This window comes from Streptomyces sp. MA5143a (assembly GCF_900290235.1).
Lineage (GTDB): Bacteria > Actinomycetota > Actinomycetes > Streptomycetales > Streptomycetaceae > Streptomyces.
Window position 1 is genome coordinate 1 of record NZ_OLMK01000011.1, and the last position, 172,497, is coordinate 172,497.

The following is a 172,497-nucleotide window of genomic DNA, read 5'->3' on the forward strand; positions in this document are numbered from 1 at the left end:
GGCAGACGACGCTACTTTCGCAACGCGCCCTAGTGCCGTGCCGGACGCCGCGAGCCGGTGAACCTTTCCGGTCACAGCACTAGGGGCTCACCAGCCCGCGGAGGGGCCCGTCAGTTCCCTGACCGCGGGGCGGGCCGCGTCCAGCACCGTCATGAACCACGCCGAGAAGGTGTCCTTGGCGTGTCGCTCGGCGAGCTCCTGCGGGGTCACGAAGGCCGTGGCCCCGACCTCCTCCGGGTCCGCGCGGAGCGGGGACCGCACCAACCCCACGAAGAGATGGTTGAACTCCTGCTCCACCAGGCCCGAGTCCGGGTCGGGGTGGTTGTAGCGGACCGTTCCCGCCTCGCCGAGCAGCGCCGGGGACACCCCGAGCTCCTCGTACGTCCGCCGCGCGGCCGCCGCGAACGGGGACTCGCCGGGGTAGGGGTGGCCGCAGCAGGTGTTCGACCAGACTCCGGGGGAGTGGTACTTGCCGAGGGCGCGCTGCTGGAGCAGCAGCCGGCCCCGCTCGTCGAAGAGGAACACCGAGAACGCCCGGTGCAGCTGCCCGGGCGGCTGGTGCGCGGAGAGCTTCTCCGCCGTGCCGATCGTCGTGCCCTCCTCGTCGACCAGCTCCAGCAGGATCGCTTCCGTGGTGCTGTCCGGTGCGTCGTGCATCGCGGTGGCAGGTGTGATCGGCATGCCCATCCTTCGCTTCGTTCCTCGAGCCCCAAGTCTGCCGTAGGGAACCGGCACCCCTGGCACTTCACGCCAACCCGCATGTCCTACCCTCGCACCCCCGGCGGGGACACCCATGGATCGCGCGCCCCCTGGACGGCGTACCCGGATGCACGTACGAGGAGGGCCCCGCGCGTCATCAGTGGCAGAGCTTCGCCTCGTGCTCCGCGTGTCCGCCGGGCTCCAGTTGGAACGTGCAGTGCTCGACGTCGAAGTGGTCGCCGATGCAGCCCTGGAGCTCGTGGAGCATCTTCTCGTTGCCGATGGCGTCGAGCGTGTCGGAGCCGACCACGACATGAGCCGACAGGACCGGCATGCCGGAGGTGATGGTCCAGGCGTGCAGGTCGTGGACGTCCTCGACGCCGGGCAGGGCGAGGATGTGGGCCCGTACCTCCGCCATGTCGACGTTCTTCGGCGCCGCCTCCAGCAGGACGTCCAGCGTCTCGCGCAGCAGCTTCACCGTACGCGGCACGATCATCACGCCGATGATCAGCGAGGCGATCGGGTCGGCGGCCTGCCAGCCCGTGAGCAGGATGACCACGGCGGAGACGATCACCGCCAGCGAGCCGAGCGCGTCGGCGGCCACCTCCAGGAAGGCGCCCCGTACGTTCAGGCTCTCCTTCTGGCCCCGCATCAGCAGGGTCAGCGAGATCATGTTGGCGACCAGGCCGATCGCGCCGAACACGACGGTCAGTCCGCCCTGGGTGCCGACCGGTGTGATGAAACGCTGGATCGCCTCGAAGAGCACATAGCCGCCGACGCCGAGCAGCAGCAGGCAGTTGGCGAGGGCCGCGAGTATCTCCGCGCGGGCGTAACCGAAGGTGCGGTTGCCGCTCGGCGGGCGGTTGGCGAAGTGGATGGCGAGGAGCGCCATGCCGAGGCCCACCGCGTCCGTCGCCATGTGCGCCGCGTCCGCGACGAGCGCGAGGGAGTCGGCGAGGACTCCGCCGACGATCTCGACCACCATGACGGTGAGCGTGATCGACAGCGCGATCCGCAGCCTCCCGCGGTACGCCGCTGCCGCCGTACCACTGGTCGGCGCGTGATGCGCGTGCCCGTGATCGTGCCCAGCCCCCATGGAATCCGCCCTTCCGAGTCCGTGTGTCCGGCTCCGGGATCACAGTCAACTACGGGTGGGGGGTATACGGCAACGCGGCACTGAACACCGTTGTCATGTGCTCTGACCTGCGGAAACGATACGCAGGTCAGAGCGGTGTCATGATCGGGGATCCGGTCGGAGACCGCGGTGCAGGCACCAGCCCGCCCATGCCGACTCGACCATCTCGCGTACCCCGCGCCGGGCCGTCCAGCCCAGTTCCCGCTCGGCCAGCGCGGCGGAGGCGACGGCGCGCGGCGCGTCGCCGGGGCGCCGGGGTTCGACGAGGGCGGGCCGGCGGTCGCCGGTCACCTCGCCGACGAGCGTGACCAACTCGCGCACGGACACGCCCTCGCCCCGGCCGATGTTCACGGTCAGGTCGCCGGACGCGCCCTCCGTCGTGAGCCGGCGGACCGCGGCGAGGTGCGCCTCCGCGAGGTCGGCGACATGGATGTAGTCGCGGACGCAGGTGCCGTCCGGGGTCGGGTAGTCGTCGCCGAAGATGCGGGGCGCCTCGTCACGGGTGAGGCGGTCGAAGACCATCGGGATCACGTTGAAGACACCGGTGTCGGCGAGCGCGGGCTCGGCGGCGCCGGCCACGTTGAAGTAGCGCAGGCACACGGTGGCCATCCCGTGCGCCCGGCCCGCCGCGCGGACCAGCCACTCGCCGGTGAGCTTGGTCTCGCCGTAGGGGCTCATCGGCGCGCAGGGGGTGTCCTCCGTGATGAGGTCCACATCCGGGTTGCCGTACACGGCGGCGGAGGAGGAGAACAGGAACCGTCGCACACCCGCGCCCGCCGCCGCGTCCAGGAGCGTGGCCAGTCCGCCCACGTTCTCCTGGTAGTAGCGCGCCGGCCGGGCCACCGACTCGCCGACCTGCTTACGGGCCGCCAGGTGCACCACACCGGTCACGGCGTGCTCGGCGAGGGTCCGCTTCAGGAGGTCGCCGTCCAGGGCGGAGCCGTGGACGAGCGGGATGCGGTCGGGGAGGCGGCCGGGGACACCGGCCGAGAGGTCGTCGAGCGCGACCACCCGTTCTCCGGCGTCGGCCAGGGCCCTCGCCACGTGTGCGCCGATATATCCGGCTCCGCCTGTGATCAGCCAAGTCATGGGCACCTACCTTAACCGGGTTCCCGGGATCGCGCTGATGTTTTCTGTTGGATGGTGTTGGAATTTGTTGAACCTGGCGTGATGGTGTGCGGGCTTCGCCCCATATCGCCTATGAGCCGATATGCGAACCGGAGTTTGTCGCGTGCCCCCCGCATCCCCGATGATGATCGCGGCGGAGCCCAGCAGCCCCACTTGATCGGGCCGTGAACGGGCGGTGAATCCTTGTTTCCCTTCATCCGATAACCTCTGCCGACACGCCGCCGGGCCGTAGCGGGCCGGGGCGTCCCCACCACGCACATGCCCGGCGCGGTCGCGTCGGCACCCAGGGAGTGAGTTCGTCTGTCGACCGCCATCCTCACCGGTCAGCCGGTCCCCGGATCGTCGCTGGAGGGCGATCTGCGGTCGCTCGGCTTCGACGTGCGGGTCGCCTCCGACGCCGGTGACACCGAGACGCTCCTGGCCACCGTTCCCGCCGGTCAGCGGGTCGCGATCGTCGACGCCCGGTTCGTGGGGCATGTGCACGCGCTGCGCCTCGGCCTCACCGACCCCCGCTTCGACGCCGCCGCCCTGCCCGGCGCCGTGACCGTGCGGCCCGCCGCCCGCCAGGCCCTCACCCGCGCGCTGGCCCGCGAGAACTCCGACGCGAGCGGCAGCACCGCCGTCGCCGTCGACAGCGTCGCCGACCGGGTGGTCGCCGCCCTCGACGCCGACGGCGTCGCCCTGCACCGGCCCGACCTCGGCACCCTGATCGCCGTCGTCCCCACCGACCCGCAGACCCGCAACGAGGCCCGCCAGGCGCTCGCCGCCGTCGACGACGAGGCCGTACGGCTGCGGACGGCCGTGAAGTCCCGCGACGGCTTCTTCACCACGCATTTCATCAGCCCCTACTCCCGCTACCTCGCCCGCTGGTGCGCCCGCCGCGGCCTCACCCCGAACCAGGTCACCACCGCCTCGCTGATCACCGCCCTGATCGCGGCGGGCTGCGCGGCCACCGGCACCCGGGGCGGATTCGTCGCCGCCGGCCTGCTCCTGATCCTCTCCTTCGTCCTCGACTGCACCGACGGCCAGCTGGCCCGCTACTCGCTTCAGTACTCGACGCTCGGCGCCTGGCTCGACGCCACCTTCGACCGCGCCAAGGAGTACGCGTACTACGCGGGCCTCGCCCTCGGAGCCGCCCGCGGCGGCGACGACGTCTGGGCGCTCGCGCTCGGCGCGATGGTCCTCCAGACCTGCCGCCACGTCGTCGACTTCTCCTTCAACGAGGCGAACCACGACGCCACCGCCAACACCAGCCCCACCGCGGCTCTCTCCGACAGGCTGGACAGCGTCGGCTGGACGGTCTGGATCCGCCGCATGATCGTCCTGCCGATCGGCGAACGCTGGGCGATGATCGCGGTCCTGACGGCGGTCACCACCCCCCGCATCACCTTCTACGCGCTGCTCGTCGGCTGTGCGTTCGCCGCGACCTACACCACGGCGGGCCGGGTGCTGCGCTCGCTGACCCGCAAGGCCCAGCGCACCGACCGGGCGGCGCGGGCCCTGTACGACCTCACCGACTCCGGACCGCTGGCCGAGCTGGTGTCCAAGGCGCGCGACCCCCGCGGTGTGATCCGTCCGTACACGCCGGTCCTCATCGCCGTACTCGCGGTCGCGTCGCTGGCTTTCGGGGTCCTGTCCCTCGACGTGTCCGAGGCGGCCGTGATGGCCCCGATCTACGTCGTCGTCTCCGGCTGCGTCCTCATGCAGCCCCTCAAGGGCCCCCTCGACTGGCTGGTTCCCCCGCTGTTCCGGGCGGCCGAATACGGCACCGTACTGGTACTGGCGGTCAAAGCCGATGTGAACGGGGCCCTTCCCGCGGCTTTCGGGCTGGTGGCGGCCGTCGCCTACCATCACTACGACACGGTGTACCGCATCCGCGGTGACGCCGGCGCGCCGCCGCGGTGGCTGGTGTGGGTGATCGGCGGTCACGAAGGCAGGACGCTGCTGGTCACCGTCCTGGCCGCGCTGCTCGCGCCCACAGATTTCAAGGTCGCGCTCACGGTGCTCGCCGTGGCCGTGGCGCTCATGGTGCTCCTCGAGAGCATCCGCTTCTGGGTGACCGCCCATAAAACCGGCGCACCCGCCGTACACGATGAAGGAGAACCCGCATGATCGGCCTCGTGCTGGCGGCCGGCGCCGGACGGCGTCTTCGCCCCTACACCGACACCCTGCCCAAGGCTCTGGTGCCGGTCGGCCCCGAGGGCAACGAGGACAGCCTCACCGTTCTCGACCTCACGCTCGGCAACTTCGCCGAGATCGGCCTGACCGAGGTCGCGATCATCGTCGGGTACCGCAAGGAGGCCGTCTACGAGCGCCGCGAGGCGCTGGAGCAGAAGTACGGCCTGAAGATCACCCTGATCGACAACGACAAGGCCGAGGAGTGGAACAACGCCTACTCCCTGTGGTGCGGCCGTGACGCCATCAAGCACTCGGTGATCCTCGCCAACGGCGACACCGTGCACCCGGTCTCCGTGGAGAAGACCCTGCTCGCCGCGCGCGGCGGCGACAAGAAGATCATCCTCGCCGTCGACACCGTGAAGTCGCTGGCCGACGAGGAGATGAAGGTCGTCGTCGACGCCGAGAAGGGCATGACGAAGATCACCAAGCTGATGGACCCGGCGGAGGCCTCCGGCGAGTACATCGGCGTCACCCTCATCGAGGGCGAGGCCGCCGACGAGCTGGCCGACGCGCTGAAGACGGTCTTCGAGACCGACCCGCAGCAGTTCTACGAGCACGGCTACCAGGAGCTCGTCAACCGCGGCTTCAAGATCGACGTGGCGCCGATCGGTGACGTCAAGTGGGTCGAGATCGACAACCACGACGACCTCGCCAAGGGACGTGAGATCGCGTGCCAGTACTGACGAGGCTCATCCCCTCGCCGGTCGTCGTGGACATCCGTCCCGGCGCGCTCGATGACCTGGCGACGATTCTGTCGGACCAGCGCATCGCGCCGTCGGGCCGGATGGCCTTCGCCATCAGCGGCGGCTCCGGTCAGGCGCTGCGCGAGCGGTTCGCGCCCGCGCTGCCGGAGGCGGACTGGTTCTGCGACGCCGACGGCACCATCGACGGTGCCGTACGGCTCGCCGACTCGATCAAGAAGGGCGGTCACTACGACGCCGTGATCGGGCTCGGCGGCGGCAAGGTCATCGACTGCGCCAAGTACGCCGCGGCCCGGGTGGGCCTGCCGCTGGTCGCCGTCGCCACCAACCTCGCCAACGACGGTCTGTGCTCCCCGGTCGCCACGCTCGACAACGACGCGGGCCGCGGCTCGTACGGTGTGCCGAACCCCATCGGGATCGTCATCGACCTCGATGTCATCCGTGAGGCCCCGGTGCGCTTCGTGCGGGCCGGCATCGGCGATGTGATCTGCAAGATCTCCGCCGTGGCCGACTGGGAGCTGTCCAGCCGCGAGACCGGCGAGAAGGTCGACGGACTGGCCGCCGCGATGGCCCGCCAGGCCGCCGAGGCCGTGCTCCGCCACCCCGGTGGCATCGGCGACGACGACTTCCTCACGACCCTCTCCGAGTCCCTCGTGCTGTGCGGGATCTCCATGTCCGTGGCCGGCGACAGCCGTCCCGCCTCGGGCGCCTGCCACGAGATCAGCCACGCCTTCGACCTCAGCTTCCCCAAGCGCAACGCCCTCCACGGCGAGCAGTGCGGACTGGGCGGCGCCTTCGCCACGTTCCTGCGGGGCGACAAGGAGATCGCCGGGCAGATGACCGAGGTCCTCCGGCACCACGGACTGCCCGTCCTGCCCGAGGAGATCGGCTTCACCATCGACGAGTTCGTCAAGGTTGTGGAGTTCGCGCCGCAGACCCGGCCCGGCCGGTACACCATCCTCGAGCACCTCGAACTGAGCACCGAGCAGATCAAGGACGCATACGCCGACTATGCCAAAGCCATCGGTAGCTGAGCTCCGACCGGTCGTCCACCCCCCGGGTGTGAAGGACCGGCGGAGCGGTGAGCACTGGGCCGGCCGGCTCTACATGCGCGAAATCTCCCTGCGCATGGACCGGCACCTGGTGAACACCCGGGTCACGCCCAACCAGCTGACCTACCTGATGACCGTCTTCGGCGTCCTCGCCGCCCCGGCGCTGCTCGTCCCGGGCATCTGGGGCGCCGTCCTCGGCGTGCTGATGGTCCAGCTGTACCTGCTGTTCGACTGCGTCGACGGGGAGATCGCCCGCTGGCGCAAGCAGTACTCGATCGCCGGCGTCTACGTCGACCGGGTCGGCGCGTACCTCTGCGACGCGGCCGTGCTGGTCGGCTTCGGACTGCGCGCCGCCGACCTGTGGGGCACCGGCCGGATCGACTGGCTGTGGGCCTTCCTCGGCACCCTCGCCGCCCTCGGCGCCATCCTGATCAAGGCGGAGACCGACCTCGTCGGGGTCGCCCGGCACCAGACCGGGAAGCCGCCGGTCCAGGAGTCGGCCTCGGTGCCCCGCTCCTCCGGCGTGGCCCTGGCCCGCCGGGCCGCGGCCGCGCTCAAGTTCCACCGGCTGATCCTCGGGGTCGAGGCCTCCCTGCTGGTCCTGGTCCTCGCGATCGTCGACCAGGTCCGGGGCGACCTCTTCTATTCCCGGCTCGGCGTCGCCGTCCTCGCGGGCATCGCCCTGCTGCAGACCCTGCTGCACCTGGTGTCCATCCTCGCCTCCAGCAGGCTGAAGTGAGCGGCGGCATGAAGGTCGGCGCGGTCATCATCACCATGGGCAACCGCCCCGACGAACTCCGCGCCCTCCTCGACTCGGTCGCCAAGCAGGAGGGCGACCGGGTCGAGGTGGTCGTCGTCGGCAACGGCTCACCCGTCCCCGACGTCCCCGAGGGCGTGAAGACGGTCGAGCTGCCCGAGAACCTCGGCATCCCCGGCGGCCGCAACGTCGGCATCGAGGCGTTCGGCCCCGGCGGCCGGGACGTCGACGTCCTGCTCTTCCTGGACGACGACGGTCTGCTCGCCCACCACGACACCGCCGAACTGTGCCGCGGCGCCTTCGAGGCCGACCCCCGGCTCGGCATCATCAGCTTCCGCATCGCCGACCCCGAGACCGGCGAGACCCAGCGGCGCCACGTGCCCCGGCTGCGCGCCTCCGACCCGATGCGCTCCTCCCGGGTCACGACGTTCCTCGGCGGCGCCAACGCCGTACGCACCCGGGTCTTCGCCGAAGTCGGCGGGCTCCCGGACGAGTTCTTCTACGCACACGAGGAAACCGACCTGGCGTGGCGGGCCCTCGACGCGGGCTGGATGATCGACTATCGGTCCGACATGGTGCTGTACCACCCCACGACCGCGCCCTCCCGGCACGCGGTCTACCACCGCATGGTCGCCCGCAACCGTGTCTGGCTCGCGCGCCGCAACCTGCCCGCGCCGCTCGTCCCCGTCTACCTGGGCGTCTGGCTGCTGCTGACGCTGCTCCGCAAGCCCTCGGGCCCGGCGCTGAGGGCCTGGTTCGGCGGTTTCAAGGAGGGCTGGACGAGCGCCTGCGGTCCCCGTCGCCCCATGAAGTGGCGTACGGTGTGGCGCCTGACCCGACTGGGACGACCTCCCGTCATCTGACAAGCTCGATATCTGAGAGCATGCGGCGGTACCCGGTCCCAGGTTTCCGCCTCGGCCCGACCAGGCTGCGCACTTTGAGGACGAAAGTATCCATTTGTGAGTGAGACAACGCATGACGGCAGGCTCGCGGTGAGCGACCGCCCGTCGCCCGACGACGGGATCTCCGCGGCGGAACTGGCCGCCAAGTACGGGCTGTCCGTGAGCGGTGCCCGGCCCGGACTCGCCGAGTACGTCCGCCAGATGTGGGGGCGGCGTCACTTCATCCTCGCCTTCTCCCAGGCGAAGCTCACCGCGCAGTACAGCCAGGCCAAGCTCGGCCAGCTGTGGCAGGTGGCCACCCCGCTGCTGAACGCGCTGGTGTACTTCCTGATCTTCGGCCTGATCCTCGACGCCGACCGCGGCATGTCCCGCGAGGTCTACATCCCGTTCCTGGTCACGGGTGTGTTCGTGTTCACCTTCACCCAGAGCTCGGTGATGGCGGGCGTCCGCGCGATCTCCGGCAACCTGGGCCTGGTGCGCGCGCTGCACTTCCCCCGGGCGTCGCTGCCCATCTCCTTCGCGCTCCAGCAGCTCCAGCAGTTGCTGTTCTCGATGATCGTGATGTTCGCCGTGGCGATCGGCTTCGGCAGCTACCCGTCGCTGTCCTGGCTGCTGATCCTCCCGGTGCTGGCGCTCCAGTTCTGCTTCAACACCGGCCTGGCCCTCGTCTTCGCCCGGATGGGAGCCAAGACCCCCGACCTCGCGCAGCTGATGCCGTTCGTGATGCGGACCTGGATGTACGCCTCCGGCGTCATGTTCTCCATCCCGGTGATGCTCGCCGACCACCCCCGGTGGATCGCCGACATCCTCCAGTGGAACCCGGCCGCCATCTACATGGACCTGATGCGCTTCGCGCTCATCGACGGCTACGGCTCCGAGAACCTGCCCCCGCACGTGTGGGCGGTCGCGGGCGGCTGGGCCGCACTGGTCGCGCTCGGCGGCTTCGTGTACTTCTGGAAGGCGGAGGAGAGGTACGGCCGTGGCTGAGACCCGCATTCCCACCGTCATCGCGGACGAGCTGCACATCGTCTACCGCGTCAACGGCGCCAAGACCGGCAAGGGCAGCGCCACCGCCGCCCTGAGCCGGATACTCAAGCGAGGCTCCGACGACGCGGCGCGGGGCGTGCGCAAGGTGCACGCCGTCAAGGGCGTCTCCTTCGTCGCCTACCGGGGCGAGGCCATCGGCCTCATCGGCTCCAACGGCTCCGGCAAGTCCACCCTGCTGCGCGCCATCGCCGGTCTCCTCCCCGCGGAGAAGGGCAAGGTCTACACCGACGGCCAGCCCTCCCTCCTCGGCGTCAACGCCGCCCTGATGAACGACCTCACGGGCGAACGGAACGTCATATTGGGCGGCCTCGCGATGGGCATGTCCCGCGAGCAGATCAAGGAGCGCTACCAGGAGATCGTCGACTTCTCGGGCATCAACGAGAAGGGCGACTTCATCACCCTGCCGATGCGCACCTACTCCTCCGGCATGGCGGCGCGTCTGCGCTTCTCCATCGCGGCGGCCAAGGACCACGACGTCCTGATGATCGACGAGGCCCTCGCCACGGGTGACCGCAAGTTCCAGAAGCGCTCCGAGGCCCGCATCCGCGAGCTGCGCAAGGAGGCCGGCACGGTCTTCCTCGTCAGCCACAACAACAAGTCGATCCGGGACACCTGCGACCGGGTCCTGTGGCTGGAACGCGGCGAGCTGCGCATGGACGGACCGACCGAAGAGGTCCTGAAGGAGTACGAGAAGTTCACGGGCAAGTAGTCCGCCTCCGCCCGGGCCCCGCCGGAACTGCTCCGGTGGGGCCCGGCGTCTGCGGAGGAGAGGGTGACACGGCGTCCGCAAAGGAACCGCCAACTCCGGCAAGGAACGGTCAACTCCGGCCACCCATAGGAATCTTGGGGGCAATCGGTGCGTTCTTGTGATGTGCAGGACACCCCGTCGGAGCATGGTGCGTTGTAGAACGTAAGCTGTACCGGTGCCGAATCGCGGCAAGTGGGTCCATAATGCGCGACACCCGGCATCCGCCGCACACGCTGACGATTGGGCGGCGTGTCCGAAATAGTGCGTCTTGGGTCGGCAGTGTAGAACGGGAGATGTGACGGCCATGGCTACGGAAACTCCCCAGCTCAACAACGCTTCCGCCGTCCCCGCCCCGGGTGACGAGCGGTGACCGAAGGCGGGACGGCGCGCACCGGCGACCCGGAGCGCGACACCCTCGACAAGGCCGCGGCCGAGAACTTCCCCGTCGCGCCGTTCTTCCTGCCCCGGGCCTGGCGTGACGACCTGATGGCGCTGTACGGCTTCGCCCGCCTCGTCGACGACATCGGCGACGGCGACCTCGCCCCCGGCGGCGCCGACGCCCACCTCCTGGGCGTCCCCCCGCGGGACGCCGACGACCGGCTCCTCCTCCTCGACGCCTTCGAGGCCGACCTCGGCAAGGTCTTCGACGCCACCCCCGGCCACCCCCTGCTGCGCACCCTCCAGCGCACGGTGCGCCGCCACCGCCTCGGCCCCGGACCCTTCCTCGACCTGATCGCGGCCAACCGCCAGGACCAGCTCGTCACGCGCTACGAGACCCACGACGACCTGCTCGCCTACTGCGCGCTCTCCGCGAACCCCGTGGGTCGCCTGGTGCTCGCCGTCACCGGCACGACCAGCCCCGAGCGGATCCGCCTGTCCGACGCGATCTGCACCGCGCTCCAGATCGTCGAACACCTCCAGGACGTGGCAGAGGACCTCCGTCGCGACCGCGTCTACCTGCCCGCCGAGGACCTGAAGCGCTTCCACGTCCAGGAGGCGGACCTGGCCGCGCCCACCGCGGGCGCGTCGGTACGCGCCCTGATCGCCTACGAGGCGGAACGTGCCCGCAAGCTGCTGGACGAGGGCGCCCCACTGGTGGGCAGCGTCCACGGCAGGCTGAGGCTGCTCCTCGCGGGGTTCGTGGCGGGGGGAAGGGCGGCCCTCCACGCGATCGCCGCCGCCGAACACGACGTACTTCCCGGCCCACCCAAGCCCGGCAGGCTCCGGTTGCTGCGGGGCATGGGCGCGGCCCTGCGAGGAGAGAGGTGATCCGGACCGTGGAGTCGGAACCACACGCGTCCGCGCCGGTACTCGCCGCCTACAGCTACTGCGAGGCCGTCACCGGACAGCAGGCCCGCAACTTCGCCTACGGCATCCGCTTGCTGCCGACGCCCAAGCGCCGCGCCATGTCCGCGCTGTACGCCTTCTCGCGGCGCGTCGACGACATCGGTGACGGAGCCCTCGCGGCCGAGGTCAAGGCGGCCCGGCTGGAGGAGACCCGGTCGCTGCTCGCCCGGATCCGCGCGGGCACCGTCGACGAGGACGACACCGACCCCGTGGTCGTGGCCCTCGCCCACACCGCGAGCCGTTTCCCCGTCCCGCTCGACGCCCTCGACGAACTCATCGACGGCGTCCTGATGGACGTACGCGGTGAGATCTACGAGACCTGGGACGACCTGAAGGTCTACTGCCGCTGCGTAGCCGGAGCCATCGGCCGCCTCTGCCTCGGCGTCTTCGGCACCGAACCCGCGGCACGTGGAGCGGAGCGCGCACCCGAGTACGCCGACACCCTCGGCCTCGCCCTGCAACTCACCAACATCCTCAGGGACGTTCGCGAGGACGCCCTGGGCGGCAGAACGTATCTGCCCGGCGACGACCTCGCGAAATTCGGCTGCTCGGTGGGGTTCGCCGGGCCGCTCCCGCCGGCCGACTCCGATTTCGCGGGTCTGGTGCACTTCGAGGTGCGCCGGGCCCGCGCCCTCTTCGCCGAGGGCTACCGCCTGCTGCCGATGCTGGACCGGCGCAGCGGAGCCTGCGTCGCCGCCATGGCGGGCATCTACCGGCGGCTGCTCGACCGCATCGAGCGCGAGCCGGAGGCGGTGCTGCGCGGCCGGGTCTCGTTGCCCGGACGCGAGAAGGCCTATGTCGCCGTACGCGGACTGTCCGGTCTGGACACCCGCCACGCGTCCCGGCGTACCGTCAGGAGGCGCGTCTGATGGACAATCTGGATCAACGCGCTCCCATCGGGGACAAGTGGTACGCAACCCTCCGCGAGGCGGGGGCGTCCCTGACTGCGACGGCCTGCCGCGGACCGGTCCCTCGACCCGGCGGACCGGCAGGGGAGGGTGCGCGATGACCGAAGCGGCACGGCCCGCAGGACCACCGGGCGAGAACCGTGGCGGCCGGCCCGGCGGCACGGCCGTGGTGGTCGGCGGAGGACTGGCGGGCGTCACCACCGCCCTCGCCCTCGCCGACGCCGGTGTGCGGGTCACCCTGCTGGAAGGACGCCCGCGCCTCGGCGGACTGGCCTTCTCCTTCCAGCGCGGCACCCTCACCGTCGACAACGGCCAGCATGTGTATCTGCGCTGCTGCACCGCCTACCGCTGGTTCCTCGACCGGATCGACGCCGCCGCGCTGGCTCCGCTGCAGAATCGTCTCGACGTGCCCGTGCTCGACGCGACGGGCAGGCCGGGCCGACGGCTCGGCCGACTGCGGCGCGACGCGCTGCCCGTGCCCCTGCACCTCGGGCGCAGCCTGGCCACGTACCCGCACCTCTCGCTCGCCGAGCGAGCCCAGGTGGGACGGGCCGCGCTGGCGCTGAAGGCGCTCGACCTCGACGACCCCACGCTGGACGAGCGGGACTTCGCCGACTGGCTCACCGCACACGGCCAGTCCCCGCGTGCCGTCGAGGCGCTCTGGGACCTCGTGGGCGTCGCCACCCTCAACGCGGTGGCCAGGGACGCCTCCCTAGGCCTCGCCGCGATGGTCTTCAAGACGGGACTGCTGTCCGACCCCGGGGCCGCCGACATCGGCTGGGCCCATGTCCCGCTGGGCGAACTCCACGACCGGCCGGCCCACAAGGCCCTCGACTCGGCGGGCGTCCGCACCGAACTGCGGACCCGCGTCACCTCCGTCCGCGCCGGAGAGGACGGCGGCTGGCGCGTCGAGGTGCCCGGCGAGAGCCTGGACGCCGACGCGGTGGTCCTCGCCGTACCGCAGCGCGAGGCGTACCACCTGCTGCCGCCAGGCACGCTCGACCGGCCCGAGCGGCTGCTGGAGATCGGCACCGCGCCGATCCTCAACGTCCATGTGGTGTACGACCGCAAGGTGCTGAGCCGCCCGTTCTTCGCCGCGCTCGGCTCGCCCGTCCAGTGGGTCTTCGACCGGACCGAGGCGTCCGGGCTGGGCGAGGGCCAGTACCTGGCGCTGTCGCAGTCGGCCGCGCACCACGAGATCGACGAGCCCGTGGCCGTGCTCCGCGAGCGCTATCTGCCCGAGCTGGAGCGGCTGCTGCCCGGCGCGCGCGGCGCGCGGGTGAAGGACTTCTTCGTGACCCGGGAGCGCACCGCGACCTTCGCTCCCACCCCCGGCGTCGGACGGCTCAGGCCCGGCGCCCGCACCAAGGCACCCGGCCTGTACCTGGCCGGAGCGTGGACCGCCACCGGGTGGCCCGCGACCATGGAGAGTGCGGTCCGCAGCGGCGTGAGCGCGGCGGACGCCGCGCTCGCCGCCCTGGGCCGGCCCCGGGACCACCTCTTCGTCCACGAGGAGGCAGCGTGACGCTCGAAGCGCATCCGAACGGTTCCCGCACTCTCGGCACCGCAACTAGAGGAGAGACTGTGCCCACTGTGCCCCCGGCCGCGACGGCAGCCGACGCGGTGGACGTGACCGCGCTCCTGGAGCGCGGGCGGACCCTGGCCACGCCCGTGCTGCGGGCGGCGATCGAGCGGCTCGCGCCCCCCATGAACACCGTCGCCGCCTATCACTTCGGCTGGATCGACACCCACGGCAACCCGGCCGCCGGGGACGGCGGCAAGGCCGTACGCCCCGCGCTGGCCGTCATGTCCGCCGAGGTCACCGGCGCCGCCCCCGAGGTCGGCATCCCCGGCGCGGTCGCGGTGGAGCTGGTGCACAACTTCTCGCTGCTGCACGACGACCTCATGGACGGCGACGAACAGCGCCGCCACCGCGACACCGTCTGGAAGGCGTACGACCCCGCCCAGGCCATCCTCGTCGGTGACGCCCTGATGGTCCTCGCCAACGAGATCCTCCTCGAACTCGGCACCGCCGAGGCGGCCCGCGCCACCCGCCGTGTCACCACCGCGACCCGCGCGCTCATCGACGGACAGGCCCAGGACATCTCCTACGAGCACCGCGAGCGGGTGACCGTCGAGGAGTGCCTGGAGATGGAGGGCAACAAGACCGGCGCCCTGCTCGCCTGCGCCTGCTCCATCGGCGCGGTCCTCGGCGGCGCCGACGACCACACCGCCGACACGCTGGAGAAGTACGGCTACCACCTCGGGCTCGCCTTCCAGGCCGTCGACGACCTGCTGGGCATCTGGGGCGACCCGGTCTCCACGGGCAAGCAGACCTGGAGCGACCTGCGCCAGCGCAAGAAGTCGCTGCCCGTGGTGGCCGCGCTCGCGGCGGGTGGCCCCGCCTCCGAGCAGCTCGGTGAACTCCTCGCCGCCGACGCCAAGAGCAGCGACTTCGAGAACTTCTCCGAGGGGGAGTTCGCCGCCCGCGCCGCCCTCATCGAGGAGGCCGGCGGCCGGGAGTGGACCGCAGAGGAGGCGCGCCGCCAGCACGCCGTAGCCATCGAGGCACTGGACTCGATCCGGATGCCCGAGCACGTACGGGACCAGTTCACGGCCCTCGCCGACTTCGTCGTCGTACGGAAGAGATGACCGCCATCGGCCGACCGCCGACCGCCATCGGTCGAATAGCCCTCGCGTAGTCGCCGGCCGGTGCCCGTTCACCGGACACGCACCGGCCGACGGCTGACCCACCGCAGAGATCCGTCCACTGCACGAAGGGGAAGCCATGACAGCGACGACTGACGGAAGCACCGGGGCCCTGCCGCCCCGCGCTGCCTCGGCCAGCGACACCGACACCCACCCCCCGGTGGCGGCGGGGGGCCAGGACACCGCCGAACGCGCCCTGCGGCGTGCCACCGCGTTCCTCCTCGCGCGTCAGGACGCCCAGGGCTGGTGGAAGGGCGACCTGGAGACCAACGTCACCATGGACGCCGAGGACCTGCTGCTCCGTCAGTTCCTGGGCATCCGCGACGAGGAGACGACACGGGCCGCCGCGCTGTTCATCCGGGGCGAGCAGCGCGAGGACGGCACCTGGGCGACCTTCTACGGAGGCCCGCCCGAACTCTCCGCGACCGTCGAGGCGTATGTCGCGCTGCGGCTGGCCGGTGACGATCCGTCGGAGCCGCACATGGCGAAGGCGTCCGCGTGGATCCGGGGGCGCGGAGGGATCGCCGCGGCCCGCGTCTTCACGCGGATCTGGCTCGCGCTGTTCGGCTGGTGGAAGTGGGACGACCTGCCGGAGATGCCGCCGGAGCTGATCTGGTTCCCGCAGTGGATGCCGCTGAACATCTACGACTTCGGGTGCTGGGCGCGGCAGACCATCGTGCCGCTCACCGTCGTCTCCGCCAAGCGCCCGGTGCGGCCCGCCCCGTTCCCGCTCGACGAACTGCACACCGACCCCGGCCGGCCCAACCCGACGGCGCCCCTCGACCCGCTGGGCACCTGGGAGGGCGCAGTCCAGCGGCTCGACAAGGTGCTGCACGGCTACCACAAGGTCGCGCTGAAGCGCCTGCGCGGGGCGGCGATGAACAGCGCGGCCCGCTGGATCATCGAGCGGCAGGAGAACGACGGCTGCTGGGGCGGCATCCAGCCGCCGGCCGTGTACTCGATCATCGCGCTCCATCTGCTCGGCTACGACCTCCAGCACCCCGTGATGCGGGCGGGCCTGGAGTCCCTGGACCGGTTCGCCGTGTGGCGGGAGGACGGCGCCCGCATGATCGAGGCCTGCCAGTCACCCGTGTGGGACACCTGCCTCGCCACCATCGCCCTCGCCGACGCCGGCCTGCCCGCCGACCACCCCCAACTGGTCAGGGCCGCCGACTGGATGCTCGGCGAGGAGATCGTCCGCCCCGGCGACTGGTCCGTCAAACGCCCCCAACTCCCGCCGGGCGGCTGGGCGTTCGAGTTCCACAACGACAACTACCCCGACATCGACGACACCGCCGAGGTGGTGCTCGCCCTGCGCAGGGTCAAGCACCCCGACCCCGAACGCGTGGAGAAGGCCATCGCCCGCGGCGTCCGCTGGACCCTCGGCATGCAGTCGAGGAACGGCGCCTGGGGCGCCTTCGACGTCGACAACACCAGCGTCCTCCCCAACAAACTGCCCTTCTGCGACTTCGGCGAGGTCATCGACCCGCCGTCCGCCGACGTCACCGCCCACGTGGTGGAGATGCTCGCGGTCGAGGGCCTCTCCCACGACCCGCGCACCCGGCGCGGCATCGCATGGCTCCTCGCCGAACAGGAGCCGAGCGGCGCCTGGTTCGGCCGCTGGGGCGTCAACTACCTCTACGGAACGGGGTCCGTCGTCCCCGCCCTGGTCGCCGCCGGGCTCCCCGCCGCGCACCCGGCCATCCGCCGGGCCGTGGCCTGGCTGGAGACCGTCCAGAACGACGACGGCGGCTGGGGCGAGGACCTGCGCTCCTACCCCGACCCCGCCGAATGGGGCGGCAAGGGCACCTCCACCGCCTCCCAGACCGCCTGGGCGCTCCTCGCGCTGCTGGCCGCGGGGGAGCGGGACTCCAAGGCCGTGGAGCGCGGCGTCGCCTGGCTCGCACAGACCCAGCGCGGCGACGGCGGCTGGGACGAGCCCCAGTTCACCGGGACCGGCTTCCCGTGGGACTTCTCCATCAACTACCACCTCTACCGTCAGGTTTTCCCGCTCACCGCGCTCGGCCGGTACGTCCACGGCGAACCGGCCGTGCTGAAGGCCGGGGCCAGCTGATGGACACGGCCGCCGTCCCCGCCCCGCTGCTGATCGCCTGCGCGCTCGGCATCGAGCAGTTCGCCCTGCGCAGCGGCGACCCGGGCGGCGCCGGCGGCCCGGTCACCGTCCTGCGGACCGGCATGGGACCGAAGGCCGCCGAGCGCGCCGTCACCCGGCTGCTCGCCGACCGGGCGCTGGACGGGGCCGCCGTGCTGGCCACCGGATTCTGCGCCGGGCTGGCCCCCGGCATGCACCCCGGTGACCTCGTCGTCGCCGGGGAGACGAGGGGCCCCGACGGCGCCGTCACGCCCTGTGTGGGCGTCGAACGCCTGGTCAAGGAGCTGGGGCGGGCCGTGCCCGGACGCACGGTCCACACCGGCCCGCTCACCGGATCCGATCACGTCGTCCGCGGTCAGGAACGGGCGGACCTCTTCGCCACCGGAGCGATCGCGGTCGACATGGAATCCGCGGTCACGCTCCACTGCGCCGTACGAGCGGGCGCGCGCCCGGTTGCGGCCGTCCGGGTGGTCGTGGACGCTCCAGAACATGAACTGGTCCGGATCGGCACGGTACGCGGTGGAATATCGGCTTTCCGCGTTCTTCGTGCCGTCCTCCCCGCTTACTACGAATGGCACCGTTCCTTGCTGCTCCCCAGGAGGTGAGCCAGATGGCCATGCCGCTCCGCCAGTCCATCAAGGTGGCGACGTATCTCGCTGAACAGAAGCTCCGCAAGCGCGACAAGTTTCCGCTGATCGTCGAGCTGGAACCGCTCTACGCCTGCAATCTGAAGTGCGAGGGCTGCGGCAAGATCCAGCATCCGGCCGGGGTGCTCAAGCAGCGGATGCCGGTGGCGCAGGCCGTGGGCGCCGTCCTCGAATCGGGCGCGCCGATGGTGTCCATCGCCGGCGGCGAACCGCTGATGCACCCGCACATCGACGAGATCGTGCGGCAGTTGGTCGCCCGCCGGAAGTACGTCTTCCTGTGCACCAACGCGCTGCTGCTGCGCAAGAAGATGGACCAGTTCAAGCCCTCCCCGTACTTCGCGTTCGCCGTGCACATCGACGGGCTGCGGGAGCGGCACGACGAGTCGGTGGCCAAGGAGGGCGTGTTCGACGAGGCCGTCGCCGCCATCAAGGAGGCCAAGCGGCGGGGCTTCCGGGTGACCACCAACTCGACCTTCTTCAACACGGACACCCCGCAGACCATCATCGAGGTCCTCAACTTCCTCAACGACGACCTGAAGGTCGACGAGATGATGATCTCGCCCGCCTACGCCTACGAGAAGGCCCCCGACCAGGAGCACTTCCTCGGCGTGGAGCAGACCCGCGAACTGTTCAGGAAGGCCTTCGCGGGCGGCAACCGGCGCCGCTGGCGTCTGAACCACTCGCCCCTCTTCCTCGACTTCCTGGAGGGCAGGGTCGACTTCCCGTGCACCGCGTGGGCGATCCCCAACTACTCGCTGTTCGGCTGGCAGAAGCCCTGCTACCTGATGGCCGACGGCTACGTCCCGACCTACCGGGAGCTGATCGAGGACACCGACTGGGACGCGTACGGACGCGGCAAGGACCCGCGGTGCGCCAACTGCATGGCGCACTGCGGCTACGAGCCCACCGCCGTCCTCGCCACCATGGGATCGCTGAAGGAGTCGCTGCGCGCCCTGCGCGAGACGGTCTCCGGGAACGAGGGGTGACGGCATGACCGCCGTGTCCCTCGGGCTGCCGGAGGTGCCCGTCCGGCCGGTCGCCGAGCGCCGGGAGAGCCGACGGATCCAGGTCGGCCCGGTGGCCGTCGGCGGCGGCGCGCCGGTGTCGGTGCAGTCGATGACGACGACCCGTACGTCGGACATCGGCGCCACCTTGCAGCAGATCGCCGAGCTCACCGCGTCCGGCTGCCAGATCGTGCGGGTCGCCTGCCCCACGCAGGACGACGCGGACGCCCTCGCCACCATCGCCCGCAAGTCGCAGATCCCGGTGATCGCGGACATCCACTTCCAGCCGAAGTACGTGTTCGCCGCGATCGAGGCCGGGTGCGCGGCCGTACGGGTCAACCCCGGCAACATCAAGCAGTTCGACGACAAGGTGAAGGAGATCGCGCGGGCGGCGAAGGACCACGGGACGCCGATCCGCATCGGTGTCAACGCCGGGTCCCTCGACCGGCGTCTCCTCCAGAAGTACGGCAGGGCGACGCCCGAGGCGCTGGTGGAGTCCGCGCTGTGGGAGGCCTCGCTGTTTGAGGAGCACGACTTCCGGGACCTCAAGATCTCCGTCAAGCACAACGACCCGGTCGTGATGATCGAGGCGTACCGGCAGCTCGCCGCCCGCTGCGACTACCCGCTGCACCTGGGTGTCACCGAGGCGGGCCCCGCGTTCCAGGGCACGATCAAGTCGGCCGTGGCCTTCGGGGCGCTCCTGTCCGAGGGCATCGGCGACACGATCCGTGTCTCGCTGAGCGCACCGCCGGCCGAGGAGGTCAAGGTCGGCATCCAGATCCTGGAGTCGCTGAACCTGAGGGCGCGGCGGCTGGAGATCGTGTCCTGCCCGTCGTGCGGGCGGGCGCAGGTCGACGTCTACCGGCTGGCGGACGAGGTGACCGCCGGGCTGGAGGGCATGGAGGTGCCGTTGCGCGTCGCCGTCATGGGCTGCGTCGTCAACGGTCCCGGGGAGGCGCGGGAGGCGGACCTCGGGGTCGCCTCCGGCAACGGCAAGGGTCAGATCTTCGTGAAGGGCGAGGTCATCAAGACCGTGCCCGAGTCGAAGATCGTGGAGACCCTCATCGAAGAGGCGATGAAGATCGCCGAGCAGATGGAGCAGGACGGCGTCGCGTCGGGGGAACCGGCGGTCACCGTGAGTTGACGACACGGGCTGTGAAGCACGGATCGAGAGGGGGCCCGACGTGACGATTCTGGGAAACATCCGGCAACCGCGCGACGTGAAGGCGCTGACCGAGGCGGAACTCGGTGCACTGGCCGAGGAGATCCGGGAGTTCCTGGTGCACGCGGTCGCCAGGACCGGCGGTCACCTGGGGCCCAACCTGGGGGTGGTGGAGCTGACCATCGCGCTCCACCGGGTCTTCGAGTCACCCACGGACCGGATCCTGTGGGACACCGGTCACCAGAGCTACGTCCACAAGCTGCTGACGGGACGTCAGGACTTCTCCAAGCTGCGCGGCAAGGGCGGCCTGTCCGGCTACCCCTCGCGTGAGGAGTCCGAGCACGACGTCATCGAGAACAGCCACGCCTCCACCGCCCTCGGCTGGGCCGACGGCCTCGCCAAGGCCCGCCAGGTGCGGGGGGAGCGGGGCCACGTCGTCGCCGTCATCGGTGACGGCGCGCTCACCGGGGGCATGGCCTGGGAGGCGCTCAACAACATCGCGGCCGCCAAGGACCGGCCGCTGATCATCGTCGTCAACGACAACGAACGCTCCTACGCGCCGACCATCGGCGGCCTCGCCAACCACCTCGCCACCCTGCGCACCACCGACGGTTACGAGCAGTTCCTGGCCTGGGGCAAGGACGTCCTGCTGCGCACCCCCGTGGTCGGCCACCCGGTCTACGAGGCGCTGCACGGGGCGAAGAAGGGTTTCAAGGACGCGTTCGCCCCCCAGGGCATGTTCGAGGACCTGGGCCTGAAGTACGTGGGCCCGATCGACGGGCACGACGTCCAGGCGGTCGAGTCGGCGCTGCGCCGGGCCAAACGGTTCCACGGGCCCGTCCTCGTCCACTGTCTGACCCAGAAGGGCCGGGGGTACGAGCCGGCCCTCGCCGACGAGGAGGACCACTTCCACACGGTCGGCGTGATGGACCCGCTCACCTGTGAGCCGCTCGGTCCCCCCGGTGGACCCTCCTGGACGTCGGTCTTCGGTGACGAGATCGTCCGGATCGCCGACGAGCGGGAGGACGTCGTCGCCATCACGGCCGCCATGCTGCACCCGGTGGGCCTCGGCAGGTTCGCGGAGAAGTTCCCCGAGCGGGTCTGGGACGTCGGGATCGCCGAGCAGCACGCGGCGGTGTCGGCGGCCGGCCTCGCCACCGGCGGCCTCCATCCCGTCGTCGCCGTCTACGCCACCTTCCTCAACCGGGCCTTCGACCAACTGCTCATGGATGTGGCCCTGCACCGGTGCGGGGTGACGTTCGTCCTGGACCGGGCCGGGGTCACCGGTGTCGACGGCGCCTCGCACAACGGCATGTGGGACATGTCCGTCCTCCAGGTCGTCCCGGGGCTGCGGATCGCCGCGCCGCGCGACGCCGAACAGCTGCGGGCACAGCTGCGGGAGGCGGTCGCCGTGGACGACGCGCCGACCCTGATCCGGTTCCCGAAGGAGTCGGTGGGGCCCGAGATCCCGTCCCTGGAACGGGTCGGCGGCATGGACGTCCTGCACCGCCCCCCGGCCCCCGCGGACCCCGAGGTGCTGCTGGTGGCCGTCGGCGTCATGGCGGGGGTGTGCCTCCAGGCCGCCGAGCTGCTTCAGGCGCGCGGCATCGGCTGCACCGTCGTCGATCCCCGCTGGGTCAAGCCGGTGGACCCGGCGCTGCCGTGGCTCGCCGACGGGCACCGGCTGGTGGCGGTCGTCGAGGACAACAGCCGGGCGGCCGGAGTGGGTTCGGCGGTCGCCCTGACCCTGGGGGACGCCGACGTGGACGTACCCGTACGACGGTTCGGCATCCCCGAGCAGTTCCTCGCGCACGCCAAGCGGGCCGAGGTGCTGGCGGACATCGGGCTGACACCGGTCGACATCGCCGGACGGATCAGCGCGTGCCTGGCGGGGAAGGACGCGGTCGAGAAGGGGCCGCTCACGGAGGGGGCCGTCGCGAAGGGCGCGTCGGCGTCGCAGGGGGATCAGATCGAGGCCGAGGGCGTCAAGGGGCCCGTCAAGGAGACACCGCAATGACCACCGCGGAACCCGCCGCCGGGAACGGGGAGTTCGACCTCGGCGGACTGCTCGCCGAGCGTGGCGCCGAGCGCTACGAACTCCACGCCCGCTACCTGAACCACCAACTCCCGCGCATGCTGCACACCATCGGCTTCGACAAGGTCTACGAGCGGGCCGAGGGCGCGTACTTCTGGGACGCCGACGGGCAGGACCATCTGGACATGCTCGCCGGGTTCGGGGTGATGGGCCTCGGCCGCCACCACCCCGTCGTCCGCAAGGCGCTGCACGACGTCCTGGACGCGCAGCTCGCCGACCTCACCCGCTTCGACTGCCAGCCCCTGCCCGGACTGCTCGCCGAACGGCTGCTCGCCCACAGCCCGCACCTGGACCGGGTGTTCTTCGGCAACAGCGGTACGGAGGCCGTCGAGACCGCGCTGAAGTTCGCCCGGTACGCCACCGGCCGCCCCCGCGTCCTCTACTGCGACCACGCCTTCCACGGGCTCACCACCGGCTCCCTCTCCGTCAACGGCGAGAGCGGCTTCCGGGACGGCTTCGCCCCGCTGCTGCCCGACACCGCCGTACCGCTCGGTGATCTCGACGCACTGGCGAGGGAGCTGAGGAAGGGCGACGTCGCCGCCCTGATCGTGGAACCCATCCAGGGCAAGGGGGTGCACGAGGCGCCGCCCGGCTATCTGCGCGCCGCCCAGGAACTCCTGCACGGGCACAAGGCGCTGCTCATCCTCGACGAGGTGCAGACCGGCCTCGGGCGGACCGGGGACTTCTACGCCTACCAGCACGAGGAGGGCGTGGAACCGGACCTGGTGTGCGTCGCCAAGGCGCTCTCCGGCGGCTACGTACCGGTCGGCGCGACCCTCGGCAAGGAGTGGATCTTCAAGAAGGTGTACTCGTCGATGGACCGCGTCCTCGTGCACTCGGCGAGCTTCGGCTCCAACGCCCAGGCCATGGCCGCCGGGCTCGCCGTCCTGTCGGTCATGGAGAACGAGGAGATCGTGGCGAACGCCCGCGCCACGGGAGAGCTGCTCAAGAGCCGGCTGGCCGCGCTGGTCGACACGTACGAGCTGCTCAGCGAGGTGCGCGGACGGGGGCTGATGATCGGCATCGAGTTCGGCAGACCCAGGTCGCTGAAGCTGCGCGGCCGGTGGACGATGCTCCAGGCGGCGCGCAAGGGACTGTTCGCGCAGATGGTCGTCGTACCGCTGCTGCAACGGCACCGCATCCTCACGCAGGTCTCCGGCGACCATCTGGAGGTGATCAAACTGATCCCGCCCCTGATCATCGGCGAGCGGGAGGTGGACCGGTTCGTCGCGGCCTTCACCGAGGTGATGGACGACGCGCACAGCGGCGGCGGGCTGATGTGGGACTTCGGCAGGACCCTGGTGAAGCAGGCGGTGGCCAACCGGTAGTCCCCGCGCCGAGCGGACCGTGCCCCCGGCGGCCCGACGCTTTGCCTCTGAGGCAAGAAATTTGCCCCACAGGCAAGGCTGCGGCTGAATGGAGGGCATGAGCCCTTCCGAGGGTACGGACCCTCCCGAGCCCGCGACGGACGCGGACCTGCCCGTCGTCGCCCCGCAGCTGCGTGCCCTGCGCCGCCGGGCCTCCCTCACGCTGGAGGCGGCGGCCCGGGCCGCCGGGCTGTCACCGGCGCACCTCTCCCGGCTGGAGACGGGACAGCGTCAGCCGTCGCTGCCGATGCTGCTCGCGCTGGCCCGCGTCTACGGTACGACCGTCTCCGAACTGCTCGGCGAGACGGTCCCCGAACGGGACGCCGTCCTGCGCGCCGGTGACATGGAGCCCACCCCGGCCGGCGGCTGGACCTACTGGCAGGCGGGCGCCCCCGGACGCGGGATGCAGGCGCTGCGCGTCCATGTGCCGTACGGCTCCCAGGGCGACATCGTGCGCGTGCACCCCGGCGAGGAGTGGCTGTACGTCCTGAAGGGACGCCTGCGGCTGCGCCTCGGGGACACCGCGCACCTGCTCGGGCCCGGGGACAGCGCGCATTTCGACTCGCTGACCCCGCACCGCATCGCCGCCGCCGATCACGACGGCGCCGATCTGCTGTTCGTCCACACCCTGCTGCAGAGCCCGACCGCCGCGCTGTGCCTCGGGCCGACCACCCCGGAGACCACCCATGGCTGACATGGAAGAGAAGTTCCCCCGCGCCCTGTGGGTGCGGCTCATCATCTACATCGCCGTCGGCCATGTCTTCGCGGCCTTCATCTATCTGCTGTTCGAGGTGGGCGCCAAGCAGTGACCGAGGTGGGCGCCAAGCAGTGACCGAGGTGGGCGCCGTGCGGTGACTAGTCGAGCAGGCGCTCGCGCAGCAGCTCCCGGCTCGCGGGGCTCAGCTTCAGGCCCTGCTCCAGATAGGTGTCCACGTCGCCCCAGGTCTCCTCGACCGTGTCGAAGGCCGCCTGGAGGTACTCGGCGCGGGCGTCGAACAGGGGGCTGAGCAGCTCCATGATCTCCGGGGAGTAGGCGCTCGGGGAGCTGCTGCTGCGGTGCACCTTGTAGCGGCGGTGCTTGGCGTTCGACTCCAGGTAGTCGGCCACGATGGCCTCGCGCTCCACGCCGAGGGCGAGGAGCGTCACCGCTATGGACAGGCCCGCGCGGTCCTTGCCGGCCGCGCAGTGCATCAGTGCCGGCACGCTGTCCTCCGCCAGCGCGTGCAGCACACGGGAGTGCTCGGCCGTGCGGTTCTTGATGATCGTGCGGTAGGAGGCGATCATCCGGCCGGCCGCATTGCCGTCGTCCAGCAGCGCGCGCAGCTGGTCCACATCGCCGTCGCGGACCATCTTCCAGAACTCGGCGCCGTCCGCCGGGTCGGACAGCGGCAGATTCACGTTCCGCACGCCGGGCAGCTCGACGTCCGGGCCCTCCAGCTTCTGATCGGCCGCATTGCGGAAGTCGAAGATCGTGTGCAGGCCGAGGGAGCTCAGGAACGCGGCGTCGTCGTCGGTGGCGTGCGCGAGATGCCCGCTGCGGAACAGCACTCCGTGACGCACCCGGCGACCGTCCACGGTCGGCAGGCCGCCCACATCGCGGAAATTGCGCACCCCGGCCAACTCGGGTTCGGTCGACGGGATCTGCTGCGTCACGGGGGCTCCTCCCATCCGGCCGTCGGCGCCGATCGTCGACGGGCACGCGCTCGGCATCGAGGCGCCCCTCGACGATACGACATGGGTGCCTGACGCAATGAGTTGTCCACAGGGGGCCACGGCGTCGGCGTCCCGTTGTCCACAGGCGGCGGTACGCTCCCGCGACGACCTGCAATGATGTTGAAGCACGATCGCACCTGTTCGAATTTGTGAGGCCATGATGTTGGACATCGCCACGGACGGCCGGACCTGGCTTCTCACGGGCCCCCGGAGCAGCTACGCCCTGCGGCTCACCGAGAACGACGAGCTGCTGCACCTCCACTGGGGCCCGAGGATCGCCCTCGCCGACGCCGAGGAGCTGGCCGCCCGCCAGGAGTTGCCCTACTGGCCTTTCGAAGCCCCCGTCGACGGCCACGAGGAGTACCCCGTCGAGGGCGGGCCCCGCTTCACGCGCCCCGCCCTCTCGGTCCGCACCGGGGAGCGGCGCGGCACCGAGTGGACCTTCCAGGAGTACGAGGCGGACGGTGACGAGCTGCGCCTGCGCTTCGTCGACGACGGTCTGCGGATCACCCTCCACTACCGGATGCGCGACGACGTCGTGGAGCGCTGGGTGACCCTCGCCAACGAGGGGGCCACCGTGGAACTGCTGCGGGCCGACTCGGCGACCTGGACGCTGCCCCGCCGCGAGGAGAGCTGGCGCCTGTCCCAGCTGCACGGCCGGTGGGCGGCCGAGTCCCGGCTGGCGCGCGGCGAACTGACCTACGGCGAGAAGGTCATCGGCAGCCGCCGCGGGCACACCGGACACCAGCATCTGCCCTGGGTCGCCCTCGACACCGACGCCACCGAGGAGCACGGCGAGGTCTACGGCTGCGCCCTCGGCTGGTCGGGCTCCTGGCGGATCGCCGTGGCCCAGCTCCCGGACGCACGGGTGCAGATCACCGGCGGCGCCGGGTACGACGAGTCGGGCCTGCTGCGACTGGAGGCCGGCGAGACGTTCACCACTCCCGTCTTCGCCGCACTGTGGTCCGACGGCGGCCACGGCGGGGCGAGCCGCGCCTGGCACGCCTACCAGCGGGCGTACGTCATCCCGGACGCCGACCAGGACCGTCCGGTGCTGTTCAACTCCTGGGAGGCCACCGAGTTCGACATCTCGGAGGAGCAGCAGCGGGCGCTCGCCGAGCGGGCGGCGGCCATCGGCGTCGAACTGTTCGTGGTCGATGACGGCTGGTTCGGGGCGCGCACCAGCGACCGGGCCGGACTCGGCGACTGGACGCCCAACCCGGACCGCTTCCCCGAGGGGCTGAAGCCGCTCGCCGACCAGGTGCACGCCCTCGGGATGCAGTTCGGCATCTGGGTGGAGCCCGAGATGGTCAACCCGGACAGCGAGCTGTACCGGGCGCACCCCGACTGGGCACAGTTCCAACCGGGACGAAAGCGGACGGAACTCCGCAACCAGCTGGTGCTCAACCTCGCGCGGCCGGACGTCCAGGAGTACCTGTGGGAGAAGCTGGACACCCTGCTCTCCAGCGCCCCGATCGACTATGTGAAGTGGGACTTCAACCGCTGCTTCACGGACGCCGGCTGGCCCGGTGAGGAGTACCCGCAGAAGCTGTGGGTCGAGCACGTGCACGCCTACTACGCCCTGCTGGACCGGCTGCGGGCCGCGCACCCCGGCGTCGCCTTCGAGTCGTGCTCGGGCGGCGGCGGCCGGATCGACCTCGGGGTCATGTCGCGGACCGACCAGGTGTGGACCTCCGACAACACCGACCCGCTGGACCGGCTCGCCATCCAGCACGGGTTCAGTCACATCCACCCCGCGCGGGTCATGGCCGCCTGGGTCACCGACAGCCCGAACAACCAGCTCAACGGCCGGGTCAGCTCCCTGCGGTTCCGCTTCGTCAGCTCCATGGCGGGCGTGCTCGGCGTCGGAGGCGACCTCACGCGATGGAGCGACGAGGAACTGGCCGAGGCGCGGGAGTGGGTGGAGCTGTACAAGGAGATCAAGCCCGTCGTGCAGCGCGGCGACCTCTACCGGCTGCGCCCGCCGAGCGGAGGGCTGAGCGCCGTGCAGTACGTCCACGGCGACGAGGTGGTCGTCCTCGCCTGCCTCCAGGCCCAGCACTACGGTGAGCCGCTCCCGCCGCTCCGGCTGCGCGGCCTCGACCCCGCGGCGACCTATGAATGCCGCGAAACGGGCGAACTGCACCGAGGGGCGGTGCTGTTGCATCACGGCCTGCGGACAGGGCTGCGTGGCGACTTCGACGCGAAGGTTGTCCGCCTGCGTCGTATGTGAGCGTTATGTCCGAAATGGAACCGTTAATCCAACTGGCCCTGGAATGCAGACTGCTGAGTCGTAGCCGCGTGAGCAGTGTCATATCCGTGACGCGCTGTCGCCGCCATGTCCACGTAATTCTTACGCATTTCCAGGGCCGTTGGAAAGGGATATCCGGCGCCTGTTTACGGAGCGTAATCGGGATTCGTTGTATGGATCACGTAGGAAGACGCACAGGAAATCCCGATGGTTGTCTCTGTGGGGACAAGTCGCTTACGTTCACCCTCGATCCGGACGGACGCCCAATCCTGCCGCCGACCGGAGCCGCGTACCGACCCGATCCACGGCAGGAGCGGGGGACCCACAGGTAGTACCGCCTGTTCCGGTCTCCGGAACGGCTAGGGGTAAAGCCGGGCACCAGCCCGGCCGGACATCTCCAGTTCGCACCCGACAGCTCACCTCGCAGGCGCCGGAGAGGAATTCGCCATGCCCGCGAAGGGTAAGCACCGCCGTCCCAAGTCCCAGCGTCTCACCCGCTCCATCGCCGCTGCCGGAACCGGTGGCGCCGCGCTCGCACTGCCCCTGATGGGCGCCGTCGGCGCCCACGCCGCGACCCCCACGGCCGCCGTGTCCGGGGCTTCCGAGAAGACGATCACGGCCACCCCCGAGAAGGGTGCCGTCGAACAGGTCGCCGCCAAGAAGAAGGCGACGAGGACCTACACGGTGAAGGCCGGCGACTACCTCGCGAAGATCGCCCACGAGCAGCACGTCCAGGGCGGCTGGAAGCGGCTCTACTCGGACAACCGTTCCGTGATCGGTTCCGACCCCGCGCTGATCCACCCCGGCCTGAAGCTCACCATCGGCGGCAAGGCCGCCAAGGCCGGGCTGTCGCAGTCGTCGACGAAGGCCCCGTCGACGCAGTCGTCCAAGCCCTCCGAGGCGCCCAAGACCCCCGCGTCCGCGACGCAGGACGTGGCCGACACGTCCGCGGGTCAGGCCGCTCCGTCGAACAGCTCCGGCTTCACCCTGCCCATCGAGGGCGCGACCATCGGCACGGCGTACAAGACCGCCGGCAGCATGTGGTCCAGCGGCTACCACACCGGTGTCGACTTCGTGGCCCCGACCGACACGAGCCTCAAGGCCGTGGGCGCCGGCACCGTCGTCTCCGCCGGCTGGGGCGGCGCCTACGGCAACCAGGTCGTCATCAAGCTCGCCGACGGCTACTACGCCCAGTACGCCCACCTCTCCTCCATCGGCGTCTCCGCGGGTCAGTCCGTGACCGGCGGCCAGCAGATCGGGCTGTCGGGCGCGACCGGCAACGTCACCGGCCCGCACCTGCACTTCGAGATCCGTACGACCCCCGACTACGGCTCGGACATCGACCCGCTGGCCTACCTCCGGTCGAAGGGCGTCACCGTCTGACGTGCCGCTGATGGCCGGCTGAGTGCGGCCGAAGGCCGGACCCCGATCCCCGGGGTCCGGCCTACGGCGCGCCCGTGACCGGTCTGTGTGGCGGCTGCCCGGACCTGGCGTATTCCCGGGTTGATCGAATCTTGAAGCGTGGTCTATCTCACCGCCCGTCAACCCCTTATTACGGTCGCGTAGGTCACATCCGAAGGTGAATCATGGCCCGATGTGGCAGACGATTCGAAGAACAGCAGATCAGTGATCGGGTCGTACGTGGCGGTGGGGGACAGCTTCACCGAGGGCGTCGGCGACCCCGGCCCCGACGGGGCGTTCGTCGGTTGGGCGGACCGGTTCGCGGTGCTCCTCGCGGACCGGGTGCCCGAGGGCGACTTCAGATACAACAACCTCGCGGTCCGCGGGAAGCTCCTCGACCAGATCATCGAGGACCAGGTGCCGCGGGCTCTCGAACTCGCGCCGGACCTCATGTCCTTCTGTGCGGGCGGGAACGACATCATCCGTCCCGGCACCGACCCCGACGAGGTCGCCGAGCGGTTCGAGCGGGCGGTGGTCCGGCTCACGTCGGCGGTCGGCACGGTGATGGTGACCACCGGCTTCGACACCCGTGACGTGCCGGTGCTCCGGCATCTGCGGGGGAAGATCGCGACGTACAACGGGCATGTGCGGGCCATCGCCGACCGGTACGGCTGTCCCGTGCTCGACCTGTGGTCGCTGAGGACCGTGCAGGACCGGCGGGCCTGGGACGACGACCGGTTGCACCTGTCGCCCGAGGGGCACACGCGGGTCGCGCTGCGGGCCGGGCAGGTGCTGGGCCTGGAGGTGCCGGCGGACCCCGAGCAGCCGTGGCCGCCGCTGCCGCCGCGGGGGACGTTCGAGGTGCGGCGGGACAACATCCACTGGGCGCGGGAGTACCTCGTGCCGTGGATCGGGCGTCGGCTGCGCGGGGAGTCGTCCGGGGACCATGTGTCGGCGAAGGGGGCGTTGTCGCCCGACGACATCAAGATGCGGATCGCTTCCGTGGCCTGAGCCGGTTTCCGGTCGGCCGCGTGCGCCTGCCGTTCGTCGTGGGGCGGGGCCGTGCGGGGTCGGCCGGCTCGCCGTGGTGGTACGGCGGCAGCCGCTGGGGTCAGGACGTCGGTGCTTCCGGGAGATTCAGTTCGCGGGCCAGGGCCTCGTCCGCCCATTGCTGGGCCTTTGTGCGGGAGACCGCTCCGTCGTAGGACGTGAGCTGTACGGCCAGGCCGTCCAGGAGGGCGGTGAGGCGGAGGGCCGATGCCTGCGGGTCGGGGCAGTGGAACTCCGCGGCGGCCGCGCCCTCCTCGATGAGGCCGGTGAGCGCGGCCTTCCACTGGAGGTCCAGGTCACGGGTGACCGCGCGGAGGGTGGGGTCGCGGAGGGAGACCGCCCAGCCCTCGATCCACAGGCGCCAGCCCTTGGCCTGGCCGGTGGGCGCGTACCAGCGGACGGCCGCCCGGAGGCGGCGCAGCGCCGTCGTCCGGCGGGCGATCAGCTTGCGGAGGTGGGCGAGGTCGCCCTCGGCGGCGTGGCGGAAAGCCTCGGCGACCAGCTTCTCCTTGGTCGAGAAGTGGTAGAGCACCAAGGCGTTGCTCACGCCGAGGGACGCGGCCACGTCGGCGATCCGTACCGCCGCCACGCCCCGCGCCTCGATCTGCTCGATGGCCGCCCGCAGCAGCTCCTCGCGCCGCTCGGCCACGCTCAACCTGACCCTGCCCACACGGCAACCCTACCTACGGGTCAGATCGGGCGGTGGCGCCCATGGCGTGCCTCGATGACCGGGAGGCGGTCGGCGGCCAGCGCGTGCGCGGCCGCCCGGGGGGTCGTGCCGTCACGCTCGGCGCGCGACAGCATCAGGTCCACGAGGGCACGCATGGAGCGGCGGGTGTGGTCGAAGGCGCTGCGCGCGTCCGGGGCGATGTCGCCGAACAGGGTCCACCACCACCAGGCGTTCGTGCCGGAGTTGACGACCACGTCGGGGAGGACCGTCACCCCGCGGGCGGCCAGCAGGGCCTCGGCCTCGGGGAGGACCGGCATGTTGGCCGCCTCGACGATCAGAGGGGCGGTGATCCGCCCCTGGTTGGCCGGGTCGATCGCGTACGAGACGGCCGCGGGCACCAGGACGTCGGCGTCGACGGCCAGCCAGGCGTCCGAGGAGGTCTCCCGGTCCTCCGGGCGCAGCGCGGAGCGGTCGACCGTGCCATGGGCGTCGCGGGCGGTGAGCAGGGCCTCGACGTCCAGGCCGGCGGGGTTCGAGACGGTGCCCTTGATGTCGGCCACGGCGACGATCGTGAGGCCCGCCCGGGCGAGGAAGCGGGCGGTGGCGCCGCCCATGGTGCCCAGGCCCTGCACGGCGACCCGCGTCCCGGCGTACGGCGTGCCGGTCCGGTCCAGGGCCGTGAGGACGGATTCGGCGACCCCGCAGCCGCCCACCAGCTCGTCGAGCCCGATCCCGTCCACCTCGACGGCGAACGCGTCCGCCAGCCGGCGCCGGGCGGCCCGCTCGTCGTCGAGCAGGGGATAGACGGCCTGGACGGTCGAGACGAGACCCACCTCCGCGGCAGCCCGGTCCACCAGATCCTGGGAGAGCCCCAGGTCCTCGCCGGTCGTCCAGAACGCCTCGATGTACGGGCGCGTCGCCCGCAGATAGCGCACCAGGACGCCGTACGCCTCCGGGTCCCGGGGATCGCAGTCGATACCGCCCTTGGCGCCGCCCAGCGGGACGTAACGGCCCTGGGGGTCGTAGTGCAGCGCCTCCTTCATGGTCATGCCGCGGGCCAGCCCGGCGACCTCGTCGAGGGTGCAGCCCGGCCGCATCCGCAGCCCGCCGCTGGCCACCCCGCGCACCAGCCGGTCCACCACGAGGAACCCATGGCGGCCCGTGACGTGATCGGTCCAGGTCAGGGAGAGGTACGGGGCGGACATACGGGCTCCTGAAGACGGCCGGACGACGAGTGGCGGTGGCGGGCGGGAACGGATGGCGGGCGGACCGGGTTGTAGAGAGCAGGCGCCGGGTCCGCGCTCCCCGGGGAACAGATGGCACTACTGAACCGTTGGTCAGTATGTCACCGTGCCCCCGCGGATCGGGCGCGGTGCTGTCAGCGGGGCGGACCATAATGGGAATGCCTCAGCGAATCCACCAGGAGGTGCCGTGTCCGGTTCCCGTTCGCAGAGCTCGGGGCTGCGTGTCCAGCCAGCCGCCTTCGGTGCGGTTCCGACCGGCGCCAGGCTGGAGCGGATCCGCCGCTCCCCGCACTTCGCGAACGGCGCGTTCGTGAACCCCGAGGGGGCCCGCATCGGACCCTCGCGCGGTGTCGCCCTGGAGATGGCCAAGGGGTACTTCCGCAAGGACGAGCGGGTCCGCCGGGCCCCCGCCGGCCTCATCCCCGTGCACTCCACGACCCTCGCCGACCTGGCCAGACCTCCGGCGAGCGGTCTGCGCGTCACATGGATGGGCCATTCCAGCGTGCTCGCCGAGATCGACGGACACCGGGTGCTCATCGACCCCGTCTGGGGTGAGCGCTGCTCCCCGTTCGCCTTCGCCGGACCCAAGCGGCTCCACCCGGCGCCGCTGCCCCTGGCCGCCCTCGGCCCGGTCGACGTCGTCGTCATCTCGCACGACCACTACGACCACCTCGACATGCCCACGATCAAGGCGTTGGCCGGCACGGACACCGTCTTCGCGGTCCCCCTCGGTGTCGGCGCCCATCTGGAGCACTGGGGTGTCTCCGAGGGCCGCATCCGCGAGCTGGACTGGAACGAGGCGACGAAGGTCGGCGGCCTCACCCTGACCGCCACCCCCGCCCGGCACTTCTGCGGCCGCGGTCTGCGCAACGCCCAGCAGACGCTGTGGGCGTCCTGGGTCGTCGCCGGTGACGAGCACCGGATCTACCACAGCGGCGACACCGGCTACTTCCAGGGCTTCAAGGACATCGGCGCCGAGCACGGCCCGTTCGACATCACCATGATCCAGATCGGCGCGTACAGCGAGTTCTGGCCCGACATCCATATGACACCCGAGGAAGGGCTGAAGACCCACCTCGACCTCCAGGGCGGTGGGACCGGTGGTGTGCTGCTGCCGATCCACTGGGCGACGTTCAACCTGGCGATGCACTCCTGGGCAGAGCCCGGCGAGCGCTCGCTGTGGGCCGCGCACAAGGCGGGGGTCACCCTGGCCACGCCGCGGCCGGGCGAGCCGTTCGAGCCGCGGAACACCCCGCCGGCCGACCCGTGGTGGCGGTCCGTCGCCCGTCGGCCGGCCGAAGGCTGGACCGCCTGGCCGCCCGTCGGGGAACAGCTCGATCTGGTCGCCGAGAGCTGAAACCTCGGAAGCCGACCCTTCGGAAAGCGGCGACCGACATCGTCAACCTCTTCGGAATTCTCCCGACAGGGTGATTTTTCGATTGACGGCGAGGGCCGCGGAGCGCATTGCTCCGCGGCCCTCGCTGTTTTTTGACGACCCGTTCCGACCAGCTCTGATCGAAATGGTGTCGCACAAAGAAAAAGACAGGAACACCCGTCCGAAGAAAGGTCGGTCTGTCGTGCGAAGCCTCATACCAGAGCCGCGCGCTTTGCGGGGCTCTTTGTCAACTGCGCACCGCACATGACGCGTTGGCGACTACTGTGAGTTGCCGTCGGTCGACGCAGTGCCGAATTCTTCGACTGTCCCGACCGACACGCGATGGCGCACGCCCAAGTCGCCCAGACGCGGCACCCCCCACACCCAGACGGACCAGTACGAGGACGCTGATGTCTCACCTTCGCGCACCGGCCGCACGCGCAGACCGCCGTGAGGGCGGGCGGCACGGGCGATCGGTCACCCGTGCCGTCCCCGCGCTGCCCGAGATCCACATACGGCCACAACTGCTGCGTCTGGCGGTCCTGCCCCCCACCGCGGTGGCCCTCAGCGCCTGTGCCGCCGTGCTCTTCACCGTCCGCGCCGGCGCACACCGTCCCGGCCCCACCCTGTGGGCGGTGCTCGCCGGCACCGCCGCGGTCGCCCTCGCCGCCGTCCTGATCGCCGCCGTGGCCGCCGGCCGCACCGCCAGGTCCGTACGTGAACGCCTCGGCGCCCTGCGCGAGTCGAGCGCCAAAGGCGAAGAAGACCTGCGGACCCTCGTCGAGGCGCTCCGGCGCGGCGAGCAGCCGCCCGCGCGCGGCCCACGCCCCAAGACCGGTCCCGACGCCGACGACTTCGGACTCCTCACCGCCGAACTGACCCGCGCCCACGACAGCGCCGTCACCGCCGTGGTCCAGGCCTCCCAACTCTCCAGTCACGCGGGCAGCGAGCAGAAGCTGGAGGTCTTCGTGAACCTCGCCCGGCGGCTCCAGTCGCTGGTGCAGCGCGAGATCTCCATCCTCGACGACCTGGAGAACGAGATCGAGGACCCCGACCTGCTCAAGGGCCTCTTCCACGTCGACCACCTCGCCACCCGCATCCGCCGCCACGCCGAGAACCTCGCCGTCCTCGGCGGCGCCGTCTCCCGCCGCCAGTGGAGCAACCCCGTCCCCATGACCGAGGTGCTGCGCTCCGCGATCGCCGAGGTCGAGCAGTACTCACGGGTCAAGCTGGTGCCCCCCGTCGACGGCACCCTGCGCGGCCACGCCGTCGCCGACGTCATCCACCTGCTGGCCGAACTCGTCGAGAACGCCACGGTGTTCTCCGCCCCCCACACCCAGGTCCTGCTCCGCGCCAACCTCGTCACCTCCGGACTCGCCGTCGAGGTGGAGGACCGGGGCCTCGGCATGCCCGTCACCGAGCAGAACAAGATGAACGCCCTGCTCGCCGACCCCGACCAGGTGAACGTCGCGAGCCTCCTCCAGGACGGCCGCATCGGCCTCTTCGTCGTCTCCCAGCTCGCCCGCCGGCACGGCATCCAGGTCCGCCTCCAGAGCAACATCTACGGCGGAGTCCAGGCCGCCTTCGTCGTCCCCCAGGGCCTGCTCGGCACCGACCGGTCCACCCCCGAGGACATCCCGCAGCCCCAGACGGGGACCCGGCAGCCCACCGGCGTACGGCGACCGGGCACCGGCCCCCGCCACGCCCAGCACTCCTCCGGGCTGCGGCCAACCGCGCCCGGACCGGCGGACGGGCCCGCCCCCGCCCAGCAGTTCCCCACCACCCCGACGGGCCGGTCGGCGCAGTCCGGGCGCCCCGACCCCGGCCCAGCCGCACCGGGCCCCACCCGTCCCTCCGTGCCCCGACAGCAGGGGCCGGGCCGCGGCAGCACCCAGCAGGGCCATCAGACGGGCCGAGGCGGCGGCCAGAACCAGGGCACAGGACGCAGCGGCGGCCAGCAGGGCGGAGGCCGGGCAGGCGGTATCACCCCGCTGCCGGTGCGCGGCGCGCGCGAGGACCGGCCCAACCCGTCCGAGGCCGTCCCCGGGATCCGCCCCGAGGACCGGCGCACCGTGGCCGACAACACCGGCAAGCCCCCCACCCCGCGCGTCGGCGGCACGGTCCGCGGCACCATGGGCAAGCCCCAGCTGCCCCGGCGCCGCGCACAGCAGCACCTCGTGCCCCAGCTGCGCGGTGGCCCCCTGCCGACGTCCCGCCAGGACCCCGAGCACTACGTCGGCCACGACCCCGGCCTGATGGCCGCGTTCCAGCGCGGCATCGGCCTCGCCGAGGCCCGCCAGATGGAGAGCTCCGACTGGGACGCCGCCATGCTGGGCACGGCCTCCCTCGACCTGACGCCCCCGGACACCGTGACCGGCGGCGAGACCGTACGCCGGGACAGGGACCGCGGGGAAGCGACGTCGTACCTCGGCGGCCGCGCGGACGGGCCGCCCCACCTCGGCACCGGCCGCACGGACGCCCTCCACATGGAGCTGGCCCCCATGGACGCGCCGCACAGGGACGCGACCCAGCCGCTGAACGGCCCCACCCGTGGCGCCGCCCCCATAGCCGTACCGCCGTCGGCCCTCGACGACACGGCACACGACCTGACGACCCGGCAAGACGGGAGCACACCGGCCGGATGAACACCCCCCTGCACACCCCCACCGCCGTCCCCTCCGCAGTGCCCACCCCCTCCGCTCCCGCTGACCTTCGGACCCCAAGGAGTCGATCCACCATGGCGAGCGATGCGCCGACCGGCCATGTATCCGATCTCGACTGGCTGATGAGCGGGCTCGTGCAGCGCGTACCGCACACCACGAGCGCGGTACTGCTGTCCTGCGACGGGCTCGTGAAGTCGGTCCACGGCCTCGACCCGGACAGCGCCGACCACATGGCGGCCCTGGCCTCCGGCCTCTACTCCCTCGGACGCAGCGCGGGCATCCGCTTCGGCGACGGCGGCGAGGTGCGCCAGGTCGTCGTCGAACTCGACTCGATGCTGCTGTTCGTCTCCACCGCGGGCTCCGGCACCTGCCTCGCCGTGCTCGCCGGCCGCGAGGCCGACGCTGCGGTCCTCGGCTACGAGATGGCGATGCTGGTCAAGAGCGTCCGCCCGTATCTGGTCACCCAGCCCCGCCAGGCCGTCGAACCCTCGGCGATGAGGCCTTGAACGTGGCCGCGTCCGGCGACGGCCCCCTGTACGACGACGCCGCCGGGCGCCTCGTGCGGCCGTACACCGTCATCAACGGCCGGACCCGGCCGACCACCGCGCTCGATCTCCTCTCACAGGTGATGGCCACCGGGGCGACCCCCCTCGGCTATCTCGGCCCCGAACACGCACAGGCCCTCGACCTGTGCCGTGCACCCGTCTCGGTCGCCGAGGTCGCCGCCCACCTCAAGCTGCCGGCGGCGGTCACCAAGGTGCTGCTGTCCGACCTGGTCGACTGCGGGGCCCTCACCACGAAGCCCCCGGCCTTCCACCACAACCCGACAGACCGGTCTCTTCTGGAGGCAGTGCTCGATGGACTACGACGACAGCTCTGACCCCTTCCCCACCGCACTCAAGATCCTGGTGGCCGGAGGGTTCGGGGTAGGCAAGACGACCTTCGTCGGCGCGGTGAGCGAGATCGCGCCGCTGAGCACGGAGGAACTGCTCACCACGGTGAGCGCGGCGACCGACAGCCTCGAAGGCATCGAGAACAAGGTCGAGACGACCGTGGCCATGGACTTCGGCCGCATCACCCTCGATCCGCGGCATGTGCTCTATCTGTTCGGCACACCCGGGCAGCAGCGCTTCTGGTTCATGTGGGACGAACTCTCCGAAGGCGCCCTCGGCGCGGTCATCCTCGCCGACACCCGACGCCTGGAGGACTGCTTCGCCGCCGTGGACTTCTTCGAACAGCGCGGCCTCGCATTCATCGTCGCCATCAACGAGTTCGACGGGTCCTACCGCTACGACGCCGAGGAAGTGCGCGCGGCGCTCGACCTCGACCCGGAGATCCCGGTCGTCTGCTGCGACGCCCGGATCTCCAGCTCGGGCGTGCAGACCCTGCTCACCCTGGTGCGGCACCTCCTCGCGCACACCCCGGCGGAACTCCCGAGCCGTGGGGCCCACACGTGACGTACGACCCGCCCCGTCCCGTCGGCCGGCTGCTGCTCACCCCCGAGGACCGGGACGCCCCCGAGCGGGTACGGCGGCTGCGGCTGCTGGGGCTCGGCGAGCACCCGGAGCCCGCCTTCGACGCCTTCGCGGACCGGCTCGCCGAGGTCGCCTCCGTGCCGTACGCGATGGTCAACTTCATCGACGAGAACCGCCAGTTCTTCGCGGGCCTGCACGCCCCGGGGAAGGCCACCGGTGACGCCCCCGCGCTCGGAACGGTCCGCCACCTGGCCCGCGACCACGGCTTCTGCCCCCATGTGGTGGTCCGCCGCAAGGCGCTCGTCCTAGAGAACGTCGCCGACTACCCGAGATTCGCCGGCAACCCGATCGTCGACGACCACGGCATCCGCTCCTACCTCGGCGCCCCGCTCATCGACCGCACGGGCCTCGCCCTCGGCACGGTCTGCGTCCTCGACGTCCAGCCCCGGCCGTGGGGCAGGGGCGGCCTGGACACCATCAAGGCGATGGCGGCGGAGCTGGCCGGGCGGATCGAGGGGCGGGAGACGCTGCCCTGAGGACGCCTCCTGGACCCGGAAAACGCACGGCACTTCATGGCGGATCCGGGCCCCGGCACGGTGGCGCGGCGGGGGAGCGGGCGTACGAACGGGTGAATGAACGGGGCCGGGGCGGGCGGGGCGTGAAGGAAAGCTGCGGCGGAGGTTAAGAAAACCTCGATGGACCCAGGGGGCCGCCGTACGGCAGATTGCTCGGTGATCCCACCCCTCTCCCCGGTACGGGCGTACATGTCATGCCCGGCCGCGGGACCGCACCCACAGGAGCCATGGCGTTGAAGGCGCTGGTCAAGGAGAAGGCGGAGCCCGGACTCTGGCTCGTGGACGTACCGGAGCCGGAGATCGGCCCCGGGGACGTACTGATCAAGGTGCTGCGGACCGGTATCTGCGGTACCGACCTGCACATCCGGTCCTGGGACGGCTGGGCCCGGCAGACCATCCGCACCCCGCTCGTGGTCGGCCACGAGTTCGTGGGCGAGGTCGTCGACACCGGCCGTGACGTCGTGGACATCAAGCCCGGCGACCGGGTCAGCGGCGAGGGCCATCTCGTGTGCGGCAAGTGCCGCAACTGTCTGGCCGGGCGCCGCCATCTGTGCCGTGCCACCGTCGGCCTGGGCGTGGGACGCGACGGCGCGTTCGCTCAGTACGTGGCGCTGCCCGCGTCCAACGTGTGGGTGCACCGTGTCCCCGTGGACCTGGACGTCGCGGCGATCTTCGACCCGTTCGGCAACGCCGTGCACACCGCGCTGTCCTTCCCGCTCGTCGGGGAGGACGTCCTGATCACCGGGGCGGGCCCCATCGGTCTGATGGCCGCGGCCGTCGCCCGGCACGCCGGCGCCCGGCACGTCGTGGTCACGGACGTCAGCGAGGACCGGCTGGAACTCGCCCGCAAGATCGGCGTCAGTCTGGCGATCGACGTCTCCGCGTCGAGCATCGCCGAGGGACAGCGCCAACTCGGGCTGCGCGAGGGCTTCGACATCGGCCTGGAGATGTCGGGCAACCCCGCCGCGATGCGCGACATGATCGCCAACATGACGCACGGCGGCCGGATCGCCATGCTGGGACTGCCGTCCGAGGAGTTCGCCGTCGACTGGTCCCGGATCGTCACGTCCATGATCACGATCAAGGGCATCTACGGCCGGGAGATGTTCGAGACCTGGTACGCCATGTCGGTGCTCCTGGAGGGCGGTCTCGACCTCGCCCCGGTGATCACCGGACGCTACGGCTACCGCGACCACGAGGCGGCCTTCGCGGACGCGGCGAGCGGACGCGGCGGCAAGGTCATCCTCGACTGGACCGCCTGAGCCACCGGACCGCGAGCGACCGGCGTCCACCGGCCCGCGTAAGTCATCCGTATCTGAGGGCCCGCACCGCCGGGCCCGCACCCCTGGGAGCCTTCCGATGTTCGACTCCGTGCGCGACGACCTGCGCGCCACCCTCGACGAGATCCGCGCCGCCGGACTGCACAAGCCCGAGCGTGTCATCGGCACCCCGCAGTCCGCGACGGTGAACGTCACCGCAGGCGGCCGTCCCGGCGAGGTGCTCAACTTCTGCGCGAACAACTACCTCGGTCTCGCCGACCACCCCGAGGTCGTCGCCGCCGCCCACGAGGCCCTCGACCGCTGGGGCTACGGCATGGCCTCCGTCCGCTTCATCTGCGGCACGCAGGAGGTGCACAAGGAGCTGGAGGCGCGGCTGTCGGCGTTCCTCGGCCAGGAGGACACCATCCTGTACTCCTCCTGCTTCGACGCCAACGGCGGTGTCTTCGAGACCCTCCTCGGCGCCGAGGACGCGGTGATCTCCGACGCCCTCAACCACGCCTCCATCATCGACGGCATCCGGCTGTCGAAGGCCCGCCGCTTCCGCTACGCCAACCGTGATCTCGCCGACCTGGAGCGGCAGTTGAAGGAGGCCACCGAGGGCGGCGCCCGCCGGAAGCTGATCGTCACGGACGGCGTCTTCTCCATGGACGGCTATGTGGCCCCGCTCCGTGAGATCTGCGACCTCGCCGACCGCCACGACGCCATGGTCATGGTCGACGACTCCCACGCCGTCGGCTTCACCGGCCCCGGCGGCCGCGGCACCCCCGAACTGCACGGCGTCATGGACCGCGTCGACATCATCACCGGCACCCTCGGCAAGGCGCTCGGCGGCGCCTCCGGCGGTTACGTCGCCGCCCGCGCCGAGATCGTCGCCCTGCTGCGGCAGCGGTCCCGTCCGTACCTGTTCTCGAACACGCTGGCCCCGGTGATCGCCGCGGCGTCCCTGAAGGTCCTCGACCTTCTCGAAGCCGCCGACGACCTGAGGGTCCGGCTCGCCGAGAACACCGCGCTGTTCCGCCGCCGGATGACCGAGGAGGGTTTCGACCTCCTCCCCGGCGACCACCCCATCGCGCCCGTGATGATCGGGGACGCGGCGAAGGCGGGCCGGCTGGCCGAGCTGCTCCTGGAGCGCGGCGTGTACGTGATCGGCTTCTCCTACCCCGTCGTCCCGCAGGGCCAGGCCCGCATCCGCGTGCAGCTGTCCGCGGCGCACTCGACGGACGACGTGAACCGGGCGGTGGACGCGTTCGTCGCGGCGCGGGCCGAGCTGGAGGGCTGAGCGGAAGGTACCGGGAGGTACCAGGAGGGCTGAGGCGGAGGTACCGGGAGGGCTGAGCGGGCCGGTCCGGGGAAAAGCGCGGGTTTGAGAGAATCGGTCCCATGATCGAGGCACGGCGGCTCCGCATCCTCCGTGCGGTGGCCGACCACCGCACGGTGACGGCGGCTGCCGCCGCGCTCTATCTCACCCCGTCCGCCGTCTCTCAGCAGCTCAGCGCGCTGGAGCAGGAGACCGGTCACCGGTTGGTCGAGCGGAGCGCGAAGGGCGTACGGCTCACCCCGGCCGGCGAGATCCTGCTGAGCCACACCAACACCGTCCTCGCCCAGCTGGAGCGGGCCGAGGCGGAGCTGGCCGCGTACCGTTCGGGCGCGGCCGGCACGGTCACGGTCGCCTCCTTCGCCACCGGGATCGCCCAGGTCGTCGCGCCCGCCGTGGTCCGCCTCGCCGCGTCGTCCCCCGGTATCCGCCTCCGCGTCCAGGACGCCGAGGGGGACGCGAGCCTCCCGATGGTCCTGGACCGGCAGGTCGACATAGCGGTGGCCGTGGAGTACCGGGGCGCACCCGCCGCCGACGACCCCCGGCTCACCCATGTCCCGCTGTACGCCGAGCCGTTCGACGCGGTGGTGCCCCTGAACCACCGGCTGGCCGACGTCGAGGAGGTGCCGCTCGCGGACCTGGCCAAGGATCCGTGGATCGGCCCGTACCCCGGCAACCCCTGTCATGACGTGGTTGTCCTGGCCTGCGAGAACGCCGGCTTCCAGCCCCGCCTGGAACACTCCTCCGACGACTTCCGCGCCGTCGTCGCCCTCGCCTCCGCCGACGCGGGCGTGGCTCTCGTGCCCCGCTCCGCCCTGCGCGGCATGGACCTGACCACGGTGGTCGTCCGCCCTGTCGACGGAGTGGCCCCCACCCGGCGCGTCTTCGCGGCAGTGCGACGGGGCGCGGAGGGCCACCCACTGATCAAGCCGGTGCTGGAGGCGTTGGGGGAGGCGGCGGGGTAGGTCGGGCGCTGGGGGCGCGACCCTGTTCCATGGCGTCTCATTTCTGGGATAGCATCCCGAATATGGGAATCACGGAAGAGGTGCTGGACCCTGTCGACATCCGCCTCGCCGCTCGTCTCGCCGGGTTGCGGGCCGAACGGGGCTGGTCGCTGGGGGAGTTGGCCGAGCGGAGCGGGGTGAGTCGATCGACGTTGTCCCGTGCCGAACGGGCCGAGACCAGCCCGACGGCGGCGCTGCTGAACCGCCTCTGCCATGTCTACGGCCGAACCATGTCCCAGCTGCTCAGCGAGGTGGAGGCCGAGCCCGTCACCGTCCTCCGCGCGGCCGACCAGGTCGTCTGGGAGGACAAGGTGTCCGGCTTCGTACGGAGGTCGGTGTCGCCGCCCGCCGCCGGACTGCGCGGCGAACTGGTCGAGGGACGGCTCACCGCGGGCGCCGACATCGCGTACGACGGCCCGTCCGTCCCCGGTCTCGAACAGCACATCTGGGTCCTGGCCGGCGCCCTCTCGGTGACGGACCGGGGCGTGGAGCACGAGCTGGCCGCCGGGGACTGTCTGCGGATGAGGGTCTGGGGGCCGGTGCGCTTCAGTTGTCCGGGTCCGGAGGACGTGCGGTACGCGCTGGTGGTGGTCGAACCGTGATCGCGATCGAACGGCTCGACGATCGCCCTCGACTGTCGGCGGCCGTGGAGGAGTTGGCGGAGCTGCTGGTCCGCACCGTGGACGGCGGAGCCTCCGTCGGCTTTCTCGCACCGCTCGACCGCGACGCGGCCACGGCCTGGTGGCGGGGGCGGGTCGACGCGGTCCTGACGGGGGAACTCGCGGTGTGGGTGGCTCGTGACGGCGACGGCAGGCTGATCGGCACCGTGAGCCTCGTCTTCCCGGACAAGCCCAACAGCCGCCACCGGGCCGAGCTGGTGAAGCTGATGGTCCACCCGGACGGGCGGGGGCAGGGCGTCGGCAAGGCGCTGCTCGCGACCGCCGAGCGGGCGGCCGTCGACGTCGGTGTCACCCTGCTCCACCTCGACACGGAGACCGACAGCCCGGCCGAGTACGTCTACGCCAAGGCGGGCTGGACGCGGATCGGTGCGATCCCCGACTACGCGGCGGATCCGTACGGAAGCCTGCGGCCGACGTCGATCTACTACAAGCGGGTCGGGTCGGCGGCCGATGGCGCCGTAGGGGCGGCGGCTCCCGCCGGGTGATTGTCAGTGGTGGCCGCTACTGTGCGTCGCATGCCGGATGCCGAAGACGTACGACGTGTCGCCCTCTCGCTGCCCGACACCACCGAGAAGGTCGCCTGGAACATGCCCACGTTCCGCGTCGCGGGCAAGATGTTCGCGACGCTGCCCGAGGACGAGACGTCCATTGCCGTGCGCTGCCCCAAGGAGGAGCGCGACGAGTTGGTGCTGGCCGAGCCGGAGAAGTTCTGGATCGCCGACCACGAGGCGGGGTTCGCCTGGGTACGGGTGCGGCTGTCCGCCCTGGAGGACGAGCCGGAACTGCGGGACATCCTCGCCGACTCCTGGCGCCAGGCAGCCCCGGGCCGACTCCTCGACACCTACCCCGAACTGGGGATACCGGCCACCGAGTAGGGGTCGTTCGTGTGCGGAGACCTCCACGATGGCCTGCCAGTGACCGTCGTCCGGCGCGGGCGCGCACGCGGCACACCGTGGCCGTAACAGGGGCTGCCCGGCCTTTTGGGGTCGGCCGTGCCCCCGGGGGCGGGGGAGTGGGGTCAGACGTTGACCCGTGTGTCCAGGAAGTCGGCGATCCGTCGGCGCAGTGAGGGTGCGTCCAAGCCGTGGGCGGTCACGTGCTCCTCGATCTGCCCGTACCGTCGCAGTTCCTGGCGGCCGACGCCGAGGCCCAGGACGCGGTGGGGCGTGTCGGCGAGCGCGTCGTTCGCGGCGGTCGTGGACGTGCCCGCCAGATACGGCTCCACCAGCACCACATCCGTCCCCGCCGCCTCGGTCGCCCGGCGCAGCGCGCCCGTGTCGAAGGGGCGCACGGTGGTCGCGTACAGCACCGTCACATCGAGCCCCTCCGTCGCCGCGAGCACGGCGTCGAGCATCGGCCCGACGGCGACGACCACCCCGCGGCGCCCCTCGCGCACCGTGAGGAACCGCTGCCCGTCCACCGCCAGCGCACGTTCGTTCGACTGCACCGACAGGCGGACGTACACCTTGTCGTCCTTGGCCCCGCCCGCTCCGACCGCGTGCCGCAGCAGCGTCTCGGCCTCGTCGGGGTGTCCCGGCACATGCACCGTCCAGCCGTCGAGCGTGTCGAGCAGAGCCACGTCGCCCGGTGCCATGTGCGTGTAGCCGCCGGCGGGCCAGTCGAAGGAGGCGGCGGCGCTCACCAGGACCGCGCCCACGTCCTGGTGCCCGAGATCCAGCTTGACCTGCTCGAAAGGCCGCTCCACCAGAAAGCTGGCGAAGGTGTGCATCACCGGTCGCATCCCGGTCAGCGCCAGGCCCGCGCCCGTGCCGATCAGCAACTGCTCACGGATGCCGACGTTGACCACCCGGTCCGGATGCCGTCGCTCCGCCTCCGCGAAGCCGTCCCTGCCGATCTCCGCGAGGACCACCGCGACCCTGGGGTCCTCGTCGAGCAGCCGGGTGACGACAGGGGCGAAGCGTTCCCGCATGGTGTCCATGAGAGCGGAGTGTCCTTTCGGAAGAGGGGAGAGAGGAGAGTCGTGAAGGGGGGCGCGCCGACCGGGTCAGGTCTGGCTGGGCGCGGGCGCGTTCTTCGGCTCCACGCGTGCCACCACGACCCTGGGGCGGCCCGGATGCGGGGCGGTGAACGCGGCGTGGAGCGCCTCGTGGTCGCGGCCGTCCACCGTCTCCGCGGACCAGCCCGCCGCCTCGAACCGCGCGGCGATACCGCCGGGCCGTGCGTGGCTGGCGGAGGAGTTGTCGATCACGATGGTGTGGAGGCGGTCGAGTCCGGCCGGGCCCGCGAACGCGATCGCCTCGTGATTGCTGCCCTCGTCCAGCTCGGCGTCCCCGATGAGCACCCACACCGCCGGATCGGGCCGCCCCTGGGCGCGCAGGCCGAGCGCCGCCCCCACAGCGATCGGCAGACCGTGGCCGAGCGAGCCGCTGCCGATCTCGGCACCCGGCACCAGCACCCGGTCCGGGTGGTGGCCGAGCGGCGAGTGGTACGAGCCGAAGCCGGGCAGCCACTCGATCGGGAGGAAACCCTTGGCGGCGAGCACCGCGTAGTACGCCATCGGCCCGTGCCCCTTGGAGAGCAGGAACCGGTCACGCTCCGGGTCGTCCAGCCGCTCCGGCCCCACCCGCAGCACCCGGTCGTACAGCACCCACAGCGCGTCCAGCGTGGACGTCGCCGCGGGGCCGTGCTTCTCGGCGCCCGTCATCAGCGCCATCAGCCGGGGCAGATCCGTGAAGCCGTAGGTTCGTTCCGTCGTGGTCGTCATACAGAGCAGCGTGCTACCTCAACCAAAGTCGAGGTCAAGCGATGACCGCGGACGAGTTCTCGGCCGCGCCGAGCTGACCCGTCGGCCGGTCGCGCCCGGGATAAACGGGTGCGCGATCACCGGCCTGAGTGCGGTATTGTTTCCGTGCGCGTTCGGCCAGGGGAAAGCCCAGGTCAGGCGGGCAACGGGACGTGGCGCAGCTTGGTAGCGCACTTGACTGGGGGTCAAGGGGTCGCAGGTTCAAATCCTGTCGTCCCGACTGGAGACAGTCGCAGGTCAGGGCCGGTTTCGGAGGCATCCGAAACCGGCCCTTGACCATGTGTGGGTAGGCCCCTCGCGGGTCACGGCCTGGTCGAGCACGCCGCGCGCCATCGCTTCCGGCCGCCCCGGGGGCTGTGCTGCGGGACGCGGAGCCGGGGGCGGGGGATGATCCCGGCTCCGCGTCCAGGGCGGCACGTCAGTGGTTGATGTGCTCGCCGACCGTGGGGCGCCCCGCTGTCATCAGGTTCTCCAGGTCCCGGGCGTACTTGGCGACGAGGTCGCGCGTGAGGCTCGGGATGTCCCCGTGCGCGGCGATCGCGCCGGCCCGGACGGCGGCGCCGAACCGGTCGGAGGGGATGACGGATCCGGGTACCGGGTCCTCGGGCTCCTTGAAGCCGTGCCGGATGGGCAGGGCCGCGTACTGCCGCTGTGCCTCGGGCAGGGCGCGCATCGCCGCCTCGAACCGCAGGTACCACTCGGCGTAGTCGTCCAACCGCTCGATGGCGTGGCCGTCCTGGGCGAGCCAGTCGACGATGGCGTCGAGGGAGACGCCGTCGTCGTGGGGGTTCACGAGGCTGAACGTCCGGTATCCGGACGGGGCTTCGGAGGTGCCGCGGCCCCCCAGCGCCACCACGGCGGCGGCGGTGAAGTCAACCGGCAGGCCGTCGTAGAGTTGATGCTCGGTGCGGGCCGACAGCGGCAGGACCGCCGGGCGGGTGTCGACCTTCGCGCGCGGCCAGCGCGTGGTCCGTCGAGCTGCGGCCCATGTAGACGCCGGTGCGGGTCGGTGCGTTCAACGGGGCGTACCCGGCGTCCTCCAGCGCCGACCAGGCGGTCTTGACCTGCTCACCAGCTACGACCTCAACGAGGCCAACAACCTCCTGGAGACCGCCGGCCTGACCGTAGAAGTGCTGCCCCCGCTCGGCCAGTTCCTCTTCGACCACGTTACGGGCCGGTGGGATCAGGCACTGGAGTCTGCCCGCCGACTGCTGGCCAACAACGAGATCCAGTCCACCCCGGTATCGGACAACTCCCTGATGCCCGCGCGGACTGCGGCCATCCTCCTCGCCCGGGGCCGCGTCACCAGCGCCCTGCAAATAAACGCCGCGCTGGCGGCCGGGACGTCGCACACGCCACAGCGTGGCTCGACCTGATCCCCGACACCCCGGCTCATCCCCTGGCGGCCCGGGCGCGGCTGGCCGTCCAGTACTGGTCGGGCCGAAGGGAAGCAGCACTGGAGGATGGCTGGCACAACGCCCAACAGGCCAGAAAAAATGGCCAACTCGCCGGGGTCGAACGGCTCCTGCTGCGCATCCTGGAGCTCGCCGCCGACTCGGATCAGCCGCAAACGGTCCAGCAGGCCCTGGAGGAACTGGAAACCCTGCCACCGCTGCCTGGCTCAACGGAACCCTCGCACAGCCCGGCACCGCCTCCGCCCCTCCCCACTCCCACAGCGCCGACGACCACTGAGGAACAGCGCGCGCAGACGGGTGTCCGGCGCGGTAGTTCTGCCAGGAGACGGGGCAGTGTTTGCTGAACCTGTGTCCGGAGCCATCCTTGGGCGTGCCGCACTCCGGATCCGAGCAACCGGGCACCCAGGAGGCATCGTATGAGGATCGTCATCACCGGGGGCTTCGGCTTTCTGGGGCGGCTGGTCGCCGGCGCGTTGGTGGAGAGGCGGACGTTCCGTGGGGCGCCTGTCGAGCGCCTGGTGCTCGCCGACCGGGTCGTGCCGGACGGCGAGCCCTTGGCGTCCGACCCGCTCGTGGAGGCCGTGCCGGGCGAGCTGACCGACCGGCTCGACACCGTGTTCGCGGAGCCCGTGGACCTCGTCCTCCATCTCGCCGCCGCCGTCTCCGCCGAGTGCGAGGCCGACTTCGACCTCGGCATGCGCGCGAACCTCGACACCACCCGCGCCCTCCTCGAAGCCGCCCGGACCCAGTCGGTGACCGGCGGGCCGACCCCACGGCTCGTGTTCTCCAGCAGCGTCGCGGTCTACGGCCCCGACCCCGTACTGCCGCTCCCGCCCGTCGTCAGCGAAGCGACCCTGCCCACGCCACGCTCCAGCTACGGCATCCAGAAGCTCATCTGCGAGCAGCTGATCGCGGACCACACCCGGCGCGGATTCGTCGACGGACGGGTCGCGCGCCTGATGACCGTCGCCGTGCGGCCCGGCAGGCCGAACGCGGCCGCCTCCGGCTTCCTCTCCGGCATCATCCGCGAACCCCTCGCGGGCCTCCCCGCCGTCTGCCCCGTACGGCCCGACCTGCGGGTGGCCCTGGCCTCCCCGCGCCGCACCGTCGCGGCCCTCCTGCTTCTCGCGGAGGTCGAGCGCGGCACGGGACCCGGGCAACTCCACGGGGGACTGCCGGTCAACCTTCCGGCGCTCACCGTCTCCGTCGCCGAGATGATCGCCACGCTGCGGCAGGTCGCCGGTGACGCCGTCGCCGACCTGATCACCGTCGCCCCCGACCCCGCCGTCGAGGCCATCGTGGGCTCGTGGCCGTCCGCCTTCGACCACTCCCGCGCCGCCGCGCTGGGCCTGGAGCCCGACCCGGACTTCGCGTCGGTGGTGCGGGACCACCTCGCCGTCTCCCCGAGGGAATCCTGATCGGCCGGTCGTCGTCTGCGGGAGCCGTGTACGGGCTGCACATCCTGACGGCGGACGACGTGTTGGGCGGGGCGCCACCGGCGCGGCCGTGTCGCACTGGGGCGGTCGGACATGGCGGCGCCGCGCAGCCGGCCCCGAGGGCCTCTTCGGCCCACGCATCGTCGGATTGGGCTGAGCCGCCCCGGGGCCGGGCGCCGGAACGGTCAGTCCTTCAGGGCGACCAGGACATGGCTGTCGCCGTACTGCCAGACGGGCGTGATGTGGGCGAAGCCCGCCGCGCGCAGGAGTTCCGCGTGACGCGCCAGGGGCAGATCGTTGTCGTTGCCGCCGTGGTTGCCGGACGCGGACCGGCGCTTCTCGCGCTGTGCGAACAGGTCGGCCAGCTCCGGGTCCTCGGCGGCCGCCGCCCACCAGGACCGCCAGTCCTCGTGCTCGCGGGTGCGCGACCGCTCGGCACGTCGGCGGCCCACCACGGCGGTGAGGTCCGAGCACCGGTGGTCCCCCAGCGCGAAATGGTCGCCGTTGACGAGGGCGCCACCGGGCCGCAGCAGGGTGAACAGACTCCGGTACGCGCTCAGCAGGGTCCGCTCGGAGAGGTAGTGGAGGGCGGTGGTGGAGACGACCACGTCCAGGGGGCGGTCCAGGCCGAGGGCGTCGGTCCAGCCGGCTTCACCGATGACGGCGTCGACGAAACGGGCGGCGTTCGCGTGGTGCGTGCGGCCGAGTTCGAGGAGCAGCGGGTCCATGTCCACGGCGACGATCTCGGCGGTCGGCAGCCGTACGGCGAGCCGGGCGGCCATGGAACCCGGGCCGCAGCCGAGGTCGAGCAGGAGCGGTCGGGTCCGATCGGTGGTGACGTGCTCGACGACATCGGCGATGACCGTGAACCGCTCCTCGCGGGCGACGGCGTAGTGCTGCTGCTGGCGTTCCCAGCGGTCGATCCACACCTCGGCCGTCTCCATGCTCACGCCCATGGCCTCGTGTCGCCTCTTCCGTCTCGCAACCACCGGTTGTGATCAGAACCTACCGGTTATTGGAAACGGTTTCCATTCGCGCCGGTGTGGACGGTGCGATACCCCTCGGGCCGGGAGATGCCCCGTCAGGCCAGAAGCAGCGGCAGGTCCCAGTCCGTCGTCGTACGGCCGGCCGCGTAGGCGTCGAGGGCGAGAGCCGTGCCGGCGGCGCCCTCCAGGAACGCGGGGGTGTCGGCCGGTTGCGGGACGTCCGTCAGGGTGGCCTGGAACCCGAACCGGGACTCCGGGCGGAACAGGGCGAGCGTGCGGGCCGCCATGTCGTCGACGAGGTCGGCCAGGCGCTTGTCGCCGATGGACTCGTTCAGGACGGCCAGCAGATGCATCAGCCCGCTCCACCCGTGACACAGGTTGGGGTTGTCGATGTTCCAGCTCTCCGGATCCGTGGCCAGGAGGGGCAGCAGGGAGCGGTGGGCCAGCCGCAGCCAGTCGGCACGCCCGAGCGCCTGACCGGCGAGCTGTATCGCACGGGAGATGCCCGGGGCGCCGTAGCACCAGGACGGGCGGCGGCGAGGCGGTGGCCCCTGCGGCCCGGCCGTCCAGTCCTCGAACGTCAGATGTGGGGGCCAGACCGGTCCGCTGCCGTCCTCGTCCGGGAGGGCTCGGGCCTCAAGGAGGTCGACCAGGCGCTCGACGGCCGAGCGCTGCCCGTCCACGACCGCGCCCCGCTGCCAGGCCAGCGACAGCAGGGCCAGCGGTCCGGCCACACCGTGCGACAGCCCGAGGTTGAGATGGCCGTCGGGCATCTCCACCTCCTGGCCCATCCGGGGAGCCGCCCACGTCCACCAGCGGGGCACCCGGCGTCCCCGGTGCGTGACCTCTCCGTGCGCCATCCGCGTCAGATAGGTGAGGACGAGCCGCAGTTCCTCCTCGCACTGCTCCCGGCGAGCCAGCAGATAGCGCCCCACTCCGCTCATCCCGCGCACCACCTCGAACTCCCCGTTGGTGGTCGTCGGGGCGTCACGGACCTCGGGCAGCGCTCGGCGGACCAGGCGACGCTGATGGTCGTCGAGCCGCTCCAGGGCCGAGCAGTAGCCGCCGGTGGCGCGGTGCGCGACGAGGACCGCGAAGGCCACGGCGCCCGGTCCGGCGTAGACACCCGCCGGGGGGTGTGCGGTGGCCGCCGTCGCCCGCATCGCCCGTACGAGGTAGGCGTGTGCGCGTGCCGCGTCCTCGGGGCCGGGGCGGCCCCGGCCGGTGTAGGCGAGCGACACGCCCGGATAGCCGCTGGAGAGGGACAGGTCCGACCACAGCAGCTCGCGTACGACCCCCGGTGACGAGAGGCCGGGGTTCAGGGCGTCCGCCGCGGTGGTGTCCGGGTCGGCGAGCCGGTCGAAGACCTGCGCGGCGACGTTCCGTGCCTGCTCCGCGTGGCGTGGCGCGATCGTCGGACGTCCTTGTCGTCCTGAGTGGGTCACCGGGTCCTCTCCTCTTGCCGGGTGTGCGCGAGGCGGCCCTGGTGATCACGGGCGATGCCGCGCAGCACCGCGTACCCCGCGTTCTCCCCGGCCCTGTCGATGCCGAGGAGACGGTTGTGCTGCATGTGCAACAACGACAGGACGGCCTCGGCGTGCTCACCGGTGCCGGGATCCCCCGACTCGCCGGACAGCACCAGCGCGCCGTACACCCTGGTCTCGGGCGTGTGGGTCCAGAGGTCGGAGAGGGGTGCGCCGAGAGCGGGTGCCGCGCTCTCTGCGGTGCGCCCCGGGACGATCAGCGACCTGGCCTGCTTCTGGTGTCGCCGGTAGACAGCGTGGGCGGGACTCTTGGGGAGGACACGGCTGATCCACGCGGACCAGTCCCAGTCTCCGAGGGACTCCAGCAGCAGGGCGTGGTTGACGGCCGCCAGCACGGGGTCGGGCAGAGCCAGCCGGCCCCGCGCCCGCAACGTCAGCTGGGCCAGCGCCGACCGGCTGTCCACGCAGAACATCCGCTCCGCGTGCGGGAGGGCGACCGGGCCGCCGTAGCGGTCGGTCTCCGGCTGGTAGGTGTCCAGAACGACGCCCCTGATCACCCCTGCCTCCTGCCAGTCCCGGCACGCGGCGGCGAGCCGGGGCAGCACCGTCGTGCGCAGGACCTCCGCGGCGCCGTGCAGACGGAGGCGGACATGGGGGTCCGGATCGCGGTACCGGAGGAAGTGCCAGTCGCGCACCTCGTCCCCGGCCGCGCGCAGGAGCGTCGGAAGGTGGGCGTGCAGGAACTCGTCGTGCGTGTCCTCGACCGCGTAGAACTTGGCGTAGAGCCACTCCTCGCCCGGCAGATGCCGCACGCCGTGGTCCGTGGGCCTACGGGCCGACACGGAGGGCTGCCCCGGCTCTGTGGCCTGCCGTCGGTCACTCTTTGGAGCGCTGCCGCCGCCGACCGGGCGGAGGGCCGGGGCCGGTGCGCTGACCCGGGCCATGGGGATGACGACTTCGCCGCTGTGTCCGTCGGCCCAGCCCAGTGCCCGCCCGCCGTCCGTCAGGTCCTCCATGATGGCCAGCGAACCGCCCTGGCGGACCTCGTCACGGAACACCTCCCGGTGCCAGGGGTCCGTGAGGTCCACACGGAACGCACGGTCCCACCTGGCGAGGTTCACCTCGTCCGGCACGCGGTATCGCGCGCGCCACGCCTCGACCGCGCCGTCCCACCCGGACGCGCCACGGCAGTCTCCGGGTCCGCCGTCCGCAGCCGCACGCAGATGCCGGTCGGGCACCCAGTGTTCCGCCTCCCCCTCGGTTCCCGGCCCGGCGCGGCCCGGGTGGGGCGGACGTTGGGCCCCTGGCAGGCCGCCCCCCCGGCCGACCTAGCTCAACTCCGCCAGCACGCCCAGCAACGCGTCGATCTCCTCCGCCGTGTTGTACGCGTGCACGCTCACCCGTACCGAGCCGTCCCGTTTGTCAGTGCCGGCCTGGCAGAGGTTGTCGGCGCGGACCATGAAGCCGTGGCTGTACAGGATGAAGCCCAGGTCGTCCGAGGGGATGTCGCGGTGGCGGAAGGTGACGATGTCGTGGCGCCGCTGGACCGGGGAGTCGGCGGCCAGACTGGCCCGGCAGCCGAGGACCTCGTACGGGGCGAGGTGGCGCAGCCCCTCCGTGAAGCGGGCCGTGAGTGCCCGGGTCCAGCGGGCGATGCGGTCCGTGCCGGTGGTGTCCAGCCAGTCCAGGGCGGCCTCCAGCGCCGCGATCCCCACCGTGTTGGGGGTGCCCTGCCAGCCGCCCGGCCGGAACTCCGGCCCGCGGCCGGGGGAGTTGCGGGCCCACACGGCCCCGGAGCCGGGCAAGGCCAGGGCCTTGTGCCCGGAGAACGCCACGAAGTCCACGTCGAGGCGGTCCACGGAGAGGGGGAGGTGGCCGACGCTCTGCGCGGCGTCCAGACAGATCGGCACGTGCGGGCCGACGGCCTCGCGGACGCGGTGCACGTTCATGTCGCCGCCGTACACGTGATGGACGTGGGTGACGGCGACGAAGCGGGTGCGCGGGCCGATCACCGAGGGCAGCGCCCGGTGGTCGTAGTCGCCGGACGACTCCTGGTACGGCAGCGGCCTCACGCGTACGGTGACGCCCTGCCGCGCCAGCAGGTCCCGGACCTCCAGCCAGGGGTCCAGATTGGCCCGGTGGTCGGCGAAGGGGACGAGGATGTCGTCGCCGTCCGAGAGGAGGCCCGCGAGCCAGTCGCGGGCGACCGTCCGCAGCCCCTCGGTGGTGCCGCCGGTGAAGTGCACGCCCGAGCGGTCCGGCGCGGGGTCGCCGAGGAAGTCCTTCACGCGCCGCCGGGTGCGCTCCACCAGGGCCGTCGTGCGGTTCGCCCAGGGGTAACCGCCCCGTCCCGCGTTGGCGTTGGCGGTCGTCAGATAGGTGAGCGCGGCGTCCAGGACGGCCCGTGGCTTCTGTGTGGTGGCCGCGCTGTCGAAGTACGTGACGTCCCGGTGCGCGGTGATGATGGGGAACTGCTCCCGCACCGCGCGCTGCCAGTCGGCCAGCTCCTCCAGGTCGGTGCACGGCATGGTGTCAGTCCCTCACCAGCGGGGCGCCGGCGTCGCGCCACGCGACGATCCCCCCGGACAGACTGCGGACGTCGGGATGGCCCATACGGGTCAGCAGCGCCGCGTACCGGGCCGACTTCTCGCCGACCGGACAGGCCAGCAGCACCGGCTGCCGCTTGCTGAACGGCAGGCCGCCGCGGACGAGTTCCTCGAACAGCTCGTCGGTGATGTTGACCGACCCGTCGATGTGCAGCGCGGCGTACGCCTGAGGCCCGCGCAGATCCACCACCAGCGGCCGGGGCGCGCCGTCCTCGATCCACCGCCGTGCCTGAGCCACGTCGACCACCGCGGCCTCCGCCCGCACCTCCGCGTCGGACAGGGCCGACGCGGAGTGCCGACGGGCCGGCCGGCCCAGCAGTTCGGGGCGGCGCTGCCGTACGTACCCGAGGTAGCTCTCGGCGCGGTCGCAGACGATGAAGACCGCCGTCCGCCGCTCTCCCTCCGCCAACTCGGCGTCCAGTGGGCGCAGATGGCGTACCGCGCCGTGGACGGCGGCGCCGCCGGTGGGGCCGGTCAGCAGTCCGCAGCGGCGGATCAGGGTCAGCATCCCGTCGATGGCCTCGTCGGCGGTCACCGACTCGATCGTGTCGTACGTCGCTGGATCGAACAGACCCACCTGGTGCACCTCGTCGATGGTGCGGATACCGGGGATGAAGTCCGACTTGTGGGCGACGAGGCCGACCACCCGTACGCCGGGGTCGTGTTCGCGCAGGACACGGGCCACACCGGTGGAGGAGCCCGCCGTGCCCACGCACGCCACGAACCAGTCGGGGGCCCGGCCGTCGAGGTCCTTGACGATCTCCGGGCCGGTGCCCGCCGCGTGGGCCTCGGTGTTGCGCGGGTTGAAGTACTGGTCGGTGTGCAGATACGTGTCGTCCGGGCCGGTGAGGGTCTGGTGGAAACGGGTGAGCGGGTCGTCGGTGTCGGTCGGGTCGAGACACTCGCTCTGCCCCGGCAGCTCCTCGATCTCCGCGCCCAGCAGCAGGAGCAGGTCCTTGATCTCGGGGACCCGCATCCGGTTGGTGACGCTCTTGAAGCGCAGGCCGTGCATCCCCGCCAGCAGCGCCAGGGCCTTGGCGGTGTTGCCGCTCGACAGCTCCACGACCGTCGCGCCGCGCTCCGCCGCCGAGGCGAGTCCTGGCCCGGCCATGTGCCAGGCGGCCCGGTCCTTCACCGAGCCGAACGGATTGAGCATCTCCAGCTTGGCGTACAGGTCGATGTGGCGCAGCCCGTGCACGGCCGGGTCGATCCGGACCAGCGGCGTGTTGCCGATGGCCTCCGTGATGCTGTCGTACCTCATGAAACCGGTCCACCCGCTTCCGTGATCGGCCAGTACTCCTCGTCGAGACGCCACCTCCAGGAGTCCCGCTCCCGGGTGACGGCCACCGTGCGGGCGAGCGGCTGCCGCTGCGCACGGTGGGCGTGGAAGTCCATCGCGTACCCGGCGGTGTTGGCGAACGCCAACAGGTCGCCCACCGACGGCGGCCGGGGCAGATGGACCTTGCGGCGGGTGATCAGATCGGCCTCCAGACAGAGATTGCCCGCGAGATACACCCCCACCGGCCCCTCGTCGGCGTCCGGGTGCGCTCCGGGGCGGGGGACGAGGACCGGGTCGACGAGCACCCCGTGCTCCTCCAGGCTGACGTCACCGGCGTTCATGCCGAGGCGCACCAGCAGGTCGCCCGAGTCCGCGCCGGTCCGGCGGACGTCGAGGACCCGCGCCAGTGTCAGTCCGCACTGGTCGACCAGGGCCCTGCCCGGCTCGACGGCCAGGTCGTAGAGGTGCTCCAGGAGCAGGGTGGCCGCCGGGCGGCCCGAGGCGGGGGCGGGGTGGCGGAGCAGTTCGTCGAGGTAGCCGGGGCCCGCGGTGGGGCGGTGGGCCGGGTAGAGCGCCGGTGCCCCGCGCAGGGTGCCGCCCTCGTTGCGCAGCCCGTAGCCGTGGCCGCGCCACGTCAGGGCGGGGCGGGTGCCGAGCACGGCCTCGGCCAGCTCGGTGGTGTACCGCTCCCACTGGGCGGCGTCCGCGACGTACCCGACGCCGAAGCCGCCGCCGATGTCGATGACCCGCGGGTCCAGGCCGCGGGCGCGGCACGCGTCCATGACGGCGACACAGGTCTCCAGTGCGACGGCCTTCTCCGCGAGGCCGGTGGTGTCCAGGTGGTAGGCGAACCCCGTCAACCGGACCGCGTCCGCGTGCCGTTCGACCGCGTCCACCAGGGAGTCCACCTCGCGCACGGGTGAGCCGAAGCGGCTGCGCCGGAAGAGGACCCGGGTGCCCGACGCCGCGGACGGGGACGACTCGAACTCCGACAGCCGCAGCAGGACATCGGCGCGGGGCAGGCCGTACTTCCGCACCAGGACGGCCAGTTGATCCAGCTCGGCGGGGGAGTCGAGGTTGACGCGGGCGCCGGTGCGGGCGGCCAGCCACAGGAACTCGGGGTCCTTGGGGCCGGTGGCCATGATCCGGTCGGGGGTGAAGCCGCACTCCAGCGCGTGCCGCAGCTCGCCCAGCGAGGCGACGTCGATGCCCACCGCGGCAGGGTCGGTCGCCGTCAGCCGCCGCACCAGACTGTGCGCCTGGTTGGCCTTGTGCGCGTAGTACACCCGGCCACCGAGGCGGTGGTCGCGGAAGACGGCGCGGAAGCCGGCCGCGTTCTCCGCGATCCGGTCGGGCAGCAGCACGTTGAGCGGTGAGCCGAGCGAGTCGGCGAGTGTGTGCAGGAAGGGCGCGGCTTCCAGTAACGCGTCGAGCGGTGGTTCCAGTCGTGGTCGCAGATACAAAGGCGTACGCACGGCAGGCGGCCCCCTCTGGTGTGCACCGGCGATGGCGGCTCCCGGCAGTCGAGGACCGCCGTGGAGTACCGGCAGGCCTCACACAGCCGTTCGGGGATCAGCATTTCCCGGCGAATGTCCCTTTAAGCCCTGGGATGCGCCCTGGTCTCCGCGATCCCGAGGCCCGGGAAGCACCGTCCGGCGACGGGTTCACGCCGGGGTGCCCGAGGGGCGCGGGGCGCCGTGCACGGTGCGACAGTGCCGTTGGCGTATGCGACGTGCGGAGCCGGCAGGGGGCACCCGCGGGGCGCCCTTCCTCGGACGGCCGGCACCCTCTGACCCGGCCGGTTGTCGACCGGCGCCGACCGGGGGCGCACGGTGGTGGGTCGCGTCGCTCCGCGTGTTCCCGGTGGACCGGACGGAGCGCCGGTCGCTTTGATGGGGGTGGCGCGGGTCCCCGCGCCCCCGGGGTGGGCCAACCCCCACCGCACACGCGCCGGAGTGGAGCTGCCATGGTGACGGATCGGTACGGCAACCCCCTGTTCGAGTGCACCGCCGAGGCGGCGGCGCATCTGGACCGGGCCGTGGAGGGGCTGCTGTTCTTCCGCCCCGAGTTCCCCACGGCGGTCGCCGACGCCGTCGCGGCCTCCCCCACGGCACCGCTCGCCCAGGCGTTCTCCGCGTACCTGGGCGTGCTGGGCACCGAGCCGCGCGACGCCGCCGAGGCCCGCCGCCGCTTCACCGCGTACACCGGCGACCTCGACCGCTCGGCGCTGCCCCGCCGGGAACGCATGCACCTCGCGGCGGCCAAGGCCTGGCTCGGCGGCGACCTGGGCACGGCGGCCCATGTCCTCGAAGAGCTCGTCGTGGAGAACCCCCGCGACCCGCTGGCCCTCGCGGTCGGCCACCAACTGGACTTCTTCACCGGCGACGCGACCCGACTGCGGGACCGGATCGGCGGGGCCCTCCCGGCCTGGGACGCCGACGATCCCCACCGAGGGCCCCTGATGGGCATGTACGCGTTCGGGCTGGAGGAGTCCGGGCACTACGACCGCGCCCAGGAGGTCGCCCTCGCCGCCGTGGAGCGGAACCCGCGTGACGTCTGGGCCATCCACGCCGTCGTCCACGTCCACGAGATGCGCGGCCGGTTCGCCGACGGCATCGACTACCTGGACGCGCGACTCGACGACTGGGCGAGCGGCACCCTCCTGACCGTGCACAGCTGGTGGCACTACGCCCTCTACGCGCTGGAGGCCGGCGACACCGACACGGCCACCCGGATCTACGACGCCGTACTGCACCACAAGGACTCCAGCGGGTTCGTCATGGAACTCCTCGACGCCGCCTCCCTGTTGTGGCGGTTCCTCCTCGCCGACCTGGACCAGGACGCCCGCTGGGGGGCCCTCGCCGACGCCTGGGCGGCCCGCGCCGACCCGCCGTACTACGCCTTCAACGACGTGCACGCCGTCATGGCGTTCGCCGGTGCGGGCCGGTTGGCCGAGGCGGACGCGTTCCTCGCGGAACGGCGACGCTGGCTGGAACGCGACGACACCCGCCGGACCACCCATCACACGATGACCGCCGAGATCGGGCTGCCCGTCGGCGAGGCGCTGGTCGCGTACGTCCGAGGGGACCACGAGACGGTGGTCGACCTGCTGTGGCCGCTCCGCCGCCGCGTGCACACCTTCGGCGGCAGCCACGCCCAGCGGGACGCCGTCCAGCGCACCCTCCTGGAGTCGGCCCTGCGCGCCGGACGCGCCGACCTGGCCGGCCGGCTCCTCGGGGAGCGTGCCGGACTGAGCCCCCACAGCCCCTACAACTGGCTGGGCCAGGCGCGGCTCGCCGACACACTCGGCGAGGCCGGCCGCGCCGCCGTCGCCCGCGAAACGGCGAACGAGCTGGCCGCGCCCGCCGCGACCCGGCTGAACCGGCAGCTGCACCGGCCGTATCTCGCCCGGACTCCCTGAGGGCCGCCGCCTCAGGGTGCGCGGCCCGCTCTCCCCGAAGGGCCGCCGCCTCAGGGCGCGGCGACGGCCCACCCCAAGCCGTCCTCCGACGTCACCAGACCGCCGGGCCGCAACGGCGCCTCCTCCTCCAGCGGCCCGCCGAGGAGACCGCGCTCCTGGAGCACCGATCCCTCGTGGAAGGTCCGCCGGAACGCCGTGGACTCGTACAGCGGATTGCGGTGGCCGTCGGAGCCGGGGAGACGGCCCACGACCCGGTCGAGGTCGGAGGAGGCGGCGGTCAGCCGCGCGCCCGCCTCGGCGGGCGCGGCGAGCGCCGAGTCCCCGGACGCCAGCCCTCCCACCAGCTCCACGAACGCCTCCAGCTCCGTCGCGCCGACATTGGTGACCTTGCGGGCCTTCCAGAAGTACGACCGCTCGTCCTGGTGCAGGTCGTAGAACGACATCAGGAACTCGTAGAACAGCCCGTACTCGTGCCGGTAACGGGCCTCGAACTCCCCGAAGCACCGGGCCTCGTCGAGGGTGCCGTCGAGCGTGCTGTTGATCGCCCGGGCCGCCAGCAGCGACCCGTACGTGGCCAGGTGGACACCGGACGACAGCACCGGGTCGACGAAGCAGGCCGCGTCGCCGACCAGCACCATGCCGGGCCGCCACAGCCGGGTCTTCCAGTACGACCAGTCCTTGCGCACCCGGACCTCGTCGTAGGGGGCCTCGCCGGCCTGCGGGGCGCCGTCGACGAGGTCCCGTATCTCGGGGCACGAGTCGATCAGCCGCCGCCAGGCCGCCGTCGGATCGCCCTGGACCGCCGCCGCGTGCTCCCGGCTCACCACCGCGCCCACGCTGGTCAGTTCGTCCCGCAGCGGGATGTACCAGATCCAGCCCTCGTCGAAGGTGGCGCAGAAGATGTTGCCGTCGTTCGGCTTCGGCAGCCGCCTGCCCCCGGCGACGTACCCGAACACGGCGATGTTCCGGAAGAAGTCGGAGTACGTCCGCTTCCCGCCGACGTGCGTGTGGATGCGGCTGGTGTTGCCCGAGGCGTCCACCACGTGCCGGGCCCGCGCCTCGCGGGTCTCGCCGCCGGGCCCCATCCAGCGCACGCCCCGCACCCGTTCCTCGTCGGCGACGACGTCCGAGACCCGGCAGCCCTCCCGTACGTCCACGCCGACCCGGCGGGCGTTGTCCAGCAGGATCGCGTCGAAACGGTTCCGCTCGACCTGGTAGGCGAACGACGTCGGGTCGGACAGCCGCGGGGACAGCGCGAAGGAGAACTGCCACGGATCCCGGTTGCGGCCCCAGCGGAAGGTCCCGCCGCGCTTGAGCTTGAACCCGGCCCGCGCGACCTCGTCCTCGACACCCAGGATGCGGCACACCCCGTGCACGGTCGACGGCAGCAGCGACTCCCCGATCTGGTAGCGGGGGAAGGTCTGCTGGTCCAGCAGGAGCACGCGGTGGCCGCGCAGCGCGACGGCCGACGCGACGGTGGACCCGGCCGGGCCCCCGCCGACGACGATCACATCGAACTCCTCCGACGGCGTCTCTGATCGCGTGACGGTCACTGGTCTCCTTCAAAGGTCGACACCGGCGGGGCGGTGGGGGCTGGGGTGGACGAGGCGGCCGGGGGAGATGAGGGATGAGGGAGTGGGGTGGCGGGAGTCGGTCCCGGCGGGGTGCTCGACGGGCGTGGGGGCGCGGGGTCCGTGCGGTCGGGCGAGCCGAGCCAGGCACGGATGGCCGCCACCGTGGCCGGGGCGTGTTCCCGGGTGAGCGAGAAGTGGTCGCCGGGGACGTCGACCGTGTCGTGCGGCAGCGGCCACGACGTCCGCCAGCCGTCCCCGTCGGCGCCCAACGCCATCCGCGGCGTCGGCTCCATGGCCCGGACCAGCAGGGTCGGGGTGGCGACGGGTTCCGGCTCCCAGTCCATGAACATGCGCGTGTACGCGCCCATCGCGGCGACGGCGCTGTCGTCGTCCCCGGTCGACGGGCCCCCGGTCAGCCGCGGGGCGAGGGCGGCAGGCAGCGCCAGCAGCCACTCCGTACCGCGGTTGTCCCGGTCGACGCGGTAGGTGTCCAACAGGACCAGGCCGACCGGAGCCGCCCCCATGGCCTCCAGCCGTCCGGTCATGAGGTGTGCGACGGCGCCTCCGGTGGACGAGCCGACGACCACGAAAGGCCGGTCGCCGACCAGCCGCAGCACCGTCTCGGCGTGCGTCTGGGCCAGTGTCCCCAGGTCCTCCGGTACGGCCGCACCCTCGTCGACACCGGGATGCCGTACCTCCCACACGTCCAGGTCGCCCCGGAAGCAGTCGTGGAAGGCTCCGGCCGCGCCGCCCGGCCCGGGGAAGGACGGGTGGTAGCCGTCGAGGAACACCACGACCGGGCCGTCACCGGAGCCCTCGGCCCGCCGCAGCGGTGACAGCGCGTGCCGCCGGGCAGCGGACGCGTCGAAGGTCGGTACGGCCCAGGACGCGGTGACCAGCATGTGCATCGCGGCGACCACCTGCCCCGCCTCGCACACCCGCCGGTAGAGGGAGGAGAGGCTCCGCACGGGGCGTCCGCCCGACGGCTCGGGGGTGTGGGGCAGTGCCGTTCCGGGAGTCGCTCCCGGTGTCCTGACGGGCGTCGGACCGGGGGGCGCACCGGGTGCCGTACGTGTCGCCGCATCCGGCTCCGCAGCGGCCGTCGGCGGCTCGGGGAGGTCGTCGAGGAGGTCCAGCACGTGGCGGGCCAGGCCGTCGGCCGTGGGGTGCTCGAACACCACGGCGGCGGAGAGCCGGAGCCGTAGCGCGAGGCTGAGCCGGTTGCGGACCTGCACCGCCATCAGCGAATCGAAGCCCAACTCGTCGAAGGTCCTGCCGACGGGCAGCGCGTCGGCGCCCGGATACCCGAGCACGGCGGCCACGTCCGCCCGCATCAGTTCCGCGAGCGCCTCCGCGCGCCGGGCGGAGGGCAGGCTGGCCAGGAGCGTCCGCCAGGTGCCCGGCTCCAGCATCTCCGGGGAATCGGCGGACGCACCCGCCACCGGCCCTGTTCCGGTGCCCGAGCCCGAGCTTGACCGGGTCGCCGGCCGACGGGGACGCGACAGCCCTCGTAGGAGTGGTGGCAGCGGGCCTCGCGCGGACCGCAGGGCGCCCCGGTCCAGCCGCATGGGCGCCAGCACGGGTCCACCGTCGCGTAGCGCCGCGTCGAAGAGTGCCAGGCCGTCCCGTACGGAGAGGGCGCGCAGCACGTCACCGCTCCGCGTCGCCGCCTCCCCCGGCCGGGCCTCTCCGAGTCGTGCCGACGCCATGCCCGCGTCGTGCTCCCAGGGGCCCCACGCCAGGGACAGCGCGGGCAGCCCCTGGGTGGCGCGACGGTGGGCCAGGGCGTCGAGGACGCTGTTCGCCGCCGCGTAGTTGCCCTGGCCGGGGCGGCCCAGGAGGCCGGACGCCGACGAGAACAGGATGAACGCCGACAGCTCCAGATCCCGGGTCAGTTCGTGCAGCCGCCAGGCCGCGTCCGCCTTGGGGCCCAGCACCGCCGCCATCCGTTCGGGCGTCAGCCCTGCCAGGACACCGTCGTCCAGGACCCCGGCCGCGTGCACCACGGCGCCCAGGGCGGGTTCACAGCCCCGGATCACCTCCGCCTGCGCGACCGGGTCCGCCGTGTCGCAGGCCACGATCGTCACTTCGGCGCCCGACTCCTCCAGCGAGGCCCGCAGTTCCGCGGCGCCTGGTGCGTCCGGGCCCCGGCGGGAGGTGAGCAGCAGATGCCGTACCCCGTACGAGGCGACGAGATGGCGGGCGAGCTCGGAGCCGAGTGCGCCGGTGCCGCCGGTGATCAGCACGGTGCGGTCGGGGTCGAAGGGGCTCGGCCCGGACGGCTCACGGGGACCGGCCGCGTCCGTCCGTACCGCCGACACCAGCCGCGGAGCCCTCATGCTTCCCTCACGGATGGACAGTTGAGGTTCGCCTGTGGCCACCGCGGCGGCCAGCAGCCGCTCGGACTCGGGGCGGCCGTCCGTGTCGACCAGCACGACACGTCCGGGCAGCTCCGCCTGGGCCGTGCGCACCAGGCCCCATACGGCCGCACCCGCGAGGTCCGGCTCCACCGCGGTCGCGTCCCGCGTCACCACCACGAGGCGCGAGCCGGATGCCTCCGGGTCGCACTGCCACTCCTGGAGGGTACGCAGCACCCGGGCGGTCAGCAGACGCACGGCGTCCGGCGGTGTCTCGGCGTCGGTCGTCGGGGTGACAGCGGTGACGACGGTGGTGTCCGGTGCCATGGCGGTGCCGGTGCCGGTGCCGGTGCCGGTGTCCGTGCCGGTGTCGGTGCCGGTGTCGGTGTCGGTGTCGGTGTCCGTGCCGGTGCCGGTGCCGGTGCCGGTGTCGGCGGTGTGCTCGACGCTCACCCAGTCGGGTCGCCACAGTGCCCGTCGCGCCACGTCGTGCGCCAGGTCGGCGGAACCGGCGGGAAGCTCCCGCATCGTCAGGGAGTCCACGTGGGCCACCGGGCGGCCGGTCGCGTCGGCCAGCGTCAACGCGACCGCGTCCGTGGCCGTCCGACGCACCCGTACCCGTAGTTCCCTCGCGCCGGACGCGTGCAGACGCACACCGGTCCAGGCGAACGGCACGTGGATGGCGGCCGCCGGTTCAGCACCCGCTTCCGTACCGGCTCCCGCTTGCGCGAGCAGCGTGGCGTGGGCCGCCGCGTCGAGCAGGGCGGGATGCAGTCCGAAGCGGTCCGCACCACCCGACTCGCCCTCGGTCAGGCGTACTTCGGCGTACAGCTCGTCACCGAGCCGCCAGGCCGTCCGTACGCCTCGGAAGGCGGGGCCGTAGGCGAGGCCGTCGTCCGCGAGGGTGTCGTAGGCGTCGGTGAGGTCGATCTCGGCCGCGCCCCGGGGCGGCCACTCCGTGAGGCCCTCCGCGTCCGTCGGCGGGGACGCGGGGGCCGTGCGGGTCAACAGCCCGGTCGCGTGCCGGGTCCAGGTGAGGTCGGGGCCGTCTACGTCCGCGTCGGCGGGCGCGTCGGGGTGGGCGTGGATGTCGACCGTCCGCCGTCCGGAGTCGTCCGGGGCGCCCACCACGACCTGGACGGTCGCGCCGGCCCCCGGCGGCAGGGGCAGCGGCGTCAGGACCACCAACTCGTCGAGGGTGTCGCAGCCGACCTCGTCGCCCGCCCGGACGGCCAGCTCGACCAACGCCGTCGCCGGCACGAGGACGGTCCCGCCGATCACATGGTCGCCGAGCCAGGGCTGAGCCAGGGCGCAGAGGCGCCCGGAGAGTACGGTCCGGCCGGTGTCCGGCACCGTGAAAGCGGGTCCCAGCAGCGGGTGCCCGTCGCCCTCCGGCGCGCGGACCGGAAGCCGGGGTGCGTCCAGCCAGTACCGCTGCCGTTGGAAGGCGTACGTCGGCAACTCCACGCGGCGCGCCCCGGTGCCCTCGAACACGGTGGGCCAGTCGACGCGGGCCCCGCGCACGTGGAGCCGGGCCACGGCCGACAGCAGCGTCCCCGGTTCAAACTCACCGGCGCGCGTGGCGGCCGTGAGGAGGGGAGCGGTGCCGTTCTCGGGGCCGGGCAGGCAGTCCTCGGCGGCCGTGATGAGCGCCGGGTGGGGGCCGACCTCCAAGAAGGCCGACACCCCGTTGTCGCCCAGCCACCGCACGGTGTCGGCGAACCGGACGGGCAGCCGGGCGTGCCGCACCCAGTACTCGGGTGAGCACAACTCCCCGGCCCCGGCGAGGCGGCCGGTGACCGCCGAGACCACGGGGATCCGGGGCGGCCGGAAGGTCACCTTCTCGGCGGCCCGGCGGAAGTCGTCGAGCATCGGTTCCACGAGCGGCGAGTGGAAGGCGTGGTCCACCCGCAGCCGTACGGTTCGGCGGCCCCTGGCCTCGAAACCGGCCGCCACGGCGAGCACCGTGTCCCGCGCACCGGAGATCACCACCGAGCGCGGCCCGTTCACGGAGGCGATCGCCACCGGGCGAGGGCTCCGCGCCGCGGCCGTGGTCACGCGGCCGTCGGGGTCCGCGTCGCCGTGTGGGGCCTCGAAGTCGGCCAGCGCCGCGAGGACTTCGTCCTCCGTCGCGTGCAGCGCCACCATCGCGCCGCCCTCGGGCAGCGCCCGCATCAGCCTGCCGCGCGCCGCGACGAGGGCCGCCGCGTCGTCGAGGTCCAGGACACCGGCGACATGGGCGGCGGTCAGCTCACCGACGGAGTGCCCGGCCAGGTAGTCGGGGCGCACACCCCAGGACTCCACCAGCCGGAACAGCGCGACCTCGAAGGCGAACAGCCCCGCCTGGGTGAAGTCCGTACGGTCGAGGAGAGCGGCCTCCGGGGTGCCCGGAGCGGCGGACAGCACCACGTCGAGCGGGACGTCGAGGCGGCCCTCCAACGCCAGGCACACCTCGTCGTACGCCGAGGCGAAGACGGGGAACGCCGACCGCAACTCGACACCCATCCGCACACGTTGGGCGCCCTGGCCGGTGAACAGGAAGGCCGTACGGAGAGCGGGGTCGGCGACGGCCCGTTCCGTGCCGGTGATGGCGGTGCCGCTACCGGTACCGCCACCGGTACGGGAGGAACCGGTGGTGTCCGCGGCTCCGGCAGCTTCCCCGGCTCCCACAGCCAGCGCCTCCAACCCGGCCAGCATCCGGGCCCGTTCACCCGGCGGGACCATCGCCCGATGCGTCGACGCCGAGCGCGTCACGGCCAGGGAGACACCGACGTCGGCCGGCGACAGTCCGGGCCGCGCGGCCAGATGGTCGGCGAGACGGCGCGCTTGGGCGCGCAGCGCGCCCGCGTCCGCCCCGGAGAGCAGCCAGGGGACACCGTGGGCGGCGACGCCGGGCCCGCCCGGGGGCTGCGCAACCAGGCGGTCGTCCTCGTAGGGCGGCTCCTCCACGATCACATGCGCGTTGGTCCCGCCGATCCCGAACGCGGACACCCCGGCCCGCCGAGGTCGGCCCGCGGTGGACGGCCACGGCCGGGCGGCGGTGAGCAGTTCCACCTTCCCGGAGGCCCAGTCGACATGCGGTGAGGGTGTCTCGGCGTGCAGGGTGCGGGGCATCTCCCCGTGCCGCATGGCCTGCACCATCTTGATGACCCCGGCGACCCCGGCGGCCGCCTGCGTGTGCCCGAGGTTCGACTTGACCGACCCCAGCCACAACGGATGCTCGCGGTTCTGCCCGTACGTGGCGAGCAGGGCGCCCGCCTCGACGGGGTCGCCCAGCGTGGTGCCCGTACCGTGGGCCTCCACCACGTCGACATCGGCCGGACGGAGCCCTCCATCGGCCAATGCCCGCTCCACCAGACGCTGTTGGGCCTGACCGTTGGGCGCGGTGAGTCCGTTGGACGCGCCGTCGGAGTTGACGGCGGAGCCGCGCAGCACGGCCAGGACGGGGTGGCCGTGCCGCCGGGCGTCGGAGAGCCGTTCCAGCAGCACCAGCCCGACGCCCTCCGCCCAGGCGGTGCCGTCCGCCGCCGCCGAGAACGACTTGCAGCGGCCCTCGGGGGAGAGCCCCCGCTGCCGGCTGAACGCCGTGAACGGCTTCGGTGTCGCCATCACCGTGACCCCGCCGGCCAGCGCCAGGGAGCACTCGCCCGACCGCAGGGCAGCGGCAGCCCAGTGCAGGGCCACCAGGGAGGAGGAGCAGGCGGTGTCGATCGTGATCGACGGCCCGCGCAGGCCGTACACGTACGAGATCCGGCCGGCCGCCACACTGCCGGACGTGCCCAGTCCCAGATGGGCCTCCAGGTCGTGGTGGACGAAACGCGCCGAGTAGTCGGCGTGCATCATGCCGACGAACACCCCCGTGTCGCTGTCGCGCACAGCGGCCGGGGCGATCCCGGCCCGTTCCCACACCTCCCAGGAGGTCTCCAGCAGCAGCCGCTGCTGCGGATCCGTCGCCAGGGCCTCCCGCGGCGCGATCCCGAACAGACCCGCGTCGAACTCGGCGGCCCGGTGCAGGAATCCGCCCCGCCGGGTGTACGAGGTGCCGACGCGGTCGGGGTCCGGGTCGTAGAGGGCGGCCAGGTCCCAGCCCCGGTCGGTCGGGAAGCCGGAGGTGGCGTCCCGGCCCTCGGAGACGAGCCGCCACAGGTCCTCCGGCGAGTACACGTCACCGGGGTAGCGGCAGCCCATGGCGACGACGACCACCGGGTCGTCCTCGGCCGCGGCGGAGGACGAGCCCCCGCCGGTCCCCGGCACGGTCGTCGGCGTCGCGCCGAAGAGGGTGGTGTGCAGGGACCGAGCCAGCTCGGCCGGGCTGGGACGGTCGAAGACCAGCGTGGCCGGGAGCCTCAGCCCGGTCGCCGCGCCCAGCCGTTCGACGAGTGCGACGGCACCCACGGACGTCAGCCCCAGATCGGTGAACGGCGTCTCGGCGCCGAGGAGTTCGCCCGGCCCGCCCCCGCACACCTCGGCCGTCTCGGCGAGCACCGCCTCCTTGAGCGCCCGCTCCCGCCCCTCCGGAGGCAGCGACAACAGCCGCCGCCACAAGGCCCCGTCGGCCGCCGGGTCGGCCTGGGGCGAGGTCGCCGGGGGCGGGGGCACCGAGGGGGAGGCCGGCGAAGGCGCGCCGAGTGACTCGGCGGTGGCCCCGGCCGTGACCTCCGGCGCCATCGGCGCTGCGACGACGGCGTGCCGGGCGATCTTGCCGGAGGCCGTCCGTGGCACCGCCGCGATCTCATGGAACTCCACGGGCAGCTTGTACTCGGCGAGCCGGGTGCGGCAGGCCGCCAGCACCCGCCGAGGATCGAACCCGTCCGGTCCGGGGACCACGTACGCCACCGGCACCTCACCCAGCACGTCGTGCGGTCGGCCGACGACCAAGGCGTCCGTCACACCGGGACTGTGCAGCAGGGCCTGTTCGACCTCGGTGGGGTGGATGTTCTCGCCACCGCGGATGATCAGTTCGCTGACCCGCCCGGTGAGGCGGAGGTGGCCGTGCTCGACCCGGCGGCCGAGGTCACCGGTCCGGTACCAACCGTCCGCCAGGGCCGACCCCGTGGCCTCGGGCCGCTGGTGGTAGCCCGTCATCAGACCGGGCCCGCGGACCCAGATCTCCCCCTCGCCGCCGTCGGTGACATCGTTGCCGCCCCCCGGATCGACGACGCGTACGTCCACTCCAGGGATCGGAGGCCCGCACGAACCGTCGACAGTCGGCCCGTCCGGCCGGTTCACCGCGATCATCCCGCATGTCTCGGTGCTGCCGTACGCGTCGAGCAACCGCGCTCCCAACGCCCGCTCCACCTCGCGGCGCAGCGCCGGGGAACTGGGCGCTCCCGCCACCAGACACGTACGGAGCCGCACCGGCAGCGCCGCGCCGTCCGCCGCCGCCAGCAGCCGGTGGTACACCGCGGGCACCCCCGCCAGCACGGTGTAGGGACCGTCGAGAGCCCCGTGCGGGTGGTGCAGTTCGCGCCACAGGCCGTCGGGCGGCAGCAGGTCACCGGTGATGCGGGCGCTCGCGCCGACGGCGGTGACGCCGAGGATCGCCAGGGAGTGGCCGAAACTGTGGAACAGCGGCAGGGGCCACAGCAGCCGGTCCTCCGGCGAGAGACCGAAGATCGGCGCGTAACAGGCGGCCACCGACCACAGGGCGGCCCGCTGGGTCGACACCACGCCCTTGGGGCGGTGCGTCGTACCGGAGGTGTAGAGCATCCAGGCCGGCTCGTCGAGACCGAGATCGTCCCGGGGCGGGTCCTGACCGGGCCCGTCCGCCCCGGCGACGGCGTCGAGGAGAACGGTGCCCTCCGGTGCGTCCGCCGGGACCGGACCTGGCCCCGTCAACAGCACCCGCGGGCCGCGCCCGTCGGCTGCGGGGCTCGTCCGGTGCAGCCGTGCGAGCCGCGCCGGGTCGGTGACGACGACGGAGGCGCCGCTGTCCCGCAGGAAATGGGCGAGCTCGGCGTCGGAGGAGCGGGGGTTGAGGGGGACCCCCACGGCACCGGCGCGGAGGGCGGCGAGCACGGCCTCGACCATCTCGACACGGTTGCCCAGGCAGATCGCGACCCGCGCGCCGCGCTCCAGGCCGGTCCGCGCGAGATGCGCGGCCAGTCCGCCGGTGCGCCGCTCCAGCTCCGCGTAGGTGACGGCCCGCGCGTCGTCGGCGAAGGCCACCCGGGACGGCGACCGCTCGGCGTGCGCCTTCAGCAGCTCCGGCAGCGGCCGTATCAGTCCGTCGTGATGCATGTGGCGCCTCCCCGGCCCCGTGGGACCCACCGTCAAGCTCCTTACGGAGCAACGGCGTTGACCCTAAGCGGAGGAGGCCGAATGTCCGAACGTCCGGACCGTCGGCGTTTCGGACGGCCGACGGGTGCCTCGGACGCCCGAGGTGTCCGGACGGCCGAGGGTGTCCGGACGGCCGAGGAAGCCGCGGACCGCCGACGGTGGTCCGGGCGCCCGGCGGCACGGGGAGGTGCCGCCGGGGCTCACTGCCGCAGGGGTCGGACCCGGCCTAGGACACGCAGCCGACGTGGGCGAGGGCCTGCTTCAACAGGACTCCCTGACCGCCCGGCATCTCGCTCTGGACCGACGGCGACGCGGCCTCCTGCGGGCTGAACCACACCAGGTCGAGCGCGTCCTGCCGGGGACGGCAGTCGCCGGACACGGGGACGATGTACGCGAGCGCCACCGCGTGCTGCCGGGGGTCGTGGAACGGCGTGATGCCCTGCGTCGGGAAGTACTCGGCGACCGTGAAGGGCTGAAGCGAGGCCGGGACGCGGGGCAGTGCCACCGGGCCGAGGTCCTTCTCCAGGTGGCGCAGGAGCGCGTCGCGTACCCGCTCGTGGTGCATCACGCGGCCGGACACCAGCGTGCGGCTGACCGTTCCGTCCGGGCCGATGCGCAGCAGCAGGCCGATGCTGGTGACTTCGCCGCTGTCGTCGACGCGCACGGGCACGGCCTCGACGTACAGGATCGGCATACGGGCGCGCGCCGATTCGAGTTCGTCGGACGTCAGCCAGCCAGGCGTGGTTTCGGTCATGTCAGACATTGGCCGATCATACTTTCAACGTCACGTGGTGTGGGCGTAGCGCCGATCACATGCGGCGCGCCCGTGTCGGGGTGCCGCTCAGCCGTGGGCGGCCCACTGCCCCCGGACGTGCCCGAGGTGGCGGGTCATGACCGCCCGGACGGCGTTCTCGTCGCGGTCGAGGAGGGCGTCGAGGAGTTCCAGGTGCTCCTGGGCGGACGCCAGGAGACGGCCCGCCTCGACGAGCGCGGTCAGCCCGAACAGTCGTGAGCGTTTGCGCAGGTCGCCCACCACCTCGACCAGATGCGCGTTGCCCGCGAGGGCCAGCAGACCGAGGTGGAAGCGGGTGTCGGCCTCCACGTACGCGATGAGGTCCCCGGCGGCCGCGGCGGCCACGATCTCCCGCGCGGCGGGCCGCAGCGCCTCCAGGGAGACGGGGTCGGCGGTCCGGGCCAGGGCGACGGTGGTCGGGATCTCGATCAGCGAGCGGATCTGGGTGTACTCGTCGAGCTGCCTCTCGGTCACGGCGGTGACCCGGAAGCCCTTGTTGGGCACGGTGTCGACCAGACCCTCCTTGGCGAGGTCCAGCATGGCCTCGCGGACCGGGGTGGCCGAGACACCGAAGCGGGCGGCGAGCGCGGGCGCGGAGTACACCTGGCCCGGCCGCAGCTCACCGGCGATCAGCGCGGCCCGCAGCGCGTCGGCGACCCGTTCCCGGTAGCTGCTCTTCTTGCCGCCGAGCACCGGCAGGACGGGCGCCGGGGGAGCGGCGCCCTGAACGGCGGAGGCGGTGCCTCGCGGGGCCATGGGGGACATGCGGTCTCTCCTGGAGTCCTGGAGCCCGGAATCCTAGAGGACGAATCCGGAGGGGAACGGGTCGGTCGGGTCGAGCAGGTACTGGGCGGTGCCGGTGATCCAGGCGCGGCCCGTGAAGCTGGGCAGCACGGCCGGCACCCCGGCCACCTCGGTCTCGCCGAGGAGCCGTCCGGTGAACCGGGTGCCGATGAAGGACTCGTTCACGAACTCGGTGTGCAGCGGGAGTTCGCCCCGCGCGTGCAGTTGCGCCATGCGCGCACTGGTGCCCGTACCGCAGGGCGAGCGGTCGAACCAGCCGGGGTGGATGGCCATCGCGTGCCGTGAGTGCCGGGCGGTGGCGCCGGGCGCGTACAGATGGACGTGGTGCACGCCGTGGATGGACGGGTCCTCGGGGTGGACGGGTTCCTCCTCGGCGTTGATGGCGTCCATCAGGTCGAGCCCGGCGCGGAGGATGTCGTCCTTGCGGGAGCGGTCGAAGGGCAGCCCGAACTCCTCCAGCGGCAGGATGGCGTAGAAGTTCCCGCCGTACGCCAGGTCGTAGGTGACCGTCCGCCCGTCGGCCAGGGTGATCCTGCGGTCCAGGCCGACGGAGAACGACGGCACGTTGCGCAGGGTGACCGCCTTCGCCGCGCCGTCCTCCACGGCCACCTCGGCGACGACCAGCCCGGCCGGGGTGTCGAGACGGATGGTGGTGACCGGCTCGACCACCTCGACCATGCCGGTCTCGACCAGGACCGTCGCCACCCCGATCGTGCCGTGGCCGCACATGGGCAGATAGCCGGAGACCTCGATGTAGACCACACCCCAGTCGCGGTCGGGGCGGGTCGGCGGCTGGAGGATCGCACCGCTCATCGCCGCGTGACCGCGCGGCTCGTTCATCAGCAACTGCTTGACGTCGTCCCGGTGTTCACGGAACCACAGCCGCCGTTCGTTCATGGTCGCGCCGGGGATGGTGCCGATCCCGCCGGTGATCACCCGGGTCGGCATGCCCTCGGTGTGCGAGTCGACGGCGTGCAGGACGAGCTTGCTGCGCATGACCGTTCTCCTTCTTCCGCTCTCCTTCCGCTTCCGCGCGCGTCACACGAGCCCCGCGGCGACGGCCTTCTCGGTGGCGGACCGGATCACGGCCTCCTGCTCCGGCAGCAGCTCCACGCGCGGCGGCCGGCAGCGCCCGCCGTGCCGGCCCACGATGTCCATGGACAGCTTGATGGCCTGTACGAACTCGACCTTCGAGTCCCAGCGCAGCAGCGGGTGCAGTTGCTCGTACAGCCCCTTCGCCGTCGCGAGGTCCCCGTCCACCGCCGCGTGGTACAACTCCACGGTCGCCGCGGGCAGCGCGTTCGGGTACCCGGCGACCCAGCCCTTGGCGCCCGCCAGCGCGAGCTCCAGCAGTACGTCGTCGGCGCCGATCAACAGGTCCAGTTCAGGAGCGAGTTCGGCCAACTGGTAGGCCCGGCGCACATCCCCGGAGAACTCCTTCACGGCCCGGATGTACCCCTCGCCGTGCAGCTTCGCCAGCAGCTCGGGGACCAGATCGACCTTGGTGTCGACGGGGTTGTTGTACGCCACGACGGGCAGGCCCGCCTTGGCGACCTCCGCGTAGTGCGCCAGCACCGAACGCTCGTCGGCGCGGTAGGCGTTCGGCGGGAGCAGCATCACGGACGCGCAGCCCGCGTCCCGTGCCTGCTCGGCCCAGCGGCGGGACTCGGCGGAGCCGTACGCGGCGACCCCCGGCATCACCCGCGAACCGCCGATCGCCGAGACGGCCGTCTCCACGACCCGCGCCCGCTCCTCGGGCGTCAGCACCTGGTACTCGCCGAGGGAACCGTTCGGCACGACGCCGTCGCAGCCGTTCTCGACCAACCACGCGCAGTGCTCGGCGTACTTGTCGTAGTCCACGGACAGATCGTCGCGCAGGGGGAGTGCGGTGGCGACGAGGACACCGCGCCAGGGACGGCTGCCGGTGCGGTGGGCGGTGCCGGAGCCGGTCGAGCGCGCGGAAGTGGTCATCTGCGGGTCCTCCATAGGGTGTGACATGGTACTGACGGCGTGTCTGACGGGCGGCTTCTCGACGGTTTCGGACGGGTGGCTTCTCGACGACGGCTCACTCCACCGGCGGACCTCCCGGCTCCCCGGTCTCCCCGGCCCGCGCCAGCACACCGAGCGGTACGGGGCGTGCGAACGGCCGTCGGGCCACCGTCTCCGCGCATCCGGCGAGCCCCGCGACCGCCGGGCCGCACATCCGGCCCTGGCACCAGCCCATCCCGGCCCTGGTGAGCAGCTTCACCGTGCGGACGTCCCCGGCCCCCAGTTCCCCGACGGCCTCGCGGACCGCCCCGGCGGTGACCTCCTCGCATCGGCACACCACCGTGTCGTCGGTGACCTGCTCCGCCCAGTGCGCCGGCGGCACGTACACGGTGTCGAGCGCGGCGAAGAACTCCCGCAGCCGCGTGCGGGACGCGGCGGCGGCCGCCCACTCCCGCGGATCCGGTTCCCGGCCCCCAAGCCGGGCCGCCGCCGACCGCCCGGCGACATGGCCCTCCGCCAGGGACAGGGCCGCGCCGCCGATCCCGGTGGCCTCGCCCGCCGCCCAGACGCCCGGCACATCGGTGCGCTGCTCGTCGTCGACGGCCACGCTCATGCCGTCGGCGTCGAGACGGCAGCCCAGGGACTCGGCGAGGTCGGTGTGCGGGACCATGCCGTGTCCGACGGCCAGCGTGTCGCAGGGGATGCGCCGCTCACCGCCTGTCCGGACCCGCCCCTCGGCGTCCAGCGCGGCGACGGTCACGGCTTCCAGCCGGTCGGTGCCGTGCGCCTCGACCACGGTGTGGCGTACCAGGGTCCGCACGCGGCGGCGCAGCAACTCCACCGCGTATCCGGCCCCTTCGGCCAGCTTGTCCACTCGGCCCGTGAGCGTCCCCGCCCGCCGGACGAGCGCTTTGGGGTCGGCGGACTCGACGAGCGCGGCCACCCGGACACCGGCCGCCGCGAGCCCGGTCGCCACCGGCAGCAGCAACGGGCCGGTCCCGGCGACGACCGCCGTACGGCCGGACACCACGAGCCGGCCCTTCAGCATGGCCTGCGCGCCCCCGGCGGTGACCACGCCCGGCAGGGTCCAGCCGGGGAAGGGCAACACTTTCTCGTAGCCGCCGGTCGCGAGCACGACGGCGTCGGCCCGCACCTCGACAGGCTCCTCCTGGCCGGGGCCGAGCAGCGCGTGCACGGCGAAGCCGCCGGGGGCGTCGGAGGGCCGTTGCCCCGGCGTCCCGCCGGAGTGCCGCTCCACGCACCACACGTGGTGCTCGGGGAGATGCGTGATGTTCCCGGCGGCGAGGTGCCGTTCGAGACCGTCGCGCAGCCGCCGCCAGGTCCGCCACTGGTGGTGGAGCGCCTGCGGGCGCCGGGCCCCGAGCGCCGCGGCGGGCTGCCGGTAGAACTGGCCGCCGGGTGCCTCCGCGGAGTCGATCATCGTCACGTGGACGCCCCGCCCGGCCGCCGCGAGCGCCGCGGCGAGGCCGGCCGGCCCCGCGCCGACGACCGCGAGGCGGGGCGGTGGTCCACCGCGCGGCCCGACCGGTTCAGTGCCCATGCCCCGTCCCCTCCTGCGTGCGGATCACGTCGCCCGGCCGGACCGGCACCAGACAAGCCCGCTGGTTGGGGCGGTCGTTGACGGTCACCAGACAGTCGAAGCAGACGCCGATGCCGCAGAACACCCCGCGCGGCCGGCCTTCGCCGCGGGTGGTGCGCCAGGAGGTCACCCCGGCCGTCCAGAGCACTGCCGCGACCGTCTGACCGGGCAGGGCCTCCAGTTCACGGCCGTCGAGGGTGACGCCGAAGGCGGGCCCCGGTTCGGCGTCCGCCAGCTCCAACGGATTCATCCCGCGGCCTCCTCCTGGACGGCGAACCGGTCCGGGCGGAACGGCGTCAGATCCAGGTCCGGTGTCCTGCCGCCGAGCACCTGGGCGATCAACTGCCCCGTCCCGGTGGCGAGTCCGATGCCCGCCCCCTCGTGTCCGCACGCGTGGAACAGTCCCGGCACCCTCGGGTCCGGCCCGATCGCGGGCAGATGGTCCGGCATGTACGGCCGGAACCCGACGTACGTCCGCATCGCGCGCACCCGCTCCAGGAACGGGAACAGCCGGGTCGCGCCCGCCGCCAGCGCCCGCGCCACGGGCAGCGAGAACGACCGGTCGAAACCGACCCGCTCCCGGCTCGCCCCGATGAGCACCGGCCCGGCGGCCGTGCCCTCGACGACCGGGGAGGTCTGCAACGCCGCCGAGTCGCTGGCCACGTCGGCCACGTAGTCGGCGGCGTACACCTTGTGCCGCACCAGGGGCGGGAGCGGTTCGGTGACGAGGACGAATCCGCGCCGGGGGAGGACGGGGAGGTGGACCCCGGCGAGCGCGGCCAGCTCGCCGCCCCAGGTGCCGGCGGCGTTCACCACGGCCGGGGCATGCAGCTCGCCCCGGTCGGTCCGTACGCCGCGCACGGCGCCGTCGGGGGAGCGGAGAACCCCGGTCACCGTGCGGCCGGTGAGCAGGTGGGCACCCGAGGTCCGTAGGAGGTGGGCCGCGGCGAGGGTCGGCATGACCTGGGCGTCCTGCGGGTAGTACACGCCACCGGCGAGGCCGGGCGCCAACTCCGGTTCCAGGTTGAGCAGTTGACCGGCGGGGACGGTTTCCGCCGTGACCCCGGCGGTGCGCTGCCCGGCCGCGAACTTCTCCAGGGCGGCGAGCCCTTCCGGTGCCGAGGCGACGACGAGCCCGCCCTTCGGGTCGTACTCGAACGCCGTCCCGAGGCCGGGTTCGCAGGCCAGTTCGGTCCACAAACGGTTCGACAGGAGGGCGAGTTCGAGTTCGGGACCGGGTTCCTTGTCGGAGACGAGCAGGTTGCCCTCGCCCGCCCCGGTCGTGCCACCGGCCACCGGGCCGCGGTCCACCACGGCCACGTCCAGCCCTGCCCGGGCCGCGTACAGGGCGCAGGCCGCGCCCACCATCCCCGCTCCCACCACCACGACGTCGCAGGTCAGTCGCTCGGTCACCTCAGTACTATGTCACATGGCGCTCTGCCTCGGAATACCGTGAAGCCGAGCGCGGTGGCGGCGGGCGGCGGTGCGGCGGGCTCAGCGCCAGTCGTCGATGACGTAGGCGTCCGGGTGGCTGTAGCCGGGTTCGTTGGGCCTGTGCATGGTCACGCCCTGGAGCCAGGTGCGGAAACCACGGTCGGCCATGCGCCGGTAGGCGTCCTCGCGGGCCAGGTTCATCCCGGCGTCCAGTTGCCCCAGCCCCTTCTCGGCGGCCAGCCGCTCACACGCGTCCAGCAGCCGCCCGAACCGGTCCGCGGCGCCAGGGCCGGGGCGTACGGCGCCGAACTTGACGAAGCAGACGTCCTCACCGGCCTCCGACCCCGCTCCGCAATGACAGACGGCCAGGCCGTCGAGGCCGGTGCCGGAGCCCTCAAGAAGGAGGGTGTCCCCGAGGCCCTGTGCCTGGGTGGCGACGATCTCGCGCTCCAGACTCAGGCCCTCGAACACGGACTCCGTCAGCGCGCGGCAAAGACTCAGCGCCTCGGCCCGCTCGGCAGCGGTCAGCTCTCCGTACGACAGACGGCCGGGAACCGCGGCAGGGGCCGTGACCTGCTTCTTCATGATGGCGGTCAGGAATCGGGGCCAGAAGCCGTACCGGCGGTAGAGCTCCAGGTGCTTGGGACTGTGCGAGAACGTGAACAGGCCGAGGTGGCGGTTCCCCCAGGTGTCGAAGCAGGCCATGACCGGTTCCATCAGGCGCCTGCCGATGCCCTGGTCCCACAGATCCGGACGTACGGTCAGCGGGCCGAAGTACCCGACGCTGCCCCAGTCGGCGGCGAAGTTCGTCCCGACGACCTCGCCCTCGACGGTCGCCGCGAAGGCCGCGCGGGGATCCGCCGCCCAGCGGGTGCGGACGTAGTCGGCGGTCCCGAAGAACGTCTCCGGCTCGGGGAACCCGAGGAAGGTCCCGAAGGCGACCCTGAAGATCTCGTCGGCCCGATCCAGGTCCGGCTCCACCAGCGGGCGGACCGCCACCGAGGCGACACCACCGGCTCGCTGCGCTGCGGACATGCTGGCTCTCCTTTCCGCCCCCGCTTCCATCGCACCACGGACCCGCGCACCGGGCGATACGACAGTTCGACGCGCACGGCGGGCACGGACTCCCCACACACACCCATCCCCGCCCCGCCCCGGCAACTCGAACGCCCCGTCCCACATGCCCCCGCCCCCGCCCGCCCCGACACTGACCCCATGCCAGGACACGCCCCCGGCGCGCGGTCGGGACCCAGCGCCATCGAGGACTACGCCCTGATCGGCGACCTCCTCACCGCGGCCCTGGTCGCCAGGGACGGCAGCGTCGACTGGCTCTGCCTGCCCCGTTTCGACTCACCCGCCTGCTTCGCCGCCCTGCTCGGCGACGAGGACAACGGCCGCTGGCGCGTCGCCCCCGCCGACGAGACCGGCGCGGTGGCCCGACGCCGCTACCGGGACGGCACGCTGATCCTGGAGACGGAGTGGGAGACCCCCTCCGGGCGGGCCCTGGTCACCGACTTCATGCCGCCGCGCGGCGAGGACGCCCCCTGTGTCGTACGGATCGTCGAGGGACTGTCCGGCACCGTGGACATGCGCATGGAGCTGCGGCTGCGCTTCGACTACGGCCGGGTGCTGCCGTGGATGCGGCACAAGGACGGGCAGCTGACCGGTATCGCCGGGCCCGACGCGGTCTGGCTCGGCACCCCCGTCCGGCTCACCGCCCACGGCACCTCCCACCGCGCCGCCTTCCGCGTCACCCCCGGCGAGCGCGTCCCCTTCGTGCTCGTCTGGCGTCCCTCCCACCTGCCGGCCCCCGACCCCGTCGACGCCTTCGACGCGCTCGCCGCCACGGACACGTACTGGCGGCTGTGGCTGCGCCGCCTGACGTACGACGGCCCCTACCGCGACGCCGTCGCCCGCTCCCTCATCACCCTCAAGGCCCTCACGTACGAGCCGACCGGCGGCATCGTCGCCGCGCCGACCACCTCCCTGCCCGAGGAGATCGGCGGTGTCCGCAACTGGGACTACCGCTACTGCTGGCTGCGCGACGCCGGGATGGCACTGGAGGCGCTGCTGCGCAGCGGGTTCACCGCCGAGGCGGACGCCTGGCGCGGCTGGCTGGCCCGGGCCCTCGCGGGCCGCCCCGAGGACGCGCAGATCATGTACGGCATCGCCGGTGAGCGGCGGCTCACCGAATGGGAGGCCGACTGGCTGCCGGGCTACGAGGGGTCGCGCCCGGTGCGGATCGGCAACGCCGCCGCGGCCCAGCGCCAGCTCGACGTGCCCGGCGAGGTCATGGAGACCATCCATCTGTCCATCGGCTGCGGACTGCGCCCCCGCCGCCACCTCGTCGACCTCCAGGCGGTCCTCCTCGACCATCTGGAGCAGGCGTGGACCCTGCCCGACCAGGGCCTGTGGGAGATGCGCGGCACCCCCCGCCACTACACGCACTCCAAGGTGATGTGCTGGGTCGCCTTCGACCGGGCGGTCCGCCTCGCGGAGGCGCACGACCGCCCCGGCCCGGTGGAGCACTGGCGCCTGATCCGGGACCGTATCCACCGCGAGGTGTGCGAACGCGCCTTCGACCCCGACCGGGGGACCTTCACCCAGTCGTACGGCTCCCGAGAACTCGACGCCGCGCTGCTCCAGATCCCCCAGACCGGGTTCCTGCCGCCCGACGACCCCCGTGTCGTCGGCACCGTGGAGGCGGTACGCCGCGAACTCCTCGCCGACGGCCTCGTGGCCCGCTACTCCGCGGGCGGCCCCGACGCCCCGGACGGGCTCACCGGCGGCGAGGGCGCCTTCCTCGCCTGCTCCTTCTGGCTCGCGGACGCCCTGCTGTCCATCGGCCGCGAGGACGAGGCCCGCGACCTGTACGAGCGGCTGCTCGACCTGCGCAACGACGTCGGGCTGCTCGCCGAGGAGTACGACCCCCGAACCCGCCGCCAACTCGGCAACTTCCCGCAGGCGTTCACCCATGTGCCCCTCATCCGGGTCGCCTACGAACTCGACCGGCACGCCCCCCACGCCCGCCGCGGCCACCCCGGGGCGCCGCCGGGCGCGGGGAAGGGGTGACCGTGCTGCGGGCTTCCGCGCGGCCCCGACCGAGCCCGGCGACCGCTCCTCGGACACCCACTTGACGCGGGCCGACACGGGATCGACACTCCATGCAGGGTATTTCCTAGTGAACAGGTAGGGAATGATGGGGCGCCTGGAGCCGGTGGTGACTCGTGTGCGACGCACACGCCGGCAGTCCCTCCTGCTGACCTCCCGCCGTCACATCGACCTGCTGCGCGTCTCCAGCGCGACCCACCCCGCCGCCTGAACCGGCGCTCCGCCGCGCCCGCGGCCGACGAGGACGCGTGCGCCCGCCCGCGCGCGGCGCAGCCGTCGTTCCGTACGCCCGCGTACCGATCCGCCCGTGAACCCGCGACCCCTGGGAGACCCATGTCCGCCCTGTCCGTCCATGCCCTGAACGCCGTTCCGACGCAGCGGCCGCAGCCCGTCTTCCGGGGGCGGATCGGCTGTGACGCCCGCAGCGGTCACTACGCCGTCCCGCGCCGGTACCGGCTGCATCTGTCGCTGTCCTGTCCGGGCGCCCTGCGCATCGCCGTCGTGCACGGCCTCCTCGGGCTCGCGGACGCCTGCCCCGTCACGCTCCTGCCCGCCGTCCCCGACGGACCCGACGGTGAACACTCCGAGCTGCGCCCCCTGTACGAGGCCAGCGCCCACCGCTACTCCGGGGCGGCCACCGCGCCGGTCCTCAGCGACGACTGGTCCGGACGCATCGTCAGCACCCACGCCCCGGACATCATGCGCGACCTCGCCCGCCGGTTCGGCGGCGGCCGCCCCGAGCTGTACCCGTGCGACGCCGAGGCGGAGATCGAGGGTGTCACCCGGCTCTGCGCACAGGGCATCGACGGGGCCGCGCAACGGGCCGGACAGGCCGACACCGACGACGCGGTACGCCGGGACGCGCTCGGATCCCTGCTGCGCACCCTGCGCTCGCTCGACGCCCGCCTCGCCCGGCAGGAGTACGTCCTCGGCGACCGACTCACCGCCGCCGACGTCGAGTTGTGGACGAGCCTGGTGAGCCTCGACACCGTGCACCGCTGGCACCTGGACGCCTCCGCCGTGCACCGCGTCGCCGACCACCCGCGCCTGTGGGCGTACGCGCGCCGACTGACCGCCCACCCCGCCTTCGGCCCCCGTCTCGACCTCGACGGCATCGCCCGCAGGCACCACGCCCAGTGCCAGGGCCTGGAGGCCGCCGGAGCCGCCGTACAGATCCTCGACTGGGCCTCCCACGTCCCCGACCAGCCCGTATCGACTGACGGACAAGCATCCCAGGCTTTGGACGGACATTGACAGAGCCGTACCGGGCCTGCGTTACTTACGGCCACCCGAAGAGCGCGAGGCCCACCGGGGCCGGAAGAACGATGGTGACGAACATGTACGCAACCCCGAGGCCGGCCGCTTGGCGGCGCCACGGTTGCGTGCCGCTCTGCGCCGACCGCGCCGTCGATCTGCTCCGGGTCAACAGCGCACTGTGTAGCGCACGTCGTACGGCCTAGTGCCGTACCTCCGTCGAGGCTGACGGTTCAGTGAACCCCTGAGGCGCCGCTCCCGCGGTCCGCCCCGTCCTTCCGCCAGCCCCGGTGCCGTGCGCTTCCGTGCGTCTTCTTCCCTTTGCCCGCCGAGCGGCTCCCGTCCGCCGCGCGGTCCGAAGTCGCCTGCGTCGCCCGGGGTCTCCCACACTCCTCCGGAGCTCACCTTGAGTGAACCCCCAGGCGCCGCCGTGTCCGTCGCCGAGGCGCCACCGCCCGCCGACACCCCGTCAAAGGAATTGGCGGCGCAGCGCGTTCCGCCGCTGCGCCGTCCCGGCCGCTGGATCGCGACCGCGGTCGTCCTGGTCCTCGCGGCCCAGTTCGTCCACGGGCTGGTGTCCAACCGTTCCTGGGGACTGGGCATGAGCGAGCCCGCCCAGCCGCACGCCCCGAACGGTCTTGGGCGCGCTGGTCCCCGGCGTACTCAACCCCGGGGCGGCGACATGCATCGTGTGCATGGTCCGATCCCGGGAGGCCGGTTCTCTCACGACCTGGCCGAGTGGGTACGGACAGAGGGCGACGGAGAGGCCCCAGACCTTCTCTCCGGAGGAAAGTGGGCTCCGCACGCTGGCTCCGTTCCCGGTGTCCCAGATCGCCCGCTCACTGTAGCCCGAACAGACCAGACCGTCGCAAGCCCGGATGTCGACCATCACACGATCGAGCTAATCCACCTCCGTGCGCACTCCCCGGCAAGCAGTTGGCAACCTCTTCTACCAGTAACGAGGCGGCCTCCGCCCTGGGCCTGCCGAAGCGCTACCAGTTCCGCAGGATCGTCTTCCCGCAGGCCCTGCGCTCCATCACCCCCAACTACGTCAACCAGCTGATCGGCCTGGTCAAGAGCACCTCGCTCGTCTTCTACGTCTCCCTGCTCGACCTGTTCGGCACCGCGCAGACCATGGGCGCCACCTACCCCGGCGACATCGTGCCGCTGCTGCTGGTCGTCACCGCCTGGTACCTGATCCTGACCAGCGTCGTCTCCGTCATCCAGTTCTACGTCGAGCGGTACTACGCCCGGGGCGCCACCCGCACCCTGCCGCCGACGCCGTTGCGGAAACTGCGGGCCGGCCTCACCGAGCTGCGCGCCCGCATCCGCAGGGAGGCCGCCGTATGACCGCCGGGACCACCGAACTCGCCCACGGCACCCCCGAACCCACCCGGTCCGCGCCCGCCGCCGTGGAGGTGCGCGACGTGCACAAGTGGTACGGCACCCACCGGGTCCTCAACGGCGTGGACCTGACCGTGCGGCCCGGCGAGGTCACCGTGATCCTCGGCCCGTCCGGCTCCGGCAAGTCGACGCTGCTCCGGGTCATCAACCATCTGGAGAAGCCGGAGATCGGCCATGTCAGCGTCAACGGCGAACTGATCGGCGTGCGCCGGCACGGCGACCGGCTCAAGGAGCTGAACGAGCGGACCATCCTCGCCCAGCGCAGCCGTATCGGCTTCGTCTTCCAGAACTTCAACCTCTTCCCGCACCTGACCGTCCTCGACAACGTGGCCGCCGCCCCCGTCGCGACCGGGAGGCTGGGCGGGGAACAGGCCCGGGACCTCGCCCGCGAACTGCTGGACCGGGTCGGCCTCGCCGACAAGTCCGGTGCGTATCCACGGCAGTTGTCGGGCGGTCAGCAGCAGCGTGTCGCCATCGCCCGCGCCCTCGCGCTGCGGCCCGGCGTCATCCTCTTCGACGAACCCACCTCCGCCCTCGACCCCGAACTCGTCGGTGAGGTCCTCGCCGTCATCAAGGACCTGGCGAGGACCGGTACCACGCTGGTGATCGTCACCCACGAGATCGGCTTCGCCCGGGAGATCGCCGACCGGGTCGTCTTCATCGACGGCGGACGCATCGTCGAACAGGGCCCGCCCTCCGAGGTCCTCGACCGGCCGCGCCATGAACGCACCCGGGACTTCCTCGCCAAGGTCCTCTGAGCCGGGCACCCGCGCCGGAACCCGTGCCCGGACATCACCACTTCCCCCACACCCCCACACCCAGGTCCCCCACGACACCTTCCTTCCACCCGCGTGGAACCGAACGAACAGGACAGCCATGCCCACCCAGTTCTCCCGGCGCAGCCTGCTGCGCGGCATCACCGCGACGACCGCCGCCCTCACCCTCGCCGCCGGACTCAGCGCCTGCGGAGGAGACAGCGACGCCGCCACGAGGACGGCGAGCGACACCGCGGGCACGGTCACCGTGGGCCGGCTCTCCAACGGCGCCGCCACCGAGACCACCCTCAAGGTCTCCGAGGTGAAGTCCATCAGTGACCGCCTGCCCGCCGCCGTCAAGAAGCGCGGCACGCTCGTCATCGGCTCCGGAACCCTGCCCTCCGGCAGCCCGCCGCTCGGCTTCATCGGCGACGACCAGAAGACGCTCACCGGCTCCGAACCCGACTTCGGCAGACTGGTCGCCGCCGTCCTCGGCCTCGAACCCGAGGTACGCCAGTCCACCTGGGAGAACCTCTTCATCGGCCTCGACAGCGGCAAGGTCGACGTGGCCTTCTCCAACGTCACCGACACCGAGGAGCGCAAGAAGAAGTACGAGTTCGCCTCCTACCGCAAGGACGACCTCGCCTTCGAGGTGCGGAAGGACAGCGACTGGAACTTCGACGGCGACCACCGCGAGCTCGCCGGGAAGACGGTCTCCGTCGGCAACGGCACCAACCAGGAGAAGATCCTCCTGGAGTGGAAGGCGAAGCTGGCGAAGGAGGGCGCCAAGCCCCTCACCGTCAAGTACTTCCAGGAGAACAACAGCCTCTACCTCGCCCTCAACAGCGGCAAGATCGACGCCTACTTCGGCCCCAGCCCGAACCTCTCCTACCACGCGGCCAAGACGGCGAACACGCCGCAGGCGACCCGGATCGCGGGCCAGTTCTCCGGCGCCGGAGAGACCCTCCAGGGCCTGATCGCCGCGACCGCCAAGAAGGACAGCGGCCTCGCCGAGCCCCTCGCCGCGGCCATCAACCACCTCATCGAGAACGGCCAGTACGCCAAGTGGCTGAAGGCCTGGAACCTCTCCAACGAGGCCGTCGAGAAGTCCGAGGTCAACCCGCCCGGCCTGCCCCTCACCAACTCCTGACGCTCCCTCACCACGCCACGTCCCCGTGGCCTGACGAAAGGACTCCGCCCCCGTGGCCCAGCACACCGCCCCCCACGGAGGCGGAGCCCTGCCCACCCTCGCCGGGCCCCGGACCGACGTCCTCGACAACGCCGTCCGGTCCGCTCTCACCGGCCCCCACGCCGCCTTCGCCGAACGGGTCGGCGCCGCCGCCCGCTACCCCGACGACGTCTACGCCTTCGCTGCCTTCGCCGATGGTCCGCAGCCCGGGAACAGCCCCCGAGGCGGCGGTGTTGTGAGGGGCGAGGCGATCCGCGCGGCGCCCTCGCGCGCCCGGACGAAGGAGGTGACGGCCGTGCCCCGTGCGCCGCACGCCGTCCACCTCCACTCCCGGCCGCACATCGACCTCCAGCGCGTGGCCGGCGCGCTCTGTCGTTCCTGAACCGTCGCCCCAGCTCCGCCCTGTCCCGCCCCGCCGCGGGCCGGCGCTCTCCAACGGACCTCCAGGAAGGCACCCTCCGTGTCCCCTTCTTCTCCCCTGCACCTCGCCGTCGCCCTGGACGGCGCCGGCTGGCACCCGGCGGCCTGGCGTGAGCCGACGGCCCGCCCCCGGGACCTGTTCTCCGCCGGGTACTGGGCGGACCTGGTCACCGAGGCCGAGCGCGGACTGCTCGACCTCGTCACGATCGAGGACGGGCTCGGCCCGCAGTCCTCGCACCCGACGGAGCCCGACGACCGCACCGACCAGGTGCGCGGCCGACTGGACGCCGTCCTCGTGGCCGCCCGCGTCGCCCCGCTCACCCGGCACATAGGGATCGTCCCGACCGTGGTCGCCACCCACACCGAGCCGTTCCACATCTCCAAGGCCATCGCCACCCTCGACTACGTGAGCACCGGCCGCGCCGGCCTGCGCGTCCAGGTGACGGCCCGCCGCAACGAGGCCGCCCACTTCGGCCGCCGCACCTTCCCCCCGCTGCACCCCGACGACGTCACCCACCCCACCGACCCGGCCGTACGGCAGCTCCTCGGCGGCCTCTTCGACGAGGCGGCCGACCACGTCGAGGTCGTCCGCCGGCTCTGGGACAGCTGGGAGGACGACGCCGAGATCCGGGACGTCGCCACCGGCCGGTTCATCGACCGCGACAAGCTGCACTACATCGACTTCGAGGGCGCCCACTTCAAGGTCAAGGGCCCCTCGATCACCCCCCGCCCGCCGCAGGGCCAGCCGATCGTCAGCGCCCTCGCCCACCGCCACCCCACCGGCGCCCCCTTCCGGCTCCTCGCCCGCTCCGCCGACCTCGGCTACCTCACCCCCGAGGACACCGACGACGCCCGCGCCCAGGTCACCGAGGTCCGCGCCGCCCAGGCCGAGGCGGGCAGGGCCGACGAGACCCTGCACCTCTTCGGCGACCTCGTCGTCCTCCTCGACGACACCCCGGAGGCCGCCCGGTCCCGCCGCGCACGCCTCGACGACCTCGACGGCGGCCCGTACCCGAGCGACGCCCGCGTCTTCACCGGAACACCGGAGCAACTCGCCGATCTGCTGTTGGAGTTGGCGGAAGCCGGGCTCACCGGCTTCCGGCTGCGGCCCGCCGTCGCCGGCCACGACCTCCCCGCCATCACCCGGGGCCTGGTCCCGGAACTCCAGCGCCGGGGCGCCTTCCGACGCGCCTACGAGGCCCACACCCTGCGCGGACTGCTGGGCCTGCCCCGCCCCGCCAACCGCTACTCCCCCCAGCTCTCGACTTCGCGCGAGCCCGGGGCGACCCCCATCGCGACCGCCTGAGCCGGAGGGACCGTACGACATGAGCAAGCCGCTGAAGCAGATCCATCTGGCCGCGCACTTCCCCGGCGTCAACAACACCACCGTGTGGAGCGACCCCGAGGCCGGCAGCCACATCGAGTTCAGCTCCTTCGCGCACTTCGCGCGGACCGCCGAACGCGCCAAGTTCGACTTCCTGTTCCTCGCGGAGGGGCTGCGCCTGCGCGAACAGGGCGGGAAGATCTACGACCTGGACGTCGTCGGCCGCCCCGACACCTTCACCGTCCTCGCCGCGCTCGCCGCGGTCACCGAACGCCTCGGCCTCACCGGCACCATCAACTCCACGTTCAACGAGCCGTACGAGGTGGCCCGCCAGTTCGCGAGCCTCGACCACCTCTCCGCCGGACGCGCCGCCTGGAACGTCGTCACCTCCTGGGACGCCTTCACCGGCGAGAACTTCCGCCGGGGCGGCTTCCTGCCGCAGGAGGAGCGCTACTCACGGGCCAAGGAGTTCCTCGCCACCGCGAACGAACTCTTCGACTCCTGGCAGGGGGACGAGATCACCGCCGACCAGGAGACCGGGACGTTCCTGAGCGACGCCAAGGCCGGGGCCTTCGTCCACACCGGGCAGCACTTCGACATCGAGGGCCGCTTCAACGTGCCGCGCTCCCCGCAGGGCCGCCCGGTGATCTTCCAGGCGGGCGACTCCGACGAGGGCCGCGAGTTCGCCGCGGCCGGCGCCGACGCCATCTTCAGCCGGCACGCCACCCTCGACGCCGGCCAGGCGTTCTACACCGACGTCAAGAGCCGCCTCGCCGCGTACGGCCGCCGCCCCGACCAATTGCTCATCCTGCCCGCCGCGAGCTTCGTCCTCGGCGACACCGACGCCGAGGCCGAGGAACTCGCCAAGGAGGTGCGCCGACAGCAGGTCAGCGGCGCCACCGCCCTCAAGCACCTGGAGTTCGTCTGGAACCGGGACCTGTCCGCCTACGACCCGGAGGGCCCGCTGCCCGACATCGACCCGGACGTCGACGGCACCCACATCTCCCAGGGCCGCGCCCAGGTCCGCATGTACCGCGACCCGCTCGCCACGGCCCGCGCCTGGCGCGAGCTGGCCGCCGCGAACAACTGGTCCATCCGCGATCTCGTCATCGAGACCGGCAACCGGCAGAACTTCGTCGGCTCCCCGGCCACGGTCGCCAGGACCATCAACGAGTACGTCCAGTCCGACGCCGCCGACGGCTTCATCCTCGTCCCCCACATCACCCCGACCGGCCTGGACGCCTTCGCCGACCGGGTCGTGCCCCTCCTCCAGGAACAGGGCGTCTTCCGCGCCGACTACGAGGGCACCACCCTCCGGGACCACCTGGGCCTGGACACCCCCGACCTCACCGGTCCGTGACCCCGGGCACGCCGAGGCGGCGCCCGCGCTCTCGCGGGCGCCGCCGGTGGGGGACGGGGACGGACGGGGGAGGGACGGCTACGCCCTGAGCGGGTCGTGCCCCAGCGCCATCAGCCGGTGGCGGCGGTGCGTCCCGTCCGCGTCCGGCTCGTGCTCTTGGTGCGCGGTCACCGCGTCCACGACCCCGTACATCACCTCGAAGTCGTCCTCGGTGAGGTCCGCGCGCCGCTTCTGGAGGATCTCCAGCACCCGCCGGCCGCTCGGGGACCCCGGCTGCTCGGGCACCGCCTCGCTCTCCTCGTCGGCGTACCGGCTGTGGAGCCAGACCTCCAGCTCCTGCGAGGTCATGTTCACCACGCGGTGGAACTCGTCCCACAGCGCGTCCCGTTCCAGGGCGTCGGTCATCGCAGCCCCCTTAGCTGCTCGTGCTCGCGTACGGCCGCGGGGCGTGTGCTCATGCGTTCTCGCGCGGCCAGTTCTCCGCCTCGAACATCCAGCGCTGCTTCTCCAGCTCGGCGGTGAGGGAAATCAGCAGATCCTGCGACACCTTGTCCGCCTCCTCGGTCGCCTCGATGCGCTCCCGCAGGCGGCCGATCGCGGTCGTCAGCGCGTCCACCAGGAGCCGCACGACGTCGTTGTCCCGGAGCCAGCCCTCCTTGGTGCCCGGCAGGGCGAACCGGGCCGCGACCGTCTCGGGGCGGCCGTCGGGCGCGATGCCGAGCGCCGCCGCGCGTTCGGCGACCTGGTCGGAGTACGACCGTGCCGTGGCGACCACCTCGTCGAGCTGGAGGTGGATCGAACGGAACCTCGGGCCCACGACGTTCCAGTGGGCCTGCTTGCCGATCAGAGACAGCCCCAGCAGGTCGACCAGGGTCTCCTGCAGCGCGTCCCCGGTCACCCGGAGAGCCGACTCGGGCAGGGTGCTCCTCACTATCGTCATCAGGTGAAACTCCTCATCGCATCAATGGCGCGTCATCGCTTCATGGCGCGTCGCCCCGTGCCGCGCCAACGCTTCGTGCCGGGCCGCCTCGACGCTCCCGGCCGTGCGGAGCAGTGCGGTGCGTTCCGCCTCGCACATGCCGCCCCACACCCCGGACGTCTGCCCGCTGCCGAGCGCCCAATGCAGACACTCGCGCAGTACGGGGCACCGGGCACAGACGCGCTTGGCGGCCTCGATGTCGTCGAGCGCCGGTCCTGTCGTGCCCACGGGGAAGAACAACTCGGGGTCCTCACCCACGCAGGCCGCTTGCCGCAACCACTCCATGCGGGGCCGGGTGCCCCGCACGCATGGGGGAAAACGCGGCATCCCACAGCAGTGGACGCGGGCCTTCCACATTCCCCCGCCCACCCACCCACCGGGCCCCGCGGAGACCTCAGCCGGCGAGCACGCCGTCCACGAACTCCTTGACGTCCGCGAGGACTTCGTCCCGGTTGGTCTCGTTGAACACCTCGTGCCGGGCACCCGGGTACACCCGCTCCACCCACATGGCGCCGCGCAACTCCTCGACGCCGGTGCGGCTGCCGGCCAGCGGCACGATCCGGTCGTCGTCGCCGTGCACCCACAGCAGCGGCAGCGCCCCGACGCTCCCGTTCGCGGAGACGGTCTCCAGAGTGCGCGCGAACGCCTCCAACGTCGGCCGCTTGAACGGGCCGTGCCACACCTGCGGATCGTTCGCGTACGCGGAGCCGACCGCCGGATCCCGCGACAACTGCTTCGGGTCGAGCGGCACCTCGGGTACCTCCGGCGGCGCGAGCAGCGCCCACACCGCCTTCCAGTCACCGATCACCGGGCCGGACAGCACGAGCGCGGCCAGCCCGGCGCCGTACCGCTGCGCGTGCCGGGCGGCGATCAGACCGCCCATCGAATGGCCGATCAGCACCACCGGCAGTCCCGGATACGCGGCCCGGGCCAGCTCCTCCACCGTGCGCACATCGGTGACGACGTCCTCGAAGTCCTCGATCAGCACCCGCTCGCCCGCCGACCTGCCGTGCCCCATGTGGTCCGGGCCGAACACGGCCGCGCCATGCGCGACGAGGGCGTCCGCCACATGCTCGTACCGGCCGATGTGCTCGCCGTAGCCGTGGACCAGCAGCGCCACGTACCGCGCCCCCTCGCGCGGCCACTCGCGCGCGGTGACACCACCCCGGGTACCGGCGAAGGCGTGCTCCCGCGAGTCGGCCATGACTCCTCCAGCTACGTCGGTGAAGGTAACCCGGTGGATCTTGCCAGTCCGCCCGCCACGGGTCCATCGCTCAGGGCCGACAGGCGAGACGGTCCTGTCGAGGGCCGTTAGGTGCGCATAGCATCGGTCTCCGCATGAACACGATGACTCTCTGGCACCTGTCCCCGGCCGAGTTCGCCGCCCTGGCCTTCGCCGCCCTTCTCGTCGGCTTCTCCAAGACCGCCGTGAGCGGCGCCAACACCGTCAGCCTCGCGATCTTCGCGGCCGTGCTGCCGGCCCGCGCCTCGACCGGTGTCCTCCTGCCGATCCTCATCGTCGGGGACGTCCTCGCCGTGCTGACCTACCGTCGGCACGCCCACTGGCCCACCCTGTGGCGGCTCTTCCCCGCGGTCGGCGCGGGCGTCGTGTTCGGCACGCTGTTCCTGATGTGGGCCGACGACCAGGTCGTCCGGACCTCGATCGGCGCGATCCTCCTGCTGATGACGGCGGTCACCGTGTGGCGCCGCCGCACCGCCGACCAGGACGACGAACCCGACTCCGTCACCACCCGCGCCGGCCGCGTCAAGGCCCGCTCGTACGGTGTCCTCGGCGGCTTCACCACCATGGTCGCCAACGCCGGCGGCCCCGTGATGTCGATGTATCTGCTCTCGGCGGGCTTCCGCAAGCTCGGCTTCCTCGGCACGTCGGCGTTCTTCTTCCTGATCGTCAACGTCTCCAAGGTCCCCTTCAGCGTGGGCCTCGGCCTCATCGACGGCCCCTCCCTGCTGCTGGACGCGGCGCTCGCCCTGTTCGTGGTGCCGGGCGCGCTGCTGGGCAAGTGGGCGGTGCACCGCATCAACCAGCGGCTGTTCGAACAACTGGTGATCGCGGCGACGGTCCTCGGCGGCCTCCAGCTACTGCTGCGCTGACGACGCCCCCTCGCCGAGCCCCAGCAGCGCGGGCAGATCCGCGAACGAGTCCACCACGTGGTCGGGGCTGCCGCCGGCGGCGCGATGGGTCTCCGGGAGGTACTTCCCGGTCCTGACGAGCACACCGGTGACGCCGACCCGCTGCGCCGCCAGTACGTCCGACTCGATGTCGTCCCCGACCATCAGCGCGTGCCCGGCCCCGACGCCGAGGTGCGCCAGCGCCGCCTCGAAGAACGCGGCGGACGGCTTGCCCGTGATCTCGGCCTCCCTGCGCGCCGCCCGCTCCAACCCGACGAGGAACGCACCCGAGTCCAGTTGGAGCCCGTCGTCGGTCCGCCAGTACAGATTGCGGTGCATCGCGACCAGCCGGGCCCCGCGCTGCAACTGCCCGAAGGCCCGGTTGAGCGCCGCGTAGTCGAAACCGGGCCCCGCCCCGCCGACGATCACCACGTCGACGTCGGGGGCCATGTCCGATTCGGTGCCGTCGTCGCCGGTCAGCCGTACCCCGGTGAGGTCCTCCCGGATGTCGTCGCCGCTGTTCAGCAGCGCGCAGCGCGCCCCCGGACAGTGCCGGGCGAGATACGCGGCGGTCGCGGTCGGGGCGGTCAGGATGTCGTCGGCGGTCACGGGGAACCCGGCGCCGGTCAGGACCCCGGCCATCGACGCCCGCGTCCGGGACGTCGTGTTGGTCACCAGCGCGACCCCCAGCCCGGCCCCGCGGATCTCCCCCAACGCCCCGACCGCACCCGGCAGCGGCTTCCACGAGGTGGTGAGCACACCGTCGATGTCGACGAGAACAGCACGTTTCTCGGTCATACGGGGACGATACGCCGGAGACCGTCGACGGGCAGCCGACCGCTGGCGGACCGGCAGCGGCCCCTCAGCGGACCGGCAGTCGGCCGGTGATCGCCGGTGGTCAGCCGGTGGTCGCCGTCGCGCCGGACGGGACCGACTCGCGTTCCCGGGCCGGCAGACCGTGCGTGAGGTCCTCCCTCAGCAGCCGCTTGGCGATGGTGTCGACGGCGGCGCGCAGGTCCCCGTCGACGGGACGGCCGTAGTCCTCCTCCAGCCGCTGCCGGAGCCAGTCGCCCCAGGCCGCGCTGATCACCCGGGCCTCGCGGACACCCGCCTCCGTGTGGGAGAACAGCGTGCCGTCACGCGTGAGGTACCCCTCCTCCACCATGCGGTCGAAGACCGGCACCAGGACCTCGGGCGGCATACGGCGACGCGCCGCGATCAGCGTCAGGCTCCCATGGCCGACCATCCGGGTGAAGAGCTCGACCTGCATGACGGCCCAGGCGCCCGCGACGTCCAGCCGGGTGTCGGACGCGGTGACGACCCGGCGCGCGGTGTCCTGCTCGGTCCGGCCGATGATCCTCCCCACGGCCGCCTCCAGCAGCCGCTGCGAATCCCCGGCAGGAGGCCGCGCGAAACCCTCGCCCATGTCCGACGACCCCGCCCGCGCGCTGTCCCGCAACCGCACCTGCTTGAGGAACAGAGCGACCACGAAACCCAGGGCCGCGACCGGCACGGTCCACAGGAAGACGGTCTGGAGCGTGTCGGCGTACGCCTCGACGATCGGCTCCGCGACTTGGGCGGGCAGCCGGTGCAGGCCCTCGGGACTCTCCGCGGCCCGGGCGATCGTCGCCGGGTCAGCCGCCCCCGTCCGCGCGCCCTCGGCGACCGCGTCGGACAGCTTCGGGGCGAGCGTGTTGGCGTAGATCGTGCCGAACACGGCCGTCCCGAAGGAACTGCCCAGCGTACGGAAGAAGGTGACGCCCGAGGTCGCCGTCCCGAGGTCGGAGTACGCGACGGTGTTCTGCACGGCGATCGTCAGCACCTGCATGGACAGACCGATGCCGGTGCCGAGCACGAACATGTACAGCGACTCCAGCCAGGCGCTCGTGCCCGGCCCCATCAGCGACAGCAGATACAGGCCGACCCCCATCACGAGCGACCCGACGACGGGGAAGACCCGGTACCGCCCCGTCCTGCTGACGAAGGTGCCGCTGGCCACGGACGCGATGAGCAGCCCGATGACCATGGGGAGGGTCCGCACACCGGAGATGGTGGCCGAGTCGCCGTCGACGTACTGGAGGTAGCTCGGCAGATACGTCAGCGCGCCGAGCATCGCGAAGCCGACGATGAAGCTGAGGATCGAGCAGACCGTGAACACCGGGTTCCCGAACAGCCGCATCGGCAGCATCGGCTCGGCGGCGCGGGTCTCCGCCCAGCAGAACAGCGCGAGGGCGACGGCCCCGCCGACGAAGAGACCGATGACGACCCCGGACCCCCAGGCGTACTCGTTGCCGCCCCAGCTCGTGGCGAGGATGAGCGCGCTCGCGCCGATGGCGACGAGCCCGATGCCCAGGTAGTCGATGACGGGACGCGAGGCCGACTTCACCACCGGGATGGTGCGCGCGGCGGCCACGACCACGAGGATCGCGATGGGCACGTTGACATAGAACGCCCAGCGCCAGCTGAGGTGGTCGGTGAAGAGGCCGCCGAGCAGCGGCCCGATGACCGTGGCCACGCCGAACACGGCACCGATCGCGCCCTGGTACTTGCCGCGGTCCCGCAGCGGGATCACATCCGCGATCAGCGCCATCGCGGTCACCATGAGGCCGCCCGCGCCGACGCCCTGCATCGCCCGCCACAGGATCAGCAGCGTCATGTTGGAGGCGAGGCCGCAGAGGAACGACCCGGTGATGAAGACGACCGCCGACACCTGGAAGACGATCTTCCGCCCGAACAGGTCACCGAACTTGCCGACGAGCGCGGTCGCCACCGTCTCCGCGAGGAGATACGACGTCACCACCCACGACATGTGCTCGGCGCCGCCCAGGTCCGACACGATCGTCGGCAGCGCCGTGCCCACGATGGTCTGGTCGAGGGCCGCGAGCAGCATGCCCAGCATGATCGTCACGAAGACGACGTTGCGCCGGCGCGTGCTCAGCTCGGGCGCCCGCGCGGCGGACGGGGCGGCGGCGTCCTGAGTGGTCGTCACAGGGCCACGATCACACCGGCCGCTTCCCCCTGCATGCGGAGACGCTCCGCGCGGGTACCGCCACCGACGATCGGCGGCCCCCGCGTCCGGACCCGGCCCTCGCTGTGTGCCTGCGCAGCAGATACGTGTCGATCACCCAGCCGTCGTGCTCCCTGCCGGTCACCGGGGCCCGTCCCCTCCCAGACGCGGTGCCCAGCCCTCCGCGTCCACCGGACGCGCCGCACCCTCCACGACCCCGGCCAGCTCACGGGCCCAGGTCGCCACATGTGCCAGGTCGATGCCGTACGGCCGCGCCCGGCCCTCGGTCGCCGCCCACTCCTCGACCGCGCCGGCCCCGCGTCGCAGCAGCCGGGCGCCGCCCGTCGCGTTGCCGCGCGCCGAGTGCGTGAGCCCGACGGCGAGCTGGGCCAGCCCCCGCCACAGGGCGCGCTCCTCCTCCGGCCCCGACTTCCACGCGTCCTCGAAGACCTCGTGCGCGTGGAACGGCTTCCCCGCGTCCAGCAGCGCCTGCGCCTCCGCGACGGTCTCCTCCGGCCCCCGTACGACTCCCTCCGGCTGCCGCTCCACACCGTCCGCCCCGTACGGCAACGGCCGCCCCAGCCCGTCCCGCGGCCGCGCGTTCCGCGCGCGGCCCTCCGTGTCCCGGTCCCGCCGCCGTGCCGTCCCGCCGTCCGATGTCGCGTCCATGCCTTGATTGTCACTCGCCCCTCACCGGCCGCGGAGCACCGGCCGACGTACGGTAAAGTTCTCTCTGCGCGATCACGCGGTTCCACCGCGGACAGCGCACCGGGACGTGGCGCAGCTTGGTAGCGCACTTGACTGGGGGTCAAGGGGTCGCAGGTTCAAATCCTGTCGTCCCGACTTTACGAAGTCGCCGGTCAGGGGCCGTTTCAGAGCAGATCTGAGGCGGCCCCTCGGTCATTCTCGACAACCGCCCCCGGACCGGCTCATCGCCTCGACCGGGTCCGGCCGGTCCTACCGCCGGCATCGGGTCAGCGGCCCCAGCGCAGCGCGGCGGTCTGCACGGGCGCGTCCCACAGCCGCAGCGTTTCCGCGTCGGCCCGGCACAGGGTCACCGAACAGCCCGCCATGTCCAGCGACGTGACGTAGTTGCCCACGAGCGTGCGCGCCACCGCCACGCCCCGGGCCTCCAGCAGCCGGGCCACCTCGGCGTGGAACCCGTACAGCTCCAGCAGCGGCGTCGCTCCCATCCCGTTGACCAGGGCCAGTACCGGCCCGTCGGCCGGAGCCACCTGCCCCAGCTCCTCGAGTACGGCGTCCACCGCGACCTCCGCGATCTCTCGGGCAGGCATCATCGCGCGCCGCTCCCGGCCCGGCTCGCCGTGGATCCCGACCCCGAGCTCCAGCTCCCCGTCCGGCAGGTCGAAGGTCGGGCCGCCTTTCGCGGGAGTGGTGCAGGCGCTGAGCGCCACGCCGAAACTGCGCGAGGACTCGTTGACGCGCCGGGCGATCGCGGCCACCTGCTCCAGCGGTGCGCCCTCCTCGGCGGCCGCCCCGGCGATCTTCTCCACGAACAGGGTCGCCCCGGTGCCCCGCCGCCCGGCCGTGTAAGTGCTGTCGGTGACGGCGACGTCGTCGTCGACCAGGACCCGCTCGACCCGGACGCCGTCCTCCTCGGCGAGTTCGGCGGCCATCTGGAAGTTCAGCACGTCCCCGGTGTAGTTCTTGACGACGAACAGCACGCCCTGCCCGGCCTCGACGGCGCTCGCCGCGCGCAGCATCTGGTCCGGGACGGGCGAGGTGAACACCTCCCCGGGACACGCGGCCGACAGCATCCCGTACCCGACGAACCCGGCATGCAGCGGCTCGTGCCCGGAGCCTCCGCCGGACACCAGCCCGACCCGCCCGCCCTCCCGCGCGTCTCGCCGTACGACCACCTGCCGCTCCACGTCCACGTTCAGCTCCGGGTGGGCGGCGGCCAACCCCCGCAGTGCATCGGCGACCACGCTCTCCGGACTGTTGATCAGCATTTTCATGGGACCTCCCGGGTGGAACCGGCGGCCGAGCCTGTGCCCGGTGTCCTCACGGGGCTCAGGCATCGCCCGTGACAGGCGGGCGCATTCGCGATCGCACGCCCCACGAACAGTGTGCCGTCACTCCCTGGACATCCGCGATGGGTACGCGCCTCGGCCCGCCTATCCGGGCGGGCGCGGCCAGTTCGGCCCACAGGGCGGCGTCGGACAGCTTCACCTCGCGCGCATGGCGATGGCCGGTCCTACAATGATCTCTGGAGTACTCGGGGCAGTCGACGGCCGGTCTTCGGGCTGGCGGGAAGCGAGCACCCATGGCTGAGCGGCTCAAAAGATCAGGGCTGGTCGGCGAGCTTTCGGCAGAATTCGCCGGCACCATGATCCTCATCCTCTTCGGATGCGGCGTGGTGGCTCAGGTAGTCGCCGGCGGGGCTCTCACGGACCCGGCGGGCGGCCTGGGAAACCACGACAGCATCGCCTGGGCCTGGGGCCTCGGCGTCACCCTGGGCGTCTACGTCGCGGCGAGGCTGAGCGGTGCTCACCTCAACCCCGCGGTGACCGTCGCGCTGGCGACGTTCAAGGGCTTCCCGTGGAGCAAAGTGGCTCCCTACGCGCTGGCCCAGACAGCCGGCGCCTTCGTGGCAGCCCTGCTCGTCCGGTGGAACTACACCGAGGCGCTGGCAAAGGCGGATCCCACCCACACGATCAAGACGCAGGGCGTCTTCTCCACGCTGCCCGCCAACGGCAACACGAACCTGCCGGTCAGCGACTGGGGCGCGTTCCGCGACCAGATCATCGGCACCGCGATCCTGCTGCTGCTGATCCTCGCGGTCACGGACCTGCTCAACACGCCCCCCGGCGCCAACCTGGCGCCGTTCATCGTCGGCCTGATCGTGGTGGGCATCGGCATGGCCTGGGGAACCAACGCGGGTTACGCGATCAACCCGGCACGTGACTTCGGTCCCAGGCTGGCCAGCTTCTTCACCGGGTACGGCGGAGCGTGGCGAGATCAGTACGGGCACCTCTACTTCTGGGTGCCGATCGTCGGTCCGCTGATCGGAGGTCTGCTGGGAGCGGGCCTGTACAAGTTCTTCATCGGCCGGTTCCTGCCGACCGCCGAGCCGGAGCCCCCCGGACGGGTGCCGGCCCCGGACGAAAGCTGACACGAGAGCTGACCGGCTCCCGGGGCTGCCGTCATCCGGCTGCCCCGGGAGAGCCCAAGGAGAGGCGGCATCCCATGGCGGACTTCGTCGGCGCGGTGGACCAAGGGACCACCAGCACCCGTTTCATGATCTTCGACCATGCCGGCAACGAGGTGGCGAGGCACCAGCTGGAGCACTCACAGATCCTCCCGCGCTCGGGGTGGGTCGAACACGACCCGGTGGAGATCTGGGAGCGCACCAACTCGGTGATCCAGAACGCGCTCCGGCACGGAAACCTCTCGCCGGAGGACCTGGCGGCCATCGGTATCACCAACCAGCGGGAGACGACCGTCGTCTGGGACCCGCGCAACGGCCGCCCCTACTACAACGCCATCGTCTGGCAGGACACCCGTACCGACTCCATCGCGGCAGCGCTGGACCGCTCGGGCCAGGGCGACGTCATCCGCCGCAAGGCAGGACTGCCGCCGGCCACGTACTTCTCCGGCGGCAAGATCCAGTGGATCCTGGAGAACGTCGACGGAGTCCGCGAGGCGGCCGAGCAGGGCCATGCCCTGTTCGGCAACACCGACTGCTGGGTGCTGTGGAACCTCACCGGCGGCCCCGACGGCGGCGTCCACGCCACCGACGTGACCAATGCCAGCCGCACCATGCTGATGGACCTGGAGACCCTCGACTGGGACGACGAACTGCTGGGCTTCTTCGGCGTTCCCCGGGCGATGCTGCCCACCATCAACCCGTCCTCCCACGCGGAGGCGTTCGGACGGACCCGTACGTCCCGGCCGCTGCGGGCAGCCATCCCCATCACCGGTGTGCTCGGCGACCAGCAGGCAGCCACCGTCGGGCAGGTCTGCTACGCGCCCGGCGAAGCCAAGAACACCTACGGCACCGGCAACTTCCTGGTGCTCAACACCGGCACGGAACTGGTGCGTTCCCAGCACGGCCTCCTGACCACCGTGGCGTACCAGTTCGGCGACAGCCCGGCGATCTACGCACTCGAGGGCTCCATCGCCGTCACCGGCTCCGCGGTGCAATGGCTGCGCGACCAGATGAAGATCATCAATGACGCCGCAGAGAGCGAACGCCTGGCGCTCACCGTCGAGGACAACGGCGGGATCTACTTCGTCCCCGCCTTCTCCGGCCTGTTCGCCCCGTACTGGCGTTCCGACGCACGCGGCGCGATCGTCGGCCTCGCCCGGTACAACGACAACGGCCACCTGGCGCGGGCCACCCTGGAATCCATCTGCTACCAGAGCCGCGACGTGGTGGAAGCCATGGAGCAGGACTCCGGCGTCCACCTCGACGTGCTCAAGGTCGACGGCGGCGTGACGGCCAACGACCTGTGCATGCAGATCCAGGCCGACGTCCTCGGCGTCCCGGTCAGCCGCCCGGTCGTCGCCGAGACCACCGCGCTCGGCGCCGCCTACGCCGCCGGTCTGGCCACCGGCTTCTGGCGGGACACGGACGAACTGCGCACCCACTGGCAGGAGTCCAAGCGCTGGGAACCCCAGTGGTCCGAGGAACAGCGCGAGGAAGGATACGCGGGCTGGAAGAAGGCGGTGGAGCGCACGCTCGACTGGGCCAAGGTCGAATAGGTTCCGGCCGGGAGCGACCCGACGGAACCCAACGGGCCGCCCAAGCCGCGGGCACCGCCCACATCCGCACCCGCTGCACGAGGAGGAGACCATGGCGAACCCGGTGGCTCTCTCGCCCGGGGCACGCGCGGAGGCACTCGTCCGGCTGGGCGAGGGTGAGCTCGACGTCCTCGTCGTCGGGGGCGGCGTCGTCGGCGCCGGAGCGGCCCTGGACGCCGCCACCCGGGGCCTGCGAGTCGGCCTGGTCGAAGCCCGGGACTGGGCCTCGGGCACGTCCAGCCGCTCCAGCAAGCTCATCCACGGCGGCCTGCGCTACCTGGAGATGCTGGACTTCCGGCTCGTCGCCGAAGCTCTGAAGGAGCGCGGACTCCTGCTTCGGTTCCTGGCCCCTCATCTGGTGCGTCCGGTGCCGTTCCTCTACCCCCTGCGACACCGGATCCGGGAGCGTCCCTACGTCGGCGCCGGCGTGCTGCTGTACGACGCCATGGCCGCGGCCTCCGGTACCTCCAGCGGTCTGCCCCACCACCGCCACCTGCTCAAACGCCGGGCGCTGCACGAGGCGCCCGCGCTGCGCCCCGACGCCCTGGTCGGAGCCATCCAGTACTGGGACGCGCAGGTCGACGACGCCCGGCACACCATGTTCCTCGCCCGCACGGCCGTCGCCTACGGAGCGCTGGCCGCCAACCGCACCCGTGTCAGCCGCTTCCTGCGGCAGGGCGAGCGGGTGGTGGGAGCCGCTGTCACGGATCTGGAGACCGGCGACGAGACAGAGGTGCGAGCCAAGCAGGTCATCAACGCGACCGGCGTGTGGACCGACGACACCCAGGCCCTCGCCGGCACGCGCGGCCAGTTCCACGTCCGCGCCTCCAAGGGCGTACACCTGTTGGTCCCCCGTGACCGGATCAACTCCCGCACCGGGCTGATCCTCCGGACCGAGAAGAGCGTGCTGTTCGTCATCCCCTGGGGACGACACTGGATCATCGGGACCACCGACACCGACTGGACACTCGACAAGGCCCATCCCGCCCTCAGCTCCAAGGACGTCACCTACCTGCTGGAACACGTCAACAGCGTCCTGGCCACACCTTTGGTTCCGGAGGACGTCGAAGGCGTCTACGCCGGTCTGCGTCCCCTCCTGTCCGGCGAGGCCGCGGAAACCAGCAAACTGTCACGGGAGCACCTGGTCGCCCACCCGGTACCCGGTCTCGTCGTGGTGGCCGGCGGCAAGTACACGACCTATCGGGTGATGGCCAAGGACGCGGTCGACGAGGCGGCCCGCGGTCTGGACGAGAAGGTGCCCGACTGCGTCACACAACGCGTTCCGCTGCTCGGCGCCGACGGCTATCCGGCCCTCTGGAACTCCCGCCACAACCTCGCCGAGCGCTCCGGGCTGCATGTCGCCCGCATCGAGCACCTGTTGAACCGCTACGGCTCCCTGGTGCACGAGTTGCTCGCCATGGTCGCGGCCGACTCCTCGCTCGGCGAGCCGTTGCCGAGCTCCGACGACTACCTGCGGGTCGAGGCCGTCTACGCGGTGACCCATGAGGGCGCCCGCCACCTGGAGGACGTGCTCGCCCGACGTACCCGGATCTCCATCGAGTCCTGGGACCGTGGCGTGGACGCGGCGCGGACCGTCGCGGAACTGATGGCGCCCCACCTGGGGTGGGACCAGGCGCACCGGGACCGTGAGGTCGACCACTACCTGAAGCGGGTGGCCGCCGAACGCGAGGCCCAGCAGCAGCCGGACGACCAGACCGCCGACGCGGTACGGCTCGGCGCCCCTGACATCATCCCGGTGCTCTGAGGGCCCCACCCTCACGTGATCCGCACTCCGGGCCCGCCGAATACGGCGGGCCCGCTGCTCGTTTTGCCGCCGCGAACGGTATGGCCGGAATGAATCGCACCCGCGTGCGGCCTGTCGCCGACAGGGGAAAAGGCTTGGACCCCGTGCGTCCCGGCACGGGAGACTGCGGTTCCTGCCCTGTTTGTACGCGTATGGCGCCGCCGTTCAGGCAGGGCATTCCCCCAAGAGGCTCGTGGCGGACCGCCACACGACACACAGGGGCGGGATGGGATCACCTGAATCACGCACAGCAATGCCGGGCAAGGGCCCGGTCCTCCTCGCACTTCGCTATTACGGACGGGAACTGGTCCGGCTGCGGCTGCTGGCCGTCCCCGGCATGCTCCTGCCGGCCGTCGGCAACATCGGTATCTACTACGTCGCACCGCTGGTCGTCGCGAAACTCGTCGGCCGTATCGCCGACGACCCCGAGGTCACCGTCGGCTCGACGCTGCCCTACATCCTCGGCTTCGCGGGCGTCCTGCTGTTCGCCGAGGCGATCTGGCGCGTCGGCCTGCACTGTCAGAACCGTCTCGACGCCCTCGGCATCGAGCGCCTGTACGTCATCGGCATGGACGAACTGTTCGCCAAGGACGCCGCGTTCTTCCATGACAACTTCGCCGGTTCGCTGACCAAGCGGGTCCTGAGCTTCGCGTCCCGCTTCGAGCAGTTCGTCGACACCCTGACCTTCTCGGTCCTCGGCAACTTCGTTCCGTTGCTGTTCGGGGCCGTCGTCCTGTGGCGGTACCAACCGCTGCTCGTCGTCGGGCTCCTGGTGATGATCGGGCTGACCGCGGTCTGCGTGGCGCCCCTCGTCCGCCGCCGTCAGGCGCTCGTGGGCCTGCGCGAAGAGGCCATCGCCCGGGTGTCCGGCCATGTCGCCGACAGCCTGACGAACATGGACACGGTCCGCGCGTTCGCCGCGGAGGAGCGGGAGGCCGCGGAGCACCGGTCCCGGGTCGCCGAGTCCCGCCGGCTCTCCCTGCGGTCGTGGGACTACGGCAACCTCCGCATCGACACCCTGGTCGCCCCGCTGTCCGTGCTGACCAACGTGCTGGGCCTGGTGCTCGCCATCGCCCTCGGCGCGAGAGGGAGCGGCGTCGAGGCGGTCGTCGTCGCCTTCACCTACTACACCAACGCGACGCGGATCATGTTCGAGTTCAACCAGATCTACCGTCGTATGGAGAGCGCGATGACGGAGGCCGCGCAATTCACCGACCTGCTGCGCGACCCGCCGACCGTGCTCGATCCGGCGGAGCCGGAGCCCCTGCGGCCCGGCCCCGCCGATGTGCGCTTCGACAAGGTGACCTTCGCCCACGCGGGCGCCGGACCACTCTTCCGTGGCCTCGACCTGACGGTGCCCAGCGGGACCAAGGTCGGTCTCGTGGGCCGGTCCGGCGGCGGCAAGACGACACTCTCCCGGCTTCTGCTGCGCATGAACGACATCGATGCCGGGCGCATCCTCATCGGCGGCCAGGACATCAGCCGGTTGCGCCAGGCCGACCTGCGCAGCCTCATCGCTTACGTGCCGCAGGACCCGGCGATGTTCCACCGCACCCTGCGGGACAACATCGCGTTCGCCCGGCCGGACGCCACCGAGGCCGAGATCCGGCGGGCGGCGGAGGCCGCCCACGTCACGGAGTTCGCCGACGCCCTGCCGGACGGCTTCGAGACGCTGGTGGGGGAGCGCGGCATCAAACTGTCCGGCGGGCAGCGCCAGCGGGTCGCGCTCGCCAGGGCGATCCTGCGCGACGCCCCGATCCTGCTGCTCGACGAGGCGACCAGCGCCCTCGACTCCGAGAGCGAACTCCTCGTGCAGGAGGCGTTGTGGCGGCTCATGGAGGGCCGTACGGCGCTCGTCGTCGCCCACCGGCTGAGCACGGTCGCCGGCATGGACCAACTCGTCGTCCTCGACCACGGCCGGATCATCGAACAGGGCACGCACCAGGAACTGCTCACCCGCGACGGCGCCTACGCCAAGCTGTGGCAGCACCAGTCGGGCGGCTTCCTCGACGACAGCGCCACGGACGACGGATCCACGGACGACGCCGCCACGGACGCCCTCGCGGACAGCAGTTCCACCGACAACAAGCCTACGGATCTCTACATCGGTCCCACCGACCTCGAACCCGCCGACCTCGAACCTACCGACCTCGAACCCGCCGACCTCGAACCCACCGACATCGACAGCCCTGATCAACCGTCCACTGAGGAGACCTCCCCCGAGGAGACCTCCGCCCAGGACCGGCCCGCCGATCCGCTGGGCGTTCAGCCCCGGTAGCCCCGTAGCTTCCGGTACAGCGTGGCGCGGGCGATGCCCAGGGCCACCGCCGTACGGGCCTTGTTGCCGCCGTGACGGTGCAGGGCGTCCAGGATGGCGGCGCGCTCGGCCTGCTCCATCGGGCTGAGCCGCCGGGCGGCGGGGCCCTCCCGCACCGGGTCCGGCAGCTCGGCCCGCCGGACGGGTCCCGTCGCCCGGCGCTGCTCCGTCAACGCCCGCACCAGGTGCACCAGTTCGGTGATGTTGCCGGGCCACGGGTGCTGCTCCAGCGCGCGCAGCGCGTCCAGCGACCAGGTGAGCGGCGGCTCCCCCGGCGCGGGCCTGGGGGTGAGGGAGTCGAGCAAGTGTCTGATGTCCGCGGGGCGTTCGCGCAGCGCGGGCAGGGTGACCGAGCGCGCGGCCAGGCTGTCCAGCAACCGTTGGAGACAGGGGCCGGGCGGGGGACCCGGGGTGTACGTCACCAGCAGGGGCGCGAGAGGAGGCGCTTCGAGCAGCGAGTTGAGGGCCGCCACATCGTGCTGGGTCAGACGCTCGGCGTGCCGGACGAGGACCGCCCGGCCACCCGACCACGCGTCCAACGCCGCGTGGACCGCACCCTCCGCCGCGTCCGCCGTCAGCAGCGGCTCCCCGGCCGGCTCCCCGGCCAGTCCGCCCGCCAGTCCGCCCGCCAGTTCGCGGGCCAGGGACGCCTTCCCGGTGCCGCGTTCCCCGACGAGCAGCAGCGGCTCCGACGACGACCGCGCCAGCTCTGTCGCCCGGTCGACCGCGTGCCGCCAGGCGACCGAGCGCGCGGCCACCCCCGTGTCGCCACCGCCAGCACTGCCACTGTGCCCGTCCGCCGCCTTGACGCCCCGCTCGTCCACCCCGGCGGCCGTCCGCCCCACCGGCTCCAACACGGCGATCACACCGATCACCGAGCCCAGGTGCGTCACCGGGGTGAGGGTCGCCGAACACTTCGCCCCCTCCGGCAACGGCACGGCCGCGAAGGCCGCACCTCCCACCGCGGCGACCGCGCCGCGCTCCAGCGCCTCCAGCCCCTCCGGTGACAGCAGCCGCCCCGCGGCCTCGCTGACCAGCCGGCTGCGTCCGTCCAGGGCGACGACCGCCCGCCCCGCCACCGGGCGCCCGCGCCCACCGCGCCCCTGACCCGCCTCACCGTCCCGGCCGTGACGCCCCGCGCCCCGCACCGCCGCCAAGTACGCGTCCAGCAGCACCCGTTCCGCTCCCTGTGACCGCGCGAGGAGTTCCGCCTCGACGGCGTCGGCGGCGGCCTCGGCGAGGGCGGCGCCCGGATGCGGTCCGCACTCCGCGCAGAGCGTGGAGGCCACGGTCACCGTGCCCAGGGGGCGCCCCGTGTCGGGGGCCAGCACCGGCACGCTGACCGCGGACACGTCCTGCCAGAGGTCGAGGAAGTGCTCGGGCCCGTGCACCTCCGCCCGCCGGAGCGTGCTCAGGGCGCGGGCCGCACTGTTCACCCCGACGGTCTGCTCGGAGAGGTCGAAGCGGCAGAGGTCGTCCCGTCCGCCGCCGGTCGCCCACAGCACCCGTAGTCGCTCGTCGGTGAGGAGGAGGGCCGCCTGTTCCGTGCCGAGGGCGGGGGCGATCCGTTCGAGGACCGGCCGGGCCGCCGCCAGCAGGGCCGACCCCTCCGGCCGTACGGGAGACGGCGCCGGGTCGGGGACCGGGTCCCGCGTGTCGTGTCGTACGCCGAAGAACCGGGCGCGCTTCCACGCGGCGACGACCTCTTCCGGTACGTCGTCCGGCAGTTGCCGCCCCAGCAGGAACAACTCCCGGGCCCTGCGCAGCGAGGTGAGGGTGGGGCGGACGGAGACGGAGGGCTGCTCTGTGGTGGTCACGACACCGCTCACCGTACCGGCACAGGTTGAATGAGCAACAAGCGCCCCGTTTCCGTACTCCGTGCCGTGGGCAGCCCGATACGGGCGTCCAACTGCCCCGTGTGCCGAAGTGTCTCGTATTGAGACACCCATGCTCCCGCGCCCCCGTCCATGATCTTCGACGGTCGGTGCCTGTTCTCATGCCCCTGGAGCGTTCCCCGTGCACACCGTCGAGCCCGATGTCGTGACCGACGTACTGATCGTGGGCAGTGGCCCCGCCGGCGCCTCCGCCGCGCTCGCGCTGAGCACGTACGGCGTGCCGAACATCGTCGTCACCCGCTACGCCCGCCTCGCCGACACGCCCCGCGCGCACATCACCAACCAGCGCACCATGGAGGTCCTGAGGGACCTCGGCGTCGAGGACGAGGTCGTCGCGAAGGCCACCCCGCAGCACCTGATGGGCGACACGACCTTCTGCACCAGTCTCGCCGGCGAGGAGCTGGGCCGGGTCCGCTCCTGGGGCAACGACCCGCTCGTGCAGGCCGCGCACGACCTCGCCAGCCCCACCCGTATGTGCGACATGCCGCAGCACCTGATGGAGCCGGTCCTGATCGACGCCGCGGTCGCCCGCGGCACCAACCTGCGCTTCAGCACCGTCTACAAGTCCTTCGTCCAGGACGCCGACGGCGTCACCGTCACCGTCGAGGACCGGCTGCGCGGTGACGAGTACACGATCCGCGCCAAGTACCTGATCGGCGCCGACGGCGGCCGCTCCCAGGTCGCCGAGGACGCCGGGCTGCCCATGGGCGGCCAGATGGGCGTGGCCGGCAGCATCAACATCGTCTTCGACGCGGACCTCACGAAGTACACCGCGCACCGGCCCTCCACCCTGTACTGGGTGCTCGCCCCGGGCGCCACCGTCGGCGGCATCGGCGCGGGCCTCGTGCGCTGCGTCCGCCCCTGGAACGAGTGGCTGATCGTATGGGGGTACGACGTCACCGCGGGCGCCCCCGACCTCACCACCGAGTACGCCGAGAGCGTCGTCCGCAAGCTGATCGGCGACGACGAGATCCCGGTGACCGTCAAGTCGTCCTCGGCGTGGACGGTCAACGAGATGTACGCGGAGACGTACTCCGCCGGCCGGGTCTTCTGCGCCGGCGACGCCACGCACCGGCATCCGCCGTCCAACGGCCTCGGCTCCAACACCTCCATCCAGGACTCCTACAACCTGGCCTGGAAGCTCAAGCTCGTCCTCGACGGCACGGCCTCCCCTCGACTGCTGGACACCTACACCGCCGAGCGCGCCCCGATCGGCCGGCAGATCGTCACCCGCGCCAACAAGTCCATCGGCGAGACCGCGCCCGTCTTCGAGGCGCTCGACGGGCTCTCCCCGCAGACCCCGGAACAGCTGTGGGCCAACATCGCCGCCCGCAAGGACGCCACCGAGGCCGCCGAGAAGCAGCGGGCGCGGCTGCGCGAGGCCATCGCGTTCAAGGTGTACGAGTTCAACGCGCACGGCGTCGACCTCAACCAGCGCTACACCTCGGAGGCGATCGTCCCCGACGGCACGCCCGACCCCGGTTTCGACCGCGACCCCGAGCTGTACCACCAGCCCACCACCCGCCCCGGCGCCAGGCTCCCGCACGCCTGGCTCACCTCCGGCACCCGCACCCTCTCCACGCTCGACACCGTCGGTCAGGGCCGCTTCACCCTGATCACCGGCATCGGCGGCGACCACTGGACGCGGGCGGCCGAGGCACAGGACCCGGCGATCACCACCGTCGTCATCGGCCCCGGCCGCCAGTACGAGGACCCGTACGGCGACTGGGCCCGGCTGAGCGAGACGGCCGACGGGGGAGCCCTGCTCGTCCGCCCCGACGGGTACGTGGCCTTCCGGCACGCCACGGCCGCCGCGTCGGCCGAGGACGCGGAGCGTTTGCTGTCGGCGGCGTTGCGACGGATCCTCGGACATGCCTGACGGGAAGGATGCCGGGACATGAGCACCGACACGAGCACCGACATGAGCACCGATACGAGTACCGACATGAGCACCGATACGAGTACCGATACCAGGACCGACACGAGGACTGGCACGAGTGCCGGCATGAGCGACGCGTTCACGACCCGGATCACCGAAGCGGTCGTCGACAGCATGGACGGCACGCCCGACCCCCGGCTGCGCGAGCTGCTCGCCGCCCTCACCCGCCACCTGCACGCCTTCGTCCGCGAGACCGGGCCGACCATGGCGGAGTGGGAGCGGGCCGTCGCCTTCCTCACCGCGACCGGACAGGCCTGCACCGCCACCCGGCAGGAGTTCGTGCTGCTCTCGGACGTGCTGGGCGTCTCCATGCTCGTGGAGACGATCAACAGCGAGCGCGGCGCGGGGGACCGGGACGGCGCGGACGGGAGTCGCGGCCGAAGCGCCGAGGCCGGTGCCGTGACCGAGTCGACCGTCCTCGGACCCTTCCACATGACCGAGTCCCCGGCCCGTGCGCTCGGCGCCGACATCGACCTCGTCGGTGGCGGGGAGCCGTGCGTGATCAGCGGGCGTGTGCTGTCCCGCGACGGCACCCCGCTGCCCGGCGCGGTCCTCGACGTGTGGCAGGCGAACGCCGAGGGCTTCTACGACGTGCAGCAGCCGGACGTGCAGCCGCCCGGCAACGGGCGCGGACTGTTCACGACGGACGACGAGGGCCGCTTCTGGTTCCGCACCTGTGTGCCGAGCCCGTACCCGATCCCGACGGACGGCCCGGTCGGCGCGCTCCTGAAGGCCACGGCCCGCCACCCCTACCGCCCGGCCCACATCCACTTCATCGGCTCGGCCGAGGGGCACCGGACGGTCACCACGCACATCTTCGTGGCGGGCAGCGACCACCTCGACTCGGACGCGGTGTTCGCGGTCAAGGAGAGCCTCGTCCAGGACTTCACCGCGACCGACGACCCAGAACTGGCGGGGGAGTTCGGCGTTCCGAACCCGTTCCGGCACGCCCGTTTCGACCTCGTGCTCGACACCCTCGACACGCCCGACACGCCCGACACGCCCGACACGCCCGACCGGGAGGAGGCGTGAGGGAGTTCGTCCACGAGTCCCCGCCCATGCGGGTCGTGCTCCGCGCCGGCGCCTCGGCGACCGCCGTGCCGGGCGAGGCCGAACGCCTCGGCCTGCGACGGCTGTTGGTGGTGTCCGGCCCGCGCGGCGCGGAGACGGCCGGTGCCGTCGCGGACTCCCTCGGCGACGCCTGCGCCGGGCTGCACACCGAGGCCCGTATGCATGTGCCCGTCGAGGTCGCCGAACGGGCCGTCGAGGTGGCGCGCGCCGCCGGGGCCGACGGGTGTGTCGCCGTCGGCGGCGGCTCCGCGATCGGCCTGGGCAAGGCCATCGCGCTGCGCACCGGCCTGCCGCTGATCGCGGTGCCGTCGACGTACTCGGGCTCGGAGATGACCCCCGTCTGGGGGCTGACCGAGCACGGTGCCAAACGCACCGGCCGCGACCCGTCCGTCCTGCCCCGCAGTGTCGTCTACGACCCCGAACTGACCCTCTCCCTCCCCGTGCCGCTGACCGTGACCAGCGGCATCAACGCGGTCGCCCACGCGGCGGAGGCCCTCTACGCGCCGGACGCCACGCCGCTGGTGTCGCTGACGGCGGCGGAGGGTGCCCGGGCCATGACGCGCGCGCTGCTCGAACTGGCGGCCGATCCAAAGGACCCCGACGCCCGGGGTCGCGCGCTCTACGGCGCCTGGCTGTGCGGTGCCGCGCTCGGCGCGACCACGATGGGCCTGCACCACAAGCTCTGCCATGTCCTCGGCGGCACCTTCGGCCTGCCGCACGCCGAGACCCACACGGTCGTCCTCCCGTACGCGCTGGCCCACAACGCCCCCGCGGCCCCCGAGGCCCTCGCGGCACTCGGCCGGGCCCTGGACACCGACGACGCCCCGTACGCCCTGTGGGAGCTGTCAGGACGCCTGGGCGCCCCGCGCTCCCTCGCCGAACTCGGTCTGCGGGAAGTCGACTTGGCGGTCGCCGCGTCCCAGGTGGCGGGGCAGGCGTACGCCAACCCGCGCGAGGTCACCGAGGCGGGCGTCCTGGACGTACTGCGAGCGGCGTACGCGGGGGACCGACCCTCACCCACCTGACCCGACCGACCGCACATCGAGAACTGAAAGGTGAACAGCATGCCCCTCGGACTGCTCCGGCGGCGATCCTCCCAAGCCACCCGGGGAGCCGCGGGCCTGACGCTTCCGGTCCCGCCCGGTGCGGGTGCCCTCGTCCGTGAGGTCCTGGACCCGGTGAACCAGCCCATGGGCGCGGCCGAGGTGACGGTGACGGAACTCCGCAGCCACCGGGTCGCGGCCCGCGGCACCACCGACCCGTACGGCTACTTCATGGCCGTCCTGCCACCGGGCGCGTACAGCCTGCTGATCGTGGCCGAGGGGCTCGAACCCCACCGGGAGTCGGTGGAGATCGTCCCGGACGCCGGCCCGGCCCCGGAACGCGTCTGGCTGCGCTCGGCCCGCCAGCTGGAACTCCCCGTCCCCGGCACCTGGCTCTTCGACCCGCCGCACACCGCGATCCGTTTCATCGCCAAGCACGTCGGCATGGCCCACGTCCACGGCCGCTTCGAACGCTTCGAGGGCGGACTCCAGGTCGCCCAGGACGTCACCGAGTCCCGCGTCCACGTCCGCATCGACGCGTCCAGCATCAACACCGGCAACAACACCCGGGACACGCACCTGCGTTCGGCCGACTTCCTCGACGTCGAGCGCTTCCCCCACATCGACTTCACCAGCCACCGCTTCGCCTACCGGGGCGGCAGCAAGTGGACGCTCCAGGGCACCCTCACGATGCACGGCGTCAGCCGTTCCGTCGCCCTCGACACGACGTATCTGGGCACCGTCAACGGCGGCTACGGCGAGGAACTCCGCTGCGCCGCCCTCGCCAAGGCCGAACTGCACCGCGAGGACTACACCCTCAACTGGCGCACGATGCTCGCCCGCGGCATAGCCGTCGTCGGCCCCACGGTCCAACTGGAACTCGACGTCCAGGCGATGTACCGCACCCACGACACGCCCACGCCGCCGGAGTAGGGCGCCGAGCGTTTCCGGGCCGTCTTCGGTACGGCCCGGTGCAACCCCTCCGTCTGCTGCGGGGTATGTAGGGTAGGGTTTACCTGCGCGTTCACACGGAGCACGAGTCGGTAATGCGGGCACCGTGGAGGTCGCGACGGGACGTGGCGCAGCTTGGTAGCGCACTTGACTGGGGGTCAAGGGGTCGCAGGTTCAAATCCTGTCGTCCCGACTCGAAAGAGTCGTACATGAGGGCCGGTTTCGGATGTTTCCGAAACCGGCCTTTTCCGTTCTCACCGCCCGCCGGTTCGTCGAATGAGTGGCCTGGGAAATCGCTGGGCGATTTGAGGCGATATGTGCTTGATCTCCGTTTTTGCGGTCCCTAGTGTGCGCAGGGGCAACACCGCGGGGCCCGAGCCCCTGTCACCGTCCGGAAGCGAGGTGTGGAGCGCATGCACGCGAGGTGCGGCTGCCGGCCGGTTTCGGGTCAGCGGGGACGTCCCCGAGGGACGCGCTGGCTCCGGGCGTTCGCCGTGCTGCCGTTGCTGGCGTCGGTGCTCACCGCCTGCGGTGACGACGAGGGTTCCGGTACGCCCACCCTCAACTGGTACAACTTCCCGGACGACTCCGGCGCCCTCCAGAAGGCCGCCGACGGGTGCAGCCGGGCGTCGGGCGGGCGCTACCGGATCAGCTACAACAAGCTCCCGCGCGCCGCGGACGGCCAGCGCCAGCAGATGGTCCGCAGACTCGCCGCCGAGGACGACTCCCTCGACATCCTGGGCCTGGACGTCACCTGGGCGGCGGAGTTCGCCGAGGCGCGCTGGATCCGGGAATGGACGGGCGCGGCGAAGCGGCAGGCCACCGAGGGCACCCTGCGTGTACCGCTGCAGACCTCGACCTGGAAGGGCAAGCTGTACGCCGTCCCGTACAACGCCAACACCCAGCTCCTGTGGTACCGCGCGGACCTCGTGCCCAGGCCGCCCACGACCTGGGCCGAGATGCTCGACATGGCCGAGGCCCTCGCCCGACAGGGCAAACCGCACTTCGTGGAGATCCAGGGTGCCCAGTACGAGGGACTGACCGTCTGGTTCAACACGCTGATCAACAGTGCCGGCGGCACCATCCTCAACGCGACCGCGACCGCGCCCTCCCTCGGTCCGCCTGCCGTCCGGGCCGCGCAGGTCATGCGTGATCTCGCCGACTCGTCGGCCGCGGACCCCTCCCTCCCCAACCAGATGGAGGACCAGAACCGGCTCGCCATGGAGTCGGGAACGGCGGCGTTCGAGCTCAACTACCCCTTCGTCTATCCGTCGATGAAGGCGAACAACCCCGCGCTGTTCAAGAACTTCCGCTGGGCGCCGTACCCCCGGGTCGACGCGGACCGCCCGGCGCGGCCCACCATCGGAGGCATCGATCTGGCGGTGAGCGCCTACTCGCGCCACCCCGATCTGGCCTTCGAGGCGGCCCTGTGTCTGCGCAACCGGGAGAACCAACTCGCCGCGGCGCTCGAGGGCGGTCTGCCCCCCACGCTGCGCGCCCTGTACGACGAGCCCGCGTTCATGAAGGAGTACCCCTTCTCCCGCGACGTGCTGGCCGCCCTGGAGGCGGGAAGCGTGCGCCCGATCACCCCGGTCTACCAGAACGTGTCGATCGCGGTCTCCCACACCCTGTCCCCGCCGTCCGGGATCGAACCCGTGAGCTCGGTCGAGACCATCAAGGAACAGATCGACGATGCCCTGCGATCCGAGGGTGTGATCCCGTGAACCACCTCCTCCCGCCGCCCTGTGCCGGTCGGCTCTCCCGTGCGCGGGCCACGTCCTCGGACGGCCCGAGATGAGCACGCGGGCGGAACCGGCCGGAGCCCCGCCGCCACCCGGGACACAGACGGGCAGGGCGGAACCGGACCGGTCGGCACTCTCGGCGGGCGCCAGACAGGAGCGCCGACTCGGCTGGCTGCTCTGCGCGCCCGCTGTCATCGTCATGATCGCCGTGACCGCCTACCCCGTCGGATACGCCGTGTATCTGTCCCTCCAGCGCTATGACCTGCGCTTTCCCGGACGGGCGGAGTTCGTGGGACTGAGCAACTACGGGGCGGTGCTGACCTCTTCGTTCTGGTGGGACGCCTTCTGGGTCACGTTGTTCATCACCGCCGTGTCCGTGGCGATCGAACTGGTCCTCGGAATGGGGCTCGCCCTCGTGATGCACCGCACGATCTTCTGGCGAGGCGTCGTCCGCACCTCGGTCCTCATCCCGTACGGGATCGTCACCGTGGTGGCCGCCTTCTCCTGGCAGTACGCGTGGACCCCGGACCTCGGATATCTGGCCGAGCTGCTGCCCCAGGGGGACGCTCCCCTGACCGAACAGTGGCCCGCCCTCTGGCTGATCATCCTCGCCGAGGTGTGGAAGACGACGCCGTTCATGGCCCTGCTGCTGCTCGCGGGCCTCGCGCTGGTCCCCGAGGAGACCCTGAGGGCGGCCATGGTGGACGGTGCCACCGCCTGGCAGCGCTTCACGAGGATCATGCTGCCGCTGATGAAACCGGCCATCCTGGTGGCGCTGCTCTTCCGCACCCTGGACGCGTTCCGGATCTTCGACAACATCTACATCCTGACCGCGGGCGCCCAGGGCACCGGCTCGGTGTCGATCCTCGGGTACGACAACCTCTTCACCGCGCTGAACCTGGGCATCGGCTCGGCGATCTCCGTCCTGATCTTCATCTGCGTCGGGATCATCGCCTTCACCTTCGTCAAACTGTTCGGCGCTGCCGCACCCGGCGCGGAGGTGAAGCGCTGATGGCCGCGGTGGGAAAGACACACGCCGCCCGATGGGGTGTCCTGAACGTGCTGGTCGTGCTGTACGCCCTGTTCCCCGTGGGGTGGATCGCCGCACTGTCCTTCAAGGACCCCAGCACCCTGACGGACGGCAACTACATCCCCACGGACTGGACCTGGGACAACTACCGGGGCATCTTCGAGACCTCCGAGTTCACCCGGGCACTGATCAACTCGATCGGTATCGCCCTGATCGCCACGGTGATCGCGGTGGCACTGGGCACCATGGCCGCCTACGCGGTGGCCAGGCTGCGGTTCCCCGGCAAGCGGGTACTGATCGGCATGTCGCTGCTGATCGCCATGTTCCCGCCGATCTCCCTGGTGTCGCCGCTGTTCAACATCGAGCGGATCATCGGGATCTTCGACACCTGGATCGGGCTGATCATCCCGTACATGACGTTCTCCCTGCCCCTCGCGATCTACACCCTGTCCGCCTTCTTCCGGGAGATCCCCTGGGATCTGGAGAAGGCCGCCAAGGTCGACGGGGCGACGCCCGCACAGGCCTTCCGCATGGTCATCGTGCCGCTGGCCGCGCCGGGCGTCTTCACCACGGCCATCCTCGTGTTCATCTTCTGCTGGAACGACTTCCTGTTCGCGATCTCGCTGACCTCCACCGAGTCCGCGCGTACCGTGCCGGCCGCGATCGCGTTCTTCACCGGGAGCTCCCAGTTCCAGCAGCCCACAGGGTCGATCGCCGCGGCCGCCGTGGTCATCACCATCCCGATCATCGTCTTCGTCCTGCTCTTCCAGCGGCGGATCGTCGCCGGACTGACCTCAGGGGCGGTGAAGGGGTGAACTCCCCGACCGCGGCAGGCAGAACACGCGTCCTAAGGCAAGGAGGCACCACCCATGGCCGAGATCATCCTCGAGGGAGTCACCAAGCGCTTTCCCGACGGGTCCCTCGCCGTCAAGGACGTGGACCTCGAGATCGCCGACGGCGAGTTCGTGATCCTGGTCGGTCCGTCGGGATGCGGCAAGTCCACCACACTGAACATGATCGCCGGCCTGGAGGACATCACCGAGGGCACCCTCCGCATCGGAGACCGCGTCGTCAACGACCTCGCTCCCAAGGAACGCGACGTCGCGATGGTCTTCCAGAGCTACGCCCTCTACCCGCACATGAGCGTCCGGGAGAACATGGGCTTCCCGCTGCGCCTGGCCAAGGTGGACAAGCCGACCATCGACGCCAAGGTCACGGAAGCGGCGCGGATCCTCGATCTGACCGAGTACCTGGACCGCAAGCCCGCCAATCTCTCGGGCGGTCAGCGGCAGCGGGTGGCCATGGGGCGGGCGATCGTCCGTGACCCCAAGGCGTTCCTGATGGACGAGCCGCTGTCCAACCTCGACGCCAAACTCCGGGTCCAGATGCGCACCCAGATCTCCCGGCTGCAACGGCGCCTCGGTACGACCACCGTGTACGTCACCCACGACCAGACCGAGGCGATGACGCTCGGCGACCGTGTCGTGGTCATGCGACAGGGCCTGGTCCAGCAGATCGGGACCCCCGCCGAGCTGTACGACCTGCCGCGCAACATCTTCGTCGCGGGCTTCATCGGCTCCCCGGCCATGAACTTCCTGAACGCCACCCTCGAAGGCGGTGTCCTGCGCTCACCCCTGGGGGACCTGCCCCTCGACGACCGTACGAGACGGGCGTTGGAGGAGCAGAACGCGCCCCGCGAGGTCATCATCGGGCTGCGACCGGAGGCGTTCGAGGACGCGACCCTCTCCCACGAAAGGGACCGCACGAGCCCGGTCTTCACCGCCACCGTGGAGGTACTGGAGTCGCTGGGCTCCGATGTGTACGTCTACTTCACCGCGGAGGGCGGACCCGCGACGACCACCGAGTTGGAGGAGCTCGCCAAGGACTCCGGTCTGCGCGACACCGGCGCCGACACCCATCAGATCGTGGCCCGTCTGGACGCCGCCACACGGGCGCGCGAGGGTGAGCCCATGGAGTTGCGGGTCGACATGGCCAAGGCCCATGTGTTCGACCCGGCGAGCGGAGCGAACCTCACGCACCCGGAACGGGTGGACTGACGGCGTCCGGTGTCGGAGCCCGGTCGGAGGCCGTTGTCCCATCGGTGGGAGAACGGCCTCCCCGTGGTCCGTGTGCCCTGTTCCGTCCCTCCCGCGGGCTCGGTCAGACCTCGACCAGCACCTTGCCCCGGTTCCCCTCCCGGTTCACGTAGAGGCTGCGGTACGCGTGCGGGATCGCGTCGAAGCCCCGGTGCACGGTCTGGTGGTACTGGATCTCACCGGCGCGTACGAGACCTCCCAGCTCCTGGTGCATCCGCGTCAACAGCGGCTCGTGGAACCACTCCTGGGCGAAGATGCCGCGGATCGTGGTGCGCGGGAACATGATGTACGGCAGCAGCCGGGGCCCGGTCAGTTCGCCGTTCACCGTGGTGGCCCACTGCCAGCAGACCGCCACCTGGCTGTCCACGTTGAGCATGGTGAACACCGCGTCGGTGATGGTTCCGCCCAGGTTGTCGAAGTACCGGTCGACCCCGTCGGGCGCGGCGAGCAGCAACTCCTGCCGTACCTTCTCCGCGTCGTCGGCCTGCGCGTAGAGCACCACCTCGTCGAAGCCGAGCCCGCGCAGGTACTCGACCTTGCCCGGTGAGGCGGTGGTGCCCACCACCCGGGCGGCGCCCGCCCGCCGGGCCAACTGGCCCACCAGCGTGCCGACCGAGCCGGACGCACCGCTGACCACCACCGTGTCGCCGGGGCGTACGGTCATGAACCGGGTGAGGGTGCCCCACGCGGTCATCCCCGGCGCGCCCATGACGCCGAGCGCGGTGGACAGCGGCAGCCGCTCGTCGTACCGCTCCGGGTCGAGCCGGCGGTAGGCCGGGAAGACCATCGGGAAGGTGCCCGTCCGCCACACCTCCTCGGCGCCGTTGTGGACCACATGGCTGCGCCAGCCGCCGAAGCCCTGCACCAGGTCACCGACCGCGAACGCGGCCTTGGGCCCCGCCTCCAGCACCTCCATGATCGAGTCCGCGCCCATGGGGTGGCCGAGCGGCGTCTCCAGCGCCAGCCCGTTCTGGTACGGGTCGACCGACACGTACCGCGTACGGAACAGCATCTCGTCGGGGCGGAGGTCGATCTCGACGTCCTCCACCACCTTCTCGTAGATCCGGTCCACGTCCGGGACACCGCCCAGGTGCTCACGGACGACCCACTTCTCGATCCTCATGTCAGGGCTCCTGTCTCGGTGTTCGAGGGACCGCTCGTCGTACCGCCCCGGTCGGCGGCCCGCGCCTGCCGGGGCGGACCGCCGACCGGGATGACCACATGCGTCGGGGGCGGGGCGCTCCGGTCGATGTCGGCGGTGAACTCCACACCGTCGTCCCGGCAGATGAACTGCATGACGTGCCGGCCCGCGGCGGCCGCCCGGATCAGGCCGCCGATGGTCGCCCAGACCCCGGAGAGGTAGAAGTCCGACAGCCCGGGCAGGACCGGGCCGCTGCGCCTGATCTCCTCCTCCACCGTCTCCGCGCCCTCCACGAACGGGTTCCAGCCCGGGAACGTGCCGTCGTAGACGCCCGTGTAGCGGACCTGCGTCAGTGGGGTGGAGACGTCGGCGACGGCCACCGCGTCCTTGAACCCGGGGAACCGCTCGTCCAGAAAGGAGACGATGCCTTTGCGGACCTCCCGCTTGGCGGTCAGATAGTCCCTGCCGTGCCGGACCGGCAGGGTGTGCAGCTCCTGACCGCGCCGGACCCGGGAGGAGCGTTCCGGTCCCTGGTGCAGCTCCCGCCAGGGCCCGATGTCGGAGAAGTACGTCGCGAACACCACGGTGGACTCGCGCGGCGCCAGCTCCGGGTAGTGCCGGGTGCGGAACTGCACGTTCATCGACGGGCAGCGGATCCCCGTCAGCGCGCTCGCCTGCTGCTCCGTCAGCAGATAGGTGGTGCACGGGTCGCCCTCCGGGAAGGGCTTGCGCAGCCCCAGGAAGAGGGAGACGTAACCGGGGGACAGCTGGCCGGGCTGGTCGATCAGCGAGGTGTAGAGCCTGCGGTAGGTGTCGTTGAGGTACCTGCCGCCCAGCAGCTTCATCACCGTGGTGTGGCCGTCGGCCGCCGAGACCACGATGTCGGCCCGGTACTCCCGGCCGTCGCTCAGCCGTACCCCCACCGCGCGGTCCCGCTCGACCAGGATCTCCTCGACCCTGGCGTTGTAGGTGATCTCACCGCCCAGCTTGCGGTACCGCTCCTCGACCGACCGGGCGAGCCCCAGCGAACCGCCCTCCGGCACACCCGCCGCCTGGTTGGCGTGCGAGGCCAGCTGGAAGTAGAACGGCAGCACCGGGAACGCCGGATGCCTCTCGTAGAGGATGAAGTTGAACGCCTCACGCAGCAGCGGGTCGCGGAACCGCTGCGCGTAGTCCGTCATCAACACCGTGATCGACTTGCGGATGGTGGTGAAGTACGGGACGAAGGAGGCCATCATCCGCCACCGCTCCCACCGGCCCATCAACCCGACCGGCTTGAGGAACGGGTAGACCGCCAGCGCCTTGCGGAACGTGCGGATGCCCGCGCAGAACTCCCGGATGGGCGCCGCGTCGGCCGGAGAGAGCGTGAGCAGGTGCGCCTGGAGCCGGTCCGGGTCGGAGTAGAAGCGGACCGCCCGGCCGTCCCGGCCCCGGACGATGTTGAACACGTCGAAGTGCCGCATCTCCTTGCCCTGGAGCGCGCCCAGTTCGAGCCAGATCTGGTACATCTCGTTGCCCGGACCGTTGCCGAGGAGCCAGCTGACGCACCAGTCGAAGGTGAAGTCGCTGCGGTCCCAGCCGGTGCACGAGCCGCCGGGGATCTCGTGCATCTCGAAGATCCGGGTCCGGTAGCCGTTCATCCGGGCGTAGCACCCGGTGGAGAGACCACCGAGACCACCGCCGATGATGATCATCGACTCCCGTCGACGGCCGGTACGGGTGTCGGTCCCGGTGCCGTTCGAGGTGTCCGTGCCCTTCTGTCGCGCCAAGTCCACTGTCCTCCTCGTCGTACCGGTGGGGGGTGCCGGGGTGCCGTTCGCCCGCCCGGTCACCAGGCGACCGGGAGCGCCTGGAGACCGTTGACCATCGCGTCCTGCTTCCAGCTCAGTTCGCTCTCGGGGACGGCCAGCCGTAGACCGGGCAGCCGGTGCAGCACCCGCTCGATCGCCACCTGGAGCTCCAGCCGGGCGAGATGGGCGCCGACGCAGTAGTGCACGCCGTGGCCGAAGCCGATGTGCGGGTTGGCGTCGCGGTCCATGACGAGGCGCTCCGGCTCCGGGAACACCCCCGGGTCGCGGTTGGCGGCGGCGGTGGCGATCATCACCGCCTCGCCGGCCCGGATCGTGATGCCGCCCAGCTCGACATCGGCGGTCGCGTACCGTGCCAGGTTGAAGCCGGTGAGCAGCGGCACGTAGCGCATCAGCTCCTCGACGGCCTTCGGGATCAGCTCCGGACGCTCCCGTAGTCGCGTCAACTCCTGTGGATGTACGAGGAGTTGGTGGAAGAAGTTGCCGATCTGGTTGGTGGTGGAGACGAAGCCGGCGATCAGCAGGTCGCAGGCGATCGACAGCAGTTCCTCCTCGCTGATCAGACCCTCCTCGCGACAGGCCCGGACCAGGGTGGTGAGCAGGTCGTCGCCCGGCTCGCGGCCCCGCAGCTCCAGCACACCGACCATGTACTCCATGAAGGCCCGGCCCTCGGTGGCGAGCACCTCCTGGGGGGTGATGGCGGAGAGCACCGTCTCCGCCCAGTGCCAGAGCATCCGGTGGTCCTTGGCGGGGATGCCGAGCACCTCGCAGATGATGGTGGTCGGCATGGGGATGGCGAAGTCCTCGACCAGGTCCGCCGGTCGGCCCGCGGCCACCATCCCGTCGATCAGCTCGTCGGCCAGTTCTCCGGCCCGCGCGCGCAGCGGTTCGACCCGGCGGGCGCTGAACTGCCGTGCGACCAGCGAGCGGAGCCGGGTGTGGTCGGGCGGCTCCGTGGAGAAGAGACCGGCACCGGTACGGGCCACCGGGCGCATCCGCGGCTGGTCCCGGTGCATCGACGCGGCCAGGCTGAACCGCGGGTCGGCCAGGACGGCCCGTACGTCCTCGTACCGGGTGACCAGCCAGGCGTCGTCGCCGTACGGCATGCGGATACGGGCCGGTGCGCGCTCGCGCAACTCCGCGTAGGCGGGGTCGAGGTCGAGGCCCCGTGGGGCGAAGGGGTAGGGGAGTGGGGGGTGTTGATCGGGCATGGGGGATCCGTTCCTCTCACGGGGCGGTGGTGGGGGCGGTGTGAGGCCGGGCCGGGGCACGGGTCGGTTCAGGTGCCGGGGTCACGGCGTGTGGGGTGGGGTTCCGGTGAGGATCGACCGGGTGAGCCGGGCGTTGTGGGCGGTGAACTCGTGGTCGAGCATCTCGGCGTGGGTGCCGTGGCCCGTGAGGACCGTCGTGCGGGTGGCCGAGCTGCCGTGCCAGGCGCCGTGGTAGCCGGCCTCGTGGAGCGCGGCCTGCTCGGCGTCGGAGATGACACCGATCTCGGCGGTGATCACGCCGACGTTGGGCGTCAGGCTGCAGAACCGCAGGTAGTCGCGGGCCTGCGCGCGGGTCTCGTCGGCGACCGCCGTCGAACCGGTGTGCCGCCACAGATGCTCTTCCAGCTCACGCTCGAAGGCGGCGACATGCTCGTCGGCCAGGTCGAAGGGCTCCGGGATGCGGTGCGAATCCACGATCACCACATGGGAGACCGTGCGGCCGCGCCGCTCCAGTTCCTTGGCCACCTCGAAGGCGAGGTTGCCGCCGAGCGAGTAGCCGAGCAGCGCGCAGGGCCCCTCCGGCTGGAGTGAACCGACCAGGTCCGCGTACGCGTCGACCTTGCCGTCGCCCGACACGTAGTTGAAGGCGACCAGCCGGTACTCGGGCAGGTGCTCCGCGAATTGCCGGTACACCAGGCCGTGGCCGCCGGCCGGCGGGAAGCAGAACAGGGTCTGCCGCTGCTCCCGGTTGAACCAGAGGTACGGTCGGCCGCCCTCGATCCGGCCGGTGATGATGTGCTCGACGGTCCGGGCCATCCCGTGCAGGGTGGTCACCTCGAACAGCCTGCTCACCGGAACGGTGATGTTGAACTCGCCCTGGAGGCCGTGGATCAGCTCGATCAGCCTGATCGAGGAGCCGCCGCACTCGAAGAAGTCGTGCTGGAGCCCCGGCTTCTCGATGCCGAGCAGCGCCTCCCAGTGCTCGGCCATCCTGACCTCGTACAGGGTCGCGGGCGGTTCGGCCGTCCGCTCCACGCCGTCCGTCGCGGGGGCGGGCAGCGCGGCGAGATCGACCTTTCCATTGGCGGTGAGCGGCAGGGCGGGCACCTCGGTGAAGTGCGCCGGGATCATGAAGGTCGGCAGCAGGCCGGCCAGATGACGGCGGAGCTCACGCCGGTCGAGGGTCCTGCCGGGGGCCGGCACGCAGTAGGCGCAGAGCGTGTTCTCGCCCCGCCCGTCGGCACGGACGGTGACCACCGCCCGGTCCAGTTCGGGCCATTCCGCGAGTCGGCTCTCGATCTCCCCCGGCTCGATCCGGTGCCCTCGTACCTTGATCTGTGTGTCGGCCCGGCCGAGCAGACGCACCCCGCCGTCCGCGTCCCAGCAGGCGAGGTCACCCGTGCGGTAGACCCGGACCGGCTCGGTGCCGTCGGCGCCACCCAGCGGCAGGCTGGTGAACCGCCGGGCGGTCCGTTCCTCGTCGCCCGCGTAGCCGAGTGCCACGCCGGAGCCGCCGATCCACAGTTCGCCGGTGACACCGGGCGGGACCGGGCGGCCGTGCCGGTCCAGCAGATAGAGGGTGCTGTTCGGGAAGGGCCGTCCGATGGGCACCATCCGGCTGGGCTCCAGCCCGTCCACCGGACCCTCGAAGTACGCGCTGTCGATGGTGGCCTCGGTGAGGCCGTACGAGTTGACGACCCTGGTCGCCGGGCCGCACAGGGCGCGCAGCCGCTCGTACTCCTCGACCTTCCACACGTCCGAGCCGACCACCAGCAGCCGCATGAAATCCAGCCGCAGCCCGTCCCGTTCGCAGTGATCGGCGAGGACGCGGGCCACCGCCGGGACGAACTCGGCGGCGTCCACCCGCTCGGCGCGCATCACCTCGTGCAGCCGGGCCGTGTCGAACAGCAGTTCCCGTCCGACCAGCACCAGGGTCCCGCCCGAGCAGAGGGCGCGGACCACGTCCCCGGTGAAGACGTCGAAGGAGGGGGCGGCCATCTGGAGGTGCACCCTGACGTCGGTGTCCAGCCGGTACTCGGCACGCCACGCCTGGTACGCGGAGGCCAGATTGCCGTGCGACACCCGGACGGCCTTGGGGCGACCGGAGGACCCGGAGGTGTGGATGATGTACGCGGGCGCCTCCAGACCTACTGGTTGATCCGCGAACTCGGCTCCCGCCGTGCCCAGTTCGCCCGTGGTGACCAGCCGGGCCGGGAGCCCGTCGAGCCCGTCGAGTCGGTCGGTCCGGTCGTGGTCGTCGGTGATCAGCAGGGCCGCTTCCGCGTGCGCGACCAGGTGGGCCAGCCGGTCGGCGGGGTCGCCGGGGGCGAGCGGGAGATAGGCGGCGCCGGTGCGGAGCACCGCGAGCAGGGCGACGATCAGCTCCGGGGACTTCTCCAGGCAGAGGGCCACCACCGAGCCGGGCCCGGCGCCCAGCGCACGCAGCCGGGCGGCGGCCCGCGCCGAGCGTTCGGCCAGCTCGCCGTACGTGAGGCGGACGGCCGGGCCGGACCCGGCCGGCAGCACCACCGCCGGCGCCGTCGGGGCGGCCGCCGCCGCACGCAGGATCAGTTCGTGCACCGGCTCGTCGTACGCGACCCGCCGCTCCGCGCCGCTCCACCGCCCGAGGACCAGCGCCCGTTCGTCGGGGCCGAGCAGGTCGAGACCGGTCGCGGCGCGCTCCGGGCCCGAGGTGGTCAGTGCCGTGAGCACGTTGACGTAGTGTCCGGCCAGCCGGGTCACCGTCTCCGGCAGGAAGAGGTCGGTGTTGTACTTGAGCACACAGTGGAAGCGGTGCTCCGACTCGTCCTCGTACGCGGAGAGTGTGAGGTCGAACTGGCCCTCTTCCTCGGGGAGTTCGATGTACTCCAGCCGGTATCCGTACTTCTCGGTGGCGACCTTGTGGTGGAGCAGGATGAACATCGCCTGGAAGACCGCCGAGCGGCTGGGGTCGTGTTGCAGACCGAGCTTCTCCACCAGCAGCACGAACGGGTACTCCTGGTGGTCGAGGCCGCCCAGCACGGTGGTCCGCACCCGGTCCAGCAGCTCGGCCACGGTCGGCTCCCCGGCCAGCGAGACATGCAGCGGCAGCGGGTTGACGAAGTAGCCGTAGACGCCGGCGAACTCCTCGTCCGTGCGGCCCGTCACCGGGCTGCCGACGACGAGGTCGTCCTGACCCGAGTACGCGTGCAGCAGCAGGTAGTAGGCGCTGAGCAGCACCATGAACACGGTGACGTTGTGTTCGCGGGCCAGCGCGTGCACCCGGGCGCTCAGCTCCTCGTCCAGGACGAAGAACTCCGAGGCGCCGTTGTGGGTCTGCACCGCGGGGCGCGGCCTGTCGGTGGGCAGTTCGAGGGTCGGCACTTCGGCGGGCAGCCGTGACCGCCAGTAGTCGAGCTTTCTCGACGCCTCGCGCCCGGCCAGGAACTCGTTCTGCCGGTTGAGGAAGTCCAGGTAGCGCGCTGAGACCGGGGGCAGCTGGGCCGCCTCGCCGCGCCGCAGCCCCTCGTAGACCGCGAGGAGCTCCTCGATGAAGGTGAACGTGGAGATCGCGTCCGAGACGATGTGGTGGACGGCCTTCATGATCACCCAGCGGGCCGGGCCCCGCCGGAACAGGCGGAACCGTACCAGCGGGTCGCGCTCCAGGTCGTACGGCCTGCGGTACTCCCGGACGATCATCGCGTGGATCTCGTCCCAGTCCAGGTGCTCGACGTCGACGACCGCGAAGTCCGGCTCCACCGCGGCGGAGATCCGCTGCACCGGCCCGCCGTCGTCGAGCACGAAGTTGGCCCGCAGACCGGGATGCCGTTCGACCATGGTGCGGAAGGCGAGGGCCATCAGCTCGGGTTGCAGCTCCACCCGGACCTCGACCGCGCCGCCGATGTTGTAGGCGAACCCGTCCGGGTCGAGCTGCTTGAGGAACCACAGGGCCTTCTGGTTCTGCGTCAGCGGGTACGACGACTCGTCCTCGTACCGCTCGACACCGGTCCCGCCCCGGTCGGGCCGCTCCTCGTGGAGCAGCTCGGCCAGCGACTCGTACAGCTGGGCCACCAGCTCGGCGACCGGCGCGTTGCTCAGCAGCGCCACCAACGGGAGGGTGGTGCCCAGTTCGGTGGTCAGGCGGGCCCGCAGCTCCATCGCGAGCAGGGAGTCCAGGCCGAGGTTGCCGAGTCCGGCGCCGGGTTCGATCTGGTCGGCCGGCACCCTGAGCACGGAGGCGGCCAGCCCGCCGAACCACCCGGTGAGCAGGGACAGCCGCTCGGCCTCCCCGGCCGCCCGCAGCGTCTCCAGTGGGCCGGTCGGCTCCGCCGCCGGGCCGGACTCCCGGGCGGCCGCGGCCAGGTCGGCCACCAGCGGCGGCGGAGCGGGGTACCAGGAGAGGAAGACCGGCCAGTCCACCACGGTGGCGATCAGCAGCTGGGCCCGGTCCTGGCCGAGCACCCGTTCCAGTACGGCCATCCCGGTCTCCGGGGCGAGCGAACTCATGCCCCGGCTGGCGCGGTAGTGGTCGATCAGACCCAGTTCCTCGATCATCCCGGTCGCCCAGGGGCCCCAGTCGAGGCTCAGCGCGGGCAGACCGAGCGCCCGGCGGTGGTGGGCCAGCGCGTCCAGGAAGGCGTTGCCCGCGGCGTAGTTGGTCTGCCCGGCCGTGGTCAGCAGCGAGGCGATCGAGGCGAACAGCACGAAGTGGTCCAGCGGTTCGCCGGTCAGCTGCCGGTGCAGGGCGAGCGCGCCGAGCACTTTCGGGGCGTACGCCGCGTCGAACGTCTCCCGGTCCAGCTCGCCGACCAGGGTGTCCCGGACCTGGCCCGCCAGATGGAACACGCCGCGGATCGGCGGCCGGTCCAGCCGCCGGTACTCGGCCAGCCAGGCGGCCAGCGCCGACTCGTCGGTGATGTCCAGCCGCGCCGGGACCGGTTCGGCGCCCAAGGCCTCCAGCTCCCGCAGGAAGGCGACGCGCAGGCCCTCCGGGCCGGTCGGGTCGACGTTCCGCCACTCCTCGCGCGGTGGCAGCGGGCCACGGCCGACCAGGATCAGCCGGCGGGCACCGCGCCGGACCAGCGTGCGGCACAGCAGCCGGCCGAGCGCGCCGAAGGCGCCGGTGACCAGGTACGCGGCGTCCGGCCGGAGCCGCGGCGGCAGCGGTCGGCTCAGCCCCTCCGCGCGCCGCAGTCGGCAGGTGAGCCGAAGGCCGTCGCGCAGCGCGATCTCGTCCTGGTCGCCCAGCGTGAACTCACGCAGCAACGCGGCGGCCTCGCCGTCGCGGTCCCCCTCCGGGCCGAGGTCGACCAGCTTGCCCGGGTGGCCGGGCAGCTCCTGATGGCGCAGCACCCTGCCGATGCCCCAGGCGGGCGCCCCCAGCGGCTGGACCGGCTCACCGGCGACGGTGGCCTGCGCGCACCGGGTGACGATGTGCAGTCGGCTGCCCGGCAGTTCGGCCGACATCAGTGCGGCGAGGACGACCAGGTTGTAGGCGCCGGGGGAGGTGTCGTCGGGGGTGAGTGCGACCGGGGTGGCCCGGGCCCCCGGGGAGGTGGGGTCGGCCGGGGCGATGGGGTCGGCCGGCGCGGTGGCCTTGCCCGGGGCAATGGGGCCGGCCCGGTGGGACAGTCCCGGTCGGTCGAGGTTCCACAGGTGGACGACGGCGGCCGGGTCCGGTGCGCCGGAGGCCCGGTGGTCGGCCAGGAGGCGGGCCAGGTCGGTGGCGGAGCCGGGATCGACGACGGCCGGAGCGTCGCCCTCGGCGGGCCGGTACCCGGCGCCGGGCCGGACGAGCAGGCAACGGCCGCCGCGTGCGGTGATCCGCTGGGCCAGCGCGTCGGCGACGCCCCGCCCGTCCGCGAACACCAGCCAGTCGTCGGCGTGGCCGAGCGGCAGGTCGGAGGCGTCCGACAGATCGGGGGCGTCCGGCAGCGGGGTCCAGACCGGTTCGGCGAGCCAGCCGTCGATGGTCGCCGGCCCGACCGCTGTCGCGGCCCGCTCGACATCGGCGGCCCGGAACCCGGTGATCCCGCCGAGCGGTACGCCCTGCTCGTCGTGGACCGCGATGTCGCCGACCAGTTCGGCGCCGGTGTCATCGGTGACGGTGGCGTGCGCCCACAGGGTGCGATCGCCCACCGCGTCGAGCCGTACCTCCTCGATGGAGACCGGCAGCCGGATACCGGCGCCCGCGGGGCCGGCCGTCGACAACTGCGGGGTCAGCAGGGTCTGGAACAGCGCGTCCATCACCACCGGATGCACCTGGTGATCCACTCCCTGCCCGCCGACCGCCGACGTCGGCCGGATCCTGGCCAGCGCCTCACCGGCACCGATCCAGACCTCCTCGATGCCCTGGAACGCCGGGCCGTAGTGGTAACCGAGCGCGGCCAGCTCCGCGTAGCACTCCGGTCCGGTCAGACGGCGGACGGCCCGCTCACGCAGCGCCGTAACGTCCAACAGCCGTGCTGGGCGGCGGCTTTGGCCGGGCCGGACGGTGCCGACGGCGTGCACGGTCCGCTCGGTTCCCTGCCCGGCGGGGGTGGCGACGGTGAAGTCGCCGTGCTCGGTCGAGAGGGTGAGCTGGACGGCGCGGCTCTCCGCGTCGGGCAGGAAGAGTGCCTTGCGCAGCTCGATGCCGGCCAGCGCGGCGTCGGCGCCCCCGGTCAGGGCGCGCACCGCCTGCACCGCCATCTCCAGGTAACCGGCGGCGGGAAAGAGGACGCTGCCCTGGATGCGGTGGTCCTCCAGGTACGGCAGTGCCTCGACGTCCAGCCGGGCCTCCCAGGCCGGTTCGGCGCCCGGCAGCCGACGGCCGAGCAGAGGGTGGTCCCACCGGCCCTGCCGGACCACGGCGACCGGCCGGGGCTCGACCCAGTGCCGGTCCCGTCGGAAGGGATAGCGCGGCAGCGGGACCGCCCGCCCGGCGGGCTGGAGCACGGACCAGTCGACCTCGACACCGAGGTTGTGCAGGGCGGCCAACGACGCCGTGAACGTGACCTGTTCGTCCTCCTGGCGGCGGATCGACGGCAGCGTGCGCACGCCGGCGGGATCGGCTGCGGCGGAGCGGCCGTCACCGCTCCCGCCGACCGCCCGGTGCTCGACCGTCTCGGCGATCGACCGGCCGAGCACCGGGTGCGGCCCCACCTCCAGGAACAGCCGGTACCCGTCGTCGGTCAGCCGCTCGACCGCCTGCTTGAAGCGGACGCGGTCACGGACGTTGTGCCACCAGTAGGCGGCGTCCAGTTCGGTGCCGCGCGCGGTGCCCTCGCGCCCGGTGAGATGGAGCGGAACCCGGGCCGGGCGGGGCTTGAGACCGGCGAGCGACTCCAGCAGCTCGTCCTTGATCAGCTCCATGCGGGCGCTGTGGTACGGCACTTCGACGGCCAGCGGGCGGACGAAGACCTGCTCGGCGGTGAGCGCGGCGGCCAGCTCGGCCAGCGCGGTCTCGTCCCCGGCGAGGGTGAGCGAGGTAGGGCTGTTGACGGCGGCCACCGAGATCGCGTCGCCGTACGGGCGGAGCCGGCGGACGGCCTCCGCCTCGCCGAGGGCGACGGCGAGCATGCCCCCCGTGCCGGCCAGCCGCTGCTGGAGCCGGCTGCGGTGCACCACCACCTTGACCGCGTCGGCCAGGTCGTAGACGCCGGCCTCGTGGAAGGCGGCGACCTCGCCGGTGGAGTGGCCGACGACGGCGTCGGGGTGGACTCCACGGCTGTGCCAGAGCGCGGCCAGTCCCACCTGCACGGCGAAGTTGGCGGGCTGGGCGAGCCAGGTCTCGGCCATCCGGGAGTCCGCCTCGTCGGCGAGCTCCTCGGTCAGCGACCAGCCAGTGAGCTCGGCGATGTGCTCGGCGCAGCGCTCGACGGCCTCCCGGTACACCGGCTCGGTGGCGAAGAGCTGCCGCCCCATCGCCCACCATTGCGGGCCCATGCCGGTGAAGACCCAGGCCAGCCGCCGGTGCCGGGGTTCGCGACGGTGGTCCGTGAGTACCCGAGGGTGCGGCTCGCCGCGCACATGGGCGGAGAGCGCCTCGTCCAGCGACGCGCGGGCGGCGGCGCCACGGGAGTCGTACACGACCGAGAGCCGGGCGTCGTGGTGCTGGCGTCGATGGGCCAGGGTGTGACCGACGTCGGCCGGCCGGGCCGGGTCACCGCCCCGCACACCGGCCAACTCGCCCTGGATCCCGGCGGCGACCACGGGCAGAGCGGCGGCTTCCCGTGCGCTCAGCGGCAGAACCGTCCAGACAGGGGACGCGGCGCCGACCTCGACGACACCGTCCCCGGGGCCTTCCAGGACGACGGGCGCCTGAGCTTCGCCGCCTTCCCCGCCTCCGACGGCCTCCTCGACCTCGACGCCCGCTTCGGTCCTGGCGTCTTGTGGAGCTACGGCACCTTCCGTAGTCCCTGCATCGACCGGTTCCGGCGCCGGCTCCGGGTCCGGCTCGGGTGCGGCCTCCAGCAGGACGTGCGCGTTGGTGCCGCCGAAGCCGAAGGAGTTGACGCCGGCTCTGGCCGGTCCCCGGTGCGCGGGCCACGGGGTGGGCGCGGTGGGGATCTCGTACGGGAGGGTGGCCGGGTCGATCGCGGGGTTGAGCCGCTCCAGGTTGATGTGCGGGGGGATCAGGCGGTGCTTCAGCGCCAGCGCCGACTTGATCAGCCCGGCGAGGCCGGCCGCCGACTCGGTGTGTCCGATGTTGGTCTTCACCGAGCCGACGTAGCAGCGGTCTCCGGGCCGGCGGCCCACCGCCAGGGCACGGGCCAGTGCCGTCGCCTCGATCGGGTCGCCGACGGGGGTGGACGTGCCGTGCGCCTCGACGTACTGGAGGCTGCCGGGGACGATCCCGGCCTCGGCGCAGACCCGTTCGATCAGGGCCACCTGGGCGTCCGGGTTGGGCACGGTGATGCCGTTGGTACGGCCGTCCTGGTTGACGCCGCTGCCGATGATGACGGCATGCACGGGATCGCCGTCGCGGACGGCGTCGGAGAGCCGTTTGAGGGCGACGATCGCGACACCCTCGGCGCGGACGTAGCCGTCGGCGGCGGCGTCGAAGGTGCGGGAGCGGCCCTGTGGGGAGAGGAAACCGCCCTTGGTCTCGGCGATGGTGTACTGCGGCGCGATGTGGAGCAGGGTGCCGCCGGCCAGCGCGAGGTCGGTCTCGCCGCGGAGCAGGCTCTGACCGGCCAGGTGGACGGCGACCAGGGAGGAGGAGCAGGCGGTGTCGAGGGAGACGCTGGGGCCGCGGAAGTCGAAGCAGTGCGAGATGCGGTTCGACACCATCGTCATCATCGTGCCGGTGGCGGTGTGCGCGGCGAGTGTGTCGAAGGAGAGGTCGGAGAACTGGACGATCTTGTAGTCCAGGGTGAACGCGCCGACGTAGACGCCCACGTCACGGCCGGCCAGCTCGGCCGGTTTCTGGCCGCCGTCCTCCAGGGCCTCCCAGGCCACTTCCAGCAGTTTCCGCTGCTGCGGGTCCATGTGGTCGGCCTCGCGGCCGCTGATGCCGAAGAAGGCGGGGTCGAACTCGTCGAAGCCGTCGATGTATCCGCCCCGGCCGCCGACCAGCCGGCCCGGCTTGGCCTTGTCGCGGCTGCCCAGGGTGGTCACGTCGTACCGGCTGCGCGGGGTCGGGGTGATGCAGTCCTTGCCGTCGACCAGATTCCGCCAGTACGCGCGGTGGTCGTTGGCGCCGCCGGGCAACCGGCAGCCGATCCCGATGATCGCGATCTTCTCGCGCTCGGTCTCGGGGAGGCCGGGGCAGCCGGCGCCGCCCGACCGGAGCGAGAGCGGTGCGCCGCCCGGAGCCGCGGCGGTGTCCGGGGCGGCGGGGGGCGGGGTGGGGGTGGGGTCCGGGGAGGGGACGAGGCATGAATCCGTCATGGGCGAGTCCTTCGGACGCTTCGTTCGCGTGGGCGAGGCGATCAGGGCGCGTTCGCGCGCGCAGGGGACGGTGGCCGCGCCGCGCCGCGCCGAGCCGTACCGACCGGAGGCCGTGGCAGCGGCAGGGGCGGAGGGCGGAGGTCACGAGTGGAGCGGACAGTCGGACGATGAGCTGCTGGTCCGCCGGGTACGCCGGGTACGCCGGGCGGGCCGGAGTGCTGCTGGTCCGGCCGGGTGGGCCGGGCAGGACGGGCTGCTGGTGGTCCGGCCGGAGGGGCCGGGGAGCTACGGGCTACGGGGCTGGTCGAGGTGCTACGGGGCTGGTCGGCTCACCCCGGCCGGGCCGGTGGGGGAGCTGTCGGGACGCGCGGGCCGGCGCCATGCCTGGAGGTGGCTCGCGACCACCTCGCCGGTCCGGGGGAAGTCCGCCGGATTCCGCAGGCCCACGGCGACCGGCCGCCGGCCGGGCCGCCAGGTGAAACTGCCGAACGCGTGGTCCCAGACCGAGAGTTCGGAGCCGTAGTGACCGGCTTCCGACAGGTCGACGCTGTGATGAAGCCGGTGCTGCTCGGGTCCCGCGAGGACGTGGTTGAGCGGGCCGATCCGGACATCGATGTTGGCGTGCACGAAGTAGCCCTGGGTGACCACGAACAGACCGATCACGAAGACCGACGCGGTCGAGAATCCGGCCAGGGCGAGTGAGCACTGCACCACGCCCTGCGTGAGCACGACGTCCAGTAGGTGGTTGACCCCGTTGTTCCCGACGTTCACCTTGTCGGGCACATGGTGCACACCGTGCAGCCGCCAGAGCCGAGGGCTGGTGTGGCACCACCGGTGGATCAGGTAGTTGACCAGCGAGCCGAGGAGCAGCGCCAGCGGGATCTCCGCCCAGAGCGGCAGGGCCGGATGCCGTGGCGCGGCCCGGTCGACGATGGCCGCCACCGGTAGCTGGGCCAGGGCCCCGCCGGTCGTCGTGAGAACGAAGTAGACGCCGTACCAGCCCCATTCGCGGGCACGCGGCGCCCATTCCCGCTCGTACGGGATCAACCTTTCGAGCAGGGTGAAGTAGGTGATGGTGCCGACGAGGAAGAGCTGGCTCACCCGGCCGAGGTCCCAGCGCAGGTGCAGTGCGGCGACCGCCGTGGCCACCAGCGCGGCCAGCAGGATCGGGTACGCGACATGGCGCAGCAGTGTGCGGAAATGCCCGCGCATGTCGCCCCCCAGGCTCGCGGATAATCACCGACAGTGTTCGGATCGATACTAAGGGTGGTCAACGCTCGGTGCGAGGGGCTTCCGGCGAGATTCAGAAAGGGTGGTCTTATCCGATAATCATCGCGCGATGTGCGAGGTCGCACGGTCCGGTGCAGGCTGGGGATCATGCCAGGCAAGCGGGTGAGGCGCCGGGAGGCCGAAGGGTCCGTCGGGCCCGACCGGCCGGACGGCCCCGACGTCGAGACGGTGCTCGACGAGCTGTACGTGACCCCGCCGTCGGACTTCGTCGGCCGCCGGGAGGTATGGGCGGCCGCCGCCAGGACGTCCGGTCGCGGCGACGACGCGCGGGCCATCCGGGGCGCGCGTCGCCCCACCTTGGCGGCGTGGGCGGCCAATCTGCTGCTGCGCTCCCGGCCGGAGGAGAGCCGGCAGTTCCTCGAGCTGGGGGAGTCGCTGCGCGAGGCGTACCGCACGCTGGAGCCCAGCGGTCTCAAGGAGCTGTCCGACCAGCGGCGCCGGGTCGTCGCCGCCCTCTCCCGGGAGGCCGCGGGGCTCGCCCGGGCGGCCGGGCAGCCGCTGTCCGGCTCGGTGGTGCAGGAGGTCGAGTCCACGCTGCGCGCCGTGCTGGCCGACGCGGACGCCGCCCGGCGCTGGTCCGGAGGTCGGCTGGAAACAGCCCTTGCCCCGCCGTCGACCTTCTCCTCCGGCACCGAACCGGCCGCCGCGGCCCCTACGACGGCGAAGCGGTCCGCGCCCACGACGGCGAAGCGGCCCACCCGTGGGGCGGAGAAGCGACCGGCCCCCGCGGAGGGGAAGCGGTCCGCCTCCGTCGAGTCGCCGGCGGCATCGACGCACGGCCGCGGCAAGAAGGACGAACTCACCGAACGCCGCCGCGAACGGCAACTGCGGTCGGAGCGGGAGCGGCAGGCGGAGCGGGAGCAGCGGCTCGCTCAGGCCCAGGAGGAGGCCGCGGCAGCCGAGCGGCGGCTCGGCGACCGGCGCGCGGAGGCGGAGGACGCCGACGCGACGTCGCGGCGGACCCGTGACCACCGTGACTGGGCGAGGCGCCAGGTGTCCGCCGCCGAGCAGCGGCTCCGCAAGGCGCGGGAAGCCCTCGAACGCGCCCAGGAACAGCTCGGCCGCGCCGAGGAGCAGGTCGGTCGCGACCAGGAGCAGGTCGGTCGTGCCGAGGAGCACGCGGGCCACGCCGAAGAGGACCTCGACCGTGCCGAACAGGAGCAGCGACAGGCCGAGGAGAGGCGGCGGACGGCCACCGCGGCGCTGACCGAGGCCGAGCGGGAGGCCCGCGACGCCGCCCGCGCCGTCCACCGGCTGAACCGCTCGGGCGGTGACTAAGGCGTGCCCGCTGTCGGCCGACAGGACCGGCCGGACAAGTCCTGGTCGGCCTCGCCCTCAGCGGCCCCGGCCCCAGCGGAGTTGCCCCGCTTACCCGCCCGCCCCCTTCCGGCCTGCCCCCTTCCGGCCCGCCCCCTTCCGGCCCGCCCCCTTCCGGCCCGGCCCGCCCGCGCGCTTCGCTCCGCTTCGCTCCGCTTCGCGCACGCTTGACTTCGCGCGCGCTCCAACCTGAAGACTCCCTGCCGAGGCCCGTCGTCACCTTGCGCACGCCGCCCCGGCCGGGAAGGAACCCGGCCGGGGCGGCGGTGTGTGGCCTTACGGGGGTGGCTGACCTGGGGACCCCGGGCGAGCCGGGGTGCCGTCAGGTCGGCCGGACCGAACGGAGCGTCAGGCGAAGTTCGCCAGCGCCTCGTTCCACGTGGCCGACGGGCGCATGACCGCGGCGGCCTTGGCCGGGTCGGGCTGGTAGTAGCCGCCGATCTCGGCCTCCTTGCCCTGGACGGCGATCAGTTCGTCGACGATCTGCTGCTCGTTCGCGGAGAGCGTCTCGGCGAGCGGGGCGAACGCCTTCGCCAGGTCGGCGTCGTCGGTCTGCGCGGCCAGCTCCTGCGCCCAGTACAGGGACAGGAAGAAGTGGCTGCCGCGGTTGTCGATGCCGCCGAGACGACGCGAGGGGGACTTGTCCTCGTTGAGGAAGGTCGCCGTCGCGCGGTCCAGGGTGTCGGCGAGCACCTTGGCGCGGGTGTTGCCGGTGGCCTCGGCGTACTGCTCCAGCGACGGGACCAGGGCGAAGAACTCGCCGAGGGAGTCCCAGCGGAGGTAGTTCTCCTTGACCAGCTGCTGGACGTGCTTCGGGGCGGAGCCGCCGGCGCCCGTCTCGAACAGGCCGCCGCCCGCCATCAGCGGGACGACCGACAGCATCTTGGCGCTGGTGCCCAGCTCCAGGATCGGGAACAGGTCGGTGAGGTAGTCACGCAGGACGTTGCCGGTGACGGAGATGGTGTTCTCGCCGCGCCGGATGCGCTCCACCGACAGCTTGGTCGCCTCGACCGGGGCGAGGATCCGGATGTCCAGGCCCTCGGTGTCGTGGTCCGCCAGGTAGGTGTTGACCTTGGCGATCAGGTTGGCGTCGTGGGCGCGGGTCTCGTCCAGCCAGAACACCGCCGGGTCACCGGTGGCGCGGGCGCGGGTGACGGCCAGCTTCACCCAGTCCTTGATCGGGGCGTCCTTGGTCTGGCAGGCGCGGAAGATGTCACCGGCGGAGACGGTCTGCTCGATGACGGCGACGCCGTTGCCGTCGACCAGACGGACCGTGCCCGTGGTCGCGATCTCGAAGGTCTTGTCGTGGGAGCCGTACTCCTCGGCCTTCTGCGCCATCAGACCGACGTTCGGGACCGAGCCCATCGTCGACGGGTCGTACGCGCCGTGGGCGCGGCAGTCGTCGATCACGGCCTGGTAGACACCGGCGTACGAGGAGTCCGGGAGCACCGCGAGGGTGTCGGCCTCCTGACCGTCCGGGCCCCACATGTGGCCGGAGGTGCGGATCATGGCCGGCATCGAGGCGTCGACGATGACGTCGGACGGCACGTGCAGGTTGGTGATGCCCTTGTCGGAGTCGACCATCGCCAGCTCCGGGCCCTCGGCGAGCTCGGCGTCGAAGGAGGCCTTGATCTCGGCGCCCTCCGGCAGGGCCTCCAGACCCTTGTAGATGCCGCCCAGACCGTCGTTCGGGGACAGACCGGCGGCGGCCAGCGCCGCACCGTACCGCGCGAACGTCTTCGGGAAGAAGGCACGCACCACGTGACCGAAGACGATCGGGTCGGAGACCTTCATCATCGTGGCCTTCAGGTGCACGGAGAACAGCACGCCCTCCGCCTTGGCCTGGGCGACCTGGGCGGTGAGGAACTCGCGCAGCGCGGCGACACGCATCACGGAGGCGTCGACGACCTCGCCCGCGAGGACCGGTACGGACTCGCGCAGCACGGTGGTGGTGCCGTCGTCGCCGACCAGCTCGATCCTCAGCGCGCCGTCCTCGGCGATCACCACGGACTTCTCGGTGGAGCGGAAGTCGTTCTCGCCCATCGTCGCCACGTTGGTCTTGGACTCGGAGGTCCAGGCGCCCATGCGGTGCGGGTGGGTCTTGGCGTAGTTCTTGACGGAGGCGGGGGCGCGGCGGTCGGAGTTGCCCTCACGCAGGACCGGGTTCACGGCGGAACCCTTGATCTTGTCGTACCGGGCGCGGATCTCGCGCTCCTCGTCGGTCTTCGGGTCGTCCGGGTAGTCCGGAAGCGCGTAGCCCTGGCTCTGCAGCTCGGCGACGGCGGCCTTCAGCTGCGGGATCGACGCCGAGATGTTCGGCAGCTTGATGATGTTCGCCGCGGGGGTCTTGGCCAGCTCGCCCAGCTCGGAGAGGGCGTCCGGGATGCGCTGCCCCTCCTGGAGGTACTCCGGGAAGACGGCGATGATGCGCCCGGCCAGCGAGATGTCACGGGTCTCGACGGAGACACCGGCCTGCGAGGCGTACGCCTTGATCACCGGCAGGAACGAATACGTCGCCAGGGCCGGGGCCTCGTCAGTGTGTGTGTAGATGATGGTCGAGTCAGTCACCGGGTGCTCCGCTCCACGTCTGCAACATTGCTCGACATCAAGATATCTCGTGCGGGGGCGGGGTGGCGCATGGGGCCGGGCGCCCAGTGACTCGGGGGTGCGCCTTCGTCGGCGGGTGCGGGTTCGTTGTGGTTGTTCGCGCAGTTCCCCGCGCCCCTGAAAAGCGAGGAAGTGCGCGAGAAACCCCCACTCACCCGCACGTACGCACCCCCGCGGCAGTCCCTACCGTGCCTCGACGGAGTCGATCGACGCCTCGCGCTGGTGCGGGATCTCGAGCCCCGTACTCGCACCCGCACCCGGCTGGAGCGTGACCGTCCGGCGGGGTGCCGGGATGTGGATGCCCTCGGCCCGGTAGCGCCGGTGCAGGCGCTTGATGAACTCGTGCTTGATCCGGTACTGGTCGCTGAACTCCCCGACCCCGAGGATCACGGTCATACCGATCCGCGAGTCACCGAACGTGTGGAAGCGCACGGCCGGCTCATGATCCGGCTTGGCGCCCTCGACGTCCTTCATGGTCTCGGCGATGACCTCGTTGGTGACCCGCTCCACATGCTCCAGGTCGCTGTCGTAGGCGACGCCCACCTGCACAAGCAGGGTCATGTCCTGCTCGGGCTGGTTGAAGTTGGTCATGTTCGTGCCGGCGAGCTGCCCGTTCGGGATGATCACCAGGTTGTTGGAGAGCGACTTGATCGTCGTCTGCCGCCAGTTGATGTCGACGACATAGCCCTCCTCGCCGCTGCTCAGCCGGATGTAGTCGCCCGGCTGGACCGTCTTCGACGCGAGGATGTGGATGCCCGCGAAGAGGTTGGCGAGCGTGTCCTGAAGGGCCAGCGCCACCGCGAGACCGCCGACACCGAGGGCGGTGACCAGCGGCGCGACCGGGATGCCCAGGGTCTGAAGGATCACCAGGCAGCCGAGCGCGAGGACCGCGACCCGGGTGATGTTCACGAAGATGGTCACCGAGCCGGCGACCCCGGCCCGCGACTGGGTCACCGTACGGACCAGACCGGCGATCACCCGGGCCGCGGTGATCGTGGCGACCAGGATCAGCAGCACGGTCAGCGACTGGTTCACATTGTGGTGGACCGTCCGCGTGAGCGGGAGCGCCGCCGCCGCGGCCGCCGCGCCGCCGACGAACGCGCCCCAGGGGACGAGGGAGCGCAGCGCGTCGACGATGACGTCGTCACCGCTCCAGCGGGTCTTCGTCGCGTGTCCGCCGAGCCAGCGCAGCAGCAGGCGCAGCAGGAACGCGGCAGCCAGGCCCGCGACCAGGATGATTCCGGCCACGAGGCAGTCGTCGACGGTGAGGGTCCGGGTCATCGGTCGCCTCCCGAGGGGCGGGGGGAGCGGTCGACGGGCAGTATGTCATGTCCCGCGGACCGTATGTGATGTGTCGTCACCTTGCCACCTGCTCGAATCCGGAATGCACGATCACGCTTGCCCGGACGCGTGTGCGACGTCGGGCGCGACCGCTCATCCTGCCGCACTCGTGCCGCTGATCGGCACCGGACCTGCGTGGATCGGCCATTGACGACCCGTCGAACGCGGCGGAATGTCCGATACGCGCCACCGCGCCGCACCGCCACCGCGCCGCACCGCCACCGCGCCACACCGCTACCGCGCCACTTGTCACCACCGCGCTCCTTGTCGCCGGTCTCGGGGGTGACCCGGTCCGGGTGTCCGACCCGGTCCGCGTCGACCCCGTCGGTGGCGGCCGCGCGCCCGCGCCCGCTCAGAGCACCTTCAGCCGCACCAGCGCCCCCAGTGTCAACGCCCCCGGCAGCAGCGGCAGCCAGAGCGTGATGACCCGGTACGCCAGTACCACCGCGGTGGCCACGGTGGCCGGGGCGCCCGCCGCGATCAGGGCGACCACGAGCGCCGCGTCCACGGACCCGAGGCCGCCCGGTGTCGGGACCAGGGCGACCGCGACGGTGGCCGCGAGATACGCGACCGCCATGTGGATCGCGGGTATCCGTATGCCCAACGCCAGCCCGACGGCGGCCAGTCCGGCCGCCTGGAGCGCGGGGAAGGCCAGCGAACCGCCCCACAGGGCGAGCACCCGGACCGGCCGTGAGTGCACCGAGCGGGCCTCGCTGAGTGCGGTGCGCACGAAACCGGACACGGCCGTGCGCAGCCGTCGTACGAGCAGGAGCGCGAGCGCGGCCGCGCAGACCACCCCGGCCACGGCGGCCAGCAGGGGAGCGGTCGACCCGTCCGGGAGGAGCGGGCCGAGGCGCAGCGCACCGGGGAACGCCAGCAGCAGGGCCAGCAGCAGACCCAGTCGGGCGACGGACTCGGCCAGCAGGTACAGGGCGAGCGCCGCCGACGAACGGGTCGGCGGCACTCCGCACACCGTCATGAACCGCAGGTTCACCGCACTCGCCCCGAGACCGCTGGGCAGCAGATGGTTCGCCGCGCCGGCCGCGAACTGGGTGGCCAGCAACCGCCGGGCGGGCAGCCGCTCGACGAGGGCACCCTGCCGGGTCACGGCCGCCGCCACCCAGGTCAGGCAGGTTGCGCAGACCGCCACCGCCAGCCAGGGCCACCGCGCGGTCGCCAACTGTCCGAACCCCTCGACGAGGACGGAACGATGGCGCACGGCGAGGACGAGGACCAGGGCAAGGGGGAGCAGGCACAGGAACCGGCGGACCGGGAGGATCCGGCGGACCGGGACACGCCTGGGGAGCCCCTCGGGGAGCCGTATCGCTGTCACACCGGGAGAGGTTCTCCGCCACGTCCCAACGGCGGGTTGCGGACGCGCGGACGGGCGGTGACCGGCGCGGGACTTCACCGCGTGCGGGATGCTCCTGGAAAAACAGTTGACCTCAAGATTGGTTGAGGTCCTAGCGTCCTTCCCATGAGTATGGAGATGACCGCCTGGAGCCAGCTGCAGGGCATGTCGAACGCCCGGCGGCCGAGCCGCCCCTTCGCCCGGACGACGCTACGGCGCGTCGGGGTCTTCGCCCGTCCACATCGTCGCCGTATCGCGTGGTTCGTCGCGGTGAGTGTGGTGACCGCCCTTCTCGCCGTCGCGACGCCGGTGCTCGCGGGGAACGTCGTAGACGTGATCGTGTCGGACGGGGACGAGGCGCTCGTCGTCCGCCTTGCCGTGCTCATCGCCCTCATCGCGGTCGCCGAGGCGGCCCTCGGGCTGCTGGGCCGATGGCTGTCGGCAAAGCTCGGCGAGGGACTCATCCTCGATCTGCGGACCGCCGTCTTCGATCATGTGCAGCGCATGCCGGTCGCGTTCTTCACACGTACTCGTACGGGAGCGCTCGTCAGTCGTCTCAACAACGACGTCATCGGCGCCCAACGGGCCTTCAGCAACACCCTGTCCGGAGTGGTCGGCAACCTGGTCACCCTGGTCCTCACCCTCACCGTGATGCTCACCCTGTCCTGGCAGATCACCCTGCTGTCGCTGGTCCTGCTGCCCGTGTTCGTGATCCCCGCCCGCCGGACGGGCACCCGGATGGCCCGGCTCCAGCGGGAGGCGGCCGACCTCAACGCGGCCATGGGCACCCGGATGACCGAACGTTTCTCGGCGCCCGGCGCCACCCTCGTCAAACTCTTCGGACGTCCGGCCGACGAGTCCGCCGAGTTCGCCGAACGGGCCCGCAGGGTGCGGGACATCGGCGTGCGCACGGCGATGGCGCAGTCGGTGTTCATCACCGCCCTCACCCTCGTCTCCGCCCTGGCGCTCGCCCTGGTCTACGGCCTCGGCGGCTGGTTCGCGCTGCGCGGCACCCTCGAAGCGGGCGCGATCGTCTCCCTGGCCCTCCTGCTGACCCGCCTCTACGCCCCGCTGACCGCCCTCGCCGGCGCCCGCGTCGAGATCATGAGTGCCCTCGTCAGCTTCGAGCGGGTCTTCGAGGTGCTCGACCTGAAACCGCTGATCGACGAGAAACCGGACGCCCGCGAGGTGCCCGAGGGTCCGGTCTCCGTGGAGTTCGACGACGTCCGCTTCGGCTACCCGTCCGCCGACAAGGTCTCCCTCGCCTCCCTGGAGGAGGTGGCCGCCCTCGACACCCGGGGCGGCAGCGAGGTCCTGCATGGGATCTCCTTCCGCGCCGAACCCGGCCGCACGATCGCCCTCGTCGGCTCCTCCGGCGCCGGCAAGTCGACCGTCGCCCAGCTCCTGCCCCGCCTGTACGACACCGACGCCGGCACCGTCCGCATCGGCGGCGTCGACGTACGGGACCTGAGCGCCGAGTCGCTGCGCGGCACCGTCGGCATGGTCACCCAGGACGGGCACCTCTTCCACGACACCGTCCGCGCCAACCTGCTGCTTGCCCGCCCCGGAGCCACCGACGACGACCTGTGGGAGGTCCTGCGCCGCTCCCGCCTCGACGACCTCGTACGGTCCCTGCCCGACGGCCTCGACACCGTGGTCGGCGAACGCGGCTACCGGCTCTCCGGCGGTGAACGCCAGCGCATGACCATCGCCCGGCTGCTGCTGGCCCGCCAGCGCGTCGTCATCCTCGACGAGGCCACCGCCCACCTCGACAACACCTCCGAGGCCGCCGTCCAGGAGGCCCTCACGGAAGCACTGGAGGGCCGCACCGCCGTTGTCATCGCCCACCGCCTGTCGACCGTACGGGCCGCCGACCAGATCCTCGTCGTCGAGGCCGGCCGGATCGTGGAACGCGGCACCCACGACGAACTCCTCGCGGCGGGCGGCCGGTACGCGCAGCTGTACCGCACGCAGTTCACGAAGGACAAGCCGCCTGTGACGGTCGCCTGAGGGCTCCGTGGACCCCGGGCCGGTATCCCGACCGGTCCGGGGTCAGCCCTCCACCCCGGTCGAGGTGTGGGCGGAACCGACCGGCTTCGACTCCGGGGAACCGCGCTGACGCAGATAGATCGAGAGGATCGCCATGGAGGCGATGGCGAGGAACTCCGACTGCCAGTTCTGCAGCGTACGGTTCCAGAAGTCGGCCGCGAGGACGTACTGACCCCACGTCAGCGGCGCCTGGAGCTGACGCAGCTGCTCCTCGTTGTACGCGGCCACGCCCGCGATCGACTGGGCGAGCCAGGACAGCACGAAGATCGCCCCCATGACGTACCCCAGCGAACTGGCGTACAGCCTGAGGCGCACACCCCCGGCCGCGGCCCACCGCGGTGACTCGGGCCCGGCGTGCGGCCCGACCCGCTGCTCCTCGTCGGACTCCACACCGATCTTGTCCAGGCTCTTGGACTCCGGGGAACCGCGCTGGACCAGCCAGACGGTGAGGAAGAGGAACAGGAAGAACTGAAGGTACTCGGACTGCCAGTTCTCCATGAGGTCGACGGCGAAGTCCGAGGACGTCACGTACTCGCCGAGGGAGATCTCCTGGAGGTCCTCCGCCGCGAGCTGGTTGTCGAGGTCGGCGTGACCGGCGAACGCCTGTCCGATCACGGCGAGGGCGAACAGCGTCAGAAAGGTCAGTCCCAGCCCGTTGTCGCGCAGGAACCGCCGCACGGATCCGCTCACCGGTGCAGCACCCCCAGCGTGACGCAGTAGGCCAGACCGGTGGCGATCACCAGCAGGCACAGCACGAACATGGTGCGCACCGGACCGTCACCCGCCCTTCAGAAGGCACTGGTAGGGCCGCTGCGGACGCGGTGTGCAACCGGCGGCGACGACCTTCCAGCCACCGGAGAACCGGGACAGGAACAGGGTGTCCCCGGGGAACTCCACACGGGCCTGCCGCCCGTACACGTCGACGCCCGCGCCCCGCTCCCCGGCCCCCTCGACGGACGGTACGTCCTCCTCCAGGACGCCCTCCTCGCACGCCGTACCGGCGGACTGCTCGACCTCCTCGCGTACGGCGGGCGCCAGCACCCCGCACACGGCCCCGCCGTCACGCGCGCCCATGGCGCGTTCGAAGTCGAGGGCCGCGTCCAGGGCGGCCGTACGCCGCTCGTCCACCGATCCGCAGCCGGTGGTCAGCACGAGGGGCCCCAGAGCGGCCCCCGTCACCACCACCGTGCGCAGCCGCCACCACCGCCGCCGCCAGGGCATTGCCGCCTCCCGTTCGACCGTCCAGGGACGTGTCGAGGGAAGGTAACCCCGCCCCGCCGTCCGGCAGGGGCGCCGCGCGACGGGCACCCGCCCGCCTTCCCCCGGCTGGGGCAACCCGGCGCTACGCCGCGCTGGTCGCCGTGGCGGAAGAGCCGTCCACCGGCAGCCCGTACACGGCGAAGGCGCGCCGGATGACCGGCTGGGCGACATTGCGCACCCGTACCCCGCCGCTGGTGATGCCGTGCTCGGTGCCCAGATGGGCGTGGCCGTGGACGGCGAGGTCGGCGCCCGACTCGTCCACCGCCTCCGCCAGCAGATAGCTGCCCAGGAACGGGTAGATCTCCAGCGGCTCACCGACCAGCGTGTCCGGCACGGGCGAGAAGTGGGTGAGCGCGACACGCACCGCGCAGCCGTCCGCCGCCAGGCCGTCGAGGGCCCCGCGCAGCCCGTCCGCGAGTCCCCGGGTGTGCCGGACGAAGGCCTTCATCTCGGGTTCGCCGAACTCGCTGCCGCTGCGCCCGGCGAAGCCACCGCCGAACCCCTTCGTCCCGGCGACGCCCACCCGGACCCCGTCGACCTCGACGACGGTCCCCTCGCCCTCCAGCACCGTCACGCCCGCCGAACGGAGGACGTCCGTGACGTCGTCGGGCCGCTCGGCGTGGTGGTCGTGGTTGCCGAGGACGGCGATCACGGGCACCGGCAGCCCCGCCACCTCGTCGGCGACGACCCGCGCCTCCTCGGGAGTGCCGTGCCGGGTGAGGTCCCCGGCCAGCAGCAGCAGATCGGCCTGCTGGTGCAGCGTCTCGAACGCGGGCCGGAGCAGACCACGGCTGTCCGGCCCCAGGTGGATGTCCCCGACGGCGGCTACCCGGATCACGACAGATCCTCCGGATGGTCCGGCGCGGACACGTCGGCCAGCGCGATGTCGGCCCGGACGGCGATGCCCGGCAGCTCCTCCGCCGCCAGACGCAGGATCGCCTCACGGTCGTGGGCGGTGGACGCGGTGCCGGTGATGTGCACCGAGTCGCCCCGCGACTCGATCCGCATTCCCAGCTCGGCGAGATCACCACCGGCGAGCCGTTCGCCCAGGTGGGCGATGCGGTACTCGGTGTTCGAGGTGGGGTGCGCGGTGTGCGCGGCCTGCCCGGACCGGGCGGACCGCTCGGACGGCGCGGGGCCGGTGGGGGCGTCCGGTTCGCCGGTGGCGTCCGGGCCGGCTTCGGCGCGCGTGCCGTCGTCAGATGGTGTCGCCATGGCCGGTCTCCTCCGGCTCGATCACATGGAGGCGCTCCAGCAGATACAGGAAGGCCGCGGGCATCGGTACGGCACCGCACTCCCGCCGGACCCTGGCCCAGTCGATCTTCTCCCGCAGGGTCCGGGCGATCGGCAGCGCGGAACCGAAGTCGCAGTAGTGCTCCGAGAACGACATCAGCCGCCCCATGAGCAGGTCCGTCGCCGACAGCACCGGCATCCACACGGACTGGACCGACAGCACCTCCGCCCGGTCCAGCAGCTCCCGGCTCACCGGCACCCGGGCCGGCCGGAAGATCAGATCGACCTCCTGCCCGTGACTGCGGGTCTTCAGCAGCCAGTCCTCGGGAGGCTGGACCACCGCGAGGCCCGCCGACTCCAGGGTCACGGTGACGGCGTCGATGTCCTCGGGCAGGACACAGAAGTCGACGTCGTGCTGGAGGGTGCCCGGGCCGCCGTGGGCGTACACGGCGACGCCGCCCGCCAAGGCGAAGGGGTGCCCGCCCGCCTTGAGCAGCGAAGCGACCTCCTTGGCCGCCTCGAGAATCGCCTGGGTGCGGTCCGGTGGGAGCCCGTCGTCGTTCGGGTCGGCGAGCTCGCCCGCCGACCGGACTCCGCCGTCCCGCGTCTTCACGCGCGCCCTCCGGCCGCCGCCACGAAGAGTGCGGGGCACCGCTGGAGCACGTACGGGTTCTCCATGCCTTCCACGATAGTGCGGCCGCGGGCGATGGCGAGGCGGGCGACCGGGGGCGGGACCGTACGCCGCTCTGAATCGTGTCCTCATCCACGCCAGACGCGTTCGATCTCTTCGAACTCGGCGGAGTGGCTGCCGGGCGGCAGTGCCGCCCGTAGATGAGGCAGGTCGGTGGGCCGCAGCAGCCGGAGAGCCGTCGGCGGCAGGGCGTCCAGGATGCGGGCGGCGTGCGCGGCCAGCCAGCCGGTAAGGCCCAGATCCGCAGCGATGCGGAGCAGGCTGATGAGGTAGGCGGGGTGGTGGCTGGCTGTCCGGGCCAGGTTGAGGTCGGTGACGATGTCGTCGAGCAGCGCTTCCGCCGTGCGCGCGTCAGGCATCGCGAACCACTCCCATGCGCTGCTGGAGAGTCCCGCCTGTGCCAGGAGCAGCAGGGAACGGACCTCGTGCTTGCGGGTGAGCGTCTCATGCAGGGCGGTGAGTGCGTCGACCAGTTCGGTGCTCTGCCGACCCACGGCACGGTGCAGGCATTCGAACAGCGCGACCTCCGTGGTTCGACGGATGGGCTGCACACGTGCCAGGCCGCTCTTCAGCCTGTCCATGATGTCGGTGAGTTCCGCGTCGGAGAGATCGGGAACGTCGTGCACCAGCTGGCGGACCACGATGTCCATGCAACGGGAGGCGTCCTCTTTGACCACGAGTGCCGCGATGCCCCGCAGACATCTGTCGTAGGAGTCATGCAGTCGGGGCCGGGACTCGGTGTCCCGGGCGATCAGGGCTATGAATGCCTGGGCCGTCGACCGCAAGCGGTTCTCGCTGTCGTAGTAGTACGACTTCATGGCTCCCGGTACCTGGCGCAACAGCGGATACGCCGCGTGCAGCAGCAGGTCCGCGTCGGGGTCACCGGCGAATCTGACGCTCGCGACCAGACTTTCCGTGGTGCGGCCCTGCACAGGCGTCTGTGTGGGGGCCGACGGTGGCCGCTGGTCCGGTTCCGTTTCGGCGCGCAGGCCGAGGTGGTGGTCCTGGACCGATGGGGGGCGGGTGCCGATCAGCAGATCCGGCCGCGCCGGGGACGTCGGCGTGGCGGGACGTACACAGTGCTCCACGCCCAGGGAGGCCGAGAACTGCTGCCAGGACTCCTCGGGCAGCTGGGACTGCCACATCAGCACATGCCGTCGCCAGCTGTTCATCAGGTCCTGGGCGTGCAGGAAGTGTGACCCGTGGACGGACTGGTCGTCACCGCTCCACGCGGCGATCAGGATGAGGTTCGCCTCGTACACGGCATTGCGGTGCGTCCTGGTCATGGGCACCGGGGCGTAGCCGGAGACCGAGCGTTCCGGATCCCACGCGGCGGCACGGAAGTGACCGCCCAGCAGCGCGGGGAGCCGGTGGCGGGTCGCGTCCGGCCAGGTGGCGAGCATGTCGCCCAGGTTGGACACGACCTGTGCGCGATCGGTCAGAGGGACGAAGGACAGGAGGTCGTACAGTTCGCCGTCGTCCGGGACGGTGTCGGCCTCCAGGCGTCGCAGTGCCTTGTCGATGAGGCGTGCGGTCAGATGCTCGCCGAAGGTCGCGTGCATGAACTCGTAGCAGCGCAGGCGCTCGTCGGCGACGACGGCCTGGGCCTCGTGGACGAAGAAGAACCGCCCGAAGAGCAAACCCGGGACACGTCCGCCGTCGCCGGGTGCGGGGGTTTCGAGGGCGTCGAGAGCGTGGTTCGCGTCCTCGCCGCTGATCGACTGGCTGCCCCGGTGGAACATGCCGGCGGCCACGATCGACAGCCGGTCGAGCTCCCGCTCGGCGGCAGCGGCCTCCTCCGCCGGTGGAAGGGGCCCGTCCTTGTCCACCTGGCGTCGGGCGAACTCCGTGAGCAGACGGTCGTACAGTTCCGTCCGGCTGATGCCATTGCCGCGCAGCCGGGGCAGGGCGTTGTCCGCCGCGTCGTACAGGGCCAGCATGAGCAGCAGGAGGGGCTGGGCCGCGAGGTCCCTGTGGGCGGGCAGGACGGTTTCGGGGCTGAGGGGCTGGAGCCCGTTCCGCTCGAAGTACCCCGCGTTCTCGGTGTTCCAGATGCGCAGCCAGCGCCTGGTCTCCGTCTCTTCGAACGGGGCGATGTGGAGTACGTGGCTGTCGGGTGGGATCTCGGCGCGGTCCGCCACGACGGTGCGACTGGTAACGATCACGACCAAGGGGCGGCCGAGGCCCGCTTCCCGCTTCTGGAAGGTCCTGATGTCCCTGAGATAGCCCCACAACCGGGTGGGTTCGAGTTTCTGCGCTCCGGCCTGGAGCAGTTCGTCGAAACCGTCCAGCAGGACAACGGGGATCACGTCGGGCGCGCCGTCGCCGTACCACTCGGCCCAGCTCACGGGTCGGCGTACCAACTGGCGCAGCGCGTACTCCAGTTGTTCCTGGAGGTCGCCCTCAGCCGGAGTGAACCGCAGTTCGACCGGTACGGTACGGAACTCGCTGGCCGGGAGCCTCGCCGCCAGCAGCTTGGTGAGCAGCGACTTGCCCGCCCCCGGGTCGCCCAGGACGACCAACGGCGCCATGAGGGCGGGGAGACCGAGGAGAAAGGACGCGAGGTAGCGCTCGATGCCGTCCTGCGAGGGCTGCCCCGCCCACCACTTGTCCGAGGCGATGCTGTCGCGCGATCCGTCCGCCGGATCGGCAAGCCGGAACCGCGGGTTCACATAACCGTCCGCGAGGTTCGGCACCCGTGGCCCCGACGTGTCCTCGGCCGACCCGCCGAGTCGGGCGATGGGCTCATGCAGGTCCATGGAACCGGCCGACGAGACGTCCTCCAGGCCCGCGAACTCCGCCAGCGTCTTTCCCAGCCCGGCCAGAGCGACTTTGTCCCGGTCGTCCGTAGGCAGGTCCGCGCCCCCCGGGCGCACACCGGCGACCAGGGCGAACTCCGGGCAGGCCGCGGCAAGGGGGGAGGCCAGCTCGCGGTACGCGTCGAGGAACTCAGGAGAGCGCTGTGGCGTGGCGGCGTCCTGGAGGGAGGCCAGCGGCGACCGGTGAGCGAGGTGAGTGGCGTCCGCCAGGTTCCGCACCAGGCGGGGGGCCTCGTCGCGGTCCGCGAACCTCATGACCGACGCTGTCACCAGCACCACGCGAGCGGCCTGGATGAGAGCGAGGCGTCCGACCCCGCGTGCTGCTCGCACCCGCGCAGGAAGCCGCTCCAGCAAGGTGTCCAAAACGGCCGGTCTCTCGTAGCCACCCTGCCGTCGCTCAGGGGGAAGCAGTAGCTTGCGCACGGCGGTGGACGGGTCGACCGACCGGCCGACCAGGAGGAGGTCCACCGCCTGCTCGATGCCCATGCCCAGACAGGCACTCGCGTGGAGGGTCGGGGTGGGAGGCAGCGGAGGCGTCGTGGTGGTCCGTTTGCGGTGCTCGCGGATCGTCTCCATCGTCCGTTGCAACTCGGCGTGACGCGTCTTCCACAACTGCTCGTCCGCATGGACGCCCAGGAGCGCCGATTGCCCCTGGGGCATCTGTGGGGCGCACAGGGCGACGATCGTCCGCACCACCTCCCACTGAGGCTCCCGCTTCTGCCGCCCGTTGAGCATCTCCGAGACGGTGGATTCGGTCCGGCCGAGCGCCGCGGCGACCTCGGTCCGGGGCACACCGCAGTGGTCGACCAGGCGGCGAAGTTCCCGCCAGAAGACGGCGACAGGGCCGGACAAGGGATCGGTCAACTCCTCCTCCCTTCGGTTCGGTTCGGCGCGTAGTTCGGAAGCGTAGGGCCTGACCTGCTCTTCTCGCCCGGAGTTCGGGACGGATCGGAGTTCGGCAACGCCGGGTTCCCGCAGGTCCAAGCTCGTTGAGGAGAACGCCCACACTCTTTCGTTTCGGAGGAAGTACCTTGCCGACGTTGCTCTCGATTCCCGTGTCACGCGCCCTCGCCGCGGATGCCGCGGCGGACGGGGACGCCCTGACCGCCGCGCTCATCGGCGGGGTTGTGGCGGTGGTGCTCGCCCTCATCGGATGGCTTCTGCACGCCTGGTTCCGCCGACGTGACCACCGGCGGGCCGACCTCACGGAGACGGCGCGCACGCTGGGACGGGTGGATCTCGAAGTGCGGCGGCTGATGGCGCTCCGCCGGGCCCTCCGGGTGGAGGACTTCGAGACGCTCGACGAGCTTCTCCTCCATGTCCAGAGGGCCGCGGCTCGCAGCACGCAGGGCCGCAGGCTGAAATCCCTGGAGTCCCGGTTGACGCGACTGGCCGACGTGGTCGCACGGTTCACGGCCACGGCGAGTGCCGCCACCGAGGACGTCGAGCGGGCGCACCTCGCCGTCTCGGCGCTGACCGACGTGCCCGCGGCACTGAGCCTGCACGGACTGGTCGGCGCCGTGCAGGACCAGGTACGAGGGGCCGAGGAGGTCGCCGCGGCGGTGCGGGCCGCGGAGGACCGTGTGGAAAGGCTCCGGGCCGCCTGACGGTGGTCCCGCGATCGGCCGCAGACGACCTGGCTGATCGTCACCGGCAGAACGGCCACGAGAAGTCGCCGCTCCCGTACAGTCCGTGCTGTGCCGTGTGGCGGCCGTGCCCGGCGGTCGGCCAGGGGAGGAGACATGGATACCGCAGCCGGTTCGGGCCCGCCGCCGTCCGCCCCCGGAGCGGACGCCCGGCCCGTTCCCGAAGTCGAGCCCGAGGTCGTCGAGCGGTGGCGGTCCGGGGGAGGCGAGCTCGTCGAGCTGTTGACGGAGGTGCGCGCGCGGCGCGGCGGTGTCGCGGCCTTCCGTCTCGGACCGTCGCCCACCGTCCTCGTCACCGACCCGCAGGCGGTCCAGCACGTCCTCGCCCTGCGCCCCGAACGGTACGTCAAGCGCTCCCACCGTGCCCGTCTGCTGGTCGGCGACGGTGTCCTCGCCGCCACCGGCGCGGCCTGGAAGGCCCAACGCCGCCTGTTGCAGTCGCAGTTCACCGGTACCGGCATGCGCCGACACGAACACCGGATCACTTCCGCCGCGCAAACCACCGCCGCACGCTGGAACGCGTACGCCCGTGACGGCCGGACCCTGGACGTCGGGCGTGAGATGCGCCGCTACGCCCTGGACGCCATCTGGCGCACGCTCACCGGACATCCCCTCGACGACGAGACCGAGCGGGAACTGGCCGCTGTCGCCGGCGTCGGGGCCGCCCTTCCCACGCTGCCCGCCGATACCACCGCCGCGCGGGACGCCGTCGCCGCCGATCTGGCCCGGATCGACGCGGTCGCCCGGCACGCCATCGAGGCCGCCCGGAGGGGGGAGGCCGGTCCCGACGGTCCCGGCGTGCTGCACGTCCTGCTCGACGTGGCCCGCGAACGCCCGGAATACACCGACCAGTTGATCCGCGACGAGCTGGTCACCCTGCTCGCCGCCGGGCACGAGACCACCGCCACGACCCTGACCTGGCTGTACCTGCTCCTCGACCGGTACCCCGGTGCCCGTGAACAGGCGCTCGCCGCCGGCGGCGACGGCTCCCCCCAGCGTCGCCAGGCCCTCCAGGCCCTGGTGCACGAGACGCTCCGGCTCTACCCGTCCGCGTGGATCCTGCCCCGCCACGCCGCCGAGGCCGACACCCTCGCCGGCCACACCGTCGACGCGGGCACCGACCTCCTGGTCTGCCCGTACCTCACCCACCGGGACCCCGAACTCTGGCCCGATCCGGAGGAGTTCGATCCCCGCCGCTTCACCACCCCGGACGGCCGCCCCACCCACCCCGGCGCCTACTACCCCTTCGGCGTCGGCCCCCGAGCCTGCCTCGGCCTCCAGTTCGCCCTCCGCGAGTCCACCGTCGTCCTCGAACACCTCCTGCCCGCCCACACCTTGACGTTCTCCTCCACCCCCACGAGAACCGTGTACGGCATCACGATCCGCCCCGACGGTCCCACCCCCGCCACACCGAGACCGCCGACTGCCTGAACGCGACGCTCAACGCAACCACCGGACCATGAAGAGCGCCTGCTCGCCGGCGAAGGCGAGGGCGTGCCGCATAAGGCTTCGGCACTCCGGTTTCCCCGGGCTCGGAGTCCGACGGTGTCCGCGAGGCCGTGGAGAACCGGGCTTTCGGGTCAGCGTGGGTGTCGACAGCAGGGCTTGGGCGTTCGTAAGGCCGTCGAAAGCCTGCCTCGGCGTCCGTGGCGCCGGCTCAGCTCTGCCAGCCGGTGTACGGGGAGGTGAAGTCCTCGCCGGGGAAGGGCGGTTCAGGGGCGGCCGGGCCGGCAGGGGCGCGCGTGAGGGCGTCCGGGGGCTCGGGCGGGCCTTCCCCGTCGGTGAGGTCGCTCGGGAGCATGACCAGGGAGGTCGTGCCCGCCTGCTCGCCGGAGGGGCGGAGCTGGACGCGGATGCCGTGGCGGTCGGAGAGGCGGCCGACCACGAACAGGCCCATGCGCTGGGAGATCGCGGTGTCCACGGTCGGCGGCTCGGACAGCCTGTGGTTCACGTCGGCGAAGTCCTCGGCGGTGAGGCTGATGCCCTGGTCGTGGATCTCGATCATCAAGCGGCCGTCGGGCAGACGGGTCGCGGTGACGCGGACCTTGGTCCGGGGCGAGGAGAACGTGGTGGCGTTCTCGAGGAGTTCCGCGAGCAGGCGCACGAGGTCGGTGACGGCGCGGCCGTGGATCTCGGCCTCGGGGACACCGGACAGCTCGATGCGCTCGTACTGCTCCACCTCGGAGGAGGCGGCCCGCAGCACGTCGACCAGCGGGACGGGCTGGTCCCAGCGGCGGCCGGGTTCCTCGCCGGCGAGGACCAGGAGGTTCTCGCCGTTGCGGCGCATACGGGTGGCCAGGTGGTCCAGCTTGAAGAGGTTCTCCAACTGGTCGGGATCGGCCTCGTTGTGCTCCAGGTCGGTGATGAGGGCCAGCTGGCCCTCGATCAGCGACTGGTTGCGGCGCGAGAGGTTGGTGAAGATCGCGTTGATGTTGCCCCGCAGCAGGGCCTGCTCGGCGGCGAGCCGGACGGCCTCACGGTGGACCTGGTCGAACGCGCGGGCGACCTCGCCGATCTCGTCCGTGGTGGTGATCGGGATCGGCGCCACCCACGTGTCCACCCGACCGGGGTCGGTGCGCGAGAGCCGGTCGTCCAGCACGGGCAGCCGCTGCTCCGCGATGGTGAGGGCGGCGTTGCGCAGCCGGCGCATCGAGCGGCTCATCCGGCGGGCCATGAGCGCGGTGACGAGGAACGCGGCGAGCAGGGCCACCACGACGACGACACCCTTGACGACCGCGGCACGCCGGGCATCGGACGCGGTCCGGGCGGCCTCGTCCACCGCGGCGTCGATCAGCTGCTTCTCGGCCCTCCCGTACGCCTCGAACTTCCGGGTCGAGGCGGCCATCCAGGTGGCCGGGGTGATGCCCTGCGCGGCGAGGACGGCGGGCCCCTCCCCGGCCGCGATCCGTTCCGTCATCCGTTCCAGGCCCGGTAAGGCCGCCCGGCTGGGGCCCCCGACCGTCGTGCGGTGCTCCCCGCCGGACACCAGCCGTCCGGGCTCCGCGGGCCGCTCCGTCTCCCGCTCCGTACGGTGCCCCGTCGGCCACGTCGTCTGTCGCTGCGCCGTGCCGGAGGTGAGTCGGGTGACGGCGACGTCCGTCCCGGTCGCCCCGTACGTCCGGGCCGCGATGGTCTCCAGACGGCGGTACGCCAGGAACGCGTTGAGCTGCTGTTCACGAAGCGGCCCGGTGTCGCCGGGCCGGACCATGAGGTGCACGCCGACCGACCGCTGGAGGGACGCGGCCTCCTTCGCCAGGGCGAGGGAGTACACCATGCGGCCGTACGCCGCGGAGTGCTCCATGCCGGACCCCAACTCGTTGGCCAGGCCGATGATCAGCCGGCCCAGGACGGCGTAGCCCTCCTCGGTGGCCACCGGGTCCGTGCCCGTGGTGAAAGCCTGCGCGCGTAACGCTCCCAGTTGGGGCCAGACCCGTTCGACCTGGCTGATCCGCTGCTCCAGGCCGTGCCCGGCGGGCAGCGCGTCGACCTCCCGCCGGAAGTCGGCCGCGCGCAGGTCGGTGACCGTCCGTACCTCCCGCACCAGGGGGCTGTCCCGTCTGCCCTGGAGCAGGGGTGCCACGGACAGGTCCCGCTCGTCGAGAAGCGCCGAGTGGTAGGCGCTGCCGGCGGCGACGATCCGCGCCACGTGCTCCGCGATCCTGGCCGACCGCCAGGTCTCCACCGACGACCGCACCTGCATGCCGCCCAGCACCAGATTGGTGAGCACCGGGACGAGCAGGATCACGGCCAGCCGTGTGGACACGTGCCACCGGCGCGGGAGAACACCACGGGGCGCCGAGGCTTCGCGCGCCGATGCCGCCGCCACGATCTGTTTGCTTCGCCTCATTCGAAACCCTCACCTCTCGGCGTCGGCGCGCGGGGCGTCCGGGGTACCCCGCATGGCACGTTCCACCTTGACTTACGCCTTCGGAGGGCCCTTCGAACGCGCCTTTCCGGACTTCCTGTGGACGGGTCGAGGCTTTGCTCTGGCTGATTCGCAACCTCGGGTGACCTCGCAGGCGTACGAACCGCTCCTTCCTCGTCGAAAGATTTCGGAGTCGGTATCGAATCTTGCGAGAGGTATTGACGCCGTTCAACGGCTCCCTATGATCCGAATTGGTCGACACTCCGCCTCTTGTTCGAAATCACGTACAGGTCGCCGGGGGTTCCGCTCGGGCGGCGGGACACCTCCGGGCCGCGCACGCCGAAACAGTTCGAGCCGCAAGGAGTACGTCGCTCATGCGTATGTCATGCCCTCGTCACCCTGCCGGGGTGAGTCGCGCGGAGACACGGGGATCCCGGTCGCCCCCGTGCTCACGGACCGCCGTCAGCCGCACCGCATCGACAGTCCGGCCGCCCCTCCGACCGGGCCGGCCGGGAACCGTTCACTCCAGAATCGAGAGGTCGTCATGCGCAAAGGAACGTTCAGCCGTAAGCGTCTGTCTGTGGTGCTGGCCGCCGCGACCGCGGCCCTGATCTCGGCGGCGTCGCTCGTCGCCAACCCGGCTCAGGCCGCCACCAGTGCCGCCTGCGCCCTCCCGTCGACGTACCGGTGGACGTCGACGGGGCCGCTGGCGCAGCCCTCGAACGGGTGGGCCTCGCTGAAGGACTTCACCAACGTGACGTACAACGGCAAGCACCTGGTCTACGGGACGAACTTCGGCTCGAACTGGGGCTCGATGATGTTCACCCCGTTCACGAACTGGTCGGACATGGGCTCGGCCCGCCAGAACAGCATGAACCAGTCCACGGTGGCGCCCACGCTGTTCTACTTCGCGCCCAAGAGGGTCTGGGTCCTGGCGTACCAGTGGGGTGCGTGGCCCTTCATCTACCGCACGTCGAGCGACCCGACCAACCCCAACGGCTGGTCCGCGCCGCAGCCGCTGTTCACCGGAAGCATCTCCGGTTCCGACACCGGACCGATCGACCAGACCCTGATCGCCGACGGCCAGAACATGTACCTGTTCTTCGCCGGTGACAACGGCAAGATCTACCGGGCGAGCATGCCGATCGGGAACTTCCCGGGCAACTTCGGGTCGTCGTACACGACGATCATGAGTGACACGAAGGAGAGGCTGTTCGAGGCGCCGCAGGTCTACAAGCTCCAGGACCAGAACCAGTACCTCATGATCGTGGAGGCCATGGGGGCGAACGGGCGCTACTTCCGCTCGTTCACGGCCTCCAGCCTGAACGGTTCGTGGACCCCGCAGGCCGCCAGCGAGAGCCGCCCCTTCGCGGGCAAGGCCAACAGCGGCGCCACCTGGACCAACGACATCAGCCACGGTGACCTGGTCCGCAACAACCCCGACCAGACCATGACCGTCGACCCCTGCAACCTGCAGTTCCTCTACCAGGGCAAGGCCCCCAACTCGGGCAACCTCCCCTACAACCGCTGGCCGTACCGGCCGGGCGTCCTCACCCTGCAACGCTGACCGGCCTGATCCGGGAAGCCGACCAACGGGTGCCTGACGGGGTTCTCCCACGTCAGGCACCCTCGCGTGGGAGGACGGAGCGACGAGGTGCGTGCGTCGGCGGCCGAGGGACCGCCGGTGCCGTGTGCTAGCGTCATGCGTTTGCGTGGTCGTCGCGGTAGGTGGTTCCGCGTGTTCGGCCGGCACTGGTGCGTGGGCCGTTCGATCCTGCCGGGCCTTCCCCATACGTCCTCTGCGGAAGGCAGTTCATGAAGCATCCCGATGACTCCGGCACGGTGGCTCACGGCGGTTCCGACCGGCCCACGGCCACGGCGACCCCGGAGCCGGCCTCCCCGGCCGTCTCCTTCGCCGGTGCGGGACTGCCGGCGGAGGTGCTGCGGACCCTGACCCGACTCGGCGTACGTGAACCCTTCCCCATCCAGGCCGCCACCCTGCCCGACGCGCTGCGAGGGCGCGACGTCCTGGGGCGCGGGCGCACCGGCTCGGGCAAGACGCTCGCCTTCGGTCTGCCGCTGCTGACCCGTACGGCCGGGCGGCGCGCCGAACCGAAGCAGCCGCACGCGCTGGTCCTCGTGCCGACCCGGGAGCTGGCCGAGCAGGTCACCGAGGCGCTGGCCCCGTACGCCGAGGCGCTGCGGCTGCGGATGGCCACGGTCGTCGGCGGCCTGTCGATCGGCCGGCAGATCGCCGTGCTGCGTCAGGGCGCGGAGGTGGTCGTCGCCACCCCCGGACGCCTGCACGACCTGATCGAGCGCAAGGCCTGCCGTCTGGGGCGGGTGAGGATCACGGTGCTGGACGAGGCCGACCAGATGTGCGACCTGGGGTTCCTGCCGCAGGTCGTCGACGCCCTGGACCAGGTGCACCCCGAGGGCCAGCGCATGCTGTTCTCGGCCACGCTGGACGGCGACGTCGACCAGTTGGTCCGCGGCTACCTTCGCGACCCCGTCGTCCACTCGGTCGACCCGGCCGCGGGCGCGGTCACGACGATGGATCACCACGTCCTGGTCGTCCACGGCCCCGACCGCTACGCCGTCACCACGGAGATCGCCGCCCGTGACGGCCGCGTCCTGCTGTTCCTCGACACCAAGCACGCCGTCGACCAGCTCACCCGGCATCTGCGGGCGAGCGGGGTGCGCGCCGGGGCCCTGCACAGCGGCAAGTCGCAGCCCCAGCGCACCGGGACGCTGGCGCAGTTCAAGGACGGCCGGATCACCGTTCTGGTGGCGACCAATGTCGCGGCGCGGGGCCTGCACGTCGACGACCTCGATCTCGTGGTCAACGTCGATCCGCCCACCGACCCCAAGGACTATGTGCACCGGGCGGGCCGTACCGCCCGCGCCGGCGAGTCCGGCAGGGTGGTCACGCTCGTCCTGTCGGGCCAGCGCCGTGAGGTGAGCCGGATGATGGCCGGGGCGGGCATCGAGGCGACCGTCACCAAGGTGCGCTCGGGGGAGGCGGAGCTGAGCCGGATCACCGGCGCGAAGGCTCCCTCGGGGACCCCGCTGGACGGCGGGCCCGCCGCCTCCCGCCCCAAGAACACCAACGCTCCCTTCCGGGGCCTCGGCACGTCCAAGGGCGCGGCCAAGGGCACCTCCCGCGGTACCGGCGGCACATCGCGCGGTACCGGCGGCACGTCCCGCAAGGCCGGCGAGGCCCGCAAGCTGGCGGAGGCCCGCAGGGCGGCCGCCGTGCGGCGCAACAACGGCTGATACCGGCGTCAGCCGCAGCGGCGCCCCGAGTTGATGCAGAGGACCGCACGCTTCATCAGCCGGTCGGTCATCACGTTGATGAAGTCGTTGTGGTCGGTGATCGCGTTGTGCCGCTGCCCCTGGAAGCCGTCGACGGCGAAGTTCGGTGCCGAGGGGGTCTGGTAGGTGAGACGCATCGTCAGCCGAGGGACGGCCTTGAAGCCGGGTGCGCAGTTGCCGTCGGCGTCGGCGAAGGCGACATGGCTGCGGTGGTCGGCGCTGTCGGTGTTCCTGCCGTCCCAGCAGCTCTGGAAGGAGAAGCTGCGCACCACCCTGCTGCCCCTGGGGCAGATCGGGTACTTGTCGGTGAGCTGGACCTTGTTCTCGAATCCGGTGCAGCTCCAGTGGGCATTGGCGTTCTTCGTGCCGTTGGTGAACGCCTTGGCGTCCCCCGTGATGATCCGCAGGAAGCGCGGCATCGCCACGACCTTGCCGGTGGGGCTGCCCAGGTAGGTGATCGAGACGGTCCTCGGCACCAGGATGGCTCCCCGGTTGCCCTCGGCACCGCCGCCGAGCTCGTTGGCGTCGGGGCCCTGACGGGTGGTGTCCCGCAGGACGGGCCAGTAGTACGCGGACTGGTCGCCGTTGGTGCAGGAGGTGCCCTGGGCGCTCAACGACTCGTTGGTCGAGGTGAAGTCCACCTTCCGGTTGCCGACGTAGTCGTGGACGTGGTGGGCGCCGTTGCGCACACCGGGGGCCACGATGTCGTTGTCCGAGTTGTGCTGGCCCTGCTTGTTGACTCCGCACCGGGAGGTGAACGCTCCCGTCGAGGCGCCGGCCCGCGGGCGGACCCGGCGTACGTTGGGGGTCACCTTGGTGATGTCCACGAAGTCGGCGGCGGTGGGCCCGTCGTCGCCCTGATTCGCCGCCCCCGGCGGGGATGCCGGGGTGCCGGGTGCGCTGACGCCGAGGGTGCAGGCGGCGAGGACGTCCAGTCCCGTGGGCTTGGCGGCGGACCGCCCGATGGCGATGGCGATCCGGTCGATGGTCGCCTTCCTCTTGTCGGTCAGAGGGCCGAGGATCGCGTTCCGCACGAAGTTCGGTCCCCCTTGCTCACGGGTTTCGACCAGCCGCCGGTCGGCCTCCGCGGTCTGGCGGTCCAGCAGTCGCAGATTCCGGTCCACCTCGGCCCGTGCCTGCTGGGGCACGGCAGGCAGCCTGCCCTTCACGTCCGGACAGCTGATGGACGGGGCCGACCGCGTCGAGGGAGGGGTGGCGCCGCCGTTGGACGCGTTGGCGGCGTAGTTCACACCCATGAGGCCGCCACCCCCTGCCAGGAGCGCCGTGACCGCGATGAGGGCGTTGCGGCGGCCCCGGCCGCGCCTGTGATCTGCTCGCATGAGAACTCCCGATGTCACCATGTGGTTCCTGACCCGGCGGCGATACGCATCACCCGCCGCTCGGACACCACCAGCCTCAACCGAGTGATCGACGCATGGCAGCAGTTCACGGCGCGCGTCATGGACACGTAAGAACTGGGCAAGCGCGTGGCACAGGTGTGACCGACGAGTCCCGATCGCGACGACAGGTGCCCGTGTACAGTGAAGACCGCCCTTGACCTGCACAAAGCGGGCAGGGAGCCGTCTTCCAGGAGTTGAAAATGCTGCGCACCATGTTCAAGTCCAAGATCCACAGAGCCACCGTCACCCAGGCCGACCTGCACTACGTCGGGTCCGTGACCATCGACGCCGATCTGCTCGACGCCGCCGATCTGCTGCCCGGTGAGCTCGTGCACATCGTGGACATCACCAACGGCGCCCGTCTGGAGACGTACGTCATCGAGGGCGAGCGGGGCTCCGGGGTCATCGGCATCAACGGCGCCGCGGCCCATCTCGTGCACCCCGGAGATCTGGTGATCATCATCAGTTACGCTCAGTTCTCCGACGCCGAAGCCCGGACGATGACGCCCAGGGTGGTGCACGTGGACGGCGACAACCGGATCGTGGCCCTCGGCGCGGACCCGTCCGAACCGGTACCGGGCTCTGACCAGCGGCGCAGCCCCCAGGCCGTCACGGCCTGAGTCCACGGGCGGCCGCCCGGCGACGCCGACCGTACGCGAGGAGAACCGCATGAGCGACATCGAGATCCGCGACGACCGGGCCGGCGGCCGCCTGGAGGCCTTCGCCGGGGACGAACTGGCCGGACACATCCAGTACTTCGTCCTGGAGGCCCCGCGACGCGCCCTCGTCCCGGTCCACACGATCGTCGAGACCGCGTACGAGGGCCAAGGCGTCGCCGGTTCGCTGGCACGGTGGCTGTACGGCACGGCGGAACGCGAGGGCATCGTCGTCGCGCCGCTGTGCCCGTACGTCGTCAAGTGGGCGGAGCGGCACCCCGACGAGGCCCCGGCGGCCGACCCGGAACTGCTGCGGGCCGCCAAGGAGTGGCTCATCGCCCACCCGGAGGGCTTCTGATGGGCGACGTGCTCGCCCTGCTGCACACCTCCCCCCTCCACATCCCCGTCTTCGACGCCCTGCGCGACGAGGCCCATCCCGGCCTGGAACTGCGGCACTTCGTCGCCGAGGACCTGCTGACCCGCGCGGGCACCGACGGTCCCGCGTCGGTCGCCGGCGAGGTCCGGTCCCTGCTCGACGCGGCCGTCGCCGAGGGCGCCACGGCGGTGCTGTGCACCTGCTCCAGCATCGGTGCCGTCGCCGAGGCGACCGACGTCGGCGTGCCCGTGCTGCGCGTGGACCGTCCGATGGCGGCCGCCGCCGTGGCCGCCGGGCCGCGGATCGTCGTCCTCGCCACGGTGCGCAGCACCCTGGCCCCGACGGTGGCCCTGATCGAGGAGGAGGCCACGGGCCCCGTGGAGATCCGCACCCTCCTCCTCGACGACGCCTGGGCGCTGTTCGAGGCCGGTGACACCGAGGGCTACGCCCGCACGATCGCCGGGGCCGCCGACGAGGTCACCGACGCCGACGCGATCGTCCTGGCCCAGGCGTCCATGACGCCCGCCCGGCGGTGGACCACGACCACGACCCCCGTCCTGTCCAGCCCCCGACCGGGGCTGGCGGCCGGCGCGGCGGCGGTGCGGCCGACCGGGTGACTGCCCGTGGGGCGCCCGGGTACCCGTGGCACAAGTCCATGGCCGACATCCTCTGGCTGGAGGACACGATGACCCACCCAGAACCGGACCCCGTGCGGCCCGGCCCCACCCCGGGCCCGGGCCCCGACCGCCCCGAACCCGTCCCGGCCCCGAACCCCTACCCCGACCCGGTGCCCCCACCGGAACCCGCCCCGGCCCCGGAGCCGGACCCGGTCCCCCAACCCCCGGGCCCCGACCCGATCCCGGGAGAACCCACCCCCAAACCCCTGTCATAGCCCGCCCGATGGGCCGACGAACGACAAGTGGCCCGGCGTGAACCACTCCACGCCGGGCCACTGCCCTGTCACTTGAAGGAGAAAGTCAGGAAACCGCCGAGCCCGACCACGACCGCCCGGCCCCGGCGACGTCCCCCGAGATCACCCTGTTACGCCTCGACCTCCGACCGGTCCCCGCCCCACAGCGTGTGGAACGAGCCCTCGCGGTCCACCCTCCGGTACGTGTGCGCGCCGAAGAAGTCGCGCTGGCCCTGCGTGAGCGCCGCGGGCAGCCGCTCCGCGCGCAGCGCGTCGTAGTACGCGAGCGCCGCCGCGAAGCCCGGCGTCGGCACGCCCTGCCGGGTCGCGGCCACGATCACCTCACGCCAGTCGTCCTGCGCCGCGGCGATCTCCTGCGCGAACGTCTCGTCGGACAGCAGGCTCGGCAGGTCCGGCCGGGCGTCGTACGCGGCGCGGATACGGTCGAGGAAGGCCGCCCGGATGATGCAGCCGCCGCGCCAGATCGAGGCGACCTTGCCGAGGTCGATGTCCCAGTCGTACTCGGAGCGGGCCGCGTCGATCTCGTGGAAACCCTGCGTGTACGACACGATCTTGGAGGCGTACAGCGCCTGCTCGACCCGGTCGGCGAAGGCTCCCGCCTCGGCCTGGCTGAGCGGCGCCGCCTTCGGGCCCGCCAGCGAGCGCGAGGCGTCCCGCAGCGCGGCGTGCCCGGACAGCGAGCGTGCGAAGACGGCCTCGGCGATACCGGAGACCGGCACGCCCAGGTCCAGCGCGATCTGCACGGTCCAGCGGCCCGTGCCCTTCTGCTCCGCCTGGTCGACGACGACGTCCACGAACGGCTTGCCGGTCGCCGCGTCCACGTGCGCCAGCACCTCGGCGGTGATCTCGATCAGATACGAGTCGAGGCGCCCGGTGTTCCAGGTGCGGAAGATCTCCGCGATCTGCGCGGGGGAGTAGCCGGCCACATCGCGCAGCAACTGGTACGCCTCGCCGATCAGCTGCATGTCGGCGTACTCGATGCCGTTGTGGACCATCTTCACGAAGTGCCCGGCGCCGTCCGGACCGACGTGCGTCACGCACGGCGAACCGTCGGCGGCCTTCGCGGAGATCTTCTCCAGCATCGGGCCGAGGGAGTCGTACGACTCGGCCGGGCCGCCCGGCATGATGCTGGGCCCGTTGAGCGCGCCCTCCTCACCGCCGGAGATGCCCGCGCCCACGAAGAGGATGCCCTGCTCGCGCAGCGCGGCCTCGCGGCGGCGGGTGTCGGCGAAGTGCGCGTTGCCGCCGTCGATGATCATGTCGCCGGGCTCCAGCAGCGGCGCGAACTCCTCGATCACCGCGTCGGTGGGGCCGCCGGCCTTCACCATCACCACCAGACGCCGGGGGCGCTCCAGCGCCTGGACGAAGTCCTTGGCGGTCTCGGCCGCGATGAAGTCGCCCTCGTGCCCGTGCTCCTCCACCAGCGCGTGCGTCTTCGCCGCGGAGCGGTTGTGGACGGCGACCGTGTAGCCGTTGCGGGCGAAGTTGCGGGCGAGATTGCTCCCCATGACCGCGAGGCCGGTGACGCCGATCTGGGCTGAAGTGCTCATGCGGTGGGCTCCTATGGATCCTGGAATCAGTGGTGCCGGTGAATCGGTCGAGTCGTGATGGTCACGTCGTGATGCACAAGTGGTGCCGGTAGGTCCTCATATTGGTGCTGCCGTCAGTGCTCGCCAGTATTGCCCTTCCGGTCATCCTGACGTGCGGCGGCCCCTTGCGCGCCGCGCGGCACGTCGTTCTTGAGTACGCGGAAAGGGCCCCACCTGCCTCAATGGAGCGCGCAACCGGCGCGCGTCACGCGCCGCACCCGCTCACGCGTGCGCCGGACACAGGTACTTACGCGCCGGGACAGGTCGTTTCCACGCCACTCGCGGGGTGGGTGCGGCTGGATTTTCGTCTTGTCATGGCCTGTTCGCGGCGCTTACTTTTGCGGCTTCGTGGCAGAGGCGAGGGGGGCTACTCCATGGCCGTACGCGGCCGGCACCGCCGGTACCAGCCGAACAGGATCAACCGTGCTTCACTCACGGTCACAGCCGGCGGCGCCGGCATCGCACTCCCGCTGATCGGCACGGGAGTCGCCGAGGCGGCCGACGTGGACACCTGGGAGAAGGTCGCGGCCTGCGAGTCCACCGGTGACTGGGACATCAACACCGGCAACGGCTACTACGGCGGCCTCCAGTTCAGTCAGTCGACCTGGGAGGCGTACGGCGGAAGGGCCTACGCCGCGCGCGCCGACCTGGCGACCAGGGAACAGCAGATCGCGATCGCCGAGAAGGTGCTGGACGGCCAGGGCCCCGGCGCCTGGCCCCACTGCTCGGTCCGCGCGGGACTCACCCGCGGCGGCGACGCGCCGCGCACCATCAAGGACGTCAAACCGCAGACCACGCCCCAGTCGCAGGCGGGCAAGGTCGAGATGTACACGGTCGTCCGGGGCGACACGCTCTCCGAGATCGCCGAGTCCGAGGAGGTCAAGGGCGGTTGGCGCGGGCTCTACAACGCCAACCGCAGGATCATCGGCTCCGACCCGGACCGCATCCTGCCGGGCCAGCGGCTGAGTCTCACCTCGGCCGCCCCGAAGAAGGAGCACGAGAAGGAGCAGCCGAAGAAGGAGCGGCCCGAGAAGGAAGAGAAGAAGGAGCGGAAGAAGGAGCAGAAGCGGGAGCAGCGGACCGACTCGCGGCAGGAGTCCGGATCCCGGGTCGCCCCGGTGAACGCCTCCCTCGGCACGCCGTACCGCGCCTCCGGCTCCTCCTGGTCGAAGGGCTACCACACGGGTGTCGACTTCCCCGTGCCGACCGGCAGCACCGTGAAGTCCGTGGCCTCCGGTGAGGTCGTCACGGCCGGCTGGGGCGGCTCCTTCGGCTACCAGGTGGTGATCCGGCACGCCGACGGCCGGTACACGCAGTACGCCCATCTGTCGGCGATCTCCGTGAAGGCCGGGCAGCAGGTGAGCGCGGGCCAGCGCATCGGCCGTTCCGGTTCCACCGGCAACAGCTCGGGCCCGCATCTGCACTTCGAGGTGCGGACGGGGCCCGGCTTCGGCAGTGACGTCGACCCGATCGCCTATCTCCGGGCCGGAGGGGTGCGTCTCTGACGCGCCCGACGTGACCGCGCCGCGACGTACCGCGGGAGGCCCGCTCCGGGCCTCCCGCTCACGTCCCTACATGGTCCCGATGCCGGTCGCCGTGCGGCCGCGGCACATACAGCTCGCCGTGGAACGGTCGCAGCTCCAGCTCGGGCCGCCCCTCGTCACCCGTGCCACCGGCCCCGCGGAACGGTGCCGGTACGACCACCCGCTGGTCGAGGCCGATCGACCCGTCGGCCGTCGCCGGGACCCCGGCCGGCCGTGCGGGAAGCCCCGCGAGCAGCCGCTCGACGGCGAGGGCCGCCTCCCGGTCGGCGACCGTCGACGCGTCCGCCGTGTCCTCGTCCCCGACCCGTTCGGGCCGCGCCTCCTCGTGGAGCCGCTCGGTGGTGAGCAGGATCAGACCACCGGCCGCGACAACCCCGCAGCCCAGGGCGAGGAGGGTGCCCGTGGTGCCGTAGCGGAACGTCTCGCCGAACATCGTGATGCCGACCGCCGCCGCCACCACCGGGTTCACGACGGTCAGGGTGGCGAGCGGGGCCGCGAGGCCGCCGTTGCGGTAGGAGGCCTGGGACAGCAGCAGACCGGCCGTGGCGAAGACACCGATGACCGCGAGGGTCGGAAGGTCGGCGAGCGCGACACCGTCCGTCCAGTCGACGGCCACCGTCTTGGTGAACACCGAGGACATGCCGAACGCGACACCGGACGCCACCGCGAGCAGGATGCTGCGCGTCGTCGGATGCCGGTGCGCGGCGTGGGCCGCCGTCATCAGCGCCGCCACCGCGCCCGCGCTGACCAGCGCCACCAGCACGCGCTCGGTGGTGTCCAGGGACTGCGCGTCGGCCGTGCCGACCAGGGAGAGCAGGCCCGCGAGACCCACCGTCGCCATGATCGCGCCCCGCCAGGCCGTCGCCCCGGCCCGGCGGCCGACGAAAAGAGCCGCCATGGGCAGGGCGAAGACGATGGTCAGCGCGCCGAGTGGCTGCACCAGGCTGAGCGGGCCGTACGCCAGGGCCACCACGTGCAGCAGCCCGCCGAGACCGTTCAGTGCGACGGCGGCCCACCAGCCCGGGCGGCGCAGCGGGGCGTAGGTCCGGCCCGGGGAGGTCACCGCGACCCGCTCCTGCACGATCGCGCCGCCCGCGTAGGCCACGGCGGAGACGAACGACAGCAGCACGGACAACGCGAGGGCGCTCATGAGCGGCTCCTCGACGAGGGGCGGGGGCGCTCGGCCCGCCGCTGCGAACGGTCGGCTTTCATGGTGACCACGATGCCTCGCGAACGTGTTCGCGTCGTCGTACCTGAGCACTCATTGAGTCGTACTGCCGATGGAGTAGGACTCGCCGCCCGTCATCCTCAGGAGGGGCGACACGGAGTGCACCCCTCCCCGCGAACACGCCCGTAGGCCCTGGTACTACTCGATGTCGTGGACCATGCCGCCGACCTCACGGACCTCTCCGCCCTCGGCGGCTTCTTCGTACTACGCACGGGGAAAGCACCGGGGCGCCCGCTGCCCACCCTCGCGGAGGCGTACGCGGCACGGGATGCCGATGTGAGAAAGGAGGTTTACGCGAATCCCGTAATTTTCCGTGTCCGGAAGGTGGCCGACAGCGTCCGGGCCCCCGAACCCCGCGTCGCGGCCTCCATCGCCCACCTCGGCCTCGCCGCCCGGCTGTGGTCGGTCGCCCTCGGCGCCGCCGCCCTCCACGACCGCGTCCCCGATCTCGACCCGCGACTGCTGCACTGGGACCCCGACGCGAGCGCCCCCGACGACCTCTGGCTGACCGGGGTACGGATGCTGCCCGCCGACCGGCTCGGCGAGGTCGTACGGGAGGCGCACCTCGTCCCCCTGGCGGCGGCCCTCTGCTCCCAACTGCCCGTTTCCCCCCGTCTGCTCCGGGGGAACGCGGCCTCCGCGCTCATGGGAGCCGTCCGGCAGATCGACCGCTGGGCCGCCGCGCACGGCCGTGCGGAGGCGGCGGACCGGGCCCGCCGGCTGGCCGCCGCACAGCTCGCCCGTTCCGATCTCGCCGGCACCCTCGACCCGGCGACCCACCGCCGCCGCAGCTGCTGCCTCTACTACCGGCTGCCCGGCGGCGGACTCTGCGGCGACTGCTGCTTCGACCGGCCACCGGCCCGGACCCGGCCGTCGGGCAGGAGGGGCGGCATCCGCTAGGGACATGGCGCTCTTCCCCAACCGCCCCGTGTGGGTGACCATGTGGGAACGAGTCATGTGAGACAGGGGGTTCCGGGTGCGAGTCGGCCTGCTGACCCGGGAGTATCCGCCCGACGTCTACGGAGGCGCGGGGGTCCATGTCGAGTTCCTCGCACGGGAGTTGAGGTCCCTCGTCGACCTCGACGTGCACTGCTGGGGCGAGGGCGCCGCGGGCGGCGTCGTACGCCACCGGCCCTGGTCGGCGCTGGACGGCGCCAACGACGCCCTGCGCACGTTCTCCGTGGACCTGTCCATCGCCGCCGGCCTCGACGGCCGGGAACTCGTCCACTCGCACACCTGGTACGCGGGCCTCGCCGGCCACTTCGGCAAGCTGCTGCACGGCATCCCGCATGTGATGACCGCCCACTCACTGGAGCCGCTGCGCCCCTGGAAGGCCGAGCAACTGGGCGGCGGCTACGCCCTGTCCAGCTGGGCCGAGCGCACCGCGATCGAGTCCGCCGACGCGGTGATCGCGGTGTCCGGCGCCATGCGCGACGACATCCTCGGCTGCTACCCGGCCCTGGACCCGGCCAGGGTACGAGTCGTGCACAACGGCATCGACACCACCCTCTACCGGCCCGACCACGCCACGGACGTCCTCGACCGCGTCGGCCTCGACCGGGCCCGCCCCTACGTCCTGTTCGTCGGCCGCATCACCCGCCAGAAGGGCGTGCCCCACCTGCTGCGCGCCGTACGGGCCATCGACCCGGACGTCCAGGTCGTGCTGTGCGCGGGCGCCCCGGACACCCCGGAGATCGACCGGGAGTTCCGCGACCTCTTCGAGGAGCTGAGCCGTGTCCGCGAGGGCCTGCACTGGATCCCGCAGATGCTGCCGCGCCCGGAGGTGATCCAACTCCTCACCCACGCCGCCGTCTTCGTCTGCCCCTCGGTGTACGAACCGCTCGGCATCGTCAACCTGGAGGCCATGGCCTGCGGCACGGCGGTGGTCGCGTCACGGGTGGGCGGTATCCCCGAGGTCGTGGAGGACGGCGTCACGGGACTCCTCGTGTCCACCGAGGACGACTTCGAAGCTCAGCTGGCCCGCGCCCTCGACTCGGTCCTCGCCGACCCCGCGACCGCCGCCCGCATGGGCGAGGCGGGACGGGAGCGCGCGGTGCGCGAGTTCGGCTGGGACGCGGTGGCCCGGCGGACGGTCCACCTGTACGAGGAAGTCCTCAAACAGGGGTAGGCACACAGGACAGAGCACGGCACAACCGGGTGTAGAGGGGCGGCGGCATGCGGCGCGGTGGACCTTCGGTGCTGGGAATCGTACTGGCGGGCGGCGAGGGCAAGAGGCTGATGCCCCTGACCGCCGACCGCGCGAAACCGGCGGTGACCTTCGGCGGGACGTACCGTCTCGTGGACTTCGTACTCTCCAATCTCGTGAACGCGGACATCCTGCGGATCTGCGTCCTGACCCAGTACAAATCGCACTCCCTGGACCGGCACATCACCACCACCTGGCGGATGTCGAGCCTGCTCGGCAACTACGTCACCCCGGTCCCCGCCCAGCAGCGGCTCGGCCCGCGCTGGTACCTGGGCAGCGCCGACGCGCTGCTCCAGTCCCTGAACCTGGTGCACGACGAACAGCCCGAGTACGTCGCCGTCTTCGGCGCCGACCACGTCTACCGCATGGACCCCCGGCAGATGCTGGCCCAGCACATCGAGGGCGGCGCGGGAGTGACCGTCGCCGGGATACGCGTGCCCCGCACCGAGTCCTCCTCCTTCGGTGTGATCACCCCCGGCTCCGACGGCCGGTCCGTGGAGCGCTTCCTGGAGAAGCCGGCCGACCCGCCCGGACTCGTCGACGACCCCGAGTGCGTGTTCGCCTCGATGGGCAACTACATCTTCACCACCAAGGCCCTGGTGGAGGCGCTCCAGCGGGACGCCGAGGACGAGAACTCCGTCCACGACATGGGCGGCTCGATCCTGCCCCAGCTCACCGAGCGGGGCGAGGCCCAGCTGTACGACTTCAGCGCCAACCACGTGCCCGGCGAGACCAACCGGGACCGCGGCTACTGGCGGGACGTCGGAACCCTCGACGCCTACTACGACGCCCATATGGACCTCATCGCCGAGCGCCCCGCCTTCAACCTGTTCAACCGCAGCTGGCCCATCTACACCAGCTCCGGCCAGCTCTCCCCGGCACGCTTCAACGCGGGCGGCATGGCCAGCGAGTCGATCATCAGTGCGGGCTGTCTGATCCGGGGCCAGGTGACCCGGTCCGTGCTGTCGCCGGGTGTGGTCGTCGACCCCGGCGCCGTGGTCCAGGGGTCGGTGCTGCACGACAACGTCCACATCGGCCGGGGCGCGGTCGTCCGGGGCGCCGTTCTCGACAAGAACGTCCAGGTGCCGCCGGGCGCCACCATCGGCGTCAACCCGGAGCGCGACGCGGAGCTGTACACGGTCTCCAGGGGCGGGGTGATCGCCCTCGGAAAGGGCCAGCAGGTGTCGTGACTCCGCACTGATGCGCGTCGAGCGGCTGTGCGGTTCATCACGCCGCGCTGGGCCGGGTGGGTTGAGATGACCCCCAAGTGACGGCAGATGTCCCAGTGGTCCCGCCTCTCCCCAGGAGGTGGGACTTAATCTGCTGTTAACTGAGCGTAGCTCGATCGTACTTGACCGTAATCGGCCATCAGCGATTGACTGCACACTCACCCGTCGTCGACGCGAGGCAAGCCATTGACTTCTGACGAGCTCGCACCACTCGACCTGGCCTTCTGGAACATCGAGTCCGCCGAACATCCCATGCACCTGGCAGCCCTCGGCGTCTTCACGGCCAACTCGCCCACCGCGGGCGCCCATGCCGCCGACCTGCTCGCCGCCCGTGCCGCCGGGGTGTCCGCGCTGCGGATGCGGATCCGGGACGTCTGGCGGCCCGATGCGCGCCTGCCGCTCACCTTCGGCGGCGCGACCCGCGAGCCCGTCGCCGACTTCGAGCCCTTCGACCACGTACGGCTCCACGCGCCGACCCGCGACTTCCACGCGGTGGCCGGCCGGCTGCTGGAACGCCCCCTGGAGCGCGACCGGCCGCCGTGGGAGGCGCACGTCCTGCCCGGCGAGGACGGCACCTCCTTCGCGGTGCTGTTCAAGTTCCACCACGCCCTCGCCGACGGACTGCGGGCGCTGACCCTCGCCGCCGCCGTCATGGACCCCATGGACATGCCCGCGCCCAGGCCGCGCCCCGCCGAACCCCCGCGCAGCCTCCTCGGCGAGGTGCGCAAGCTGCCCGCGCTCCTCCGCGGCACCCTCTCCGACCTGGGCCGGGCCGTGGACATCGGCACCTCCCTCGCCCGCACCACGCTCGACGCGACGCTGGGCGCGCGGGGCACCACCGCGCTGACCGCCGAGCCGAGCGGCACCCGCCGCACCGTCGGCGTGGTCCTCGACCTCGACGACGTGCACCGCATCCGCAAGACCGTCGGCGGCACCGTCAACGACGTCCTCATCGCGGTCGTCGCCGGCGCGCTGCGGCGCTGGCTGGACGAGCGGGGCGACGGCAGCGAAGGGGTCGCGCCCCGGGCGCTCATCCCCGTCTCCAAGCGCCGGCCGCGCACCGCGCACCCCCAGGGCAACCGGCTCTCCGGCTATCTGATGAAGCTGCCCGTCGACGACCCCGACCCGCTCGGCCGACTCCGCACGGTCCGTACGGCCATGGACCGCAACAAGGACGCCGGGCCGAACCGCGGCGCCGGGGCGGTCGCGCTGCTCGCCGACCATGTGCCGCCGCTGGGGCACCGGCTCGCCGGGCCCCTGGTGAGCCAGGCCGCGCGCCTCTGGTTCGACCTCCTCGTCACCAGCGTGCCGCTCCCGAGCCTCGGCCTGCGGCTCGGCGGCTGCCCGCTCGCCGAGGTGTACCCGCTGGCCCCCCTCGCCCATGGGCAGTCCTTGGCGGTGGCGATCTCCACGTACCGGGGGAGCGTCCACTACGGGCTGGTCGCCGACGCGGAGGCCGTGCCGGATCTGGAGGTGCTGGGGAAGGCGGTGACGGGGGAGCTGGAGGAGCTGCTGGCGGCGTGCGAAGGCTGAGCGGGGGCGCGGGGCGCCTTAGAGCTCGGGGGTGCGCGTTCGTATGGCGGGTGCGGGTGCGGGTGCGGGTGCGGGTGCGGGTGGGGTGGGGGTCGTTCGCGCAGTTCCCCGCGCCCCTGAAGGCTCGGGCCTACGGCCCGGCCTCCAGATGAAAAGCCCGGGGGCGCAGCCCCCGGCTTCTCAGGGGCGCGGGGAACTGCGCGACCAGCCACACACCACCCGCACCCGCCGACGAACCGCGCACCCCCGAGCTACTGGGCGCCCTGGGTTTGGCCAGCCGCGCTCCCGTCCGTACAATTCCCCGTTCGATGACGGGCGCGAGTCGGCGCGCCGCGGGCGATCAGGGAAACGGCAGCGCGATGACGGTGACAGAGGACGGCCCGGCGACCACGGACGAGGCCGTGTACGGCCCCGGTATCGACCCCGAGCGGCTCGCCGTCTGCCTCAGCGTGCTCGAGGAACTCGACACGCTGGACGTCGACCACCCGGACGCGATCACGGTGCGCCGCGCCACCGCCGCCATCTACCGCACGGTGAAGCAGCGCCGCCGCCAGGAGCGCCGCGCCGCGAAGACCGCCCACGACAAGGCGGTCACCGAGGCCACCGCCACCGGCTCCGCCCAGCGCATCGACGACGAGACCGAGGGCATCCTGCCGTCCTCGGTGACCGACGCGGGACAGATCGCGGGGATACTCCAGCGCCCGCGCTCCTGCTACGTCTGCAAGGCCCGCTACGTCGAGGTCGACTACTTCTACCACCAGCTCTGCCAGGACTGCGCCGCCGAGAACCGCGCCCGCCGCGACGCCCGCGCCGACCTCACCGGCAAGCGCGCCCTGCTCACCGGCGGCCGCGCCAAGATCGGCATGTACATCGCCCTGAGGCTGCTGCGGGACGGCGCGCACACCACGATCACCACCCGGTTCCCGAAGGACGCGATCCGCCGCTTCAAGGCGATGGACGACTCCGCGGACTGGATGCACCGCCTGGAGGTCGTCGGCATCGACCTGCGCGACCCCGCCCAGGTCGTCGCACTCGCCGACCAGCTCACCGACGCGGGCCCCCTCGACATCCTCATCAACAACGCGACCCAGACCGTGCGCCGGCTGCCCTCCGCCTACGCCGCCCTGGTCGAGGGCGAGAGCGCCCCGCTGCCCGCCGGGGAACTGCCCGCCCACCACGTCATCGGCGCCTTCAACTCCGGCGCGGTGGACCGGCTGACGGGACCGGCCGAGCTCCCCGTCGGCACCAGCGGTCTCGACGCGCAGCGCGTCGCCGACCTCGCGCTGGTCGCGGGCAACGCCAGCGTCGCCCGGCACCTCGACGGCACCGCCATCGACGCCGGCGGGCTCGTCCCCGACGTGGTGGACAGCAACACCTGGGTGCAGACCATCGAGCAGATCTCCCCGGTGGAGCTGCTGGAGACCCAGCTGTGCAACTACACCGCGCCGTTCATCCTCATCAGCAAGCTCCGCCCGGCCATGGCCGACGCCGCCCGTAAGGCGCCGAGCGGACGCGCGTACGTGGTGAACGTCTCCGCGATGGAGGGCGTCTTCGGCCGCGGCTACAAGGGCGCCGGCCACCCGAACACCAACGCCGCCAAGGCCGCGATGAACATGGTGACGCGGACCAGCGCCCAGGAGATGTTCCAGACCGACGGCATCCTCATGACCTCGGTCGACACCGGCTGGATCACCGACGAGCGTCCCCACTTCGACAAGCTCCGCCTCGCCGAGGAGGGCTTCCACGCCCCGCTCGACCTCGTCGACGGCGCGGCCCGCGTCTACGACCCGGTCGTCCGCGGCGAGCAGGGCGAGGACCTGTACGGCGTCTTCCTGAAGGACTACGCGCCCGGCAAGTGGTGAGACGCCCTCGCCCGGTCCGACACCAGCTCCAGCACCGTCCGCCAGTCCTCCAGCACCCCGGCGTCCACCCCCGGGACGCGGCCCGCCTCGTGCGCGTCCCGCAGCGTCAGCACGTCCTCCACCAGGGCCGTGTCGGCCCAGCCGCCCGCGTGCGTGCGCACGAGGTCGTCGGGGCCGAGGGCGTGCAGGCGTACGAGACGGGCGACCCGCTCGCCGAGCAGGGGGCGCACCGCGTCGGCGGCCAGGTCGGCGTGGCCGGTGTCGTCACCCGGACGGAGCAGACGCCCGAGGGTGTGCACCAGGCCGGCCACCTGGAGCTCCTTGTCGGCCGGCCGCGCCCGGCGCAGCACCGCGGCGGTGCGCAGGGCGTGCTCGTGCGGATCCCCTGGATCCCCAGGACCGCCCGGACCACCTGGGCCGCCCGGCGCGTCCCTGGCGCCCCGGCACGCGTACAGCAGATCCATCAGCTCGTCGATGCCGCGCAGCTCCATGCGTCGGTCCTCCCGAGTCCGCCCGCGAGAAATGCCGTTGCGACACAGGAGCAGATCATGGTCGGCTTGCTATTCGGCCAACGGGACCTGAACTGCGTGCCGAAGGCAGCGATCCGCTGGAGCCCTGGTGGAGCGCGGAGTTCAGGAACTAGGCCGATCGGGTGGCAGCAAAACGTAATGAAATAGGGCGGATCGCCACGCGATGGCCCGCTGAACGCGGAATGACTCAAGACAGTTACCTCGTGTTTTCAGCCCCATCGAGCAGGCGCCCGCTCATTTGGTTACTCTGTACCGGACGGACAGCCTTATATGGGTTCCACCCACACCCACGGTCCGTCCCGGGACAAGCCGGTCACCACGGCCTGCTCTCACCCAAATGAATCCGGCGCCACCGCGTCCGAACTGACCTCGACTCAGACCCGAGCGGATGTCAGGCGAGCAGCGGAAGGCTGGGCCGACGTCCCGAGGGTGACCCGACACATAAGGAGTGCGCGGTGACACCAGAGAAGACGAATCGCGATCAGCGCCCCAAGGAACGCACCGAAGGCGCCGGCCGGACGAAGAAGGAACTCGGCAGCCTCGACGTGTGGGCCAGGTCCGCCCCCATCCGGCTCGCGGGCTACGAGGACGACCTCGCCGAGCCCCACATCCTGCCCAGCGTGGACTGACCCCTCGGCGCCCTCGCGATCGCCGTCTGCATGGGCGTGCCAGACTCACGCCCATGCAGATCAGAGAAGCCACCGCCGAGGACTGGCCGCGGATCTGGCCGTTCTGGCACCGCGTAGTCGCCGCCGGCGAGACGTATACCTGGGACCCGGACACCTCCGAGGAAGCCGCCCGCGCCCTGTGGATGGCCCCCGCCAAGCGTGTGTTCGTCATCGAGGACGGCACCGGGGCGGTCGTCGGCTCCGCCTTCCTCACCCCCAACTACGGTGGTCCCGCCGCCCGGATCGCCAACGCCGGCTTCATGGTCGATCCCGAGCACGGCGGCCGGGGCATCGGCCGCGCCCTCGCCGAGCACGTCCTGGCGGCGGCCAAGGCCGACGGCTACCGGGGCATGGTCTTCAACGCCGTCGTCGAGACCAACCCGGCCGTCCGTCTGTGGACCTCCCTCGGGTTCACCGTCCTGGGCACCGTGCCCGACGCCTTCGAGCACCCTCGGGACGGCAGAGTCGGGCTGCACGTCATGTACCGGGCCCTCTAGGGGCTGTCGTCCGGAGGCCGCCTCGGCCCCCGTCAGTCGAGCGGGGCCGTTCGCCGCCACGGGTGCGACTCCTGCAACTGCTCCGCCACGGCGAGGAGTTCGAGCTCGGAGCCGGGGCGGCCCACCAGCTGCACCGCGCAGGGGGCGCCCGACGGCAGCGTCCCGAACGGCACCGACATCGCCGGCCAGCCCGTCAGGTTCCACGGCGGGGTGAGCGGCGAGTAGTTCGTGTTCACCAGCAGATTGCGCAGCCACCCCCGCTCGTGCCAGGGCGCGGCGGCCGGCCCGCGCCGGGCGAGCGCCGGGGTGAGCAGCACCTCGTGCTCGGCGAAGAACGGCTCCATCCGCCGGCGCAGTTGCTCGCGGCGGTCGCCCGCCCGGACGCCTTTCACGAAGCGGCGCCCCACCGCGGCGTGCACCCGGGTGCGCCGGGTCAGCAGCGCCGGGTCGAGACCCTCGGCGTCCACCGCCGTTCCCGCCGTCCAGTGCGCCAGCGACGTCGTGCCCAGCCAGAGCGGATACGGCGGATCGGCGCGCCGCACCCGGTGGCCCGCCCCGGCCAGCGCCTGTGCCGCCCGCCGCGCGGCATCGGCGTACGGGCGCGTCACGGTCACCCCGACCAGGGGGCTGCGCACGGAGAGGGCGATGCCGCGGGACGAGGAGGAGGGGGCCGGTTCGCCGGGGTCCGTGCCCGCGAGGACCCGGAACATCAGCCGGGCGTCCTCGACGGTCGTCGCGAGCGGGCCGTTCTCCGACATGCCGAACCAGTCGCCGTGCCCGATGTCCGCGGGGACGACACCGAAGCCCGGCTTCAGCCCTACGAGGCCGCAGTTGGCGGCCGGTATGCGCAGCGAGCCCATCCCGTCGTTGCCGAGCGCGATCGGCACCAGGCCGGCGGCGACCGCCGCGGCGCTCCCGCCGGACGAGCCACCGGTGGTGCGGGTGAGGTCCCAGGGATTGCGGGCGGTGCCGTGCACCCCGTCGGTCGTACCGAAGACGCACAGCTCGGGCACGTTGGTCAGGCCCACGACCACCGCGCCCGCCGCGCGCAGCCGGGCCACCGTCACATGGTCCTCGTCGGCCGGGTCGTCCGGTGTCGCCGCCGACCCGTTGCGTGTGGCCTCGCCCCGCACGGCGAGGTTGTCCTTGACCGCCACCGGGACCCCGGCCAGCGGCAGTCCGTCCAGATCGGCGCGGGCCGCCACCTCGTCCGCCTCGGCCAGGGCCGCCTCCGCGCGGACGGTACGGAACGCGCCGATCCGCCCGTCCAGCGACGCGATCCGCGCGAGATGCTCCGCCACCACCTCGCGCGGAGTCACCCGCTTCTCCTGTACGGCGGCGGCGATCTCGGCGGCGGTCCGGCCGACCCAGCTGGTCACGGGGGCTCCTTGTCGATCTGGTGTGCGTGGGAGCACTGTGCCCCCTGGGGTGGCGCCGCGTCGAGAGCCATGACCAGGGACCTGCATATCCGGGTGACGCGCACGCGGCAGCCCGCGCGGCTCGCCGAGTTCGGCCGCCACCGGTCGCGGCCGTGACCGGCCCTACCGGTCCCGGACCGTCGGCACGGCCAGCCGTGTCGGCGGCATGAACTCCCGTACGTATGTCCGCTCCCAGCAGGCACCCGTCGCCCGCAGCTCCCGCCACGTCGTGTAGCGGTAGCGGAAGAGACGGGCGCGGACGAAGCGCGGCGGGGCGCCGGCGGGGAAGGGGGACCGGCGCAGCAGCCTCAGGGTGTCGCGGTCGTTCTCCAGGAGGCGTTCCACCAGGCCGCCGAACCAGGGGTGCGCGTACGCCGGGGAGAGCGCCGCGAACCACATCAGCCAGTCCAGCCGCAGGTGATACGGGGCGAACTGGCGGGGCCAGCGACGGGGGTCACCCGGCTTGCCCCGGAACTCGTACTCCAGCCAGCCCGCGTCCTCGCGCGGCACCTCGTCCGCCGTCCCCTCCACGACCACCTCGTACCGGACGCGGCTGACACTGCCGAAGGCCCCGTAGGTGTTGACCAGGTGCAGCGGGTCGAAGGAGCGGTTCATCACCTGGCGGCGGGAGACCATGTTGCGCACCGGGTGGTAGCTGAGCCAGAGGACCAGCGCGCTCATGGCGAGGACGACGATCTCGTACCACAGGGGTGAGCCCGGGGCGTCGGGCGCACCGGTGCCGAGGTCGACCGCCGACAGGGCCAGCACGATGGTGATCCAGTTCAGCCAGCTGAAGTTGCCGGACAGCACCAGCCACAGCTGGGTCAGGACCATCAGCGAGGCGGCGGCCGTCGCCACCGGCTGCGGGGCGAACAGCAGGAACGGGACGACCAGCTGGGTGACGTGGTTGGCGGCCACCTCGACCCGGTGGAGCGGCTTCGGCAGGTGGTGGAAGAACCAGCTCAGCGGGCCGGGCATCGGCTGCGTCTCGTGGTGGTGGTCGAGGCAGGTCAGCTTCCGCCAGCACTCGTCGCCGCGCATCTTGATCAGGCCCGCGCCGAACTCCACCCGGAACAGCACCCAGCGCAGCAGGAACAGTACGACGATCGGCGGCGCCACCTCGTCGTTGCCCAGGAACACCGCGAGGAAGCCGACCTCCAGGAGCAGCGACTCCCAGCCGAACGAGTACCAGGTCTGGCCCACGTTCACGATCGACAGGTACATCACCCACGGCACCAGCCACAGCAGCATGCCGCCCCACAGGGGCAGCAGCGAGTCGACCCCGGCGACGAGCGCCGCCGACACCGCGCAGCCCGCCCACGCCCACACGGCGAAGAACCGGTCCGAGTAATGGAGGTGGAACACGCTGGGTGACCGCCGCCAGGGCGTCCACGCGACGAAACGGGGGATCGGCAGCATCCCCCGCTCCCCGAGCAGCGCCCGGAACTGCAGGGCCGCCCCCAGAAAGGCCACCAGGTAGATCACGGCGAGGGAGCGCTGGAAGAGCAGCCGGCCGAGCCAGTAATCGGATGCGGTGAACCAGTCCATGGCTGTCGCGCTCCTGGGTCGCGCGCCGGAAGCAGGGGCGGTACCGACACTAGTGATCGGATCCGGAGGGCTGAAACAGGACAGCCCGTCCCCACTCGAATAATCGGGCAAACCCTGGCAAAGTGGCCACATGGTTGATCGGGGAGCGAGTGAGCTGCCGCTGCCGGACGATTGGCTCGCCCACCCGGACCCCGTCCTGGCGCTCAATCTCATGGGCAGCTTCGACTGGGACCTCGACGCCGGCGTGATGCACATGGACGCCACGGCCCACGAGGTCTTCGACCTGCGCCCCGACGAATACGACGGCCGCCCCGAGAGCCTGACCGTCCGGGTCCCCCCGGTGGAGGGCCGCAAGCTCGACACCCTGGTGTCCCAGGCCCTCAAGGACGGCAGCGAGAACTACGGCGCCTACTTCCGCATCCGGACGCGCGACGGGACCCTCCGCTGGACCCACACCCAGGGCTACATCCGCCGCGACGAGACCGGCCGCCCGTACCGGGTCATCGGCATCGTCCGTGACGCCACCCGCGAACTGCGGGAGATCAGCGCCCGCACGGAGCAGGCGACCCTGGACGAGGCCCGCCGCAGACGCACCGACGTCGTCCAGGTCATCACCGCCGCCCTGGCCCACGCCCGCACCGTCCAGGACGTGATCGACGTCCTGGAGGACACCGACGGCATCACCCACCTCGGCGCGACCAGCCTCGTCATGGGCCTCGTCGAGGCCGGCCGCATCCGCATGATCGCCGCCGGCCCCCGGGCCAGCTATGTACCCGGCACCCGGATCACCCGCCTCGACGTGAAGTACCCGATGAACGAGGTCGTACGGAGCCTCGCACCGCACTTCATCGAGTCACCGGAGGAGTTCGCCGAGTCGTACCCGCTGCTCTGGCCGCACATCACCGACCTCCAGATCACCTCGGCCGCCTATCTGCCCCTGATCGTGCAGGCCCGGCCCATCGGCGCCATGGGGCTGCTCTACAACGACCGCAGGGGCTTCACCGGCGAGGAGCGCGACGTCCTCGTGGCGCTCGGCAGCAGCATCGCCCAGAGCCTTCAGCGGGCCATGTTCTACGAGGGGGAGAAGGACCTCGCCGAAGGCCTCCAGCAGGCCATGCTGCCCCGGTCCATCCCCAGCGTGCCCGGCGCCGACATCGCCGTCCGCTACCGGGCCGCGTCGTTCGGCGGGTCCCTCGGCCGGGACATCGGCGGCGACTGGTACGACCTCGTCCCCCTGCCCGGCGGCCGCGTCGGCGCGGTCATCGGCGACGTCCAGGGCCACGACACCCACGCCGCCGCCGTCATGGGCCAGCTGCGCATCGTCCTCAAGGCGTACGCCACCGAGGGCCACACCCCGGCCACCGTGATGTCCCGCGCCTCCGCCTTCCTCCACGAACTCGACACCGACCGCTTCGCCACGTGCCTGTACGCGGAGGCCGACCTGTCCACCGGAGTGGTCCAGGTCGTCCGGGCCGGACACATCGACCCCCTCATCCGGGCGCCCGACGGCGGCTGCCGCCGGGTCACCGTCGACGGCGGCCTGCCGCTCGGGCTGTCGGCCGAGTTCGGGGGCCTGGAGTACCCCGTGAGCACGATCGAGCTGGACCCCGGCGACACCTTGCTGCTCTGCACGGACGGCCTCATCGAACAGCCCGGCGCCGACCTCGACGACGGCATGCGCACGTTGCAGACGCTGATCACCACCGGCCCTGACGACGTCGACGACCTCGCCGACCGGCTCATCGACGTGGCGGAGGAACGCGGGGGAGACGACGACGTGGCCCTGCTCCTGCTGCGCCGCCGCAGCCGCAGCGCGGAGCAGCCCGGCGGGCGGCTCCAGCAGCATGTCGCCCCCGGCGACCCGGAGGCGCTCACCGAGGCCCGGCACATGATCGGGGCGGCCGTCCGCACATGGGGCGCGCGGGAGCGGGCCGACGAGATCGAACTCGTCGCCGACGAGCTGATCACCAACGCGCTCATGCACACGGAGGGCTCCGCGATCGTGACGCTCCGGGCGCTGACCGGCACGGAATGGCGACTGCGGGTGGAGGTGGAGGACTCCTCCAGCGCGCTGCCGCGGCGTCGGGAGGCGGGGGAGTCGGGTGTCTCGGGGCGGGGGCTGCTGCTGGTGGACCGGCTGACGGATGTGTGGGGGGTGGAGGCGCGGGGCGGGGGGAAGTGCGTGTGGTGCGAGTTCTTGTTCGCCCAGTAGCTCGGGGGTGCGCGTTCGTATGGCGGGTGCGGGTGGGTGGGGGTTGCTCGCGCAGTTCCCCGCGCCCCTG

General features: G+C 71.9%; 130 protein-coding genes, 3 tRNA genes, 3 pseudogenes and 1 riboswitch. Of the genes and pseudogenes, 81 read left to right on the forward strand and 55 right to left on the reverse strand.

Going from position 1 to position 172,497, the window contains the following annotated elements:
• Positions 1–87: 87 nt before the first annotated feature.
• From idi to galE, 3 genes are all read right to left on the reverse strand, one after another.
• Positions 88–681 (reverse strand): isopentenyl-diphosphate Delta-isomerase, encoded by a 594-nt coding sequence (gene idi / locus SMA5143A_RS05495; RefSeq protein WP_107461896.1) that lies wholly within the window; start codon positions 679–681, stop codon positions 88–90.
• 175 nt (positions 682–856) lie between these two features.
• The gene (locus SMA5143A_RS05500) at positions 857–1,795 is read right to left on the reverse strand and encodes a cation diffusion facilitator family transporter (RefSeq protein ID WP_099966173.1); all 939 of its coding nucleotides are present in this window, start codon (positions 1,793–1,795) and stop codon (positions 857–859) included.
• A gap of 138 nt (positions 1,796–1,933) precedes the next feature.
• Positions 1,934–2,923 carry a UDP-glucose 4-epimerase GalE gene (gene galE / locus SMA5143A_RS05505; protein WP_107461796.1) on the reverse strand — a complete coding sequence of 330 codons (990 nt, stop codon included), beginning with the start codon at positions 2,921–2,923 and terminating at the stop codon, positions 1,934–1,936.
• A gap of 339 nt (positions 2,924–3,262) precedes the next feature.
• Between galE and SMA5143A_RS05510 the strand changes: the two genes are divergently transcribed.
• The 20 genes from SMA5143A_RS05510 (at position 3,263) to SMA5143A_RS05600 (ending at position 24,508) form a co-directional block, all read left to right on the forward strand.
• Positions 3,263–5,074 carry a DUF5941 domain-containing protein gene (locus SMA5143A_RS05510; protein WP_107461797.1) on the forward strand — a complete coding sequence of 604 codons (1,812 nt, stop codon included), beginning with the start codon at positions 3,263–3,265 and terminating at the stop codon, positions 5,072–5,074.
• The gene (locus tag SMA5143A_RS05515; RefSeq protein ID WP_107461798.1) at positions 5,071–5,823 is read left to right on the forward strand and encodes a phosphocholine cytidylyltransferase family protein; all 753 of its coding nucleotides are present in this window, start codon (positions 5,071–5,073) and stop codon (positions 5,821–5,823) included. The genes SMA5143A_RS05510 and SMA5143A_RS05515 overlap by 4 nt, the downstream gene beginning before the upstream one ends.
• Positions 5,811–6,875 carry an iron-containing alcohol dehydrogenase family protein gene (locus SMA5143A_RS05520; RefSeq protein ID WP_107461799.1) on the forward strand — a complete coding sequence of 355 codons (1,065 nt, stop codon included), beginning with the start codon at positions 5,811–5,813 and terminating at the stop codon, positions 6,873–6,875. The genes SMA5143A_RS05515 and SMA5143A_RS05520 overlap by 13 nt, the downstream gene beginning before the upstream one ends.
• Positions 6,876–6,903: 28 nt before the next feature.
• A complete protein-coding gene (locus SMA5143A_RS05525; protein WP_107461800.1) occupies positions 6,904–7,632 on the forward strand; it encodes a CDP-alcohol phosphatidyltransferase family protein in 729 nt (242 codons plus the stop codon).
• Between the two features lie 8 nt (positions 7,633–7,640).
• The gene (locus SMA5143A_RS05530) at positions 7,641–8,513 is read left to right on the forward strand and encodes a glycosyltransferase family 2 protein (protein ID WP_375136459.1); all 873 of its coding nucleotides are present in this window, start codon (positions 7,641–7,643) and stop codon (positions 8,511–8,513) included.
• Positions 8,514–8,609: 96 nt separating this feature from the next.
• Complete coding sequence (locus SMA5143A_RS05535) at positions 8,610–9,539, forward strand: ABC transporter permease (RefSeq protein WP_107461802.1); 930 nt, start codon at positions 8,610–8,612, stop codon at positions 9,537–9,539.
• Positions 9,532–10,308, forward strand: a complete 777-nt coding sequence (locus SMA5143A_RS05540; protein ID WP_181361747.1) for an ABC transporter ATP-binding protein — start codon at positions 9,532–9,534, stop codon at positions 10,306–10,308. Before SMA5143A_RS05535 ends, SMA5143A_RS05540 begins: the two co-directional genes overlap by 8 nt.
• 405 nt (positions 10,309–10,713) lie before the next feature.
• On the forward strand, positions 10,714–11,616 hold the full coding sequence (gene hpnC, locus SMA5143A_RS05545; RefSeq protein ID WP_107461803.1) for a squalene synthase HpnC: 903 nt from the start codon (positions 10,714–10,716) through the stop codon (positions 11,614–11,616).
• Positions 11,613–12,563 carry a presqualene diphosphate synthase HpnD gene (gene hpnD / locus SMA5143A_RS05550; protein ID WP_107461804.1) on the forward strand — a complete coding sequence of 317 codons (951 nt, stop codon included), beginning with the start codon at positions 11,613–11,615 and terminating at the stop codon, positions 12,561–12,563. Before hpnC ends, hpnD begins: the two co-directional genes overlap by 4 nt.
• Positions 12,563–12,703, forward strand: coding sequence for a DUF6380 family protein (locus tag SMA5143A_RS44695; RefSeq protein WP_219923577.1), 141 nt, complete (start codon positions 12,563–12,565; stop codon positions 12,701–12,703). The genes hpnD and SMA5143A_RS44695 overlap by 1 nt, the downstream gene beginning before the upstream one ends.
• Complete coding sequence (gene hpnE, locus SMA5143A_RS05555; RefSeq protein ID WP_107461805.1) at positions 12,700–14,127, forward strand: hydroxysqualene dehydroxylase HpnE; 1,428 nt, start codon at positions 12,700–12,702, stop codon at positions 14,125–14,127. The genes SMA5143A_RS44695 and hpnE overlap by 4 nt, the downstream gene beginning before the upstream one ends.
• Before the next feature lie 59 nt (positions 14,128–14,186).
• Entirely contained in the window at positions 14,187–15,254 is a 1,068-nt protein-coding gene (locus tag SMA5143A_RS05560) for a polyprenyl synthetase family protein (protein WP_258193392.1), read from the forward strand.
• A gap of 136 nt (positions 15,255–15,390) precedes the next feature.
• Positions 15,391–17,385: a squalene--hopene cyclase gene (shc, locus tag SMA5143A_RS05565; protein WP_107461807.1), complete on the forward strand. Its 1,995-nt coding sequence runs from the start codon at positions 15,391–15,393 to the stop codon at positions 17,383–17,385.
• On the forward strand, positions 17,385–18,029 hold the full coding sequence (locus SMA5143A_RS05570) for a phosphorylase family protein (RefSeq protein ID WP_055537619.1): 645 nt from the start codon (positions 17,385–17,387) through the stop codon (positions 18,027–18,029). The genes shc and SMA5143A_RS05570 overlap by 1 nt, the downstream gene beginning before the upstream one ends.
• Positions 18,030–18,034: 5 nt before the next feature.
• Positions 18,035–19,057, forward strand: a complete 1,023-nt coding sequence (gene hpnH / locus SMA5143A_RS05575) for an adenosyl-hopene transferase HpnH (protein ID WP_107461808.1) — start codon at positions 18,035–18,037, stop codon at positions 19,055–19,057.
• 4 nt (positions 19,058–19,061) lie between these two features.
• A complete protein-coding gene (gene ispG, locus SMA5143A_RS05580) occupies positions 19,062–20,219 on the forward strand; it encodes a flavodoxin-dependent (E)-4-hydroxy-3-methylbut-2-enyl-diphosphate synthase (protein WP_107461809.1) in 1,158 nt (385 codons plus the stop codon).
• 40 nt (positions 20,220–20,259) lie between these two features.
• Positions 20,260–22,254, forward strand: a complete 1,995-nt coding sequence (dxs, locus tag SMA5143A_RS05585) for a 1-deoxy-D-xylulose-5-phosphate synthase (RefSeq protein ID WP_258193411.1) — start codon at positions 20,260–20,262, stop codon at positions 22,252–22,254.
• On the forward strand, positions 22,251–23,660 hold the full coding sequence (locus tag SMA5143A_RS05590) for an aspartate aminotransferase family protein (protein WP_107461810.1): 1,410 nt from the start codon (positions 22,251–22,253) through the stop codon (positions 23,658–23,660). Before dxs ends, SMA5143A_RS05590 begins: the two co-directional genes overlap by 4 nt.
• A gap of 97 nt (positions 23,661–23,757) precedes the next feature.
• On the forward strand, positions 23,758–24,393 hold the full coding sequence (locus SMA5143A_RS05595; protein ID WP_107461811.1) for a helix-turn-helix domain-containing protein: 636 nt from the start codon (positions 23,758–23,760) through the stop codon (positions 24,391–24,393).
• On the forward strand, positions 24,386–24,508 hold the full coding sequence (locus SMA5143A_RS05600; RefSeq protein WP_055521055.1) for a DUF6126 family protein: 123 nt from the start codon (positions 24,386–24,388) through the stop codon (positions 24,506–24,508). The genes SMA5143A_RS05595 and SMA5143A_RS05600 overlap by 8 nt, the downstream gene beginning before the upstream one ends.
• A gap of 46 nt (positions 24,509–24,554) precedes the next feature.
• Here SMA5143A_RS05600 and SMA5143A_RS05605 read toward each other — a convergent pair whose 3' ends face one another.
• Positions 24,555–25,352 (reverse strand): tyrosine-protein phosphatase, encoded by a 798-nt coding sequence (locus tag SMA5143A_RS05605; protein WP_107461812.1) that lies wholly within the window; start codon positions 25,350–25,352, stop codon positions 24,555–24,557.
• 220 nt (positions 25,353–25,572) lie between these two features.
• Here SMA5143A_RS05605 and SMA5143A_RS05610 point away from each other — a divergent pair, with 220 nt between their 5' ends.
• The 3 genes from SMA5143A_RS05610 to SMA5143A_RS05620 all read left to right on the forward strand — a co-directional run bounded on the left by SMA5143A_RS05610 (position 25,573) and on the right by SMA5143A_RS05620 (position 30,075).
• Positions 25,573–27,645: an alpha-galactosidase gene (locus SMA5143A_RS05610; RefSeq protein ID WP_107461898.1), complete on the forward strand. Its 2,073-nt coding sequence runs from the start codon at positions 25,573–25,575 to the stop codon at positions 27,643–27,645.
• Between the two features lie 302 nt (positions 27,646–27,947).
• Positions 27,948–28,106: riboswitch (cyclic di-AMP (ydaO/yuaA leader) on the forward strand.
• Between the two features lie 4 nt (positions 28,107–28,110).
• Positions 28,111–29,046, forward strand: a complete 936-nt coding sequence (locus SMA5143A_RS05615; protein WP_107461813.1) for a M23 family metallopeptidase — start codon at positions 28,111–28,113, stop codon at positions 29,044–29,046.
• A 243-nt stretch (positions 29,047–29,289) separates the two neighbouring features.
• Entirely contained in the window at positions 29,290–30,075 is a 786-nt protein-coding gene (locus SMA5143A_RS05620) for an SGNH/GDSL hydrolase family protein (RefSeq protein ID WP_107461814.1), read from the forward strand.
• 100 nt (positions 30,076–30,175) lie between these two features.
• Here the strand turns inward: SMA5143A_RS05620 and SMA5143A_RS05625 are convergent, their stop codons facing one another.
• Both SMA5143A_RS05625 and SMA5143A_RS05630 read right to left on the reverse strand, forming a co-directional pair.
• A complete protein-coding gene (locus SMA5143A_RS05625) occupies positions 30,176–30,784 on the reverse strand; it encodes a TetR/AcrR family transcriptional regulator (RefSeq protein WP_181361748.1) in 609 nt (202 codons plus the stop codon).
• A gap of 20 nt (positions 30,785–30,804) precedes the next feature.
• The gene (locus SMA5143A_RS05630) at positions 30,805–31,989 is read right to left on the reverse strand and encodes a Glu/Leu/Phe/Val dehydrogenase dimerization domain-containing protein (protein ID WP_107461816.1); all 1,185 of its coding nucleotides are present in this window, start codon (positions 31,987–31,989) and stop codon (positions 30,805–30,807) included.
• Positions 31,990–32,215: 226 nt separating this feature from the next.
• Here SMA5143A_RS05630 and SMA5143A_RS05635 point away from each other — a divergent pair, with 226 nt between their 5' ends.
• From SMA5143A_RS05635 to SMA5143A_RS05690, 12 genes are all read left to right on the forward strand, one after another.
• The gene (locus SMA5143A_RS05635) at positions 32,216–33,385 is read left to right on the forward strand and encodes an MBL fold metallo-hydrolase (RefSeq protein WP_181361749.1); all 1,170 of its coding nucleotides are present in this window, start codon (positions 32,216–32,218) and stop codon (positions 33,383–33,385) included.
• A 428-nt stretch (positions 33,386–33,813) separates the two neighbouring features.
• A complete protein-coding gene (locus SMA5143A_RS05640) occupies positions 33,814–36,048 on the forward strand; it encodes a sensor histidine kinase (RefSeq protein ID WP_181361750.1) in 2,235 nt (744 codons plus the stop codon).
• Positions 36,049–36,140: 92 nt separating this feature from the next.
• Positions 36,141–36,572, forward strand: coding sequence for a roadblock/LC7 domain-containing protein (locus SMA5143A_RS05645; protein ID WP_107461817.1), 432 nt, complete (start codon positions 36,141–36,143; stop codon positions 36,570–36,572).
• 2 nt (positions 36,573–36,574) lie between these two features.
• Entirely contained in the window at positions 36,575–36,946 is a 372-nt protein-coding gene (locus SMA5143A_RS05650; protein WP_107461818.1) for a DUF742 domain-containing protein, read from the forward strand.
• Entirely contained in the window at positions 36,924–37,523 is a 600-nt protein-coding gene (locus SMA5143A_RS05655; protein WP_107461819.1) for a GTP-binding protein, read from the forward strand. Before SMA5143A_RS05650 ends, SMA5143A_RS05655 begins: the two co-directional genes overlap by 23 nt.
• Complete coding sequence (locus tag SMA5143A_RS05660; RefSeq protein WP_107461820.1) at positions 37,520–38,077, forward strand: GAF domain-containing protein; 558 nt, start codon at positions 37,520–37,522, stop codon at positions 38,075–38,077. Before SMA5143A_RS05655 ends, SMA5143A_RS05660 begins: the two co-directional genes overlap by 4 nt.
• 272 nt (positions 38,078–38,349) lie before the next feature.
• Positions 38,350–39,378 (forward strand): L-threonine 3-dehydrogenase, encoded by a 1,029-nt coding sequence (tdh, locus tag SMA5143A_RS05665; RefSeq protein ID WP_107461901.1) that lies wholly within the window; start codon positions 38,350–38,352, stop codon positions 39,376–39,378.
• A gap of 97 nt (positions 39,379–39,475) precedes the next feature.
• Entirely contained in the window at positions 39,476–40,675 is a 1,200-nt protein-coding gene (locus SMA5143A_RS05670; RefSeq protein ID WP_107461821.1) for a glycine C-acetyltransferase, read from the forward strand.
• A 101-nt stretch (positions 40,676–40,776) separates the two neighbouring features.
• The gene (locus SMA5143A_RS05675) at positions 40,777–41,676 is read left to right on the forward strand and encodes a LysR family transcriptional regulator (RefSeq protein ID WP_107461822.1); all 900 of its coding nucleotides are present in this window, start codon (positions 40,777–40,779) and stop codon (positions 41,674–41,676) included.
• Between the two features lie 62 nt (positions 41,677–41,738).
• A complete protein-coding gene (locus tag SMA5143A_RS05680; protein WP_107461823.1) occupies positions 41,739–42,317 on the forward strand; it encodes a helix-turn-helix transcriptional regulator in 579 nt (192 codons plus the stop codon).
• Positions 42,317–42,880, forward strand: coding sequence for a GNAT family N-acetyltransferase (locus tag SMA5143A_RS05685; protein WP_107461902.1), 564 nt, complete (start codon positions 42,317–42,319; stop codon positions 42,878–42,880). Before SMA5143A_RS05680 ends, SMA5143A_RS05685 begins: the two co-directional genes overlap by 1 nt.
• A 30-nt stretch (positions 42,881–42,910) precedes the next feature.
• On the forward strand, positions 42,911–43,270 hold the full coding sequence (locus SMA5143A_RS05690) for an MmcQ/YjbR family DNA-binding protein (RefSeq protein WP_107461824.1): 360 nt from the start codon (positions 42,911–42,913) through the stop codon (positions 43,268–43,270).
• A gap of 143 nt (positions 43,271–43,413) precedes the next feature.
• Here the strand turns inward: SMA5143A_RS05690 and SMA5143A_RS05695 are convergent, their stop codons facing one another.
• Positions 43,414–44,334, reverse strand: a complete 921-nt coding sequence (locus SMA5143A_RS05695) for a transketolase family protein (protein WP_107461825.1) — start codon at positions 44,332–44,334, stop codon at positions 43,414–43,416.
• A 66-nt stretch (positions 44,335–44,400) separates the two neighbouring features.
• On the reverse strand, positions 44,401–45,120 hold the full coding sequence (locus SMA5143A_RS05700) for a thiamine pyrophosphate-dependent enzyme (protein WP_107461826.1): 720 nt from the start codon (positions 45,118–45,120) through the stop codon (positions 44,401–44,403).
• Between the two features lie 185 nt (positions 45,121–45,305).
• Between SMA5143A_RS05700 and SMA5143A_RS05705 the strand changes: the two genes are divergently transcribed.
• Positions 45,306–45,379, forward strand: a tRNA-Pro gene (locus SMA5143A_RS05705).
• Positions 45,380–45,577: 198 nt separating this feature from the next.
• Here the strand turns inward: SMA5143A_RS05705 and SMA5143A_RS05710 are convergent.
• Positions 45,578–45,952 carry a hypothetical protein gene (locus tag SMA5143A_RS05710; protein ID WP_181361751.1) on the reverse strand — a complete coding sequence of 125 codons (375 nt, stop codon included), beginning with the start codon at positions 45,950–45,952 and terminating at the stop codon, positions 45,578–45,580.
• 145 nt (positions 45,953–46,097) lie between these two features.
• Here SMA5143A_RS05710 and SMA5143A_RS43735 point away from each other — a divergent pair, with 145 nt between their 5' ends.
• Both SMA5143A_RS43735 and denD read left to right on the forward strand, forming a co-directional pair.
• On the forward strand, positions 46,098–46,535 hold the full coding sequence (locus SMA5143A_RS43735) for a hypothetical protein (RefSeq protein WP_258193414.1): 438 nt from the start codon (positions 46,098–46,100) through the stop codon (positions 46,533–46,535).
• A gap of 455 nt (positions 46,536–46,990) precedes the next feature.
• Positions 46,991–47,992, forward strand: a complete 1,002-nt coding sequence (gene denD / locus SMA5143A_RS05725; protein WP_107461827.1) for a D-erythronate dehydrogenase — start codon at positions 46,991–46,993, stop codon at positions 47,990–47,992.
• A gap of 203 nt (positions 47,993–48,195) precedes the next feature.
• Here the strand turns inward: denD and SMA5143A_RS05730 are convergent, their stop codons facing one another.
• From SMA5143A_RS05730 to SMA5143A_RS05755, 6 genes are all read right to left on the reverse strand, one after another.
• A complete protein-coding gene (locus SMA5143A_RS05730; protein ID WP_107461828.1) occupies positions 48,196–48,966 on the reverse strand; it encodes a class I SAM-dependent methyltransferase in 771 nt (256 codons plus the stop codon).
• Between the two features lie 125 nt (positions 48,967–49,091).
• Entirely contained in the window at positions 49,092–50,441 is a 1,350-nt protein-coding gene (locus tag SMA5143A_RS05735) for a lanthionine synthetase C family protein (protein WP_107461829.1), read from the reverse strand.
• The gene (locus tag SMA5143A_RS05740; RefSeq protein ID WP_258193418.1) at positions 50,438–51,718 is read right to left on the reverse strand and encodes a thiopeptide-type bacteriocin biosynthesis protein; all 1,281 of its coding nucleotides are present in this window, start codon (positions 51,716–51,718) and stop codon (positions 50,438–50,440) included. Before SMA5143A_RS05740 ends, SMA5143A_RS05735 begins: the two co-directional genes overlap by 4 nt.
• Before the next feature lie 90 nt (positions 51,719–51,808).
• Positions 51,809–53,008 carry an aminotransferase class V-fold PLP-dependent enzyme gene (locus SMA5143A_RS05745; protein WP_107461831.1) on the reverse strand — a complete coding sequence of 400 codons (1,200 nt, stop codon included), beginning with the start codon at positions 53,006–53,008 and terminating at the stop codon, positions 51,809–51,811.
• Positions 53,009–53,012: 4 nt separating this feature from the next.
• Positions 53,013–54,347, reverse strand: a complete 1,335-nt coding sequence (locus SMA5143A_RS05750; RefSeq protein WP_107461832.1) for a pyridoxal-phosphate dependent enzyme — start codon at positions 54,345–54,347, stop codon at positions 53,013–53,015.
• The gene (locus tag SMA5143A_RS05755) at positions 54,344–55,840 is read right to left on the reverse strand and encodes a Y4yA family PLP-dependent enzyme (RefSeq protein ID WP_258193419.1); all 1,497 of its coding nucleotides are present in this window, start codon (positions 55,838–55,840) and stop codon (positions 54,344–54,346) included. Before SMA5143A_RS05755 ends, SMA5143A_RS05750 begins: the two co-directional genes overlap by 4 nt.
• Positions 55,841–56,331: 491 nt before the next feature.
• Here SMA5143A_RS05755 and SMA5143A_RS05760 point away from each other — a divergent pair, with 491 nt between their 5' ends.
• Positions 56,332–57,786, forward strand: coding sequence for a tetratricopeptide repeat protein (locus SMA5143A_RS05760; protein WP_107461833.1), 1,455 nt, complete (start codon positions 56,332–56,334; stop codon positions 57,784–57,786).
• A 50-nt stretch (positions 57,787–57,836) separates the two neighbouring features.
• On the opposite strand, the gene SMA5143A_RS05765 is transcribed toward SMA5143A_RS05760, so the two are convergent.
• The 10 genes from SMA5143A_RS05765 to SMA5143A_RS05810 form a co-directional block, all read right to left on the reverse strand.
• Positions 57,837–59,339 carry a tryptophan 7-halogenase gene (locus SMA5143A_RS05765; protein ID WP_107461834.1) on the reverse strand — a complete coding sequence of 501 codons (1,503 nt, stop codon included), beginning with the start codon at positions 59,337–59,339 and terminating at the stop codon, positions 57,837–57,839.
• A complete protein-coding gene (locus tag SMA5143A_RS05770) occupies positions 59,336–67,957 on the reverse strand; it encodes a type I polyketide synthase (RefSeq protein ID WP_107461835.1) in 8,622 nt (2,873 codons plus the stop codon). The genes SMA5143A_RS05765 and SMA5143A_RS05770 overlap by 4 nt, the downstream gene beginning before the upstream one ends.
• A 265-nt stretch (positions 67,958–68,222) precedes the next feature.
• The gene (locus SMA5143A_RS05775; protein WP_055541164.1) at positions 68,223–68,750 is read right to left on the reverse strand and encodes an NUDIX hydrolase family protein; all 528 of its coding nucleotides are present in this window, start codon (positions 68,748–68,750) and stop codon (positions 68,223–68,225) included.
• 87 nt (positions 68,751–68,837) lie between these two features.
• Positions 68,838–69,545, reverse strand: coding sequence for a GntR family transcriptional regulator (locus SMA5143A_RS05780; protein ID WP_107461904.1), 708 nt, complete (start codon positions 69,543–69,545; stop codon positions 68,838–68,840).
• Between the two features lie 42 nt (positions 69,546–69,587).
• On the reverse strand, positions 69,588–70,589 hold the full coding sequence (locus SMA5143A_RS05785) for a proline racemase family protein (RefSeq protein ID WP_107461836.1): 1,002 nt from the start codon (positions 70,587–70,589) through the stop codon (positions 69,588–69,590).
• Positions 70,590–70,631: 42 nt separating this feature from the next.
• Positions 70,632–71,564, reverse strand: coding sequence for a dihydrodipicolinate synthase family protein (locus SMA5143A_RS05790; RefSeq protein ID WP_107461837.1), 933 nt, complete (start codon positions 71,562–71,564; stop codon positions 70,632–70,634).
• Between the two features lie 94 nt (positions 71,565–71,658).
• Positions 71,659–73,143: an FAD/NAD(P)-dependent oxidoreductase gene (locus SMA5143A_RS05795; RefSeq protein WP_107461838.1), complete on the reverse strand. Its 1,485-nt coding sequence runs from the start codon at positions 73,141–73,143 to the stop codon at positions 71,659–71,661.
• Positions 73,133–73,432, reverse strand: a complete 300-nt coding sequence (locus SMA5143A_RS05800; protein ID WP_107461839.1) for a (2Fe-2S)-binding protein — start codon at positions 73,430–73,432, stop codon at positions 73,133–73,135. Before SMA5143A_RS05800 ends, SMA5143A_RS05795 begins: the two co-directional genes overlap by 11 nt.
• The gene (locus SMA5143A_RS05805; protein ID WP_107461840.1) at positions 73,429–74,595 is read right to left on the reverse strand and encodes an NAD(P)/FAD-dependent oxidoreductase; all 1,167 of its coding nucleotides are present in this window, start codon (positions 74,593–74,595) and stop codon (positions 73,429–73,431) included. Before SMA5143A_RS05805 ends, SMA5143A_RS05800 begins: the two co-directional genes overlap by 4 nt.
• A gap of 81 nt (positions 74,596–74,676) precedes the next feature.
• Entirely contained in the window at positions 74,677–75,651 is a 975-nt protein-coding gene (locus tag SMA5143A_RS05810; protein ID WP_181361752.1) for a GNAT family N-acetyltransferase, read from the reverse strand.
• Positions 75,652–75,831: 180 nt separating this feature from the next.
• Here SMA5143A_RS05810 and SMA5143A_RS05815 point away from each other — a divergent pair, with 180 nt between their 5' ends.
• The 9 genes and pseudogenes from SMA5143A_RS05815 to SMA5143A_RS05855 all read left to right on the forward strand — a co-directional run bounded on the left by SMA5143A_RS05815 (position 75,832) and on the right by SMA5143A_RS05855 (position 85,433).
• A complete protein-coding gene (locus SMA5143A_RS05815; protein WP_107461841.1) occupies positions 75,832–77,688 on the forward strand; it encodes a glycoside hydrolase family 15 protein in 1,857 nt (618 codons plus the stop codon).
• A 157-nt stretch (positions 77,689–77,845) separates the two neighbouring features.
• Entirely contained in the window at positions 77,846–77,938 is a 93-nt protein-coding gene (locus SMA5143A_RS44700; RefSeq protein WP_375136460.1) for a putative leader peptide, read from the forward strand.
• A 122-nt stretch (positions 77,939–78,060) separates the two neighbouring features.
• Entirely contained in the window at positions 78,061–78,981 is a 921-nt protein-coding gene (locus SMA5143A_RS05820; RefSeq protein ID WP_107461842.1) for a glutathione S-transferase C-terminal domain-containing protein, read from the forward strand.
• 406 nt (positions 78,982–79,387) lie between these two features.
• Positions 79,388–80,331 (forward strand): annotated as a pseudogene (locus tag SMA5143A_RS44705) (ABC transporter permease subunit).
• On the forward strand, positions 80,328–81,143 hold the full coding sequence (locus SMA5143A_RS05835) for an amino acid ABC transporter ATP-binding protein (protein ID WP_107461843.1): 816 nt from the start codon (positions 80,328–80,330) through the stop codon (positions 81,141–81,143). Before SMA5143A_RS44705 ends, SMA5143A_RS05835 begins: the two are co-directional and overlap by 4 nt.
• Positions 81,144–81,261: 118 nt before the next feature.
• Positions 81,262–82,290: an ABC transporter substrate-binding protein gene (locus SMA5143A_RS05840; protein ID WP_107461844.1), complete on the forward strand. Its 1,029-nt coding sequence runs from the start codon at positions 81,262–81,264 to the stop codon at positions 82,288–82,290.
• 52 nt (positions 82,291–82,342) lie between these two features.
• A complete protein-coding gene (locus SMA5143A_RS44710; RefSeq protein ID WP_375136461.1) occupies positions 82,343–82,711 on the forward strand; it encodes a putative leader peptide in 369 nt (122 codons plus the stop codon).
• A 78-nt stretch (positions 82,712–82,789) separates the two neighbouring features.
• Positions 82,790–84,055 (forward strand): LLM class flavin-dependent oxidoreductase, encoded by a 1,266-nt coding sequence (locus tag SMA5143A_RS05850; RefSeq protein WP_107461845.1) that lies wholly within the window; start codon positions 82,790–82,792, stop codon positions 84,053–84,055.
• 19 nt (positions 84,056–84,074) lie between these two features.
• A complete protein-coding gene (locus tag SMA5143A_RS05855) occupies positions 84,075–85,433 on the forward strand; it encodes an NtaA/DmoA family FMN-dependent monooxygenase (RefSeq protein WP_107461846.1) in 1,359 nt (452 codons plus the stop codon).
• Between the two features lie 78 nt (positions 85,434–85,511).
• Here the strand turns inward: SMA5143A_RS05855 and SMA5143A_RS05860 are convergent, their stop codons facing one another.
• The 4 genes from SMA5143A_RS05860 to SMA5143A_RS05875 form a co-directional block, all read right to left on the reverse strand.
• A complete protein-coding gene (locus SMA5143A_RS05860; protein WP_107461847.1) occupies positions 85,512–85,838 on the reverse strand; it encodes a DUF3140 domain-containing protein in 327 nt (108 codons plus the stop codon).
• A gap of 49 nt (positions 85,839–85,887) precedes the next feature.
• Complete coding sequence (locus SMA5143A_RS05865; RefSeq protein ID WP_107461848.1) at positions 85,888–86,373, reverse strand: Dps family protein; 486 nt, start codon at positions 86,371–86,373, stop codon at positions 85,888–85,890.
• Positions 86,374–86,394: 21 nt separating this feature from the next.
• Positions 86,395–86,697 (reverse strand): WhiB family transcriptional regulator, encoded by a 303-nt coding sequence (locus SMA5143A_RS05870; RefSeq protein ID WP_055717376.1) that lies wholly within the window; start codon positions 86,695–86,697, stop codon positions 86,395–86,397.
• Positions 86,698–86,806: 109 nt separating this feature from the next.
• A complete protein-coding gene (locus tag SMA5143A_RS05875) occupies positions 86,807–87,616 on the reverse strand; it encodes an alpha/beta hydrolase (RefSeq protein WP_107461850.1) in 810 nt (269 codons plus the stop codon).
• A 134-nt stretch (positions 87,617–87,750) separates the two neighbouring features.
• Here SMA5143A_RS05875 and SMA5143A_RS05880 point away from each other — a divergent pair, with 134 nt between their 5' ends.
• A complete protein-coding gene (locus SMA5143A_RS05880) occupies positions 87,751–88,524 on the forward strand; it encodes a sulfite exporter TauE/SafE family protein (protein WP_107461851.1) in 774 nt (257 codons plus the stop codon).
• Here the strand turns inward: SMA5143A_RS05880 and SMA5143A_RS05885 are convergent.
• From SMA5143A_RS05885 to SMA5143A_RS05895, 3 genes are all read right to left on the reverse strand, one after another.
• The gene (locus SMA5143A_RS05885) at positions 88,510–89,340 is read right to left on the reverse strand and encodes an HAD-IIA family hydrolase (RefSeq protein WP_107461852.1); all 831 of its coding nucleotides are present in this window, start codon (positions 89,338–89,340) and stop codon (positions 88,510–88,512) included. The genes SMA5143A_RS05880 and SMA5143A_RS05885 overlap by 15 nt on opposite strands.
• 100 nt (positions 89,341–89,440) lie before the next feature.
• Entirely contained in the window at positions 89,441–91,531 is a 2,091-nt protein-coding gene (locus tag SMA5143A_RS05890) for an MDR family MFS transporter (protein ID WP_107461853.1), read from the reverse strand.
• Between the two features lie 159 nt (positions 91,532–91,690).
• Complete coding sequence (locus tag SMA5143A_RS05895) at positions 91,691–92,218, reverse strand: DUF309 domain-containing protein (protein ID WP_107461854.1); 528 nt, start codon at positions 92,216–92,218, stop codon at positions 91,691–91,693.
• A gap of 100 nt (positions 92,219–92,318) precedes the next feature.
• Between SMA5143A_RS05895 and SMA5143A_RS05900 the strand changes: the two genes are divergently transcribed.
• A tRNA-Pro gene (locus SMA5143A_RS05900) sits at positions 92,319–92,392 on the forward strand.
• 131 nt (positions 92,393–92,523) lie between these two features.
• On the opposite strand, the gene dhaK is transcribed toward SMA5143A_RS05900, so the two are convergent.
• Complete coding sequence (gene dhaK / locus SMA5143A_RS05905) at positions 92,524–93,528, reverse strand: dihydroxyacetone kinase subunit DhaK (RefSeq protein WP_107461855.1); 1,005 nt, start codon at positions 93,526–93,528, stop codon at positions 92,524–92,526.
• Positions 93,529–93,836: 308 nt separating this feature from the next.
• Here dhaK and SMA5143A_RS05910 point away from each other — a divergent pair, with 308 nt between their 5' ends.
• From SMA5143A_RS05910 to SMA5143A_RS05925, 4 genes are all read left to right on the forward strand, one after another.
• The gene (locus SMA5143A_RS05910) at positions 93,837–94,685 is read left to right on the forward strand and encodes an MIP/aquaporin family protein (RefSeq protein ID WP_107461856.1); all 849 of its coding nucleotides are present in this window, start codon (positions 93,837–93,839) and stop codon (positions 94,683–94,685) included.
• A gap of 74 nt (positions 94,686–94,759) precedes the next feature.
• A complete protein-coding gene (gene glpK / locus SMA5143A_RS05915; protein ID WP_107461857.1) occupies positions 94,760–96,277 on the forward strand; it encodes a glycerol kinase GlpK in 1,518 nt (505 codons plus the stop codon).
• Positions 96,278–96,368: 91 nt separating this feature from the next.
• Positions 96,369–98,081 (forward strand): glycerol-3-phosphate dehydrogenase/oxidase, encoded by a 1,713-nt coding sequence (locus tag SMA5143A_RS05920; RefSeq protein ID WP_107461858.1) that lies wholly within the window; start codon positions 96,369–96,371, stop codon positions 98,079–98,081.
• A 265-nt stretch (positions 98,082–98,346) separates the two neighbouring features.
• The gene (locus SMA5143A_RS05925) at positions 98,347–100,398 is read left to right on the forward strand and encodes an ABC transporter ATP-binding protein (protein ID WP_258193423.1); all 2,052 of its coding nucleotides are present in this window, start codon (positions 98,347–98,349) and stop codon (positions 100,396–100,398) included.
• Here the strand turns inward: SMA5143A_RS05925 and SMA5143A_RS05930 are convergent.
• Positions 100,386–102,254 (reverse strand): helix-turn-helix domain-containing protein, encoded by a 1,869-nt coding sequence (locus SMA5143A_RS05930; RefSeq protein ID WP_375136462.1) that lies wholly within the window; start codon positions 102,252–102,254, stop codon positions 100,386–100,388. The two genes, SMA5143A_RS05925 and SMA5143A_RS05930, sit on opposite strands and share 13 nt — an antisense overlap.
• 199 nt (positions 102,255–102,453) lie before the next feature.
• On the opposite strand from SMA5143A_RS05930, the gene SMA5143A_RS05935 reads away from it, so the two are divergent.
• The 9 genes from SMA5143A_RS05935 (at position 102,454) to SMA5143A_RS05975 (ending at position 112,165) form a co-directional block, all read left to right on the forward strand.
• Positions 102,454–104,211: an FAD-dependent oxidoreductase gene (locus tag SMA5143A_RS05935; protein ID WP_107461860.1), complete on the forward strand. Its 1,758-nt coding sequence runs from the start codon at positions 102,454–102,456 to the stop codon at positions 104,209–104,211.
• A gap of 126 nt (positions 104,212–104,337) precedes the next feature.
• On the forward strand, positions 104,338–105,303 hold the full coding sequence (locus SMA5143A_RS05940) for a dioxygenase family protein (RefSeq protein ID WP_107461861.1): 966 nt from the start codon (positions 104,338–104,340) through the stop codon (positions 105,301–105,303).
• A 26-nt stretch (positions 105,304–105,329) separates the two neighbouring features.
• Positions 105,330–106,367, forward strand: a complete 1,038-nt coding sequence (locus SMA5143A_RS05945) for a maleylacetate reductase (RefSeq protein ID WP_107461906.1) — start codon at positions 105,330–105,332, stop codon at positions 106,365–106,367.
• 39 nt (positions 106,368–106,406) lie between these two features.
• Positions 106,407–107,318 (forward strand): YceI family protein, encoded by a 912-nt coding sequence (locus SMA5143A_RS05950; RefSeq protein ID WP_107461862.1) that lies wholly within the window; start codon positions 106,407–106,409, stop codon positions 107,316–107,318.
• A 137-nt stretch (positions 107,319–107,455) separates the two neighbouring features.
• Positions 107,456–107,529 (forward strand) — tRNA-Pro (locus SMA5143A_RS05955).
• Between the two features lie 301 nt (positions 107,530–107,830).
• On the forward strand, positions 107,831–109,060 hold the full coding sequence (locus tag SMA5143A_RS05960) for an ABC transporter substrate-binding protein (protein WP_258193426.1): 1,230 nt from the start codon (positions 107,831–107,833) through the stop codon (positions 109,058–109,060).
• Between the two features lie 70 nt (positions 109,061–109,130).
• A complete protein-coding gene (locus SMA5143A_RS05965) occupies positions 109,131–110,090 on the forward strand; it encodes a carbohydrate ABC transporter permease (RefSeq protein WP_107461863.1) in 960 nt (319 codons plus the stop codon).
• A complete protein-coding gene (locus SMA5143A_RS05970) occupies positions 110,090–110,923 on the forward strand; it encodes a carbohydrate ABC transporter permease (RefSeq protein WP_107461864.1) in 834 nt (277 codons plus the stop codon). The genes SMA5143A_RS05965 and SMA5143A_RS05970 overlap by 1 nt, the downstream gene beginning before the upstream one ends.
• Positions 110,924–110,977: 54 nt before the next feature.
• Positions 110,978–112,165: an ABC transporter ATP-binding protein gene (locus SMA5143A_RS05975; protein ID WP_107461865.1), complete on the forward strand. Its 1,188-nt coding sequence runs from the start codon at positions 110,978–110,980 to the stop codon at positions 112,163–112,165.
• Between the two features lie 103 nt (positions 112,166–112,268).
• On the opposite strand, the gene SMA5143A_RS05980 is transcribed toward SMA5143A_RS05975, so the two are convergent.
• The 5 genes from SMA5143A_RS05980 to SMA5143A_RS06000 all read right to left on the reverse strand — a co-directional run bounded on the left by SMA5143A_RS05980 (position 112,269) and on the right by SMA5143A_RS06000 (position 127,428).
• Positions 112,269–113,327, reverse strand: coding sequence for an MDR family NADP-dependent oxidoreductase (locus SMA5143A_RS05980; protein ID WP_107461866.1), 1,059 nt, complete (start codon positions 113,325–113,327; stop codon positions 112,269–112,271).
• Positions 113,324–115,039 carry a phytoene desaturase family protein gene (locus tag SMA5143A_RS05985; RefSeq protein WP_107461908.1) on the reverse strand — a complete coding sequence of 572 codons (1,716 nt, stop codon included), beginning with the start codon at positions 115,037–115,039 and terminating at the stop codon, positions 113,324–113,326. Before SMA5143A_RS05985 ends, SMA5143A_RS05980 begins: the two co-directional genes overlap by 4 nt.
• 134 nt (positions 115,040–115,173) lie before the next feature.
• On the reverse strand, positions 115,174–116,364 hold the full coding sequence (locus tag SMA5143A_RS05990) for a cytochrome P450 (protein ID WP_107461867.1): 1,191 nt from the start codon (positions 116,362–116,364) through the stop codon (positions 115,174–115,176).
• Between the two features lie 81 nt (positions 116,365–116,445).
• Entirely contained in the window at positions 116,446–126,216 is a 9,771-nt protein-coding gene (locus SMA5143A_RS05995) for a non-ribosomal peptide synthetase/type I polyketide synthase (protein ID WP_107461868.1), read from the reverse strand.
• Positions 126,217–126,528: 312 nt separating this feature from the next.
• Positions 126,529–127,428, reverse strand: a complete 900-nt coding sequence (locus tag SMA5143A_RS06000) for a sterol desaturase family protein (RefSeq protein ID WP_107461869.1) — start codon at positions 127,426–127,428, stop codon at positions 126,529–126,531.
• Positions 127,429–127,593: 165 nt separating this feature from the next.
• Between SMA5143A_RS06000 and SMA5143A_RS06005 the strand changes: the two genes are divergently transcribed.
• Entirely contained in the window at positions 127,594–128,784 is a 1,191-nt protein-coding gene (locus SMA5143A_RS06005) for a hypothetical protein (protein ID WP_258193430.1), read from the forward strand.
• Between the two features lie 387 nt (positions 128,785–129,171).
• On the opposite strand, the gene SMA5143A_RS06010 is transcribed toward SMA5143A_RS06005, so the two are convergent.
• The 3 genes from SMA5143A_RS06010 to SMA5143A_RS06020 form a co-directional block, all read right to left on the reverse strand.
• Entirely contained in the window at positions 129,172–131,391 is a 2,220-nt protein-coding gene (locus SMA5143A_RS06010) for an NADP-dependent isocitrate dehydrogenase (RefSeq protein WP_107461871.1), read from the reverse strand.
• A gap of 222 nt (positions 131,392–131,613) precedes the next feature.
• On the reverse strand, positions 131,614–132,711 hold the full coding sequence (locus SMA5143A_RS06015; protein ID WP_107461872.1) for a mechanosensitive ion channel family protein: 1,098 nt from the start codon (positions 132,709–132,711) through the stop codon (positions 131,614–131,616).
• Positions 132,712–133,123: 412 nt separating this feature from the next.
• On the reverse strand, positions 133,124–134,104 hold the full coding sequence (locus SMA5143A_RS06020; RefSeq protein WP_107461873.1) for a lysylphosphatidylglycerol synthase transmembrane domain-containing protein: 981 nt from the start codon (positions 134,102–134,104) through the stop codon (positions 133,124–133,126).
• A gap of 150 nt (positions 134,105–134,254) precedes the next feature.
• Between SMA5143A_RS06020 and SMA5143A_RS06025 the strand changes: the two genes are divergently transcribed.
• A complete protein-coding gene (locus tag SMA5143A_RS06025; protein WP_107461874.1) occupies positions 134,255–136,132 on the forward strand; it encodes an ABC transporter ATP-binding protein in 1,878 nt (625 codons plus the stop codon).
• A gap of 42 nt (positions 136,133–136,174) precedes the next feature.
• On the opposite strand, the gene SMA5143A_RS06030 is transcribed toward SMA5143A_RS06025, so the two are convergent.
• From SMA5143A_RS06030 to SMA5143A_RS06055, 6 genes are all read right to left on the reverse strand, one after another.
• Positions 136,175–136,861, reverse strand: coding sequence for a DUF6766 family protein (locus tag SMA5143A_RS06030; RefSeq protein WP_107461875.1), 687 nt, complete (start codon positions 136,859–136,861; stop codon positions 136,175–136,177).
• Positions 136,862–136,948: 87 nt separating this feature from the next.
• Entirely contained in the window at positions 136,949–137,392 is a 444-nt protein-coding gene (locus tag SMA5143A_RS06035) for a hypothetical protein (protein WP_258193431.1), read from the reverse strand.
• A gap of 121 nt (positions 137,393–137,513) precedes the next feature.
• Complete coding sequence (locus SMA5143A_RS06040; protein WP_107461876.1) at positions 137,514–138,269, reverse strand: metallophosphoesterase family protein; 756 nt, start codon at positions 138,267–138,269, stop codon at positions 137,514–137,516.
• Positions 138,266–138,646 (reverse strand): BON domain-containing protein, encoded by a 381-nt coding sequence (locus SMA5143A_RS43745; protein WP_258193432.1) that lies wholly within the window; start codon positions 138,644–138,646, stop codon positions 138,266–138,268. Before SMA5143A_RS43745 ends, SMA5143A_RS06040 begins: the two co-directional genes overlap by 4 nt.
• The gene (locus SMA5143A_RS06050; protein ID WP_107461877.1) at positions 138,630–139,277 is read right to left on the reverse strand and encodes a nucleotidyltransferase family protein; all 648 of its coding nucleotides are present in this window, start codon (positions 139,275–139,277) and stop codon (positions 138,630–138,632) included. Before SMA5143A_RS06050 ends, SMA5143A_RS43745 begins: the two co-directional genes overlap by 17 nt.
• A 146-nt stretch (positions 139,278–139,423) precedes the next feature.
• On the reverse strand, positions 139,424–143,038 hold the full coding sequence (locus tag SMA5143A_RS06055) for an XRE family transcriptional regulator (RefSeq protein ID WP_181361753.1): 3,615 nt from the start codon (positions 143,036–143,038) through the stop codon (positions 139,424–139,426).
• A 167-nt stretch (positions 143,039–143,205) separates the two neighbouring features.
• Here SMA5143A_RS06055 and SMA5143A_RS06060 point away from each other — a divergent pair, with 167 nt between their 5' ends.
• Entirely contained in the window at positions 143,206–143,781 is a 576-nt protein-coding gene (locus SMA5143A_RS06060) for a hypothetical protein (RefSeq protein WP_181361754.1), read from the forward strand.
• A 135-nt stretch (positions 143,782–143,916) separates the two neighbouring features.
• Entirely contained in the window at positions 143,917–145,251 is a 1,335-nt protein-coding gene (locus SMA5143A_RS06065; RefSeq protein WP_107461880.1) for a cytochrome P450, read from the forward strand.
• A 250-nt stretch (positions 145,252–145,501) separates the two neighbouring features.
• On the opposite strand, the pseudogene SMA5143A_RS06070 reads toward SMA5143A_RS06065, so the two are convergent.
• Positions 145,502–147,667, reverse strand: a pseudogene (locus SMA5143A_RS06070) (sensor histidine kinase); the annotation flags it as partial.
• A gap of 670 nt (positions 147,668–148,337) precedes the next feature.
• Here SMA5143A_RS06070 and SMA5143A_RS06075 point away from each other — a divergent pair.
• Together SMA5143A_RS06075 and SMA5143A_RS06080 are read left to right on the forward strand one after the other, a co-directional pair.
• Positions 148,338–149,252: pseudogene (locus tag SMA5143A_RS06075) on the forward strand (non-reducing end alpha-L-arabinofuranosidase family hydrolase); the annotation flags it as partial.
• A gap of 248 nt (positions 149,253–149,500) precedes the next feature.
• The gene (locus SMA5143A_RS06080; protein WP_107461881.1) at positions 149,501–150,961 is read left to right on the forward strand and encodes a DEAD/DEAH box helicase; all 1,461 of its coding nucleotides are present in this window, start codon (positions 149,501–149,503) and stop codon (positions 150,959–150,961) included.
• An 8-nt stretch (positions 150,962–150,969) separates the two neighbouring features.
• Here SMA5143A_RS06080 and SMA5143A_RS06085 read toward each other — a convergent pair whose 3' ends face one another.
• Positions 150,970–152,340, reverse strand: coding sequence for a DUF1996 domain-containing protein (locus SMA5143A_RS06085; protein ID WP_107461882.1), 1,371 nt, complete (start codon positions 152,338–152,340; stop codon positions 150,970–150,972).
• A 260-nt stretch (positions 152,341–152,600) separates the two neighbouring features.
• Between SMA5143A_RS06085 and panD the strand changes: the two genes are divergently transcribed.
• Genes panD through SMA5143A_RS06100 form a run of 3 tightly spaced genes read left to right on the forward strand, consistent with a single transcriptional unit; the run spans position 152,601 to position 154,049 of the window.
• Complete coding sequence (gene panD / locus SMA5143A_RS06090) at positions 152,601–153,020, forward strand: aspartate 1-decarboxylase (protein WP_107461883.1); 420 nt, start codon at positions 152,601–152,603, stop codon at positions 153,018–153,020.
• 49 nt (positions 153,021–153,069) lie between these two features.
• A complete protein-coding gene (locus SMA5143A_RS06095; RefSeq protein WP_055522770.1) occupies positions 153,070–153,414 on the forward strand; it encodes a GNAT family N-acetyltransferase in 345 nt (114 codons plus the stop codon).
• An 8-nt stretch (positions 153,415–153,422) separates the two neighbouring features.
• Positions 153,423–154,049 (forward strand): aspartate/glutamate racemase family protein, encoded by a 627-nt coding sequence (locus SMA5143A_RS06100; RefSeq protein WP_107461914.1) that lies wholly within the window; start codon positions 153,423–153,425, stop codon positions 154,047–154,049.
• A gap of 424 nt (positions 154,050–154,473) precedes the next feature.
• Here SMA5143A_RS06100 and gndA read toward each other — a convergent pair whose 3' ends face one another.
• The gene (gene gndA, locus SMA5143A_RS06110) at positions 154,474–155,913 is read right to left on the reverse strand and encodes an NADP-dependent phosphogluconate dehydrogenase (protein ID WP_107461884.1); all 1,440 of its coding nucleotides are present in this window, start codon (positions 155,911–155,913) and stop codon (positions 154,474–154,476) included.
• A 413-nt stretch (positions 155,914–156,326) separates the two neighbouring features.
• Between gndA and SMA5143A_RS06115 the strand changes: the two genes are divergently transcribed.
• Positions 156,327–157,457: a transglycosylase family protein gene (locus SMA5143A_RS06115; RefSeq protein ID WP_107461885.1), complete on the forward strand. Its 1,131-nt coding sequence runs from the start codon at positions 156,327–156,329 to the stop codon at positions 157,455–157,457.
• Between the two features lie 58 nt (positions 157,458–157,515).
• On the opposite strand, the gene SMA5143A_RS06120 is transcribed toward SMA5143A_RS06115, so the two are convergent.
• On the reverse strand, positions 157,516–158,646 hold the full coding sequence (locus tag SMA5143A_RS06120; RefSeq protein ID WP_181361756.1) for a DMT family transporter: 1,131 nt from the start codon (positions 158,644–158,646) through the stop codon (positions 157,516–157,518).
• A gap of 228 nt (positions 158,647–158,874) precedes the next feature.
• Here SMA5143A_RS06120 and SMA5143A_RS06125 point away from each other — a divergent pair, with 228 nt between their 5' ends.
• The 5 genes from SMA5143A_RS06125 (at position 158,875) to SMA5143A_RS06145 (ending at position 165,554) form a co-directional block, all read left to right on the forward strand.
• A complete protein-coding gene (locus SMA5143A_RS06125) occupies positions 158,875–159,624 on the forward strand; it encodes a (2Fe-2S)-binding protein (RefSeq protein WP_107461887.1) in 750 nt (249 codons plus the stop codon).
• A 76-nt stretch (positions 159,625–159,700) separates the two neighbouring features.
• Positions 159,701–160,852: a glycogen synthase gene (gene glgA / locus SMA5143A_RS06130; protein WP_107461888.1), complete on the forward strand. Its 1,152-nt coding sequence runs from the start codon at positions 159,701–159,703 to the stop codon at positions 160,850–160,852.
• A 47-nt stretch (positions 160,853–160,899) separates the two neighbouring features.
• On the forward strand, positions 160,900–162,120 hold the full coding sequence (glgC, locus tag SMA5143A_RS06135; RefSeq protein ID WP_107461889.1) for a glucose-1-phosphate adenylyltransferase: 1,221 nt from the start codon (positions 160,900–160,902) through the stop codon (positions 162,118–162,120).
• A gap of 225 nt (positions 162,121–162,345) precedes the next feature.
• Positions 162,346–163,692, forward strand: coding sequence for a wax ester/triacylglycerol synthase family O-acyltransferase (locus SMA5143A_RS06140; RefSeq protein ID WP_107461890.1), 1,347 nt, complete (start codon positions 162,346–162,348; stop codon positions 163,690–163,692).
• 359 nt (positions 163,693–164,051) lie between these two features.
• Entirely contained in the window at positions 164,052–165,554 is a 1,503-nt protein-coding gene (locus SMA5143A_RS06145) for an SDR family NAD(P)-dependent oxidoreductase (RefSeq protein WP_099966016.1), read from the forward strand.
• Here SMA5143A_RS06145 and SMA5143A_RS06150 read toward each other — a convergent pair.
• A complete protein-coding gene (locus tag SMA5143A_RS06150) occupies positions 165,533–166,045 on the reverse strand; it encodes a hypothetical protein (RefSeq protein ID WP_107461891.1) in 513 nt (170 codons plus the stop codon). The genes SMA5143A_RS06145 and SMA5143A_RS06150 overlap by 22 nt on opposite strands.
• 494 nt (positions 166,046–166,539) lie before the next feature.
• On the opposite strand from SMA5143A_RS06150, the gene SMA5143A_RS42915 reads away from it, so the two are divergent.
• Together SMA5143A_RS42915 and SMA5143A_RS06155 are read left to right on the forward strand one after the other, a co-directional pair.
• Positions 166,540–166,713 carry a hypothetical protein gene (locus tag SMA5143A_RS42915; protein WP_167738834.1) on the forward strand — a complete coding sequence of 58 codons (174 nt, stop codon included), beginning with the start codon at positions 166,540–166,542 and terminating at the stop codon, positions 166,711–166,713.
• A gap of 53 nt (positions 166,714–166,766) precedes the next feature.
• Positions 166,767–167,249 (forward strand): GNAT family N-acetyltransferase, encoded by a 483-nt coding sequence (locus SMA5143A_RS06155; protein WP_107461892.1) that lies wholly within the window; start codon positions 166,767–166,769, stop codon positions 167,247–167,249.
• Positions 167,250–167,281: 32 nt separating this feature from the next.
• On the opposite strand, the gene SMA5143A_RS06160 is transcribed toward SMA5143A_RS06155, so the two are convergent.
• Together SMA5143A_RS06160 and SMA5143A_RS06165 are read right to left on the reverse strand one after the other, a co-directional pair.
• Entirely contained in the window at positions 167,282–168,628 is a 1,347-nt protein-coding gene (locus SMA5143A_RS06160; protein ID WP_107461893.1) for an amidase, read from the reverse strand.
• 162 nt (positions 168,629–168,790) lie between these two features.
• The gene (locus SMA5143A_RS06165; RefSeq protein WP_107461894.1) at positions 168,791–170,215 is read right to left on the reverse strand and encodes a lipase maturation factor family protein; all 1,425 of its coding nucleotides are present in this window, start codon (positions 170,213–170,215) and stop codon (positions 168,791–168,793) included.
• 130 nt (positions 170,216–170,345) lie between these two features.
• Here SMA5143A_RS06165 and SMA5143A_RS06170 point away from each other — a divergent pair, with 130 nt between their 5' ends.
• The gene (locus tag SMA5143A_RS06170; RefSeq protein WP_107461895.1) at positions 170,346–172,427 is read left to right on the forward strand and encodes a SpoIIE family protein phosphatase; all 2,082 of its coding nucleotides are present in this window, start codon (positions 170,346–170,348) and stop codon (positions 172,425–172,427) included.
• Positions 172,428–172,497 lie beyond the last annotated feature (70 nt).

Excerpts from the sequence above, each read along its gene's own strand:
- SMA5143A_RS06170 (WP_107461895.1), top strand. The coding sequence starts at position 170,346 with ATGGTTGATCGGGGAGCGAGTGAGCTGCCGCTGCCGGACGATTGGCTC.
- SMA5143A_RS05990 (WP_107461867.1), bottom strand. The coding sequence starts at position 116,364 with ATGCCCGATCAACACCCCCCACTCCCCTACCCCTTCGCCCCACGGGGC.
- hpnE (WP_107461805.1), top strand. The coding sequence starts at position 12,700 with ATGACCGAAGCGGCACGGCCCGCAGGACCACCGGGCGAGAACCGTGGC.
- SMA5143A_RS05645 (WP_107461817.1), top strand. The coding sequence starts at position 36,141 with ATGGCGAGCGATGCGCCGACCGGCCATGTATCCGATCTCGACTGGCTG.
- SMA5143A_RS05790 (WP_107461837.1), bottom strand. The coding sequence starts at position 71,564 with ATGACCACTTCCGCGCGCTCGACCGGCTCCGGCACCGCCCACCGCACC.
- SMA5143A_RS05945 (WP_107461906.1), top strand. The coding sequence starts at position 105,330 with ATGCGGGTCGTGCTCCGCGCCGGCGCCTCGGCGACCGCCGTGCCGGGC.
- SMA5143A_RS05865 (WP_107461848.1), bottom strand. The coding sequence starts at position 86,373 with ATGACGATAGTGAGGAGCACCCTGCCCGAGTCGGCTCTCCGGGTGACC.
- SMA5143A_RS05800 (WP_107461839.1), bottom strand. The coding sequence starts at position 73,432 with ATGAATCCGTTGGAGCTGGCGGACGCCGAACCGGGGCCCGCCTTCGGC.
- SMA5143A_RS05975 (WP_107461865.1), top strand. The coding sequence starts at position 110,978 with ATGGCCGAGATCATCCTCGAGGGAGTCACCAAGCGCTTTCCCGACGGG.
- SMA5143A_RS05920 (WP_107461858.1), top strand. The coding sequence starts at position 96,369 with ATGGCGAACCCGGTGGCTCTCTCGCCCGGGGCACGCGCGGAGGCACTC.
- SMA5143A_RS05840 (WP_107461844.1), top strand. The coding sequence starts at position 81,262 with ATGCCCACCCAGTTCTCCCGGCGCAGCCTGCTGCGCGGCATCACCGCG.
- SMA5143A_RS05815 (WP_107461841.1), top strand. The coding sequence starts at position 75,832 with ATGCCAGGACACGCCCCCGGCGCGCGGTCGGGACCCAGCGCCATCGAG.
- SMA5143A_RS05785 (WP_107461836.1), bottom strand. The coding sequence starts at position 70,589 with ATGCGCAGCAAGCTCGTCCTGCACGCCGTCGACTCGCACACCGAGGGC.
- SMA5143A_RS06025 (WP_107461874.1), top strand. The coding sequence starts at position 134,255 with ATGGAGATGACCGCCTGGAGCCAGCTGCAGGGCATGTCGAACGCCCGG.
- SMA5143A_RS05640 (WP_181361750.1), top strand. The coding sequence starts at position 33,814 with ATGTCTCACCTTCGCGCACCGGCCGCACGCGCAGACCGCCGTGAGGGC.
- SMA5143A_RS06145 (WP_099966016.1), top strand. The coding sequence starts at position 164,052 with ATGACGGTGACAGAGGACGGCCCGGCGACCACGGACGAGGCCGTGTAC.
- SMA5143A_RS05925 (WP_258193423.1), top strand. The coding sequence starts at position 98,347 with ATGGGATCACCTGAATCACGCACAGCAATGCCGGGCAAGGGCCCGGTC.
- SMA5143A_RS05675 (WP_107461822.1), top strand. The coding sequence starts at position 40,777 with ATGATCGAGGCACGGCGGCTCCGCATCCTCCGTGCGGTGGCCGACCAC.
- SMA5143A_RS06080 (WP_107461881.1), top strand. The coding sequence starts at position 149,501 with ATGAAGCATCCCGATGACTCCGGCACGGTGGCTCACGGCGGTTCCGAC.
- SMA5143A_RS05980 (WP_107461866.1), bottom strand. The coding sequence starts at position 113,327 with ATGAGGATCGAGAAGTGGGTCGTCCGTGAGCACCTGGGCGGTGTCCCG.
- SMA5143A_RS05690 (WP_107461824.1), top strand. The coding sequence starts at position 42,911 with ATGCCGGATGCCGAAGACGTACGACGTGTCGCCCTCTCGCTGCCCGAC.
- SMA5143A_RS06120 (WP_181361756.1), bottom strand. The coding sequence starts at position 158,646 with ATGAGCGCCCTCGCGTTGTCCGTGCTGCTGTCGTTCGTCTCCGCCGTG.
- SMA5143A_RS05775 (WP_055541164.1), bottom strand. The coding sequence starts at position 68,750 with ATGACCGAAACCACGCCTGGCTGGCTGACGTCCGACGAACTCGAATCG.
- SMA5143A_RS05995 (WP_107461868.1), bottom strand. The coding sequence starts at position 126,216 with ATGACGGATTCATGCCTCGTCCCCTCCCCGGACCCCACCCCCACCCCG.
- SMA5143A_RS05965 (WP_107461863.1), top strand. The coding sequence starts at position 109,131 with ATGAGCACGCGGGCGGAACCGGCCGGAGCCCCGCCGCCACCCGGGACA.
- SMA5143A_RS05600 (WP_055521055.1), top strand. The coding sequence starts at position 24,386 with ATGGCTGACATGGAAGAGAAGTTCCCCCGCGCCCTGTGGGTGCGGCTC.
- SMA5143A_RS05880 (WP_107461851.1), top strand. The coding sequence starts at position 87,751 with ATGAACACGATGACTCTCTGGCACCTGTCCCCGGCCGAGTTCGCCGCC.
- SMA5143A_RS05875 (WP_107461850.1), bottom strand. The coding sequence starts at position 87,616 with ATGGCCGACTCGCGGGAGCACGCCTTCGCCGGTACCCGGGGTGGTGTC.
- SMA5143A_RS05940 (WP_107461861.1), top strand. The coding sequence starts at position 104,338 with ATGAGCGACGCGTTCACGACCCGGATCACCGAAGCGGTCGTCGACAGC.
- SMA5143A_RS05730 (WP_107461828.1), bottom strand. The coding sequence starts at position 48,966 with ATGGGCGTGAGCATGGAGACGGCCGAGGTGTGGATCGACCGCTGGGAA.
- SMA5143A_RS05780 (WP_107461904.1), bottom strand. The coding sequence starts at position 69,545 with ATGGCCCCGCGAGGCACCGCCTCCGCCGTTCAGGGCGCCGCTCCCCCG.
- SMA5143A_RS05985 (WP_107461908.1), bottom strand. The coding sequence starts at position 115,039 with ATGATCATCATCGGCGGTGGTCTCGGTGGTCTCTCCACCGGGTGCTAC.
- SMA5143A_RS05750 (WP_107461832.1), bottom strand. The coding sequence starts at position 54,347 with ATGAGGTACGACAGCATCACGGAGGCCATCGGCAACACGCCGCTGGTC.
- SMA5143A_RS05770 (WP_107461835.1), bottom strand. The coding sequence starts at position 67,957 with ATGCATCACGACGGACTGATACGGCCGCTGCCGGAGCTGCTGAAGGCG.
- SMA5143A_RS06165 (WP_107461894.1), bottom strand. The coding sequence starts at position 170,215 with ATGGACTGGTTCACCGCATCCGATTACTGGCTCGGCCGGCTGCTCTTC.
- SMA5143A_RS06155 (WP_107461892.1), top strand. The coding sequence starts at position 166,767 with ATGCAGATCAGAGAAGCCACCGCCGAGGACTGGCCGCGGATCTGGCCG.
- SMA5143A_RS05570 (WP_055537619.1), top strand. The coding sequence starts at position 17,385 with ATGGACACGGCCGCCGTCCCCGCCCCGCTGCTGATCGCCTGCGCGCTC.
- SMA5143A_RS05700 (WP_107461826.1), bottom strand. The coding sequence starts at position 45,120 with ATGACGACCACGACGGAACGAACCTACGGCTTCACGGATCTGCCCCGG.
- gndA (WP_107461884.1), bottom strand. The coding sequence starts at position 155,913 with ATGAGCACTTCAGCCCAGATCGGCGTCACCGGCCTCGCGGTCATGGGG.
- SMA5143A_RS44695 (WP_219923577.1), top strand. The coding sequence starts at position 12,563 with ATGGACAATCTGGATCAACGCGCTCCCATCGGGGACAAGTGGTACGCA.
- hpnH (WP_107461808.1), top strand. The coding sequence starts at position 18,035 with ATGGCCATGCCGCTCCGCCAGTCCATCAAGGTGGCGACGTATCTCGCT.
- SMA5143A_RS05630 (WP_107461816.1), bottom strand. The coding sequence starts at position 31,989 with ATGTCCGCCCCGTACCTCTCCCTGACCTGGACCGATCACGTCACGGGC.
- SMA5143A_RS43745 (WP_258193432.1), bottom strand. The coding sequence starts at position 138,646 with ATGGCGACACCATCTGACGACGGCACGCGCGCCGAAGCCGGCCCGGAC.
- SMA5143A_RS05895 (WP_107461854.1), bottom strand. The coding sequence starts at position 92,218 with ATGGACGCGACATCGGACGGCGGGACGGCACGGCGGCGGGACCGGGAC.
- glpK (WP_107461857.1), top strand. The coding sequence starts at position 94,760 with ATGGCGGACTTCGTCGGCGCGGTGGACCAAGGGACCACCAGCACCCGT.
- SMA5143A_RS05950 (WP_107461862.1), top strand. The coding sequence starts at position 106,407 with ATGCCCCTCGGACTGCTCCGGCGGCGATCCTCCCAAGCCACCCGGGGA.
- dhaK (WP_107461855.1), bottom strand. The coding sequence starts at position 93,528 with ATGAAAATGCTGATCAACAGTCCGGAGAGCGTGGTCGCCGATGCACTG.
- SMA5143A_RS05615 (WP_107461813.1), top strand. The coding sequence starts at position 28,111 with ATGCCCGCGAAGGGTAAGCACCGCCGTCCCAAGTCCCAGCGTCTCACC.
- SMA5143A_RS05670 (WP_107461821.1), top strand. The coding sequence starts at position 39,476 with ATGTTCGACTCCGTGCGCGACGACCTGCGCGCCACCCTCGACGAGATC.
- SMA5143A_RS05835 (WP_107461843.1), top strand. The coding sequence starts at position 80,328 with ATGACCGCCGGGACCACCGAACTCGCCCACGGCACCCCCGAACCCACC.
- SMA5143A_RS05745 (WP_107461831.1), bottom strand. The coding sequence starts at position 53,008 with ATGCCGTGCACCGACCTGGAGGAGCTGGCCGACTGGCAGCGCGCGGTG.
- SMA5143A_RS05590 (WP_107461810.1), top strand. The coding sequence starts at position 22,251 with ATGACCACCGCGGAACCCGCCGCCGGGAACGGGGAGTTCGACCTCGGC.
- SMA5143A_RS05595 (WP_107461811.1), top strand. The coding sequence starts at position 23,758 with ATGAGCCCTTCCGAGGGTACGGACCCTCCCGAGCCCGCGACGGACGCG.
- SMA5143A_RS06005 (WP_258193430.1), top strand. The coding sequence starts at position 127,594 with ATGCCAGGCAAGCGGGTGAGGCGCCGGGAGGCCGAAGGGTCCGTCGGG.
- SMA5143A_RS05810 (WP_181361752.1), bottom strand. The coding sequence starts at position 75,651 with ATGTCCGCAGCGCAGCGAGCCGGTGGTGTCGCCTCGGTGGCGGTCCGC.
- ispG (WP_107461809.1), top strand. The coding sequence starts at position 19,062 with ATGACCGCCGTGTCCCTCGGGCTGCCGGAGGTGCCCGTCCGGCCGGTC.
- SMA5143A_RS06035 (WP_258193431.1), bottom strand. The coding sequence starts at position 137,392 with ATGCCCTGGCGGCGGCGGTGGTGGCGGCTGCGCACGGTGGTGGTGACG.
- SMA5143A_RS05860 (WP_107461847.1), bottom strand. The coding sequence starts at position 85,838 with ATGACCGACGCCCTGGAACGGGACGCGCTGTGGGACGAGTTCCACCGC.
- SMA5143A_RS06085 (WP_107461882.1), bottom strand. The coding sequence starts at position 152,340 with ATGCGAGCAGATCACAGGCGCGGCCGGGGCCGCCGCAACGCCCTCATC.
- SMA5143A_RS05820 (WP_107461842.1), top strand. The coding sequence starts at position 78,061 with ATGTCCGCCCTGTCCGTCCATGCCCTGAACGCCGTTCCGACGCAGCGG.
- SMA5143A_RS06065 (WP_107461880.1), top strand. The coding sequence starts at position 143,917 with ATGGATACCGCAGCCGGTTCGGGCCCGCCGCCGTCCGCCCCCGGAGCG.
- SMA5143A_RS05855 (WP_107461846.1), top strand. The coding sequence starts at position 84,075 with ATGAGCAAGCCGCTGAAGCAGATCCATCTGGCCGCGCACTTCCCCGGC.
- SMA5143A_RS05760 (WP_107461833.1), top strand. The coding sequence starts at position 56,332 with ATGGTGACGGATCGGTACGGCAACCCCCTGTTCGAGTGCACCGCCGAG.
- SMA5143A_RS06000 (WP_107461869.1), bottom strand. The coding sequence starts at position 127,428 with ATGCGCGGGCATTTCCGCACACTGCTGCGCCATGTCGCGTACCCGATC.
- SMA5143A_RS05795 (WP_107461838.1), bottom strand. The coding sequence starts at position 73,143 with ATGGGCACTGAACCGGTCGGGCCGCGCGGTGGACCACCGCCCCGCCTC.
- SMA5143A_RS05515 (WP_107461798.1), top strand. The coding sequence starts at position 5,071 with ATGATCGGCCTCGTGCTGGCGGCCGGCGCCGGACGGCGTCTTCGCCCC.
- SMA5143A_RS06095 (WP_055522770.1), top strand. The coding sequence starts at position 153,070 with ATGAGCGACATCGAGATCCGCGACGACCGGGCCGGCGGCCGCCTGGAG.
- SMA5143A_RS05885 (WP_107461852.1), bottom strand. The coding sequence starts at position 89,340 with ATGACCGAGAAACGTGCTGTTCTCGTCGACATCGACGGTGTGCTCACC.
- panD (WP_107461883.1), top strand. The coding sequence starts at position 152,601 with ATGCTGCGCACCATGTTCAAGTCCAAGATCCACAGAGCCACCGTCACC.
- SMA5143A_RS05910 (WP_107461856.1), top strand. The coding sequence starts at position 93,837 with ATGGCTGAGCGGCTCAAAAGATCAGGGCTGGTCGGCGAGCTTTCGGCA.
- idi (WP_107461896.1), bottom strand. The coding sequence starts at position 681 with ATGCCGATCACACCTGCCACCGCGATGCACGACGCACCGGACAGCACC.
- SMA5143A_RS05530 (WP_375136459.1), top strand. The coding sequence starts at position 7,641 with ATGAAGGTCGGCGCGGTCATCATCACCATGGGCAACCGCCCCGACGAA.
- SMA5143A_RS05610 (WP_107461898.1), top strand. The coding sequence starts at position 25,573 with ATGTTGGACATCGCCACGGACGGCCGGACCTGGCTTCTCACGGGCCCC.
- SMA5143A_RS05500 (WP_099966173.1), bottom strand. The coding sequence starts at position 1,795 with ATGGGGGCTGGGCACGATCACGGGCACGCGCATCACGCGCCGACCAGT.
- SMA5143A_RS05680 (WP_107461823.1), top strand. The coding sequence starts at position 41,739 with ATGGGAATCACGGAAGAGGTGCTGGACCCTGTCGACATCCGCCTCGCC.
- SMA5143A_RS06015 (WP_107461872.1), bottom strand. The coding sequence starts at position 132,711 with ATGACCCGGACCCTCACCGTCGACGACTGCCTCGTGGCCGGAATCATC.
- SMA5143A_RS05870 (WP_055717376.1), bottom strand. The coding sequence starts at position 86,697 with ATGGAGTGGTTGCGGCAAGCGGCCTGCGTGGGTGAGGACCCCGAGTTG.
- SMA5143A_RS06115 (WP_107461885.1), top strand. The coding sequence starts at position 156,327 with ATGGCCGTACGCGGCCGGCACCGCCGGTACCAGCCGAACAGGATCAAC.
- SMA5143A_RS05970 (WP_107461864.1), top strand. The coding sequence starts at position 110,090 with ATGGCCGCGGTGGGAAAGACACACGCCGCCCGATGGGGTGTCCTGAAC.
- shc (WP_107461807.1), top strand. The coding sequence starts at position 15,391 with ATGACAGCGACGACTGACGGAAGCACCGGGGCCCTGCCGCCCCGCGCT.
- glgC (WP_107461889.1), top strand. The coding sequence starts at position 160,900 with ATGCGGCGCGGTGGACCTTCGGTGCTGGGAATCGTACTGGCGGGCGGC.
- SMA5143A_RS05655 (WP_107461819.1), top strand. The coding sequence starts at position 36,924 with ATGGACTACGACGACAGCTCTGACCCCTTCCCCACCGCACTCAAGATC.
- denD (WP_107461827.1), top strand. The coding sequence starts at position 46,991 with ATGAGGATCGTCATCACCGGGGGCTTCGGCTTTCTGGGGCGGCTGGTC.
- galE (WP_107461796.1), bottom strand. The coding sequence starts at position 2,923 with ATGACTTGGCTGATCACAGGCGGAGCCGGATATATCGGCGCACACGTG.
- SMA5143A_RS06150 (WP_107461891.1), bottom strand. The coding sequence starts at position 166,045 with ATGGAGCTGCGCGGCATCGACGAGCTGATGGATCTGCTGTACGCGTGC.
- SMA5143A_RS05695 (WP_107461825.1), bottom strand. The coding sequence starts at position 44,334 with ATGGACACCATGCGGGAACGCTTCGCCCCTGTCGTCACCCGGCTGCTC.